We start from the raw sequence: 230,686 nt of genomic DNA on the forward strand, positions 1-230,686 counted from the left end.
AGCTCCTGTTGCTCAGCCGCTTCCACTTGCAATTCGTTTTCCACCTTGTTGACGAAATCAATCATAATCTCCGCCTGCTCAGGTGGGAGCTGGCCTCCATCTTCATTGTAAGCCTTAAACCCGTTATATTCAGGCGGGTTGTGACTTGCTGTAACCACAACGCCCCCTGCTGCGTTCAAATGACGGACAGCAAAAGACAATTCAGGAGTCGGCCTTAACGATGTGAAGACATACGAAGGAATGCCATGATGGCCGAGGACCCGTGCCGTTTCCACCGCGAACTCCCTGGACATATAGCGGGAATCATAAGCGATGGCTACCCCACGATTGGAGAGGCCCTGATCATTCACATAAGTAGCAAGTCCTTCTGCTGCTTTTCTCACCATGTAGATGTTCATGCGGTTCGTTCCTGGTCCGAGTTTCCCACGCATTCCGCCGGTTCCGAACTCCAGGTTTTTATAGAAAGCATCTTCCAAAGATTGTTCATCTGATGTTAGTTCGTCCAGCTTGGATGCAAGGTCTGCATCCAGTTCGGTAAATTCTTTCCAACGATTGTAATCATTTTTCCACATGCACAACACTCCTTGGTGATTATTTTTACTTTGTTCATTAGAGGGAAGTCATTTTGAGCGGAATTTTGGCTGGCGACATAAGAAACTGGTGCTATTTCCAACTCGTTCTTCTCTAGTTCTTTTCATTCGCCATCTTTTGTAAAAAATCCTGTTTTTTTGCATATTTATGGCCGATTCTTTTTCATTTCCCCTTCATGTCGTAGAATTTCCAACTCTATGTATCTACTAATTATATTGTATCATTTTTTTACATCGGTTATAGTGTGGAAATATTTGTATGACCTGGTACGCCATTTATTTCCACCCCATATTTCGTTGCGGAAATGAGCGAAAGGAGTGATATTATTGTGTGGGAAATTCTGTATGACCTGGTCCTCTTGGTTGTCATCCTGTTTTTGCACGCATACAAAAGACCGCTGCAGAAGATGCCAGCGGTCTTTGTTGGTGATTTGGTGAACTATTGATCGGTGGGGAAGGTTTTACGAAGGTCCGTTTTTATGGCTTCAAGTATGTTTATTACCGTCGTCTCACAATTTTCAGACTCACTCTGTTCTCGATGAATGCGGTACACAGTGGCTCTACCCTCTCTAATGAATTCTTCCTCACTTCCGTACAGTCTCCACTCTTTCATAAGCGATCTGACAAACTCATCACAACTTTCCATGCACTTCATTAAATGTAACGACTCCTCTACTCCTGCCTGTGCATACATCAACACTGTTTCAGCTCACCTCCTTCAATAGGTTCCATTTAGTTATAAAGTACCTTCCATTATTAGTCAATATATACTATATTTCACCAATTGAGCAGATCTTCAATTTTTTACAATAATTTATTTTTAAAACCCGTTTTCTCATGTGAATCTCATAATAAAAAGCCCTTTTAATAAGTGAACATACCTTAAAATCAAATTTTTAGAAATATTATTAAATTAATGTAAAAGTTAATAAACATCACCATTTTTCTCCTTTATAGATATTTCTTTAAACGACTGATCTATTGGTAAAACCGAGCAAGGATCCCCTTCCAAAAACTGGGGTGCCAGGTCATACATAATATGGAAGTTGAATCGTCGGATAATTCGGTCTTGTGCTTCAATTTCCTTTCCGTTACAATGTCCTTTATACAAAGAATAATGTTTATTTCAAGTAGACAAGGAGTGTGAACGATGAATAATACCATTACCGTAGGACTACTGGGACTAGGGACGGTCGGAAGTGGAGTCATAGAGATTCTCCGCGATCATAAGGAACGCATTGAACATAAGACAGGGTGTGATGTCACGATTAAGTCTGTGCTTGTCAGTGACATGTCCAAGCCCAGGGAGATACCGGCTGATACCCAGTTGACGGATCAGTATGAAGAGATTACGAGGGATCCGGAGATTGATGTCATCGTAGAGGTGATGGGAGGAATCGATCACACGCTTCCTATATTATTAGAAGCGATTGAACACGGAAAACATATCGTCACGGCGAACAAAGACCTCGTTGCCCAGCATGGGGAGCAGCTTTTTGAAGCGTGTCAAAAGCATAACTGCGACCTTTATTATGAGGCGAGTGTTGCGGGCGGAATTCCAATCATCCGCTCGATCATGGACGGACTATCCTCCGACCGCATTACGAAAATGATGGGAATCGTCAATGGAACAACGAACTATATTATGACGAAAATGGCTCAGGATGGTGTGGACTTTGATAGCGTCTTGAAAGAAGCCCAGGATCTTGGTTTTGCGGAAGCAGATCCAACCGCTGATGTAGACGGTCTGGATGCTGCAAGAAAAATGACAATTCTTTCCATTCTAGGCTTCTCCATGCCCTACAGCCTGGAGGATGTAGATATCAAAGGGATCCGCGGAATTTCTTCCGACGATATTACGTACGCAGAGGAGCTTGGGTACCGCATCAAGTTGATCGGTATTGCTGAGAACGATCACACAGGGGTTTCTGTCAGTGTGGAGCCGACCCTGCTGCCCATCCAGCACCCGCTTTCCTCTGTTAATGATGAATTCAATGCAGTGTATGTATACGGGGATGCCGTAGGTGAGACGATGTTCTACGGACCAGGAGCTGGGAAATTGCCGACAGCTACAGCTGTTGTCTCCGATTTGATTGCGGTTCTCAAAAACATCCGTCTCGGGACGACAGGTACGGCCTATGTACAGCCACAGTTCCCTAAACAGGTGAAAACGAAGAAAGAACAGCTGACGAAGAAATATATCCGCCTTCATGTCGATGATAAACCGGGCATGCTGAACGAATTGACGAACATTTTTGCACAATATGACCTTTCCTTCGATCAGTTCACCCAGCGTTCCACAGACAAAGATGGCGAGCGTGAATTGATGATGGTGACCCATCAGGTCAGTGAAGAAGATTTTGAAAAAGCCGTACAGGACATCGAATCGCTCGCATCGGTTCGAAGCATCGACAGCATATTCCGTGTAGAAGGAGGAAACTGACATGTGGCGTGGATTGATTCAAGAGTATGGGGAGTTTTTACCTGTTACGGAAAAAACACCGAAGTTGACGCTGCATGAGGGGAATACCCCTCTCCTTCCCATCCCTTCCATTTCCCAGGACCTTGGGATTGAAGGCTATGTAAAAATTGAGGGAGCGAATCCGACCGGTTCATTCAAAGACCGCGGCATGGTGATGGCAATGGCCAAAGCCATCGAGGAAGGATCTGAGGCTGTCATCTGCGCGTCGACCGGGAATACATCCGCTTCTGCTGCTGCCTTCGCTGCACGAGCGGGTCTCCGGTGTATCGTCGTCATTCCGGATGGGAAAATTGCGGAAGGGAAACTGGCACAGGCCGTCATGTATGGAGCAGAGATTTTTGCCATTAAAGGAAATTTCGATGATGCCCTTCGAATGGTCCGTAAACTCGCTGAACATGAGCCTGTGACACTCGTGAACTCTGTGAATCCTTACCGGATCGAAGGGCAGAAAACGGCGGCTTTTGAAGTATGTGACGCCCTCGGGTCCGCTCCGGATATCCTAAGCATCCCGGTCGGTAATGCCGGCAACATTACAGCGTACTGGAAAGGATTCAAAGAATACCATGAACGACACCAGTCAGGCCTGCCGAAAATGATGGGCTTTGAAGCCAGTGGGTCTGCGGCTATCGTGAGAAATCAGGTCATCGAAGATCCAGAAACGCTCGCGACAGCGATTCGGATCGGTAACCCGGCAAGCTGGAATCAGGCTTTGAGTGCACGTGATGAGTCGAACGGTTTGATCGATGAAGTAACCGATGAAGAAATCGTACAAGCCTATCAATATTTAGCTGAAAAAGAGGGTGTGTTCGCTGAACCAGCCTCCTGTGCTTCCATAGCAGGGATGATCAAGAAAGTGAAGGACGGAACGATTCCTCAAGGGGCAAAAGTCGTTCATGTCCTGACAGGAAACGGTCTCAAGGACCCGAACACAGCGATTGATCAAAGTCCGGTCAAACCGACACGCATCGCAAATGATTACCAGTTGTTCGCATCCCATGTCACGGGTGTCCAGTCATGAGCCGCTTCCAAATCCGAGTGCCTGCAACGTCTGCGAATCTCGGGCCTGGGTTTGATTCCGTAGGCATTGCACTCTCAAAATTCGTGACATTGGACTGCCAGCCGGCAGATGCCTGGTTTTTTTCCGTACCGGAAGAAGACCAGCCCTATATTCCTTCAGATCAAAGCAATCTGATCTATAAAACAGCCCTGTTCACTGCAGAAGCAATGGGGTATCAGGAACTTCCCCCGACCCACGTGACATTGACGAATGATGTCCCCATCGCACGCGGGTTGGGCAGTTCTTCAACAGCCGTCGTCGGAGGTATTGAACTGGCTGATCACCTCCTCCACCTAGGCTTAAGCCGTTATGAAAAGTTTAAAATCGCCTGTGAAATCGAAGGACACCCAGACAATGTTGGCCCGGCGATTTTTGGAGGGATTATGGTTTCCAATTATGACGGGGAACATTTGGATTATGTCCATTTTACAGAAGGGATGGAACGGCTCACATGGCTTGCGATCATCCCTGCGTACCATTTAGAAACGGAAAAAGCCCGCGGGCTTCTTCCCTTGGAAATCGACTATAAGGCTGCGGTCAATAACAGTGGCAGCGCAAATGTCCTTATTGCAGCGATTGCAACGAAAAATTGGCAGCTCGCCGGCAAAATGATGCAGCGCGACCGCTGGCACGAGCCATACAGGCAAGTCCTCATCCCTGGATTCCCTTCCTTCCAGGAAATTTTGGAAAAAGAAGAATCCCTCGGCCATTATATCAGCGGGGCAGGTCCAACGACCGTGGCGCTTTTTGAAAAATGGGATGAAGACAGGCAGGAGCGCCTGACTCAGGATTTGAAAGATTACCAAATCGAGCCGCTTCATGTGAATATCAAAGGGGCAGAAACATTCGTTCTAGCTTCCGAACAATAACGAAGCGAACCAGCACTTTACCGGCTGGTTCGCTTTTTCTTTTTCCAATAATAAATGAGGATCGTCAACAATGCGATCATCCCTCCGATGCTGTCGATGACAACATCGCCGGCATATGGTGTACGATTCGGGGTGAGCGACTGATGATATTCGTCGAAGCATGCATAACAGACGGTGGTGATATAGGAAACGATAAGTTTTCCTTTCAGCCCCCATGCCGTGTTATGGTGAAAGGCGAGAAATGTCGTGACCATCAATAGAAAAAACACGAAGAGATGGGCTCCTTTTCGGATGAAAAATTCGAGCATTCCGTCGGCTCCGTAGCTCTCGATATTCACCGTCTCGCCGTGGTACGTGAATTCAATCGGCGACAAGAACGACGTTAACCATTCCACATTCATATAAAGGTTCATCGTAGGTCGCAGGTCTTGCTGCTCATAAGGCTGGGAAGAAAATAAAAATATTAACCCCATCACACTTACGGGTAACAAAACATATGCTAATTTTTTTAACATTAATCTCACACTTTCCTAATATCTTTCTTTTGACATACCAAATAGTTTACATGAACTGCAAGTAAATTTAAAAGATTTAAAGAATTTATAACTCATACTATTATTATGGGTGAAACTTGTATACAATGTTACTAGAAAATAAAAAGGGGGATTCGAAATGGCGAAGAAGAGCAAACAATACGACTATGATCTCAGCGAAGTGAAACGCCTGATCGGCGAGACAGATAAAAACTACCGAGAAATCGCTGCTGAGACGGGATGCCCGTACGCGAGCGTCGTTTACCACGGTCGTAAAATCCGCGGACGCGTCAATCGTATGCGTCAGGAGGATATGATTGAGGAACAGCCGCAATCTTTCATTTCCATTAGAGAAGATCAAGTAACATCAGAGGATGCGACAATGCTGTCTGGCGGGACGACACTGAGCATTTCAAGAAACGATGTACAGATCCAGGATGCGGAGCAGGAAGCTGCTCGAATGATCAAGGCCGCGCGTGCCCTTGGATTGAATAAAATCAACATCACGATTAATAAATAAAGAGAAAGTCTCGGGGAGCTCTCCGGGGCTTTTTTATATGAGGGGACCTATTTCCATTAACTTTTTTCTCGCATGGCGGCCCCAGTTTTTCACCGCATCCTGAGTGACGTTCTCCAGACGGGCGATCTGTGTGATTGACCGGTCCATGACGATGAAATGGTAGACCCACTTCCATTGATTGACTGTTAGTTCCTTTTTTACCTGATTCCATAACCGTTCATCGGTAATGTGATCCTCCCATCGGTCTTTACCCTCCTTTACCATCTGCTCGATGATTCGTTCCTCACGCTCGAAGGTTTTCGAGTCTTTACGGATTTTATCAATTAAGGCGTTACGAACCTTCCAATGAATGTATGATTTCAACGTCCCTGCATCGGGGTCATAGGTGCGGTAAGCATTCCATAAGGCGAATAGACCTTCTGCATAAAAATCTCCATTTCCATCTCTGATGTTCAATTTATGAATGTGATAATGGATCAAATCTTCACTTTCAGCTACGAGTTTTTCGAACTTTTCATCGGTGACCATGACACACCTCCCAAAAAATGCCTTCATACTATAATCGATAGAAAACAAGATTTTGGTGTCATGATTCTGCCAATTTTTCAATTTTTGTCAGGAGAAAGTCGAATTTTCACTTCTCTTTTCTTGGAAATTAAAGGATAATAGTTTTCATAGAAAGGAGTGTGTTATGAAAGATTCGATTCTCGAGTTTCACGAATATGAACGACTCATCCATTGCTGTCTTCATCAGTGGGACCTGCCGGAACCTTACGAAGACTGCCTCCAGGAAAGTTACCTCCTCTACATCCGCTGCCTCGGGAAATATGACCCGTCCCTCAGCAAATTCACCACTTTTTTCACCGCATCATTACACCATCATTTTCAAACGATGAACCGAAACCATCGTCGTGCCAAGGAAGCTGAACACATATATTACCTGCAGAAAAATCCTCCCCAACATGAAGCTCTCCAGGAAGCCATCCTTCTACTTGATATTTCCTCCTATTCTTGCTTCACTGCCCGGGAACAAATGGTCTTTGAGCATAGTTACAGTGGGTACACTCTCAAAGAAATCTCCCACCACACTGGAAAGAGCCTTTCGACGGTGAAACGTGCACGTAAACAGATGAAAAAGAAAGTAAGTCGTGTTTACCAAATGGAAATAGAGGGAATGTAAAATTATCCTAATTAAACGGAGGAATCCTCTTTGGAACAAACATCCCGATCCTTGTTCCCCCTTGTGAACATCTGGCTAGATGAAGTTCCGACAACCTTCATGCATGCATTTCTGGAACGCCTCGCCTATGAGTGGATGGTCGAAATCGTGAATCCTTTCCCCCTTCCCCTCTTGGAAGACAAAGAAATGGTGATCAATATTTCCATGGAGCAGAACGATGGCACAATGTTTGCCAACCTCCCGATCCAATCCTACAGTATTGAAGCCGGTGAAGAATTCACTGTTTACCGCTTTCACATGTATCCACCAGCGTGATTTCCCTCCTTGATCCATAGAATGTTATAATAATGGCGACGTTCTATGGAAAGGAAGAGCATATGATCTATCTCGGTTTCGCCGGTTTTTTTCTCATTTATTTAATATTGGGATGGTTTACGGACACCATTGAAATGTCGACGTTCAGCGCCGTCTTCAGTGTCGCTTTTCTGTTCCTGAACCTCTATATGTTCTGGAAAGAAAAGAAAAAACAAAAATCCACATAAAAAAGCCCGCCTTCCAAAGGCGGACTTTTTTTGTGCTTGGAGCGAGATTGATTGAGGTTGTCTGGAATTATTTGTATGACCTGGTGCTCCAGAATCTGTAAGACCAAGTACAACAATATTTGGAAATTGAACAGGAATTTGCTTAGGTTTGTCGAATAAAGGAGAGGTGTGATTATACTTGAACAGAGAAAGGATTGATGTGATGCGGAAGCGTCCATGGTTTCCTAAGGCCTGGTATCATATTACGGCTAGAGGAAATCGAAAAACCGAAATCTTTTATGATGATAAAGACAGGTATAAGTATTTAGCCCTTCTTCGAGAAGCCAAACTCTCCCACCCTTTCTATCTCCACTCGTTCTGCCTCATGTCCAACCACGTACACCTTCTGATTGAAACGATTGATCTTCCTCCTGGTACCTTCATGAAAGACCTTCACTCGCAGTATGCAATGTATTTCAATAAAAAGTATGGCTACGTTGGTCATCTTTTCGAAGGTCCTTACAAAGCGAGACTTGAGAATGATGCGAATGATGTTCTTCAAGTGAGCCGCTATATTCACCTCAATCCCTGCCGTGCCCTCCTCACCTTCCAGCCGGAACACTACAAATGGAGCAGCTACGCCCACTATTTAACCCCCTCTTCTTTCTATTCCGACTTGATTACCACTTCTACAATCCTTTCCTATTTCAAAGATGAGAGACAGTATGAGTTTTTTGTTCAATTGGCAAATAAAGTAAGACCTGGTCACCCAAGTAATGGGTGACCAGGTCTTACATAAAATCCCAATCAAGGCTGGAGGAAGTTTTCTACTTCTTCCAGGGCTTGGGGGGCGTCTGGGCCGATGCAGGTAACTTCGATTTCGTCACCTTCCTGAAGTCTGAGATTAATCAGACCGAGGAAGCTTTTCAGGTTGGCTTCATGAACGCTGCCCTGAACCACTTTCTTCAAGATAATTTCTGAATCGTAACTTTGGATGATTTGTGACAGCTCCATAATCGTCTGGGTTTCTTTCATGTAAACCTTCACGTGTTTTGATACTTTTTCACTCATTTGCGTTTCCTCCTTTAAATGTACAGGTTCAACAATATAGGTATGGTGACAACACTGAATAGCGTTGTCACTAACGTGATGCTTGAAACAAGGTCCGGTTTCGAATTGAACTGGACGGCATAAATCGTCGTCGTAGCTGCTGATGGCATAGCTGCACAGACAATGAGGACGGCTGCCATCATATCACTCATCGGGAGCACCAGGGTAAGCACGAATGCAATCAAAGGGGAAGCAATTAAGCGCACCCCTGCCGCATAAGAGACTTTCGGCCATTCCAGGTTCTGTAGAGGAATACCCGCCAGCTGCATGCCGAGGACAACCATGATCATCGGGACCGTTGCTGCGGCGAGCAGATCGACACTGTTCATGAGATTCTCAGGAATTCCGATGTCTCCGAGATTCATCGGCAAGGCCACAAGCACCGCATAGGTCGGTGGCATCTTCAGTACAGATACGATCGCCTGCTTCAGTCCTGATGTCCCTTTAGCCGCATAATAAACACCGAAGAAGTTCATGATGATCGCCTGGAGGACCATGAAAGATACCGCGTAGACAAAGCCTTCTTCCCCGAAAGCGAATAGGATGATGGGGACCCCGTAGTTCCCGGAGTTCATAAAAGCGGTCGATAGAATCAGCCCGCTTTCCATGTTTTGATCATACTTTCTTACCTTACAGACCACCTTGTTGATGGCAAGGATGCTGAAAAGAAGCAGAGCGGAGAAGACGAGCATCATCAAATACTCTCCATTCAAGTCCGCTTCATAAAAGGTTTGGAAAACTAAACATGGCAGCATGACATACAAAGCAATCGTCGATACGGATTTCACGTCTAATTTAGCGATTTTCTGAATGATAAAGCCAGCCCCGAAAATCAATATGACCGGCAGTACGACCTGGATGAATACACTCATAACAATAGTACCGTTCGGATGCGTCCCACCATCATACAGGCAGCGCCCGCACCGCCTTTCTTTTAACAAATTAAATCTCGAAATCTTTTTACAATCCCGCTATAAAACCGAAAAACCCTTGCCTAAAAGCAAGGGATCTCGGATGACGTACAGGAGGGTCAGTCCTTGTGTCCATCAGTCAGCAAAGCTGATCAACCATAGAGATAGTTCTGGTATAAACGTAATCATCAGTAACGAGAAGATCATCGCGAAAAAGTACGGGATGATCGCCCGTGACAACTGTTCAATCGATAGACCGGAAATTCCGGAGCCGACGAACAAGTTAACACCGAGTGGTGGTGTAATGAAACCGATCGCCAAGTTTACGACCATGATGATCCCGAAGTGGATGGGATCGTATCCAAGGTTTACGGCAATTGGTAGCAAAATCGGCGTCAATATGATAATTGCTGCAAGCGTATCCATGAAACATCCGACAATCAATAAAAGGACGGTGATCAATAGAATGAGGATAATCTCATTTTCCGAAATGGACAGCATGAAGTTGGCTACCTGTGTCGGAATCTGTTCAATCGTCAAGAGACGGCCGAAAGCTGTGGCCGATCCTACGATGATCAGGACCGTTGCTGTCGTCAATGCAGAATCTGCGAAGATCTTCGGCATGTCCTTGATGCTGAGTTCACGATATAGAAGCAATCCTGCAATGATACCGTAAACAACCGCGATGACGGCCGCTTCTGTCGGTGTGAAAATTCCGCCGTAAATTCCGCCAAGGATAATGACTGGAATGACGAGGGCCCATTTGGCTTCCCAAAATGTTTTTCCGATGTTTGCAAGGGACGTTTTTTCTGCCATGCCTTTATACCCTTGTTTTCTTGAATAAATGTACGCCCATGCAAGCAGTGCACCACCGACAATGAATCCAGGAATGATTCCGGCGATGAACATGTCACCAATGGAAGCCCCGCCAACTACTCCATAAATAACCATTGGAATACTCGGAGGAATGATAACCCCGATCGAACCTGCTGCAGCTACGGTAGCTGTTGCGAACTTTTTGTCATACCCTTGTCTTACCATAGCAGGAATCATGATTCCGCCGATGGCAGCAACGGTTGCCGGCCCTGAACCGGAAATCGCAGCAAAGAACATACATGTGACGATGGTCGCCATCGCAAATCCACCGGTCTTGTTACCGACAAGCGCGTTTGCGAAGTTGAATAGTCGTTCGGATATGCCGCCTTTCCCCATAATTTCACCAGCTAAGATGAAAAACGGGACGGCCATCAATGGGAATGAATCAACCGACGTGACGAGTTCTTTCATTAAGAACTGAACCGGAATGGCACCAGTGTAAAAAATCGTCGCAAGCGTTGATAATCCGAGAGCAATTCCGATCGGTACACTTAGCAGAAGGAAGAGGGCGAACGTACCAAATAATACGATTGTTGTCATGATTCATCCTCTCCTTCCTGCTTCTGCATACGATCACGTTCATCATCGACATCGAGTTCTTTTTTGCCGATCAACATTTTAATTTGTACAAACAAGTTCTGTACGAGACGGATCGCTGTCAATGCGAATCCGACGGGTGTCGCCATATATACAAGCCCCATCGGTATATGTAAGGCCGGAGACTGCTGGCCAAACGATAAAAGCTGGGAAGCGATGCTGTAACCATTGACGACCACGTACAAACTGAATACTAAGAATAGTAGATTTGCAATGATGGCAAGCAACAATTTCGCTTTTCCTTTTAATAGAAGCAGCATGACGTCCACTTTGATGTGACGCTGCTTCTTCACTCCGTAACTGATTCCGATATACACTAACCAAATGAAGCAGTACCGTCCGAGTTCCTCTGACCACGACAATGAATTTCCCGACACACGCATTGCGACCTGCAGGAAAATGACACTGACCATGATGGTCGAGAAAATGACGAGCAATACTTCTTCCAGCCTGCGGTCGATCGCTCGAATGATGTTCATTTTCTTCACCTCAACTGACCCTGAATGGAGAAGAATACGCTGCAGTTTCGCTACAGCGTACTCTAGTCATTCTATTATTTTTGCGCTTCTTCGATGGCTTTGTAAACTTTTTCTACTGTTTCTTCACCAATTTTACCTTTGTAATCTTCAATCACTGGCTCGACAGCTTCTACCATTTCCTGGCGAGCTTCATCCGTGATTTCAGTATACTCCATGCCTTCTTCCTGAAGCTGCTTCAAGTACTTCTCGTTCGCTTCACGGTTCAACTCACGCTCGTGCTGGCCTGCTTCAACGGCTGCCTCTTTAACAATCTTCTGCTGATCTTCACTCAAACCATCATAGAAAGATTTGCTCATCAAGAATACGAACGGGCTGTAGATGTGGTGCGTGTTGGAAACGTGCTCTTGTACTTCATAGAACTTCTGAAGATAGATTGTTGCATAAGGGTTTTCCTGACCGTCAACTGTCCCTTGCTGCATCGCTGTGAACAATTCTGTGAATGCCATTGGTGTAGGGTTAGCGCCTAGTGCTTTGAAGGCATCCAAGTGCAGATCGTTTTCCATTGTACGGATTTTCAGACCATCGAAATCGTCGACTGTCGCAACCGCACGCTCACTGTTTGTAAGGTCACGGAAACCATTTTCCCAATAAGCAAGACCGACAAGGTTCTGTTCTTCCAATTTACCAAGTAGTTCTTGTCCAACTTCCCCATCCAATACTTTGTCTGCTACTTGTTCGTTAGGGAAAAGGAATGGAATATCGAATACGCTGAATTCTGGTACAAAGTTTGCAAGTGGTGCTGTGGAAGGAATAACAACTTCCTGAGTACCCAGCTGAAGAGCTTCCGTCATGGAACGGTCGTCGCCTAGCTGACCACTGTGGTACGTTTCAACTTTGATCGCGCCATCTGTTTCTTCTTCAACAATTTCCTTGAACTTCAAAAGACCTTTATACTGTGGGTGATCACTGTTCAGTCCGATACCAGCTTTGATTGTTTTCGTTTCGCCGCTGTCACCTGAAGCGCTTTCACCTTCGCTGCTGCTGGACTCTGAATCGCCATTACCACATGCAGCCAATACCGTAATCAATAGGACGATTGACAAAAAACCTAATACTTTTTTCATGTTTGACCTCTCCCCTTGTATGTAAAATTTTTTCACAAAACGATTGTACTTCCCTCCCCCGGTAACCGCTTTCAACAAGCCGCTAACGAAACAGGAATCGATTCCATAGAAAGTAGTTTTCGATGGGTTATCCTCTTCCACTCTCTTATTTAGAAGCGCTTTCAAATGAACTCTAAAAAAAAGAAGGTTACGGAGGAATATTTCGAAAATTATTTTCTGTAATTCCGATTATACAATAAATCTTTTTTAGTTCAATAGTTTTTTAGAAAAAAAATTCACCGAAACCGAACTTTCTTTTGAAATAAATTTCATATACAATGAAAGAAAGTTGTAAAGCTGAAGGAGGAATCCCTATGATTGAAACTCCCACGAAGCATGTCATCAGTAGAATCCGTTCTTCTTACACTCAATTCAGTGAAAAAGAAAAGCTGATCGCTGATTACATTCTGGAAAATACAGAAGATATCGTTCACTCTACCATTAACCAGGTGGCGGATGATCTTATGGTCGCTGATGCAACCGTTTTCAGATTTTGTAAGCGCTTAGGTTTTAAAGGCTATCAAGCACTGAAGATTGCCCTGGCATCAGAAATCGTAAATCCCATTCAGGATATCCACGAGAAAATTTCCGAAGAAGATACCGATTTCGAAATTACTGAAAAAGTTTTTCAGGCGAACATCCGGGCTTTGGAAACGTCCAGAGATGTACAAAACCCTGTTTCCCTGCAGAAGGCGATGGAATACCTCGTAGAAGCGGATCGGGTTTTCTTTTTCGGAAGCGGTGGATCAAACATCCTAGCGATGGATGCCCAACACAAATTTATTCGAACCGGGATGGAAGCACATGCCTACCCTGACACGCACCTGCAACTCATGTCTGCGTCGCAGATGAGGGAAACGGATGTTGCCGTCGTTATCTCCCACACAGGATCGAATCAGGATATATTGGATATTGTCGAGGTCGCGAAAGAAAACAACGTCAAGACGATTGCAATCACGAACTTTGCCAAGTCTCCCCTAACGAAAGTTGTCGATCTTTCATTATATACCGTAGCTGAAGAAACAGAATTCCGTTCGGAAGCGCTCGCTTCAAGAATCGCAGGACTCTCCCTGATTGATTCTCTGTTTGTAAACTACAGTGTAAAAATGAAAGACCAGGCACAGGCGGCGACCCAGCGCATGCGGGATGCGATATCAAGGAAACGTGTGTAGAAAGGAAGTTGTTATATGAGCTATGTAATTGGATTAGACCTTGGGACGACGAGCGCCAAATCCGTCGTCTTTCATCATAATGGAGAAGTGGCGGCTGAATATGAAGTCGCTTACCCCCTCTCCCATCCGGTCGTCGGGCACGCAGAACAGGACCCGCTGCAAATGGAGGAGGCAGCTCTTGAAGCCTTAAACTTGAGTACCCGGTCCATCGACCATGAGCAAATTACCGGGGTCGGCATTTCCGCTGCGATGCACTCTCTCATCTGCATGGACGAGCAGGGAGCACCTTTGTCCCCTTCCATCATTTGGGCAGATGCGCGCAGCGCCGAGGAAGCCACTGCTTTGAAGAAAGAGCACCCGGATGTGTACATGCGCACAGGAACGCCGCTTCACCCGATGTCTCCTTTATCTAAACTCCTTTGGATGCGAAACCATGACTATGAACCTTTGAAAAAAACGGACTACTTCGTATCCGTGAAAGAATTTTTGCTATACCGATGGTTCGATGAAAAAGTCGTCGATTATTCCATTGCGGCTGCTACCGGCCTGTTCAACATTCACGAAAATAAGTGGGACGAAGATGTTCTGGCAATCGCCGGCATTGATCAAGGACAGCTTTTCCAGCCGGTCAAGCCCACTTACTCTATGAAAGGAATGAACAGGGAAGCAGCTGTTAAATCAGGTCTTCCTGCGGACACACCTTTCGTCATTGGAGGCAGTGATGGTCCGCTCGCAAACTTAGGGATTGGGGCCATCCAGCCAGGGGAAACAGCGATAACCATCGGAACGAGTGGAGCGATTCGCCAATTTTCCAACGAACCCCTTCTCGATGATCGTCAAGAAGTCTTCTCCTACAGCTTCACTGATGAGCTCTGGATCACTGGAGGGCCGTCTAACAATGGTGGATTAGTTCTGAAGTGGATTCAACAGCTTTTCTCAGAAGAGGAGGAGATTCCGGTCGAACAACTGACAGAGCTTGCCAGTGAAGTAGAAGCCGGATCTCGAAATCTATTGTTCCTTCCCTATTTAAACGGTGAACGCGCCCCGTTCTGGAATGCTGAAGCGAAAGGGTCCTTCATTGGTTTGACCCCCTCTCATGGAAAAGGACATATGACAAGAGCCGCCATGGAAGGTGTGCTGTTTTCAATCCTGCATATAGGAAGCGCCCTTGAGCGCCTTGGGAACACGCATGACAAAATTTATGCAAGCGGCGGGTTTGCACGATCAGAGATGTGGGTGCAAATGCTCGCTGATATATTTAACAAGCGGGTCGAAATTCCAGTCAGCCATCAAAGCTCTGCCTGGGGAGCCGCCTGGGTCGCCCTTTACAGTCTTGGACATGTAGATAGCCTGTCTTCGATCAAATCTTCCATTCCAATGAAAGGCCACTATGAACCAAATCCTGAAACTCACGAAAAATATAAAGCACTCTTTGAGATTTACGCATCGGTCTCTACCAAACTGCAACCCGATTTCGAACAACTTCATCGGATGTAAGATGTAAATAAATGGTGTACCAGGTCATCCAATATATGGATGACCTGGTACACCTCTTTTTTTCATTTTTATTTGGCGTCTTCTTTCAGCCAGTATTCTCCATCTTTATATTCAATCTGTTCAGGGTAGCGGAGGTCGGTCACTTCATCCTGTGTCTGTTTAGACGGCGGGGCTGTGATGAGGGAAACAACGACGTTCGCTAAGATGGCGGCTGCCGACCCGAAAACTCCCGCTCCTGTATCGATGATTCCGAGAATCGTGAAACCTCCATATTTTGCTGCAAAAATATAGCCGAGGGTCACCGACAACCCGACGAGCATCCCAGCAATAACCCCTGGACCGTTCGCACGTTTCCACCACACTCCGAGAAGCAGGGCCGGGAAGAACGAGCCTGAGGCGAGTGCAAACGCCCAAGCGACAATCTGTGTAATCGCGCCAGGCGGGTTCAATGCAATCAAACCGGCGGCAACCGTTGCCAGTACGATGGACCAACGACCGACAGCCAACCGTTTTTTCTCACTCGCGTTCGGATTGATGGAACGGTAGTAAATGTCGTGGGATAGTGCAGCTGAAATTGCGATCATCAAACCACCAGCTGTAGATAGGGCAGCGGCCATCGCGCCTGCCGCCATCAAACCGATGACGAAAATACCGAGGTCCGCGATTTCAGGTGTTGCCATGACGACAATATCATTACTAATGACGAGCTCTGTCCATTGCAGGACTCCGTCGCTGTTGTTGTCAGCCAGAGAAAGACGTCCGGTATCGACCCAAGCTTGTGTCCATGCCGGAAGATTGTTCAATTGAGAACCTGCAACCTCCGTCATCAAGATGAACCTTGAAAAAGCCGCATAGGCAGGAGCAGATAAATAAAGCAGGCCGATGAACAACAACGCCCATGCACCACTCCAGCGGGCGGCCTTCATCGTTGCGACCGTATAGAAACGGACGATGACGTGCGGCAGACCAGCTGTTCCGGCCATCAACGTAAACATTAAAGCCATGAACTGCCATTTCGATCCTTCGGTAAATGGAATAATGTATTCAGAAATCCCGAGGTCCTGGTCGAGGGCGCGCATTTCTGATACGACATCACCGTAGGAAAGCCAAGGGACCGGATTTTGTGTCAGCTGCAGGGACATGAAAATGACCGGAATCAAGTAAGCAATGATCAATACGAGATACTGAGCTACCTGTGTCCATGTGATCCCCTTCATACCACCCATGGCTGAGTAGAAGGCAATAAGCACCACACCAATTAATGTACCGATCACTGTATCCACCTCGAACAACCGCCCGATCACGACACCGGATCCGGAAAGCTGGCCGACGGAATAAGTAAAGCTGATGATGATTGTGGCAACAGCCGCAATCAACCTTGCCGCATTACTCCGGTACCGGTCACCGATAAACTCCGGCACCGTATACCGTCCATATTTTCTTAACTGTGGAGCAAGAAGGAAAGTGAGCAGAAGATATCCGCCTGTCCACCCCATAATATAGGCGAGTCCGTCGTACCCGAGAATCATGACTGTTCCGGCGAGTCCGATGAATGAAGCTGCACTCATCCAGTCCGCTCCGATGGCCATACCATTAAAGACCGGCGGCACCCCGCGGCCGGCAACGTAGAAATCTGATGTAGCCCTTGCTTTATTGTAGACAGCAATCCCTATGTACAGTGCAAATGTGGCAACAATTAAAGCAAGGGAGACCATAAACTGTGCGTCCATTATTCTCCCCCTATCTTATTGATTGACTGCTTGATTTTGTTCAGATTTATCTTTTGGAATCAGTCCGAATTTCTTATCGACGATATCACTGATGACGGCATTGAAGAAAAGCAGGACGATAAACGTGATGATCGCTCCTTGTGCCCCCATGTAATAGGGAAGAGGAATGCCCATCACTGTAAAGGACTGAAGACTTTCGGCAAAAAGAACAACGACGAATGATACAAGTACCCCGACAGCAAGATAGATGGAAATCAACATCGTTCGCAGCCGGAAATAAGCTTTCGCTTGTTGTGGGTCCATCTTTTTCACAATCGTTCAACTCCTTTCCATTTAACCTCGCAAGTTAAAAATGAACTGCACCGTTTCCCAGAACGGCATCGGAACCATGATGATCTTGATAAGAGCGACTCCAAAAAGAGCAAGAAACGGTACGGCCAATAAGAATGGCCGCTTTTTCTTCAAAGCGAAAACGACAGACAATATGGTGATGATGGAAAGAATAATCGGAATCAGCAACGACACTATCCTCCTCCCTTAATTGTAAGCGTTCACATAAACACTTAAAAATTTTTAAGAATATTTAGATTTAACTGAATATTACAACTAGTATTATTCTAAATATTTCAAAAATTGTCAACAGGTACGATATAACTAGGAAACGGTTCATAAGAATGGGTGCTTTTTCCCAAATAACCGCCGCCACGTTCGAGGTCCGACAATACCATCAACTTCCAGCACCTGCTGCTGTTGGAACGCGCAGACAGCCTCCTCTGTTGCAGGACCGAACCTGCCATCATCGTCCGCTCCGACCGCGCGCTGGATTCTTTTCACAACATCACCGACAGCCCCGTAGTCAATCGGTTCGTTCGGATACGTCCTTTCCTGAAGTCTCGTTAAGGTCAGAGGACCCGCACTCCCATCCACCTCCAAACCTTCCTGGTGCTGAAAGTCGATCACGGCTTGTTTCGTTCTCGGGCCATAAAATCCGTCCACGGGACCCGGGTCATAGCCGAGTTGGAGCAGCTTCATCTGGGTATCCTTCACCATGTTTGTTTTTTCGGGCCACTCCAGGTGGGCATAATCTTTGAACGTCGACCAATCCCCACCCCATTGAAACCCCAGACGCTTAGCGAGATCTGCTGCATGGCGCCACTTTTTATCCACAGTCCAGAGGGCGTTCGTGCCATCACGGCTTACTAGAAAGAAGTCGACCGCCCGTCCACTGTGATGATTGCTCTTTCCAGGTTTAGCATAGGTGACAATATTCCCACTATGTCCATAGCGCTTCCCTTTCCAGTAATAATCGGGACGTCCTTGTCCATAAAGCCACGCCTGTTCCTCGTACGTGCGGTGGCCTGAAGATATTTGAACGAAGATTTCTTCTGCATAAGCTTGCTCAATCAACCTCATGACGTTTTCCTTTACGACCGGCAGCACTCGTCCCATCTTTGACACGCTTCTGTTTTTCAACGTTTCCACTGTCAACATAAAAATCCCTCCCTGTTTCTATAATCGAAGCAGAGAAGGATTTGGTGTCAGGAAGACCTTGAATTGTTTTAACTTAGGGAAATCACGCTCGACACCAACGACAAAGTAAACAAAGGATCGTTTGAAGAACCGTATCCTACATTGTACGACCTCCTATTTCCTCACCTTTACACGAGAGGGCGTTCAAACAGATTCATGGAAATCAGGCGATGGCCATCGTAAAATGGAAGGGAATCTAAAAAAGAGGTGAACTCTATGAAAATTGAAATTTGGTCAGATTTTGTCTGTCCTTTTTGTTATATTGGTAAACGCAGACTGGAAGAAGCGCTTGAGCATTTTCCAGGGAAAGCGGTGGACGTGGAGTATAAAAGCTTTGAATTAGACCCGAATGCCGAACGAAATACAGGGAGAAACATGCACGAAAAACTTGCTGCCAAGTATGGCCGCTCGCTTGAAGAAGCACGCGGAATGACCCAAAACATGACGGAGCAGGCGAAAATGGTCGGGCTCGATTTTCATTTCGATCAAGTTGTGCCGACGAATACGTTCGATGCTCACCGTGTGTTTCAATTGGCGAATGAAAAAGGCATCGGAAAAGCGTTTGCCGAACGATTCTTCAAGGCTGTGCTGACAGACGGTCATGATATTGGGGATCCTGAAACCATCCAAACACTGGCGGTTGAGGCTGGTCTGGATCGTGAAGAGGTAACCACCGTGCTTGAGGGTGATGCTTATACAGAAGCAGTCCGCAAAGAAGAAGCGGAAGCTCAGCAGATTGGCGTCCAGGGCGTTCCATTTTTCGTCATCAACCGGAAATATGCTGTTTCCGGCGCACAGCCCACAGAAGTGTTCGTCCAAGGTCTGGAAAAGGCGTTTGCCGAAGAAGATCAGAAGCCGGCCTTTGAGGATCTATCCAGTGAAAACGGGGCTTCATGCTCAGAAGACGGTTGCGAAGTTCCAGAAAAATAATTCATAAGAAAAGCCGCGGGAGCTCCCGCGGCTTTTTTATATGATTCCTTGAAATTTCAATATCGCTTCTGCAATCAGCGCTGATCCTAAAAACGTTCCCAACATCACACAAACGGCAACAACAATGCTGCGCCAGCCGAGTTTTACAAAGTCTGTCCATGAGCGGCCGATCGCAATGCCTGCATAGGCAAGAATGGGTGTCGTCAGTGCAAGCAGGTTCACTTCATTGGTCGCCGATACAATTACGTCTGACCCAGGCATCCATGGCATCGAAAGAACAACACCAACAAGTGCGACATAAGCGATGCTCGGCAGAGAGCCTGGAAGCACGTCACCTAAAATCAATCCGGTTAAGCAGATCGCTAGGAGAATCAGCATCCCCGGTATGGCATCCACCGGAAGAATGTCATATCCTATCCAATTTCCCACAAGGGCGACCGCCCCGAAAATTCCAAGCAGCAATATCCATTCCTGTATGTTTTTCAGCATCTGTTACGCCCCTTTCCTTACGCTTGATTTCGTTTTTTTCTTATTCGTCATGAGTTGATACAAGCGTTCAGTCAGTGGTAATCCGATAAAGATGCTCATATATAGCCCTGTCGACAAGGATAGAAGGTTACTCGCTCCGGCGAAAGCGAGGATATCATTTTCCAGGTTCGGGAAAGCCGTGACTAAGGAACCGCTCGCCGCAGCCATCATGCTTCCGCTGCCGATCCCGGATGCCATTGCGAACGAAAGTGGATGAAGCGGCGTCCACGTGGCAAGAAACCCGGAAATCAATCCCATGAACACGGCTCCGAAGACGGTACCGAATATGTAAATCGCCATGACTCCCCGGCCTTCCGGAGAATTGAACCCATACTTGTCCATAATCAAACCAACATTCGGTTCACGGGCTACCGAGTGCGCCATCCCGATACTTTCCCTCTTGAGACCTAACCAGACGGCCACCGGAAGCGCGATCAGAATCGTTCCCAGATTTCCGAATTCCTGCAGGAGCAAAGCGGGACCTGCCTCAATGATTTGCGGCAGTGATGGACCAATGATGACCCCTATTTTAGCAATGAGGACCGTAACACCAAGAACGATAAGTGGCTCCGCGTTACTCGACTGCTTTTCTTTGATCACTGGTGTAAAAAACAATGAAAGACCAATAATGATGGCATAAAGCATCGGTAATAAAAGAACAACACCAGGACCGACAGTGAACGAGTGCGTTCCGATCCATTCGGTCAATAAGACGATGGCGAGCACCACCGCATGCAGCCTCCAATCCTTCCATATATTCGAGAGTTGCTGCTTCATATAGATCCCCCCTGAAAATAAATAATACTAATCATTATAATCTTCAGAATTTTTATTGCAAGGTCAAATTTTGACAATAACGTCCCAGCCGTACTTCACCTCTTGAGAAGTGGTTGAATAGCCTATGTAAAAAAGGAGGCATTTTTATGGATTTGACGATGTCTCATTGGATCTATGGTCTCTTCACTCTTCTCATCATCCTGACGATGATTTTTCGAAAAGGGGTGGTGCTTCCGACATTACTTGGGACTTTTATTGTCGCCTGGATGTTCAACGGCAGCCTGATCAGCGGGTTTGTAGGTGTTTTCAACGCCAACTTAGTGGCTGCCAAAGAATTGTTCAATATCTTTTTAATCATCACTTTCATGGTCGCCCTGCTGCGGTCTTTGAAAGACCTTGGCGCTGATACCCGAATGATCCAGCCCATTCAAAAAGTGATGATTAACAGCCATGTCTCATTTTTCATCCTTGCCGGTATCACTTACGTCGTATCGCTTTTCTTCTGGCCAACGCCTGCGGTTCCGCTCATTTGTGCACTTCTCGTCCCAGCTGCCATCCGAACAGGGCTTCCCGCGATGGTCGCTGCTATGGTCGTTGCACTTGCTGGTCAAGGGATGGCCTTATCTTCGGATTACATCATCCAGGTCGCCCCCGAGCTCTCTGCAAAATCCGCCGGAATCGATACTGGAGCCGTCATGGATCAAGCCCTTGTCTTATCGTTAATTACAGGTGGCATTGCCATCGGACTTGCGTACTTGTTCAATAGAAAAAAATTCAGAACCAAAGACGATCCTATAAATCACCAGGAAATCATCCAGATGCAAGGATTGAAAGAACAGAAAGAAGGATCCGAAGCCCCTTTCTGGAGCCGGCTGTTTGCGATTCTGGTCCCTCTTTCCATGCTTTCGGTCATGATCTATATGATATCGACCAAACTGTCTTCCGGGCGGATGGGAGGTTTTGAAGGTGGGAATGGAGCCGCCTTCATCGGCGGCGTCGCCGTCATCCTGCTGTTGTGTTCCACCATAGCCTTCGGAAAACAAAAAGCGCTCGATCATGTGAGTGAGCACATTACAGAAGGGTTCGTTTTCGCATTCAAAGCAATGGGACCAGTCATTCCGATCGCCGGATTCTTCTTTCTTGGAAGTGGCGAGTTTGCTAAGGACATTCTCGTCCTCCCCGCTGAAGCCACACCTTCCTTTTTATTCGACCTCGTTCAATCCAGTCAGGATTACCTGCCCCAGAGTGCGTTTTTGACCGCATTCAGTATTCTGATCATCGGTATCATCACAGGCCTTGATGGATCGGGCTTCTCCGGACTTCCGCTCACGGGGGCACTTTCCGCTTCCCTCGCGAATGGATCTATAGATGCTTCAACGCTTGCCGCTATTGGGCAGATGGGATCGATCTGGACTGGTGGAGGAACGATCATTGCCTGGTCTTCCATCATCGCGATCGCCGGCTTCTGCGGGGTCCCCGTCATGGAACTCGTCCGAAAAAACTTCTTCCCCGTCATCACCGGATTAACCATCGCCACCATCCTAGCCCTGTTCCTCTTTTAATTACCATTTTATGGTGTACCAGGTCATCCATATATTGGATGACCTAGTCTTAATCTTTACGAAGAGCTCCTCACGAGGAAGTAGTACATATATCACCTTCTTATATTACAATTTATCCGTTAGTCATTTATAATGAGTAAAGCATCATCCATTTGCTAAAATTTACTAGGTAACTTCACTATGAATATAAAATTTACAGGGTGTTACAAGCGTAGAGTGGATTTTTTCACTTTCTTATTTATGAAATATGATGAAGCTTTTCTACTTGGGAAAGTCTAATCATCATTCCTTCCCTCACCCTAAAACATTTCTATTCATTCCTAAAAAGACGGGGGAGAGTGTATGAGTGAAATCTATAAAGATTTCTCTAATCTAATCGAACAATTACCCAAAGAACATAATCGGAATTATGAAACGGCTATTGTTGATTTCGTTGTTGGACAAGCAGAGGCTGACGTGGAAATGGTTGAAGAAGAATTAATGAAAATAATGGACGAAGACCCGGCACATGATATTCATCATATAGCATTTATCGCTTTCCTAGCTCTGGCAACTTACTATAGACGTAATGACTATGCAAAAAAGCATCAAAGATTATTCTTAATGGAAGAGGATAGCTTCAAGGAGTATCCTATTTACTACCACTTCAGATCCCTTATGTATAAATCTATTGGGGAAACAGAAAAAAGTATTTACGATTCTTTATACTCATTGGAGGAAGTAACACTGAAAAACCATCCTGGTATCCTACATAATTACGCCGAATCAGTGATTGAGTTGGTTGAAAGAAACTCCCTACATCGGATTCCTTCACAACAACCACATTTATTAATCCAGGATGCTTATGAATATCTAAATAAAGCTGTAGACTTAACAAAGGACGGTTATGCTAAATTCTTTCATACAAGAGCTCGTTTTAAGAGACATTTCCAAAAATATGAGGGGGCATTAAAGGATGTTCAAGAAGCGATCCAAATCGAAAAGAAGGGACACGACTATCAGTTAAGGTTATCCAGGTATTACCAAACACTGTCTTTAATCGAGGTTGAACAAAGGTTGAATGAAGATAAAATCATTCAACAGCAGACAATTGAAGAATTAAATAGAAATATCCAAAAAGCCAAAGGAGAAATTGACTTATCTGTACAGGACCAAGAAAAAAAACACAAGGAATTGTATAATGAAACTGTGCAAAACCTTGAAGGTATGAAACAGCAAAACTTACAAATTCTTGGTTTTTTTACGGCGATTATTTCATTTACGATCGGTTCTCTTCAAATTATTCAAACTCAAAATTTCCCATCAGCTACTATGCTACTTCTTGTGCTATGCGGAATATTACTAATTGCTTACTCTGGCTTCAGTTTTATGCTTTTTCATATAGTAGAAAATAAAATACAAGAAAAGAAAATCTTAAGAAAAAATTTAATTGGTGCCGGACTGGGCATAATTTTAATCCTGCTATCGATCGCAGTTTATTACTTTGAATGGCTAGGAGGAATATCCAATGTATAATACGTCCATCGTTTATGAGAGCGGAAACGGAAAATACAATGAAGACGCATATGTCATTAATGAAAAGTCGAATATATTCGCTGTTCTAGACGGAGCCACTGGGCTCCAAGAGGGAATGCCAGGTAAATTAGCCTCTGAAACAATGCGCGAATCCTTACTACAAGAAAACCAATCCCTCCTCGACCTTATCAAACAAGGTAACGAAAAAATCGCCGATAAGATGATGAAGGAGCATCGTCCATATTCTGAAGAAAGTGGTAAATGCATGCACTTTGTTCCTAAAGAAAAAAGAAGTACCACAGGTATGGCAGTTATACAACTGAATGCGGAACAACATTCGTTTGAGTATTATCATGCCGGGGACTGTATGCTTTTTGTCCAATATGAGAGTGGTGAAATTCGTGCGATTACTTATGATTTATTAAATGATTTAGATAAAAAAGTTGTTTTTGAAATAAAAGAATTACAAGAAAAATATCAATATCCGGACATACCTCATATCAGCGAACTAAGAAATAAAGTCATGCCCCTTCTGATTGAAAACCGCAAGAAAATGAATACAGATAAAGGATATGTAATTATTGATGGAAGTTCAGAAGCCATCCCTTTATTAGAATCAGGAAAAATTTCCCTAATAAAAGTAAAGAACATACTGTTATTAAGTGATGGAATGGTTTTACCTACTGAAAACACTGAAATTGATAGCTGGTTACAATCAGCGAAAATAGCATTTGAGGATGGGGTAGCAACTTTAAAAGATAAAGTGTTTGAGAAAGAAAAAAACGATAAGCATTGTGTTCGTTTCCCACGTTTAAAAACAAGCGACGACAAAACAGGCCTACTTATTCGTTTAGATAGAGAGGACTGAAATAAAAAAGATCACTCCATTTCAGAGTGATCTTTTTATGTTTGATTGCAATCCATTATATTAATAAATCTTCCAAACACTTTTTGTTACCGTTTTCATTTTAATGCGTACTATTATTGGTGTTCCTCTGTGTTTTCAACTTCCATATCCAAAAACCATGTATAAGTTCCTCCTGCTGGAATATAGAAATGATTTGGTTTGTCCTCAATATCATATAGGTTATTACTTGCACTCATACACGGCTCTAAAGCGATACTATGTTGAACAGCGTGCCGGCGCACCCCGATGTATTGCACTTTATTCACCGGAAAATGATATGTCAGCTTTCTATTCCGATTCGGTTGAATGAGCGAGCAATGACCTTGAGGAACTGATCCTGGAATAGAGAATTTTATTACGCTGCCTTCCTCTGGGAGCACAGGCGGTTGTGTACGACTACCTACTGAACTTTCCGTTCGTTTATCAATCGGTTCCAAACGTTCAGGCATCTCCACACGTGTCTGATCATCAAGGTTAAGCCATGCCAGTGGCCTCCAGACAAATGGGCATTCTTTGTCGCTCTTATTAACCACTTCATACTTGATTTTAAGACCGTCGCCGTGAAGACATATTTTCTTTTTCAACGTGTATGGAGACTCCGGACTGTGGACTTGAAGGGAAACTCCATCATAAGTTGCTTTATATTCCCAAGGAAGTCCCCAAATTTCTCCGTACTCGACATTGTTTTTGTGATCAGAAGTGTTTGTCCCTTTTTCCCAAGCGAAAAAGACTTCATGAAATCCACTGGAATCATACTCTGATAAATCTGCTTTCCGGGGTGGGAGTTCAAGGTTGGGACGGTCGGTCTGATACAGCCATTCATAATCGGCTTTCTTATCAAAGAAGCTAACCATTTTCCCTCCGTAATCCGGTAGAATTACCGCTCTAACCTTTTCGTTCTCCAAAACGACAGCATCCAGACTTTTGAACTTTGTCTTCTGGTATGTACATACGTTGACCATCGGTAACCGCCTCCTTAACCTTTTTCATAGAATTTCAGCATCCCTAATCCTTACGTTTAAGCAGGGAAAAATGTTTCAAAATTTAAGAATTCCTTTGTCTCATTCCACAATTTCCAAAGATTAACCCTACCCTACACCCCTTCTAGGCGGTCCCTGGCATTTCCTTGTCTTCCTATTCTTTTCATTAAAAATCCAATAAAAAAATCCATCCACCATTCCATGGATGGCGGATGGAGCTTCCTTATGGGTTGTTCTGAATCTGCAGGACCATCCCTTCCAGCACATGGATGTTTCGAGCCGAGTAGCGAATGCCCTTATAGTCAAAAACGAGGATTTGATTATCCTCAACGTTGAGGAGTTCCTCATAGTCTTTATCTGCCTTGATTTTTTGATAACTGATGGTGGCAATTACGCTCTTCTGAGCCAGGTATACTTTCATTCCATTCAATTGTGAACGAGTTTGTTGATCAGGAAGTTCCTTATCATAAAAATAAACAAAATGGAGTTCGTTCTCCATAGAAGAGGTAAACTGTTGGACCGCCCTATCTGCCGCATTCTGTGCACACCCTGCTAAAAGAATCAATACGAACAACAGCCCCATCCACTTTCTCACGTAACATTCCTCCAAAAAATAACTTACCCCACTATATGCCGGCACCCTCCCTCGTACCACACCTTCCAGAAAATAACGTACCAGGTCATCCATATTCTGGATGACCTGGTACGTTAAAATCTTCCAAATGACTCATCATCCTACTATTTTCCCGTAGTGTTTTTACATGTATCTACAAAAATCGTATAATAGGATAGGAGTTTATAGAAAGAGGTGGGTGAATGGAGCGCAGAGAGCTTAAGAGAAAGAAAAGACGTAAACGTAGACGTTGGAAAGTCCTCCTTTTTGTTGTAGCATTCATATTTTTAATCGGAGGCATTTATTTATATACCATCTATAATGAAGTACGTACGACTGTGAACCAGGATTTACATGAAGACGTTACTTCTATCGATACAGACCAGACTAAGAAAAAAGTAGATAATAAGGAACCGCTGAATATCCTTCTTCTCGGTGTGGATGAAAGGGAAAATGATATCGGCCGTTCGGATACAATGATTGTCATGACGCTTGATCCTAACAATGACCAAATGCAAATGGTCAGTATTCCGCGGGATACGTATGCAGAAATCGCCGGAGACGGTAGAAAAACAAGAATTAACCATGCCTATGCCTATGGAGGCAGTGACATGGCCGTCAATACAGTGGAAAACTTCCTGGATATTGAACTGGATTATTACATCCGGGTCAATATGGAAGGATTATCTCAAGTCGTAGACGCTGTTAACGGCATCACGGTTGATAACAACCGCGCCTTCAGCTCAGGTCCATTCGACTTCAAAGAAGGTGAGATTCAACTGGATGGCCGTGAAGCCCTTGCGTTTGTGCGCATGCGTAAAAATGATCCAAATGGGGACTTAGGTCGTAACGAACGACAGCGCCAAGTCATTCAAGGGGTTATTAACAAAGGCGCACGCCTGGATGTAGTAAATAAAGTCGGGGACGTCATGAATGTGCTTGGTGACAACGTCAGCACAAATATGCAGTTCGCCGATATGCGCAGACTTGCTACTAATTACAGAAGTGCTCGTAAAAACTCCAGCACTTATCAGATGGAAGGAGAAAACTTCCGGGCCAACGGCATGTACTTGATCAACATGTCAGAAGAAGAAATTCAAAAAACACATGATATGATCGTCAATTTCGGTTCTGAATAACAAAAAGCCCTCTTCTTCTAAAGAAGAGGGCTTTTTTATACGGTCAGGCTGCATCCCGATCCGAATTTTTGCGTGCACGATATCTTTTTAAAGCTCGTATGATTCCGATAAAAACAAAATAAATGCCACAAAATAAAAAGAATCCGAGCACACTGGCTAACGCATCGGCAAACTCCATGTTCCCACTACCCGTGATTTTCTGCTGGATTTCCACAGCAAAAACAAACACGAGGACCATAGCAAATGTAAACAAAAAGGAGATGGCCGTAATGCTCCATTTGGCAATCGCATGAAAAATGACATCTACAAAAACCAGGCCAATGATGCCGAGAATTCCAATCACCCAAAAATGTAGATCTTTATCTGTCAGCTCCCACCCCATCATCTGTGAAAACCTCAAGATCACATCGTGCCAAACATTCACCACATCTGCCAACAATAAAATAATTTCTCTCATTAGTACTCTTTTATTCTCCTCACACTTAAGCTAAAACCAACCACAAGAATAAACTAAAAATACCATAAGGAGAACAGGATTGTATATGTTTAATTACAAATAATGTTAGACCTGGTCATCCAAACTTTGGATGACCAGGTCTAACATATATTTCCATACTAAACAAACATAAACCGCATCATCACATGAGCGGCTAGGCGGCTCGTCATGTCCCGGAAATCTTTCGAAGGATCGACTTCTACAATATCCATCCCTTTGACTAACGGGTGCTTAGATGCGAGGGCAACGCTGCTTAGAAGCTCCCTTGACGTCAAACCTCCTGGACCAATCGCAGGGCAACCGGGCGCAAAGGCCTGGTCGACCACATCCATGTCGACAGATAAATAAATGCCATCACATTTCGTTTCCAATTTCTGTATGACCTGGTCTGTCAGTTTTTGGATACCTACCTCTTCCACTTCGTTCATGGTGTGGGTCTGGATGTTGTGCTGGCGGGCGTACTCGGCGTAGGCTTTGGCATTGGAGAAATCGCGGATGCCGATTTGAATGAGGTCTTCCCCCCGTATGACTCCTTCTTCCAGTAAACTGCGAAAAGGTGTCCCGTTTGTTCGTCCACCATCTTCCACATTACGCAGGTCATGGTGGGCATCCCACTGGATGACCCCTATCCTTCCATATTTCTCTTGAAAGGCCGAGAGGCTCGGAAAACTAATGCCGTGATCGCCACCGAGCATGACATACTTCGTACAGGATTCGGTTGAAAGCATTTCTTTTACGCCTGTCTTCAGACGATGCAGGTTTTCTACGTGATCTGTCGGGTGGACAGCTACATCACCGAAATCGAGCACTTCTACATCATCAAACGTTCGATCCATTTCCCCCGAGTACGTACTGTACGACCCAAGCGCGCTTCTGATCGCGCCCGGAGCCTCCGAGGCTCCGGATAAAGAAATGGAAGTCTTGGACAGCGGGAGGCCAAGGAGTCCGACATCACCCGTTTTTCCAGATTTATAGCTTTCGATGGTTTCATCCACTTTCATCGTGTGGCGATCTTTGAATCTAGCGCTGCCGCCCGGGTTGAGGTACTGGAAAGACATCGGCGCCCCTCCTCTCCCACACTTTTCTCCCCTTCTTCCATACAGCTTTCGCATGATTCGCCGCATAATGATAAGGAATGTACTGATAATTCGGAACGTCCCACAGCACAACATCCGCTTCCTGTCCGACCTGGATTCGACCGGCAGATGCTCCTTTTCCAATCGCATGAGCCGCATTGACGGTTACCCCGTTCCAAATTTCCTCCGGCGTCATTTTCATTTTCAAAGCAGCAAGTGACATGATCATCTGCAGGTTGTAAGTCACACAGCTGCCAGGGTTGAAGTCTGTAGCTAAGGCCACGGCCGCACCGCTGTCAATCATCTTCCTGGCATTCGCGTATTGGTCTTTTCCTAAGTAAAAGGTCGTACCTGGAAGGAGTACAGCTACCGTGCTGCCGCTGACAAGGCTGTCGATTCCTTCATCAGAAGCCGCAACAAGATGATCCGCCGACGCTGCATTCATGGAAACGGCAAGTTCCGTTCCTCCGAGCGGGTCGATTTCATCCGCATGGATTTTCGTTTGGAAGCCAAGGTCGAGAGAAGCTTCCATGAACCGTCGCGATTGCTCAATGGTGAAAACACCCGTCTCACAAAAAATGTCAGTAAACGCAGCTAACCCTTCCTCGCTAATTTCAGGAAGCAGTCGAATCATTTCATCAAGAAACTCATCTTCTTGCCCCTTGTACTCTGTCGGGATCGCATGTGGTCCAAGAAAAGTCGACACAACATCAAGCACGCTTTCCTCATTCAAACGCTTCACAACGCGAAGCTGCTTCAACTCCGCTTCCCGCTCAAGACCATAGCCACTTTTCGCCTCAAGCGTCGTCACGCCATGGGCCGCTATATGACTTACTGTTTGTTTAGCCTTTTCATAAAGTTCCGTTTCACTTTCAGCCCTTGTCGCCTGAACGGTTGATAAGATGCCGCCGCCCTGCTGTAAGATCTCCAAATAAGGGACGCCCGCCTGCTTCAAGGCCATTTCATTCTCCCGAGAACCACCAAAAACGAGATGGGTATGAGGATCGACGAGACCTGGGGATACCGTTTTTCCCATGGCATCCACACGTTCGCGGGCTTTTCGTTTCTGTCCTTCTTCATTTGTTCCGATCCAGGAAACTTTGCCCTCCTGAAAAGCGACCGCCATGTTCTCTTTTACATCCAGCTTCTTCATCGCTTCAGCTTTTAATGGTCCTTCGGCAGGTAAGATCAACTGTCCAATATTTTCAATAATCGTTTCGTCCATTACTGGCCCCTCCTTTTCATTGGGATATCCAAATCGTTCTTCTCTGCTTCTTCAATGGCCTTATCATACCCCGCATCCGCGTGCCGGAGAATGCCCATGCCGGGGTCCGTCGTCAGGACACGTTCCAGTCTTTCGTCGGCAAGATCGGTGCCATCAGCGACTACCACCATTCCTGCATGGAGCGAATACCCCATTCCTACGCCACCGCCATGGTGGAAAGAAATCCAAGACCCGCCAGCCGCAGTATTAACGAGTGCGTTCAGCACAGCCCAATCACCGACCGCATCACTGCCGTCCTTCATCGCTTCTGTTTCCCTGTTAGGTGACGCGACCGAACCACAGTCCAGGTGATCCCTTCCAATCACAATCGGCGCACTCAATTCTCCTTTTCGTACAAGGTCATTGATCGCAAGCCCCATCTTTTTCCGCTCCCCATAGCCAAGCCAGCAGATCCTTGACGGAAGTCCTTGAAACTGGACTTTTTCCTGAGCCATATCGATCCACCTCAACAGTTTTTCATTTTCAGGGAAGAGTTCTCTGATCAGTTGATCGGTCCGTTGGATATCTTTCGGGTCCCCTGACAAGGCTGCCCAGCGGAACGGTCCTTTTCCTTCACAAAAAAGCGGCCGGATGTAGGCAGGGACAAATCCCGGAAAATCAAAGGCATTCTGAACGCCTTCTTCCAAGGCGACTTGGCGGATGTTGTTGCCATAGTCGAAAACGATGCTTCCCTCTCTTTGAAATTGCAGCATAAGCTCGACATGGGCAGCCATCGACTGGGAGGCGAGCTGTACATACTTTTCAGGATCTTTTTTTCTCAAAACTTCTGCTTCCTTAACCGAATAGCCGACAGGGACATAGCCGTTGAGCGGGTCATGGGCAGATGTCTGATCGGTGACGATATCGATATCCAATCTGCTCTGCAGTAACTTCTCGTGCATCTCTGCAGCATTCCCTAACAGCGCGATGGAGAGCGCTTCCCCGTTTGCCTTCGCTTCCTTCGCCCATAAAACAGCTTCCTCCATGGATGATGTACGCACATCACAATAACCGGACTGGATCCGCTTTTCGATCCGACCTTCATCCACTTCCACCGCAATGACGATTCCTTCGTTCATCGTAACAGCAAGCGGCTGGGCTCCTCCCATCCCCCCAAGTCCTGCCGTCAGTGTGACCGTCCCTTTCAACGAGCCACCGAAATGTTGATCGGCAATGGCTGCAAATGTTTCATACGTGCCCTGCAAAATCCCTTGGGAACCAATGTAGATCCAGCTGCCAGCCGTCATCTGACCGTACATCATCAACCCTTTCTGGTCGAGCTCATGGAAATTCTTCCAATCCGCCCATTTCGGTACGAGCACGGAATTGGACAACAGCACGCGCGGCGCCTGTTCATGTGTCTTGAATACACCTACTGGTTTCCCGGACTGGACGAGCATCGTTTCATCTTTCTCCAGACGCTTCAGCGTCGATACAATGGCGTCAAACGCCTCCCAGCTGCGGGCTGCTTTTCCAATCCCGCCATAGACGACGAGTTCTTCCGGAATTTCTGCCACATCCGGATCAAGGTTATTGCACAGCATCCGAAGGACGGCTTCCTGCTCCCAACCTTTGCATTCCAACTGTTTTCCTGTTTTTGCTTTCACTTTACGTGTGGTCGACATAGGTTTCTCCTCCTTCAAGTACGGACTTCCATTTGCTCCAGTCAAAAGAACTGCCTTTCAACCATTTCTCCATAATCTCGATATCCTTTGAAAACACACGGTCCTGCGTCACTTTCGGCACGATTTGTCTGGCCGACTTCCAGAGATCCTTCGCAAGCGGCGACGCCCGGTCGATTCCTTTCCATTCCAGCGCCTGCAGACTGCAGATCAATTCGATGGCAAGCACCTTCGTCGCGTTATCGATGATCATGCCCGCGTGCCTCGCAGCAGTCGTTCCCATGCTCACGTGATCTTCCTGATTCGCCGATGATGGAATAGAATCCACGCTCGCCGGATGAGCGAGTGTTTTATTTTCAGAAACTAAAGAGGCGGCTACATACTGCACAATCATCAAGCCGGATTCCAAACCAGGATTAGCACTTAAAAAGGGTGGGAAATCATTCAACTGCGGATTGACGAGCCGCTCAATTCTCCGCTCCGATATGTTGGCAAGCTCGCTGATGGAAATCTTCAGGAAGTCCATGGCAAAAGCAATAGGCTGCCCGTGAAAATTTCCTCCCGATACAACGATCTTACCTCCTTCTAATAGAAGGGGATTATCAGTCGCGGCATTCATTTCAATCGTCAATTTCTCCCGAACATAATGAAGCGTCTGCCAGGTTGCTCCGTGAACCTGGGGAATACACCTTAACGAATAAGCATCCTGCACCCTTTTTTCTCCTTGAAACGTGACGAGATGGCTGCCATTGATCAGGTGTCGCATTCGTTCGGCCACCGCCATTTGTTCCGGATAGCCACGTGCTTCATGAATGCTCGGATGAAAAGCATCACGGATGCCTTCCAGCGCCTGAAGAGAAAGACTGGCAATCCAGTCACATTGCAGGGCGAGCAGCTCCGCTTCTATAAGACGGATCACACCGACCGCAGTCATCGCCTGCGTTCCGTTAATGAGCGCTAAGCCTTCTTTCGCTTTCAAGGTCAATGGCTTCAAAGAAAGCTCTTGCAGCACCCCGGATGTCTCTCTCCGTTTTCCTTCATAAAAGACTTCTCCCTCACCCATCAAAACGAGCGCCAAATGCGCAAGCGGAGCCAAATCTCCTGAAGCTCCGAGTGATCCTTGAGATGGAATGACTGGATGGACATTCGCATTGACCAGATCACAAAGCCGTTGAACGACCACTTCCCGCACGCCTGAATAACCTTTCATCAGTGCATTCAGACGAAGAACCATCATCGCTCTGCTCACTCGTTCAGAAAAAGGTTCTCCTACTCCGCACGCATGGGAGCGGATCAAGTGATGCTGCAGACTGTCGACGTCCTCAGCCGCGATCCGGACATCACTCAGCTTTCCGAAACCAGTATTTATGCCATACACGGTGTGACCGCGCTTGACGATCTCTTCCACAGTCTCCCGGCTTGCCCTTACATCAATCAAACTCGTTGGAGACAACCTGATTTTTTTATTTTCAAAACAAATGGCTTTCATATGTTCAATCGTTAAGTCTCTTCCATTCAATTCGACCATCCACAATCCCCCTTTCCTATGAAAAGATTCTGGTGGATTTTCTACAAAAAGGGGCGACAATGGCATGGGAAATACCATTGTCGCCCCCTCATCGCTCATGACTATAGGCCACCTATTACCTTATATATGATTGATACCGAGTCCAAATGTCTCATGTTCCAAACCTTTTACCGGAGCACCGATGGTTCCGTAAAAGGCAACTGCGATCCATTCGCCTTCTTCCTCTCTGTCATATGGCCGGCCACGGACGACCGAAAAGCGCAGTCCAACCGTCCGCATCATATTTCCGACACCGATCTGTCCGCGTGTGACTCCCTGCAGAGATTCCAAAATGGCGTGATAGAGCGCATGGGTTTCTCTGTACGTATGTTCAGAAATGATGCCATTCCGTTTGGCTGCTGTTTCGACAGCCGCAATCACTTTCTGGACTTCCATCGAACCTGCTTTTCCCTGGCAATATGCTACATCGTTGAATGTCTTAGAGAATATTTCTTTTTCACTCTCATCCAAGGAAGCCAGCAGCATGGCAAGCTTCCCTATTTTAATCGTTTGGGTCATCTCATCTCCACCCTGCTTTTCACTAATAACTACTTAAATTGTAACCGCTTTCTTAAATGTCTGCAATACAAAAAAGATGACCTCATCCAAATGGACCAGGTCATACATTATTTTCCATATTGTTCAGTTTTAAGTACAGACGATAGTAGGCGGAAAAGGCGAGGAAGCTGATGATCGCCCCTGTAAAGATCGGGATGATCAACGGAAAGATGTACAAACTGACGGCAAGCATAAATCCCGCAGTGACCGCCACGGTCAGAAACAGCACCGGACTCACGAAAGTGAGGGTCAGCGCTTTTTTCAAAGCAGCCCCTGGTTTCAGATCATAATGGACAAGGGTGCTGAATGTATTGATTGTAAATACGAACAGCAAAATCCCTAAAATGAGAAACACGTTCATGAGCAGAGCACTCGTTTTGGAAAAGTAGTAAAGGTCTGCTGCGAGAACGGTCCACAGTACGGTAAGAACGATCCCCGTTTTCATACTGCTTTTGTAATTTTCTTTGTAATAGCTGAGGTAGGATCTGTCCGCCGTTTCTTTATGATCCTTTCTCACCCAGTCGCGGGCCTTCGCAAACATGGCCGTAGTGGCTGGGAAAAAGGTGAAAGGCAGCATAAGGGCAAGCGGTGGCAGCAAGTACCACAAATGCTCCAAACTCCCTATATTCAGTAAACTCAACAACAATAGGGCCACAGGCAGGTTGAAGAGCGCCCACTGAAGATTCGTCAATGCAAATTTGCTGATCCATTCACTGACGGCGTATAAACCGCCTCTGATTCCTGATGTTTGTTTCATAATCTTCCCCTTCCTGGCTGCCTCGAAAAAACCCCTCTTTCAATGAGAGGGGTCTTCCGTTTTCCTGTTACGCCCACCACATTTCTGCTGCCGGCTCTTCAATCAATACCGATTTCAAGTTTTTCACAGCTTGATTGAAGCCCTCATTGATGGACATGATTGGATCTTCATGCTCAATGCTTACGACATGATCATACCCGTACGTACGCAGGGCACTGATGATGTTCGACCATTCTTCAATGCCGTGACCGTAGCCGACAGAGCGGAAACTCCACGCACGCGTCTGCACATTTCCGTAGTTCTGCATATCGGTCAGACCGTACATGTTCACATTGTCCTGGTCGATGTACGTATCTTTCGCATGAAAATGATGTATCGCATTGGCTTTTCCTAGTATTTTGATAGCGGCTACAGGTTCAATCCCCTGCCACCATAAGTGACTCGGATCAAGGTTCGCCCCAATGGCATCACTTGTCGCTTCCCGAAGCTTCAACATCGTGTAAGGCGTATGGACGAGAAAACCTGCATGCAGTTCAAGTCCCACTTTAACGTTGTGTTCTTCAGCAAATTTCCCTTGTTCTTTCCAATAAGGAATCAACTTTTCATTCCACTGCCATTCTAACACATCGGAATATTCCGGAGGCCAAGGTGTGACCGGCCAGTTAGGAGCCGTATCATTTTCATGACCACCAGGGGTTCCTGAAAAAGTGTTCACCACTGGGACATCCATCAGATTCGCCAGTTTCACCGTTTTCACAAACGCTTCATGGGACTCTTCTGCGAAAGCTTTGTCCGGTGAAATCGGGTTTCCGTGACAGCTGAATGCACTGATGGTCAGGCCGCGGTCGTGGACCTTCTGCAAATATTCTTTGCGCTTCTCTTCACTTTCCAACAGCTCATCGATCGGGCAGTGAGCATTTCCCGGGTAGCCTCCTGTTCCGATTTCAACGGCTTTCAACCCTGATTCTTTCGCATGGTCCAACATTTCTTCAAAGGATTTATCAGAAAACAATACCGTGAATACGCCTAATTTCATGAAGAATCTCCTCCTGCCAAGTTTATAGTTTCACACTCGTTCCTGTTTCGCTGCTTTGGTAGATCGCTTCCATTAACTTTGTCACTTTCAACGCCTGTGCCGGTTTCACGACAAGCTCGTCGTTGCCAAGGCAGCTATCGATGAAGTTCTCTGCCTGGGCGAGACCTGGCGTCGGTTCCCCTACCCGGATTTTAGCCGTACTATCCAGTAAGGCCCCGTATTTCGCCTGATATAGTTCGAATGGATAAACACTAAGGCCGCCATCAACACCGGAGATCGTCAGCGACGTGTGATCTTCCTTGATGTTAGCCGCCCATGAACATTCAAACTGCAAGGACTCTCCGTTTTTGAATGTAATGTAACTCGTCACATGGTCATCGACATTGAATGTTTCATGATTGAACGCTCCCCAGTCATTGACCTGACCCGGGGTCTTACTCAACCGATCATAGGTGCGTCCCATAACTTCAACCGGTTCAGGATCATCCAAGAGCCAAAGAGCAAGGTCCAGCAGGTGGCAGCCGAAATCGATCAAGCTGCCTCCTCCTTGTAAATCTTTGTTCGTAAATACTCCCCAACCTGGAACTTTCCGGCGCCTCATCGCCTGAACGCGTGTAACGAGAGGGTCTCCAATCTCGTGGTTTAGGATCGCTTTTTTTGCGAGCTGCGCTTCCGGTGTGTACCGGTAGTGATAAGCGATTGATAAAAGGCGGTCATTTTTCTCAGCCGCTTTCATCATCGCTTCACATTCTTCTGTCGTAATTGCCATCGGCTTTTCACATAACACATGCACGCCAGCTTCAAGAGCGGCAATGGAAATCTCCGCATGAAACTTGTTCGGCGTACAGATTGTGACCGCATCGACTTTTGCAAATAGATCCTTATAGTCTTTGAAAACGTAGGGAATCTGATGGGCTTCAGCTACTTCTTCCGCTCGCTGTTCATTAACATCCTGTAAAGCTGTAAGTTCCACTTTGTCTTTTAAATCAAGGAAAGAGGGAATATGCCGTCCTTGGGCAATTCCCCCTGCTCCGATAATTCCCATTTTCAAGCGAGTCATTTCGTGACTTTCTCCAGGCTGCTGATTTGTCTCGTTTCGCCTGAGCGGAGGGCACCGAGAATGACTTCCAGTGATTTCATACCTTCTTCTCCAGTGATTAGCGGTTCGGTATCCTTTACAATACTGTCAACGAAGTGATCAATGACGTGCGAATTGTTCTGTCCACCTTCTTCGTTGGATTGAATTTTTCCAAGCTGGTAGTTGACGATATCGCCGTTCGTGTATTGAGCGATCAAGGAGTATTCTGGATCGTCTTCTAAACGAAGCGTTCCTTTTTCCCCGTAGATTACGGTTGAGTTATCCTCGCTCGGATTATACGCCCAGCTGGCAGCCATCGTTCCGACAACACCGGACTGGGAACGTAAAATACAAACCGCGTTATCATCGACAGTGATATCCTGCTTAGCGTTATTCTCAATAAAGCCGGCAACATCGACGAATTCTTCGCCAAGGATGTAGCGGAGCAAGTCAGCTTTATGTACTCCTAAATCACCCATGGCACCGATGAACGCCTGATCCTTCTTGAAAAACCAGCTGTCTTCCCCTTCCGCACTCCAGCCTTCCGGGCCGCCGTGACCGAATGCCGTACGGAAGCTGTACACTTTGCCAATAGCGCCTGATTCAATCAATTCTTTCGCCTTCACGTGAGACGGAACAAAGCGTTGGTTGTGAGCGATCATCAATTTTTTCCCGCTCTTTTCAGCGGCTTGAATCATTTCTTCGGCTTCTTCTTTGGATGTAGCCATCGGCTTTTCACAAAGGACATGAGCGCCTGCATTCAGTGCAGCGATCGAAACGGGCGCATGCAGGTAATTCGGAAGGCAGACGCTTACAGCATCCACTTCTTCCTTTTTCAAGAGCTCGTTGTAATCGGTGTAAAGAGTAGCGCCATGCAATTGAGCGATTTCCCGCGCACGCTCTTCTACGATGTCACAAACTGCTTTGATTTCTACGTTTTGATTCGCTTCGTATTCCGGCAAATGACGATTTTGAGCAATACTTCCACATCCAATGACGGCAATTTTCAATGTAGTCATAATAAAAGCTCCTTTATGAATGAGTTGAAATTTTTTCTAAAGGCTGAGCGTTTCCATATACAGGTGTAGGTGTTTCTGTATTCTTCACCCATTTCACACCATTACGAATGACTTTTTGAACTTCTTTGTTATAGTAAGTCGGATACGTTTCATGACCAGGGCGGAAATAAAAAATCTTCCCTTTTCCACGGCGGAACGTGGCTCCGCTCCGGAACACTTCTCCCCCTTCAAACCAACTGACAAAGATCAATTCTTCCGGCGTCGGAATATCAAAATGTTCGCCGTACATTTCTTCTTTTTCAATTTCAATGAACTCACCGATGCCTTCTGTAATCGGATGACTCGGGTCGACTACCCAAAGACGCTCTTTTTCATCAGCTTCACGCCATTTCAAATCACAGGAAGTGCCCATCAACTTTTTGAACGGTTTGGAGAAGTGGGCGGAGTGCAGGACAACAAGCCCCATGCCTTCAAGAACGCGCTGCTTTACTTTTTCAGCAATCTCATCTTTGACTTCATCATGTGCCTTATGCCCCCACCATACGAGCACATCCGTATGTGCCAGCACCTCATCCGTGAGCCCATGTTCTTCTTCATCAAGCGTTGCTGTTTTGACGTTCTCATGGTCCTCACCGAGGAAATCAGCCACCGCATGATGAATGCCTTCAGGATAAATGTCCGCAACCGCCTGGTTTTCTTTTTCATGACGATTCTCATTCCATACTAGTACGTTCATGTTCATTCCCCTTTTCTAATAAAATAAGCGCTTTCTTCCATTCGAATAAATTATTCCGTCTGCTCAATCGCCTTCCGCGGATGACAGGAATCTCTCTCTACAATAACCGTCGGGATGATGACGCTTTTCTTGATCATGTCCGGACGGTTCAATAATTCGATTAAGTTCCTGGCTGATTCATGCCCCAGTTGGAATGATTGTGTATCCACTGTTGTTAAGGCGGGATTGGATAAACGGGCGATCATCGTGTTGTTGAAGCCGACAATACTCATTTCTTCCGGCAGTTTGACGCCTTTGGATGTCAGAGCACGCATGACTGTCAACGCATTATAATCATCGGTAATGACAAGCCCTGTCGGCGGTTCCTTCATCGCAAGCAATTCATCCACTACTTGATCGGCATCCGCAATATCAGCCTGAATATTTTTCTGTAATTCCTTAAATTCCACTAAATTTGCATTCGACAAGGCTTGTCGAAATCCTTCTAAACGGTCCCTTGCCACTTCGAAATGATAATCCCCACCAATGAAGCCGATCCGCTCATGACCGAGCTTGATCAAGTGTTCCGTCACTTCTTTACTTGCGAGAATATTATCATTGTCTACGTACATGGTTTCCCCTGTGCGGCTTACCGGCTTCCCGATCATGACGAATGGAAAGTCACATTCCCTCAAATAAGGAACAACATTGTCATCTTCCCGGGAGTACAGGACGATGACACCATCCACCCGCTTGCCCTGCACCATTTTGACGACTTCTTTGAAAATCGCTTCTTCTGTATTTCCTGTCGTTAAATAAATGCTGTAATCCTGCTCATGACAGGCATCGCTGATCCCCCTCAATAGTTCGGAAAAAAAGGGGTTATCGAAGGAGTGAACGGTGGAAACTTTGGTGACAATGCCGATCGTCTGCGTCGATTGGCTGACGAGGACACGTCCGTTGTAGTTGACATGATAGCCAAGTTCCTCCATCACTTTTCGCACTTTCCGTTTGGTCCGTTCGCTGATGCGCGGACTGTCGGAAATGACTCTGGATACCGTAGAAGGAGCGACATTCGCTTCTTTCGCCACATCTTTGATCGTGACAGACACGTCCATCGACTCCTTTCCTCTCTTCATTTTCTGTTTCTATATTCATGTCCCATCTTCCTTCTGTCGGAAGACTGGTTTCTTACCTATTTGGAGTGAATGGGGTTTGGAAACCACCCGCTTTCCGTGGGCGTCCGCTGAGCTCCTCGGGCTTACCGGTAACTCTGTTCTCACAGAAGTCTCGCAGTTTTCCAGCCCCCATTATGCTCGAAAGAGAATCGAAATCTTCTATTTTTGTTTACCCTAAATAGCACTTTTAGAAAGATAAGTTAATCCTAACACCTGCCAGGACAGGCGTTCCTTCAAATAGATTCTTCAAGACTCCATAGGAATGACCTGCGTCAGATTGTTGTTATTTGACTGCTCCTTCGGATACGCCGTTGATGATTTGCTTTTGGGCGAAGAAGTAGCCGATGATGACTGGCAGGATGGCGATTGTCAGGCCAGCGAGTGCCAGGTGCCACTGTTTCGTGTATTGACCGAAGAAGTAGAACATCTTCAATGGAATCGTGGCATTAGATTCATTTAACACGAGAGATGGAAGGAGATAGTCGTTCCAAATCCAGATGACGTTCAAAATCGCAACCGTCACAGAAATTGGCTTCAGTAATGGGAAAATGATGTACCAGAACGTCTGGAAGCGGTTAGCCCCATCAATGATCGCTGCTTCATCCATAGACTTCGAAATTCCCGTCATCGCTCCGTGATAGAGGAAGATTGACAAGCTGCATCCAAATCCAAGGTACATGAAAATCAAACCGCCGGCATTCAACATATCCACCTGTCCGAAAATGGAGATGAGTGGAATCATCACAGACTGGAACGGAATCAACATCGCTGCAACGAAAATGAAGAAAATGATTCCGCTGAGCTTACTTTTGTTTCGTGCCAGTGCATACCCGGCCATGGATGAGAACAAGATGATGATGGCGATACTTAAACCTGTAATCAAGACCGAGTTGAACAAAGACTTCAAGAATGCAAGATCTATGAAGGCTTCTCTGAAGTTTTCAAATACAGGGGTTTCAGGAAAACCGAGCACCCCCGAAAAAATGTCGCGCTTTGTTTTAAAAGCGTTGACGATCATCAAATAAAACGGGGAGATCCAGATCAGTCCAAGCAGAAGGCCGAGAATTTCTATGGAGATTAAATTCCGCTTTTCTTTGTTCTTCTTCATTACATCTCAACCTCCCGTTTCTTGTTGTAGTACACTTGCGTCAACGCGATGACGGCAACGATTAAGAAGAAGATAACCGCTTTCGCCTGCGCATAGGCCATATCATTGTCAGAGAAGGCCGTACGAACAATTTCCATTGCTACCATTTGGGTAGAGTTGAAAGGTCCACCGTTCGTCAATGACAAGTTCTGGTCATAGATTTTGAAGGCCATGGAAAGCGTTAAGAACATGCTGACCGTAAATGCGGGAGCAACGAGTGGGAACGTGATATTTTTGAAACGCTGGAAGCTGCTCGCCCCATCAATTTTTGCTGCTTCAATTAATTCTTTCGGGATGTTTTCCAGGTAAGCGATGTAGATGATCATGATGTAACCAGCCATCTGCCACGCTGTCAAAATGACAAGTCCCCAGAAACCTGTGTTTGTCGTGGATAACCATCCGTTCAATCCTTCGATGCCCGTTAGCCCGGCAATGTCTCCGAACACGCTGATGAAAATGAACTGCCAGATGAAACCAAGGATTAGTCCACCGATCAAGTTCGGCATGAAAAATACTGTACGCAGCAGACTGCTTGATTTAATATTCCGCGTTACAAGCAGCGCCAGCCCCAGTCCCATGATGTTCAGGAGGATGACGGTTACAACTGCGAATTTGACCGTGAACCAGATCGAGTCCATGAATTCATTTTCCTGGAACAGTTTTACGTAATTTTCAAACCCTATGAAGGCGTTCGCTGTAATCCCGTTCCAGTCGGTAAATGAATAGAAGAGTCCATATAGGAAAGGAATGACGACGACGAGCCCAAGACCCATGATCACCGGCGTCAGGAACAACCAGAAAGATAAACTTCGATTCTGCATGTAATACTCCTCCAATACTATTAACGGTGCGTTCCGCACATTATGATATCGATTTCATATGATTGGATAAAACATCCCATCTATTAACATACTTACCTATTTAAATATCCTAATAGAGGGGATCTTTTATAGTACCAGTAAGGGCGTAAGGCCCTTACTGGTTCCCAATCCTTACTGACGAGCGTCTTCCCATGCGGTTGTAGCTCTTTGTTCTACTTCTTCCCAGCTGATGTCACCAGCCAGGTATTCTTGTACAGCAACTCCGAAAGCATCTTCCGTCCAGCCTGTTGGGGCGCCAAGGAAGACCCAGCCAAGCGTGTTGCCGGCATTAGCATACTCATAAATTTCCTGTGAAATCGGATCGGCGATTTCCTGATCTTCATACCCTTCGTACGCCGGGATGAACTTGAATTCTTCTGTTACGAACTTCTTACCTTCTTCAGATGTGTACATCCAATCCAAGAAGTCTTTACTCGCTTGTACCACTTCATCACCAGACTCTTTGTTCACAACCCAGTAGTTCGGTACGCCTACAGGAATGCTGCCTTCATATCCTTCTACAGGAATCGGAAGCAAGCCAATATTGTTCTCAGCAAATTCCGCATCCATGGATTCGACCGTGTTGTACACCCAGTTTCCTTGCTGAATCAAAGCAACTTTTCCAAGGGAGAAGTTTTCTTCAACTTGTTGGGAATAGTCAAGACTCAACGTCGGTTGAACAGAGTACTCATTCTGAAGGTCCACGAAACGCTTCATCTGTTCTCCCATCTGGAACTCAATGGTGTCCGCTTCATATGCTTCCATGATGTCATGGTTGAATTCATCGGCAATATAGGCATTTGCCAGGTGGTTACCGATTACCCATTTCTCTTTGGCAGGGAAGGCAAACGGTGCTTCAATCCCTAACTCGTCTTTTTGATCTTCGAGCGTTTGGACAGCTTCTTCCAACGCTTCAAATGTTGTAATTTCTTCTGGGTTGATTCCTGCTTCTTCAAAAACTTTTTTGTTATAAAGAAGTCCGTAACCTTCCTGGTTAAACGGCAATCCTAACACCTGATCATTACGCGAGACACCGGATAGCGTTCCTTCGAGGGCAGCGTTCGCTGCATCGGTTTCTGATAAATCCGCTAAGTATTTCTCATATTCATCAACGTCTGTAGGTCCACCTACGTTGAAAATATCCGGCTCTTCACCAGAAGAGAAAGATGTTTTCAAAGAAGCCCCGTAATCATTTCCGCCCCCAACAGTTTTAACATTGATGTTCACGTCAGGGTTTTCTTCTTCATACATTGATACAAGCTCTTCGAACTGGTCTTTGAACTCTACTTTAAACTGGAAAATGTCGACTGTTACGCCGTCCCCTGACGAATCGTCCCCAGAACTGCTGCTGTCGTCTGAACCAAATGAACATCCCGTAAGTGCAACTGTAGACGCTAACAGTGCTGTGGCAATTCCAGAATAAAACTTGTTCTTTTTCATCTCATCCACCCCTATTGATTTAGTAATTATTGAATCCGCTTACATACCACATCTAAAAAAAGAGTTTTTCAATTCGTGCAAGATACGCGCATACGTTTGCGCAAATGACAATTAAAAAACTCATCAGCTTGTCCGTAAATGAGTTATAAAAGTGCTATTGTGGTCGATGTGAATACGTTTGCATAAAATCCAATAATCGAAGAAGTTGAGTAAATCATAACACGCGGTTCTGGCAAATACAACATCATTTTTCAAAAAATTCCCCAAATAGGGAGCGCTTTCATAGAGTGGGAAATACGCATATGCTTGTCGCAGCATGAAAACGAAAGCAGACACATACTTTGTATGAGTGAGGTGAAAATGATGAAAAAAAAGAGCGGTCCGATTGATTGGGGGGCTTTTTCTGACAATGTGGAAAAAGTGCTCGGGGAAGATTTCTGGAACGATATGCATCATGTCATTCCGAAACGCGGACCTTCCTATGACTTTTTTGAGACAGAAGATCAGGGCGTCATTGTGATCGAACTGCCTGGTTTAACAGATAAAGATCCCGTCTACCTGACCCAGGAAGGGACATCCTTGATCCTCAAAGGGGAAATCACTACTCAATATCCCGTAACTGACGACGATTTGCTCCACAACGAAAGGATGAAAGGAAATTTCAAACGGATCATCCCTGTACCCTTCCATTACACAGCCGAGGATATCGTAACCGCTTATAAAGAGGGGCTATTGATCGTTACGATCTTCAAACGTCAGAAAAACAGAAACATCCCGATCGAACGAGAAAATCAGTAGTGGAGAAAGATTTCTTTTTCATCCGTGCTTTTTTTCTGGAGCCGGACCTCAACTGCTCCATCCTGGTATTGAGCATACGCATTTCTTCTGCTCGTCTGTGCGGGCAATGCAATCTCTATCCTCTCAGGACCAATCCCACCTACAAATAACTTCCCGCTCCCAACGCTCAAGCGGATCTCCTCAAGCTCGACACCATATGGAACAGGGATGATGATCACGACCTCCCTCATCAACTCCATGACTTTATAGTTGTTTTCTGAAGCTTTTGGTTTTAACGGATGATCTTTTGGTGCCAAAGCATCCTGCACGGACTGCTGCACGAATTCGTTCATCTTTCCCATATCCATCAGGTCATCAGGAAGGAAAGAGCTGTTTTGTCCAAGGGGATTGAACCAATTCATAAAGTCTTTCATGCTTATCTTTTCCTTTCATACATTAGTCATAGGAGGTGATGATATGAGTCATATACATTTTAAAAATTTGTCCGTTGACCAAATTTCCGACGCATCGGGGATTTTTTCTGGAACGAACCTCCAATCTGGATTCAAGGCCGTCAATCAGAGCTGGGAAGGAAACGGGAAAATCGTCGGTCATCGAAACACTCTCCAACATAATAAACATCTAATCATCAAACGGCCTTCTAAAAGAGTGTAGACGAAATGTTTTTTAAAAGACGCCGTGGAAAGCAGGAAGATCTTGATCAACTTTCAAAAGAAATCCATGAGCTGAAACAAGTGATTCAACAGATGCAGGGCAAGCATATTGAATACCATATCCACTTTGATCAAGTCGATATCCATGACCCTAAACTTGAACAATTGACGTTCCAGCTGGATCATTTAGATATTGATGAATTGAGTGGTGCTCTAAACATGGGGAACAACTTCGGGGTGAATGTTAAGCCGAAGTCACCCACGCAGCCTGAATGCCGACAAACGGACAACGGCTTGAAATTCAGTTTCAAATCAAAGGAGGACTCCTGATATGGCCGGTCTTTCTCCTTACTTTTTCATAGGGAACATCAGAATTGGAACGATTGAAAATGCTTCCTGCCTCAACATGGGAAATAACATCCCTACAGGCTTTGAAAGCCATCAAAAATTGAACCAGGGATTCGGAAACGTCCATGGCGATGGAAATACTTTGGAAGGTTTACGCTCCATCCTAAGCGATTCAGCGATCCTTGATCTCATGTCCCAGAACGGAGAACAGGAAATCCCGGAGTGGGTGCAAAAGCTCATTGAAAAGAAAATGGAGGATCATCCCGCAGACTGATCGGCTCCATTCTCTTTTTTAGGACTTACCACTTTTGATATGGGCATGTCGATTTCATCATTATCATAAACCACATTTACGTTGTAAGAGATGATATTTCCATCTCCTACGACCGTTCCTAATGCCGCATTATGCTTTTCCTGAGTATCCCAGTGGGTCTGAGTGTTCGGCCCGACAAAGATTCCCGAGTTATTCGTCATATGATTGACGTAAATGGAATCAAAACGAATATCGATCAGGATCCCCCCTAGAATTGGACGTTTGGTTGAGGGTTGTTGATGGTAGGGTTCACGATCGGTGTATCGGTGACATCATTATCAATGATTGTATTCACATTATTGGTCGCAATGAAAAAGCCGACCGGGATTCCGGCTGCGTTATTGTTTTTCCCCTGCCATGACCAATCCGGCTGATTGTTCTGCCCTGTAGATATGATTCCATTTTCAGTGATCGAGTTAACAGCAATTTGATTGAAGACGACGGATACGGGCATTCCTATTCACCTCACCTTTTCTTCTGTTATCCTATTCTAGAACATTTGGAATGTGCCTTTTTCGGACAAACCTGCCTCACCTCCGTACTTTCCAAAACACTCGAAACATAATTCGATATCGAGGGATGAACCATTTGTGACCGTACACACTTCATCTTCACGCAATTCTGTTTTACACATCCAGCAAACGGTATGAACCTCATTCATCTGCTGCATCCATTCTTTCCAATCCACCTTTTTCCCACCTCTTCAGATCTGTCATAGCGTTATTCTACTCTGAATGTAAACATAGTCCTAATTTGCAAATTGATCTTTCAGGTGGCGACGTAGGCCCTGTATCTCTTCTTTTCCAAGGAAGAATTTTCTTTTTCAGGAGGATTTTCGACCTCATACATCTAATTTCTACTAATAACAACATGTCGAAATAGAAGAATGAGAAAAGGAAGGGATTGTCAGATGAACACACCTATACCATTCGCGGTACAGTTGTATACTTTACGAAACGAAACTGCTTCAGACTTTGCAGGAACATTAAAAAAAGTAGCCGATTTAGGATTTGATGCCGTAGAGTTTGCCGGGTTCGGTGATCATACCGCTCATGAAGTGAAAGAACTGCTGGATGAGCTGGGCTTAAAAGCCGCTTCCAGTCATATTCCTTTGGATGAACTGAAGACCAATCTGTCTCAGGTGATTGCAGACCAGAAGACCATTGAGAGTGACTATATTGTGTGTCCTTATATAGAAAACCGAACAGAAGCGGATTATAAGGAATTGATCGAGGATTTGAAAAGTATCGGGGATGAATGCAAAAAGCATGGGATCACTTTGTGCTATCATAATCATGACTTTGAGCTGGAGCCACTGCCGGACGGTCGAAAGCCCCTGGATGTGATTCTCGAAGAAACTACCGAACATCAAGTTCAAGCAGAATTCGATGTTTATTGGCTGCAAAAAGCCGGAGAACAGCCTTCTACGTGGATCGATCGTTATCAAGGACGGACTCCTTTGGTTCACCTGAAAGATATGACGTTAGATGAAGAGCAGTATTTTGCAGAACTCGGAACAGGTGGGATCGATTTGGATACCGTGTTCGTTCTCGGGGAAAAGTCAGGTGTGAACTATTGGATCGTCGAACAAGATGAGAGCCGGAGCACGCCACTTGAAAGCCTGGAGATTAGTATGAATTACTTGAAAGAGAAATTTCCTCAACAATAATAGGTACTTCCCTATATGCTATACAGTCTTAGAAACCTTTTGAAAAAGAGAAAAGCCTGATCTCTTAAAGAGAGCCAGGCTTTTATTTATTCTGATGGATTTTCCATCTATTGAACTCTAAATACTCACGGAACTGTTCTTTAGAGATCCCTGAATTCATCGCTTCCTGAACTAAATTCATCCATTCTTTATCCAACGTTTCATCTTGAGGTTCACTTTCCCCGTGAAGCAAAAAGTTGATGGATACATCCAGCTCCTGAGAGATTTTCGTCAAAAACTGAACGGAAGGGTTCTTTTGGATATTACGCTCAATCGAACTCAAATAAGACTTAGCCACTCCCGCCCTTTCAGCCAATTCGGACAGCGACATATGTCGGTCTTTGCGAATTTTTTGTATGCGTTTACCGATCATAATCTCACCTTCTTTCCTGTTGATAAGAGTATAGCATAGATACAACAACCGTTCTATTTAAAGCACGTAAAATCATTACGGAGTCCTATGTATGCACCTTCTTCTTTATTGAGTACACTTCGTATTCCCTATCTTTTATTATCGTACATTCATACGAATTATTTAGTGAAAGTTATACTTTAACGAACGTTTTTCAGCTTTTGTTCATGGTTATGTTTAACACGGAGAACATATAGAAATATATGGAATAAATTTCAAGTGCTCCTGTAAAGGGAGAAGCTTCCCATCCCACATGCTTACATTAAAAAATCACACAGTGAATAAGAGGTAAAATGAATGACTTTGGTGCAGGTTTCACACACTACCTATAAAAACGAGTGAGAACCCTTAGAAAAGGTGAACAAGATGAATGAGATTGTGGAGCAGTTTGAGGTTACATTCAACCAAATCCATCAACATTTGAAAGAACTGAACGGCTACCCGAAAAATGATAATTTCGTGGAGCTTCTTCAGCGTTCCAAGTTGAAGCACAGCGTCATCCGCGTCCACTTCGATCAGTTAAAGCAATATGCTAAACTCAGAAATGCCATCGTTCATGAACGAATCAGCGGGGATTACTTCATCGCTACGCCTCATGAGGATGTCGTTCAAGCCTTAAAACGAATTAAACGAACGCTTGACCAACCTCCTGAGGCCTTGGATTTCGCTACTCGTCCCGTTCTTTTTTTCAAAGAGAATACCGCTCTCAGTCATGTGATGGAAGCCTTCAGCCAGCATGGAATTTCTCAATTTCCTATCTATGCAGAGGATCATTCTTTCTCCGGATTGCTCACTAATGATGGGATCGTTCGCTGGTTTTCGCAAAATAACAAGAATGGGAAAATCGTTCTTGAAGACGTTTGCTCATCGGATGTCCTGTCTCACGAACAAGAACGAAGTGTAGAATTTCTGCAAGCGAGTGCGACTGTTTTTGATTTAGAGGAACGATTTGAACGAAGCCTGAATGAGAACCGAAAGTTGAAAGCAGTCATCTTGACTGAAACAGGCAGTCCTCATGACCTGCCGATGGGAATCGTGACAACATGGGACCTTATAAAAGTGGACCGACGCGATGATGATGAATCGTCTGAGGGTAAATGATTGAACGTTCGTTCGGAAGAGGATATGATAAAACCATCCACAATAAATAAGAGGGGTGATTATCATGAACGAACGCAGACATGAACCCTTCCGGTATCCGTTCCAGACGCCTCTTCCTGGTTTTTACAACAAGAAGTTCAGCAGTCACGTCTCAGGTCCTATGGAAGTGCATGATATCAGTATGAACGGATTGCGTTTTTCTTGTAATCTGCAGCCCGGGTTGTCCATGAAAGATGAATTGTTCCTTTCGTTCATCTATGAGAATAAGACGTTCACAGCCGAAGGCCGGCTGATTGGGATGAAATCAGAAGGTGAACAAATGACATGTGGGGTCCACGTGTTTGAATTTCCGGATCAATTGAAAGAAATTATTCAAAAGCTTGGAGATTCACTCGAAGAATCTCAAAAGAATCACCATGACACGAAGTCTCCATGATGGAGGCTTTTTTATTTTTGGCTTTGTTACCAGCATCCATCTCCGAATGTACAAACAAAGCTTGTATTAAAAAAAGGCTCTGTTAAAGTTCAGTGTTGATATTTCCATCAACGGATGGAAGTGACAATGAATGATAGGATGATAAAAAAGGAATTTATCCTCAAGTTTCGAAACCTTTAGATGATCTACTTTCACGATGTAACCAATGAATCTTGTTGGATTATTATTTCGAAACGGAGCCTTTCGCTAAACGGCAGGATTGTTGAAGACTTAATTTTGAGAGGGTTCGGAGTTCGTTATCGTTTTGAGTGCCAGGGGTGGCTGGGAAGCTACTCGCTTTCCTGCGGGGGCTCACCGCGCTCCCGCGGAAAGCGAGTCATCCCCCGCAGACCCTAACTACCTCACAAACATCTCGAAACTGAATCTTCAAGAAAAGGGAGTTTTAGTTGAATAAGTCTAAGATAAAAATGAGAAACTTCCATGAAATTGGAAGTTTCTCATTTGCAGTAATATCAACACTAAACTTTAACAGATCCAAAAAATGTAAGTTAATCTTTTTGGGCTCTTTTGCGGAAGAAGCCTGTGATTTTGTTGGAAAGGTCGTCAAAGTAAGTATAGACGACCGGGATGAGTACGAGGGTAAAGAAGCTGGATACCGTCAGACCAAAGATAATGGTGACGGCCAGAGGCTGTTGTGCTTCTGCCCCTCTCCCGATCCCGATAGCTAACGGTACCATTCCAAGCACTGTCGTAAGCGTCGTCATCAAGATCGGTCGTAGACGGTTCGGACCTGCTTCTAAAATGGCTTCATAACGATCGTACGATTTTCTTCTCAGAATGTTGATATAATCCACGAGAACAATAGCGTTATTCACTACGATTCCTGCGAGCATTATGATTCCGACAAAGGCTGGGAGACTGAACGGAAGTCCAGTTACGAACAACCCGCCGGAGATTCCAATGATGGTTGCCGGTAGTGAAAACATGATGATAAACGGAAACAGGAAATTCTCAAACTGTACAGCCATAACAGCATAGACAAGAAAGATAGAAAAGATCAAGGCAAGGGATAAGTCACCAAATGCTTCCTGCATATCCTGCGCCTGGCCACCTATGGTATAGGAATATCCGTCAGGGAAATTCAACCGTTCCAGTTCGGCGCGCACTTCTTCTGTTGCTGTACCTAAATCAATATCTGCAATTTCCGCTTCCACATTCACCTGTGGCTGCTGATTTTGCCGGAGCAGGGAAACCGGGCCCTGCACTTGATTCAATTCGGCAATCGTCGCGAGCGGAATCAATGAGCCATTCGGGGTCTGAACCGACATCCCCTCTAAATCAGCAATCGTTTGCCGCTCCTCCTCCGGAAGAATAAACCGGACATCAATTTCGTCCGTTCCATCCCGGTATCTTGTAGCCACTTGACCATTGAAACCGAGCTGGACCTGACTGATTACCTGCTGGTCTGTCAAACCGTACTGGGCCGCTTTATCCTCGTCCACCTCGATCTGCATTTCCGGACGCCCTTCATCTGTAGAAGAAGCAGCGTTCTGGACCCCATCAATCTCATTCATCAAATAAGCGACCTGGCCGCCAAGCTCGTCCAGGACTTCATATTCTCCCCCGTTGAGCTGCACCTGGAGAGGAGCTCCTGTACCTAAGCCTGCATCCAGTTCACTGACTTCGATTTCAGCTCCTGCGATGTTTGAGAGAGATTCATTCATTTCTCCCATTACAGTCTGGGTTGTTTTTTCCCTTTCGGAAGGTTCCACGAGCTGAATCGTGTAGGAGGCGAAATCGGATGATCCATTCCCCACGCTCCCCATCGAGCCCCCACCGATGGATAGGTAGCTCACTTCGATGATTTCCTTGTAATTTTCAATTTTGGCATCTATTTCTTCTGTCAGGGCTTCCGTTTCTTCAAGAGACGTTCCTTCAGGCATATTGACCCGAATTTCCACTTGTCCTTGGTCGGAAGGGGGGATGAATTCTGTCCCAATCAATGGAATAAGAGCTACACTCCCCGCAATAAGTGCGAAAGTAATGGCGATGGTCGTTTTCCTGAATTTCAACACCCACCTCAAAATGGAACGATACCCGTTGTTCACTTTTTCAAGGAATCGGTTGAACCAATAACGACGCCCCTCTTCTTTCAATGATTTGGTCAACAACTTCGAAGATAACATCGGAATTAACGTCACAGAAACCGCTAACGATGCGATCAGGGCGAACATGATCGTTAATGCGAGCGGAGTGAAAAGTTCGGATGCAATACCTTCAACGAAAATAATCGGTAAAAAAACTACGAGCGTCGTTGTTGCTGATGCGACCACAGCAGGAGCCAGTTCTGATGCTCCCTCTTTAGCCGCTTCGACCATTGAATACCCTCGCTGGCGATAGCTGACGATGTTCTCCAGGATGACGATGGAACTGTCGACCATCATTCCAATCCCGAGGGCCAGTCCCCCCATCGTAAGCACGTTTAATGTTTCACCGGTAAAGTACATCAGCGTAAAGGTCGATATAATCGCAATCGGAATCGACAATCCGATAACGAGCGTGGCTCGAATACTTTTAAGGAACAGCAATAAAATCAGGACAGAGAAAATACCTCCGAGTATGATATTCAAGACAACACTGTTTATGGATATTTTAATAAATTCGGATGTATCAAGCACAATGTTCGTACCGACACCTTCCGGAAGATCAGATTCAAGTTCATCCATCGCCTCCCGCACGTTATCTGCGGTTTCTACAGTATTCGCATCTGTCTTTTTCAAAATGGACAGAACGACCGAAGAGGATCCGTCCACTTTGCTGATGGTATTCGAGTTCGTGAAGGTTTCGTTCACATCCGCAATTTGATCCAGTGTCACCTGCGCACCTGTAGGAGATTGGATTCTCGTGTTCCTTACCTCTTCGACAGAATTGTATTCTCCATCAATTCGGATCTGCAGATCTTTCTGTCCTTTTTGAATGGTTCCTGCTGACGCGGATTGATTGGCTGCGTTCAGAGCCTGGATCAACGTTTGGGAGTCCAGGCCATATGTAGCCATTTGGGCACGGTCGACGAGCACTTGAACTTCTTTTTTCTGTCCGCCTTCAATACTGACCGAAGCAACACCTTCCTGCCGTTCAAGAAAAGGGACGAGTCGATTTTCTGCTACTTGCTGGAGCTCATCCGGAGTATCCCCTGAAAGTCCGACCGTCATGATCGGAAGCTGCTGAGGGTCAAAGCGGAGGACACTCGGGTCTGAGGCTCCTTCAGGTAAAAGTCCTGTCACTTGATCGACGTTTTCCCTTACCTGTAAGAGTGTACTATCAAGGTCCACTCCCGTATTGAATTGCATAAGAACGAGAGAAGCCCCTGCCTGTGATTGCGACTGGAGCACCTCAAGCCCTTCGATGCTGCTGACTGAAGATTCGACAGGCCGGCTGACGAGCTTCTCCACTTCCTGTGGAGCCGCCCCTTCATAGGAGGTGGATACGACTGCAATCGGCAGGTCAATTTCCGGATAAAGATCAATGGTCAAACTTCGCAGCGATACAAAGCCAAGACCGAGGATCGCTGCAACGATCATGATGACACCGACCGGTCTTTTGACAGAAAGGTTCACCAGCTTCATGAGGATCCCTCCTCCATGATGGTCACTTTGTCCCCATCAGATAAAGTCAATTGGCCTGTCGTAATGACCGACGCCGCTTCAGTCAAGTCCCCGGAAACCGCAGAGAATTCCGTTTGGGATTCTAAAACAGATACGGGCACTTTCACCGCTTTTTTATCTTCAACCTTATAAACGAATGTTTCATCATTCTGTTCTACCAGGCTGTCTGTTGGAACGATGAGGGTATCTTCTACAATGTTTTCGGGAAGAAGAAAATTTGCCATCATTCCCGGTTTGATTTTCTCATCCCCATTCCCTACAGTCGCTTCCACAGGGTAAAGCCCCGTATCATCAGGAACGGAAGAAACATAACGGACGGTAGAAGAGACCTGTTCTTCAAGAGAAGTGAGATCGACCGTTAATTCTTCCCCTTTTTCAAAAAGGGGAAGCTGATCAGCCGTGACAGAGGCTGTTATCGTCATTGGATCAAGGCTGACAATCGTAGCAAATGGCTGCTGATTGGTGACCATATCCCCTTCCTTGGCATTCAAAGTAGACACTTCTCCGGACGTTGGCGCTGTGATCGCTTCATTTTCTGCTTGCTCCTCAGCCTGATTCAACTGCACATTCGCTTGCTCTACCTGTAGTTCTGCCTGTTCGACAGCTACCTGCGCTTGTTCGAATTGTTGCCGGGCCTGATCGACCTGTGCCTCCGCTTGGGCGACGGCTGAAGAAGATTGCGACTTCTGGCCCTGCAGCTGCTGATATTGAGCATATGCTTGATCTGCACGGCTCTTCGCTTGTTGGTATAGGGCATCAGGAATCGTGCCTTCATCCGCTAACTTCTTCGTTTCCTCTGCCAGCTGCTTCGCTTGTTCATACTGCTGCTTGGCTGCTTCTCTTGCCTGAGCGGTTTGGCTCGCTTCAGATTCAGAAGCTTGTTCAGCTAAATCCACCTGCTCCTTTGCACTTTCAACCCCTTGAGCTGCCTGTTCTTTGGAAACTTGGGCATTTTCCAACTGGGTCTGTGCCTGACGGACGGCAATCTCCTGTAATTCCACTTGATTGTCCACGTTACCTCCAGGTCGGACGACAGCTACCGTTTCTCCTTTTTCCACTCGATCCCCTTTAGAAATGTTCAATGTTGCTAATTCCCCTGGGGTTTCAGGAAGAACAGGGGATGTATCTTGAGCGGTCGCCCTGGCGACCAGTTTACGTTCTACGACAAAATCTTCTTTTTTCACGGCTTCCACCTTAACAGGGGTAATCCGTTCTTTTTCGTCCTCATTCGATTCTCCCTGTGTACAAGCGGTTACAATAAAAAGGATCATAACCATCCAAAACAACCGTTTCATCTAAGACTTCCTCTCCATATTCAGACTCTCAAAATCTAACCGAACACTAGTCATAACCTTCTATATTACCCTTCGCCTATTAAGCAGGGACTCCTTACACACGTACTGACCATGTAGTCATAATTACGATTAATGTTACTAAATCGAGATATGTAATGCAACTTGTTGACTGCCGACGAAATTGACAAAATTGTGACTTTTTTTGGAAAAAGATCCATCCCAAACCTGGCACCTTCCCTGCCTCTTTTGGTACCAGGTACGGCAGAGAATAAATCTGTACCTGGTACCCTTTTCTAATCATTGGGTACCAGGTACGAAAAATCTCCTTTCCTGTACCGGATACCAGAGATCAAAAAAACGAACCAGGATTCCCGGCCACAAAAAAACTGAACCTCTGGAAAGAGGTTCAGTTTCATCTGTTGATTATTGCATGTTGTTGCCAAGCTGGGCTACAATTAAGTCCAGTTTTTTGACTTTCGGGAACTCGTATTCCGGGAAGCGTTCGTCAAAATGAGCGAATACAGGCTCCAACGATTCCTCCGCCAGAAGTTCTTCATAAGTACGGAAAGTGTGCTGATACTGACCGATGTACCGTTTCATCTTCTTATCAAACCCGGATAAATGATAGGTGGAAGAATAATCGAACGCTTTCACGATATCACTATCGTACGTAGGAAAACTAGGATTGATCGTATGCAGCATGGATGCCGCTAAAGGAAATTGCATCGTAGGATTTCCTTTGTGGTTCTTCACATCATAAAGGCTTTTCGTAATGTGGACAATATTCGGGCGTTCGTATCCACGTTGTTCTTCCATCAGTTTGAAATAATACGTCTCAAACTCCTTCGTCAAACTTGGATTGTCGAGGCGGAAGAAGTGCCGAAAGATGAATTGATAGAGCGTATCGTCAGGTACATAAGTATCTTGAAAGACACTATGAAGATAGAGGTACACATCCAATTTTTCCAATGGAATTCGGTTGACCACTTTTTCATAATCTTCCAAGATCAAATCTTTTAGATCGTTTGCCGTTCTGTATTTCATCAAAAATCACCTCTATTCGCTTATTCCACACATTAGAAACCGAGAAACTCCTGTTTGTTAAGTTTTTATGAATATTCTATTTCCATTCTACATAAGATTCCGTCGTTTTCCAAAGGTTTTCAAAGATCCACTCGAAGAGTCATCAAGTCCGATCCCCTACTTGAGATCCCGCCGAACCATCCGATGGTATAAGAAAAGGAGGGATACGATGGACATCGCTGCAATATCCATGGCTATGAGTACAGCAAATTTGAAGCAGCAAACCAGTCTTGCCTTAATGGATAAGGCAAAGGGGGACGCTGAAGAAAAGGGAAACCAAATGGTAGAAATGCTTAAACAATCTGTTCCTCACCCTGATCTTGGGAACAAAATCGATTTAAAAGGGTAATGAAAAGAAAGGAGACAGCAGTAAAGCTGCTGTCTCTCCTTTAAGGGGTGAGGAAATGACGACCCGCCTTGCATTTATTGGATTCACGTTTTTTATGATTGGCATCGGCATCTACCTGCTCCAGCCGGGGCGCTTTCTTGGTTCCTTCACCCCCGTCTTTACCATCGGCGGGGTATGTATGATTGCCATCGCCACCATTTTGTCCATGAAAAAAAGCCGCTGAAAAGGCGGCTTTCCTCTATTCATTATTCATATCTTCGTCTTCAGTGGCCCCATCGTCTGTAGAGCCGTCTTCACCATTTTCACCGTCCGTCATATCATCCTGCTCTTTCTCTTCTTCCTCCATGTTTTCCTCTTCTTCCATGCTGTCATCTTCATTATTATTTTCTTCTTCCATATTTTCTTCTTCCATATTTTCTTCTTCTTCCATGTTGTTTTCTTCCTGCGGCTCCTCTTCAGAAGCACAAGCTCCCAGCAGGGCTACGGCAAAAAAAGCAACGAATAGTTTCATGAGCAATGCTTTCATCGGTATTTCCTCCTTTTATTGTTTTCCCAAACTAGTATGTCCAAATCCTGTAAGTTCATCCATTTTTCATTCATTTTTATTGATCAGAAAGGACCGTTATTCAATGCCTTCTTCCATGACCGAGCGAAACGCCTTGAAATTCGTAAACTGTATACTCGGTACTTTATCTTCCTCCTTCCATTGAACATTTCCTTTCAGCCTCGTTGTATTCCTTTTTTTACACTGATCATCAGAATTGTTTCAGTTTCAAAATATTGGTAATTAGTAGGATGAAAAAAAGAACACAGCTCTGCTGCGTTCTTTTCTCCATTATTTTAATGCGAACATGATTTCCGCTTCGCAGGCGATTTCCCCATCTACGGAAGCCGTGGCTTTCCCTTTTCCTACAGGGCCTTTTAAACGAACGATTTCCACTTCCAGCTTCAATCGATCTCCCGGCTTTACCTGGCGTTTAAAACGGCATTTATCGATTCCTGTGAAAAAGGCGAGTTTGCCTTGATTTTCTTCTTTTTTTAGCATGGCAACCGCCCCCATCTGAGCAAGTGCCTCTGTGATCAGAACCCCAGGCATGACTGGATAATCGGGGAAGTGACCTTGGAAGAATGGTTCATTCATCGTCACATTTTTATATCCGACCGCTCGTTCTCCTTCTACAAGCTCTTCCACTTGGTCAATGAGGAGGAACGGATAACGGTGAGGAATGATTTCTTTGATTTGTTGGATGTCTAACATATTCAGGCTCCTTTCCTATTCCATGCTTTCATTATAAAAGAACCACAAGCCATGGACAAAGTTTTTATGAAGATTCGTTTTAAAAACGCCATTTAGGGAAAATATACAAGTAAGTTCACATATTACAAAGAGGAGGCGACTGCGATGCTTTGGACGATATTAATCATCATCCTTGTATTGTGGTTATTAGGTTTACTCGGCGGAATCGCGGGTAACTTGATTCACATATTACTGGTCGTAGCCCTGGTCGTTCTCATTATCCGACTGGTGCAAGGCCGCGGACGATTATAACTGGACACACAGAAACCGCTATGGATATCCATAGCGGTTTTCTTATTTAGGAACTGCGTGTGAGCTCATTGGCATTGGTCACGCTTGTTGCCAGCGTCTGCTCGCTGCTACCGGCCATCTTCGTATGTTTCATTTCCTGAACCGGGCTGGTCGGACTTAACCAAAACGTATACCATGATCCTTCTTTTATAATTGGATCAAGATCAAACATTTCGTATTTGCAGTTTCGGGAAATCTCCTGCAGCTCCTGCTTATTCGGAAGAGCAAATAAGTTCGAATGGGCGACAAAAAAGCTGTTGAAGGCGGAAGAAAAAGCTTCCCCATGTTCGGTTTCATTGATCGGGGTGATGACGGATACCAGTCCCTGTTTTGTCACATAGGAATGTAAGTGATTCAACAGACTTTTGCGGTCCGTCGGATGAATGTAGTGAAAGATGTTATGAAGTAGAACGACGTCCACTTTTTCATCTTGACGCGGCTTCCATTCATGAATGTCCCCAACTTCAAAGCTGATATTCGGATACCCTTCAGATAAGCTGCGGGCTTTATCAATCACCTTTTGGTTGATATCGACACCGATCATTTCAAGATGCGGATATTCCATGGCCAGTTTTCTTAAGTACCCGCCATGACCACAACCAAGATCGACGACGGAGGTCACTTGTTTATCTTTAATCATCCGCTTAATTTTTTTCATCGCAAAATGTTCGAGTAAAGCAGATGTTTCAGCGACCACTTCGCCGTGGCGCTCATGATTGAATTCGGCACGTTCCTGTGATTTCATAATGTCTGGATACTTCAGCATCGTCGGTAGATGCAGTTCCATCATTTCCTTAAGAAGTGCTTTGACTCCAGGAGATTGGTTCTCTCCCATTAAGCTTGCACACTTTCTTTTTGAGGTCCGGTATCTGTTGTTCGGGCGTTTCTTCATGTGTTTAACCGCTACACCTACTTTCACCCATGAAGCGAGCAGATCATAAGGGTACCCCGTTTTCTCACTGATCGCTTCCACCGTGCGTGCCGTCTTGAATTCATCAAAAAGTCCAAGTTCTGACCCGACATAAGCATGCCAGCTCGGCAGGAATGACTCATTCTTTTTCATCCACTTCCTCGCCTGCATCGCAATCACCCATTCGTTCATGATATCCTTCCTTTCTCGTTTCTTTTCCAAGGATAATCTTCAGTCTCTGAAAAAAGGAAACGACGCTGCGTTTGATCGGATACCTTCTTTCGTCGAGGCGGAATCATACTGCCCTGGACAGCTCTATCGAACAAACTGAAATCCCATTTCCCTAAGCCTGATATGTTCAGCATTTGTTTGACATGGAGCTGGTCATCATCATAAATTCTTTGTACAGCCTTCATCCTGAACTTCCGCCACCACTCATATTGAAAGGAATAGACGAGAGCGGATAAGTGACTCAACGTAAGCAGAAACTCCACACGCGGCTTTCTTACCTCTTCATAGTAATGAAGATAATCGGTGTAACGTTTCCCTTGTTCCTTACACCAGGCAAGAAGCTCTCCTAAGACGTCTGCATCCTGTATGGCAAGATTCATACCCTCACCCGCCATCGGATGGACAGTATGGGCAGCGTCCCCCATGATGGCTAAATTCCCGGAATAATAGCGGTCAACATGATACGTAAAAGGAATCATCAACTGAACGGTCTTCCAATCCTTGATTGTCCTGACACCTTCAGCCAGCTCAGGTTCTAATTCGCTGTAGGCTTGATAAAGGGACTCCAATCCTTTTTCCTGAATTCTCTTGTATTCTCCTGCTTTGATTAAAAATACCGTTCGTACTTCCTCGTCAGGCAGAGGGAATAATCCTAGAAAACAGCTGGAAGTTGTTATGATTTTCCCTTTTGTGAACGTTTCCGGTCGGGGAATCGTCACCGTCAGGAAATGATGATTATAATCTTTCCTTTTGACACGGACATTCATAGCATCACGTGTCGGAGAGCTTCGCCCCTCTGCCCCTATGTAAACTTGAGCCTGGACGTAGAACGTCTCCTTTTTACGTTTCAATTTGGCCATCCCTTTTTCAAAACCTAAAAATCTTGTGCCGGGTAAATAATGAAAGAATTCTTCATACTCTTTTCCTTTATTCCTGAGAACCTCTTTCGTTTTTTCGTGGGGTACCATCAGGGCGTGGTCATACTGGCTCGCTACCCGGCTGTAACTGAGCTCTGTAAGGTTGATTTCATTCGGGGTGCTCCCCCGGTTGCGGTGAACCTCCTGGAACCGGAGCTGGTCGATAACATGGCCATTATCTTCCACCTCGTCTAACACATTCAGCCTTTCCAGGATCGCCAGAGTCTTCGGCTGTAACAGTTCCCCTTTATATACAGGAGACTCCCGCTTCAGCTGCTCTGCAATGACCACGTGCACTCCCCGGCTTGCAAGCTTGGCAGCAAGAGCCAGCCCTCCTACACCACCTCCGGCAATAAATACATCTGTTTTCATGATTTTGATCCCTCCCGGCTGCTTTCTCCTCTGTACGAATGTAATTCCCTAATCCCCATCTTGAAAACATCCCACCTCGCTCACGAACAGTCCGAAGGTGTGATGACTTTGTCGGTTCCTTCCTTCTATTTTGGTACCGGGTACTCCTCCATTAAATCCTGTACCAGGTACCGACGAAGAACAAGTCGTACCCGGTACAGAAAGCGTATTTGCTGTACCCGGTACCCAATCAGTATGGAATCATGCCAGTTTTGGTGCTCATCTGTTCACAATGGATAGAAAAAAGAACACGAGCCTCTTAGGCTCGTGTTCTGCATATTGAAAGGCGTTGTACCATAGAATGAAGTACAAGCTTTTATTCTGTTTTCATAACAATATCCCAAATGTGGCGCCATGTGTCCATATCAAGCGCGTCTGTAGGATTACCATCCCCTAGGACACCATACCCGACCATCAATCCAATCAGTAAGGCCGCCGCACTGAAAAGAACGACAAGGATGATACGCAGCCAAATAGGCAGGACCCGTCGACGTCCTTTTTTCGAAGCTTTTTCTGTGGCTTCTGCTTTCTGTTTTTTGGACGATGCTTTTTGAGGCTTTTTCTTTGTGGCTTCATCTAAAGCTTGACGCTTTTTTTCTCTTTCCTGCTCTTGATTCAGCTTTTTGCCTTTTGATTTAGGATCTGTTGCCATGGTCCGTCAAACTCCTTACGTTTATGATCTCAGTTGACTCACGAGTCCCATCATTTGATCACCTGTGGATATGGATTGAGCATTAAATTGATAGGCGCGCTGAGCCATCATCATTTCCGTCATCTGTTTCCCAACATCCACATTCGATGCCTCAAGTGTACGGGACTGCATCTTAACATCTTCCGGGAGAACCTCACCTATGATTCCCGCTTCTTCCACATTGTCAGGAATACGGAAGCGGTTCGCCCCTACTGATTCTAACATACGTGGACGGACGGCATCATTAACAGCTAATGTACCTTCGACATTTTGGTTGTCCCCACGGGTTACTAAAAGACTCCCATCTGCATCGATCTTAATGGCCTGAAATCCTTCTTCCAGAACAATGTTGTCACCGTCCGCTCCGATAACCGGATGACCATCTGCATTTGTTAACATCAGTTGTCCGTCATTCACAGGGTTCAAAAAAAAGTTGCCTGCACGTGTGAATTGGACCTCTTCCCCTTGTTCTGATGCCACCCGAAGCCCGAACATATGGTGATCTTCCAAAAGAGCTACATCCAATTCTCTGCCTGTGTTTTTCAAACTGCCCTGTGTCATATCCAAATTGGTATGGCCAAGCTTCGCTCCTGAACCAACCCGGACACCTTCAGGGGTCAATCGCCCAACTTCCGCCCCAGAATGTGACTGGTTATTGAGCTGTTGATACAACAATGAGGAAAAGTCGGCACTCCGGTTTTTATATCCTTCTGTTTCACTGTTGGACAAGTTATGGCCTACGAGGTCCAGCTTCTTCTGCAGCTGTCCCATCGTCACAGCTGCTTGGATCATCGAACGATTCATGAGTGATGCCACGCTCCTTAACTGATTCTGCCGATTTCTGTCACGGCTTTCTGCATGCTTTGGTCGTAAGCTTTTAAGACACGTTGATTCATTTCAAATGAACGGTATGTATTCATCATTTCCGTCATCGTCCGGTTGGGATCTACATTTGAACGTTCCAAATGGTTTTGATGAATCGAATAAGCCACGCCGTCTTCCGCTCCTGGGTTCTCAATGAGTTCCCCTTCTTCTGAGAGACGGAAAAGATCATTTCCTTCCTTGACCATCTGCGACGAATCAGGAGTATAGGAAATCCCCATTGTGGCAGCTTGTCCCCCCACGGTTACCTCCCCATTTTGTGAAACGTTAAAATCCATTCCATCTGTATTGATCGGATTCCCTTCATCATCCAATACGTAATACCCATGGTTCGTGGTCAAAAAACCTTCGCCATCTACAGTGAAATTCCCGTTCCGCGTATACCTGTCCTCTCCGTCCTCATTTTGGACATGAAAGAAAAGAGTCCCCGAAGCTTCCGGAACCGCTGATTGTACAAGAGCGAGATCTGTTCCAACTCCTGTTTCCTTAATGTCCCCCTGAACGAAAGAAGGAATAGCTTCCTGCATGTAAACACCTGTGTTAAGGGATCCTACCCGGTCACCATCAGATATATTGAATCCACTTTTTGTAGGGATCGTCTTACTCCCCATCCGCTCAATCAATAACTCTGGAAAAGCGCGCATCGTCCCCTGGTCTGCTTTGTACCCTGGTGTATACGCGTTCGCCATGTTATTCGACAACGTTTCCTGCATTCTCTGATTGGCCATCATACCTGCAGCAGCTGTGTAAAATCCTCTCAACAAGGTGCTTCACTCCTTCCTATTCATCTGGACTATAGTTTAGCTGAAATACGCTTATCAATATTTTCAAGCATAATGCCCGTACCTGTAGCGACACAATCCATCGGGGATTCCGCTACAAGTACAGGGACCTTCAACTCTTCAGCGAGCAATTGATCGATGCCATGCAACAGAGCACCGCCACCTGTCATAATGACTCCACGGTCGATGATGTCCGCAGATAATTCAGGCGGTGTACGTTCCAATACCTGTTTCGCAGCTTGGATGATCACCTGTACGGACTCCCGAAGCGATTTCTCGATTTCCTCAGAATTAACAGAAATTGTCCGTGGCAGACCTGATACCATATCGCGGCCTCGGATTTCGATTTCTTCATTTCGGGAACCAGGGAAAACCGTAGCTACACTGATCTTAATATCCTCAGCTGTACGCTCTCCGATCAACAATTTGTATTCCTTCTTAATGTATTGAAGAATTTCGTGATCAAACTTATCTCCGGCCATCTTGATTGATGAAGCCGTAACAATATCACCCATGGATAAAACAGCGACATCTGTCGTGCCTCCACCGATATCGACAACCATATTCCCGCTTGGTTGGAAGATATCCATACCGGCACCAATCGCTGCTACCTTAGGCTCTTCTTCTAAATATACTTTTTTACCACCAGATTTCTCAGCCGCTTCCTTGATCGCTTTCTGTTCTACTTTCGTAATGTTCGTCGGGCAGCAGATCAACATGCGCGGTTTGGACAAGAAACCTCTCACGTTCGTTTTTTGGATAAAGTGCTTAAGCATCGCTTCTGTAACGTCGAAGTCAGCGATAACCCCGTCTTTCAACGGACGGATCGCTTCGATATTTCCAGGCGTACGTCCGACCATACGTCGGGCTTCTTCCCCTACTTCCAGCACTTTTCCTGTGTTCCGGTCCATAGCCACCACAGATGGTTCATTTAATACAATGCCTTTCCCTTTCACGTGAATGAGTACATTTGCTGTACCTAAGTCAATTCCTATATCTCTCGCAAACATGTTCTGTAGATCCTCCCTATTGTAAAAAACATAATTCAAGTAACGTCCTGGACCCTCGAAATCCGTTACGTTACAACGGCAATGGAGAACAATCTCCGTCTACTTATATTTCCCTATTGTTTCAAGTTCTATTTTTGTTTAAATCATACACATCTAATTCTATATTCTATCACAAAATTACGACATCCGTCTCTTGAGAACTGAAAAAAGTTACCAAATATCGAGGGAATGTGACAAAGGGAGGAAAACACTGTCAGGCAAGAGGTTGAACAGGTTGATCATCTACGAACTGGGATTTATACTTTCTTCTCGTCGCTTCTCCACCCCTTAAATGGCGGATCTCCTTATGATGATCGAGAATTTTCTTCACTTCCTTAGCAAGTTCAGGGTTCACTTCCGGAAGCCTTTCTGTTAAGTCTTTGTGGACCGTACTTTTCGAAACACCAAACTCTTTGGCAATCACTCGTACCGTTTTTTTCGTCTCAATAATGTGCTCTCCGATCTTGATGGTCCTCTCTTTGATGTAATCATGCACTCCACTCGCCTCCTGTGATTGACTATCCAAGGGGGTGGGCTTCTTAGGAAAGCGGCTCGATTGACTTGTGTGGGTGTTTTTTCTCTGGGAGTTAAATCATGCTGGATCACCCTGGATGTTACCGAGTGCTCGGTTATCCTCATTGTATTAATAAAAGTTCTAAGATATGCCAGATCCAATCTGGTGCGATGTGATTTCTTGTAATTTTATGCTTAGAAAATGTTCGAATGTTCTATGTATGGTTCAGAAGCGCTTATATAAAAAACAAAAAAAATGAGGGAAAACCCTCATTTTTTTAAGTTTGTGTGGTAGAGATGGAAGAAGCACTATCCTCTACAGGAGCTTGCTCTTCATCTTCTGACCCAGCTGGATCTTCATCCGTATTCATTTCTTCTTCCGTTGATGGTTGTTCAGCATCATCAGAGGACTGTTCTGTATCTTCAGAAGGCTCTTCTCCATCTTCTTGTGGTTCTTCAGATGGAGCGTCTTCTTCTTCCTGAGCTTCTTGATCAGCATTATCAATGATATTACTCATTGGCTGGCCGAAGAATTCTTCAGGATTCACAGGTTGGCCGTCGCTGCGTACTTCAAAGTGCACGTGGACGCCACTTGCTTGTCCGAAAGAGTTGCGACCGGCAGATCCAAGGGTTTCACCTTGAGCTACATCCGATCCTGCTAATACATCGACATCTTCTAAACTAGCATACACAGTTGTGATATTTTCATCATGTGTGATTTCAATGACATTGCCGTATAGCGGATCTTCCTTAACTTCCGTGACTGTTCCTGACAGGGCAGCTGTAACTTCGAAAGCTTCTCCGTCTTCTCTAGTGATGTCTACGCCTTCGCTTTGGTAATACTTATTGTTGTATAGGACCAGTGCACTTTCTTGATCTTGCTCGGAAGCGTCGTAATCATAGAATTTAGTGACAATAGAAGCAGCTTTCTCATCAGCGACCGGCATTTCCAAGTTTTCCTGATGTTCCATGACAGGTACTGTATCTTTTTCGTTATCTGCCGTCAAGAACTCATCCTGAACTTGGGAATTCGGCTGGTCTGCCATTTTGTCTTCCAAATCACTAGCCCCTTGTTGATACCAGAACACTCCGACAAGTACTAATGCAGCGACTGACAAATACAATGCTGGATACAACCACTTCTTGCGCATCAAGCGTTTGAACTTTAATTTAGTCACGCTTTTCTTACCTTCCTCTTTCATGTTCATCACCTCAAAAACCATTCTGAACACTTCTTTAGGATTATATACATTAGCAGGAAAAAATTTATAAATCATAGAGTGCTTATACAAGAATCGCTCCCGCTTGTTGATTACTCATTTTCGAGACTTTTGTTGAGTGGATGGAGGCAGCGAGACTCCCGTGGAAGAAAGGAGATAGACGAGATCCCGCAGGGCGAAGTCCGCGGAAGCTCGCCACTCCCCCACAGGAAAGCGAGTAGCTTCCCAGAAATCCCTGGCGCTCAACCCGGACACCCCGGAAAGGCTCGAAATCTTGTCTTGAACAAAGAAAAAAGAGCTGCTTTGGGCAGCTCTTTAGTTTACGGTGTCTTCTTTTTCAATGGTTAGTGAAGCGGTTTGGGTGCTTAATGGAGCAATTTCTGTGTCCTGGTAATAGTGATGAATGATTTCCTTATAATCTTTTCCTGATTTCGCCATGCCGTTTGCTCCGTATTGACTCATTCCTACACCGTGACCATAGCCTTTAGTCGTAAAAATGACGTGGTCACCTTTTTGCTTGATGGTAAAATCGCTAGATGGCAATTCAAATTTCTCTCGGATTTCTCTTCCTGAAAAACTTTGGTTACCAAAATGGACTTCATCTACTCGGTTTCCTTCTGTCTTGGTCATTGTCGTCTGTTGAATGCCAGAACCGATGTCCACCCCCAGGGTTTGTTCAAGTTCTGCCACGCTGATAATCTTTTGATCAGCGAATTTCGGTGAATCTTGATCCCAAGGGCTTTCGACGCTCTGTAGATAAGGAATGTCATGCTCCCAATAATCACCAGCGTTTTCTGTGTACCCGTTACTGGTTGAAAAGAATGCTGCGGTAATCGGCTGTTGATCGTACGTAATGATTTCACCTTTGGTAGCGTTGACTGCTTCCATGATTTTTTCCATGTTCTGATCATATTGGTCTTTCCATTGATTGCGGAGCTGAGCTTCGTCTTTATATACTTGGTGACTCACAGTATCTGTAACATCTGCCTCAGAAGAAACTTTCTCTCCCTGTACCATGTGACGGGTAATGTAAGTCCTGGCAGCAAGTGCCTGGGCTTTCAATGCTTCCGTTTCAAAATTTACAGGCATTTCGGAAGCGACCACGCGGGCTACATAGCTTTCCAAAGGCACTTCCTCAACTTCTTCCGTTGTACTGCGTAACACTTTAACAGCAAACGGTGATTCCTCCACGCTTGCTATCTCTTCTGACTGCGGAGTTTCCTTCACTTCTTCCGTACCTCCGGAATTCGTAAATGGAACAACGATCATAGTCGGTAGTATAAGGATTGTTGTAAATAAACCGCATACAGCAAGTATTCCCATTCCATTGTTTTTCTTCATCCGCACCCTCCTGGATACAAAGTTATTCCTCTACTAAAAATGTATCCAAAAATGAAAGATGATAGAACTAAAAAAGCTTACCTATTTCAATAATATTGAAACAGGCAAGCTATGAGGATATATATTATAATGTCGATACTGATTCGCTTGGTTCGTGATCTTCTGAATACATTTCCTCTTCTCTGACACGCTCAATATCAGCGCCGAGAGCAGCTAATTTTTCAGTGAAGTTCACATATCCGCGATCCAAGTGCTTAAGCTCTGTCACTCTTGTATATCCATCAGCGACTAAGCCAGCAAGGATCAAAGCAGCACCAGCCCTCAGATCGGTTGCAGCAACTTCTGCTCCTTGTAGGGAAGATGGTCCTTCTACGATGACGCTTCTACCCTCAATCTTAAGATTCGCGTTCATACGACGGAATTCTTCCACATGCATAAAACGATTTTCAAATACCGTTTCCGTAATGACACTCGTTCCTGCTGCATTCAGCATAAGAGCCATCATTTGGGATTGCATGTCTGTCGGGAAGCCCGGGTGCGGCATCGTTTTAATATCTGTAGCTTGAAGAATGTCTGGACCAATGACACGCAGTCCTGATTCTTCTTCTTGAATGATTACGCCCATCTCTTCCATTTTTGAAACGAGAGAACGTAAATGCTCATGGATGGCACCTTGTACGAGAACGTTCCCGCCGGTAATAGCAGCGGCAACCATTAGTGTGCCTGCTTCAATACGGTCAGGAATAATTGTATGTGTCGTACCTGTAAGCTTTTCCACACCTTCGATTCGGATCGTCTCTGTACCTGCACCGACGATGTGTGCGCCCATTTTATTCAAATAGTTCGCCAGGTCGACAATTTCCGGTTCTTTCGCACAGTTTTCAAGAACGGTTTTACCTTCTGCAAGAGCAGCCGCCATCATGACGTTTTCTGTCGCTCCCACACTTGGTACATCAAAGTAAATTTTCGCACCTTTTAAGCGGCCATTCACTTCAGCTTCAACATAACCGTTTCCGACAGTTACCTCAGCCCCCATTGCCTCAAAGCCTTTCAAGTGCTGGTCAATGGGACGTGATCCGATCGCACAACCTCCTGGCATAGCTACCTTAGCATGGCCATACCGGGCCAAAAGTGGTCCCAATACAAGTACAGAGGCGCGCATTTTTCGTACATATTCTATTGGTGCTTCTGTTTCCAAATCATGAGAAGCATCTACCGTGACTGTATTCCCCACCATATTTACATCTGCATTCATATGTCTGATCACTTCGTTGATCGTATATACATCAGCTAAAGCGGGTACTTCGTGCAGTACGCTTTTTCCTTCACTTGCGATAATACTTGCTGCGATGACAGGCAGTACGGCATTCTTGGCACCTTCAGCTTTAACGGTACCATTCAGCTGCCTCCCACCACGGACGATGATTTTTTCCAAGGTTCATTCTCCTCCGCGTCCATATTCATTATTATTAATATTCAGCAGTTATTATGGGTGTGCCAATCGTGATGTTTGTCTCCCCGCCCAAAGTTCGGGTTGCGAATTGTACATTCATTAATTGATCCCCTGCATCTATGGCCTGGTCCCATTCGTTGGTGTATCCGGTCCTGCTTGTCCAACCGTTTTCGTCGAGTTCATCTATTGTTGTTATGTCGAAGTCTTGTTTGAATTTTTCATACACTAAAACATCATCAATAATACCACTAAATTTGGTCTTAATACAAGAGAATTTAGTGACATTTTTTGAGAAAAATCGACGAGATATCATTTCCATGGTTGTTTCCTTAAGAATTACTAATGAAGGTGTTCCCTGTCCTTCTGTGGTGTAAACCACTTCCACATCGCTCCACTCATTTTCGGGGACGATCATACTAAATGTTTCGTTGAATTCACCGTTTTTATGACTGTTTTCGACGGTGTACTTAACAGCATTGATTGTATCCTCCTGTTTTCTGGAGGCGTGAGGCCAATGAGCTGAGATCTCCTTGAACATACGACTTGCTTGATCGCGAGAGACCTTTTCTTTCATATTGATCGTCCAGCTACTCACTTCAAGCTGCTTATCCGCAGCAAATGACGAAAACTCCAGAATAGGTTCTTGAGCCTCAGTCATTTCCTGTGGATAAGCACCTGTTCCTATAATAAATAGAGCTATCATTCCAGCCAAAACACTTTTCATTTTTGAATGCCTCCCCAAGCATTTTCTTACTATAAGTTTGACCTGAGAAGCAGACATTCATACGGGACATTTCTTTACAACTTTAGACATTCATATAGAGGTCAGAATAAATAAATCAGGCTGTTGGACCATTTAATAAAATCAAGAAAGAAGTTACTTACCGTCGTCCCGAGCGCAATGGTAATCATGATGAGCAACGCCCTGGCTTCAAACACTTTATTTTTCCTGAAGAAGGCATCAAAATTGATCGATTGTAACACTCTCCATGTAATGATGATGAAAATCAAATGGGAGGTCATGCTAAGGATAGCTTCCTCTGCTAAATATTGTTCCATCATGTCTCCTCCTTTCCTTAGATTGTCGAGACCTTTCGCTTTCCCTTCGTTCAACGAAGACGAATTGACAAAAGAAGAAATATTCCACTCCATTTCCCGGGCAATAACTGATAGACTCCGTTATTTTGACGGGACCACCTAAAAATCGCTGACGAAAAAACGAATATCTTCCCATCATTATTTTTCACAAAAAAACTGCTCTCTAGAAGAAAGCAGTTTAGAAGTTGTTCTCATAAACATTCAAGCGATTCAAGGCACGCTTGAGAGCCATTTCAGCCCGTTGGAAATCAATGTCGGATTGTTTGTCCTGAAGGCGACGCTCGGCGCGTTCTTTAGCCATGCGGGCACGGTCGATATCGATATCCGTAGGTTTCTCTGCAGATTGAGCAAGAATCGTCACTTTATCAGGACGAACTTCCAAAAATCCACCGCTTACAGCGATGCGATCAGATTTACCTTCCCCTTTAAGACGAACAGCGCTGATCGTCAATGGAGCAACCATCGGAATGTGACCGGGCAGTATTCCGAGTTCACCGCTTTCCGCCTTACAGCTGACCATTTCAAATGCATCTTCCAACACCGGGCCATCAGGAGTGACTACACTCACCGTCAGTGTGCTCATTCGTATTCCTCCTTGGCTGATCATGAAGAGGAAGAGGAACTTTCTTCAAGCCCCTCTATCCACCAGACCTGTTTATTGCATTTGTTTTGATTTTTCAACGACTTCTTCAATACGTCCGACAAGGCGGAATGCATCTTCTGGAAGATCGTCGTACTTACCGTCAAGGATTTCTTTAAAGCCTTTGACCGTTTCGGAAACAGGCACATAAGAACCCTGCTGACCAGTGAACTGTTCAGCTACGTGGAAGTTCTGAGAAAGGAAGAATTGTACACGGCGGGCACGGGATACCGTCAATTTATCCTCATCAGATAGTTCATCCATACCAAGGATCGCAATGATATCTTGCAACTCTTTATAACGCTGAAGTGTACGTTGAACTTCACGTGCAACATCATAGTGCTCATCCCCGACGATTTCAGGGTCCAACGCACGGGAAGTGGATGCAAGTGGATCCACGGCAGGATAGATTCCCTGCTCGGAAAGCTTACGCTCAAGGTTTGTTGTTGCATCCAAGTGTGCGAATGTCGTCGCAGGTGCAGGGTCCGTGTAGTCATCGGCAGGGACATAAATCGCCTGGATGGAAGTAACGGAACCTTTATCTGTCGATGTTATTCGCTCCTGAAGCTGACCCATCTCCGTAGCAAGTGTCGGCTGGTAACCAACCGCAGATGGCATACGGCCAAGAAGGGCAGATACTTCCAGACCACCCTGAGTGAAACGGAAGATGTTATCGATGAAGAATAGAACGTCCTGTCCTTCTTCATCACGGAAGTATTCGGCCATTGTTAGTCCAGAAAGGGCTACACGCATACGGGCACCAGGCGGCTCGTTCATCTGCCCGAATACCATGGCTGTCTTCTTGATAACTCCGGAATCCGTCATTTCATAGTAAAGGTCATTACCTTCACGTGTACGCTCACCAACACCAGCGAATACAGAGATCCCTCCGTGTTCCTGGGCGATGTTGTTGATCAATTCCTGGATCAGTACGGTTTTACCTACACCGGCACCACCGAACAAACCGATCTTACCACCTTTTACATAAGGGGCTAGAAGGTCTACGACTTTAATTCCTGTTTCAAGAATTTCTGTCTCTGTCGCCAGGTTTTCAAATTTAGGAGCCTCACGGTGGATTGGGTCACGACGTACCTCATTTCCAAGTGGCTCATCAAGGTCGATGGTATTTCCTTCTACGTTAAATACGCGTCCTAGAGTTACTTCACCTACAGGGACTGAAATCGGCTTACCTGTATCGGTAACTCCTGTACCACGCATGACACCATCGGTTGATGACATGGCAACGGTACGAACGGTATTGTCACCCAGGTGAAGGGCAACTTCTAGTGTAAGATCGACGCTCTTTTCGTTTTCATTCTTCGCTTCGTAACTTACGTGCAATGCGTTATTAAGATCAGGGAGATGTCCATCATCGAATGTTACATCAACAACGGGTCCCATGATTTGGGTCACGCGTCCATTACTCATCGATTTCCCTCCTAACTTACTGTTCAAAAATCCGGAAGACCCTATTCGAGGGCAGCTGCACCGCCGACGATTTCGGTAATCTCCTGGGTAATAGCAGCTTGACGGGCACGGTTATAAGAAAGAGTCAGATCTCCGATCAATTCATCAGCATTATCTGTCGCACTCTTCATCGCCGTCATACGTGCTGCGTGCTCACTGGCTTTACTATCGAGTAAAGCGCCGTATATCAAGCTCTCAGCGTATTGAGGAAGCAAGACTTCTAAGATCTCTTCTTGGTTCGGCTCATACTCATATGAACTTTGACTCGCTTTGCCTTCTTTATTGAAATCGGTCAGTGGAAGAATTTTCTTCTCTGTCACTTCTTGAGTGATAGCACTGACGTAGTGATTATAATAGATATAAAGTTGATCTATTCTCTCATCTGTATACAATTGAACGGTATCTGAAGCGATATCTTTGATATCAGCGAAATCGGGCTGATCCGATACCCCTGTAATATCCATATCCACAGGCATGTTCCGTTTGCGGAAGAAATCACGCCCGATCCGACCAATCGTAATCAGGGTATATTCCTCAGCTGACGTATGCTTGCTCGTGATCTGTTGATAAACCTTACGGAGAATGCTGCTGTTGAATGCTCCTGCGAGTCCACGGTCGGAAGTGATGACAAGATACCCTGTCTTTTTAACATCACGGGCTTCAAGCATCGGGTGACTAGCATCACCGCTACCCTGGGCAATGCTTGACACGACTTCCTGGATTTTCTCACTATAAGGAACGAACCTTTTAGCATTCTGCTCGGCACGGTTCATCTTGGAGGCGGATACCATCTCCATCGCTTTTGTAATCTGCTTCGTCTTCTTGGTTGAAGTGATCCGACCTTTAATATCTCTAAGGGATGCCACGCTGTTTCACCACCCTTTCTAGCTATGATTCAATTATTCAGAAACGACAAATGTTTTCTTGAATTCCTTCACAGCACCACTCATATCTTCATCTTCTGCAAGCTTTCCTGTTTCACGGATTTGTGCAAGCAGTTCTTTACGGTTGTTGTCCAACCAGTTATGGAACTCAGATTCGAAGCGAGTGATATCTTCAACTGGAATTTCATCCAGGAATCCTTTTGTCAACGCATAAATGATCATGACTTGTTTTTCTACGGCTAGTGGTTGGTGAAGACCCTGTTTCAAGACTTCAACCGTACGCGCACCACGGTTCAATTTGGCCTGAGTGGATTTATCCAGATCGGAGCCGAATTGAGCGAATGCTTCCAATTCACGGTAGGAAGCCAAATCCAGTCTAAGCGTACCGGCTACCTTCTTCATCGCTTTGATTTGTGCGGAACCACCGACACGGGATACTGATAAACCTGCGTTAATCGCCGGGCGCACCCCTGAGAAGAATAGATCAGACTGTAAGAAAATCTGACCATCTGTGATGGAAATAACGTTAGTTGGAATATATGCAGAGATATCTCCTGCCTGCGTTTCTACGAAAGGAAGGGCAGTTAAGGAACCTCCGCCTTTCGCATCACTAAGCTTCGCTGCACGTTCTAGTAAACGGGAGTGCAGGTAGAATACGTCACCAGGGAAGGCTTCACGACCTGGAGGACGACGAAGTAGTAGTGAAAGTTCACGGTAGGCAGCTGCCTGTTTGGATAGGTCATCATATACAACAAGGACATGTTTGCCGTTGTACATGAAATCTTCACCTAGAGATACACCCGCATATGGAGCAAGATATAGTAGTGGAGCAGGCTGGGAAGCACTTGCCGTAACTACGATTGTATAGTCAAGAGCACCGTGACGACGCAGTGTTTCAACAGTTCCACGAACCGTTGATTCTTTTTGACCAATTGCTACATAAATACAGATCATATCCTGATCGTGCTGGTTAAGAATAGCATCGATTGCGACAGATGTCTTACCTGTCTGACGGTCACCGATGATCAATTCACGCTGTCCACGACCGATCGGTACTAGGGCGTCAATCGCCTTGATTCCTGTTTGAAGCGGCTCATCGACAGATTTACGATCCATAACCCCTGGAGCTGGAGATTCGATTGGACGAGTTTTTGTCGTTTCAATCGGACCGCGGCCATCAACTGGCTGCCCAAGTGGGTTTACAACACGACCCAGCATTTCCTCTCCAACAGGTACTTGCATGATTCGTCCTGTACGACGAACTTCGTCGCCTTCTTTAATATCTGTATATGGTCCTAGAATGACAAGACCAACGTTACTTTCTTCCAAGTTTTGTGCCAGTCCCATGACACCATTGGAGAATTCAACGAGCTCACCAGCCATGACATTGTCAAGACCATGAGCACGGGCAATACCGTCACCAACTTCGATTACGGTGCCCACATCATTGACTTCTATATCTGATTCATAGTTTTCAATTTGCTGTTTAATCAGCGCACTGATTTCTTCAGCTTTGATGCTCATGCCATTTCACCCCTATCATCTATTGTTCGCAGAAACTAACTTACGCTGTATGCGGTTAAGTTTTCCACTGACAGAACCATCAAATATGCGATTTCCGATTCTCAGGCGAATGCCGCCAAGGATGGAAGGGTCTACGATATTCGTGAGGTTCAAGGATTGTTTACCTACTTTTGGTGCAAACGTCTCTGAAATGCGCTGTTTTTCAGCCTCAGAAAGTTCTTTTACAGAATAAACATCCGCATCAGCAATACCTTTCGCATCATTCATCATTTCGATATATGACCCAATCATATCAACGATGATTTCTTCCCTGTGTCTTTCCACCAACAGTTTCAAAGTATTGACGATTTCCTCAGAAAAGGACTGGAAAGAATCGACGACGAACTTCTTCTTCTGTTCCATAGAAAACTTCGGGTGGTTCAGAAATGAGATAATTTCCTTGTTCCCGCGAAAAACATCACGCAGTGTCACCAGTTCGGTTTCAAATTGTTCCAATTTCGACTTTTCTTTTCCAAGTTGGAAAAGTGCGTCTGCATAGCGTTTAGCAATGATAGATTGACTCATCGCTCTTCGCCTGCCTCATTAATATATTGATTGATCAGCGCCTCTTGATCTTTCTCTGAAAGCTCTTTTTCAATAACTTTCGAAGCAATCATGACAGACATGGTTGCCACTTGATCCTTAAGGGCTTGAACAGCTTTTTCTTTCTCCTGCTCAATTTCCTGACGAGCAGATTCCTTGATGCGTTCAGCCTCCGCACGTGCTGATTCAAGAATATCCCGTTCTTGCTGGCCTGCTGTTTTACGAGCATCCTCAATGATATTCTGTGCATCCTGACGAGTCTCTTTCAACTCTTCAGAAGCTTCACGCTGCATCCGCTGTGCTTCTTCGCGACTTTTTTCAGCCGTGTTTATTTCATTTGCTACATAATCTTCACGTTCTTTCATCATGTTCATCAATGGTCCCCATGCGAACTTACCTAAAAGAGCAAGTAGACCAAGGAAGAAAACAAGCTGAATAATCATGTCACCTATGTTAAGTCCTCCAGCTCCGAGGACCAGACTCTCTGTGAATCCTTGCACAGTTTTCACTCCTCTCCACACCATCTCGTAACAGGTTTACACGTTATTGATTCCGCAGAACTTCTGCGGCTAGACAAGCGAAAAACCCGGCTTCCACTGTAATGACAGCTTCCGTCGAAGTTTTCTTACCGTGACTTTAGGGTATAAAGTTTTCGTAAGGTATAAAGGAAAGGCGAAGATCGATGGAGTTGAACTTCGCCATAAGCGTATATGCCCGTCCTTATTATTGTCCCATTACGATGAATGCAATAACAACGCCGATGATAGGAATCGCCTCTACTAGGGCAACACCGATGAACATTGTTGTTTGAAGCGCACTGCGCAATTCTGGTTGACGCGCAATCCCTTCTACTGTACGACTAACAATCAAACCGTTACCAATACCAGCACCTAGTGCCGCTAAACCTACTGCAATTGCAGCTGCTAAAAGACCCATAATGAAAATCCTCCTCAATATTTTTAAAAAAATTAATAGAATGCTTTATATTAATGGTCTTCGCTCACCTTGTGAGACAAGTAAACCATCGTTAACATAACGAAAATAAACGCCTGGATGAAACCAATGAAAGTACTAAAGCCCATCCATGCAATCATCGGAACGGTCGCTCCGATAAATCCTCCTACGCCAGTCGCTGCAAGTCCAACGAGCAAGCTCAACAGGATTTCACCTGCATAAATGTTCCCGTAAAGACGCAGACCAAGAGTCAACGTATTTGAGAACTCTTCAATAATCTTGAACGGCAGCAGGAACGGCAATGGACGTACAAATCCTTTTGCATATTCTCTGCCTCCCCGTAGTTTCACTCCATAATAATGGGATAACACAACGACTAGTGTCGCGAGTGTCAACGTGATTCCGGGATCAGCTGTCGGTGATTTCCACCACAGTGTGTGTCCAACTACACCATTAGTGACTACCCCGAGCATGTTCGCTACGAAAATGTAGGCGAATAAAGTCAGTCCCAGCGGTAAAAAGAGCCTACCTGTTCTCCAATCCATGTTGGAACCGATGATTCCTTTAATAAAATCGATCAGCCATTCCATGAAATTCTGGAAACCTGTCGGATATCGCTGCATGTTTCTTGTCGCCGCTACGCCGAGGATGAATACGATCAATGACGCGACAAACATCATCAATACGTTCGATAAGTTGAAATCCAACCAAGAAATTCCAAACGCATCCTCCCACATCGGTGCTTCGTGATTCAAACTGTTCACCTACCTTCCATCATGCTAAACTGTTGATTTATTGAACAGATAATCTATTAAAATGACAATATAGGCTGCCATTAAGCCCAATACTACTGATATTAAATGGAAATGTTCTTCAAACTGAAGGGCGATGACTACGGCTAAAGCGCCAGAAGCCAATCGAGTAAACGTACCAATTCCTCTTGCGGAGCGGTTATCTGCGGAAGCTTCGCCAAGCTTGCGGTATTTCGTTGCATGAGCCAGAGGTTGTAGAAGCTCAATGCACTTCCGAGAAGTAGTCCGAGGAAAATCGGCTGCCAAGGGGTAATGCCCCAACCAAGTACAAATAATGCCAGAAGGTAGAACATCCATTTTCGCTGACGGGTCATCATCTGTTGATATCCTTGCATGTCAATCGTCTCCCGTATACTTGCGTACTAAATGAATGGTTCCATATGTACCTGCACCTAACCCGAGGAGTAATCCTATGATTAAGAATATGGGTTCAGTGGAAAAGTGACGATCCATCCATTTCCCAAGAAAAACGCCCGCTAACGGACCACCTGCGAGTTGGGATGTAATCATGCTGGTTAAAGCCATCGCTTTGAAGGGTTGACCGGTCTGTTTCATCCGCTTTCCCCCCATAATTTTCTAGTGGCAGAAACCTTACGTGTCACTAATGAAAACCTTATCATTCCACACTATGTAAGAATACAATAGGGGTCCTTTGATGTCAATGAGTATGTGAGTAAAAGTACAAATGAATGACATAATTCGATCACATTTTCGTCACATTTAGCACACGATTATATGGCTTCAAATATGTGGAACACAACCCAAAAATTATCATTGTTTCACGTTATACGCAATACCCCATTGGAGAAATAGGAAAAAGAACACCGGACGACACCCGGCGTTCTTTTTTTATTCCTTTCCTTCTATATAAATAGGGAAAGAATAGATGGATTCTCGGCCATCATTTTGAACGGTAATCACTGCGAGATAACTCCCTTTTAAATGTAACGAATCCAGTCTCACTTCCCCTTCCACTAGCCCCGGGCGCAAGTCCTTCATATTCATTAACGTACCTGCTGTCAACATTGTGCCTGCCCGGTAAATATCCACCCTCAACTCCCTGACATCTTCTGCCAGGTGGAACCTGTACCTTGCCATTTGTTCGTTCTGCCATGTCGTTTCAAGTTCAAATCCTGACACGACTTCATAATTGGAAGTCTCTTTCACAAATACATAGGGAACGGAATAGGTGGTTTGTCCTTGATTCACCTGAATAAATCCTTCATGCACACCATCCTCTAAAAATGAAGAAGCTCCACGAAGTTCGACGGTCAATTCCTTTGTTTCTCCTTCAGCTAGTTCCACTGTTTTAGGCACCGTCCATGATACTCCTTTTTTCATAGAAGGAGTTTCAATCACAAGGTTCACCGTTTCCTCCTTTAAATTTTGAATGGTTAAAGGGAGTTGCTTCCGGAATATCTTCTCCTCTATTTTCCCAAAAGACAGCGAACTTTCCTGTATAATAAGTTCAGGGTCCAATGCTTCATTAATATCTACATAACCCGCACCTTGTTCGGTTGGAGGAAAAGGTCCATCTCCATTCGCCAGGACATTTGCGGTACTTGTTAACGACTGCTTTACTTCTTCAGGTGTCCAATCCGGGTGTGCTTCCAGGATTAAAGCCGCCATGCCCGCTACATGCGGAGAGGCCATACTCGTCCCTTGTAAAGATTGATAACCTCCGGGTACGGTACTTGATATATTCACTCCCGGTGCAAGAATATCAGGCTTTATTTCCCAATTGGTCGTGACAGGTCCCCTTGAACTGAAAGGAGCGACCTGATCCCCTAAAGAGACATCCAGTGTTTCGACCCACTGGTTTTCACGAATTACTTTCTCCTTCAGCCACTCCCCCGATTTCTTCGATAAAGAACCGACAGGAATCGGCAAGTCCCCTTCCAGCCCCCCCTGAAAACTTCCTTCTTCGTTATTATAAATAAGTACAGCCACTGCCCCTTGCTGGTAAGCTTTTAACGCTTTATGGCTAAATGGAATCCCACCTCTTTCAAACAATACAACCTTCCCTCGAACATCCTCGAACTCCTCTTCCCCCGTCCCGGCAAAAACAACGGGATACTTTTTAGTCAAATTCCATGCAGGGGATCCAGCCATCGTTTGAACGATTATCCTTTCCTTTTCACCAGGAACCTTCAGGACCTTAGCCTTCATCGATAAAGCAGAAGCTCCTACTGTAATCGCATCTGTTGAAGTAGCCGGCGACCCGATCGTCCATTCCCCTGGACCGGAGTTCCCAGCAGCAACTACCACGACTGTTCCTAATTCAATCGCCTTATTCACCGCATGACTGGTTGGCCAGTCCGGACCGTTCACTTCATTTCCTAACGAAAGATTAATCACATCCATGTCATCTTTAACCGCTTCTTCAATCGCAGCAATCACCTGAACCGAGGAACCCACACCCCCAGGACCTAACGCACGGTATGCGTACAGCTCCGCATCAGGGGCAATTCCCTTCATCTCCCCGTTCGCACCTACAACACCTGCCACATGCGTTCCATGGATGGTTGCCCCTTCTTCCTCTGTTTCCATTGGATCGTCATCAAAATCCACGGTGTCATAACCGCCCCGGTAATTCTCTTTAAGGTCCGGGTGAGTATAGTCGAGCCCAGTATCAATAATGCCGACCTTCACCCCTTTTCCAGTCTGCGGGTGACGGAGGTCGTTTCTTATGTCTTCTGTTGAAAAAGTAGGAAGTTCTTCTTGGAGAGCTTGATACGTTTGGACGGGGTGCTGACTTTTCACGACATCCATCCTTGCCACTTTTTCCAGTTCTTCTGCTGTTCCTCTAATGGCAGCTCCATTAAAAATCGTATCGTAAGTCGTCACTACTTCAAGCCTCGGCAAGCGTCTTTCTATCTCCTGCACAAATCTTTCCGGTGACTCTGACAATTCCACGATCATCGTCACTTCTTCATCCGGTTCAGGAGCACTGAATCCGCTCAATAAAAGCAAGACTAACCATAAGATCATTCGATATCGCATATCCTTGTGCTCCTTTTTTCATAGCATTCGCCAGAAAAGCACGATTATGCGAAAGCAGGATAAGGATTTCTCTCATAAAAAATCAGCAGACAAAGAAAAGGACGAGGGCCTGCTACCCTCGTCCTTTCGCTCTCTTGTTATTCAATTTCAAATGGTGCCGGCTTGTCCTCCCGATGGTTAAAGAAATAACGAATCGCTTCTGCAATACGGGCAGAAGCATTGCCATCTCCATACGGGTTGGAAGCTTGGGCCATCGCTTCATGCTTCTCTTCATCGGATAACAGCTCATGAGCAAGATGGAAGATATGATCCTCTTCTGTTCCTGCCAGTTTCAAAGTACCCGCTTCAATTCCTTCCGGACGCTCGGTCGTGTCACGCAGGACGAGAACAGGGACGCCAAGAGAAGGAGCTTCTTCCTGAACGCCCCCTGAATCGGTCAAAATAAGATGGGCTCTTGAAGCGAAATTATGGAAGTCGATCACATCCAGCGGATCAATCAGTTTGATCCTGTCATCATCTCCTAAAATTTCATCAGCCGTCTCTTTCACTACTGGATTTAGGTGCACGGGATAAACGACTTGGATATCTTCGTGCTCCTGAACGAGCCGTTTGATCGCCCTGAACATCTGTTTCATATTGTCCCCGAGGTTTTCACGACGGTGAGCCGTCATAAGGACTAGACGCTTACTCCCTACTTCCTCAAGAACTTCAGAAGCGTAATCTTCTGAAACAGTCGTCTGCAGAGCATCAATTGCTGTATTCCCAGTAACGAAAATATGATCTTCAGATTTATTTTCAGCAAGAAGGTTGTCTCTGGATTTATTCGTCGGTGCAAAATGAAGGTCTGCCATAACACCTGTCAACTGGCGGTTCATCTCTTCAGGGAATGGAGAGTACTTGTTCCATGTACGAAGCCCTGCTTCAACATGCCCAACCGGAATCTGGTTGTAGTAAGCCGCCAATGACGCGGCAAACGTCGTCGTCGTGTCCCCGTGGACCAAAACAACATCCGGCTTTGTTTCCTTCATCACTTCATCCAGCCCTTCCAGCGCCCGGGTCGTAACCTGGGCGAGAGACTGGCGCGCTTTCATAATATCCAGATCAAAATCAGGTTCAATATCGAATATATTCAATACTTGATCCAACATCTCTCTGTGCTGAGCGGTTACAGCAACGATCGGCTCAAATTGTTCCGTTCGTTTTTTCAATTCCAGCACGAGCGGAGCCATCTTGATCGCTTCTGGTCTCGTTCCGAATATCGTCATTACTTTAATGCGTTCTGTCATGAATGCTCCTCCTTTAGTGAGGAAGTGATTTTATTTGGTTCCGTATAAACGGTCTCCTGCATCTCCTAAACCTGGAACGATGTATCCTTTTTCATTCAACTTCTCATCCAGGGCAGCAAGATAGATATCCACATCCGGATGTTCTTTCTGCACAGCTTCAACACCTTCAGGGGCAGCTACAAGACACATCAAACGGATTTGGCGTGCTCCACGTTTCTTCAGGGAGTGGATTGCTTCATTGGCAGATCCGCCGGTTGCAAGCATCGGATCGATGACAATCAGTTCACGTTCTTCGATATCACTTGGAAGTTTCACATAATATTCGACAGGTTGTAATGTTTCCGGATCACGGTAAAGGCCAACGTGTCCGATTTTCGCAGCTGGGATCAATTGGATGATTCCATCTACCATACCGAGACCGGCACGGAGGATAGGAACAAGTCCGATCTTTTTCCCTGTCAGTACTTTCGCTTTTGCATCCTGTACGACTGGTGTATCGATAGACACTTCTTCAAGCGGTAGATCGCGGGTGATTTCAAAGGCCATCAATGCAGCTACCTCATCGACTAGCTCACGGAAGTCTTTCGTCCCTGTCTCTTTTTTACGTATGTACGTCAACTTATGTTGAATCAATGGGTGATCCAGTACATAAACGTTTGCCATTGCCATTCACTCCTTCTGAAAATTTACATCCTTTAAATTGTACAGAAAAAGAAACCTCTCCGCAACCTATCAGCGTATTACGAATTATTACAGAATTGCGCCCATCAGTTTCAAGATGTTTTCGGGATTCGTTGCCTTGTTGGGCGTCAGGGGTGGCTGGGAAGTTACTCGCTTTGCTGTGGGGATGACGGCAAGCCTCCTCATCACTCGCCCACGGAAAGCGAACCTTGTCCCGAAGCTCCTTAACTTCCGCAAAAGTCTCAAAACCAAGTCTTGCACAACCCTGACTGATTCTTTAAGAAGAGCCACTAGATCAGTCTAGTGGCTCTCGGTGGCTACATTCATTAAATAGAAGAAAAGTTGAGTGTCTGATATAACGGGAAGCGGGACGTGAGTTCACGAACGCGTTTTTCCGCTTCTTTCATTTTCGATTCATCTTCATGATGGTCGAGCGTGAAAGCGATCAGATCTGCAATTTCTTCCATTTCCGCTTCCTTAAAGCCCCGGCTGGTGACAGCGGCGGTGCCGATTCGGATTCCGCTGGTAACAAACGGGCTTTCAGGGTCGAATGGAATGGTATTTTTATTTGTCGTAATTCCAATTTCATCTAAAGCTTTTTCAACTACTTTTCCGGTCAAACCTTTGCTGCGTAAGTCAAGTAAAAGTAAATGGTTGTCCGTCCCGCCGGAAACGAGATCGACTCCTTTTCCGATGAGAGACTCTCCCAGTTGTTTGGCATTGGCGATAATTTGACGGGAATAGATTTTAAAATCCGGTTGCAAAGCTTCCTTGAAGGACACAGCTTTAGCTGCAATGACATGCATCAATGGTCCACCCTGCATTCCCGGGAATACGTTCTTATCAATTTTCTTCGCGAATTGTTCTTCGCAAAGAATCATGCCTCCGCGTGGTCCACGCAGTGTTTTATGAGTCGTCGTCGTGACGAAATGAGCATGGGGAACGGGGTTCGGATGAAGACCCGTTGCAACCAGACCTGCAATATGAGCCATGTCGACCATGAGGTAGGCTCCGACTTCATCAGCGATTTCACGGAATTTAGCAAAATCAATTTCTCTTGGGTATGCACTGGCACCAGCTACGAGCAATTTAGGCTGGACTTCTTTCGCTTTCTCCAATACAGCATCGTAATCGATCGTTTCATCCTTATCATTGACTCCATACTCTTGGAAATTGTACAGTTTCCCGCTGAAATTGACAGGACTTCCATGGGTAAGGTGACCGCCGTGATTCAAATTCATTCCGAGTACGGTATCTCCATGTTCCAGAACAGTGAAATAAACCGCCATATTGGCCTGGGCACCAGAGTGTGGCTGGACGTTTGCATGATCGGCACCAAACAGTTCTTTTGCACGATCACGTGCCAGGTTTTCCACAACGTCTACGTGTTCACAGCCTCCATAATAACGACGGCCCGGATAACCTTCCGCATATTTATTCGTAAGGACAGAACCCATCGCTTCCATAACTGCTTGGGAAACGAAGTTTTCTGAAGCAATCAACTCAATATTATCCTGTTGGCGCTGTCTCTCGTCCTGGATGGCTGCAAAAATTTCTGCATCTGATGATTTTACATGATTCATGGTCTAGCTTCCCCTTTCCATTCCTAATGATCACAAGAACCTTCTTCTTCTTGACTTACATAAACCGCCCGTGCTCCACCAATGAGAGGAGGTCTCGTTTTCGCTGCTGTAATGTGAGCATGACCGATCGCCTTTTTAGCGATACGCAGCGGAACAGCTACGCGCTTCAAATGCATACCGATAAGTGTATCACCGATATCAAGCCCGCCTTTTGCTTCAATACTTTCGACGAGAACGGGGTCTTTCAGATGCTTAAAAGCGAAGGACGCCATCGATCCACCGGCTGTCGGAACAGGGATTGCGGAGACTTCCGTCAAATGTTGTCCCTCCAACACATGGCGTTCGACGACTAAAGAGCGATTCAAGTGTTCACAACACTGAAAAGCGAGGTGAACGCCGGCACGTTCCGCAAAATTCTTCAGCTCACTGAAAATGACTTCAGCAATTGCCTCACTCCCTGAAGTTCCGATCCTCTCCCCGGCAACCTCACTGGTAGAGCACCCGACAACAAAAACACCCGGCTGAATGCCTCCTGTTTCCATAAGCTGATCGGCCACAGAACGGACATCCCTTTGAATCTCATTCACATCCATCACTCTTCCACCTCCTCTATGTGTCAGCACATGCGGGGAGACCCCCGCAAGCGATTATTTACAAAAAAAGGAGAAGCATCCAGCTCCCCCTTCAATTGTCAGCATCCGCTTAAGCTTCAGCTTTTCTATATCCCATTGTATTACTTATTTTCATATTCGGCAATCTTACTCACACGTCTTTCATGACGACCCGCTTCAAAATTCGTCGAGACCCAGGTACGCGCGATTTCCCGCGCCAATCCAGGTCCAATTACACGCTCTCCCATGCACAGTACATTGGAATCATTATGTTCGCGGGTGACTTTCGCTGTGAATAAGTCGTGCACTAATGCGGCACGAATCCCTTTGACTTTATTAGCGGAAATAGACATTCCGATTCCTGTTCCACAGATGAGGATCGCTTTATCAAATTCTCCGTTTGCTACACGTTCAGCTGCAGGGAATGCGTAATCGGGATAGTCGACGGAATCGTCACACTCACACCCTATATCTTCAAACTCAATGTCTAATTCACTTAAAACGTCTGCTACTTCATTACGTAAGTTCACTCCGCCATGGTCGGAGGCAAGGATCACTTTCATCTATAGACACTCCCATCTTCTAATATCAACCTTATCGTGACAGTTTCCCTCTCCCCTGTCAATGTGAGGAAGGTAGGACTTGATTGGCTTAGTCACTACGTTCTTTAAATGAAAATCATTATTACCCGCGATCATTCATTTCCCTTCATGTCACAGGTGGATAATGGTTTCCCCGATCATCACAGTATAGTCCTGAAAAATAGGCTCTGTTAAAGTTCGGTTTTGATATTTCCAATATAAAACTCATTTAGAGATGTTTTGGCTCAAGGAAAAGGTTCTTCTTGCTCCATCATCCAGACACTCGCGCCATACTACCCGTAAAGAAATGAAAAGCATTCCCCGGTGCCGGTTGACGTATGCCAGTACCCCCCATTGGTGTGGTGTCCCGCGGAAAGGGAGTGATTCCCCGTAGATCTATCCCTAACAACCATTAACAGCGCAAAAAAACCCGGAATCTCCGGGTTTAGAATATGTATAAACATTAAATAAAGGCTGTGAGCGACGAGGATGTGTTCAGAGTCAATCATTCCTCGTCGCGAAGTTTTTCTACGAGGCGATCAATGTAGTGGTTCAACTCATCACGAGTTTTTCGGTAGATGGTAAGGTCTCCACCAAAAGGATCGATCACGTTCAAATCAGGCAGATCTTTTTCGAGCTGCTCAATTTCTTTTATTTCTTCAGCAAGTTCGTCAAACAGTTTTTGTTCCAGTTGCTGTTCGTCGAGCTTGTCTTTGTATTCACTTATTATGGATAACCGCTTTTCTTCAAAAGAAGCGTAAAGATTTTTCAGATGCTGCCACTGGTTTTCATCGACAAGGACATATTCTTTCAAGGTGTAGTATTTTTCTTGATGGTCCGGATACTGGAGGGCGAGCGTCTGTTTGTGCCGGTCCGTCATTGTAAGCACAAGGTCTGCCCAGTGTAACAATTCGTGATCGACAGGCTTTGTCTGATGGTTCAAATTCAAATGAATCTCCCGAAGGACGTTGGCCGAATTTTCAGCCAGAGGTTCCCCTTTTCCAGCGAAGATTCCTGCAGATTGGACACTGCCTTTCTCAAGTTTCGATTTCAACAATGCCTCAGCCATCGGACTGCGGCAAGTATTCCCAGTACATACAAATAATATGTTCATAACCAATCTTCTCCTCATCCATAGTCCGTTTTCTCTATAGTACCACAGCTATAATTCAGACGGAAAACATGTCAGAAAATGGCATTTAATCCTAGCGCACATAATATGCTGCCTCCAAGAAGTTCACTATACGTGCCAAGTAACCCCCCTGCCCGTCGTCCAATGATAAAGCCCGTCCATGTCAAAACGGCACTGAACAGCCCGAAAGAAAGAACGGAAATGAACATCTCCGCCTCCCGCAAACCCAAACTGAACCCGACAGGAAAGCTGTCAATGCTCACACTCAAAGCAAACAGCCACATCCCGATGCCGGTGACACGATAAGAAACGGAATGTTTCTCAGTGAACGAGGCAAACACGGCATAGGCTCCTAACCCGAACAGCATAACTCCCCCAGACAACTCTGCCCATTCAGCCGCGCTATCCGACAACCACTTTCCGAGCAGCATGCCAAGTCCAGGCATGACCATATGAAAAACACCGATGACGATCCCAGTGAAAAATGCGTGTCTCAACCTTACAGCCTGCAACCCCATTCCTAAAGAAACGGGAGAATGCGTCCAGACCTAAAGCGATCGATAATAATAGTAGTGAAGTGATATGCTCCAACTGAAACTTCCCCTCCCCGGACATGCTATATCATCGTATGCATGCAGGAAGAGGGGTATGTCAGTACGTCTGGATTCTCTGGACAGCCGCTTTTTTCAATCGGTTCATAACAGCCGCTCCGACACCTTTTTCTGTGAAGGACTCGCACAGAATCAAGTCGACATCAGACTTTTTAAACTCTCGTAAAGCTCCGTAAAGATTGACGGCTATCTCGTCCAATTTTTCTCTTGAGCCACATCGTATAAGCGGCGCATGGTCCAGTTTTTCAGCCAGTTCATCACTGGCGATTACGCCGATCTTGTATCCCTCACCCCTTAAATGATGGAGTTGTTTCGAGAAAAAGTCATCATTGCCATCCACCAGCCAAAGTGGCGATTCAGGGGCATAGTGAGTATATTTCATTCCAGGAGATTTAGGCTTTTGTTTTTCATCCGCAAGCGCTGGATCGATTATGACTTCAGGAAGGATCTTTTCCAAGTCTTCTTTCGTCACACCACCAGGCCTCAGTATAATTGGAATTTCTGTTGTACAATCCACAACTGTGGACTCTACTCCCACACCCGTCGGGCCACCATCCAAGATTCCTGCGATTCTTCCATTCAAATCCTGATAGACGTGGTCAGCTGTCGTCGGACTTGGACGTCCTGATCGATTGGCGCTTGGCGCAGCAAGTGGCCTGCCCGTTTGACGAAGCAGGGTTAATGCAAGAGAGTGATCAGGCATACGAATGCCGACTGTGGATAACCCAGCGGTCACATTTTCAGCAGCTGTACCATTACTATGGAGAACAAGCGTCAATGGCCCGGGCCAGAAAGCTTCCATCAGTTTACTGGCTACAGGGGGAATGTCAGAAACTAACTCACTGACTTGTTCCTCATCTGCTACGTGTACAATCAAAGGATTATCTGAAGGTCGACCTTTGGCTTCAAAAATCCGTTGGACCGCTTCTTCATCTGTTGCATCCGCACCCAGTCCATAAACCGTTTCTGTCGGAAAAGCGACCACCTGTTTATTTCTCAAAAGCGCAGACGCCTCTTTGATTTCAGTGGCTGCTGCTTCCGGATTCTTCGATTCTTTCCACCATTTCGTTTCCATACTCAACGTACCCCTTTATTCCGTATCTTTTGTCGATTTCTATTATGATGAATTCTACAAAATATCGCAAATTTAGACATTATTCACAAGATGTCCTCAAGTTATCCACAATATTACCCACATATCCAAAGAATCCGTTAGTAAAATAGAGGTGATGAAAATTTTAATTCACAACTTATTAACAAGTAATACCCGAATTGTTAATAAGTAAGCTACTTATGCACATTTAATCGTGTATAACTTCATATATCCACAATCTTTTTTCGACATCCTTTTTCTTGAACTGTTGATGTTGAAGGAGAAAGTCCAACGTATCTGAATGACTTTCTACGTGGAGCTCTTTCCAGCCATCTTCTTTCACATACTCCTGGATCACTTCGAACACCTCTAATATTCGGGCCGGTGAAACGTGGTCCTTCACTTGAAGCTGTTCGAGCTTTCCTGCCCCTTTGGATAACTGAATCAAACGGAACGACCCGATCGACTTGTCGTCTTTTTTCAATTGGTAAAGTTCTTCCTCTACGTGCTCTATTCGCATAATAGAATCCACACCCCTTTGTCCTACTCTATGAAAAGGGATGTGGATTCTATGCTAGGAAAAGATGCTTTCCCATATTTTCAAGACAAAGAACTGGACTTCCGCGTCTTCATCTTCTACTATTTCATCCGTTTCTGCTTGCTCTACTTCTTCCGCTTCAGCTACACTCGTCCCATTTGAGAAATCGAGGAAACATAGAGGTGGAAATAGAACACACCACCAATTGTCGCCTTTCCCCTCTCCCAAAGTAATAAGAATCGCTTCATATTCCCCTGCAGGGTAGACAAAAGATCCATACAATTTCGTCGGGAACTGGACGTTTGAGTCATAATCCACCGTATACGTTTGATCGATACCTTGGCTTTCCAGAGTCTGTCCTACGATCGCCTGAAGCTCAGGCAGCCGGCTTTGAATGAGGCCCCTTGCCGCTTCAATGGAAGTCAGTTCTGCTACCCATTCCGTAATTTCGGCATTCACTTCATCCCTGACCAAGCGTTTAACATTCTGATCTGCCTTGTCGTTGCTATCTGCTAATATTCGAAGACGGATGGCTTCATCCGGAATTACTTGATAGTCATGCTGGGCCTGTGATTGCTGCCCCCAAGGGAGGACCGCAATAATAATAGATAATGATAAGAATAAAAGCCAACTGTTTTTCATGTTTATTCCTCCCTGTCCCTCTACTAGTCGCTAGTATGGACAGAGAACACAGCCTTTAAACCACCAATCTATTAATCTTTTATTTTATGCTATCAAAAAGGCAAAAACCATACGATCTTTCCCATTGATATCTTTCCTGACCTCCGCCTGATATTCCGGCAGCAGTTTTTCCAAAAGTCCTGAAACAGCTGCGCCCTGATCTTGTCCGATCTCAAAGGCCAGGCATTTCGGCATTTGCTTCAACCTGGACACCTGGGTGAGGATCGTTTGATAGGCAGCAAGCCCCTCTTCATCCGCAAATAAGGCCATTTCCGGATCAAAGTTTAATACCGTATCATTCATTTCACCTTTTTCGGAGTAAGCAATGTACGGAGGATTGGAAACAATGATGTCGAAGGACTCCTCTAGGAGCGGCTCCAGAAAATTCCCTTGGCAGAAGGCAACATCAGCACCGTGACGTTCGGCATTTTCTGCCGCCGTCTTAAGAGCTTCACCCGAGAGGTCGACTCCTTTGACAACACTTCCCTCGATTTCTTTAGAGAGTGTAACGGCAATGACCCCGCTACCGGTTCCGAGGTCGACGATTTTTGGAGTTTCCAAGTTATTTTGCAGGACAAACTCCACGACCCCAAGGACCAGTTCTTCTGTTTCAGGACGTGGCACCAAGACATGTTCATTCACTAGAAATTCTCGTCCGTAAAAATGGCCTACTCCTGTCAAATGCTGAAGCGGGACTCCTGTATCCGCATGCCTGCGGACAGCTTCCATGAACGTTCGGGCCACTTCCTGCGGGAGAGCTTCATCATCAAATGCAAGAAGTTGCGCCGGACTCCAACCGAGATAATGTTCGAGAAGTAAATCAGCTACCCTCGCTTCTCGTCCCTGTTCTTGTAAAAAAAGAGAAGCCCAGCGGCGGGCTTCCCGAATCGACGTAAAAGTAGGCTGCATACTATTCACCAATCTGCTCTAGTTTTTTCGTCTGCTCTTCGATCAACAAGGCATCAATGATTTCATCCATGTTTCCTTGAAGGATCTGATCGAGTTTTTGAAGCGTTAAACCAATACGGTGATCCGTCACCCGTGTCTGAGGGAAGTTGTACGTACGGATCCGTTCAGAACGATCGCCGGTCCCGACGGCAGACTTACGGTTTTCATCGTATTCCGCCTGTGCTTCCTGTTGAAATTTATCATACACACGGGCACGAAGAACTTTCATCGCTTTTTCTTTGTTCTTGATTTGTGATTTTTCGTCCTGACACGATACAACGGTCCCTGTCGGTACGTGAGTCAGACGTACAGCGGACATTGTCGTGTTGACACTTTGTCCCCCCGGGCCACTGGAAGCGAATGTATCCACACGAATATCCTTATCATGCAGCTCCACTTCCACTTCTTCCGCTTCAGGCATGACAACGACTGTCGCAGTAGAGGTATGAATCCGGCCGCCTGATTCTGTCTCTGGTACACGTTGAACACGGTGTGCGCCGTTTTCAAACTTCAGCTTGGAAAAAGCCATGTTTCCAGAAACCATAAAGATGATTTCCTTATAACCACCAACATCGCTAGCATTTGCCTCAATGACTTCCGTTTTCCAGCCTTGCGCCTCCGCATAGCGCGCATACATCCGGTAGAGGTCACCTGCAAACAAAGCAGCTTCATCTCCTCCGGCTGCCCCACGAACTTCCATGATTACGTTCTTATCATCATTCGGGTCTTTCGGAAGCATAAGCACCTTCAAACGCTCTTCAAGGTCTTGCTTGCTTGTGGAAAGTTCATGAATCTCTTCCTTTACCATTTCCACCATATCCGCATCCATCTTGTCATCGAGCATTGCTTTTGCATCGTCAAGCTGCTCGACAACCTCTTTATACTCGCGATAGGCAGTCACAGTTTCCTGCAGTCCGGATTGCTCCTTGGAGTACTCACGCAGTTTGTTCGTATCAGATATAACTTCAGGGTCACTAAGTAGTTCATTCAACTTTTCGTAACGATCTTCTAATGTTTGTAAACGTTCGATCAATGGTATGCACCTCTTTCTCCATAACATTCTAATTATATTATAGAGAGGTCATGGTTACAACCACTCAACACGACTCATGATAAGCCCGTCAAACCCTCGACATTATTTGATTTTCACATGAATGTCATAACGAGGAACGGCTTGATATACTGCTTCTTGAATCTGGTCTTCCCATTCCGCCCGTTCTTCTTTTGAAAGTTCTGCATCACCTTTAATATGAACGGTGACCCACACTTGATCCGCTTCTAGCGTTACTCTTTTCACTTCTACACCTTCAAGTTGCTGGGCGGCTTCTTTAATATTCTCCCGATCCTGTTTCAAGCCCCATGTGTACCCGACTTTATTCATGGACCTCGGGCTCTCTTCTCCTCGTGTCACTTCATTGTTGTACCCCATGTTTTCCACATCGTCGCGACTTGTCATTCCCTGATATTTATCTCCTTGCAACCCACAGGCACTCAGCAGAAGGACCGCCACACCAGCAGATAGAATGAATCGTTTCATCTTCAGCACCTCTTCACTTTTTACCGTTATTGTCTCCGTAACCTCAACACTTATGCCAAGCTTCTCACAGAAACAACATTCCCTTGATCCAGTTTCCAAAATGGTAAAAGCGTTCCTTGTTTCCTTTAACGACAAGAAATTTTCCGTCACTTGATCCATGGGAGATGACCCAGGGGACAGCGAGACTCCTGCGGGAACCAGGTACAACGAGAGACCTCGGAAGGTATAGCCTGCGGAAGTTCACGGTACCCTACGGAAAGCGACCACCTCCCGCATTCATCAGAGGGAAGGTCCTCTTCTCCTTATAAAAGTCCAATAAAAAACCAAGCGGAAGGGAATCCGCTTGGTTTAACCGTTTATTTTTGAATAAGCAGTTGATATTTTTTCGGTATGACATTCTCCTGCTTAATTCTTTCCAGATAGGCTTCCGCCTCTTTATAATCTTCAAAAACGAGGTCTTTATTATCTTTCCTAAATTCAATGATGACATCTTTATTGTCTACTCCAACAATACGATACAGATGACATACTCCTTTCTTTGAGCATCCTAAGCTCGAAGAACACAAAAAAGCCGAAAAGTATCTACGTGTCGCGTGTTCGATACTTTTCGGCTTTTGCCTAGCTCTATTGTCCAGATCAATATTACCGAATGATTTATTTAATGTTATATCAGTCTTCAATGGATGAAATAAAAGTAAGGACCAAACCTTTCCGCTCCGTCCCAAATACTATTATAGTATAGATTTACGCAGATTAAAACCGTGCCTTTATACCGATTCTTTCATTTCCTTATGTCGCTGAACCACGTGATTCCCTTGAAGGGCTTCACAGAGACTCACATACTCTATACACATTTGGTGAATGGCATCATTTCCACCATCTACAAGGACCAGACATTCTTCTGCCGCTCTTCTACATGTTTCCGCGCATGAAGCAGAAATGTCATCCATTATGGGACTATTCTTTTCGACCGTTTCAACAGCGTACTTATACGCCTGCATACAGTCTTCCAGCAGTAATGCCTTCTCCATCATTATGGAACTTCCATTCGTACGCATCCCATCATCCCCTTTTTATGGCTTCAATATGAATACCATATAACTGCTGTCTTTATCGAAATCCCAGTCGACAAAAACACCTTCAATACTTTTGTCTAGTATTGCTTCGAGTGAAGCAAGGTTCAATAGTCGTTTCTCAAGCCTCCGCTTGGAAATCTTCAAAGGCTGCTCATATCCTGCATGAATCATTTCCTTCTCAATGGCCACTAGGATTCCTTGTCGCTCAACAAGTAATGTCCTCTCATTTAGTAAGTAAGACCGGATGGAAGCAGGCGTTTTTTCAGCTTTACGACTCATCCTTTCCACTTCTTCATGGACAGCGTCTTTATGTTCATAGGATTTCAAATCCTCATCACCTGGTTGTTCCGTATCAATGACTCCGATCAACATGCCTGTATGATTAGCCAGGGACCAATCATAGTACAACGTATTGACATATATTCCTGCGCCGGCACGGAAGGTCGCTTTAATATCTGGAATCAGTTCCCGCATCATAAGATCACGGGTTTCTTCCACTTTTTTATCGTTTCTCTGACCGACCAGCACCCTTTCCATAGGGGCAAGGAAATCCTTCAGGTAAATCGTCAGGAACTTCCCCTCGATGGAAACAAAGACACCAGAAGGTCCTTTTCCGAAATTATCCCGCAGCAATTTCCCGATATATGTCGACATTTCCGACTGAACAGAACGCTTATCCATCACTATCACTCCAGACCAATCGTGTATCTACTATTAAAGTATCACAAAAGGGGCAGATTTAAACGGACGCGAGCACATTTGTTAAAACAGGAAATAATGGAGAGAGTAGTCCTGTTGCCTCTTTTAGACCCTGTTCTACAAACCTCCCCCATGTAAATGAAATAGTTTCGTGTTAACACCCATCACAACAAGGCGTTCCTTCCATAAAAAAAGCTCTGATAAAGTTCAGTGTTGATATTTGCATCATGGGAGGACTTTTGAAGACTTGATTTCGAGATGTTTTTTAAGTGGATGGGGCTACGGGGAATAGCTCGCTTTCCGCGGGAGCGCGGTGAGCCTCCTCAGGCTAAAGCCTTGCGGGGTCTCACCCTGCACTTTCTTCCTCGTAGATATCCGGTTTCTGCGCCTAGCGGCTAGTGAGACTTCCCTCGCTTCTGTACGATAAGTCAACATCGAATCCCTTCGTTCTTCGTGTTTCCTTTATCTCCTCCAGCTCAGTCCAGTCCATACGCCGCTGAACGAGGCGCCTGCACACTTAAGATTGGAGTCTCGCCATTCCCCTCCGCCCCTTTGCCATATAAGTGTCTCGAAACCACTACTTAAAAAATCAGCTTGTATGGTTAAGAAAAGGGAATGATATCATCTCTACCCCATGAACGTTTAGCATACGCAAATGCTTGATACTACGTATGATCTGCCCGTCTAAGGGAGAAGAATTGTACTAATCCATACAGATGTTCGAACCTCAACCATTCATGCTCACCCTTTTTAAAGTGGCTTCGAGACACTTATAAGGGAAAGGGGGCGGAGGGAAACGGTGAGACTCCTATGGGACGTGTGGGACAGGTGAGACCCCGGAAGGCGTAGCCTGAGGAGGCTCACCGCCCGCCCCATGGAAAGCGAACCTTTTCCCGGAGCCCCCTAGAATCACACAAACATCTCGAAGCTGAGTCTTCCACAAACGGGAGCTTTCGTTGAATAAGCCAAATATAAAAAAAGACAGCTGGGTAATCAGCTGTCTGGATCAATGTTTATGTTGTTTTTTCGGCGTAAACCTTCTTCACTTCCTGTTGCCTGGGTTTATTCGGCACCTCGTGGTGGTGACGACACCTCGGTTCATATGATTCGGATGCTCCGACTAAGATGATGGGATCATCATAGGAAGCGGGTTTACCGTCAATCAAACGCTGGGTCCGGCTCGCCGGGGAACCACAGACAGGACAGATGGCATTCAATTTGGTGACACTCTCACTCAACGCCATCATCGCTGGCATTTTACCGAATGGTTCACCCCTGAAGTCAGTATCCAGCCCAGCGACAATGACGCGTATGCCTTTGTCCGCCAAACACTCTACGACCTCTACGATATGCTCGTCAAAAAACTGCAGCTCATCAATTCCAACAACGTCCACTTCATCCGTCACGTGCTGAAGGATGTCCAGCGAACTCTTCACAGGGCGGGCCATCACTGAAGTGCCATTATGAGAAACTACTGCATCTTCTTTGTAACGGTCATCAATCGCCGGCTTATAGACGCGGACCGTCAAATTACCGAACGTTGCACGTCTAACGCGACGGATCAACTCTTCGGATTTCCCACTGAACATACTCCCGCAGATGAGCTCAACCCATCCACTTTGTTTCATTACATACACGTCCACTGTCGCTCCCTTCTCACTCGATCAAGCATCAAACATACGGAGAGCCATGCGGATCTCTCCTTTATTTCAACAAAAAAGAGCGCCCCTGATGAGGCCGTTGTTATACGGCGGCTAATCATCACCAAGGACAGCTCCCCTTATTCATAAAGTCCTTTAAAGAGTGTCGTTCCGAACGATATATGAACGCCGTACACCCCTATTTTTTGACAAAAAAACAGGCAAACCTCTGAGACAATTTGCCTGTTTTTGTTCAAAATGATGAAGCCCCCCTCAAGAGAGGGGGTATCATAATTATGAAAGGTTATATTTCTTCTTGAAGCGATCCACACGGCCGCCAGCTTTATCAGCTTTCTGCTTACCTGTGTAGAACGGGTGAGACGCAGAACTAATCTCTACGCGGATCAATGGATACGTGTTTCCATCTTCCCACTCGATTGTTTCTTCAGAGTACTTAGTAGACCCTGTTAGAAACTTGAAATTAGAACTTGTGTCTAGGAATACAACTTTACGGTATTCTGGATGAATTCCTGCTTTCATGTTCTTCCACTCCTTTTTGCCCTGAATCCTTTGGAAACAGAGTTATTGTAAGAGCCGTCGAAGGTTCGTAAAAACACCTTGTACTGAAACTCACATAGAATGATTATAACAGGGGGTACCCTTCGATGCAACATCCAGTTTCAAGAAACCGGAACGTATCATTGAAAGGATCAGCGGCGAGCAGGCGTCGCTTTCCCTTTCATTTCTTTATCCATCAGATCAAAAAATTCTTCATTATCTTTAGATGCTCTCAAGCGGCGAAGGAACCGATCTGTGAAATCCTGAGAATCGGACATAGATTTGCGAATCGCCCAAATTTTATCCAGTTGGGTCTGCGGAAGAAGCAGTTCTTCCTTACGCGTTCCTGACCGGAGAATGTCAATGGCAGGGAAAATGCGCCGTTCAGCCAGACTGCGGTCAAGGTGCAGCTCCATATTCCCTGTCCCTTTGAATTCTTCATAAATGACGTCATCCATGCGTGAACCTGTATCCACGAGTGCTGTTGCAAGAATGGTCAAGCTGCCACCTTCTTCAATGTTCCGCGCAGCTCCGAAGAACCGTTTCGGGCGGTGGAAAGCAGCAGGATCGATTCCTCCAGACAATGTCCGTCCACTTGGAGGAATGACGAGATTGTAGGCCCGGGCAAGTCTGGTGATGCTATCCATGAGTACAATTACATCTCGTTTATGCTCAACAAGGCGCATCGCTCTTTCCAATACCAGTTCAGATACCTTGATGTGGTTTTCAGGAACTTCATCGAAGGTGGAGCTGACTACATCAACATCAGGAGCAACGGAACGCTCGATATCCGTCACTTCTTCTGGACGCTCATCAACCAACAGGATGATCAGTTTCGCATCTGGATGATTGGCTGAGATGCTGTTCGCCATTTGTTTCAAAAGCATCGTTTTTCCTGCTTTAGGCGGAGCGACAATCAAACCACGCTGTCCATAACCAACCGGCGCCATCAAGTCCATGATTCTTGTAGACAGCTTTTTCGTCTCTGTTTCCAGTTTGATATGACGATCCGGATACAACGGTGTCAACGCCGGGAAGTGTACTCTTTCTTTCGCAGAGTCCGGGTCCTCTCCGTTTACGGCATCCACATGTAGAAGTCCATAATAACGCTCGTTTTCTTTCGGCGGACGGACTTTGCCAGAGACCTTGTCCCCGTTCCGCAAATCAAAACGGCGGATTTGTGAGGCTGAAATATAAATATCCTCTGCACTAGGCGAGTAATTGATCGGCCTTAGGAAACCGAAACCTTCTGAAGGGATGATCTCAAGAATTCCATCCATAAACAGAAAACCATCTTTTTCTGCCTGTGCTTTCAAAATTGCAAAAATCAACTCTCGTTTTGTCAATTTTGCATAATAAGAGACTTTATACTGTCTTGCTTTGGCGTAAAGCCCTTTCAATGTCATTGTTTCTAAATTGGAGATTGTTAAATCTGCCACATAATCACCACTTTTTTTAGTTTTCTATATTTTCAGGTCATACCGACAAACAGGATCCAACCATCTATACGTTCTCTAACTGTAAAAAACGCAAACACAGCCACACGGAGGTGATATCCTGAACCTATTAAATGATACTTCTCTTAAGGGTTTGTGAATAGCACTGCAAAAATGAAGATCTGCTACCTAGCAGGAGAAGACATTCCTTCAGCAGAACTTATGGTTAGAAGAATGAGAAGAAATTATATGAAGTCATTGACTGGAAAGGTAGGGAGACGTACGTCATTACCTTCTATCATAATCAAACAACCTTTATTGTACTCCTGTCTTTGCGGAGTTTCAATGCTATTTTATGAAATGTTGAAGTGGAGGGGCAATTATAGATGAAGAGGAAGCTGGTTTATGACAGCTTCCTCTCTAATGGGTGGACGTTTTCTTTATGGTTTCATAACTAGATTCGGCTTTTTCTTCAAACTGTGATCTCCATCGATGAAGCGGACTGTGCCTGACTTCGCCCTCATAACGAGCGTTTGAGTCGTGGCCTTCTGTCCTTTGAACTGAACGCCTTTCAGCAACTCTCCATCCGTGACACCGGTAGCAGCGAAGATCGCATCATCCCCTCCACAGAAATCTTCCATGTAAAGGACTTTATCGATATCTTCAATTCCCATCTGCTCACAGCGAAGGCGCTCTTCCTCATTGGAAGGGACAAGTTTCCCCTGGATTTCACCACCCAGGCACTTCAAACCGACGGCAGCCAGAACTCCTTCCGGGGCTCCACCAATGCCGAACAAAATGTCCACACCGGTATGATCGAAAGCCGTATTGATGGCTGCGGCGACATCTCCGTCAGGAATCAGCTTGATTCTCGCACCTGCCCCGCGGATCTCCTCAATTATCCCCTGGTGGCGGTCACGATTCAAGACGACAGCGACGACGTCTTCTACCTCTTTATTCTTGGCTTCTGCTACAGCTTGCAAGTTCTCTGATACGGAAGCGGTGATGTCTATTTTCCCTACCGCTTCCGGTCCTACAGCTATTTTCTGCATATACATATCCGGGGCATGAAGCAGCTGCTTATGATCAGCGATGGCTAAGACTGCAAGAGCATTCCATGTCCCTAAAGCAACGATATTTGTTCCTTCCAGCGGGTCCACAGCGACATCCACTCGTGCGCCATAACCGTTTCCGAGTTTCTCACCAATATAAAGCATAGGCGCTTCATCCATTTCACCCTCTCCGATGACAACTGTCCCTTTCATCGGGATGGTATCAAATACATCGCGCATAGCAGAAGTAGCCGCATCATCGGCTTCTTCCTTCTTCCCTCTCCCCATCCAGCGTGCGGATGACAAGGCAGCTGCTTCTGTTACTCTTACTAATTCCATCGATAGACTTCTTTCCATGGTAAATCTCCCCATTCAATCAAAGATTTTCCTCATCTCCCCATGGAAATCACAAACCTACGAATTTTGGAATTGCTCGATCTCTTCGGCTGACATTTCCTCATACCAGACCTTTGCACCCAGTTCAATCAGCTTATTCGTAATATTTTCATATCCGCGCTCAATGTGATCGACTCCTGTGATTTCGGTCACACCTTCAGCCATCAGGCCGGCAATGACAAGTGCTGCTCCAGCCCTAAGGTCCGTCGCTTTCACTTTAGCTCCTTGAAGCTTGGAAGGCCCTGTCACAATGGCAGAACCACCTTCGACTTTTATCGAAGCATTCATACGCCTCAATTCATCTACATGCTTGAAGCGGGCTTGATAAATCGTATCTGTTACAACACCTGTTCCCTGCGTCTGGGTAAGGAGCGAAGTGAACGGCTGTTGTAAATCTGTCGGGAACCCTGGATAAACAAGAGTTTTAATGTCAACACTTTTCAGCTCATGGCCAGGCTTAATATAAAGCTGTTCATCATTTTCCTCGATGGTGACACCCATCTCTCTCAGTTTTGCCAGGAGCGATTCCAAGTGCTGCGGGATTACGTTATCGATAATCATTTCCTCACCTTGAGCAGCAGCCATGATTGTATAGGTTCCTGCTTCGATCCGATCAGGGATAATGGTGTGGAGGCAGCCTTTTAATGTATCGACACCTTCAATGCGGATGACATCTGTACCTGCTCCTTTGATTTTCGCCCCCATGCTTGTAAGCAAAGTAGCTACATCAATGATTTCAGGTTCTTTCGCTGCATTTTCAATGACCGTCTTCCCTTTTGCACGTACGGCCGCAAGCATAATGTTGATTGTAGCACCCACACTGACAACATCCAAATAAATACGTGCACCTTTCAATTCACGGGCCCGCAAATAAATTGCACCCTGCTCATTGGTTACTTTAGCACCGAGAGCTTCAAACCCTTTAATATGCTGGTCAATCGGACGAGGCCCTAAATGGCAGCCTCCCGGAAGACCGATGACCGCTTTATTGAATCGTCCAAGCATCGCTCCCATAAAATAATAGGAAGCTCTCAACTTTTTCACTTTTCCATTCGGCAAGGGCATGTCGACCATTTCAGAAGGGTCGATATGTACGGTTCTCCCGTCTTTACGTACCGTCCCACCGATTTCTTCAAGCAAATCAGACAAGATTCCCACATCAGAAATATCCGGAAGTCCTTCGATTGTCACTGGACTTTCAGCCAGAATCGCCGCTGGCAGCAAAGCTACTGCGCTGTTCTTAGCGCCGCTGACCCTGACTTGTCCACGTAAGGGCCTTCCGCCTTCCACTAATAGTTTATGCATGTAAAACTCCTCGCTTTAAGGTGAAAATTATGACTTTAGTATGTGCAGTTTCTTCCAAATCACACCACTATTTTTGATTATTCCAGTCATTGAGGAATTTTTCAATCCCTTGATCTGTCAGAGGGTGCTGAACAATCTGATTCAGAACTTTAAATGGAATGGTGGCAATGTGAGCCCCGTGTATTGCGGCATCTGTTACATGGACAGGATGACGGACAGAAGCTGCGATGATTTCCGTTTCAATGGCATGACGATCAAAAATCTCAGAAATCTGAGCAACAAGCTCCATCCCGTTCTGACCGATATCATCAAGTCTGCCAAGGAAAGGAGATACATAGGAAGCACCCGCACGTGCAGCCATCAGTGCCTGGTTAGCGGAAAAGACCAGGGTCACATTTGTTTTTATGTTCAAATCACTGAAGGTTTTAACAGCTTTCAATCCTTCCATCGTCATCGGTACTTTCACCGTAATATTCGGAGCAATAGCTGCAAGTTCCTTCCCTTCCTTAATCATGCCTTCTGCATCTTCAGAAATGACTTCAGCACTTACAGAACCTTCGACTTCTTCAGTAATCTCCTTCAAACGATCATGGAAGGAAACCCCTTCTTTAGCGACAAGACTCGGGTTTGTCGTAACTCCCGCCAGAAGCCCAAGAGCGTTCGCTTCCCGAATATCCTCAATGTTTGCAGTATCAATGAAAAATTTCATATCCCCACTCCTCTTCTTTCCTTTTTTGTCCAAAACTTAAGAAAATTGTCGAATGATGGCGTTTTCATACACGATGAAAAGGAAACCGCTACAATGTAGCGGCTTCCTCTAAACTATTTTACGCTTGTTGAGAAGATCCGAATTCACGCATCTTGCCAATAACCGTTTCCTTGATTGCGTCACGGCCAGGTCCAAGATATTTACGTGGATCGTACTGCTCAGGCTGTTCAGCAAGTACTTGACGTACTGCTTTTCCTTGAGCCATTTGGTTCTCTGTGTTTACATTGATTTTAGCTGTTCCGAAAGAAATAGCTTTCTTAATGTCAGCAGTTGGGATTCCAGTACCACCGTGAAGAACAAGCGGCTTGTCAACAAGGCCCATGATTTCTTCCATGCGGTCAAAGCCAAGGTTCGGCTCACCTTTGTAAGGTCCGTGTACAGAACCAAGTGCTGGTGCGAATACATCAACGTTCGTTTCGTCAACTAACTGCTTACACTCAGAAGGGATCGCATAAGCGGCTTCCGCATCATCAACGATGATATCGTCTTCTTGTCCACCTACACGGCCAAGTTCTGCTTCAACAGATACACCATGGATGTGTGCAAGTTCAACAACTTTACGAGTAACAGCAATGTTTTCTTCCAATGGATCATGGGAAGCATCGATCATAACAGAAGTGAATCCAGCGTGGATCGCTTCTGCACATTTTTCAAAGCTTGAACCGTGGTCCAGGTGAATCGCAACAGGTACTGTTGTACCGTAAGCCTTCATAAGTGCTTTTACCATGTCGACAACTACGTTGAAGCCGCCCATGTAACGTCCTGCACCTTCAGATACACCCAGGATTACTGGAGACTGCTCTTCTTCAGCAGCCTGAAGAATCGCTTGAGCGTATTCTAAGTTATTAAGGTTGAACTGACCTACGCCGTAGCGTTCTTCCTTAGCTTTTTCTAGCATTTCTTTCATTGATACTAGTGGCATGAAAGAATCCTCCTTTAGTTAGCGTACTGCATTGTATTTACAAGTCTGTTTCCATACGAAAACACACCATGTAAGTTTGGTTACAGTAATAGAATACCAATACCCTTTCTATGGTGCAACAGCAGGAGGATTATATAGCGCTTACATCAAGAAAAAAGTCATGAACGGCTGTGAACAAGGGTTCCATTAACCATTTCTTTCAATTTATGGATGTCAAATGGCTTAGCTATGATATCTGTTACAAAAGGAAAAGCCACTTCCTTTTCTATGGATTCTTTCGAAGCCCCTGTAATGATGATGACAGGCGACCCGAAGTTCATTTCTTCTAAGTAGTGCAGCACTTCTTTTCCGTGCATGACGGGAAGGTTGTAATCCATAATGATGAGATCCATGTCCTGTACTTCTACGAGGTCACAGGCTTCCCGGCCTGTTTTTGCACTAACCGTTTCGTAACCCTCAGTTTTCAGAATTTCCTCTAATAAGAGTCTTATCCCTGGCTGGTCGTCCACGATCAGAATTCGATTTGCCATGCTTTTACCCGCCCTTCTATTTTTTATATCTCTTCATTCCACTCACTATCTATCTCTATCATGTATTTTCTATACACTTATTCAGTATTCCTGCGCACGTACGTTCTGTTTGTCAAAATTTCTGTAATTCTTTTTCCACTCAGGCTACCAATTGTGGAAGAGGCCGTTTCGAGACTTCTGTTGAGTGGATGGGGCTGCGGGGAATGACTCGCTTTACGCGGGAGCGCGGTCACCCTCCTCGGACTTCGTCCTGCGGGGTCTTACCAAGCACTTTGTTCCCGCAGGAGTCTCGCCATTCCCCTCCGCCCTTTTGCCCAATAAGTATCTTAAAACCCCTTTCAGAATAAGCTGCTTTTATGTATGAGGGCAGGGAAAGGAGATCACCTCCTTATGGATACTATCCTGTGTGTTGGAAGCTTGTTAAGGACCGCTTTCCGCCTATAATATGAGGATAGTCGAAGACACTCTTCCACAAGAAAGGGAGTAGCTAACCGCCCCCGCTTCTTTGGTAGTAAAAAGAGCCCTATAACCAGAGAGTGTATCTTCAATTTCCTCAAAAAAACGGTGCACTACCCTTAAGCAACCTAATAGACCTCTTTGGCGACCGCCATATAACTGGTAAGTTGTGTTTAAAACCTCAAAAATCAGTACTTATCATATGTTTTCAGTTACAGGCAGGAGGTTTCATTAAAAGGAGATTTTGAGAGCCTCATAGGATAAAGGGGCGGAGGGAAACGGCGTGACTCCTATCTTAAGTGTGCAGGCGCCTCGTTCAGCGGCGTATGGACTGGACTGAGCTGGAGGAGGTGAAGGAAACACGAAGGACGAAGAGATTCGATGTTGACTTATCGTACAGAAGCGAGGGAAGTCTCACTAGCCGCTAGGCGCAGAAACCGGATATCTACGAGGAAAAGAATGCCAGGTGAGACCCCGGAAGGCGTAAGCCTGAGGAGGCTCAGCGCCCGCCCACGGAAAGCGAGCCGTTTCCCGGAGCCCCGAAACCCACACCCTAAAGCCTCGAAATCGAGTTTTCAAAAATCCTTCCATATACTTGAAGGACTCTAAAAAAAGAGAGCCAATCTCCCAGCTAGGGAAATCGGCTCTTTTTTTATTGATTAATGATTTGTTTTCATTGCCGCGCCGATGAATCCGTGGAAAAGTTCCTGTGGACGTGTCGGGCGTGATTTGAATTCTGGGTGGAACTGGCTGGCTACGAACCATGGGTGATCTCCACCTCGACGATTTCAACAAGGCGGCCGTCCGGGCTTGTACCGGAGAATTTGAATCCAGCTGCTTCCATTTGTTCACGGTAGTGATTGTTGAATTCGAAGCGGTGGCGGTGACGCTCATACACAACTTCTTCACCGTAAGCTTCCATCGCTTTGGTTCCTGGCTGCAAACGGGATGGATAGATCCCAAGACGAAGCGTACCTCCGAGGTCAGACACTTCTTTCTGTTCTGGAAGAAGGTCGATAATCGGGTGCTCCGTGGAAGGGTCGATTTCTGCGGAATGCGCTCCTTTTAGACCAAGAACGTTACGGGCAAATTCTACGGTGGCCAGCTGCATACCGAGACAGATTCCCAGGAATGGCACATGGTTTTCACGCGCGTAACGGATCGCATCGATTTTCCCTTCGATTCCGCGGTCACCGAATCCTCCTGGAACAAGAATTCCATCGACGCCCTGCAGTTCATCCTGCACGTTTTGTGCATTCAATTTTTCAGAATTGACCCATTTCACATCTACATCAGAATCGTAGCTGTAGCCTGCGTGCTTCAATGCTTCTACGACAGAAATGTAGGCATCAGGAAGCTCTACATACTTTCCGACCAGGGCAATAGTTGTTTTGTGTTCAAGGTTTTTCACCTGTTCAATCAACTTGTTCCATTCCGTCATGTCTGCCGGTGGTAGATCAAGTCCGAAATGCTCGCAAGTGAGCTCGTCCAACTTCTGCTCCTGCAGTGTAATCGGCACGTTATAAAGAGTATCCGCATCGCGTGCTTCGATTACGGCATCTTTATTGATATCACAGAAGAGAGCGATTTTTTCTTTCATATCTTCGGAAATTTCCATTTCCGTACGAAGGACGATCACGTCAGGCTGAATTCCCAACGAACGTAGCTCTTTCACACTGTGCTGGGTCGGTTTTGTCTTCATTTCACCTGCCGCATTCAAATATGGAACAAGCGTACAGTGAAGATACATAACATGCTCGCGCCCAATATCACTCTTGATTTGACGGATCGCTTCAAGGAATGGGAGAGATTCAATATCCCCTACCGTTCCTCCGATTTCAGTAATGACAACATCAGCATTCGTTTCGTGGCCGGCACGGAAGACACGTTCTTTGATTTCATTGGTAATGTGCGGAATGACCTGGACAGTTCCTCCTAAGTAATCCCCGCGACGCTCTTTCTTGATGACATTGGAATAGACCTTCCCTGTCGTTACGTTGCTGAATTTATTCAGGTTGATATCAATGAAACGCTCATAGTGACCAAGGTCAAGATCTGTTTCTGCTCCATCATCCGTTACGAAAACTTCTCCGTGCTGATACGGGCTCATCGTCCCCGGGTCGACGTTAATGTAAGGATCGAACTTTTGAATTGTCACCTTCATGCCTCTGTTTTTCAACAAACGTCCTAATGAAGCGGCCGTAATTCCTTTTCCTAAAGATGATACGACACCGCCTGTTACGAAAATGTATTTTGTTGCCACGTTGAATCCCTCTTTCTCTATTTGTCATATTTAGTTATTCACTAATCCAAGCTTTTTGATAAGGGGCAAATAAATGAAAGCGTAAGCGTTCCGTAAATTCCAATGGTGCCGTGGACGGATGCCTACGCTGGATGGTTCAAAAGCACAGGCGCCTGTTTGTGATAACCAAGGCGCCGTGCATGATCATATAAAAAAACAAAAAACGCTCCCCTCGCTAGGGGAGCGTTTGGAAATTTCGTTTCAGGAAATTAAAGAGCCCAAATAAGATTCTACTGATTTGACTTTTAAAAGTCAACCACCTTATTTATCTTCTTCGTCGTCATCTCCGATAAAGCTGATGTCATCTTCAACGATTTCTTCCTCTTCTTCATCCAGGTCATCGTCTTCATAATCACCTTCGAAGTCATCGTCGTCATCATCAAGGTCAAGGTCTTCATCGGTCAACTCAAGATCATCCTCAAGGTCGTCCTCATCAGCATCATCATATTCTGATACACCCAACTCATCTTCAAGCAGCTTGGATGGTTTCTTCTTCTTCTTCTTCTTCTTTTTCTTTTTACGCTTTTGTGGAAGGTTGGCAATTTCTTCTTCCAACTGTTCAACCGGGTACCACTTTCTTAGACCCCAACGGTTCGTTCCGATTGTCATGAATTGACCGTCAATATTCATGTCCGTATAGAACTGGGCGATGTACTCTTCTTTTTGCGCATCTGTAAAATCCTTCATAGCTGCGATGCGGTTGAAGATTTCATTGAAGTCAATCGCTTCACGCTCATCTTCTAGAATTTTGGTAGCCAGTACAATCATGGAAGTTTCTTGAATTTGCTCTCGGCTCATTTCTTTTAAGCTCACGGTCCAGCACTCCTTTATATAAACAAGATAAAATAAATGACCTCATGGGCATACGAATCACATTTAATCATACCATCCATTATATGAGTTGGCTTTACAAAAATCAAATGGAGTCTTCTCTCCTTTTCTAGACAAATCTACATGAATTTAAACTTTCCATGTAAAATAAGGCTTGGGCATAAATGGTTGGTGTTCCTGCCGATTTATTTTAAAATAAGAGTAGACTTCATCGAAAGAAGGAGAGACGTACTGTGGAGAATCATCCTTTTAATTGGATCGCCACCATCATCGCTGCAGCAGCGATCGGCATCTGGCTGTTCACAAGCTTTGGCATCATCCATGAAAAACATCAGGAAGAAGCCGAAATCACATCCAAAACCCATAATGATGACGGGTACTTCGTCAATATCGATGACAAAAAGCTGCATGTCAAAGATACAAGTACATGGATGTTGCTTCAAGAAGGCGAAACGTACAACATTACTTATGAATGGTATGGCATGAAAAAGCCTTATGTAACCGAAGTGAACCAGGCCCATGACGACGACCAGGTCGGCGGCCACTAAAAGAAGCGCCCTCGCCAATCAGCGAGGGCATTTTTCTTCTATTAGGATCTTTTCTTCATATATTAGCAGATTCCCCTGTTTTATTCGCGATTTCCCGCCCTATATTAGCGATTTTTCAGGTCGCTACATATTCCTTCTGTATTGACCGCCAACCTCATACAGCGCATTGGTAATTTGACCAAGACTTGCAACTTTGACGGTTTCCATGAGCTCTTCAAAAATATTTCCTCCGCCAGATGCTGCTTGTTTCAAGCGCTCTAATGCAGCCCCAGCTTCGCTATCATGGGAGGATTGGAATTTGCGTAATTCTGTGATCTGGTGTTCCTTTTCTTCCTTAGACGCACGCGCCAGCTCCATAGAGTCGATTTCTTCTTCAGAAGGAGGATTCGGGTTCAGATACGTGTTCACACCGATAATCGGTAGTTCCCCTGAATGCTTCTTACCTTCATAGTAAAGGGACTCTTCCTGAATTTTCCCTCGTTGATATTGACGTTCCATCGCTCCAAGTACGCCTCCGCGGTCATTGATGCGTTCAAATTCCTGCAGGACAGCTTCCTCTACAAGGTCCGTGAGTTCTCTTATGATGTAAGATCCCTGGAGGGAATTTTCGTTTTTCGTCAAACCGAACTCTTTGCTGATGATCATCTGGATCGCCATGGCTCTACGAACCGATTCTTCTGTCGGTGTCGTGATCGCTTCGTCATACGAGTTTGTATGCAGGGAATTACAGTTGTCCTGAATAGCGATCAGCGCCTGTAGCGTTGTCCGGATATCATTAAAGTCAATTTCCTGGGCATGCAGAGAACGGCCGGAAGTTTGAATGTGATACTTCAGTTTCTGACTGCGTTCGTTGGCGCCATATTTATCGCGCATGACGATTGCCCAGATTCTGCGGGCTACACGACCGAGAACCGTATATTCAGGATCAAGACCATTGGAGAAGAAGAAGGATAAGTTCGGTGCAAACTTATTGATATCCATTCCTCTGCTCAAGTAATATTCCACGTACGTAAATCCGTTGGCTAATGTAAAAGCGAGCTGGGTGATCGGATTCGCTCCTGCTTCTGCAATATGGTAACCGGAAATGGATACCGAATAATAATTCCGTACTTCGTTATCAATGAAATACTGCTGGATATCCCCCATCATTCGAAGAGCAAATTCCGTAGAGAAAATACAGGTGTTCTGCCCCTGGTCCTCTTTTAAAATATCGGCCTGGACAGTCCCACGGACGACATTAATCGTCTGGGCTTTAATTGTTGCTGCTTCTTCTGCTTTCGGCTCTCGTCCGTTTTCTTCTTTAAATTTCTCCAACTGTTTATCAATAGCCGTATTGAAGAACATAGCCAGGATGATCGGTGCCGGGCCGTTGATGGTCATAGAAACGGATGTAGATGGAGCGACGAGATCGAATCCGTCAAACAATTTCTTCATATCTTCCAAGGTACAAATATTGACGCCACTTTCTCCGACTTTCCCGTAAATGTCCGGACGCTCATCGGGATCTTCCCCATATAAAGTGACCGAGTCGAAGGCTGTACTGAGACGTTTCGCTTCATCTCCTTCGGATAAATAGTGGAACCTGCGGTTGGTCCTCTCCGGGGTCCCTTCGCCTGCGAACTGACGTTTAGGATCTTCCCCTTTACGTTTGAATGGAAAAACACCTGCGGTAAATGGAAAAGCTCCTGGAACATTTTCACTTCTCAGCCACGTTAGACGGTCTCCCCAATCCATATACTTCGGCAGAGCAACTTTAGGGACTTTCGTTCCGCTCAAGCTTTCTGTTGTAATATCCATCGTTATTTCTTTATCTCGCACCTTGAACGTGTACGTATCTCCACTGTATCGCTCGTGGAGAGCCTCCCACCCTTCTAAATTCTCTTTAGCTTCTTGAGAAAGGTGACGTTCATAATCCTGGATGAGCCGCTGAAGACTTTCTTTCACCGATTCATCCTCAACGACATCAATGGTTCCTTTCAATTGATAAAGTTTGCGTGCTTTCTCCGCCTGCCCTCCTGTCTCTTCATGGTAATCACGGACAGCGAGTGCAATATCACGCAAATACTGCTTTCGTTCGTTCGGAATGATGACATTTTGCTTTTCTACTTTTTCCAGGCCGGAGAAAGACGTCTCATCCTCCCAGGAGAACCTTTCGTTCAACTGATCAACGATGGCCGCGAATAGAGTATTTGTGCCAGGGTCATTGAACTGGCTGGCAATCGTTCCATATACCGGGAACTTACTGTCATCTTCATGGAAGAGCATATGACTCCGCTGATATTGCTTTTTCACTTGATTAAAAGCATCTTCGGATCCTTTCTGCTCGAATTTATTGATCACGATGAAATCGGCAAAATCAATCATATCAATTTTCTCAAGCTGGGACGGCGCGCCGAATTCTGCGGTCATCACATACATGGACAGGTCGGTGATATCTGTAATCGCCGCATCTCCCTGACCAATTCCACTCGTTTCAACGATAATGAAATCAACCCCGGCCGCTTTAACGACCTGAATGGCTTCTTCCACCGCTGTTGACAGTTCCGAACGCGCCTCCCTCGTTGCGAGAGATCTCATGTAAACGCGCGGATTGAATATAGCATTCATACGAATGCGGTCTCCAAGAAGAGCGCCACCTGTTTTTTTCTTCGTTGGATCGACAGACAAAATCGCGATTTTCTTATCCGGTATCTCATTGACGAAACGACGGATCAATTCATCGGTAAGAGAACTCTTACCCGCTCCTCCTGTACCCGTTATTCCGAGAACAGGAATTGTTTTTTCCTGCACCTTTTCGACAGCGCTTTCAAAAGCGGCCACAGCTTCTCTTTCTTCTTTCGGAGTATTCTCCACATAGGTGATGAAGCGGGCGATCGATTGATGTTCACCGGCGGAAAGACCTTCGACCCCTTTTTCCACATCAAGGGGCGGGAGGAAATCACACTCTTCAATCATAAGATTGATCATGCCTTGAAGGCCTAGGTTACGGCCATCTTCCGGAGAAAACACACGGGCGACCCCATATTCGTGAAGTTCTTTAATTTCCCTCGGGATGATTACCCCTCCGCCACCGCCATAAACACGGATGTGGCCGGCGCCCTTTTGGGCGAGCAGGTCGACCATATATTTAAAATACTCTACATGACCACCTTGATAAGACGAAATCGCAATCCCCTGCGCATCCTCCTGGATAGCGGCATTTACCACATCTTCAACCGAACGGTTATGACCAAGGTGGATGACCTCCGCTCCTGTCGCCTGTAAGATCCGGCGCATAATATTGATCGACGCATCGTGACCGTCAAAAAGACTAGAGGATGTCACGAAACGGACGGGATTCTTTGGTTTGTAGACAGTCGGCTGTTCCATATCCAATCTTCCTTTCTATTGGAGTGTCTCTTCTTTATCGAGACCTTTTAACAAGAGCTGTATCTGGGTATCCGTATAACTTTCGAGGGTAAAGGTCCGCTGCAGGATCCAGCGGCGGAACCCCCACATCTGCCCCTGGACGAAAATGTTGTTCGCAATCAGTTTGATTTGCTCTTCCGGATGCTCTCCCGGCAGACTATTCACGATGACCTGCTCAAGCATGGCCACCATGTCACGCTCCTTCTGCAGGACATAATCCTGTGCATCCCTGGAAAGTGACTTGACCTCCTGATACATGACAACGACTTCATCCTGCATCTCATCCATCAGCTGAAAATACGAATGGATGGCATGAACAAGACTTTGAAGACTCGTCTGGTGAGGATCGATCGCCTCCTCCATCCGCTCTTTCACTTTTTGATAGATGGAATCACAAACGAGAAACAGAACATCTTCTTTTTTCCGGATGTATTCGTAGAGCGTTCCTATACTGAACCCGGAAGCCTTGGCAATTTCACGAGTGGTCGTTTTATGGAACCCTTTCTCTATGAAAAGGGTAACGGCACCCTTAATCATCTGGTTTCTCCGTTTAGAGACGAGAGCTTCATCTTTAATGGTTGAAGGTACTTGTTTTTCAGCCAATTTACTACCCCTTCCTTCCCCATTCACGAAACCAGGACCGGGCCAGTTCATAAGGATCCGCATCCGGGTTTTGAAATACTTCGACCTTCTGTTCATCGCTTTCGATCGTGCCTTTGACTTCCCGCCAAATCTCCTCGCGGATCAAATCGTACACTTCCAGCTGAAGCTGTTGCTTCCTCCGATCCGCTCCTTTGTTCGTCTGGTAAAGGAAGTCCCGGTGGTTTTTCATAGTCTCATAGAGTTCTCTCATCCCCTCAGCTTGTGTCGAGATCGTTTGAACGATCGGAGGCTCCCAGCCTTCAGGTTGCACGATCATCATATACTCTTCGAGGGTAGATTTAAGCTTCCTCACTCCAGGTAAGTCCGCTTTATTGATGATAAACACGTCAGCAATCTCCATTATTCCCGCTTTGAAAATCTGAAGGACGTCTCCACTGTTAGGAGTCAAAACAAGCCCCGTAGTATCCACAACTTTCATAATATCCAGTTCTGATTGCCCGACACCGACCGTTTCCACAAGAACGACATCAAATCCATAGGCGTCGCACACCCGGATACTATCTTTCGTAGCCCGTGCTAAACCTCCGAGGCTTCCTCGTGTCGCCATGCTTCTTATAAATATTCCCGGGTCAAGGAAGTGCTGGTTCATTCTCGTACGGTCCCCGAGCAGAGCTCCCCCACTGAAAGGGCTTGTAGGGTCGACAGCAATGACTGCTACCGTCAGGTCCTGTTGTCGCAAGTAAGTGAGCAGCTGATTGATCAATGAGCTTTTCCCTGCACCCGGTGAACCCGTAATGCCGATATAGTGTGCTTGTTTCTGAATAGAGAAGATATCACTCATCAAGTGGAGCTTTTCATCATCTTCGTTCTCAATCAACGTAATCGCCCGTGCTAAAGCCCTCATGTCCTGCTTTTGGATTCGTTCAGCCAGTGGATGCATGACGCTGCCCTTTTATTTCGTGACCATTCGGCCGACAACGAGTCTTTGGATTTCTTGTGTTCCTTCATAAATTTGCGTAATTTTCGCATCGCGCATGTATCGTTCAACTGGATAATCCTTTGTATATCCATAACCTCCATGGACCTGTACGGCTTCTGTTGTCACCTTCATAGCCGTATCCCCGGCAAACAGTTTGGCCATGGCTGATGCTTTGGAATAAGGAAGGCCTTCGGATTCCAAATATGCGGCTTGATACGTCAGCAGACGCGAAGCTTCTATTTCTGTCGCCATGTCCGCGAGCTTGAAGGAAATCCCCTGAAGGGCTGCAATAGGTTTTCCGAATTGTTCGCGTTCCTTCGAATAATGGACCGACTCATCCAAGGCTCCTTGTGCGATTCCAACTGCTTGAGCTGCAATTCCGTTACGACCACCGTCCAGGGTCATCATGGCTACTTTAAACCCTTCCCCTTCTTCTCCAAGCAGGTTCTCTTTCGGGATCTTACAATCTTCAAAAACCAATTCCGTCGTTGGAGACGAACGAATGCCAAGCTTCTTCTCTTTCTTGCCTGTCGTGAATCCAGGGGTATCTTTTTCTACGATGAATGCACTGATGCCACGGCTGCCCTGGTCCGCATCCGTTTTTGCAAAGACAACGTAAATATCCGCCACTCCACCATTCGTGATCCAGACTTTATTTCCATTTAAAACATAATGGTCGCCATCAAGTTTCGCCTGCGTCTTCATGGAAGAAACGTCACTTCCTGCGCCGGGCTCAGATAAAGCATAAGCACCGAGAGCTTCTCCAGAAGCCAGTCGAGTCAAATACTTTTTCTTCTGATCTTCATTTCCGAATTTGAAAATCGGCCAGCTTGCCAAAGAAATGTGCGCAGACAAGGTGACTCCTGTAGAAGCGCAAACACGGGAAAGCTCTTCAACTGCGATTACATAACTTACGAAATCCGATCCGATGCCGCCATATTCCTCCGGCCATGGGATACCCGTCAGGCCAAGCTCAGCCATTTTATCGAAGATATCACGATCGAAGCGTTCCTCTTCATCCCGTTCCGCTGCGGTCGGTTCAACTTCATTTTTGGCAAAATCCCTGACCATTTTTCTGAGCATTTCCTGTTCTTCTGTCAACGTAAAATTCATCCTGTCGTCCTCCTACTCTCTAATCAAATGATTGCCTATAACAACCTTTTGGATTTCACTGGTTCCTTCATATATTTCACAGACCTTGGCGTCCCGGAAAAATCGCTCCACGGCGTAATCTTCTGTATATCCATAACCTCCATGGACCTGTACGGCTTCAATGGATGCTTTCACAGCTGTCTTAGATGCCATCAGTTTTGCCATGGACACTTCTTTCCCGCACTTCTTCCCTGCCGCCTGCAAAGCAGCTGCGTTATAGACGAGCAGCCTGGATGCTTCTACTTCTGTCGCCATATCGGCAAGTTTAAAAGAAACACCTTGATGATGAGCAATCGGACGGCCGAATTGCTCACGTTCTTTTGCATAAGCGACGGCGTGCTCCAAGGCCGCTTCGGCAATTCCGAGGGACTGGGCAGCGATGCCGATTCGACCGATATTCAAGTTGGAGAGGGCGATTCTGTAACCGTCTCCTTCTTCACCGAGTCGTTGTGATACAGGAACTTCACATTGGTCAAAATTCAAAGAAACCGTACTTGAACCGTGCAGCCCCATCTTCTTCTCCGCCTTCCCAATAGAGAAGCCAGGGGTGTCACGTTCAACGATGAAAGCACTTAAGCCTTTTTTCGTTTCCACGTCCGGATTTGTACGGGCAAAAACGATGAACGTATCTGCATTTCCTCCATTTGTGATGAAGACTTTGGACCCGTTAAGGATGTAGTGATCCCCTTGCCTTTGTGCCCGCGTTTTCAGACTGCTGGCATCAGAACCTGCACTTGGTTCTGTCAGTGCAAAAGCTCCTAGATATTCACCTGAGGCAAGTTTGGGAATGTATTTGTTCTTTTGTTCCTCTGTACCGAAATATAAAATCGGGTTCGTTCCAACTGATGTATGGACAGACAAAATGACCCCAAGCGTTGCACTCACTTTTGAAATCTCATGAATAGCGATGATATAGGAAAGGTAATCCATTTCTGCACCGCCGTATTTTTCCGGGATCGGTACGCCCATCAGCCCGAGCTCACCCATTTTCGGGATCAATTCAGAAGGGAATCGATCTTCCTGCTCCATCCGTTCTACAGCAGGAGCCACTTCTTTTTCCGCAAAGTCGCGGACCATCTTCTTCATCATTTCCTGTTCATCCGTGAACTGCAAATTCATTCTCGTTCTCCCCTTTACACGTTAATCGTAGGTGTAAAAACCGCGTCCAGACTTCTTCCCAAGCCAGCCTGCCTTTACATATTTCCTAAGAAGCGGACATGGACGATACTTGCTGTCTCCAAACCCTTCATGAAGCACTTCCATGATGTATAAGCACGTATCCAATCCGATAAAATCTGCAAGCGTAAGTGGGCCCATCGGGTGATTCATGCCGAGCTTCATGACAGCGTCCACATCTTCAGGAGAGGCGACTCCTTCGTGCACCGTATAAATCGCTTCGTTGATCATCGGCATTAAAATCCGGTTGGACACAAACCCTGGGAAGTCCTCAACTTCTACAGGTGTTTTTTCCAGTTTCTTCGTCATATCTTCAATAGCCTGATAGGTTTCATCACTCGTCTGGATAGCACGGATGATTTCCACCAGCTTCATCACAGGCACAGGATTCATGAAGTGCATGCCGATTACCTGCTCTGGACGTTTCGTAGCTGCAGCAATTTCTGTAATTGGTAAAGATGATGTATTCGTTGCCAGGATGGCATGTGGAGGAGTGATCTCATCGAGCTGTTGAAAGACGCTCACCTTCACATCCATGTTTTCGACGACAGCTTCTACCACAAGGTCACAGTCGGAGGCATCCTTCAATTGCGTCGTTGTCTCCAAGCGTCCATACGCTGCCTTTTGATCCTTTTCCGTCATTTTCCCCTTATCCACTGCGCGGAGCAGACGCTTTTCAATTCCTGCAAGACCCTGGTCGAGGGCATCCTGACTCATGTCATTCAGTTTTACGTTCAATCCGGCCTGAGCAAAAACCTGGGCAATGCCAGCACCCATCTGTCCTGCTCCTATGACCATGACTTGTTTAATTGTCATTCAGCTTACCTCCTATTGTTTCGGTACTTCGATCAATACAGCATCTCCCTGGCCGCCGCCTGAACAAATGGCTGCGATTCCAAGTCCGCCGCCCTGTCTCTTCAACTCGTGTGCAAGTGTAAGCAAAATCCGGGCCCCACTTGCTCCAATCGGGTGGCCAAGAGCTACAGCACCACCATTTACGTTCACTTTTTCATGGTCGAGCCCTGCAATTTTACCACTGGCTAAGGAAACGGCAGCAAAGGCTTCGTTCACTTCAAACAGATCGATATCTTCTATGGATTTCCCGGCTTTTTTCAAAAGTTTATTAATGACCAGCCCAGGCGTCTGTGGAAAATCCTGTGCTTCTACAGCGATTTCGTCATGTGCAAGAATGGTGGCCAGCGTTTCAGCTCCCAGTTCTTCCGCTTTCTCATCGGACATGAGCAGCATGGCACAAGCTCCATCGTTCACACCAGGCGCATTCCCAGCTGTGATCGTTCCTGTCTTATCAAACACAGGACGGAGTTTAGCCAGGCCTTCAACGGTCGTATCCTTCCTAGGAGCTTCATCACGATCGACGACTATCGGGTCCCCTTTTCTTTGCGGGACTTCAACAGCGGTAATTTCTTCCGCGAGTTTTCCTTCTTCTGTGGCACTCACAGCCCGTTGATGACTACGATAAGCCCATTCATCCTGAGCTTCTCGCGTCAGTTCGAATTCTTCGGCCGTACGGTTGCCGTAGTTACCCATATGGACATTTTCGAAAGAACAAGTCAATCCATCATGGACCATCATATCTTTAACCGCAGCATCTCCCATGCGCAATCCCCACCGGGCTTTCGGCATGAAATAGGGGGCATTACTCATGCTTTCCATTCCACCTGCGACAATGATCTCTTCTTCCCCGAGTCGAATGAACTGATCCCCCATCGTGACACTGCGCATGCCGGAAGCACATACTTTATTCACTGTTTCTGTTTTTACATCCCAAGGAATGCCAGCTTCTCTTGAAGCCTGACGGGAAGGCAGTTGTCCCTGCCCCCCTTGAAGCACCGTACCCATGATGACTTCATCTACTTCCTCTGCTTTAACACTCGCGCGCTCCAGAGCAGCTTTGATCGCTATGCCACCAAGCTTTGCAGCTGTCAGCGGGGCAAGGGCTCCTCCAAATTTCCCAAAAGGTGTACGAGCTCCAGCAACAATAACAGTTTTACGCATGTCTGTTCCTCCTCATTTGATAACGCTTTCATAAATGACGATTGAACGCTCGCTCAAAATCGTCTCATAAGGAAAGTGTACATAAAATGCTGTACACTTTCCACAATATTCATACTATTTTTTTATTTTACGCGGTTTATTCGACGGAAAACTCGATTGGTCAAACGTTTGATTAAGCCGTCTTTTCTTCTGTTTTATCAAACATGGATTTTGCGAGGATCTCTGCAATATCCATGGTGCTCACTTCTTCTTCCACTTCTTTCGCTTTCGTTCCATCAGAAAGCATCGTCAGACAGAAAGGACAACCGCTTGAGATCATCGTCGGCTCGACTTCAAGTGCTTGTTCGGTACGTGCGACGTTGACGCGGTTTCCGGATTTCTCTTCCATCCACATCATTCCACCGCCGGCTCCACAGCACATGCCGTTCGAACGGTTACGCTTCATTTCCACGACTTCCACACCTGGAATCATTTCAAGTACTTCACGCGGCGGCTGATACACTTCGTTGTAACGTCCAAGATAGCAGCTGTCGTGATACGTGATCTTCTCGTTCACGACCCCTTCCGGTTTTAAACGCCCATCCTTCAGCCATTCAGCAAGCATCTCGGTATGGTGATAAACTTCAGCTTCCAGCCCAAAATCCGGATACTCATTTTTGAAGATATTATACGCGTGAGGGTCAATCGTGATGATTTTCTTCACATTGTGTTTTTCAAATTCTTTCATGTTCTTCTCAGCAAGCTCCTGGAATAGGAATTCGTTCCCCATACGGCGCGCCGTATCTCCAGAGTTCTGCTCTTTGTTTCCAAGTATAGCGAACTTAATATCCGCTGCATTCATGAGTTTCGCAAACGCCATTGCAATTTTCTGACTGCGGTTATCATAAGAACCCATCGAGCTGACCCAGAATAAGTACTCAAATTCTTCTCCTGATTTCTTCAACTCTTTCACGGTAGGAATATGAACATCTTCATCCGACTGTCTCCAGTCTTCTCGTTCTTTCTTGGAAAGTCCCCAAGGATTTCCCTGACGTTCGATGTTCATCATGGCACGTTGTCCATCAGCATCCATCTTTCCTTCTGTCAATACTAAATAACGACGAAGGTCGATGATTTTATCGACGTGTTCATTCATGACCGGGCAGGCATCTTCACAGTTACGGCAGGTGGTACACGCCCAAAGCTCTTCTTCTGTAATGACATCTCCGATCAAACTCTTGTTGTTCACGGCATCAAGCGTAGCAGCCGCTTCATCAGAACCTTGAGAGCGGGACATTTGTGCGAGCGTATTCCCTTCGGTACCGGAAAACGCATAAGCAGGGACCCACGGGGATTGACCGGTCACGGCTGCCCCTTTTTCCGTTAAATGATCTCTGAGTTTAACTATCAGGTCCATTGGTGAGAGCATTTTCCCTGATCCTGAAGCAGGACAGACATTTGTACAGCGCCCGCACTCGACACAAGCATAGAAGTCGATCATTTGCAGCTGATTGAAATCTTCAATTTTTCCAACGCCAAAGGAAACGTCTTCTTCATCAGCATCTTCGTCGATTTCAAAATCGATCGTCTTCAATTTTCCTGGTGGTTCTTCACGACTTAAAAAGACATTGACCGGTGCCGCAATTAAGTGTGCGTGCTTTGATTGTGGGACGTAAACCATAAACGTCAGTAAAATAAGCAGGTGAATCCACCACATAACGAAAAATACTGTCGCAGCTGCGACCGGCGGCAGCCATCCGAAAGCGCTTGCAATTCCGGACGCAACAGGTTCTGTCCACGCTCCATCATGCCCGTGCCAAATGAGACCCATGCCGTTCCCTACAAGAACGGTGACCATCAACGTTCCAATAAAAATAAGGACAAGCCCTGCTTTGAAGCCTCGCTTCAAACGGACCAGTTTTTCTATATAACGGCGGTAGAAAGCCCAGATCACAGCGACAAGAATCGTCAGAGTCACAATTTCCTGGAAGAATGTAAACCCTGGATAGAACGGACCTAAAGGCAGATGGGAATCCGGTGCCAGTCCTTTCCAAATAAAATCAATCGCCCCGAACTGGACGAGGATAAATCCGTAAAACATCATAACGTGGATAATACCTGATTTTTTATCTTTCAATAATTTCTTTTGTCCGAAGACATAAATCCAAATCTTCTGTAAACGCCTTTTCAGCTGTCTGTCATACTCGAATTTCTTCCCCAGTTTGATGTAAGCGACGCGGGTCTGAACGACACGGACGAACAAGTACAGGCCGTAGACAAGGACGCCAAGAAATAAAATCCAGTTTGCCATCAACAACGGATTCATCGGTTCTCCCCCTCTTTGTTGTTGTCGCGCGATGGCGACTCCCCTTTTCTCCGATCAGAAAATCGACATGGATTCTTATAATTTTCTGAATCTTATAGCTTTACTATAAATTATGAATGAGCATTCAGTCAACATGTTTTCCTGTTTTTCCTTTTGAAACCTTTAAAATCGGGGAAACTAGGGGGAAGATACTTTTAAGGAGGATTGAGAGATGCTCGTCACAATTATACTAGGCGTCATTCTGCTAATACTTTTATTCATCGATTTCAAACTGGGACGGGCGGCTCATGAGAAAAAGCCTCGGACCCTTCCCCTGCCTGAAACGCGGGGCGACTACAAACTCTACAAAAATGGATCGGTCCTCTATGAACAGATGTTTCAGGAAATTGCAGAAGCAAAGGAACAAGTCGATATTTATTTTTACTTGGTGGATGATGATTATATCAGTGAAAACTTTCTTGATGTTTTAAAAAATAAAGCTCGAAACGGGGTACCTGTCCGTTTCCTCGTGGATGGCTCGGGGGTTATAAAATCAATAAACATGCCAGGAAAAAATTGAGAGATGCAGGTGTTGCTTTTTATTTCGCCGAGACACCTGGATTCCCCTTCTTTTTTTATAAACTTAATCGGAGAAATCATAGAAAAATAGCGGTTATTGACGGAAAGATCGGTTATTTAGGAGGATTCAACATCGGAAAGAATTACATTGGAGAATCCGCAAAATTTGGGGATTGGAGAGATTATCACTTGCGGTTAACAGGCCCGGTCGTGTCCCAGATCCATAAAGTGATGCTGGATGACTGGTACTTGGCCTCAGGAGAAACGATTTCGCCTTGTGATCCTTCAGAAGATGGAGAGTATGTCATGAACATCGTGGCTACTGATGGGGTCGAGCTGGAGAATGAATTTGCGAAGATGATGGATTCGGCCGAAAAAGAAATTCTGATAGGAACTCCTTATTTCATCCCGACTGATCGCTTGCAAACAAGATTGAAACAAGCGATCGATCGCGGAGTAGAGGTTCATATCATGATTCCAATGAAAGCCGATCATCCATTCGTAAAACCAGCCGCCGTCCCTTACCTGAAAGAGCTTCATCAAAAGGGAGCGACTATAAAATTGTTTGATGCCGGGTTCTATCATTCCAAAGTCATTATGATTGACGGAACATTCGCTGATATTGGAACCGCGAACTTTGACCGCCGGAGTTTCTTCCTGAACAAGGAAGTCAACACTTACGTGTACGATGAAACATTTATCAATGACTTGAGGACCGCGTATTTCGAGGATGCCTCTGACGCAATCCCCTTTGATGAACACTGGCTCAAACAGAGGTCATTGACTACCCGCCTGAACCAGAGAATTGCCGTTCTGCTTCGTCCCTTCCTGTAAACCATTACTTGAGCAGTTCCGAAACCATCGGGCCAGCCCATGCCATGACTTTAAATCCTAAATATATGCCGATGATCCCAGCGACTCCTGCAAATGCAGGTGGGGCTGGAATCGGCAGTTTAAACCCTGCAAACACGAGCCCGACAATAAATCCAGTAAATAATGCAATAATAACTTCTTTCATTTTTCCACAACCTTTCAATATGTAAGACGTAAAGATAGCTTTTGCTTGCAGCGACCTTGTCATGCAAGCTTCTTTTTTTATGGTACGAATGCATACTTTCATTCATGTCCATGGCATTTTACCTGCCCATACCAAACGATATTTCCAACCCTTCCCATGAAAAAAGAACGCCCCTGCCCGGTTCGCAAAGACGCCCTTTTCCTAGTTTATGGGATTACATCTGATTTGGTGCAGAAACCCCGATTAATCGCAGCGCATTTCTCAATGTTGTGCGGACAGCTTTCATCAGGGCGATTCTGGCTGCTGTAATTTCTGGGTTTTCTTCATCCAGTACTTTCACTGCATTGTAAAAACTATGCAGATTGGATGCCAGATCAAAAGCATACTGAGTGACCCGGTGAGGGGTGCGTTTCTCTGCAGCATCCGCTAAGACCTGCGGGAATTCACCAAGGCGCTTGAGGAGATCTTCTTCCTTCTCAGATGTCAAATGACTTCCGTCAAAAGAGTCTTTCACAAGCCCTTTTTCTTCCGCCTGTTTCAACATGGTGCAAATCCGTGCATGGGCGTATTGAACATAATATACAGGGTTTTCATTCGACTCTGAACGGGCGAGGTCCATATCAAAATCCAAGTGGGAGTCACTAGATCGCATGGAGAAGAAATAACGCATCGCATCGATTCCTACTTCCTCCATCAATTCACGTAGAGTGACCGCCTTCCCTGTACGTTTACTCATTTTCACTCTTTCTCCGTCCTGGAACAAGTTCACCATTTGGATGATTTCGACTTCAAGTGTATCTTTTTCGTATCCAAGGGCTTGGATGGCTGCTTTCATCCGAGGGATATAGCCGTGGTGATCAGCGCCCCAAATATTGATAAGCGTATCGAATCCACGGTCCAGTTTATTTTTATGGTAAGCGATATCAGGTGTGAGATAGGTGTATGTCCCGTCATTCTTGATAAGCACGCGGTCTTTGTCATCCTCGAACTTCGTCGTTTCAAACCAGGTCGCATCATCTTTTTCAAAGACATAGCCCTGATCCTTCAATACGGCAAGGGCATTTGTAATTTGATCGTCACTATATAGGGAAGTCTCAGAGAACCATTCATCAAATGGTACACGGAACTCTTCCAAATCTGTTTTAATTTTATCTAATAGGAATTTCAATCCATACTCACGGAAAAACTGCAGGCGTTCTTCTTCCGCAGTATCCACCCATTTCCCACCATCTTCAGCGACGAGCTTTTCAGCCAGACCAATGATATCCCGGCCATGATAGCCATCTTCAGGCATGCTCCACTCTTTCCCCAGCGCCTGCATATAGCGGGCTTCGAGAGATGTGGCGAGATTAGCCATTTGATTTCCGGCATCATTGATATAGTATTCACGGGACACATCGTAACCTGCGGCGTCCAGCACGTTACATAGGGAGTCACCAACAGCTGCGCCACGGGCGTGTCCAAGGTGAAGGGTACCCGTCGGATTGGCAGACACGAACTCCACCTGGATTTTGTGCCCTTCTCCACTGTTGCTACGTCCATATTCATCTCCTGCCCGTAAAATAGCAGGGACCAATTCCGTCAAATACTGATTGTTCATATAAAAGTTGATGAATCCAGGTCCGGCAATCTCGATTTTCTCAATCGATGCTTTGGACTTGTCGAACTGTTCCACGAGCTCTGTGGCGATGGCACGCGGATTCTTCTTTGCCACACGCGCCAGCTGCATCGCCATGTTGGTCGCATAATCTCCGTGTGCCTTGTCTTTCGGCTGCTCAAGTATCACTTCAGGCATTTCGTCTTCTGAAGCAAGTTCAGCGGCAAGGACTGAGCGTACAATTTCATCCTTCAGTTTCTGTTCCATTTGTTCAACGATATTCATGAATCGCTCTCCTCCTCAAACGTCAACGTCAAGCGGTGGGCTTGAGTCACTTCATGGTTTAAAGTCATGGTATAACTTAAATACAGCCGGCCCTCAGTGGATTCTTCCATCGGACGGTATTCCACTTTATCTGTAAATGTCTTCATATGAAAATCACCATACGTATGATGATATAAATTTTCAGTCACCGTGGATGTCTGGAAAACCTGGCGCATTTCCACGCCACCGCTCCGTTTGATGCTGACATGTTCAGGTTTGATCGTCACCATCGTACTGACAGGCTCCCCTTCGTCCGGGTGCTCGTTAAAGGTGAGCACCTGTGTATCGCCTCGTTTGAAAAACTGTCCGGGCTCCTGGATCTTCATCGTCTCTTTACGATCCTCGTCCTGTATTTCCGTAACAAGCTTTACCTGGACATCTTTTGCATTCCTTGGCATCTTCCCTCCACCTTTTCTGTCTCCGTTTTTACGTACAAGATATAACTAATATATTATAAGAATTCGAACAAAAAAACGCAAGCATCATTCCAGCAGTAGATGGACGTACTCCTGGACTTCTTTTACCTGAGCGACGTGATTCGGTATCGAATAGGCCGCATATAGAACTAGGATAGCCAAAACAATCGTCAAGTACCACTTGAAGGGCAGAATTTTTTTGAAAGGACGACGGTCCGGTACGATGGCGAACAATAAAAATGGCAGCAGCAGTCCAATCGTCCAGACATCGATGCTCCATTGTCTATTTTCCAGCGAAACAGCAAGTGTGAACTGCAGAAGATCATTCATACGGTCTTCCACATCCACTTCCTCCACTACCTCTCGCCCCATTCCTTCCTGGATGATGAGGGTGTCTCCCTCCAACTCATAGGATATATTGGATGGATTCCAATCGGCCACATACGTTACTAAAAGCAGGGGAAGCATGATTAAAACATAAATCCCTGCTACTCCTATCGTTTTTTTATCCAAAACAAAAGCTCCTTTTTGCATGTCTTCTCTCATTTTATTTCCGACACCTTCCTTACCCTTTTCCCTGCTTCTTCTCAAATTTCAGGGGAAGCATGCCGGTACAGGGGCTGTCCCTGTATAATCGAAAAATAGAAAAACCACTATGAAGACCTTCACAGTGGCTGGTTACATTCTATCATTTATTTAACGAACCCTAAAAGCATTTCGCGGACGAACTTGCTCGCAGCAATCTGTGTTCTCTCCGTGGGATCATAGGCAGGCGCTACCTCAACAAGATCGGCTCCCACAATATTGCTTTCACTTGCTGCTAGCGCATGAATGCTTTGCAGAAGTTCTTTAGAGGTGATCCCCCCAGCTTCAGCCGTCCCCGTTCCAGGGGCAAAAGCAGGATCAAGCACATCAATATCGATCGTGACATATACCGGACGGACGGCGAGTTCAGGAAGGGCTTTTTTCAAAGGCTCCAGGACTTCAAATCTGGCCATATGCATCCCGGCTTCTTCTGCATAGTGAAACTCTTCCCTCATGCCTGAACGGATGCCGAATGAATACACGTTCTCTGCCCCTATTAATTCACAAGCTTTCCGGATAGGTGTCGAATGGGACAACACTTCCCCTTCATACTCTTCCCGGAGATCTGCATGGGCGTCGATATGAACAATCGCAAGGTCTGGATATTTCTTGTACATCGACCGGATGACCGGCCATGTCACGAGGTGCTCCCCTCCAAGCCCCAGAGGGAGTTTACCCTTTTCAAGCAATTCATCCATATACTCTTCAATCATATCAAGGCTGCGCGCTGCATTTCCGAAAGGCAGCATCAAATCACCTGCATCATGATAGTCGATATCTTCCAGGTGGCGGTCAAGATATGGGCTGTATTCTTCCAAACCTATGGAAGCTTCACGAATGCGGTTCGGACCAAAGCGCGATCCTGGACGGAAACTGACGGTCCAGTCCATCGGCATGCCGTAAATGACAGCGGCCGCTTCTTCCTCCGTCGCCCGGCTCATGATAAACACTTTTCCAGAGTAAGATTCATCGAAGCGCATAGCGGTCACTCCTTTGTGAGGTCTTTGACGAATTTCGGAAGGGCAAAACACGCCCGGTGGATATCGTCCGTATAATACTTTGTATCAATCTCCTTAAAACGTTCCTCACTTACTTGAAGAGGATCATGAACTTTACTGCCCATCGTAAATGTCCAAAGTCCACTTGGATAGGTCGGAATATTGGCAGTGTAGACTTTGGTGATCGGGAAGGTTTCTTTTACGTCACTGTATACCTGGCGGATAAGATCCGCTTTGAACCATGGATTATCCGTCTGAGCAACAAAAATCCCGTCATCTTTCAAGGCTTTGGCAATTCCTTCATAAAAACCTTTCGAGAACAGGTTTACGGCCGGGCCAACAGGCTCAGTGGAATCGACCATAATGACATCGTACTCGTTTTCACTCTTCGCGATGTGCATGAATCCATCATCCACTTTCACTTCCACCCGATCATCCTCCAAGGTGCCTGCAATGGTAGGCAGGTACTTTTTCGAATACTCGATGACTTTGCCGTCAATCTCGACAAGGGTCGCTTTCTCTACACTTTCGTGCTTTAAGACCTCACGAATGACACCACCGTCGCCACCTCCGACGACGAGGACATTTTTCGGCTCGGGATGAGTGAATAAGGGAACATGGGCAACCATTTCGTGATAAACGAATTCATCTTTCTCCGTCGTCATGACCATGTCATCAAGGACGAGCATATTTCCCCACTCTGCTGTTTCCAGCATCTCCAATTCTTGAAAGTCTGTCTTTTCACTATGAAGGGAACGATTGACCTTCGCTGTAATCCCGAAATGATCGGTCTGTTTTTCAGTAAACCATGTACCCATGTTGCATTTCTCCTTTTTCATCTATGAAATAACTTGCCTTATATACGTGTTTGTTTCACTCAAGAAGTTTATTTTACTACGTATTCTCACATAATAATAGCAGTCTTTATACATTCGTAACAGATAGGAGTCTAAAAGAATGCGATCATCTTTCAAAACGGCCTATCGATGGACGGTTCGTGGGGTAAAACTTACACTTTTCAGCGCAATCGCCGGGGTTGTCGGCGTGATCGGTGTACTGATTTATGCCATTACACAAGGACCTCCCTCTTTAATGACCGAACAAACGACTGTTTTCTATGGAACCGATGGTGAAATCATAGGAGAAGAACGAGGCGTCGAAGAACGATATTGGATTACGATAGAAGAGATGCCTGAGGCTATTAAGGATGCAACTCTCGCGATCGAAGACCGGCGGTTTTATAACCATTTCGGTTTCGATTTGAAACGGATAGCCAGTGCTGCCCTCACGGATTTGAAGCAGATGAGAATGGCCGAAGGAGCCAGTACCATTACCCAGCAGTATGCGAGGAACCTTTACCTTTCCCATGATAAAACGTGGAAGAGAAAACTCAACGAGGCTCTCTATGCTGTTAGGCTTGAGATTTTTTACAGCAAAGACGAGATATTGGAAGGGTATTTGAACACGATTTATTACGGACACGGGGCTTACGGGGTTGAAGCCGCCAGCCGTCAATATTTTAATAAACATGCTTCAGATCTTACCTTGACGGAGTCATCTATGCTGGCGGGCATTCCTAAAGGACCCACCTACTATTCTCCACTAGCAAATGCAGAGCGGGCAAAAGCGAGACAACAGCAGATCTTAGTCGAGATGGAGGAAAACGGCTATATCACCTCCTCCGAAAAAAGAGAAGCGGTGGAAGCGAGCCTCACGTATGCAGATGACGAAGAAGAAAAAATCCAGGAAGTCGCCCCTTATTTTCAAGATCAAGTGGTCACTGAAGCGGCCCAAATCCTTGACGTTGACAGAGAAAGTGTCCAAACAGGCGGCTATCACATCCACACCACGTTAATAGAAAAACACCAACAAATTCTGGAAGAACAGGTGAAGAGAAACATTCCGGTGAACGAGGACATTCAGGTCGCTTCCACTGTCATGGACAGCCACACAGGAGCCATCACAGCGCTTGTGGGAGGCAAAGATTATGGAGAGAGTCCCTTTAATCGAGCGACTCAGGCCAAACGATCGGTCGGTTCAACCATCAAGCCATTTCTGTACTATGCCGCTCTCGGTTCCGGGTACTCACCGGTCACTATGAAAGATACAGGTCCCGTTGAAATTGAAGTCGACGGCAAAACTGAACCCTACATTCCGTCCAACTTTAACAACGAATATGCAGAAGACCCGATCTCTATGGCTCAAGCCCTTGCCGTATCCGATAATATTTATGCAGTAAAGACCCACATGGATATCGGCCCGGAAAAATTAGGGGAAACGATGAAGACGTTCGGCATTGATGGGACATTCAAGCCCCACCCTTCCCTCGCCCTCGGTTATTCTTCCATTTCCCTGCTCGACATGGTCAGCGGTTATGGAAAATTGGTGAAAGGAACCGAATCCATCGAAGGGCATACGATCGCCAAAATAACGGACAGGCATGGCAACGTCCTTTATGAGTACAAACCGGTCTACAATAAAGATGATGCGGTCGACAAGATCAGGGCGTTCACCGTTACCCATATGATGACAGGCATGTTCGATCCTTTGTTGGATGCGGACTACGCATCTGTTACCGGGACGCCGATCAAAGGAAAGCTGACACGTATGTATGGCGGAAAATCAGGAACCACCGATAACGACAGTTGGATGATCGGATTCAGTCCTCAATATGTATCCGGTGTCTGGATAGGATATGACGAAGGCGGAAAGCCCCTTCAAGATTTCAACGACCACCGTTATGCCAAAGCCATCTGGGCAGACATGATGGAGAAAATCCATGAAGACGAACCCACCGCTGCTTTCATACCGCCCCCGGGGGTAAAAGGCGTTTACATCGATCCCGAGACCGGCTATGTCGCCGGTCCAAACTGTCCACAGGAACGGTTGGTGTACATGCAGGAAGCCGACATCCCTGAAGAAACATGCGGCGGTGACGATAGCAAGAACCCTGACGATGAGTTTAAAGATGACCCGTGGTTCAAGGATGTCGTCGACTGGTTCTTTTAACGGGGGCCGGGTGTTTTGGCGCGGCTCAAGCTCTCTTTGGCGCGAAAGGCCATTCTCAATAGGAATGGCCTTTCGCTTTTTATAAGTTGGCTCTGTTAAAGTTTAGGGTTGATGTTACTGCAAAAAGGAACTTCCAATTTTATGGAGATTCCTCATTTTTATATTTGGCTTATTCAACGAAAGCTCCCTTTCCTTGAATACTTCATTTCGAGATGTTCCAGGGATTCATTGTCACTTCCATCCGTTGATGCATTTACTTTAACAGAGCTTATAAATTAAAAAAAGACAGAGAAAACGACCGGCGGAACCGGTCGCATTCTCTGTCCTAGTAAACATGTATAACCCATGTGTTACTAAATATATTACCCATATTGCTTATTCGTCAAGATTCGCCGTCTGAATTCCGACATTTTTTTCTTGAACATTTTGTGAACAAAAAGTGAACAGCTTACAAAATGGTAAGATCAGCAATATCACTGAGTGAAACGGTCACTTTTTCTTTCATCTGTTCATCCACGCCGGATACGGTCTGGCGGCTTCGGTTTACGTGGGTCACCTTCATTTTTATGTCTACATACTCAAAACCGTTATGCACTCTCAACTCTACGGTAAGATTGTCGGTCAAGGCACGCTGAAGGAGAAAATCAATTTCTACCGCTTTTTGCTCATCCATGATTCCTTTTTCGACGCGTTGATCTTCTTTCCACAATTTTTTTACCATTTCTACATGCTCAGGCAACATAAGTGATGTCCATTTGATCGTCCCGCGATCCCGATTCCTGTTATCCATCATTGGCTCCCTCCACCACGAACGTTTGTTCTTATTCTACCATAAATGCAGACTTCGTAAACTGGAATTTTCATACTTGGCAAGGAACACCATCAGAAAAAAACGAAGCTGCGGGCCGATTCTCAAATAGGACTTATGGTTTCACAACGCTTCCTTTGTTTCCTTTCTTCTGATATCCGAACACGAATATACAACTTACATAGATCACGAATGCTCCTCCGATAAACCATAAACCTGAGGATAAGTAGCCGTGTTCCTCATAAAAGGACCACTTGAACAGGAAATGGAGGATTCCTGAAACTAGTCCTACAAGGGCAATAACAAAATGAAACACTACATCATTTTCCAATATTCTTTTCATCTCCATCCCTCCTTTCTATTGAAGCTGATCGAATCGCTCATACAGAAAGAGAGAAACCTCTCAGTTCCCCTCTTCCCTATACCATTCTGTATGAACGTGAACCTTTATTAGACTTCCAGAGAATCTTTAAGTTCTTGATCGGTATTTTCCCAAAGCTCTGGTTTGAAATCTCGCAGGTAATCCCCGAGCAGCTTTTTGGATTTTTCATCGATGTGATCAACAGCAAAGCGGCCTTTCAATGATTTATCCATATGATTCACGTGCTCCGGCATTGATTTGTATCCTCGTTTAATGGAACGATCCACCACGATTTCACTGGCAGCTACGCCGTGATAGCACGGTTTACCTTCCCGATAGTCCACCGTTACCCAGGCGATCCAGTAGCGCAGTCCATTTTTTACGACTTCCCGATCCGTAATGAACTTGATCCGCTTCTCTACTTTACTGCGGGCATGGAGCGCCCCCATATCGACATAGGCTTCTTCTTCGTTCGGGTCCACAATGACAGGCGTCATATTTTCAAGACTGATGGAACCGACCCCGTATCCCCCATGACCGTCGGTGGAGTCATCTTTGATAATCGTAAATTGATTCTTCTTTTTATCTGTACTTTCACCATTATTTTTGAACTGATCGAACTCTTTCATAAAGCCATCCTCCTCATCAATCGTCCTATTATTTTGTCCCATTTTAACATACATAACGATTCTTGTTAGGAGAGATGCTTCATGAATAATTAATCAAACGTTTGTTTAATCTGTTCATATTCCTTCTGCAGCAAGGAAAAGACAACTGTATCATGGAACCTCTTTCCGTCATAGTCCGTTGCCCGTAGGACCCCTTCTTCCCGGAAACCGAATTTCACTAAGAGTTTTCGGGATGCTTCGTTTTCGAAAAAGATATCTCCCGTCACCCGGTTCAAATTCAATGTCTCAAACCCATATGGTAGTACACAGCGGAAAACTTCTGTCATGACGCCCGAATTTTGATAAGCCGGGGCAATGACCGCTCCAAGTTCTGCTTTTCTATGCCACACATTCCATTTATGAAAACGAAAGAAACCGATCGTTTCGCCCCGATTATTTTCAATAACCCATGGGATTTCTTGTTGATGAAGGAAGTTCGCGAGTCGTTCTTCTATGTAAACTTCCATTTCCTTCAATGACAAAACGGGATGCGGGGTGATGTATTTCATTGTTTGTGCCTTACTCATGAAGGCAAATAAGTCGGGAGCATCCTGGAGCTTGAGTGGCCTCAGTTTTCCATTCTCCATATCCAAAACCGGAATTTGAGACACTTCACCTTCCCCCTTTCGATCCTGTCCGGCGGACGAATTGGAAGTCATCGTTTTCCGTTTCAGTTGATGGCCGGACCGTCTTTTTTTGTTTCCGGAGTCTTGCTCTCCATTTTCTCTTCGTAACAGGTGTTACCCCTACTCTCTGCTGCTGCACATCTTTTATTCCTTCAACGATGAACTGCACCGCAATGATCAACACTACGAAACTTAGCAGCACAGGGACAATCATCCACAGGTTTCCAGACATCAAAGCGGTCTTCGATGAGCTGATCAAGCCTGACCATTCATAACTATAGCTTCTCGGAGGATCCGGGTTCAATGGATCGTTGGAAGTAATCGTCCCCCCTACAAACAGACCGAAAACGCCTAAATGGATGAAAACGATGAGCGTCTGGATAAACTGCTGACCGAACAGAATCCCAAGTCTTGATCCTAAATGAGGCAGGATGTGTCTCCAGAAAAGGTGGCCGGGATCACCGCCAAGGACTCTCGCCCCTAACACGAACTCACGCTGAAGTAATAACCGGGATTCATTACCGATCAGCGCGGTCAAAAGCGGCAATGACAACACGGTCAGCACAACGACTTCAAACGCCACCCGATCAGCGAGTGAGGTTTCGAACCCTCCAACGGACTGAACCATTGTCGGTTGCAGAATGACAAGGGCAATGAGAGTTATAGGGAGATAATGAAATCCGTCTACGAACTTATCCACCCTTTCCTGCCACTTTTCTTTCATTAGAAAAGCGTAAGGGATGGACAGCAGCAGCCCTCCTACCACCCGAAGGAAAGAAATGAGAATTGCTAACAAAATCGTATACTTTGCACCTGTTAAGATTTGATCATAAATGCTGAAACCCAGCCGGTCAGTCCCCATAAAAATAAATTCAGGCGCATGAGGAGGCGTACTGACCAGTTTATTATCCTCATCATAAATAAACCCATAATCGCGGACGACGACATCCGCTGTCACGGAGTGATAAATGCTTACTCCAAGCATCCCGAATACCACCAGAAAACCAAGCGTAAATTTAACATTTTTAAAATGCTTCAACGTTTCCACAAACCCGCGCCACAGTAAATTCCAAAGCGGCCACCGTTTAATCCTTGTCCAAATTCCCGTTCGTTTGAACTTGACAGTAACGGTTTTAACTTCATTTCTCTTCAAGACCATTTCTATGGAATGATAAAAAAAGAAAAATGGAGTGAAAATCATCCATAAAACAATTGCCGTTACAATAGGTCTGAAATCTTGGAGGATGTAATAGGTCAGACCATTCGTGTTAAACACATATTCAATCACCAACAGGCTCGACAATGCTCCCCATACAATTGTTTTCGAATGATAAAACACGCTGTAGACAATATTCCGGAACACATGGTAAACAATGATTCCTCTGAATTTAACGCCTTTACTTTGCGCGAATTGAACGTAATGTTTCTTCAACTCCTCTTCTAGTAAAAGAAGTACGATCTTATACAAAGAAACCATCGGCAGGATCGCTAGCGTGAGGATCGGTCCAATGTATACCTTCTCATCTCCGAGTGTTGCAAATTTGAAAAGAAGAATATCTGTCTTTTTATAGACTGCCACCACGACCATTTGCAGAAGGAAAGCTACAAGCAGATCGGGGATGGTTTCAAATAGATGAAGGACTTTTTTTGTCAAAACCCGGAGAGGAGCTGGCAGGAAAACCGTAAACGCACTCAGAAACATAGCTAGAAGAAACCCCAGCAAAAGGGAAGACAATAAAATTGTCATGGAATACAAGTAGGGTTCCCACAGAAAAGGCAGAATCGGCTCTTCCATCTGTTTAAATAGATACACCCATTCGGAAGGCTGGAACAGCTCCCCAATTAATGTAATAAACTCTTTGATCATGATAAAGAAACCCATCAAGCCATTCGTACTGAAAAAGGAAGGCGAAACACTGATGACCAATATCCCTATGAGCCCAAGCAGATAATATTGAAAAACACGCCCGACTCTCCACATCAACTCGACCACCTCCTACGGTTACCTTCTTCGTCCGATTTCGATGGTGCATGATTCCTTTGAATGAATACGAAATCGTTTTTCTTGATAGGTGTTTCATCCACCTTTTCTGCCTCTTTTCTTTGAAACAGCCGTTTCAACCCATTGTTTTGTTCAACAGATACTCCGACACGGCGCTGCTGGACTTCTTTCATCCCTTGAATCATGAACTGCATGGCGACGATGATGGCCATGAAACAGAAGAGCGTAGGAATGATCAACCACCACTGGCCGGTCATTAAGGAGTCTTTAGCCGCCCCGATCATCCCGGACCATTCATAGGTCGTCGTTACAGGGGGATCGGCCATCATTGGATCATAACTCACTTTCGTGCCCCCGAAATAAATATCAAACACTCCGAGATGGATGAAAATCAGCATCGTCTGTATAAATTGCTGACCGAATATAATTCCCATCTTCGTACTTAAATGAGGCAGAAGATGTTTCCAAAGCAGGTGGATCGGGCCGCCACCTAATACACGCGCACTGGTAATGAACTCCTTTCTCATCATGCTTTTCATTTCATTTCCGAACAAGGTCATGACAAGTGGTACAGCTAAAACCGTCAGAACGACCCCTTGATAAACAATCCGTTCCGTTTCCGTTGTCGTAAACCCTTCATAAGGCATCCATAACACGGGCCTCAACAAAAGGAAGGCAAGAATAGTCATCGGCAGAAAATGCATGCTGTCTATGACTTTCGTCGAAAAAACCTGAAGCCTGGCCGGTAGAAGAAAGGCATAGGGAATAGCAAGAACAAAACCGAGGAACATCCTCAAAAAGGCGATAATCACTCCGAACAAAATAGTATATTTAGCACCGACCAGAATTTGATCGAAAATACTAAACCCGAGCGGGTCCGTACCGAGAAACACGAATTCTGGAGAGTGCGGGACAGAACTTACCAGGTTGCCGGCATCGTCATAAATCAATCGATACTGATCAATAAGAGGATCGGCTGTATTTGTATAAACAATGCTTACGAGGACTGCTCCTGCGATGACAACAAATCCAAGCAGAAACTTCACGTTTTTGAAGTGAACAACGATTTCATTTAAGGCCTGGATAAACCAACGTCCACCACTTCTCCATGAGATGGAGGCAAAAAACATCTCCGTTCCCTGATAAAGAATGTAGAAGGGCGTAAAAAGCATGAGCAGGATAAAAAAGGTAACGATCGGCCGGAAATCATTCAGGAAGACAGAAGTGATGCCATTCATATTGAAAATGTATTCGATCATCAATAAACTGGATAACGCTCCCCAAACGATGATTTTGGAGTGGTGAAACATGCTTCTGCCAATATTCCGTGAAATATGTATAAAGATGATAGCGGCTTTTTCCAACCCTTTCCCTTTCGCCATTTGAACATAAGGTTTGGTCCACTCTTCTTCGAGGAGAGCCAGGACGATTCTATACATGGTCACCATCGGCAGGACGGCAAGTGCCATGATCGGGAGTAAATATACTTTGTCCTGCCCGAGAGAAGCGAATTTGAACACTAAAATGTCAGTCTGGTTGTATACCCAAACCACAAGCAACTGTAAGGAGAACGCAAGCAGCAGATCGGGGACGCTTTCTAACAAGCCGACCATTCGATCGACCAATCCCTTCAACCACTTCGGCAGAAACATGGTCAAGACAGCTCCCGCGCATGCAAGGAAGAACCCGAGCAGAATCCCCCCGAAAAACACCGTCATGGAATATTGATAAGGCTCCCACAAGTATTCAAAAATGGGCACTTCATTCCCTTTAAACAGGTACACCCATTCGTCAGGATGAAGAATTGTTTTTAAAAGGATACCTAAGCTATCCCAATAGTTGCTGAGGTCAAAAAACGCTTCATTCCTGAACAAAGCAGAGGATGAACTAATGAACAATATCCCTACAAGACCTAACGCATAGTACAAAACAAATTTAATAAATTTCACATATCCGGCCTCACTCTACATTTATTTTTTCATCCATCATGCTGTGAAAATATGAATCATAACCACTTTCTATTGGATTCTTTTCTATCATTCAGCGCATCACGCGACTCGCCTGCCCATACAAAATCCGCTTCTCGAACCATGACCTCCTTCTTACTGTGACTGTTTTTTCTACGGAAAATTCTTTTAAGCCACGTGTTGTGTTCTGCAGGGATGCCGACCCGGCGCTGCTGCACTTCTTTAATGCCCTGTATGACGAGCTGCATCGATATGATAATCCCCATGAACGAGAGCAGTGCCGGAACGATGAGCCACCACCGGCCGGTCATGATAGAATCTTTCGCAGCTCCGATCATCCCCGACCATTCATAGGTCGTACTTGTCGGAGGATCTGCCATAAAATCATAGCTCACTTTTGTCCCACCGAAATAAATATCAAAAATTCCAAGGTGAATGAAAATCAAGAGCGTCTGTATGAATTGCTGGCCGAAAATAATGCCCATACGTGCACTCAAGTGGGGCACGAGGTGCTTCCACAACAAATGTACAGAACTTCCTCCGAGCACTTTTGTACTGGCGACGAATTCTTCTTTCATCAGAAGCTTCATTTCATTTCCGAACAATGTCATTACGAGTGGAACAGCCAGCAAGGTCAAGATGATGCCTTGATAAAGGATCCGCTCCATTTCTGTCGTTGTAAATCCACCAGGAGGCATCCACAATACCGGTCTCAGAAGTAATAGAGCAATGATGGTCATCGGTAGAAAATGCATACTGTCCACAAGTTTTTCAAACCCAAGCTGTAGTCTTTTAGGCAGAAAGAATATGTAAGGGATGGCCAAAATGAATCCTAATCCCATTCGGAGAAAAGCAATGACCAGACCGAAAACAATCGTATACTTCGCCCCCACCAACAATTGATCAAAGATGCTGTACCCAAGTGGTCCCGTACCTAAAAAAACATACTCCGGGGAGTGGGGCATCGAGCTGACCAATTTCCCCTCCTCGTTATAAATCACTTGGTAATGGTCCACCAATGGATCCGCGGTCCATGTGTAGATGACACTGATGACAACCGCTCCCAGGATGACCGAGAACCCAATAAGGAATTTGACATTCTTAAAGTGAGCTCCGATTTCTTTCAGAGCATAAGACGCCCAGCTCCCCTTCCCTTGCATCGAAACAGCCCCCATAAAATGATTCATCTGAGGGACTGTATCCTCCTCTTCCGGATTTTCTTTAAAGATGAACAACCCAGCTCCCTGATAAATAAGATAGAACGGCGTAAAGAGCATCAGAAGGATGACACTTGATACAAACGGACGGAAATCATCCAAAAAGGCAACGGTAATCCCATTCATATTAAAGATGTACTCGATCACCAGTAAGCTTGATAATGCTCCCCATACGATGATCTTCGAATGGTAGAAAGCGCTTTTTCCAATGTTCCTAAAGATATGAACCGACAGGATGGCTGCCTTTTTCAACCCTTTCCCCTTCGCCATTTGGACATATGATTTTGCCCACTCGTCTTCGACCATGGACAGGATAACCTTATACATCATCACCATTGGAAGAACAGCTATGGCGATCATTGGAAGGAGGTAAACGTTGTCCTCCTTGAGAGAAGCGAAAGAAAATAATAAAATTTCCGTTTGTTTATAGAACCAGACGACCATCAGCTGTAAAGAAAAAGCTAATAACAAGTCCGGAACACTCTCAATTATCCCAAGCACTCGATCAAGGAGGGAACGCAGCCACTTCGGAAAAAATACGGTGGTGAAGGCGCCAATGAAAGCAAGCACGAATCCAAGAAGAACCCCTCCAAAGAAAACGGTCATGGAATATCGGTAGGCCCCCCATAAGTGTTCAACAATCGGGACGGATTGCTCCTTGTACCTATACGTCCATTGTTCTGGATTCACAACAGCAGACAGGAGCTGATTCAATTCCTTTATGTAATTCCCAATGTCCAAAAATGCGCCATCCCTGAATAAGGCAGGTGACGTACTGATGAGCAAAATACCTACCATCCCGCATAGGTAATAAAGCACAAACTTTATAACCTTCATCGATTCGCAACCCCCCACTCTACTTCCGATTTATATTTTTTTCAATTATCTGACATCAAATGCTAATAAAAAAGGTGTACTTCAATGTACACCTATACTTATCTTAATGAATGGAACGTAAATATTCAATAAATTTCCATCCTTCTTCGATATCTTCTTCATTATAATTTTGAGCACTTTTCACGGTGAATATCTTCTCTGCTATCTCTTCTTTCGGCAGATGCTCAAAAAACAGCATCGTTGAAACCAGCTCAAGAAAACGGGAGCTGCGTCCATTCATTTCTTCAATATGTGCTCCCAACGGAGGCAGGTCCATTTCATAGTGCGTGAGGAAATTTCTGCCGCTGTCCGTCAGATGGTAACGATATTGATAATAATTTTTCTTTTCTTCTTTTGTTTCACTGATAAAACCGAGGTTGCACATTTCCTCGACCCTCAACGTCAGCTCCTCTGAATAGGGTCCATAAAAATGAAATTGATAACGCTCTTCAAAAGGGATTTCACACTTTTTCAGTATGTAAATCATCTTCTGCAACTTCTTACGACCAACAATTTCATCCGTGCTTGAGAAAAACTGCATCAATTTCGCATGATTCTCCAACATGGAGGTTCACTCCTTATCCAAACAATATTTCCATAATCCGCTTCTTCGTTTTGCTTCGGTTCGACATTTCCTCAAGACGGTCGAGAGGAATATACAGTTTGTGATCCGTCCGTTTCTTTCCAGAGATGGATTCGACAATGTCTGAGAGTCTCGATAATTCCTTCAATTCACCGTTCGGCTGCAACAGATGAATCGGCAATCGTTCCCCTTCTTCGCCAGGGCGATAGAAATCATAGGGAAGGTCCGAGCTGGAATCGACCACTAAATAGTAATCAGGATTCAACCCTGCTTTTGTAAACAGTTTGTACAATTCCATCCATTCGTTCATCTGCGCGTTCGGGTTAAATTCGATGTATTTGAATAATTTACGGTTCACGAAACGGTGGCACAAATCACTTAAGACATCGTCTTCTTCGTTCATCCAGGTTTGGAAGTAATAGAGAACGACTGCTTCATCAAGGGCTAAATATTCATCAAGGGTAGGCTCCCCGGAGAAGAAGGACAAGAAATGCTTCGGTTCCAATTTGAACGTGTACCCTTCTTCATAAAGCTCTTTGGCACGGTGAAGGATTTTCGTCAGAATCACTTCTGCACTACGGGTAACCGGGTGGAAATAGACCTGCCAATACATTTGATAACGACTCATAATGTAATCTTCAACCGCATGCATTCCGCTTTCCTTCACAACGACCTGATCTTCCATCGGACGCATGACCCTGAGGATGCGCTCCATATCAAAGTGCCCGTAGCTTACTCCTGTGAAGTAGGCATCCCGCTGCAAGTAATCCATGCGATCGGCATCAATCTGGCTGGAAATCAAGCTGACGACCAACTTATTTTCATACGTCTTATTAATGACATCGGCCACTTTCTTAGGAAAGCCTTTTTCCACTTTACTGAGAACCTTGTTGACTTCCGTGTCCCCAAGCAGAATGGCCTGTGTGAAATCTTCATGATCGAGTTTGAACACTTTTTCAAACGAGTGGGAAAAAGGTCCATGACCAAGATCATGCAACAGAGCCGCACAAAGACAGAGCAGCCTCTCTTCCTGGTTCCAGTTTGGACGGTCCTTGAAATTCTCGATAATTCTTCTCACAATTTCATAGACACCCAGGGAGTGGTTAAAACGGCTGTGTTCTGCTCCATGAAACGTCAAATAAGAGGTTCCAAGCTGTTTCACTCTCCGAAGCCTTTGAAATTCAGAGGTACCGATCAAATCCCAAATCACCCGTTCACGAACGTGAACATAGCGGTGAACAGGATCTTTAAAAACCTTCTCTTCACTTAATTTTTCATCACGATAGGCCATCAGTTTGTCCTTTCTACACGACATTTTTATCTATTATATACCTTAAATTCCGACAAAAAAACACCTTGACAGACAGAAAATGACAGGAGTTCGTCTGAACACCTGTCTATCAGCGTTCTTGCTTTCATTATGAACTTGTGATCCATCAGAGAATTTTACAATCGTTCTTCCATTCATGCAAGACCTGACTTTTGGTATAATGGACGTTGCTATATAAAAAGGAGAACGATTGCTATGAGTGAACTTCATCCACTATTAAAAACAGAAACATACCGCTTCATCGATCAAAGCAATTTAGGACCCGGATTTTCGGCCCTGCAATCTTTTGCTATGGACGATGCTTTGTCGATGAGTGTTGGAGAACGAATGAGTCCGACGACAGCCAGACTGTGGGTCCATCACGATACCATTGTCCTTGGGATTCCTGATGCCCGACTTCCATATATTAAAGAAGCCATCCAGTATGTAAAATCGAATGGATACGATGTCATCGTCCGAAATTCCGGGGGACTTGCCGTCGTATTGGATGACGGTGTTCTGAACCTTTCCCTCATCTTCCCTGATTCTAAACAGGTAAATATCCATGACGGATACGAAGCGATGGTGTCGTTCATCCGCCACCTTTTTTCTGATGTAACCGAGGGAATCGAAGCCTATGAGATTACGCAATCCTATTGCCCCGGGACGTATGATTTGAGTATTGATGGAAAGAAATTCGCCGGCATTTCACAGCGCCGGGTCAAAAATGGATCCGCTGTCCAAATCTATTTAGATGTGAGCGGTAGTGGCGCAGAACGAGCTGCACTTTTAAAACGTTTCTATGAACTAGGAAAGCGCGACGAAAACACGCGTTTCACTTATCCCGATATTGCCCCTGAAGTCATGGCGTCTTTGAACGAGTTATTGAACACTTCCTTGAGCGTCGCTGACGTTCGAGACCGTATCTTAATGAAATTACACGAACTTTCCGGCCACCTTGTCACCCACCCCTTGGAAGGTGAGGAAATCGACTGGTTTCACAAGCGGTTTGAGCAAATGATTAAGCGAAACGAAAAAGCGCTCGACAACCTGGAATAATGGTGTCGAGCGCTTTTGAATGGCTCTGGTTAAGTTTTTTATCTTTCACTTCGTAAGATAACCTACGGAGGTAACGGCGCATAGCAAGCGACTCTGTTCTCAATTTCCTTAAAGCTGTACAACCCCATCGAAATGGACTTTTTGTGATTGGATAAAAATTCACCTCATGAATGAGCAAAAAAGCTCGCTGGACGTTGTCCGCGAGCTTTTAGTACCTTATAGAGATTGAGCAGCCGTAATGATGGCTAGTTTGTACACATCATCAGCGTTACAACCGCGTGACAGATCGTTTACTGGCTGGTTCAAGCCTTGCAGGACTGGTCCAACCGCATCGAAATTCCCTAGACGCTGAGCAATTTTATAGCCGATATTCCCTGCTTCGAGACTCGGAAATACAAACGTATTTGCTTCACCCTTCAATGGAGAATCCGGCGCCTTTTTCTGAGCGACAGATGGAACAAACGCAGCATCAAATTGGAATTCACCATCAATAACCAAGTCTGAATTCTGTTCTTTAGCGATTTCAAGAGCACCTGATACTTTCTCTGTTTCCGGAGATTGCGCAGAGCCCTTTGTTGAAAAACTCAGCATAGCAACCTTTGGATCGATGTCGAACAGTTTCGCTGTCTCTGCACTTGCCAAAGCGATTTCTGCTAAATCCTGGCTGTCAGGGTTGATGTTGATAGCACAGTCAGCAAATAAATATTTCTCTTCATCACGGACCATGCAGAAAACACCTGAAGTTTTCTTGATGCCTGGTTTTGTTTTAATAATTTGAAGAGCAGGGCGAACCGTGTCTGCTGTAGAGTGTACCGCTCCACTCACAAGGCCATCTGCTTTACCCATATAAACGAGCATTGTACCGAAATAGTTGCCGCTTTGAAGGATTTCACGAGCTTTTTCCTCCGTCGCTTTCCCTTTACGACGCTCAACAAAGCTTGCGACCATTTCATCAAACTCATCATAATTCGATGGATCGAGAATTTCAGCAGCAGATATATCAAGATTTAATTCAGAAGCTTTCTGTTCTACTTTTTCTTTATTTCCGACTAATACAGGTGTCAACATCGCGTCTGCACCCAATTGACTCACAGCCGTTAGAATTCTTTCATCTAATGCTTCTGGAAATACGACCTTCTTGCCTTTTCCATCAATCTTAGACTTCAATGTATCAAATAGGTTACTCATGATTAACCCTCCATTTATTCATTCTGTTATACATGATAAGACCTTTCGTGTTTAAATGAAAGTGGTTCGAACGAAGTTTTCTGTTTGAAGCGATTACATTTAATAACTTTACCCTATTTTACAGAAGATGATACTTCTGATTCTCGCCTTCCCTTCCCTTATTCACAATGTTATCTATCAACATTCAAATGTGTTATATTAATGGAGGATGTTTTATAAGTACAATACTTCAATGTAAAAGGAGCGATCGATCCCATGCCAGAAGCAGTAGTTACCATGGACGGCTGGTATTGTCTGCATGATTTTCGTTCTGTCGACTGGACAGCATGGAAGTATGCATCAGCTGAAGACCGTGAAGAAGCGATCAGTGAATTCAAAGAACTGATCGGTCAATGGGAAGAAACCGAAAGCAGCAAAGAAGGCAGTCATGCTTTATATACAATTGTAGGGCAAAAAGCAGATCTTTTAATGATGATCCTGCGTCCGACAATGGAAGAGCTGAACGAAATTGAGACAGCATTCAACAAATCCAAGCTGGCAGAATTCACGAAGCCAGAGTATTCGTATGTTTCCGTTGTAGAGCTTTCCAATTACATGGGGAATGCGAACGAGGAAGATCCTGAAATCCAGGCTCGCCTTCGCCCTACCCTTCCGAAATGGAATCATATTTGCTTTTATCCGATGGACAAGCGCCGTCAAGGCAATGATAACTGGTATGTTCTCGAGAAAGATGAGCGCGCGAAACTTATGTATGCTCACGGAATGACCGGCCGCCAATACGCTGGGAAAATCCGCCAAATCATTACTGGTTCCATCGGTTTAGATGACTGGGAATGGGGCGTTACTTTATTTGCTCATGATATCCTGAACTTCAAAAAACTCGTCTATGAAATGCGCTTTGATGAAGTGACTTCCCGTTACGGCGATTTTGGATCTTTCTATATCGGAAATATCCTCCAACCAGACGCAGTTGAACAATTTTTACAAGTATAAGAAAAAAGCTGCCAGCTCATCTGGCAGCTTTTTTACATCCCCTAATATCTAGATTCGAGCTGTTCTTTAGGGGCTGCAGGAAAAGGTTTGCTTGCCACGGGGCGGGCGATGAGCCTCCTCAGGCTCCGCCTTCCGGGGTCACACCTGTCCCGCAAGTCCCCTAGGAGTCTCACCGTTTCCCTCCACCCCTTTACCATGTAAGTGTCTCGAAACCCCTTCATGAATCATCAGCTATTCTATTTAATGAGATGATAAGGATCCTATTCCAAGACGAGGTACTTGAACACGGAAAGCTTGATACATAGCGTTTCTTGCCTACAACAATTGCTATAGAGGAAGGCCATCCAACGTTGGTAAAGGGGTTCGTTTACCCCCTCTTGGAATGGGGGGATTGGAAAGCTGGGAGACTCCCGGGGAAGAAAGGAGGTCTGCGAGATCCCGCAGGGCGTAGCCCGAGGAAGCTCGGCACTCCCCCACAGGAAAGCGAGTAGCTTCCCAGCCACCCCTGGCACTCAACACGATAACGACCCCAATCCTTCCCTATTGTTTAAGACTAACAAAAGGACCATCCCTGCGCGGGAGGTCTTTTTTTGTTGTCCATCGGAAATTATTTTTAATCATATCTCCATAGGCGTCCAACATATAGTGATAAAGAACATGCAATCATGCCTTTTTTAAAGTGAGGTGACCGCATGGCTGTTATTGCCTTCAATGAAGCCGATGTCAAGTTGTTAGCGAGACTCATGAGAGCAGAGGCTGAAGGAGAAGGAAAACTAGGCATGCTTATGGTCGGTAATACCGGAGTCAATCGTGTGCGAGGGAATTGCATCGATTTCACGGATATCGATTCGATTCGCAAAATGGTGTACCAAAGCCCCGGTGGCTTTGAAGCCACCCAAAAGGGATACTTTTACCAGCGTGCACGTGAAAAAGACAAACGGCTTGCAAGAAGGACAATCAACGGTGAGCGGTTCCACCCTGCCAGTAATTCACTTTGGTTTTTCAAACCTTCTGGAGACTGTCCAGCTCAGTGGTTCGGCCAATGGAATACGGGCAGGTACAAATCTCACTGCTTCTATTCTCCGACTCGGTCTGACTGTCCTAGTGTTTATTAATTCCAATAAGGAGTGATTGAATTGGCACAAAAGAAACCGCAAATGGGCGGGCAGGGTCAGGGGCAAGGACAGGGACAGCCGATGTATGGCGGTCAATCCTCTCCCTATTACGGTCAAAACCCTTATATGCAATACTACCCGATGCCCAATCAGGGAATGCAAGGGCAGCAAGGGGGAATGCAGGTTCCTCAAATGCCCCAGGGGCAATATAAAGGAGGAGTCAATCCGCCAAATATGCTCCCGTCGGAAGAATCCTATATTGAGAATATCCTGCGCCTGAATGCAGGCAAACCCGCCACGGTGTATATGACTTTTGAAAATAACGACCAGTGGAATGCGAAAGTGTTTAAAGGAATCATTGAGGCTGCGGGAAGAGATCACATCATCCTCAGTGACCCTCAAACAGGCAAACGTTATTTGCTCCTGATGGTCTACCTTGATTACATTACATTCGATGAAGAAATCAACTACAACTACCCCTATGGCTCCGGCCAGGGGATGGCCAACTATCAACCTCGGTAAGGATGCAAAAAACTCGCTATTTCGGTAGCGAGTTTTTCATTTCCATATTCACGATTACTGGCGATAAGCCAAAAGAAAAGGGTGGAAAGATGCGACCTCCATATGAGAGTTACCACAGAGCCCAGTTAGGGACCCTACTGTTAGCCGTTATTCTTGCTGTCGTCGGCCTGTTCCAACTCGAGCATCAATGGATTATCCTGCTCATGTTTTACGTACTTGCCGCAAGCTTTGCCTTGGAAGCGATGATCGAAATGAAACGTCAGCAGAAAGTTAATGCCATCATCCAGCTGATGAGGGCCGTTATCGTTCTGTTTTTCACAACGATCCTTTATTTCTAAGTTTAAATATATTTAATGACTGCATAACCAAGCAAAATCCAGCCGATCAAAAATGACAGTCCACCGAGCGGCGTGATCATAGCAAATGTTTTAATCCCCGTAGGCGCATATATATAAAGGCTTCCGGAAAAAAGCAGGATACCGATCAAGAAAAACCATCCCGCCCCTGTCATCATGCCGGTCTGGGTTTTGCTCATTAATAATGCAGTGACAAACAAAGCCATGGTGTGGAACATTTGATAATCGACCGCTTTGCCCCATTGCTCAAGGCCTTTTTCGGAAACTTTCCCTTCGAGACCATGAGCGCCGAATGCACCTAAAGCAACAGATAGGAATCCATTGATGACAGCTAATATTAGAAACAATTTCATTATTTATCCCCCTTAAAAATCAAAGATTGAAGGTCCGTTGGCCTCATCATGGTCAACTTTCGTTTCTTTATCTTTTGATGGGACAGGCTGTGATTGTTCAGCACCCATCATTTTTCGGATTTCTTCAACAGTAGGTTCCTGTACCCCAGAAGGTTGATCTTGTGTAGTTGATTCTTCTTCCAAAAGCAGGTCCGCGAGCAGCTTCACTGAACGTACATGTTCACGTACCTTTTGTTCATCTCCATGTTGAAGCATCGCTTCCTGGATTTCACTGGACATCTTTTTCAAGACCGTTCGATTGGTGATCGCCATAGATGGTTTACTCCTTTTCCATAAAAAGATGGTACTCTGTCGTAGTTTAACACGTTCCCCTCATCCGTGTCCTTTCCTTCCCGTCAGTTTCATAAAATGTTTAAGATTGTTAGTCTTAAGCATCTTGAGGGGAGTCTTTAAAACAAGGGATTGATTTTAAGAGCCTTCCACTTCGCGAGTGTTCAAATGCAAAATAATAAGGACCCTGCATGCTGCAGGGTCCTCCTCTTGTTCTTATAGCGAAATAACGCCGATTTGATTGAGGAAAATTAAGACGATCATAACAGGTGCCACGAATTTAACGATCATAAACCAGATGTTTCCGATTGCATCGTTCTTCATATCCGTAGATTCCAGCGCTTCGGATTTTTTGAAGTACCAGCCGACGAGGAGTGCCATTGAGAGACCTCCAAGTGGAAGCAGAATATTAGATGCGATGTAGTCCATCGAATCGAGGATATTCAAATCTCCAATCGGCGTGATTCCTGACCATAACCCAAAGACGAGGGAAACACCGATTCCCAATACGAACATGATGGACCCAACAAGCACACTTGTTGCAAACCGAGTCCAGCCGAAGGCTCTCATGAAATAGGCCGTCGGCACTTCCAAGATCGATACCGAAGATGACAAGGAAGCCAAAATCAACGCAAAGAAGAAGACAAGACCAATCATTCCTCCAAACGGCATTTGTTCAAAAATGCTTGGAAGTGTAATGAAAACAAGCGGCGGTCCTGAACTTGGATCAATGCCAAAGGCAAAGACGGCAGGGAATATGACCACGCCTGAAATAACGGCGAAGAAAGTATCCATAATACCAATACCAAGTGTGGCACTCGGCAGCTTGTTTTCTTTTCTCAAATAACTGCCATAGGTAAGCATAGCTCCCATTCCAAGACTCAGGGAGAAAAAGGCTTGACCTAAAGCTGCTATATAGATCGATGGTTGACTGAAAGCTGTCCAGTCCGGACGGAATAAGAATTTCAACCCTTCAGAAGCACCATCTAATGAGAGACTGAAGAAAGCAAGTCCAATTAAAATGATCGCCAATAAAGGCATGAATATTTTATTCGCAGCTTCAATCCCTCTCTTCACTCCGCTCAATACGATGACAATCGTCAAAACCATAAATAATGCCGTCCAGGCAATCGGATGCCAGGAATGGCTGATAAATTGGCCAAATGCTCCTTCATAACCGACATCAGGCGATGTAAAAAATGATCCATTCAAATAATTCCAGAAATAAAAGATCGCCCAGCCAGCTACAACAGCATAAAATCCTAAAATTAGAAAAGCACTCGCGATACCAAAGAATCCTGTCAAAAACCACGGAGTCTTAGGAGCCAGTTTCTGAAAAGAACCGACAACATCGCTTGCGGCCTTCCGTCCAATGCTTACTTCCGATAATAACAGCGGGACCCCGATCAATAGGACGAATAATAAATACAAGATCAAAAAGGCGCCTCCGCCATTATTACCCGCAACAAAGGAGAACCTCCATATATTCCCGAGTCCGACAGCTGATCCCATCGCAGCCAGCATGAAGCCCAGCTTCGTCCCCCATTGTTCTCTTGCCATACCTACTCCACTCCTCTCACTCATTCAACTTCTCAGCCGTTCTTTTTGTTTTCGGCTTACTGAAATATTCATCAGCATACCACAGAATGAGCGAGTGTAAATACATATTCTGAAATTTCATTTAATTTACAGTCGATAATCGATCATGGATGAGGTTTCAGCTGGATTTTTCTTCTTTTTCTGATTTTTTTCAGCAAATTGCAAGCATTCTGTACCGGTTGATTTCAAAACATAGGCCGATGGGATTTCTTTCGATTTAAATCCATAGGCCGCACAAGCTCGAGGAAATGCAGGGTTCCACGTGGTACGGAAATGCTTGCAGCGGAAGCAGTTGACCTTCTTCATGTCGACCCTCTTTTCTTCCGAATGATATGGTAGAATCATAGCACAGGACACGACCGATCTCTAGGAGGTTTGAATGGTATGGAAGCATGGTTCAGTGAACAAATCGACCAGACGTTCATTACATTCGGGACGAGCCATCAATGGATGCTCCTCATCTACACGACTATTTCTCTAACGATTTTGTTCTTTCATCACCCTTTGAAGCATTCTACGTTCTTTCATAAAATGGTCCGTATCGGACTTTTCACACTTTTGATCCTCTCTGAAGTCAGCTATCAAATATGGACCTATATGCACGGTCTGTGGATGGAGGGGTCCCATCTCCCGCTCCATTTATGTGGCATTGCTTCTCTCACAGCTGCATCAGCCCTCCTCACAAATCATCCGAAACTCATAAAGATCACTTTTTTCATAGGTATTCTCCCTGCAGCTATCGCCTTGGTTACTCCTGACCTCCCTCATGGATACGAGCACTTCCGCTTTTGGAAATTCTTTCTCCACCATATGGCTATCTCATGGGCGGGACTTTTCTTAATCGTAACGTCCAACCTGCACATTAAGTGGTTCGATTTAGTAGAAACCTTCCTTTACTTAATGGGCTACAGTGTGTTGATCTACTTGTTCAATACCTACTTCCAGACCAATTATTTGTACTTGAATGGTCCTCCTGTGGCTGGTACTCCACTGGATTGGATGGGAGAAGGCGTTACCTACTACATCAGCCTTATCCTGGCAGCGTTTTTCGTTTTTTCCCTCATGTACCTCCTATACAAGGTCATTAAAAAACGCAGCAGTTAGAACTATGGGCCAGGTACTTGAGTGTCAAAAAAAAGCGTAAACGATAAGTCTGAGCATCACACGGATAACATCGACGAAGGAACAGTATGGATTGAAGTTTCATGCTTTTCTATGAATAGTGCTCTTACCAGGATTTGCTCCGTCAGAAACATGACCGGATGGCTCCAATGACAAAGTACAAAAAAAGCTCCTGACAGCATCAGGAGCGGAAACATTTATGAACGACCATGAAAGTTTTCAAGTCGCTCGATTCTGGCTTCTAATTGTTCGTACTCTGCTTTTGAAACAAATCCTAACTCAGACATTTGATCCTGAAATTTTGCTTTCGCCTGCTCATTCCATTCTTTATCTTTGTTCTGCCCTTTCGAAATCCAATGAGTCATCCAATTGTTCACCATGTTTTTAGCTTGAGAGGGGCTGATTTCTCCTCGCTTCACCATATCATTGACCATTTTTTCAAATCGTTCTTTTCCACTAATGGCGGCACCTAACCCAAGGTGAAACCCTTTTTTCAATAAATCACTCATCCTTCATTCCTCCTCGTATGATGAATTCGTTTAATCATCCTCAGGTGATTCACAGAAGTTACAAGAAAACCAAGGACACCGATTCCTAACAGAGTCCCCCCCATCCATAAGCTCGGAAGCACGGGGATAATAATTGTATAATAAAGGGCTGCAGCGCCTGCCCCTAAAGTGATCAGGGATAGGATTGTATAGAACAGATAATATTGATGAAACAGATGATTTTTTTGATGATAGCTCTTCCATTCCCTCTCTTTATCTCCATCCTCCAGGTATTCAATCAATGCTCTCGGAAGAGATAACAATGGACGCGCTGTTTCTTTCGCTATTTCTTTATACAGCGAGTAACTGGAATCTTCTCCTGACATCCACTCTTTGATTACCGGCCTTCCCCATTGAATCAAATCGATTTGAGGATAAACGCTTGTAAGCACTCCGACAATAATGGAGGTCGCACGTCCTAAAAAGGCGTAATCAGCAGGGAGTTGAATGGGTTGTTCTTTGACAAACTCCTGTAAATCGCCCAGCATATCATTCATCATATGCGCATCCAACTTGTCAAAGTTCCCATCCAAATACATGTCGGTCGTTTGTTTCAACAGTTTTTTCACCTTTTCCGTATCTGCATTGGGGAGAAGAAAGTCCATTTCCTGCAAGGACTCGATGACACGATCATAATCGTCCAAAATGAAGCCCTGAATCATTTTGCGGATGGAATTTGCATCCTCATTCCGTATTTCTCCGACCATTCCGAAATCGATTACAACAACTGTTCCATCTTCTTTCAGCATCAAGTTTCCCGGGTGAGGATCAGAATGAAACATCCCGGCATATAAAAATTGCTCCACGCACAAATCGAACAATGTACGTGCAATCGCTTCTCTGTCGATGCCATTGTGCTTAATGTATGAGAGATCGGTTATTTTCGCTCCTTCAATCCATTCCATGACGAGTACGCGCTTCGTGGATAAATCGGAATAATATTCAGGAATGTAGACATTCTCAAACTCTGAAACCCTCTACTTAAAGTGGTTGCCGTTTTCCAGCTCCATCGTAAAGTCCAGTTCATTGCTAATCACACGTACAACTTCGCGATATAAAGCAGGAAGGTCCGCTTTCTTTCCATATACCGTAAGTTTATCAAGCATCCAGAATACAATCTTCAATGCTTTGAAATCCATACGAAACGTATCTCTTACCCGGTATCTCTGGACTTTGACCGCAACTGGTGTCCCATCTTTCAAGTAAGCTTTATAAACTTCCCCAATTGAAGCTGAAGCAATAGAGTCTTCATCTATATGTGATAGATATTGATCGAGCGGAGCATTCCAGTCTTTTTCGATTGTCTCTCTGGAATAATGGAAAGGGATGGGTTCCACCCGATCCACAAGCCCTTCCAACTCTTTAATGAAGGATTGGGGAAGCAAGTCTCCCCTTGAGCTTAGGAACTGCCCGAATTTTATCAGGAGTCCTCCTAATAAAACGGCTTTGCTCCGATATTCCTCCGCCTGTCTGGCCAACATCTCCTCCCACTTACGTTTGGTATCCTCATCCCAAATCCGGTGTCTTTTTTCAAACCAGAAGATTTGGATGAGGAATTTCAAAGCCATCCAAACGATGATGGATATTCTGTATATGGATAAGTATTTCAACCGATGTCCCATTGTCTTCCCCCTTCACACGTCTGTCCTTCATTCTTCCCTTCCCCGATTCTCATCAATCATAACTTTTGATGTTAGAAGGAGTGAATAATGAAAGAAGAGGATGTCCCCTCATTCACAAACGGATAAAAGTTGCGCTTGCATTCAATCTTGTGTGAAAATTTAGGATAGAAAGGAGTGATCCGATGCATATTCGTGAATTAGAAGTGAGAGAGTTACATACCGTAGCGGAATGGCTTTGCAAAGTTAATGAAAAAGACCATCATTTCGTTGCCTGGATGGCCTCCGAACAAAATGAGATTTTCGAACAAATTTGGACATTAACGCAATTTAAAGAACCTCTCGCCTATGTAGCATGGGAAGGAGATGAAATGATTGGCTTCCTCGGCCTTCTACCCTTTTTCGAACAAAAGCTCTGCCGGTTGCTGGGGCCCTTTGCCATCAAGGATCATGAAGAAGTCATCGAGCGTTTATGGGATAAGGCCTCATTAACCGCGCAGCTGCATTTCGATGCTGTGAAAGTCGCCTGTTTTGCTGCCAATCAAGCGCTTGTTTCATTTTCAGAAAGACATGGGTTTGAATTGTATAATATTGAAAGAACCTTAGCCGTCCAAAAATCGACTTACCAAGCGGCTGATGTGAAAAATCATTCGATTGTGCGGCTCAGTGAGGAAGATTATAAAGCACTTGATGACATTCACCCTGCCGCTGCTTACTATACAACGCGGGAAATGCTGCATCTGGCCACAAATGGAAACCATTTTTTATGGGGATATCATCAGAATGGAGCGTTAAGGGGATACATTTATTTTGAAACCATCATCCCGGATCATGAAGGGGAAATCTGCTTTGTAAACGTAGCAGCGGACTACCGTAACAGCGGAATTGGTACAGAATTGATCCACCATGCTCTGCAATATGCCTTCTTTGCTCTTGAATTAGAAGTAGTCACCATCTCTGTACGTATAGAAAATCAACAAGCGGAAGACTTGTACAAACATTTCGGCTTTCAGGAGATCCATACCATCCATGCCTATCAAAAAGAAATGAAGCCAATGGAGCCTATCTCCACAACGATCCATTAAATGAAGGAGAGATTGAATGGAATCATTTATCCGTGAAACTTTACAGAAGATCGGGGAAACATCACCGCTCCGCATCATTCAACCTGTAAGCGGTGGTGATATCAATGAATCGTTTTATGCAGACACAGACAATCGACCTTACTTCATTAAAATCAATCAACACGTAGCGCCACACTTTTTCCAGGCGGAAGCTGAGGGGTTACAGCGCATCAAAGAAACCGGCACGGTCCGGGTTCCGGAAGTGTATCATTATGACAGCCCTGAAAAAGGGGAAAAAGCTACCCTCGTTATGGAATGGATCGAGCAAGGGAATCTGAAGCAGTCTCTTGGCAAACGCCTCGCTCTTATGCATCAAACGACAGAAAGTAAATTTGGGTTCGGGACTCCTACGTTTGTTGGTGAATTGGATCAGCCTAATAATTGGTGCGAAACGTGGACGGATTATTACAGCCAGTATCGCCTGGGAAGTCAGCTTTCCATAGGAATGACTAGGGGCACGATGAAAGGCAAACGAAAAGAGCGGCTGGAAAAACTCATCGAACGGCTTCATGACTTCCTTCCAGCCCATCCAAAAGCCTCTCTTCTGCATGGAGATTTATGGGGTGGGAATTGGATCGCAGATAAAGCAGGCGAACCTGTTCTGATCGATCCATCTGTTCTATATGGAGATCATGCCTTTGAACTCGCCTTCACTGAACTTTTCGGAGGATTCCCTGCGGATTTCATGAAAGAATATCAGTCTCAATTCGAACTTCCTGTCGACTATCAGGATACAAAACCTCTCTATCAGCTTTTTTATCTGCTCGTCCACCTTAACCTGTTCGGTGAAATGTATGGATCACAGGTCGACCGAATTTTAAAAACGTACGTTGGTTAAGGTCAAGAGTAAGCCCTCCCTTTTCCTGAATCTGATATTTCTACAAGTTCAAGAGGATAAGGTTGAAAGTACGTCTGTCCTTCGAGATACCCACTTTGGAAACGGGCGACCCAGCAATTCAACACACTGATTACCGCACTCAAAGGTACTTTCTCTTCCTTGTATTGTTCCACCAAACGTTGAAAGCTTGCTTTCTCTTCCTGGGACAATTCCTTCTTGAAATATCCTGCAATATGCTGACATACGTTCACATGGGCCTTGGGCTTTGCCGGGCTTTCCAGAAGTTTATGGAGGAGAGGTTCATAAGCAGCCACCACCTCTTTGTACTCTAAATGATCGTGGTTGGCTAATACCCTCCCCATTTGCTTCAATGTACCGGGGTGATAGGACATGAAAAGGTACTTGTTACGGGCGTGGAATTTCTGTAAACGTTTGACCTCCCGTGTTTGCTTCACATCGCGAAAGTCTGCTAATGTAAATAACTTCGTCAGGAAATGGTGTCTTAAGGTGAAATTCTTCATTCTTCCCTCTTCTTCAATAGCCAGTCCTCCATGACGATGAAGAATTTCTTTTGCAAAGAACCCGGTGGTCTTGCCTACCACCTGGGAATTGCCTTCCCTGTGATAAACTTTCACATCTTGCATGCCGCATGTGGGCGAACGGTTTTTCAAAAGAAAGCCATCGACATCATCCTTCAACCAGTCGAGGAAACCTTCGGAGAATTGCTTCATTGTCCGGGTAAGGTTCTCCCCTGTTTTTGGCTGTACAAGCTGTTCTTCTTCCCCTTCAATAATACGAATAACATCTCGCGGTACGCCAAGCCCGATTTCCACTTCCGGGCAGACGGGTATGAATTCTACATGATTCACCATACGTTGAACCGCTTTGTCAGGAATAACAGCTCCATTGAACCGCACTTCTGCAAACTCTAAACAACGACTGACGACGACCTTTGGTACAGGGAATTCCCGCATGTCCTTCACCCCTTTCCTACAAATACAAGTATTAGCCAAGGTTCCTCATTTTTAACAGGCGTAAACACGAGCTGCACATTATCTACAAATTTCCTATTGGTTTTTGACGGAAAAAGTAATAGAATAAATAGTGTTGCATAATTATTCTTCCGTATTTATAAATAAAACAGACGACGTCAGGAGAGATTTTGGATGAGAGCGAAAGACTTCAATACATCTTCCCATTTAAAGTTCATCATTCCATCCTTGATCGGAATATTCCTATTCATGTTTCCGATCTTCGGTGAGGACGGGGCCGTTACGATCCCCATCGCTATTTTAGCCGGCTGGGTGGAAACATGGCTTGCCGACTATTTATCCATGATCATGATGATTATCATCACGATCACAGCTATTGGGACACTCATAGCTAAAGCTGCTGGAAAAGAAGCTTTGAAAGGTTCACCTTTTTTCCAGTCTCTATTTAATGTCCCACCCGTATGGGTAGTTACCCGCCTTTTAGGTATGATTTTTGCCATCATGGTCTATTTCCAAATCGGACCGGAAGCAATCATCAGCGCAAACACAGGAGGTCTCCTCCTGGATTCACTCCTTCATGTTCTTTTTGCCGTATTTCTCTTTGCCGGGCTGTTTCTGCCCTTGCTTTTGAATTACGGGCTTCTTGAACTTTTTGGAGTCATCCTAACAAAAATCATGCGTCCCCTTTTCCGACTGCCGGGACGTTCGTCCATCGATTCCTTAGCCTCATGGCTGGGAGATGGAACCATCGGTGTCCTGCTTACAAGTAAACAGTATGAAGAAGGATATTATACGAAACGGGAAGCTGCTGTCATTGGGACAACCTTTTCCGTTGTTTCGATCACATTCAGCCTGGTCGTGATTCAGGAAGTTGGTCTCGGCGATATGTTCGGCCAGTTTTACTTGACCGTAGCTATCGCAGGCTTCATCGCTGCGTTGATTATGCCGAGAATCCCGCCTCTTTCCCGCAAAGCGGACACGTATGTGACAGAGGAGCCAAGCGACCAAAAAGAAGATGTTCCGGATCACCACAATATCTTCACTTATGGATATACGAAGGCTGTGGAACAAGGCAGCAAAGCTAGTGGCGTTTCAAGCTTCCTCCAGCAGGGTGCGAAGAATATTCTTGATATGTGGATGGGAGTGGCTCCCATTGTTATGGCACTCGGTACAATTGCTCTTGTGATTGCCGAATTCACACCATTTTTCACATGGATCGGTATGCCTTTCATACCACTGCTTGAACTGATGCAGGTTCCATATGCACAGGAAGCATCGGAAACGATTCTTGTTGGTTTCGCCGACATGTTCCTGCCTGCGATTATCGGTTCGTCGATTGAAAGTGAAATGACGCGTTTTATTATCGCGTCTTTATCGGTCACTCAGTTGATTTATATGTCCGAAGTTGGTGGATTGCTGCTCGGATCGAAAGTTCCTGTCAACATGAAAGACTTGTTCATTATTTTCCTTCTGAGAACGATCATTACACTGCCGATCATCACTTTGATCGCGCATCTATTGTTTTAATGAAGAGCACTTCCTCCGTAGAGGGAGTGCTTTTTGTTTTTGCCAGATGTAAGCCTTTCTTGCCCATTATCAAACCCTGAAAGGAGGAGGTCATCATTCATAGATCCGATATAGTTCATCATACAAAAAACCGCTAAGCTTTGGATGGCTTAGCGGTTTTTTAGAAGTTGGAGCATTTTTTGGGCAGTTGTTAGGCTGGATTGGGGATTTTGTCCGGTTACAAATGGTTCGTCAGTGATAACGTGATCGGAATAGGCTTCCCCAGCTATGAATTCAGCTCCGGCTTCTTTTAATTTATCCTCAAGCATGAAGGGGACCACAGAGTCAAGGTTTGTCTCGATTTCTTCTTCATTGGTGAATCCAGTTATTTTCTTCCCTTCTACAAGGGGCTGGCCATTGTGATCTTCCATTCCTAATAACCCGGCAGGTCCATGGCAAACCGCTCCAATCACTTTCCCTTCGGTTAAGAAGTGACGCAGCAGCTCTTCGAGGTCTTCATTTTCAGGAAAGTCGACCATCGTGCCGTGGCCTCCACACAAAAAAATACCGGAAAATTCTGTAGGGTCGACTTCTTTTAAAGGAATCGTTTGATCTATCGGCAGCATAACCCCGTCCCATACCTTCGGAAGTTCGTTACTGTAACTATTCGGATCGATCGGAGGACGCCCCCCTCCAGGACTAGCAGCTACTATTTCATAACCCGCTTCTTTAAATTCAGTGGCGGGCTCAACGAATTCCTGCAGCCAAAGTCCTGTTTCATGGGTGCGATCCAATCGATCAGCGTTCGTTACAATCATCAATATTTTTTGATCCATGAATAGTAACCTCCTTGTCTATTTCCCCCCTATTGTTTACTAGCGGTGCCGATTCAATCCCACCCTTTTTTCATCCACACCTGCTTTAACACCGTCTTGAAACCCTCTTGGTGTAATGCCTGGTACGCCGCGCTCTTTTGTGGAATGTTAAAAGCGGTGATCACAGAGAAAGAGAACTCGTTGCAGAGAGCGGTTAAACATTCTTTTCCTTTGTTTTCTGTTTGCATTTGAAACAGGAGAATGTCTCCTTTTTGATTACGGGAGACCAGCAATCCACCGATTATCGTCTGTCCCTCTAACACGCTATAATACGTTCCTTGATCAACAGCGAAGGGCTGGTTCTGCCATGGATACTTTTCTCTCCGGGCGCCCTCGTTCCACACTTGCTCGTCCACCGGTTCTAACCGAAACCGGCTCAGACCGGCCGACTTACCTCCGGCAGCTTTCATAATATGCAAATGATCGATCACTACATATCCATACGATTCATACAAAGCAATCGCGGATCGATTGTCAGCAATGGCTTCCAACCGAGCTTCCTCCACCTCTTCTTTTTCGTACATAGCTAAAGAGGAGTGGACCAATAATCGTCCTACTCCTCTTTTTCGATAGGAAGGATGCACAGCCGTGCCTCCGTTGTATGCGGTTTTCACACCATCAATTTCCTGAATGCCATTCAAAATAATTCCGACAGGGCGATGGTCTTCGAAAGCCATAAATGAAAGAGACGGGGGCAAACGTTTAGAAACCATCATCTTCATAAAGCTATCCCATTCCATTTGGATGTTTACGGGATAATCTTGAAAGCTTGCATTCCAACAGGAAAGAGCATCTTCATACGAGCAATCCTTCAGCGATACGATTCTCATTGGATGATTCCTCCTTCTCCCCATCCTATTCGGTTTGAAGGAGGAAATCCCTGCTTAGGATTGTAAAGAAGAGTCTTTCTGATTATTTTGGGACCACCATCTCTTCAGAAGCTGGATGCGCCCTTCAATGAATGGCTGCGTAAGCGTTCGTATGATACGGCTCGACAGCACGTATACGATGGCACCAGCCACGATGGCAAGACCGAGCAGATCGAACACGTGATCCACTTTAAACCAGTCCGCCTGGCGGAAAAATTGGATGAAGAATCCGTGAAGCAGATAAACATAAAGGGTTCTTCCACCAAGATAGGTCAAACGGTACTCGGTATTTGGAATCCATGCAAATACACTAATCGTCATGAGAGCAGCCAGTACATAAACCCCTAGTCGGAAGACACCTCCCATTTCAGGGCTTCCCAGAACCTCATAGGATTTAGAACCAAGCAGCCACCCGGAACTGAATTCCGGGAACAAAGCAATCAGTGAAGCTACAACCGCCATGACTACAAGACTCGCTTCTTTCACGCGGCGTGATCTCCATTTGTGGACATGTTCTTTCGTCAACCAATAACCGGCCAGGAAGAATGGGAAGAAAACAAATGTCCGTGACAAACTGAAGTGGTGACCGATATCACTGAAATAACCGACCAGCACTCCGATTTGTACGGCGATGGCCACTCCAAGGAACGGTGGTATCTTTTTGAACCAATAGAGCAGAATATGCCAGCAGAACAGACTGAATAGGAACCAAAGAGACCAGTGAGGATAGAAGATCCCACTCAAGGTCGCCCCTTTTCCTATGAAAAAGTAATAGCCTGTATACACGAGTTGGAAAATAAGATAGGGCAGAATTAGCTTCTTAGCCAGTTGTAAAATATAATCTTTCTCTCCCGAACCTTTTGCAAAAAAGCCGGCAAGAAAGATAAAGGCAGGCATGTGGAATGTATAAATCCAAGTATATAATGTGTACATCGGCCTTGATCCATCCGTGAACGGCTGGATGATATGACCAAAGACGACAAGAAAGATTAGTACGAGTTTGGCATTATCAAAAAAGGCATCACGTTTCATGTTGTCTCACCCTTCATTATCGATTAGTCCTCTATCTCTTATTTACCACATTTGTTAGCTTTTTAAGACGTTTTTATTCATTTTTAAACCATCTGTAAACCGATTGTTATCTTTTGTTATGTATATTTCTAAAGGCTCTGTTAAAGTTTAGTGTTGATAGTACTGCAAAAAAGGAACTTCCATTTTTATATTTGGCTTATTCAACGAAAGCTCCCTTTTCTTGAAGACTCAGCTTCGAGATGTTTGTGTGATTCTAGGGGCTCCGGGAAAAGGTTCGCTTTCCATGGGGCGGGCGGTGAGCCTCCTCAGGCTACGCCTTCCGGGGTCTCACCTGTCCCACACGTCCCATAGGAGTCTCACCGTTTCCCTCCGCCCCCTTTCCCTTATAAGTGTCTCGAAGCCACTTTAAAAAGGGTGAGCTTGAATGGTTGAGGTTCGAACATCTTTATGGATTCGTAAGTTTCCCATTCTTCTCCCCTAGACGGGCAGATCATACGTAGTATCAAGCATTTGCGTATGCTAAACGTTCATGGGGTAGAGATGATATCATTCCCTTCTCTTACCCATACAAGCTGATTTTTCAAGTAGTGGTTTCGAGACACTTATATGGCAAAGGGCGAAGGGGAATGGCGAGACTCCTGCGGGAAGAGAGTGCTTGGTGAGACCCCGCAGGACGTAGTCCGAGGAGGCTCACCGCGCTCCCGCGGAAAGCGAGTCATTCCCCACAGCCCCTATCCACAACACAGAAGTCTCGAAATCAAGTCTTCAACAATCCTGCCCTATAGCGAAAAACTCCGTTTTGAAATAATAATCCAACAAGAATCAATGGTTGGATCGTGAAAGGAGATCATCTAAAGGTTTTGACACTTGGAAATAAATTCGCTTTTACCATCCTATCATTCATTGTCCCTGCGATCCGTTGATGCAAATATCAACACTGAACTTTAACAGTGCCTTTCTAAAAAAGAGGCACCCCGTATGGATGCCTCTACATGAATTATTCAAATCGGATAGCCCATGACCCTTTTCGGAAAATCGGCTCAAAATTTCCTTCTTTGGTTTCCCCGTCAATATCCAATTCTGACGACCCCATCATAAAGTCTTCATGGATAAGACTGTCGTTCACCCCGTGAGAATCCATTTGTTCCTTATTGAAAGATGATCCCCCGCGAATATTGGTAGGATAGGCTTTACCGAGAGCAAGGTGACAGGAAGCATTTTCATCATACAGGGTGTTGTAGAAAATGTGCCCTGACTTTGAAATCGGTGATTCGTTCGGAACGAGGGCTACTTCTCCCAGGCGTTTAGCTCCGTCATCACTCTCAAGCAGGTGCTTCAACGTTTCTTCGCCCGATTCTGCTTGATAGTCGACCACTTTCCCATTTTCAAAAGTGAGGGTGAAATTCTCGATAAGATTGCCTCCATAATTGAGTGGTTTCGTACTCGTCACCTGGCCCTGAACGCCGGTTTTATGAGGCATAGTGAATACTTCTTCTGTCGGGATGTTCGGATTAAACTCCACACCTTTTTCAGAAGTCGTCGACCCGCCGTGCCATACATGGTTGTGGACAAGTTCGATGGATAGCTCTGTACCAGGTGCTTTATAATGAAGTTTCTTATATTGCTTCTGATTCAGAAATTCACGAGCTTTGCGAAGTTTTTCGTTGTGTTCTTCCCAGGCTTGAATCGGATCATCCTGATCAATCCGGGTGATATGGAAAATCTGCTCCCACATTTTGGCTTGCGCACGTTCTTTGGAATCATCCGGAAATACTTTTTGTGCCCAGGCTTCCTGAGGGTAGGCAATGATTGACCAGGTGACTTTATCATTCATGATAAAGTCTCTATACTTCGTCAAGGCTTCCCCACTTGCTTTGTTCGCTTTGGCAATACGCTCTGAGTCAACACCCTTGAATAAATCAGGATTCGGCCCGTAAATGGACAAAAGGGCATAGTCATCTTTCACCATTTCCTCCAAACCCTCTGCTTTCCACTTCGGAAAATTCTCGAGCACTTCCATAGGAGCATTTTTCATTTTCATAAAACTGAGAACCTCATCGCTCCATTCAAGATGGACATTCTTCGCCCCTCTCCCATACGCTTTCGCAGATATTGTCCGCACAAGTTCCGCTGCTTCAATAGGGGCATTGATGATCAATCCTTGTCCCCTCTGTAAGTTCACCCCTTTTTTCAGTGCTAGATCGGCATACTTCTCTAATTGCTTTTGATGTTTATTCAATGTATATCCCTCCACCTAATCTGTAAGTTTGTGATTGCATCTATTATGCACGATCATTCCTTGTTATCTTTAAACATTTCAATGGCTCGTTCCCTCATCGTTTTATGATCGACCATCGGTTCTGGGTAATCCTCTCCAATGATACAGCTCGCCTTTTTCTGCTCTGCTTCTGTCATATTGGAAGGGGCGTGAATGTGCTTTTTCTCTACATTCTCCAACTCAGGAAGCCATTCTTTTATAAATCGTCCATGAGGGTCGAACCGTTCCGACTGCCGTGTTGGATTGAAGACACGAAAATATGGGACCGGGTCAGTGCCTGTAGAAGCCGCCCACTGCCATCCGCCAATATTGGAAGCTGGATCATAATCGACCAGACGTTCGGAAAAATACCGTTCTCCTCTCCGCCAGTCCATTAATAAATCCTTCGTTAAAAAAGAAGCTACAGCCATCCGAAGGCGGTTATGCATCCATCCTGTTTCATTCAGCTGACGCATGGCAGCATCGATGAGCGGAAATCCTGTTTGACCTTCTTTCCATTTCTGAAAAACATCTTCATCGTCATTCCACGGAAGTCCCCTGTATTTCTCGACCATTTCTTTATCATCGGATTCCGGGTAATTGTGGTAAATCATATTATAAAAATCCCGCCATGCTAGTTCGGAAATGTAAGTATCCACCCCGGACGTATTTTTTCTAAAATCCACGTCCTCCTCAATCTTATGATAAACCGTTCGGATCGAAATCGCTCCCGTACGGAGGAACCGGGACATAAGGCTCGTCCCATCGACCGCTGGAAAATCCCTGCGCTCATCATAATCATAAATGTCCTCATCAAGGAAATGCTCCAGCCGAGTAAGAGCATCTTCTTCTCCGATACCATCATAATTCCCTGCCGTTTTCCCTATCAAAGCATCATAGGCTTCCTGCCCATCCAGGAAAGACTTGCGCTCATCCAGCGAGACACGTGATAATTTATCAAGATCCACCCGTTGAACCGCAGGCTTTTGAAGCTTCTTCCACATCTTAAGGTATGGAGAAAATACTTTATAAAAGCCACTGTCCTTCTTTTCCACTTCACCAGCCCCGTGAAGATGATGATCGATATAAGAAAAGACTTCTATGTCCTGACCTTTTAAATAATCAGTGACGGACTCATCCCGCACCTTCCCAAACCCGACCTCATCTCTATTGAAATACACAGACTCGACCCCAACTTCATCAATCAAATGTTGAAAGGCTTCCTCCGTGTCTCCATGTATAAAATGCAAAGGAGCCTCCGTTTCCTCCGCCCGCTTCACGAGACTTTCCAAGGTTTGAAAAAAGTAATCATGCCTGGGTGTAAAGGATTCATTCAATGATGGGTGTATATGAAAAAACAGCACGATGCCGTCATCCTCTTTTGTATGTTCCAGCGCCTTTGCCAAGGCGGTGTGATCATTGAACCTTAAATCTCTCCTGAACCATACTGCTCTCCTTGTCATCGTTCCCCCTCCTTCACTCCTTATCCTTCCTTTTTCCTTGTGGACATAAACTAAAGAACCGGCATTTATCCACAAGTGGACAGCTAACATCTGCTCTTTCTCGGATCGCTTTCGCGCAACTCGAGGCCCCTTTTGCGCGAGCCAAGCAGAGACCCCTCTCATGTCAGATGGTTTTCCGCTAAAAAGAGCTGACCATGGCTATGGTCAGCTCGATATCATTTATTCGAAGTTTTTCAGGAGAGTAGCCATTTCGATCGCTGCTGTTGCGGCTTCCCAGCCTTTGTTTCCTGCTTTCGTTCCTGCACGTTCGATGGCCTGCTCAATGGTGTCGGTGGTGATGACTCCAAAGATGACTGGAATTCCACTTTGTTGAGCGGCTTGAGAAACTCCTTTTGCTGCTTCGCTGCATACATAGTCAAAATGCGGGGTGGATCCTCGTATGACTGCTCCGAGGGTAACGACTGCATCGTACTTCCCGGAGTTTGCCATTTTACTTGCAACTAATGGAATTTCAAAAGCTCCTGGTACGTGCGCGACTTCAACGTCATTCAATTCTACTCCGTGACGCTTGAATGCATCCACAGCTCCCTCATACAATTTGCCTGTAATAAAATCATTGAAACGTCCGACGACGATGCCTACTTTCAATCCAGTACCTACGAGATTTCCTTCGATTGTTTTAACCATATGTTCCTCATCCCTTCTAATAGTGAAATAGGTGTCCCATTTTTGATTGTTTTGTTCTTAAATATTTTTCATTTTCTACTCTGGATTCCATTTGGATCGGTACACGCTCGACAACTTCGAGACCGAAGCCCCCTAACCCGGATATTTTCTTAGGGTTGTTCGTAAGCAGACGCAGTTTCGTGATTCCGAGATCTTTCAAGATTTGTGCACCTACGCCGTAATCTCTAAGATCAGGACCGAACCCTAATTTTTCGTTAGCTTCGACTGTATCCAGACCTTCTTCCTGGAGCTTATAAGCCTGCAGTTTATTCATTAAACCAATGCCCCGGCCTTCCTGACGCATGTATAACAGGACGCCGCTGCCATTTTCGGAAATCTGTCTGAGAGCGTTGTGAAGCTGCGGTCCGCAGTCACAGCGATAGGAGCCGAATACATCTCCTGTCAGACACTCAGAATGAACTCGGACCAGCGTAGGCTCATCCGGATTGATTTCTCCTTTAACAAGGGCGACATGATCTTTAAAGTCTATATCATTGGAAAAACCGACGGCGTGGAAGTCGCCGTATTCTGTCGGCATTTGCACTTCAACTTCACGAGTGACGTGGTTTTCTTTTTTATGACGATACTGAATGAGGTCTGCGATCGTGATCATTGGTAGATCGAATTCATCCGCCATCTTTCTTAAATCCGGTACGCGTGCCATTGTTCCATCGTCTTTGATGATTTCACAAATGACTCCAGCAGGGCGCGCTCCGGAAAGTACGGCGAGATCTACAGCGGCTTCCGTATGACCGGTCCGTCTTAGAACACCGCCTTCCTTCGCAATGAGAGGGAAGATATGTCCAGGCTTCTGGAAATCTGCAGCTGTCGTTTCAGGATTCAACATTTCCTTTATGGTCAATGCCCGTTCATCAGCAGATATGCCTGTAGTTGTATCTTTATGATCGATACTTACAGTAAAAGCCGTCTGGTTGGGATCTGAATTATTATCCACCATCGGCACGAGCTCTAAATCCTCGGCAAGCTCATTAGTGACCGGGGCACAGACAAGCCCGCGGCCGTGCTTGATCATGAAATTGATCATTTCGGCTGAGGCATATTCAGCAATCCCGATCAGATCCCCTTCATTCTCCCGATCTTCATCGTCACAAACGATGACGAGTTTTCCTTGTTTTAATTCTTCTATCGCTTTTTCCACTGAATCAAACATTGTTCCACCCTCTTATGCAAAGCCGTTATCTGACAGGAACTGCCTGCTCAGGCCTGACTCCGGCTTCTCTTTATTTTGTCCGCTCAGAAAATGAGCCACATACTTTCCGATCATGTCGCACTCAATATTGACGCTCTCCCCAGGTCCTTTCGCTCCGAGCACCGTGTGCTCCATCGTATGAGGAATCAGGGAAATCGTCACACCGGTATCGCTTACCCCGAACACGGTCAATGAGGTACCATCCACAGCAATAGACCCTTTGTATACGAAGTATTCGATTAAATCTCCTGGTAATTCTATTTCATAGTATACGGCATTGGATTCCGGCTTTTTGGATACGATTTTACCTGTCCCATCGATGTGGCCGGAAACTAAATGCCCGCCAAAACGGCCGCCTGCAGCCATAGCACGCTCTAAATTCACAGGGTCGCCCTGCTTCAACTCATGAATGTTAGTAGCCCTGTAGGTTTCCGGCATTACATCAAACGAGACGGTGCGGTCGGTATAATTCGTTACAGTCAGACAGACACCATTGACGGAAATGCTGTCACCGAGTTGAACATCTGTTAAGACTTTTTCCGCTGTAATGTTCACTTCGAGTGCTTCTGTCTTATTTTTCACTGACTTTAACATTCCTATTTCTTCAACAATCCCGGTAAACATTAAAATTCTCCTTTTTTAACGGATACGATTTTCATATCGTCCCCCAATTTTTCAGAAGAAACGATATCAAAGGATCTTACATTTTTTAAATGCTCAATCCCTTTCCCTCCCACAGGTGTTAAGGCTTCTTTGCCGCCAATTAGTTTCGGAGCAATATAGGTAATGATTTCATCCACTTTTCCAGCCCGGACAAAAGCATCCGCAACGGTAGAGCCTCCTTCAACAAGGAGAGAAGTTACTTTTTTTGCTCCTAAATATTGAAGGACTTCTTCGATTGTAATTTCCTCTCCGCTCAGCGGAATAATGTGGACATGCTCTTTTTGTTTGAGAAGCTCCATATGCTCAGCCTTCACATGCTTTCCTGCAAAAATCCATGTAGGCGCAGAATCATCCTGAAGCAGCTGGGAAGACGGCGGAATTCTGAGATCGGTATCGAGGATGACCCGGATCGGGTGGCTTCCTTCCCCCTCAATACGCGTCGTAAGTTTCGGATTGTCTACCAATACCGTGTTGATTCCTACTAATATCGCGTCTGATAAATGACGATATTGATGTCCGTCCTTCCTTGCCTCAGGACCCGTGATCCATTGGCTTTCACCCGTAGACGTTGCAATTTTCCCATCCAGGCTCATGGCAGTTTTCAAACGGATATAGGGTTCTTTTTGTTGAATGTAGTGAAAAAAGCTTCGGTTGATTTCATCGGCTTCGTCTTTCAGTACATCTGTCTTCACTTCCAGGCCCTGTTCCCTCATCATCCGTATTCCTCGACCGGAAACTTTTGGGTTGGGGTCATTGGATGCGATTACGACTCGTTTAATACCAGCAGCGATGACCGCTTCTGCACATGGGGGGGTCTGCCCATGGTGGCTGCATGGCTCAAGAGTCACAAAGATTTCTGCCCCCTCTGCCTTTTCACCAGCCATACGGAGCGCATGAACTTCGGCATGTGCCTCACCTGCTTTAACGTGGACACCGACACCTACAACTTGATTATGTTTCACTACAATAGCAGCAACGGAAGGGTTCGGACTCGTTTGTCCAGCTGTCGCACCTGCCATATCCACGGCCATCCGCATGAATTTTTCATCCCTATTCATTCTTCACACCGCCCTTTTCAACATTAAGGAAAACAAAAAAGACCCTGAAGAAGACATACTTCTCCAGGGTCTTATGGACGTAAATCGCATACTCCAAAAAAGGGTACACGTGTATTGAACTTTTGTACCTTTACGTTCCTTCAACCTTCTCCCATCCAGACTTTAACTGTCGGCTTTGGAATTCCACCAAATCAGGGAGAACCGTGCCTAACACTGATTCTCCGTCGCGGGCTCAGAGCATATGCTCATTACCGCCGGCTGGGATTTTCACCCGACCCCGAAGGTTTTCGCTATTCAATTTTCTATTACAATATAAATCATATCGGATATAGAGTGGAAGTGCAATTCAAAGCTCTCCTCCCACCTACAGAATCTCTATTGTAAAAAAACACGAAATCCGCTAATATAGACCTCATCAGGAAAACGTTTGCACAACCTACTGGTCATTGAATAAAAGCGATTTATTATCCGAGACTTGAAAGCCATCAAGTTTTTCTTTTTTCATCCCAACCATGTAATCTTGTTGAATTATTACGAAACGGAGTCTTTCACTAAATGGCAGGATTCTTGAAGACTTGATTTCGAGATGTTTTTTGAGTGGATGGGGCTACGGGGAATAGCTCGCTTTCCGCGGGAGCGCGGTGAGCCTCCTCGGACTACGTCCTGCGGGGTCTCACCAAGCACTCTCTTCCCGCAGGAGTCTCGCCATTCCCCTCCGCCCCTTTGCCATATAAGTGTCTCGAAACCACTACTTAAAAAATCAGCTGTATGGGTAAGAGAAGGGAATGATATAATCTCTACCGCATGAACGTTTAGCATACGCAAATGCTTGATACTACGTATGATCTGCCCGTCTAGGGGAGAAGAATGGGAAACTTACGAATCCATAAAGATGTTCGAACCTCAACCATTCAAGCTCACCCTTTTTAAAGTGGCTTCGAGACACTTATAAGGGAAAGGGGGCGGAGGAAAACGGTGAGACTCCTATGGGACGTGTGGGACAGGTGAGACCCCGGAAGGCGTAGCCTGAGGAGTCTCACCGCCCGCCCCATGGAAAGCGCACCTTTTCCCGGAGCCCCTAGAATCACACAAACATCTCGAAGCTGAGTCTTCAAGAAAAGGGAGCTTTCGTTGAATAAGCCAACTATAAAAATGAGAAACTTCCATGAAATTGGAAGTTCCTTTTTTGCAGTACTATCAACACTAAACTTTAACAGAGCCTTTTCATAAAGGCGCAATCGATTGCATCTATTCAGGGTATAGTTCTACAAACGAAGCGAAATGAGGGGATACTATGGAACGTGTATGGTGGAAAGAGGCTGTAGGATACCAGGTCTATCCGCGCAGTTTTCAGGATTCAAACGGGGACGGAATCGGTGATCTTCAAGGTATGATCAACCGGTTGGATTACTTGAAAGAAATGGGCATTGATTTCATTTGGATCTGCCCGATGTATAAGTCTCCTAAAGACGATAATGGATATGACATCTCGGATTATCAGGATATTCTCGAAGAGTTCGGGACGATGGAAGATTTCGACCAGCTGCTCAAAGAAGTGCACAAACGGGACATGAAATTGATCATCGATCTTGTTCTCAACCATACGAGTGACGAGCATCCATGGTTCATTGAATCGAGAAGTTCAAAAGATCATCCGAAACGGGACTGGTACATTTGGCGGGATGGTAAAAATGGAGCAGAGCCGAACAACTGGGAAAGCATTTTCGAAGGTTCTGCCTGGGAATACGATGAAAAGACCGATCAATATTATTTACACGTCTTCTCTAAAAAGCAGCCGGATTTAAACTGGGAAAATCCCGAAGTCCGGCAAACACTTTATGAGACGGTCAATTGGTGGCTCGAAAAAGGGATTGACGGTTTCCGCATTGATGCCATCAGTCATATTAAGAAGCGGCCGAATTTTCCGGATATGCCGAATCCAAAAAAAGAAGCGTATGTTTCTTCTTTCGATATGCACATGAACCAGGAAGGCATTCATGAATTTTTACAGGAGTTCAAAGATGAAACCTACAGTAATTATGATGTGTTAACGGTAGGTGAGGCGAACGGCGTCCGTGCCGAAGAGGCCGATCGCTGGGTCGGGGATCATGGCAAGATGGACATGATTTTTCAATTCGAGCACTTGGACCTTTGGGATCAGGATGCAGAACAGCAATTAGATATCCCAGGATTGAAAAAAGTGCTCACCCGCTGGCAGAAGGCATTAGAAGATGATGGATGGAACGCCTTGTTCGTAGAAAATCATGATAAAGCTCGTGTTGTGTCTACATGGGGAGATGACGAAGTCTATTGGCGTGAAAGTGCGACTTCCATTGGCACAATGTATTTCTTTATGCAGGGCACGCCCTACATCTATCAAGGTCAGGAAATTGGCATGACCAACATGGCCTTCCCTTCTATTGAAGACTATGATGATGTGGCAGCTAAAAACTTGTACAAAACGAAAAAGGAACAGGGAATGGACCATGAAGAAATCATGCAAATCCTGTGGAATACATCCAGAGACAACAGCCGGACGCCTATGCATTGGAATCACGGCGAAAATGCCGGATTCACGACAGGGACGCCTTGGATGAAAATCAATCCAAATTACACAGAGATCAATGTGGCAGACCAGGAAAACGACCCTCATTCGATCTTGTCTCACTACAAGAAAATGATTGAGCTGAAGAAAAAGTACGACTTGTTCACCTATGGAACGTATGAACTCATCATTTCGGAGCACCCACAGATTTATGCCTATACAAGAACGCTGAATCAGAAGACAGCTCTCGTCATTACGAACTTAACGAAACAGCCAGCTGCCTTTGAATCCCCCTACTCGTTAAATAAAGAGGACATGATTTTATCCAATTTTATCGTGGACCATCATGTGGATCATAAGCAGTTCACGCTCAAACCTTTTGAAGCGCGTGTTTATTTGATGGAAGAAGAGCTGTAGGCACGAAAGGACGGCCCCAAGTGAAGGGACCGTCCTTTTATTATTCAGAATCGATACTGGTATTGGCATCCATTTCCAGTTCAACATTGCCCTGAATGGCTTTTGAAATCATACAACTCTTCTCTGCTTTTTCAACCAGCCGGTTAAGCTTCAAAAGAGCTCTCTCATCCGCTTCCTGCAGCAGCACAACCCTCGGTCTATGAATGATCTTTTGATAAGTGAAGACCCCATCTGTCACATCCACAATTCCTTCCGACTCCATATCCATTTCCTTCAGCGGCAAACCTGCCCGTTCGATCATAGCTGCAAGGCTGATAATATAACAGGTAGCAGCTGCTCCAAGCAGCATTTCATCTGGATTTGTTCCTACGTCCGGTCCATCCATCTCTTTTGGAATGGATATTTTTGTTTTCAATTTTTCTGATTCGATATAGCCGACTTCATCTCTTCCGCCCGGCCAGTCTGCCTTCAAATGAAAATGGTGCAATGCCATGCTTTCACTCTCCTTTACTCTTTCTTCATAGACACAAATTCGAAATGTCCTCCATTGGTTGCCTGGATAAATGTTTCCTTTTTCGTAAACCCTACACGGTCATAAACGGTGACTGCCCTCTGGTTGAACACAGCGACAGACAGGGTGAAGGACTTCGCTTGGTACTTCCTTCTCATAAAAGCAAGACAAGACTCTACAAAGTCTTTCCCCTCCCCTTTGCCCGCTTCCTCCGGATGCATTCCAAGACCGATATCGACGGTGGGATAGTGACTCAAGTCCGCCGATAAGAAACCGATCAGCCGGCCGTCGCTTCTAGCACTATACGTATGGGGGCTGCGCTTTTTCGGATGTATAAACATCTCGTAGTCTTCCTCATCAGCTGTCATATCGTAAAAATCATAAGGCTCTGGATATTTCCATGTAGCGATTTCTTCTGCTTCCGATTGAGTCATGGGACTCCAATCGATGGTCATGACTTCTCTTCCCAATCTTTTTTAAAACGGGACATTTTCACCTGCAGCTGCTCGATCATATCGAGTACACGGTTAAAATCTTCAATATCCACATTCTCTTCATCCATGCTGGATACGACTTGATCAAGCATGTGAATTCTATTCTTTATATATTGAAACTGCTGAGATGGGTGTTGCACAGCTTTTCCCATACCAAGGCCCTCCTTATTGATTTCCTCTTCTTTCATCTTAACTTGGATGCGTAGAAAGTAAAAGATTCTGCCCATGAAAAAAGCCGCGGCACCTGCCGCAGCTTTTTTTACTCTTCTTCTACTTCCTTTTTATCGGACAAGAACCATCCCAGCAAGGCAATTATGACTAGAACCACATAGAAGGTGATTTTCCATAATGCCGAATGGGCAAAGTGCTCATCAAGGATTTGAACATTCGGGTGGGCGAGTGTGGATACGACAAGTTTAATACCAACCCAGCCGACGATGACGAAAGCAGCAATTTCTAAGCCCGGGCGGGATTTCAACAGCTTCACGAACACATTCGCTGCAAAACGCATGATAATGATCCCGATCATCCCACCGGCCAGGATAACAGCGAACTGAGCCCCATCAAGGCTTCCGACTTCCGGTAGGTCTGTTTCAGGCAGTGCCACAGCGAGTGCCACAGCCGCCAGTATCGAATCGACGGCAAAAGCCAAGTCTGCAAGCTCCACTTTCAATACCGTAGCCCAGAACCCTTTTCCTCGCTGATTCTCCGGATTCTCATCGACTTCTTCTTCCTCATCGTCCCCTTTGGATTTCCACTTATCAAAGAGGTGTTTAGCCGATATAAACAATAAGTATGCGGCACCTAAAGCCTGCACCTGCCATACGTCCACAAGGAAGGAAATGATGAACAACGATCCGAATCTAAGTATAAATGCTCCCGCTAAACCATAGAATAGCGCCTTTTTTCTCTTCTCTTCCGGCAGGTGTTTGACCATGATTGCAAGGACAAGGGCGTTATCAGCTGCAAGAATTCCTTCTAACCCTACAAGGACAATCAGCACCCAGCCGTATTCAATCAATAATTGAGCGTCCATTTCTTTCTCTCCTTTTTTAAATAAAAATGGTCCCCACCATCATGGTAAGGACCAAAAAGAATAGACCTTTACCACAGTGGGTAAAGGTCTCGCTAACAACTTCCGTTGCCAATAAAGCCGGGGAATGTTTCCCGAAATGACGACTTTATTGTCCCAGCTACTCCCCTTTAGGAATGCTACATCTACTCTCAATCATAGCATGCCACCATGTTTTGTCAACGACTTTCCTGCCCACTTTATTGAATAAAGTTAGTATGAGAACAGGAAGGTTTCCTTATGCAGGATTGGTCGGACGTTTGATACATTCCCGCCTTTTGACTTTTTTAAGCCTTTTCTTCAAACAACCGGGCGATTTCGACGATGACTTCTGTGGATTTCACCATACTCTCGAGTGAAATGTACTCATACTTCCCGTGAAAATTCTCTCCTCCGGTGAATAGATTCGGTGTTGGTAATCCCATATAAGAGAGCTGGGAACCGTCTGTTCCACCGCGAATTGGTTTCACAAGGGGCTTTATATCTTTATTCACCATAGCTTCATGAGCGATATCAACAATGTGTTTCACAGGTTTGATTTTATCACCCATGTTGTAATATTGATCTTCTATCTTCAATTCCACACGATTGGTTCCGTGAATTTCCTGAAGTTCTTCTGCTATGTGCTTAAGTTTATCTTTTTTCTTTTGAAATTCGTCGTTATCATGATCACGAATCAAGTACGACAACTCAGCTTTCTCCACATCCCCAGTAAAACTGTGCAGATGGAAGAATCCTTCATACTCCTCGGTGTGCTCGGGAGCTTCTTCCGGAGGAAGCTTTTCCTGAAAAGCGATAGCCAGCTTTGCTGCATTCACCATTTTATTTTTAGCTGTACCCGGATGGACACTGTGCCCATGAAAAGTTACTGTAGCTGCTGCTGCATTGAAACTTTCATATTGCAGCTCTCCCAATGGACCGCCATCGACCGTATACGCGTAGGAAGCACCGAAACGGGAGACATCGAACTTATGAGGTCCCCTGCCGATTTCCTCATCTGGAGTGAAAGCGACGCGGATGGTGCCATGTTTTATTTCCGGGTGTTCCATCATATGGTGAAGAGCTGTCATAATTTCTGTAATTCCAGCTTTGTTATCTGCTCCAAGAAGTGTTGTCCCATCTGTGGTGACCAATGTCTGACCTTTATATGAAGAAAGCTCCGGAAACGATTCTGGTGAGAGCCATACATCTTCATTCAATCGAATCGGACCGCCATCGTACTTTTCTACAACTTGTGGTTTCACCCCAGCCCCAGTAAAGTCTGTCGCTGTATCGATATGTGCAAGGAATCCAATGACCGGGACTTCTTTATCTGTATTAGCAGGAAGCGTCGCCATCACATACGCATGATCATCGACAGTCACTTCCTCCAATCCCATCGCTCTTAGTTCCTCCACTAATTTATGAGCCAGATCCCACTGCTTTTGCGTAGATGGTGTTTCAGGACTACTCTCATCCGATTGGGTATCCATTTGTACATAAGAAGTAAAGCGTTCCAACAATTCTTTTTTCAATTCTATCCCCTCCAAATTCTTATTCTGTATTCAGTTTATTCCCAGGGTCTTTATATGTAAATGTATTGCTTCACCGCCAAACTTTGGTATTCTTAACATAGTGATTAAACTCTTACATAAAGGTGTGTCCGCCATTGATTCATAAACGTTGGTTCCAAGTCATAGTTACGGCTATTTTACTCTCGTTGTTAGTATTGTTATTGAATAAGATTCAGTTTTTCTTTGAACCGATCCTGACCTATATTGCTGCTATCGCTGTGCCTCTTATTGGAGGAGGTATTCTCTTTTATATCTCACGGCCGATCCTGCAGCTGCTGGAGAGATATCGGGTGCCTCGTATTCTTGGGATTTTGATGATCTTTCTTCTCTACATATTCATTGGCTTTCTGATCGCCCGCTTCATTGCACCGATTGCTCAGGAACAATTCACGAAGCTCGTAGACAATATTCCTGAAATGGCGGACATGATCAGTGAGACAATCACCTACTGGCAGCAGAACCAGGATATCATTCCAAGTGAATTTGATAACACCATCAATAATGTAGTCGATAATTTAGAGGGTTATCTTCAAGAGGCACCGACTGTCATCATCAACTTCGTCAGCGGTCTGATTGGCTTTGTTTTCGCCCTTGTCCTCATTCCTTTCTTCCTCTTCTTCATGTTGAAGGATGGGGATAAGCTCGTACCGTTCATCAAGAAATTTCTGAATGATCGTGCAGCGAAAAGCTTTGAAAAGCTCGCTCGTTCAGTAGACTACACGCTGAATGCCTTCATTCTTGGACAAATGACGGTAAGCATCGTCGTCGGCCTTCTCCTATTGATCGGTTATATGATTATCGACTTGAGGTATGCCCTGACCCTGTCTCTGTTCGCCATGGTCATGAATGTCATTCCATTTGTAGGTCCATTCTTAGCGGTCATTCCTGCGTTATTAGTGGCCTTTTTCCAAGACCCTATCCTTGCGGTCTGGGTGGCTGTCATCACGATCATCGCCCAGCAATTAGAGGGCAACTTTGTTTCGCCGAATGTTATGGGGAAAGCACTCAGCATCCATCCACTGACCATCATCACCTTGATTCTGGCAGCTGGAAGTCTCGCCGGATTTCTCGGTCTGCTGTTCGCAATTCCGACATACGCGGTAATAAAAGCGATCATCAGTCACTTTTACGAGGAATGGATCGAAAGAAAAAACACAACGGATCCGCATTAACTGACGAAAACCCGCTATTTATAGTGGGTTTCCTTTTTTGGATCGGTACCACCAAAATCAGTAGAAAAGGGAAAATACCATTCCCCTCTCAAGCAACACTACCATGATCTATAGACCAAAAACGGAAGAGAGGACGAAGAAATGACTCAACCTAAACTTTGGACATGGCCGTTTATATTTCTTATATTAGCCAATCTCTTTACATTCATGAGCTTCCAAATGCTGCTCCCTAACCTGCCTCCCTACATTGAATCAATCGGAGGTACAAGCCTACAAGTAGGATTGATAACGACAACGTTCGCCTTTGCCGCTATTATCATCCGTCCATTTATCGGTCATCTGCTCATGACGAGGCCCCGTAAAATTCTCGTATTAGCTGGGGCCATTTCACTGCTCATCATGACCGCCCTGTACCCGATTACACAGGTCGTCGTCATCTTGCTGGTGATCCGTTTCGTTCACGGGCTGGCCTGGGGATGGTCGACGACAGTTAATGGCACCGCTGCCGTCGACCTCGTACCAAGAAAACGTGTAGGAGAAGGCATGGGATACTTCGGCCTTTCTGTAACAGTCGGGATGATTATGGCTCCGAGCCTCGGCATCTATCTGTACCAAAACTTTTCCTTTCATTTACTCGTCATCATTGCTGCTGTTCTAGGCATCATCGCCATCGTATTGTTTTCCGTCACCACTTTTGTGACTCCTGAACAAGTGTATAACAATCAGAAAGAACCCCCGAAATTTTCTTTTACAGGTTCACTCATTGAAAAAAGGAGCTGGTATCCTGCTTTGGTGACGATCCTGAACACGTTCGGATATGGTTCTGTCGTTACGTATATTGTAATTTTCGGAAATGAACAGGGACTGTCGGGGACGTTTCTCTTTTACTTCTTCAATGCGGTTTTTGCAACGATTACCCGACCGGTTACAGGACGTTATTTTGATAAGCATGGACCTTGGAAGCTGATAATGATCTGCTCGGTTGTTTCTTTTGCCGCCATGTGGGTCCTTGCTCTCGCCAGCTCAAACATGCATCTGATTATTGCCGGCTCTTTATTCGGCATAGGATTCGGTTCAATGATGCCCGCCCTTCAGGCATGGGTAATTTCTAAAACGACAACGGAACGGAGCGGAATCGCCAACGGGATGTATTATTCGTCCATCGACCTTGGAATCGGGTCGAGCGCTTTTATTCTCGGCTTCATTTATCAATTCGTCGAAACAGCTACCCTGTTCAAATTGTCGAGTTTTCTTTTCATCGCAGTCCTTCTCTTGACAGTGATGGATTATAGAAAGCAAACCGAACCATGGACAGCACCAGAGTAATGGATGTCCCCTTATTAAATAAGACATAAAAAAAGTCCAAAGCTGTCTGCTTTGGACTTTTTCTTTTATTCACCGGAAGCTTCGATCTCTTCTTGTAGTTTATCAAGAATTTCTCCATCGACGGTAGATACTTCCTCCCGGTAGAAATCGCGAACAGGCATTGCTTTTTCTTTGAACGCTTCTCTCTGCTCTTCTGTCAATTCAACGATTTCTGTTGGTGTTTCCGTATCATCCTTGATGACCTGAAGGTATTCTTCATTTTGTTTCTTCTGTTCTTCAAATACCCAATCCTGCATTTCTTCAACAGTCTCATCGATCGTGGACTGCATGTCCTCGTCAAGATCGCTGTACCAATCCGTATTCACCGTAGTCATAGCTACATAGTTGTTATGATTGGAAATTGTCATATAATCCTGTACTTCGTGGAAAGAGGCGTCACCAATAAAGAAAATCGGGTTTTCCTGTCCTTCCACCGTTCCTTGATCAAGACCTGTGTAAAGTTCTCCCCAGCTCATCGACTGTGGATCTGCCCCATAAGCCTTGTAAGATTCGAGAATCAAAGGAGAAGTCTGGGTACGCATCTTCAGCCCATCAAAATCTGCAGGTTCTGAAATCTTTTTGCTTGAAGTCCACTGCATAGCTCCTTCTGACCAATAAGATAATGGAGAGATGCTGTGTTCTTCATACAGTTCACGAAGATCTGTATTCAATGCTTCACTTTCATTCAATATTTGCTGTGTAGTTTCTACACTGTCAGGGAAAAGGAAATGAAGCGCAAACAGCTGACCTTCTTTTACCATGTTCCCTGTAAAACCAGGAGACATAATTGCCATTTGAACAGTACCGCTTTGCAGCTGCTCCACCTGGTCTGTTTCACTGCCAAGCCCACCGAATTCATAAACTTCGATATTTACAGCACCATCGGTTTTTTCATTCATCCGCTTAGCAAATTCTTCTGCATATTCATACTGGACTTGTCCATCAATTTCTTCCGTTACAAATTTCCAATTGTAGGTAGTTTCTCCACCATCACCGCCGGCACTTCCATCACCATCATCACTGCCGCCACAGGCAGCAAGTACCAAGCTGAGTACAACGAACGTCATCAACGCTAAAAGACTCTTTTTCTTAAAGATAAAAATGACCTCCCCTTGTTTTTGTGTATAATAGCTTTCCCTTTCCCCTATAACAGGATGAGAGAAAGTTCTTCAAAGAATATAAGTAAGGCAGATATTACAAACATCATCAGGATATATGGCGGTGTTCCTTTGATCACTTCCAAGTACGGTTTATTGAACACCGCGCTTGCGGTGAATATATCCACACCGAATGGCGGTGTCGCAGATCCTAACGCTGCCTGGAAGGTAATGACGACCCCTAAATGAATCGGGTCGACCCCTGCACTTATCGCAGCCGGATAGAAAATCGGCGTTAAAATCAGGATGACGACAATCGGATCGACGAACATACAGCCGATGAAGAAGAAAATCGTCACCATTAACAATACATAAATGGCACTCGGATCAGACCCAAGCACTGTATCTGTGATCATTTGCGGAATTCTCGCAAATGAAATCACCCATGTAAAGGCCTGACCGCCAGCCACTAGTACAAATACCGCGGATGTAACAAGACCCGTCGATTTTGCGATTTTCGGGATCTCCTTAATATGAACAGAGCGATAGATTAAGACCTCTAAGATGAAGGCGTAGAGTACAGATACACCGGCAGCCTCTGTAGGACTGAACAATCCCGTGTAAATCCCACCGATGATCAATACTGGGAAACCTAAAGGCAGGAGTGCCTTTTTCGTCATATGTAAGCGATCGCTCCAATTGGCTTTATCAGCAAGCGGGATATTCGCTGCTTTTGCATAAATGACACTATAGACGGCAAAGCAGAGGAAAACCAGAACGCCTGGGATGATCCCAGCGATGAACAGCTTCCCTACCGATGTTCCTGAGACAAGACCATAAATGATCATCCCGATACTAGGCGGTACAAGTAAAGCTACATCACTTGAATTGATGATTAATGCAATAGCTGATGAATCTTTATAACCGACTTTCCGCAGCCTCTCGCGCATTGGCTTACCGATCGCTACCACTGTTGCCTGTGTCGATCCAGATATAGCCCCGAATAATGTACAGGCAGCGGCCGTCGTTACGGCATAACCACCCCGAATATGTCCGATAAAGGACCCGATAAAATCCAATAATCGGTTGGATGTCTTTCCTGTTGTCATGATATCTGCTGCAAATATGAAAAGAGGGACAGCGAGTAGTACATACGCTTCGATCCCTGTGGAAAATTGCTGCATGAGGATCATGGGGTCCAGCGTCGGAAAGTAGATGAACATAATGATCAATGGTGCCACCATAAGAGGGATCATCATCGGGAAGTTCAAAAAGAGCAGCACCACCATGATTATAAGCATTGTCGCTATCATATCGTTACCCTTTCTAGACCGTGGATTTTTATTACAAGTGTGTTCCTTCTAATTCTTCTGTTGTGTCTTGATCATTGTAGTCTTTCGCATCGGTTCCCAGATACACGTCCTCACGGTTACGGATATTGATCCACATATTTCTGAGAAACTGGATTCCGCCAAGGAAGAAGCCGATCGGGATGAAGATATAAAGGTAATACGCCGGCATTTGGAGAGCTGATGTTACCCTTCCGGACTCCCGCACATCCATGACATACAACCAGGAATAATAACCAAGAACGAATAAAACGATCGCCGTGACTAACGGAATGAAAATAGCCAAACCCTTCCTCACTTTGAAAGGTGCCAGATCATAAAAGGCGGACATACTGATATGACGGCCTTTTCTGGCGGCATAGCTGATTCCCATGAACGTAGCAACGACTACAGCTATTTGGCTGACTTCATCGGCGAATGGCAGGGAATACCCGAATGTCTCACGAATGATCGCCTTCCCTACCACCATCAATGCAATGATGATGACAGCATAACTTAATATGAATTCTTCGAGTTTCAGAATAGTTTTGTCTACTACCTTTAACACATTCAACTATGTAATCCTCCTAAATGATTGTTGTAGTAGTTTTTAGGTCAATTACTAAACATAATACCGAAATAGTGCCCATGCACTCAAATCAGTTTAAACAGAATTTTTCGTTTATTTCGATTATATTTTACACTATAAGGAATTTGGAGTAGGCGGAGGCTTTTATCTTCCACATCCCTCTCCATACGTACCAAATGCTCCAATTTCACTATTACTTTTAACTTATATTGGAAATTAAGGATGGAAATGATAGACCACAGAATCTCCAATCCTTTCGTAACCAATTTTTTCATAGATGGAATTGGACGTTGGATTGGAAAGATCCGTGTAGAGCGAACAGAAAGAGAATCCGCTGTTGAGCAGCTTTTCCGTCAGGTGCCATACAGCCTGTGAGGCATACCCTTTCCTTTTGTAAGGATCCGGTGTATAAACTGCGTTGATTGTTGCCCCGTTCTTTGTCGTGCGGGCACGACTTACCATAGAGACTGGTGTGCCATCGACTACCCAGAGATGGAGGCGTCGATCCGCAAGCAGACTTTCTATGATCTCCCTGGCTCCATCAGCCATATGTTGTTCGCCAGTTTCTCTCCCATACTGTTTCAGCCAGTCTTCCAAAAAGCTCTTATGAGAGGGTTCCCCTTCTATCAAATGTCCTCTATGCTTCTGTATAGGCTTCAAGCGATCCAACTTATAGAGGCCCTGATCCATCTGTACCTCTGCTTTCTGCCCTGTTATGTTCTTCCATTCTCTAACAAAATATTCGCAAGCTTTTTTCTCCCCAACTACGCCCGGCACTTCCTGCCCTTCATTGTGTAGATATTGTGTGAAGGCACGAAGGTGTGCAGGATTCCAATGAGCTAGTGATGGAATGATCCATAGATGAGGTGGTGTTCTCATGGACATGAACAAAGGTTTACCGTTGTCCTGGTAGCTGATTAGATGACAAGCTTCTTGCCTTTGAGAGGTCTTCAATCGTTCCAAAATACCCAAAGGGAGGTTGTTTTCAGCTTCCTTAGACAATAGCAGCGGTTCCACTTGTTCATGAAACTTGATTGGATCGTGTTCATAAACAATAGTCAAATGTACATACCCCTTTTCCTTTAGTTCGAAACCGTTTTTTGTTAAAATTCTGAATAAGATGTTTTTTCTCATTATACTTGTCTCAATCAAGAAGAACAACATAAAGAAAGGGTGGATGAACATGAACAAAAAAGAAATTCAGGACCAAATCACTTTCCTGAAGGCGGATTATATACGAATCCAAGGGGATTTAGATAAGTTAGAAGCGGCGGGAGCAAATGTTCAGAACGCAGAAAAGCAGCTGGCCCGGATGGAAGAGGAATTAAAAGATTTGAATAAACAGCTAGCTATGGCTGAGCAATAAAAAAGACGGAGGAATTTTATTTCCTCCGTCTTTCTTTTATTCCTTCTTTTTATTTTCTTTTTCTTTCCTCTGACCTTCAAGTTTCTCTTGAATTTTTTCAAACTCTTTACTTGGCGGCATCAAGGAGACAATGACATCTCCATTTTCAGCTTTATACTCAATATCCGGAGTGAAAAAGTCGACCTTTCCGGACGCGCGCTTGGCGAATAGGAGCATGGCATGCTGATCCATATTCTTCATGTAATCGTTAAACGTGTATTGTTCGGTTATTGTCGTTTTCCGGAATACATAACCATTTTCGACCCGGGCATTCATCTCTTCCCAAGATGCCCCTTCTTCGAATAAGACTCTCCCCCCGATGGTATGGACGAGATCCTCCAAGTCATCACCTTCCCTATTGTTTAAACTCAATTGGAAAGAATTGTTCCGACCGAACTCAGGGACGAATGTCGTACAAACAAGGGCATTGTAGGAGTCTAATTCAGTGGCCGCGACTAAATATTCATAGGGGGTCAGATCCAAATAGTATTCGGTCTGTTCAGATAAGATTTCCCCATGGTAAGATTCAATCCCCCGTGATCGTGCTCTTGAAAGTCTTTCCCATGATGAGTCTGTGAGGAGAACAGGAATCTTAAGCTCTTCAAGCGTTTTAGCGAGACCAGTAGAAAAGGCACTCCCTCCTGCTATGAGAACACCCGGTGGTCCTTCCATTGACAAGCCTAACTTCTTAGCCAGCCACCCAATGGAGAACCCATGAGCGACAACGGTCGTAAAAACAAGGGCAAATGTTAACGAGATAAGAATCGAGGCATCTTCAAAACCTTCATCCAACAACACGCTCGCAAAATAACTCGCAACCGTCAGGGCTACAATCCCTCTCGGGGCGATCCAACCGACGAGAAGTTTTTCTGATTTCGACAAGTCTGTTCCGACTGTTGATAAGAAGATGGACAATGGTCGGACGATGAATAACATCAAAGCAACAAACCCGATAATCTGCAGGTTGAAGATCTCCACCAACGTTTCGACAGTCAACGAAGCGGTCAGCATGACAAAAATCGTAGAGATAAGCAATAACGATATGTTTTCTTTGAAATGTCTCATATCCGCAATCGATGAGATGTGCATATTGGCAAGTGTCATCCCCATTGCCGTGACTGATAACAACCCTGTTTCATGCATGATTTCATCTGCTATAGTAAAACACGCAATAACAACAGCAAAGACAGCCGGGGATTTTAGAAATTCAGGGATATACCCCGTTTCAAACATCCACCCGACTCCTTTTCCGCACACCCAGCCCAGAAATACAGCAAAGGCAGACGCAGCAAAGAACATCAATAAGGCGGAAGGATCGTTGTTCGTTAAGAAGACAATGATTTCAAAGGCAAAAACGGCCAGCAGGGCACCGATCGGGTCTACGATAATCCCTTCCCATTTCAAAATTTTAGCCGGCCTTGGCTTCAACTTTGCCTGACGCAACAAAGGAAGGATGACGGTTGGCCCCGTAACAATGAATAAACCTCCGATCGTAAAAGCAACTGCCCAGGAAAGTCCTGCCACATAGTGGGCCGCCAATGAACCTAAGATCCAGCTCAGGAATGCCCCGAAAGTAACGATTCTAAATACAGGACGGCCTAATCCCTTCACTTCCTTCATATCCAGGTTCAAGCTTCCTTCAAAAAGGATGACGGCGACTGCCAAAGATATTATAGGTTTATATAGTTCTCCGAAGTCCTGCTCAGGGTTCATCAATCCGAATACAGGTCCTGCTAAAAGACCGGCAATGGACATGACGACAATGGCAGGCAGCCGGAAACGCCAGGCCACCCATTGGGAGCCAACGCCAAGAAACCCGACCAGCATCAGTTGTAATAGTAACGAATCAATCATTGAACAGTCTCCTTCTGTAAGGTGTATGTACGGCCTCAAGTGATATAGACATATTCTATCTGCCACTCCATCATCTGTAAACTAAATTGTCTGTAAAAAAAGCCCCTGATTTTCAATCCTTTATAAGTCTTAGCCACCCTCGCTTCATCTACGATCGAACGAAAGCGTTCTCTAACTTATACTTCTTCTCTCTCAAACATGCCTCGATGGGAAAAACAAAAAGAAACTATCGTGGCTGACCCTTATATTGACAAGGCTTCTCCTTCCATAATTAATATGGTAATCATAACCTTTTTAAATTTTCTAAAAAAACAATTGACAGAAAGGTATGACATTGATAGTATTACGGCGGTGCATTCATCTCATTCGTTTTTTCCATAATGAATATTATGCAGAACCTTAATTCTTGACGCTCGCCTTTTGGATAAGAGCGCTTTTTTTACGCAAAATATACAGACATCTGTGAGGAGGATTCCAGTATGAAAGCAAGAGATACCATTTTTATTGGATTTACACTGTTTGCTTTGTTTTTTGGCGCTGGGAACTTAATCTACCCTGTTTCCCTCGGTATTGAATCAGGCACTTCCTATTTGCCAGCCATTTTAGGCTTTGTGCTTACCGGCGTCGGTTTACCCATCATTACAGTGGCAGCCATTTCCCTCGTACGGAACGGGGCCGTTCAACTGGCCGGACGCGTGCATCCTATGTTCGGGCTATTATTCACAGCGATGGTCTATCTAGTCATTGGACCATTCTTTGCAATACCAAGAGCTGCGAATGTGGCCTTCGAAACAGGAATCGTCCCTTTTACGAACGGAAAATCAATGACCCTATTCATTTTTACGGTCTTATTCTTTCTACTCGTTTACTGGCTCAGCCGAAACCCATCCAAGCTGGTGGACCGGGTCGGTCAAATTCTAACTCCTGCTTTATTCCTGGCGATCCTCGGACTTGTGGTTGGAAGCTTCTTCATGCTTGATGGACCGATTCAACCTGCAGGGGAAAAATATCAAGCCCAGCCGTTTTTCACCGGTTTCATTGAAGGTTACCTTACCATGGACGCCATCGCTTCACTCGCTTTCGGAATCATTGTCGTCTCTTCCTTCCGGGACCGCGGGGTCACTGACCCTAAAGTTTTGACTACCCGCACGTTAAAAGCAGGCCTTGTGACAGCCGTTGGTCTCACCACGGTGTATGCTGCGATTGGCTGGATCGGTGCGAAAATGGCGACAGAAGGATCCTTTGATAACGGCAGTGCCATTCTGGCAGGGGCAGCCAGCCTCATGTACGGGGAAATTGGTACAATCCTTCTCGGTCTGATCGTAGGACTTGCTTGCCTGACGACATGTATCGGTCTCACCGTAGCCTGCGGACAATTCTTTTCTAAACGCGTACCAGGACTCACCTATAAACATGTGATTATCATTGTAAGTTTGATCAGCTTCGCTATTTCAAACATCGGATTAAATCAGATCATCGCTTATTCTGTTCCCGTTCTTGTATTCGTGTACCCGATTACGATTGTTTTGGTTGCTTTGACATTCATGAGTCCGCTATTCAGGCACTCTCCTTATGTATATCGGGGAGCTATCCTTTTGACAGCTGTCATAGGAGTATATGATGGACTTGTTGCATTTGGAGCAGACGTCTCTGCCATTGAACCATTGATCAGCCGACTGCCATTGTTCGAATTGAACCTTAGCTGGATTTTCCCTGCTATCATCGGTGGGCTCATCGGTCTCGTCATTGATTTCAGCAAAGGGCAGCCTAGACATAAGGAAAGCTTTCAAAACAGCTGACGTATGAAAATCCCTCTCCATGATGGAGAGGGATTTTTTTCATTGATCCAGAAGAGCTACACTGACTTTCACATCAAGGTTTTGACCACCGCCGCGATAAACACCCTGAAGGGGGCTGACGTCCGCGTAATCCCTTCCTGTACCGATTCTAATGTGCTGTTCCAAAGCCTCTACATTATTCGTCGGGTCCAATCCGATCCAGCCGATGCCGGGGACCATCACTTCCACCCACGCATGAGTCGCCGCATCGCCCACGAGAGCTGAATCTTCCCCTACATACAGGTAACCGCTCACATACCGTGCAGGAATGCCCTGGGATCTTAGGACCCCAATCATAATATGGGCAAAATCCTGACAGACTCCCCCCCTTAAAGGCCATGATTCATACGCCTTCGTATTGACGTGAGTGGACATCGTATTATAAAAGAATGAACGATGGATATAGTCCATCAACCTTAAAGAAAAGCGGATCGGGTCTTTAGCGTCGCCAACTTCTCTAATAATTTCTTCGTGCTGTTCTTTGTAAAGAAAAGTATAAGGAGTCTCATTCAAGTACGCTAAATAGTGGTGTCGGAAAAGTTCCGAATGAAAGATGGTCCTCATTTCATCTGAACATTCGATGTTACGAATGAATGGACTCTTCTGAATGCTGACCGTGGAAATAGTTTTCAACGTCAAATGTTCATGCTTCTCCGGAATGAAAAAGGTTTCCACGTGGTTGCCCCATAAATCGATGTGTTCTTTCGTCATCGATCCCGGGGTAATCTCCGTCCGATAAGCGAGCAGACGCTGACATTCATCCGTCCTCGGCTTTAGACGGATATGATTCATGCTCTGATCGACAAAATTATCATAATAAAAGGTGTTGGTATGCTCGATTTGAAATTTCACTACGTACTCCTCCTGAGTAGCCTCTACTTGGCATGTACGGGTTCTATCAAATAATAAGTTTGAGAGAACATACGGCTCAATGTCATACAGCGATCCTGAAAATGATCGAGGAACGACATGAGCTGATTCATATCCATTTCTTCTATATTCGTATTTGTAATTTCATTCTGGATGAGATCCAGCATTTGAAAGAGATCCTCAGAGTAATGAGAGACCTTTCCATCCTCCAGCTTCTCTACCGCTTCAAAAACATGATCCATACAATAACGGATGGAACGGGGGAAGGTTCCTTCTTTAATTAAAAAACTAAGAACGTGCTTGGATTCCATGGTAGGAGGGTGCTCCTTAATATAAGCATCATATCCATTCAGGAACTGCAGAGCCGTCAGCCAATAATAATAATGGTCCGTCGGAACATCCGCTTCTTTCCGGTTCTTCTCACAAGTCACGTTCAATATTCTTGCCGTTTTCTCTGCACGCTCCAGCCATTTCCCTACTTTAATGAAGGTGTAAGGGGTACCTCTGCTCATGCTCGATTCAATCACGCCTTGAGCGGTCATCGATGTATGGATGACTTTTTTCAAGTAATCCTGAGTATGCTGTCTTGTATTAGGGAGTTCCTGCCAGTCCTTTTGATCCAGGTGGAACTCATTTAACACTTCCCACAACTCCTCCGGGATAATGTCGCGGGTAGCCCTTGCATTTTCCCGGGCATAGTTCATCCCATTCATCAAAGAGTTCATGTTAAATGGACTGATCGTCAAGTATTGGATAATCGTCTCTCTATCCAAACGGTCATAAAGGCCATAATAATCCTTTGCGGAAGCACACACTTCCACAATCTCTTCCCAGTCACGATCGGCGGCCTCCTGATTTTGCGCTTCAAGCATATGAATCAACTGAACACTAAGCACTCTGGCATTGTTCTCCGCACGTTCAATGTTGCGCGCCATCCAGTAAAGAGAATCTGCGACACGACTAAGCATGCTGATCACCACTTTCTGTCAAAATCCACGTATCTTTTCCGCCTCCGCCCTGCGAAGAGTTCACCACGAGAGATCCCTCTTTAAGAGCTACTCTCGACAATCCTCCTGGCAGTACGTTCGTTTTTTCTCCATTCATGACAAACACACGCAAATCCACATGACATGGATAAAATCTTCCTTCCTGATAAGCAGGAGCACGCGATAATTTTATTGTCGGCTGAGCGATATATTGATGAGGACTTTCGATGATTTTCTTCTTGAATTCCTCACGTTCGCTCTCATCTGCCTGAGGACCTATCAGCATATCGTATCCTCCAGATGCCCCTACATTTTTAATGACAAGCTCATGAATGTTCTCCAATACATAATCCAAACGTTCCGGATCGCTTAAAAAATAGGTCTCTACATTTGGAATGATTGGTTCTTCCCCGAGGTAGAAGCGAATCATTTCCGGAACATATACGTACATCGCTTTATCGTCTGCCACACCATTTCCGATGCCATTAAGTATCGATACATTCCCTTTACGATAAGCCCTCAACAAACCGGTCACCCCCAGGGCTGAATCCGGACGGAAAGCCTCAGGGTCAAGGAAATCATCATCAATTCTTCTATAAATGATGTCTACGCGTTTCAAACCTTTAATCGTTTTCATATAGACGACATCATCTTTTACAATCATATCTCTTCCTTCAACGAGTTCAATTCCCATCTGCTGTGCCAGAAAAACATGGTCATAATAGGCTGAATTATAAATGCCCGGGGTCAACAATACGGCTGTAGGGGCCTTATCCAAATCTGCATTAGCAGGCAGATGACTTGTCACAGCCTGGTGCAGTTCGGAAAGCTGGTGCTCCAATGTTGCAATAGAATGTTGGAAGAACAGTTCAGGATATACCTGCCTCATTACATAGCGGTTCTGAAAAACGTACGACATTCCGGAAGGGTTCCGGAGGTTATCTTCCAATACCCGGTATTGCCCCTTTTCATCTCTGATCAGATCCACTCCTGCAAGGAAGATATGATTTCTTAACGGGACATTGATCCCTCCGACCTGTTTGTTGTAGTAATAGGGGTTGTTTTCAATCAACTCTCTAGGAACGACACCCGCTTCCACAATTTCCTGATCATGATAAATATCTTCAAGGAAGTGGTTGAGGGCAGTCATCCGCTGCTTCATTCCTTTATCGATCTCTTCCCAATCTTTCCTTGGAATAATAATTGGAACAAAGTCGAACGGCATCGTTCTTTCGGTTCCACCTGTATGATTATACACGGTGAATGTAATGCCCTGCCTTAGAAAGTTTAATTGTGCGGTTTCATGCTTATTCATCAAATCGCGTTCTGTAAATTGATTGACCAGTTGATAAAACCATTGATAATGCTGTTTCGGCTGACCATCCTGTTTCATCATTTCATCAAAATAGATACCCGTTTGATAATCTGTTAGCAAGACCTCTCCTCCATTCTGTTTCTCCTATGTCTTTACCCTAAGTCTAACGCAATCACTCATAAATTGTAAGAAAATTAAAACAAATATTGACAGACAACGCCTTCCAATTTCAGGGGAGTACTGGGAAATGAACGCTGGCACATGAGTAGAACTTGGTTTTGTGGCACTGCGATAGGCAAGAAAGGTGGCGGAGAATGCCAGACACATCATGAAACAAAAATCCCCGGTTGAACATCAATCAGAGTGGTTCAACCGGGGGATGCATCATTTTATGTTGATGACGATTTTTCCTTTAGCATGATGAGTTTCACTTAGATTATGCGCTTCCCTCAGACCTTCTTCCGTCAGATCAAATCTATGGCCGATAACGGATACTAAATCTCCTGATTCCATCATGGCAGCTAATTTTGACAACTTTTCACCACTTGGTTCCAGCCATACAAAACCGGCTTTGACACCATGTTCTTCCGCCAGCTTCTCATCGGGCGGCTGAACGATGGACGGGAGTCGTCCTCCTTTCTTAAGGACAGAAAAGCTTTTCTCCTGTATCTCTCCCCCAAGCGTATCAAGGACGAGATCATAATCGCTTAATAGCTCAAAGAATTCTTCTTCTCTATAATTGATAAATCGATCCACGCCCAAGTTCTCTACCCATTCCTTATTTTTTCCGCTGGCGGTTGCAGCCACATAGGCACCTTTTTGTTTAGCTATTTGAATAGCATAATGACCGACACCGCCTGATCCTGCATGAATAAGGACGTGGTCTCCCTCCTGAATGTCACCAAAATCCACAAGACACTGCCAGGCGGTCAACCCGGCCAAAGGGACAGCAGCTGCTTCTTCAAATGATACATTCTCAGGGAGATGAGCGAGCAAGTCTTCTTCAACGGCTGTATACTCGGCATAGGTTCCGAAACGCGTCGTGTCTGGTCGGGCGAAAACACGATCCCCGACTTTGAATTTATCTACAGAAGACCCAACTTCCGCAACGATTCCGGCGGCATCCCAACCTAAGGTGATAGGGAAATCAAAATCCAGCATTTCTTTTAAATACCCTTCCCTAAGCTTCCAGTCGATGGGATTAATAGACGTTGCCCGAAGTTCCACGATGACTTGATTTTCTTCCGGGACAGGCTGATCGACGTTTTTTTCTACCAATTGATTTTTATCTCCATATTGTTCAATCACAATAGCTTTCATCAAAGAATCGCTCCTTTAGAGAGGTCTGGATTCTATAGTTTTCCCCACTGTTTTCACGTGAAACATGATAAGATGTGGGAGTAAGAAGATTATATTTAAAAGGATGATCATGATGATTCAACAGGCCGAAAAAATTCTCCAGCAGTACTACGGTTATTCCTCCTTCCGCCCTGGTCAACAAGAGGCGATCTCCCACGTTCTTGAAGGGAGAAACACCTTAGCAGTCATGCCTACAGGTGGCGGAAAATCCCTCTGCTATCAAATCCCCGGACTTACACTGCAAGGAACCGCGATCATCATTTCTCCATTGATTTCGTTAATGAAAGACCAAGTGGATGCCCTCCTTTCCTATGGTGTCGCTGCTACATACATAAACAGCTCTCTTTCCCATAACGAGCAGCAGCAACGACTGCGGGATATGGAAAACGGCCGCTACTCGTTCGTGTATGTCGCTCCGGAAAGATTCGATTCCCCGAATTTCCTGGCCGCCATCAACAGCATTCCGCTTTCCTTGATCGCCTTTGATGAAGCTCACTGTATATCCCAATGGGGACACGACTTCCGCCCAAGTTACCGTTCCATTGTTCCCACTTTAAAACAAGTGGCAAATCTGCCTGTCCTCATGGCTCTTACAGCTACAGCCACACAGGAAGTCATCAAGGACATAAAATCTCTGATCAATGTTGAAGATACTGATGTGATCAATACCGGATTCACAAGAGAAAATTTATCCTTCCGCATTATCAAAGGACGAGATAAACGCGAGTTCATCAGCGAATATCTGACTCAGATTCCGAATGAATCAGGGATTATCTATACCGCCACAAGAAAAGATGCCGACCAACTTCACTACCTGTTGACGAAAAAAGGGTTCGCAGCGGGAAAATACCATGCAGGCATGACCGAACACCAAAGAAAACAAGCGCAGATGGATTTCGTTCAAGATGAAGTGACGACAATGATTGCAACCAACGCTTTCGGTATGGGGATCGATAAATCTAATGTTCGGTATGTCATTCATTATTCGATGCCGATGAACATCGAATCGTATTACCAGGAAGCCGGACGTGCCGGACGTGATGGCGAACCCGGGGACTGTGTGCTGCTCTTCTCGAGTCAGGATATCAATCTCCAGCGCTTTTTGATTGACCAGTCTCCGAATGAAGAGAAGAAGAAAGAGGAGTATACAAAACTGCAAGCGATGGTGAACTACTGTCACACTCACTCCTGCCTGCAGCAATACATCCTGGACTACTTCGATGATCCAACAGATAAGGAACCGTGCGGTAAATGTACAAATTGCACGCATGAAGGAGAAGAACAGGACATGACAAAAGAAGCTCAAATGGTCTTGTCCTGTGTGAAACGGATGGGGGAAAAATTCGGAACCGGTCTAACCGCGAAAGTTCTGAAAGGATCTTCAGATCAGAAAGTAAAGCAGTTCCGTTTTCAAAACCTGTCGACCTACGGCATCATGCCGAATTATACTGAAAAAGAATTGACCCGGTTCATTCAATTTTTGACAGCAGAAGGGTATCTATCCACAGGAGAAGGCCGCTACCCTGCTTTAAAGCTCACGACTGAAGCCGTTTCTGTCATCAAAGGAAGTCAGCCTGTCATGATGCTCGTTGAATCCACAACAAAAAAACAAAAAACGGAATACAACGAGGAATATTTCGAAGTCCTGCGCCAGCTGCGTAAAGCGATTGCAGATGAAAGTAACCTGCCTCCTTATGTCATTTTCTCTGATGCCACATTGAAAGACTTATCCATATATCTTCCGGAGAATAAGGAAGAAATGATAAACATCAAAGGAATCGGTGAACAAAAGTTCGAAAAATATGGAGAACGGTTCCTAGCTGAAATACATCCATGGGCTCAGGAGGCCGAAACGAAAAAGAAACCTGCGGCTAATCGTTTTCCTGAAAAGAAAGATCCCTTTGACGAACGTCCAAGCCATATCATCTCTTACGATTTATGGACGGAAGGGCACGAAATCAAGAGCATAGCCGAAGAGAGAGACATGGGACAACAGACGATCGAAAATCATATTTTTCGCGCTGGAAAAGAAGGCTATGCTATGGATTGGAAACGATGGTTCAATGAAGAACAAGAACGGACCATCATCGATGCTTATGACCAAATGGAAGAAAAAAAACTAAAACCTTTAAAAGAATCACTACCTGAAGGTTTTTCCTACCCTATGATCAAAGCCGTGCTTGTGAAACATCAGTTGCTTGAAGACTAATGGATGAGGAGGAACAACGATGACCAAATCTGTCATTTCAAGAGAAGATGCAAAAGTGCTCGACCTCGAAGACCCGCTTCGGGTATTCAAGGATGAATTTTATCAGGAAGATATGATTTATATGGATGGGAATTCCCTGGGGCTATTATCCAAACGATCAGAAGAAACTCTTGCCACTTCTTTAAAGGACTGGAAGACCCACGGCATAGGGGGATGGACCGAAGGACAAGAGCCATGGTTTTACATGTCTGAAAAAATCGGGGCCATGACCGCCCCTCTCATTGGGGCTAATGCTCATGAAGTGATTAACACAGGTTCCATCACATCGAACATTCACCAGCTGCTCGCCACATTCTACAAACCAGAGGGAAAAAGAACAAAAATTCTTGCTGATGAATTAAACTTCCCGTCAGACATCCATGCCATTAAAAGTCAGCTCGAATGGCACGGCCTTGATCCACGTGACCATTTAATCCGTGTCCCCAGTGAGGATGGCTACACCCTTTCCGAAGAGACCCTCATAAAGGAAATGGATGAGGATGTCGCTCTCCTCCTCCTCCCTTCTGTTCTGTATCGCAGCGGTCAGCTGCTTGACATTGAAAAAATAACACGAGCCGCGCACGAATATGGGATTGTGGCCGGATTTGACCTGGCCCACTCGATAGGCGCTCTTCCCCACCAGTTGAATGAGTGGAACGTCGATTTTGCTGTATGGTGCACTTATAAATACTTAAACAGCGGACCCGGGGGAGTAGGTGGACTTTTTGTCCATGAAAATCATCTCGGCAACGGTCCGGGTCTTGCCGGGTGGTTCAGTTCTGATAAAGATAAACAGTTTGATATGAGCCACACGTTGACACCAGCAACCTCCGCAGGAGCTTTCCAGATGGGAACGCCCCATATACTGAGCTCTGCCCCTCTGCTTGGGTCGTTGAAACTTTTTGAAGAAGCAGGGATCGAAAAGATCAGAGAGAAGTCATTAAAGCTTACCCGAATGCTAATGGACCTCATCCATCAGGAATTACCCGGACAGGGGTTCCAAATCGGAAATCCCCTGAATGATGAAAACCGAGGAGGTCACGTATGCCTCATTCATAACGAGGCTGCTAGTATTTGTAAAGCTCTGAAACAGGAGTCGATCATTCCTGACTTCCGTTCACCGAATGTCATTCGTCTCGCCCCGATCGCTTTTTATACATCTTACGAAGATGTTTATGATGTCGTTGTATGTTTGAAAGATATTTTGGAGAATGGAAAACAAAAATTGTTCAAAAATGAACGAGATACGATTGCGTAAGGAGGTCTATGGAATGACATTCATTGATATAAGCATGACCCTGAACAACGAAACGCCTCCGTGGCCGGGAGACGAACCTTTCGAATATAAACGTACATGGACGATGAAAGATACGGGTTCTGTCAATGTCGGGCAGTTTAAGGGAAGCAATCATATAGGAACACATGTAGATGCTCCCTATCATTATGATGACCATGGATTAAAAATTGCAGATCTACCTGTCGAGCGCTTTTCCGGACGTGCCCTTGTCCTACCTATCCATGATGCGCCCATCATTACCAAAAAGCTGGTAGAGGATGTAGACTTGAGCGAGGTGAGCAAAGTGCTGTTCTTTACGGACAGTTGGAAAGACCGCCAAGTCTTCCCTAACCGTTACACCGTCATTGGAGAAGATCTTGGCCCCTTTTTAAAAGAAAACGGCATCGATCTCATTGGCATCGACACACCTTCTGTTGATCCTGAAACGAGTAAGGAGTTGAAAGGACATCACACCTTATATCAACAAGATATACTTATTCTGGAAGGGATAACTCTCTCTCATGTTACACCAGGATTGTATGAATTGTTTGCTTTCCCATTAAAAATGGAACAGGCCGATGGAAGCCCCGTACGGGCGGTCCTCCGCAAAAACGAATCGTAATAGATCAAAACATAAATAACCGCCCAGGGGATTCCCTGGGCGGTTATTTCAGCTCCTTTATTGCTGGGATGTGGGAAGGAAAGAAAAGATGTCCTTCTCTTCTGGCGTGAGTTTTCTCATCACCATCTACTTCTTTGTAATCCGTTGATCGATGGCCATTTTTTTCGCTACTTTTGGAGCGAGCCAAACCATTGGCAGCAATAGAATGGACACTGGGACGGCCGTGACGACGATAAAGTTCTGCAGCTGAGTGATCCCACTGTCTCCTGTAATTAACAGAATGACAGCGATCGCGCCCATCAAAACTGCCCAGAACACACGAAGCCAGCTTTGCGGGTTCCCTTCTCCGGTTACAGCCATAGCGATCGTGTACGACATGGAGTCACTCGTTGTTACAACGAAAAGAATCGTCAAAAGCAAGAATAACGGAGATATAACACTTGCGAGTGGGAATTGCTCCGTAATTGCAAACATCGCCGCAGGGTTGCCGGCTGCATTTAGTGCATCGGAAACGGACCCGGGATTGCTCAATTCGAAGAAAATTCCGGAACCACCAAGTACTGTAAACCAGAACGTCGATATAACCGGTGCAAACACGGATACGGCAATGATGATTTCACGGATGGTCCGGCCTCTGGATATACGGCTGACGAGAATCGCCATCATTGGTCCATACCCGATAAACCAGCCCCAGAAGAATACTGTCCAAAGAGACAGCCAGCCTTCGTCTCCGCGATACGTACTCATCGGGATAAACTGATCCACGTAATATCCAAAGCCGGAAAGGAAGTGATCAATAATGAAACCACCCGGTCCGAATATGACGATAAACGCCATCAGTACAATAGCCATACGGACATTGAAACTGCTCAAGAATTGAATCCCTTTGTAAAGACCTGTAACAGCTGAAATTGTAGATATGATCACAACAGCCAGGATAATTGAAAATTGTGTGCTGAACTGATTAGGAATTCCGAAGATTTCCTGAAGTCCATAACTGGCCTGCAATCCTAGAAAACCAATCGGTCCGATTGTACCTGCAGCAACAGCGATAACAGAAAAGGCATCAATAAGCGTGCCAAGCCAGCTGCTGCGTAGTTTCTCACCGAAAATAGGATACAGCAATGTACGAGGCTTCATCGGCATCCCTTTATGATAATGCCCATACATCATGACGATGGCACTGATGGTTCCTAAAATGGCCCATGCAAGGAAACCCCAATGCATAAAGCTTTGAGCTAATGCCGGGTCGATAGCTGCTTCTGTTCCAGCTTCGACACCAGATTGAGAAGGCGGGACGGTCAGGAAGTGCCACATTGGTTCTGCTGCTGCCCAGAATACACCGCCTCCTGCTAATAAAGTAGCCATGATAATCGAAAGCCATTTGTACAACCCTAGCTCAGGCTTTTCCATATCCCCCATTTTGATTTTTCCGTAACGGGAGAAAGCAAGCCATATGCCTACGAAAAAGGTCGCAAGCATAAGCACCTGCCAAAAAGCTCCGAAGTACTTGGCCGACCAAGCGAAGCTGTCGCTGACGACCATTTCAATCAAATCAATATCAATAAGTGCAAGAATGACGAAAAGGACTAATAATCCGCCACTTATGACAAATACCGGCCAATCAATCCGGCCTGAGTTTTTATTTTCCATTAGTTGTCTCCTTTAGTTCAATAATGTGTTTGAATGCACAATGTACAACTCTAACACTACTATTATTATGGTGTAAAGATATTTCATTTATCCTTCAGGGATGGAAATGGATCGAATAAAAAAGGCCTCCCGCAACCGGGAGCGCCCTCCGTTTCTCATTCATCTCTCGACTCCACCTGATGATCTTCCTGAATATCCTGACATTCCTTACAAAGGTTTATTTCCCTCTCTTCTTTAAGTCGCAGAGGTTTTCCGCAGCGTTGACATTCATCATAATTGTTCGGGTTCGTCTGGAAACCCGGCATTTCATTGCTACCAGCATTGTACATTTACATTCATCTCCTTTATTAAATCTCTGTTCCCTTTCGGACCATCATCTTGATAGTTCGCTTGCTGCAATAATCCCTGAGAGTGTGACCCCTAGCGTTCCTGCTCCTGGAAACACAGTGTCTCCACACTGATAGAGATCAGGTATACCTGTACGGATCGAGTAACTATTCATCCAGCTATATTTCCCTGTCGGTGCGTACCCTCCTACTTTGCCCTGTTTTCTTCTTAACCATTTCTGAAAAGTGACGGGTGTACCTGGGAGCACGATTTCTAAATCATCTTTAAAGCCAGGAAAGTAATGATCCACTGTATGAATCAGCCGATCTTTCATTTCTTCTTTATTGTTTTCGTATTGGTCTGAATCCCACCAGAAAGAGATGGGGGTGTGGGTGGAAATCGTCAGCGACCTTTTCCCAGGCGGAGCCATAACTGCATCATCCGGATGTGATAAGGACATTAAAAACTGTCCGCCATCGTGAAGGTCATCAGGATTTTCAGGGTCGATGAACTGATGATAGAATACATCCTCATTATCAAAAGCATCCCCCTTGATTCCTGCGTGGATGATAAAAGCCCCCCATGCTTTTCTCTCAGCCTCCTCCAGGACATTAACATATGATTGGTCACCCAGTTCTTCTGATACCGTATCATGGAAGTTGTGGACGGAATTATTCAATAGAACCTTCTGTGCATGAAAAACGCGGTCACGCTTTGTATGAAGTTCGAAGTGATGGCCGTTCTTCGTTACGTTATAAATCGGGTGCCTCCTATAAATATCGCTCCCCGCCCTTTTAATGAAAGACGCCAGACGTTCCGCCACTGAGGCAAGCCCGCCATGAACCGCATACGCCCCTTTGTGAAAGGTCTGAAGAGCTGTATAACCCAAAAACGCCGGGCAATTTTCCACACTCGACTGGACACTATCCATCAATTCGCCATTCAAAAATACTCGGAAGAGCCGATGATGGTGAAGGCCGTATTTTTTCATACGATCTTCTATGGTCTGAGTCATAAATGGGAGAAGTTGAAAAGAATGAGTGTTCACTAAAGGAAGGAGCCTCAAATAATCTTTCATCGTGCGCGGTGGAAAGACAGGAAGCCTATCTATTAATTGATCGACCATCGCCCCTACTTTGAACACCTCATCATAAAAGGCTTGGATCGCAGAAGCATTTTCCGGAAAATGCTTTTGAATTTCCTCATACCAACGGTGACGATCACGATAGTAATGTATTGTACGATCGGGCATATGAATATTCATAATCGTATCCAGCATCGTCATCGGTGGAGGTTTGATTTTCAGCTGTGAAAAAAGCTCATTCAAAACCCCGCCCTCTTCAAAGCCCATCCCTACAGTAGCCCCTGATTGAAAACGGTAGCCGCTCCTTTCGAACTTCCCCGCACTTCCTCCCAGTTCATTGGAAGCTTCAAAGACAGCTACTTTCCTTCCTTTACCGGCTAAAGAAGCTGCAGCCGAGAGTCCCCCAAAACCGGCGCCGACAATAGCGACATCATACATCACCGCTCTCACCTCCTCCTCCTCTTTTCCCCATTTCCTCCTTTTTTAGCCGTCCTCAATGTTCTAATGGAGAAAGCCGTCGTTGAGTCCCCTTGAACTTTTCCCTGTAGTATTTCAATAAGGATGCTCTTCCTGCAGGATTATCGCCATCCCCTCTATCCTTGCCATAAATCTTTCTCAAAACCACTAATTTATAGGATTGACCAATGGTATGAGGTGTATTTCGAACATAAGAGCCATGAACAACTGGAAGAAATGAAACTTTCGTATACGTAAGAAAACCGGCAGCTCATGAGCTGCCGGTTTTTTATCATTTTCTATTCGAATGTAATGGCCCAACTACCTTTACGCATGACAGGTTCTGTCGTTCCATCTGAAAGGACACCATCGATATCAATCTCACCAGATCCCATCATAAAATCAACGTGGGACAGGCTGTCATTCACACCGTTTTGATCAAGCTCATCTGCATTCATATCCGAACCACCCGTCATGTTGTTCGGGTAGGCTTTCCCTAAAGCTAGGTGACAGGAAGCATTCTCATCATATAGCGTATTATAGAAGATCAGCCCGGATTGAGAAATCGGGGACTCATGCGGAACGAGAGCCAGTTCACCAAGGCGGCGGGAACCTTCATCTGTATCCAGAAGATGCTTGAGGGTTTCCTCCCCTTCTTCCGCTGTGAAATCCACAACTTTTCCTTCTTTAAATGTCAACGTGAAATTGTCGATCACATTCCCACCGTAATTCAGTGGTTTTGTGCTGGAAACTTTCCCATCCACTCCGTACTTATGCGGTGCAGTAAATACTTCCTCTGTCGGCATGTTCGGATTGAATTGAACCCCCTCTCCGACTGTCTTCGAAGGGCCGCCTTTCCAAATATGGCCTTCAGGAAGCGCTACTTCCAAATCAGTGCCCGGGGCTTTGTAGATGAGCTTTTGATACTGTTTATGATTCAAGTATTCACGGGCTTTAATCAAAGTTTGATTATGTTCTTCCCAGGCTGCCACCGGGTCTTCACGATCGACACGGACGATACTGAAGATTTGATCCCATAGTTTCTCAACTGCTGCATCTTCCTCTTCACCAGGGTATATTTTTTGGGCCCACTTCGGAATCGGAATACTGACAATTGACCATTGAATACGATCATTCATCGTGTAATCACGGAATTTGGACATTGCTTCTGATCTTGCTTTTGTAGCTGCTGCAACTTTGCCTGCATCAATGCCCTTCAGAAGGTCAGGGTCTGTGGAACGAATGGACAGGATAGCCGCTCCCTGCTCGGCAAAATACGTATACTGCTGTTTCTGCCATTCAGGAACATCCGACAACGTTTCCTGATCGGCATACTCATATTTCATACGAGTCAGTTCATCGTCACCCCAGTTAATATGTACATCTTTAGCACCCATCTCAAAAGCTTTGCGTGCAACGACACGGGTGAAATCTGCTCCAGCGATGGTTGAATTGATCATTAACAATTGGTCTTTTTGCAGGTTAACGCCTGTACGGAGGGCCAACTCTGCATACTTTTCCAAGTTTTCTATGCTTGGCATTTTCATTTTGATTCCTCCTGTCTTTTTTTGTATCCGTATTCATTATTCCATAAAACGCACGGAACTACAAAAGGAAAAGAACGGCTCCGTATCGCCTCTACCATGAAAAAGAGAGCGGCACGAAAGTACCGCTCTCCTCTGCTTACTTCTCCTCTTCCCCTTCAACGATCAGAGAAAGTTCTTCCCACCGTTCCATTTTTGCTTCCAATGCTGCCTCAACATCCTCTTTTTCCTTTGAAATCTCCTGGACGCGATCGTAATTCGTAGCTTCAGCCGCCAGCTGCTCATCAAGAAGCTCCATCTTTTCTTCAAGACCAGCGATCTCATCTTCGATCGTCTCCCATTCCTGCTTTTCGCGATAGGATAGTTTGCGTTTTCTATTTCCTCTACGGGTTTCCTCCTGAGCCGATACCTTCTTGGTTACCTGTTCGGCTTTCTGCTCGGCCTTTCTTTGCTCAAGGTATTCTGTGTAATTGCCGTAGAATCGTTGGATTTCCCCATTTCCTTCAAATGCGAGCAGGCGGTTGACTACACGGTCAAGGAAATAACGATCGTGGGAAACTGTGATGACGACGCCCGGGAACTGTTCCAAGTAATCTTCTAAAACACTCAGAGTTTCTGTATCAAGGTCGTTGGTTGGCTCGTCTAAGAATAAGACATTTGGTTCACTCATCAATACTTTCAATAAATAGAGACGGCGGCGCTCTCCGCCAGAAAGCCGCTTGATATATGTCCATTGCTGCGGACGCGGAAACAAAAAGCGTTCCAGCATCTGCTCGGCAGTGATTTCGTCTCCTCCAGCCGTCGTGATCACTTCAGCTGTCTCTTTAATATATTCAATAACTTTAAGAGAGCCATCAAGCTCTCCATGATCCTGCGTATAATAGCCAATTTTGACCGTGGAACCGATGCTTACAGTCCCTGAATCCGGTTGGATTCGTTCGGCCATAATGTTCAACAAGGTGGTTTTTCCTGACCCGTTCGGCCCTATAATTCCCAATCTCTCTCCAGGCACCACAAGATAGTGGAGGTCTTGAACCAATCGCTGTTCCCCGAAACCGTGGGTGATACCTTCCAATTCAATGACCTCATTCCCCAGTCTGGTGGACCCGATGGCCATCTCCACATTTTCTTTTTTCGTATCGAAGGTTTCTTCTTTCATCGACTCCACCCGTTGTTTGCGGGCTTTTTGCTTTGTCGTTCTAGCTTTTACTCCGGCTTTCAACCAGGCTAATTCTCTCCGAAGGGTGTTTTGATGTTTCTGCTCAGCCTGACGCTCCTGTTCTTCTCGTTCCGCTTTTTTCTCCAAGAACGTTTCATAGTTTCCTTCATAAATATAGAGGCGGCTTTTATCTAGTTCATAAATCAAGTTTGTCACCCGGTTCAGGAAATACCTGTCGTGAGTAACGATGATGAGGGAGCCTCTATAAGAAGACAAATATTCTTCCAGCCACTCAATCGTTTCATTATCAAGGTGGTTCGTCGGCTCATCCAGCAGGAGAAGGTCCGCCGGTTGAATGAGCGCTTTTGCAATTGCCACTCTTTTTTTCTGACCACCGGAAAGCTCGCTTACTGCCTTATCAAAGTATGAAATTCCAAGCTTTGATAACACCGTCTTCGCCACTGTATTGGCTTCCCAGGCTCCTTTTTCATCCATCTTCTGCTGAAGTTCAAGCATTTGCTCTTGGACACGTTTATTTTCGGGCTGATTAGAAAGATCTAAAAGAGCCTTTTCATAGGCTCTCATGACCACCATTATTTCAGCATCCCCGTGATAAATCTGCTCAAGGACGGTTTTACTCTCATCAAGTTCTGGTTCCTGAGGTAGATATTCCACGGTGAAATCCTTGGCGTGATCCTTCTCACCTGTATCTCCGCTCTCTATTCCCGCGAGGATTTTCATCAGGGTAGATTTCCCAGTCCCGTTTACTCCAATCAGACCGATTCGCTGGTGATTGGAAATCGTAAATGAAAGATCGTCGAATAGATCCTTATCTCCATAACTTTTACTCAAATGATTGACTGCTAATAAACTCATTCCGCTCATCCCTTTTACTGAATATCTTCATCCATCATATCACATCTGCATGCCCACTTACGGTGAACAGAATTTGCTCACATCTCCTGTTCTTCCTCAGATGATAAAAAACCAGCCTTCGGATGATATCCGAAGGCTGGTTTTTATATGTTATCCTTCTTCTTTCTGAGAAGTTTGATCTCTTCGCCAATATTCCATGCCATCGACACCTGGAAGATGATCCTGATAGAAGACAGGATCTTTCCCTGCTTTTTTCTGCTTTCTGTAGTCTTGCAGTGCAGCGTAAGCAACTGATGATAATCGGAAGATCGCATACAAGTTGATCAACGCCATAATTCCCATCGTCAAGTCAGCAAGTGACCAGACAAGACCAAATTCAGCTACTGCCCCGAACATCACCATAAGCAGCACAGCTACACGATAAATAAAGATCGCCGGCTTGCTCGTCTTAATAAATTCGATGTTCGTTTCTCCATAATAATAGTTTCCGATAATCGAACTAAAAGCGAACAGGAAGATCGCGATTGCAATGAAAATGGCTGCCCATGTACCGAGTTCAGATTCAAAAGCCGCCTGGGTTAATTGAATACCGTCAAGATCTGTTCCTACATAATCACCAGCAAATAAAATGATGACGGCTGTGGCACTACAAATGAGCAGTGTATCTGTAAATACCCCTAGCGTCTGAATTAATCCTTGTTTAACCGGGTGGGTTACTTCAGAAGTAGCCGCTGCGTTTGGTGCACTACCCATTCCAGCTTCGTTGGAAAACAGGCCGCGTTTGATACCAATAAGAATCATACCACCAAACGATCCACCAGCAATTTCACGGAAGCCGAAGGCCCCGGCGAATATATCTCCAAACATAGCAGGAACCTGTCCAATATTCACAATCAGGACATAGCCGGCTAAAATAATATAAAAAATCGCCATGATCGGGATGATAAACTGAGTCACTTGAGCAATTCGTTTCAAACCACCGAAAATAATAAGTGCGACAATAACCGTTAGAATTGCGCCAAGCAGCCATTTATCCATATCGAAAGAATTTTCAAAGGCCAGGCGGATCGTATTCGATTGAACAGAACTGAAAACCAGGCCATACGTGAACGTGATCGTAATGGCAAATACAATCCCCAAACCTCTATTTTTCAGCCCTTTTTCAATATAGTAGGCCGGTCCCCCTCTATACTGATTCTTCTCTGGAACTTTGTAGATTTGAGCCAGCGTACTTTCGATGAAGCTTGAAGCTCCGCCGAGAATAGCGACGATCCACATCCAAAAAACAGCTCCCGGGCCACCGACGGTGATCGCCGCAGCAACACCTGCCAAGTTCCCCGTACCTACACGGGAGGCCGTACTGATCGCAAAAGCTTGAAATGGAGATGTCCCTTTTTTTCCTTCTGCAGAAATCGACCGTTTGTCAAATAAAACGCGGAGCATTTCCGGTATGTATCTGAACTGGGCAAAATTCAACCGGATCGAAAACCATAAACCTAAACCAAGTAAGGCTGCGACAAGAATGGTTCCCCACATCCAGTCGTTCAGAAAAGTAAGTATCTCTTCCACCATATTTTTCACCTCTCTAGTTTTTCCATTTTTAGTCATTTCCCGTAATCGTTTACAAGCAAACTCCCACAACTACAAGAACTTATACATTTTATCATAGAAGAGCTCTCCCCCTCTACTTCATTCCTATTGAAATACCTCCCACGCCTCGCAGACAAACTTATTTTTGGGCAGCAGAAACCTCTTCCCTATAAGCATCTCTAAATATTCGCTTGACTTCTTAACTGATTAAAGTAAAATGATATCTGGAATGAAAATCATTATCATTTGACAGAGAAATTATTACATAATGAGGTGGAAAGAACATGAGAAACAAATGGTTTTTAATGAGCTTGATCCTTACCCTTTCAATGATCGTGCTTGCTGCATGTGGCGGCGGTTCTGATGAGGAAGAGTCTGCCGATTCAAATGATGCTGAAAACAGTCAGACAGAAGAAAATAGTGAAGAAAATGCAAGTGAAGAAACAGGCGGGGAAGTGAACTTATATACCGGCCGCCATTATGATACAGACCAGGAACTGTATGATACATTTACAGAAGAGACTGGAATCAAAGTAAATGTCATCGAAGGAAAAGATGATGAATTGATTGCGCGCCTGGATCGTGAAGGAGAAGCTTCTGAAGCAGACCTTTTAATTACTGCAGACGCTGGACGTCTCCATCGTGCAAAATCCCAGGACCTGCTGCAGTCCGTTGAAAGTGATGTATTGAGTGAAAATATCCCGGAAAAATTCCGTGACGAAGATAACAGTTGGTTCGGTTTGACTAAACGTGCTCGTGTCATTGCTTACCATAAAGAACGAGTAGATGAAGAAGAAATCCAAACCTATATGGACCTGACAAATGATGAACTTCAGGACAAAGTATTGATCCGCTCTTCATCAAATATCTACAACCAGTCTCTCGTTGCATCTATGATTGCAACGGAAGGTGAAGAAGCCGCGAAAGAATGGGCTCAAGGAATCGTAGACAACATGGCCCGCGACCCTCAAGGGGGAGACCGTGACCAGGCAAAAGCTGTAGCAGCCGGCGAAGGTGATGTAGCTGTCATGAATACCTATTACATGGGTAAAATGTTAAATTCAGAAGATGAAGAAGAAGTGAAAGTCGCGGAACAGCTGGGAATTATGTTCCCGAACCAGGACACGACAGGTACACACGTGAACATCAGTGGTGTTGGTGTCACTGCCAGCAGCAAAAATACTGAAAATGCAAAGAAATTCATCGAGTTCCTTTCAAAAGAAGAAGCTCAAAAACAATTTGCTGAAGCGAACTATGAATATCCTGTGAATCCCGAAGTAGAACCTTCTGAGCTGCTTCAAAGCTGGGGCGAATTCAAAGAACAGGACATTCGCCTAAATGAGCTTGGAGAAAACAATGATCGCGCCATTCAAATTATGAACGAAGTAGGCTGGAAATAACACCTTTTAAACCGCACCGTACCCTGTCATGGTGCGGTTTTTCTATACAAAACCATTGAGAACTGTTATCATTATAGCGGACTCAACCTTGAATAAAGGGAGCTTTACGGCTCGTTTCATTCAAGGCTGAGAACGATTGAAAGGATAAAGGGCGTGTCATGCTTGAACTTGTTACGAAAGCTTCCCGGTTATATGAACATATGGTCAACCCTCAGTCTGGTGATTGTCATTCTGATTTTGATTCCGAATGTGACCATCCTTTTTAATTTCTTCACACAAAAAGCAGAAAATTGGAATCACATCCAGGAATACATCCTTCCTGACCTATTGAAAAATACCGGGTTCCTTATTTTTTTCACCGGAATCCTGACGATCATAATCGGAACCAGTTTAGCATGGATCTTGTCCGCTTATGATTTTCCGATGAAGAAATTCTTTAAATGGGCACTCATTCTTCCATTGGCACTGCCGCCCTATATTGCGGGGTATACCTATAATGGCATACTGAATTACACCGGAGTCATTCAAACTACTCTAAGGAATAAATGGGGACTGGAGGTTGATCAAGTCTATTTTGACATCCTCAACCTTCCAGGAGCCGTTTTCATCTTCACACTGTTTCTCTACCCTTATGTGTATACAATCACGAGAGCTTTTCTGGCCAACCAATCTGCATCATTGATCGAAAATGCCAGACTGCTCGGTCGATCGCCTATGAATATCTTCTTTAAAGTAGTCCTCCCTATTTCACGGGGAGCCATCATCGGAGGCGTCAGTCTGGTCCTACTGGAAGTATTGAACGATTACGGACTCGTCCAATACTTTGGTGTCCCTACATTCAGTACAGCCATCTTTCAGACATGGTTCGGAATGAATGACCTTGCTTCAGCCATTAAGTTATCGGCGACTCTCATGTTTCTTGTTTTCGGGGTGCTTATTTTAGAAAGAATCCTTCGAGGTCGAAAAAAATATGCTGCGACCACAGCCAAGGCGCGCCCCCTCCGCCCTTCACATTTGAAAGGGTGGAGAGCATGGGGAGCTTTCAGTTACTGCGCTTTTATTTTCTTACTTGGATTTCTCATCCCGTTCATTCAATTGGTGGATTGGATGATATTAACCTTTGAAAAGATTGCATCACCGGAATTTACGACCCTCATATGGAATTCACTTTTTGTGTCTTTCGTCGGTGCTCTGTTCATCGTCCTTTTTGCGGTCATCATTGCCAATTTTTCCAGGATGCATCAAAGTGCACTGTCAAAATCAGCAGCCAAAGTAACCATATTAGGCTACTCCATACCGGGAGCTGTCATCGCGGTAGGGATCAGTACCGTATTCATTGGTTTAGACAACGGTATTTCCCGTTTTTATGAAACGACAGGCTTAGAAACCCGTTTATTTTTGAGTACCAGCTTGATCATCCTGATATCTGCCTATATCATCCGCTTCCTTGCGATCGGTTACAACTCCATTGAAGCAGGATTTGATAAAATCGGTAACAAATACACCGAAGCTTCCCGGATGCTCGGGATGAACATGACACGCACATTCTTCAAAGTTGATATAAAAATGATCAAAGCTCCGCTTGTCAGCGGTTTCCTGCTTGCTTTCATAGAAATCATCAAGGAATTGCCCTTAACCTTAATCTTAAGACCGTTTAACTTTGGAACCCTATCGACCAATGCCTTTAAATACGCAAGCGATGAACAAATCCACGAGGCTGCCCTCGCCTCCATCATTATTGTCGTCATCAGCGCCCTCGCCGTTTTTGTCTTTCACCAAGTCTTAGAAAAGGAGTCGAATTGATATGTATGTCCAAATTAAAGACCTCTGTTTCGGATATAGAAGTACCAGCAACATGACGATCCAGCATTTCAATCTGGAAATCGAGCAGGGAGAGATCATCTCCATCCTCGGCGAAAGTGGCAGTGGAAAAAGTACCGTGCTCCGTCTTTTATGCGGGCTCGAAACTCCTTCTCAAGGCATGATAAAAATAGGCAGCCGCATTATGACGGATGAACGCACGTTTGTACTTCCCGAAAAAAGAGGAATCGGCATGGTGTTTCAAGATTATGCCCTCTTTCCACATATGACGGTTCGGGAAAATGTTCAATTCGGATTAAAAAATTGGAAGAGGAAGAAAAGAAACGAGCGTACGGAAGAAGTTCTGGGGCTGGTAAATATGAGTGCCCTTGCCAAAAGGTACCCTCACGAATTGAGCGGAGGACAGCAGCAGCGAATTGCTCTCGCCCGTTCCCTTGCACCTGAACCCTCCCTCCTCCTTTTGGATGAGCCGTTCAGTAATCTGGATGCAGACCTTCAAATTAAAATAAGGACAGAGTTGAAAGATATCATCAAAAAAACAGGGACAACCTCCATCTTTGTTACCCATGACAGAGAAGACTCACGGGCAATTGCTGATCGGATCATTACAATGAGGGACGGCGGCGCACACGACTGGGATTCTTTATGTACGACAACACCTCGGCAGGATCAAAACCATCGTCAGCCTGAGCTCGTTCGACTTAAATAAATGCCTGACCAGAAAAAGCTTGGCTCCCTTTGACGGGAGCCAAGCTTTTTTTAACAATCACGTTTCCAGGGAAGACTGGTACCGAACTTCTCTGCCAGTTCCTTGGATTCTTTTCTTCGATTTTTTCGATGTTCATGGCGCTTCTGAGCATTTTCATGCAGCCACTTTTCTTCTTCAGATTCTGGATAGACGCCTGGGACAGGAGAAGGTTCATTCTTTTCGTCCACAGCTACCATGGACAGGAAAGCTGTCGTACAAACTTTCCGCTCCCCCGTCAAAAGGTTTTCTGTAGTCGCTTTGACGAACACTTCCATAGAAGTATTATGTGTCCACGTAACAAAAGCCTCCAGACAAATCGTGTCACCTTCGAAAACAGGCTGCAGAAAATCTACGGAGTCTGTAGAAGCCGTCACGACCGGCTTTCTGCAGTGTCTGACAGCGGCGATCGCTGCGACATCATCAATATGAGCCATCAATTTCCCACCGAATAACGTACCATGACTATTCGTATCCGGGGGTAATACGTGGGAGCTTTTCACTGTTAATGAATCGATACAAGGTTTGTTTTCCATGCTGTATTTCCTCACTTCCATTATGGAATCGTTCTCTGCTTCCTATTATACCATGATTGCCATCTCTCACTCTTTATCTCTAAATTCTATTTCGAAAATGGCTCCTGATCGATCGCTGCGGTTGTTAGCATGAATCTTTCCACCGCTTCGTTCAATGATCGCCCTGGATATAGCAAGCCCAAGCCCTGTCTCCCCTTCTTTCCCTTTGATAAAACGTTCAAAGAGTTGCGGAAGAAGCTCCTCTGGGATCCCTGCCCCATCGTCCATCACTTTGACTTTATAGGTGCCTTTTCCATATTCTGTCGTTATGGCCACTTTTCCTTCCGCGTGTCTGACAGCGTTGCTTACGATATTGATCATTGCCTGCAGCACCCGTTCTCTATCCACGTATGTGTGAAACGCATGAATATTTTCTGTAATGAGTTCGATCCCTTTTTCCTTCGCCAAGGGAAACAGACGATCCCGTGCCTGGATGATAATTTCCGATATCTCGGCACTTTCTGGATGATAAACATCTTCGCTGCTATCAAGCTTCGCTAACAAAATCATCTCATTGACGATTTTCTTCAAGCGCTCGGTCTCACTCACCATCACATTGAATCCCTTCTCTGCTGCTTCCCCTTCAAACACCCCGTCCCGGATGCCTTCAGCATAGCCCTGAATGGACATGAGGGGCGTTTTCAATTCATGGGAAGCGTTCTGGAAAAATTGCTTTTGTGAATGGATATACCGGGAAAGCTCAGCAGCCATATGTCTGAGGCTTTGTTCGACTTCGCGGACCTCACCTGAAGCCTGGACTTTTTTCACATCCGAGAACTGACGCTTCTCTATTTTTTTCACTTCCTCCTTGAGCTTTGTAAGTGGAGTGACAAGACGCCAGGTCAACACGTAACTCAAGACGATCGCAAGACATAAACCGATGAGGAACACCACAATCATACGGGATGCAAAGACGGACTGGACCGCTTGCAGGTCGTTAAGAGGTGTGGCCATGACGAGGACCTGATTCTCATCCTGACTCACTGGAAAATCGTAGGCAACATACTTCTCTCCCATCGTTTCCCATACTTCCTGATCAACAAGTTCCTCATCATACCTATCCACCCATGAGTAAGCCACCACCGCAGGCATTGTGCGGAATAAGATTTCATTTCTTTCCCGGTCAAATAACAGTATGGGGTAATTCCGATCCTGCAAGAGCTGGGAGAGTTCCGTACTTCGATCCGGATCCTGTTCATTGATAAGATCAACGAGCAGATCCGCCCTCCCTTCCAGTTGCCGTTGTTCATCCTGGATGAGCATATCCATAAGCAAAGAATAAATGAAAAACGCGGTGATCGACATGATGACGATGATTAATGTAGCAAAAGCGGCATTCAGTTGATACAGCAGTTTCATGAACGCTTCTCCCTTAATCGATACCCGTGCCCCCAAACGGTTTCAATCGGAAGATCCTTCATTTTCTTCCTTAACCGTTTCACGAGATCGTCCACGGCACGATCACTTCCGAAATAATCTTCCCCCCATACTTTGACCAACAATTCTTCCCGGGAAAAAGCGCGATTCTCTTGAGAGGCAAGGATTTTAAGCATCTCAAATTCCTTTGTCGTCACTTCCATTTCTTCGCCTCGATAGTAGGCCTGCCTTTCTGCATCGTTCAGCTCCAAGTCCCCGGAAACAATGGTATCCTCCTCTTCTGACGTCTGCTTCATCACCTGCCAGCGCTTCAAGTGACGTTTAGCTCTAGCCACCAATTCCCTCGGACTGAACGGTTTCGTCAAGTAATCATCTCCACCAAGCTCCAGTCCTAATATTTTGTCCACTTCCTCATCCTTAGCCGATATAATAATAATCGGTACTTCTGAGGTCTGTCGGATTTTCTTACAAAATTCATAACCATCCATACCTGGAAGCATAATGTCCAGAATCCAAAATCCGGACTCTGCTCTCTGAAAATCTCCCATGCTTTTTCCGCTGTATCGACAGCTATCACTTGATATCCCTCTTTCTTCAAATACCCTTCCACGATATCTCGAATATTCGGATCATCTTCTACCAGACCAATCAACTGATTCATAGATGAACCCCTCCTCTATCCAAAGCTGCTTTGCCTTCATTCTCTCACATTTTCTTGGATTACTCTTACATTACACACTTTTTCCACAATTACACCAAAGTCATTCCATAACTCTGTCGTAGAATAAAAATTGTCAGAGGGAAACACCAAAGATGAACAGCGAATCTCATGGAAAGGGGCGTCGTTACTCTAATGTTTGATGAACAGAGGCGTAATGATAAGAAACAATACAAACGTTCCGGGTTAGCTTACACTGTTCTGGGTGCCATAGCCGCTGTCTTTCTAGTAACGACTGTGTTTCAGTGGCAGGGTATATCAATAGATATCAACACAGAAAAGCCCACAGCACAGGCCAATGAACTAAATCTTGGAAAAAGCCAGGAAGAAGTGACACAGGCCGTCAATGAAGTATCTGACGCTGTCGTTGGAATCAGCAATATCCAGAATACAGGGCAAGGAGCTGAAAAAGCCGGTACTGGGTCCGGGGTCATCTATAAAAATGAAGGCGGGAAAGCTTTCGTTGCCACCAACCATCATGTCATAGAGAATGCTTCTGAACTTGAAGTGGTCCTGAGTGATGGAACGAAAGTCCAAGCCAAATTAAAAGGCAGTGACCCTTTAACAGACCTGGCCGTTTTACAAATAGATAGCGAACACGTGCAGAAGGTTGCTGAGTTAGGTAACGCCAGTGACGTAGAGGTCGGGCAGACAGCCATTGCCATCGGTAACCCGCTGGGCATGGAGTTCGCAGGGTCCGTAACGAAAGGTATTGTCAGTGGGTTGAACCGTAATATTCCAGTCGATATTAACGGAGACAAGCAGCCGGACTGGCAGACAGAAGTCCTTCAAACCGATGCAGCCATCAACCCTGGAAACAGTGGTGGCGCACTCGTGAACCTGCAAGGTGAAGTCATCGGAATCAACTCGATGAAGATCGCCACAGCGGAAGTGGAAGGCATTGGATTCTCTATCCCTATGGACGTCGCTAAACCTGTCATCGAAGATTTAGAGACAAACGGCGAAGTCCAACGTCCTTACATGGGAGTTTCCCTGCAAGACTTAACCCAAATCCCTAATCCCGTATTGCAGCGCGAATTGGGATTACCAGAAGATGTAACTGAAGGCGTCCTCGTCCAAGGCGTCGAAAAAGGCTCCCCGGCTGATGAAGCAGGTCTCGAAAAATACGATGTCATCACCGCCATCGACGACAAGGAGATCGAATCGCTGATCAGCTTAAGACAGTATCTCTACAACCAAGCACAAGAAGGAGATCAAGCGGAGCTTGAAGTTTACCGTGACGGGAAACCAACCACCGTCCAAATCACGCTAACCTCTCAATAATTGAACAGATATGAAGAATACGTGGTGAAGAAATATTATATAGTGGAAACGCTGATGGAAATTCGACATCCAATAGATATGATCGATCCCCCCTCCAAATAGCTATTCGGTGGAAGAATTCCCTCAGCCTTTCTCGTGTTACAAAGGAAAACCAATACCAAAACAACCTCTCTCAAAAGCCCTGCGCAAAATGCGCAGGGCTTTTTAATATATTCCATGATAGGAGAAGCTTCTTTCAGACTCTGATTACTATAGAATTGGTGATAATAGCCTTGAGATTGCTTCTTTGAAGCGGATCCATTTAGTTCTGGATTGGTAGAGTTTAAACGTGAGTTCTGTTGACTCCACAATGTCTTCATGAAAGCGGTCGGCCAGATCTTTTGCGACTTCAGGATGATACAGAAAGGCGTTTACTTCAAAATTCAAACGGAAACTCCGCACATCGATATTCGCTGTCCCCACAGATGCGATCTTATCATCAACGACGATGGTTTTGGCATGGAGGAAGCCTTTTTGGTAGACATAGATTTTCGCCCCCGCTTTTAACATGTCTCCGATATTTGAGAAAGTGGCCCAATAAACAAAGGGATGATCCGGTTTATTCGGAATCATGATTTTCACATCCACTCCTGAAAGAACGGCTACCCGGAGTGCATCAAGAAGGCTGTCATCCGGAATGAAATAAGGCGTCTGAATGTACACATAATCTTTAGCAGCCAAAATCATTTTCAAATACCCATGTTTGATCTGTTCCCACTCTGAATCTGGACCACTGGAGACAATCTGCATGGCGACGTCGCCTTTCGGTTTGGCTTGATAATATCGCTCTTCATAAACGATATCTCTTCGCGAAGCATGGTTCCAATCCAGGATAAAGCGTGTCTGCATATTGTTGACCGCTTCCCCCTCTACACGCAAATGGGTGTCCCGCCAATATCCGAATCGTTTATTAAAGCCCAAATATTCATCACCGATATTGAACCCGCCTATATAGCCGATTTCACCATCAATGATCGCCAGTTTTCTATGGTTGCGGTAGTTGATTTTCATGTTCACTTTCGGTATCAAAGAAGGGAAAAAGGACTCCACCTGGACCCCGGCTGCTTCCAGGCTGCGTTTATACGAGCGCTTCAAGAGCCTCGAACCCATGTCATCATACAGAAGTTTAACCTCTACCCCCTCTTTCGCTTTCCGTTTCAAGACATCCGCAAGACGATGACCCAGGTTGTCATCTCTTAAAATATAATAAAGCAGGTGGATATGATCTTCTGCTTTTTCAAGATCTTCAATAAGAGCATGAAACTTCTTTTGTCCATCGGTGAAAATTTCAACTTCATTATTTTGAGATAATAGGGCGTCGTTATTCTTAAGATGCATGTAAATTAAATCTTCATAAGGAATGACATCCTTATGCTGGACTTTCAATTCATTCATCTTGATGGCAGTCAATTGTTCTTGGACAGCCGCAAGCAGACCGAGACGGCTTTTTTTATCCCAGGTGAATATTTCTTTATTACTGAGGCGTCGCCCGAAAATTAAATAAAGGAAAAAACCCGCCACGGGGATGAAAAGCAGTACCATCAACCAGGCCCATGTGGCACTGGCATCCCTTCTTTCAAGGAAAATGATGGCTAACGCCAGCAATACGTTCAAGGTCAAGATGATACTTACAAAAATCGGCAGGATGTTCACGTGGCCACCTTCCTTTTTTCAGCAAGAAATTACTGATACAAATATATCATATTCCTTCCTTGTGTTGATTACGACTTGTCTAACAGTCCATAAATTTACAAAAATAGAACGGCTTCGTTAACGTTCCGTTTTACAATTTCAGCCATAAAAAAAAGACAAGCTTTCCTTATAGAATGCTCATCTCTTTTTAGGCTTCCTTATTATCTGGACATCAATATTCCCGCTTCTTCAAGAGCTGTTTCGGCTTCATCAAGAGCCTCCCTGCTGTCAGCAGCTATTGTATGTGTATGAATGCCTCCCGTTAATTCAAGCAGGAAAGAAGCTTTTGTGCTGTTCACCTTTTCAATGAATTTCTTCACATCACGGCGGTTAGAGATCCTCAATCTGGCGGTCAGGTCGCCATAGATCGGATGTTCTACGACTACATCCTGTACGTGGACACCGTGGTCTACCAGAATGTTTAGTTCCTGTTCAGTATCTTCCCCTTGATGCTGACATACGATGGTCCGCTGGAAAGGAAGATCTTCTTTTCCATCCATCATATACATGTATCCCTGGCTTGTCGCGACAATCGGCTCGTTCTTTGCTTTCAGAAGGGAGACGTCCCCGACAATCACCTGCCTGGTCACATTCATTTCCTCAGCAAGAGAACTCCCGGTTACAGGAGCACCTCTTTGTTTCAATAAAGCGAGTATATACTCTCTTCGTTCGTTCGCTTTCATTTTCTTTGAAGATTGACTCATAAACATGACCCCTCCGTGCGATTTACATAAAATTATCTTACCACAATAAACGGGCTTTCAGAAAGTCAGTTTCCAAGTTCAGGAATAGTGATAACCGCTCAAATCCCATTTTTCAATGGAAAAGGTGGTCGCCCCAAGTGACGTGAAGAGGATATGTTCTTCTTCCGCTTGAGGGAATATTCTGGAGGTGAGGACTGTTTCCCCTCCATTGATGAAGACCTCCAGAGATGACTGGTCGATGAATATCCGAAGGCTAGTCAACCCTTCATCTACTTTCACCCTGCGGAATTCTGTCTTGGACCTATCTCCCAGTTGGGGCCTTGATAAAGTGATGACCCCGCCCTTATAACTTAAAGAAGCATATTGGAAAAGCTCGATTGCGAACATATCATCCAGGTTATCGATTTCGATATTCAGCTCAATCGACCGTCCCTGGACACCTCTTATCGCTTTTTGATCATTTTCAATGGTGACCGATGAATGAAGAAGGACAGGTCCCCGCATCGATGCGAGTTCATCTACTGGTTTTTGTAGAAGTTTATCCCCTTCCCATTTCAATTCACGAGGTATTGTGAGGCAGTGGACCCAATTATGTTCCAAGGTCGGATGTGCCTGTTCATATTGATCCGGGACTCCCATCCAACCGAACAGCAGCCTTCTCCCCTGTTCATCCTGCGTAGTTTGAGGTGCATAAAATTCAAACCCATGATCCAGTTCATGAAAAGCCCCATGCCGGAATTCTCCGTCTGTCTCATCCAACTTTCCGATAAAGTAGCCGCTCTGATATGTATTGGCATAATCCATCCCTTCAGCTTCAAGCCCTTGAGGACATACAAGAAGCACTTCTTTTCCATCCAGTTCAAAATAGTCCGGGCATTCCCACATATACCCGAAATCGCCGAGGCCGCCTTCTGCACTTCCTGCAATCGGTCCAACATGCTCCCATGTCCGGAGGTCACGGGAACGAAACAACACAGCCTTGCCCTGCCTTTCCTTCGTTTGGGCGCCGACTACCATATACCATTCGTCACCCTTCCGCCATACCTTAGGGTCTCTGAAATGGCTCGTATAACCTTCCAAGGGTTCTATGACAACTCCCTGTTTTTCAAAATGGACACCGTCGTATGAGGTAGCCAGGCATTGGTACTCCCGTTCAGGTCCCTCTTCTCCTTCCACATTCCCTGTATAGAATAAGTACAGTTGACCCTCATGGACAATGGCACTCCCAGAATAAACGCCATCTTTATCAAACCAGTCAGAAGGCGTGAGCGCAACCTCCTCATGCTTCCAATTCACAAGATCCTGAGAGGTGTAATGACCCCAGAACTTTGCACCGTGGGTCGTATCAAAAGGCATCCATTGATAAAAAAGATGATACATCCCCTGCCATTGGACAAATCCATTGGGGTCATTCAACAACCCTGCCGGAGGCATATGGTGATAGTTTTGTCGGTAAGGACATGCTTCTACGTTCTCCTTATGGTCCTGCATTTGTTTTTCTGCATCTTTTCTTAGTTGTGCATCGTTTTGAGACATTCTGTAGATCCTCCTTTAATCCGTTCCGTATTCCTTCCTGCCCCATTATAAAACATCATGATCGCAGCTGCCATGAAACCCTTCTTTTCCTATAAACTTTCTACATATGTAACGCCTTTTTTGAAGAGGCTCTGTTAAAGTTGAGTGTTGATACAAATATAAAAAAGGAACTTCCATTTTTATATTTGGCTTATTCAACGAAAGCGCCCTTTTCTTGAAGACTCAGCTTCGAGATGTTTGTGTGATTCTAGGGGCTCGAAACTACTTTGAAAAGGATGAGCTTGAATGGTTGAGGTTTAAACATCTGTATGGATTCGTAAGTTTCCAATTCTTCTCCCCTAGGCGGGCAGATCGTGCGTAGTATCAAGCATTTGCGTATGCTAAACGTTCATGGGGTAGAGATGATATCATTCACTTCTCTTACCCATACAAGCTGATTTTTTAAGTAGTGGTTTCGAGAGACTTATATGGCAAAGGGGCGGAGGGGAATGGCGAGACTCCTGCGGGAAGAGAGCGCTTGGTGAGACCCCGCAGGACGTAGTCCGAGGAGGCTCACCGCGCTCCCGCGGAAAGCGAGTCATTCCCCGCAGCCCTATCCACCACACAGAAATCTCGAAATTTGGAAATAAATTCTCTTTTACCATCCCATCATTCATTGTCACTTCCATCCGTTGATGCAAAGATCAACACTGAACTTTAACAGAGCCTGTGAAGAAGAAGCCTGAAGTATCAGGACACTTCAGGCTTCGTTTGTCATGATTTCGTTTTAAGTGTCACAATCGTTGACTCTCCTGCGGAAGCACCGTCGCTATAGGACGGATCGAATTGTTCAACAACATCGTCATAGTTGGTAATGACGACGGGAGTGATCGTGCTCTTCGCTTTCTCTTTGACCAGATCCATATCAAAAGTGATCAAATGGTCGCCGGCATTCACTTTGTCTCCTGTTTTAATATGCCCTTCAAATCCTTCCCCTTCCATCGATACCGTTTCGAGACCGATATGGACAAGGACTTCCACCCCTGATTTCGTTTTAATTCCTACGGCGTGATTGGTTGGAAAGAGCTGTACAATTTCTCCCGCCACAGGACTGACCACTTTTCCATCTGTCGGTTCGACAGCCACCCCGTCTCCCATCATTCGTTGGCTAAATACAGGGTCATCCACGTCGTCCAATGGAACGACTTTACCGCTCACAGGAGCAACCAGCTGTTCCTCGACACTTTTATTGCCACCAAATAATTTCTTTAACATCACTTCATCGTCCCTTCTATGTTTATTAAAGCTGTTAGCCATGTTCATCGTTACTCTAGTTACTACTTTTCCCCATGTGAGGACGGCTAAACACAGGAAACCCTCTGGAGCGTATGTTTACATTCCCTGAAATTTCACCATGCACCTAGGGATAGGAGAAGATTGAGGTATTCGGAAAATAAAAAAGAGCTCTATACTTTGAACTATACCCCGAATAATGGACACTGATAAAAAAGTGCCCTTATTCGGGGTTTTTTGTGTTTCATGACCTCGATTGTCCATTTATAATCGAATTAACTAATGCGAGCGAGGGATAAACATGCCTAAGATTATTTTTACTGAATCACAAAGAAGAGAACTTGAGTCCAACCCAAACATCTTAAGAGTTTCAGATCGATCCATCACCTATTCTCCTGATTTCAAAGTGAAAGCTGTGAAGGAAAACGAGAAAGGGAAAGGACCTCACCAAATCTTTGTCGAACATGGATTCGATCTCTCTATTATTGGTGTTAAAAAGCCAAAACAATGTATAAAGCGCTGGCGTGAAACGTTTCAGAAGTACGGAGAAGATGGGTTTTACACCGAACGCCGAGGGAAAAGTGCGACAGGGCGCCCCTCATCAAAAGAGCTTTCCTCTGAAGATAAGCTGAAGAAAGCAGAAGCGCGCATTGCGTATCTAGAGGCGGAGCTGGACTTCGTAAAAAAGCTCGACGAACTCGAAAGGCAGGCGAAGAAGAACAAGTAACGACATCAGAAAAATTTCAGCTTATTGAACAAATGGTAAGAGATCATAATTTCCCAGAGTTGGTCCAATATTTTTGTGAGTTAGCGGGCGTCAGTCGCTCTGGTTATTATAATTGGTTAAAATCAGAAGGTACCCGCGCAAAAAGAGAGCAGAAAGATGAGGCGGATTACAAGCTGATTAAGAACGTGTATATCCGGAAAAATGGAAAAGTGGGAGCCCTCCAAATCAAAATGATTTTAGAGAACGAAGAGAACGTTGTGATGAACCATAAGCGTATCCGCCGTATTATGAAGAAGTACAGTCTGGTGTGCCGTATTCGGAGATCAAACCCTTATAAGCAAATCGCTCAAGCAACACAAGAGCATAAGACGTGCGAGAATAAATTGGAGCGTCAATTCGATCAACAAGAACCACACAAAGTCCTTCTAACAGATATTACCTATATCTACTATGCGAAAGGGAAGAAAGCTTATTTATCCGTAATTAAAGATGGCGCAACAAGAGAAATACTAGCTTATCATCTTTCAACATCCTTAAAGATGGACATTGTGTACACGACGCTTGATAACTTAATGGAACGCGAAGACTTTATTCCCCACCCAGACTGTCTTATCCATTCCGACCAGGGCGTGCACTATACGCATCCGGAATTCCAAAAGAAAGTCAGTAATCTAGGTTTGGATCAGTCGATGTCCCGTCGCGGTAACTGTTGGGATAATGCCCCGGTGGAGTCCTTCTTCGGGCACATGAAAGATGGGATAGATTTTAAAACATGCACTTCTGTTTTTGAAGTCAAGCAAGCGATTGAAGAATACATGGAGTATTACAATGAAGGTCGATATCAGTGGTCCTTACAAAAAATGACCCCGGTACAATACCGAGGTCACCTACTAGCAGCCTAGCACTTTTTATTAAACTGTCCATTTTTGAGGTTACAGTTCACTTTGCACTAGAGCTCCTCTCCTTCCATATAAACTTTACGATTCATCAAGGGCAAGCTTGAGATCTTCCCATAAATCATCGACAGCTTCAAGTCCTGCAGACAGGCGGATCAACGAGTCACCGATTCCCATTTCCTGTCTCTTATCTTCCGGGACAATGGCATGGGTCATAGTGGCAGGGTGTTGAATTAATGTCTCAGCATCCCCAAGGCTGACAGCAATTTGAATTAAGCTCAGTCGATCCATGTACTGCTGCGCTTCCTCTTTACCTCCAGCAATCTCAAAAGCCAGTACACCGCCTCCTGTCTTCATCTGCTTTTGGACAATCAGAGACTGATGGTTTCCTTCAAGTCCAGGATAATACACACGCTTCACTTTGGGGTGGGTCTCCAGCCTTCGGGCGAGCTCATCTGCATTTTGACTATGGCGGTCCATACGGACATGCAGGGTCTTCAAACCCCGCAGCAGAAGCCAGGCATCGAAAGGGGAAAGGACTCCTCCAATATCTTTTTGCTGTGACATGGCCAGTTCATCCATGAACGACTTTTTCCCAACAACAAGCCCGGCAATTACATCTCCATGCCCACCGATGTATTTGGTCGCACTGTGCAGGACGATGTCACAACCAAGGTCGAGGGGACGCTGCAAGTACGGGGTGCAGAAGGTATTGTCGACCACAACAGGAATCCCATACTCTTCTGCCACTTGTGCCACCATCTCTAAATCTATGATTTTCATTGTAGGGTTGATCGGTGTCTCAATAAATATACAGCGGGTCTCTGAGGTTATTCTCTCCCTCACATCCTGGTCTGTTTCCATATAACTGAAATCATGAGTAATGCCATATTTTTCTTCAAACATCTTCAATAATCCATACGTACATCCGTAGAGTCCGTTCGAACATAGGACATGATCCCCCGCTTTCGTCAAGGCCATTAACACAGCGGAGACAGCTGCCATTCCTGAAGCGAAAGCAAGCCCGCGCTCCCCGCCTTCAAGGACCGCAATTCGATCTTCCAATATCTTTACCGTCGGATTGCCGAGCCGGGTATAAATATAACCTTCTTCTTCCCCTGCAAATCTTCTTTCTCCTTCAGCTGCAGATGAGAAAGAAAAGGTGGAAGTTTGGAAGATTGGTGTCGTCAAACTTCCATCATACTTCTGTACTTGTTCATGGCTATGGATCATTGTTGTTTCTATCCGCTTTTCTTTGTTTTTCAAAACGGTCTTCCCCCTTCACATTGTAAGCGTTTTCAATTTATTTTAACAAAAGAAGGAGAAAAAGACCTCCTTCTTAACTACTATATTCAACCGTTTGACCTGTGTTCGAACGAACCTTCCTGCCATGAAGAAGGAAGTAGATTCCGACGGCTCCGAAAACGAGAAATGAACTGTTAAAATAAAGCGATGAAAAACCGATGCCGGTTGCCACAGCACCTACGAGGTAGGATCCGGCTCCGATCCCGATATCAAAAATGGTGAAAAAAGTAGCCGTGGCCGAACCTGCTCGATCAGGCACTTTTTTCAAAGCGATCGTCTGAAGACTGGGGACAATTGTTCCCCATCCGAGACCGATCAATCCCCCGGCCAGCAGGAGCACAAAAGACGTCTCAGCAAAACTCAAGATCATCATCCCCGATCCAAATATTACGATAGCAGGAATAACTATGATATTTTCTCCATATTGATCGAACCACCTTCCCGTAAATGGACGGGAGAGCAGCAGCACCACAGCATAAACGACAAAGAAATAAGAAGCCGCTTCGGCAAGGCCGAGCTGGTTGGCATAGACAGAAACAAAGGAGAGCACCCCGGCATAAGCAAGAGCCATGACGGCTCCAGTTAAAGCTATTGGCAGAACTGGTTTTTCCAAAATTCCCCGCAGGTTCGGAACAATACTCTTCTTCATGCTCGCCTGAGCTTTTTCCAAACGTACGAAGAGGATGGTCAATAGAGCCGAAGCAGAAAGTCCGGCACATACTATAAACATGAGGGTGAAATTGGTTTTTTGAATCAACGTAAGGCCTAAGTACGGGCCAATCACCATGGCAGCATTCATAGACATGGCGAAATAACCAAGCCCTTCTCCTTTTCTACGGTCTGGGACAACGTCAGCAGCAATCGCCCCGAGTGCGGTTGTCCCCATTCCGAAACCAATCCCCTGAATGAACCGGATGGCAAGAAGTAGAGATAAAGAGTCGAACCATAGGTATAAGAAAGCACTACCTAAAAAAATACTTAAAGCCGTCACAGCAACAGGTTTACGACCAAACGATTCCACCCATTGTCCAGAGAGAGGACGAATCATGATGGCCGCGAGCAGGAATACGGTAATGACTAATCCTGCCTCCCCTTCTGCTACTCCAAGCGCTTCCATCGTATAAATCGGCATCGTAACAAACATCAAGTAAAAGACTAAGAATACCAGAAAATTCCCTGTACATATGTTAAGGAAACTAGCTGTCCATAAACGAGGCTTTTTCTCCATTAATTTCTCCCTCTTTCTTGTTCTATGATCTGCGACAGTGTTCGAACATGACGGTCCAATTCTTGTTCCTTACGCTTCCCATATTGTTGGAGTACTCGGACCTCCGCTTTTTGAATCGCTTGTTTCCATACCGGGAAACGCTCGTTCCCCGCCTTCGTCAATGTAATATCATTCGTTCGCTGATCGAAACTTTTCCTTTTTTTTATATATCCAAGGGCTTCAAGCTTCGTAATGACTCTGGACAAAGGTGGAGCCTCGATGTTCAAACGGTCTTTCAATTCGGCCTGGGTCATCCCTCCTCCATTGGTATGCAGTTGAAAAAGTACCGCCCAATGGGACATATAAATATCTTCTTCCTTTAAGCTCTCATTCAAATATTGGTTCACATTCCGAGACAATTGTTGAATATGGTGAAAGATTAAACTCATCTGAACCACCCTTTCATTACCTAGGTAACGATTTAACTAAAAAAAGAGCTCTCCTCTTGAGAGCGCCTTCCGTCATGCTATCATACTCATTCAATCTCAGCTATTCCGAGGGATGGTTGTTGAAGTGTTCCTGATAGAGCTGTTCCGACCAGGTGATAGCTTGACCATACACTTCAAACACTTCTGAATACGACAACTTCCATTCCTCCAGGTGTCTTTCCAGCCATTCAAAATCAGCAGTCTCCATTCCAATTGCCAAATCGAGAACCTGCCGATACATATTCCTTTCTCCTTGAAGCGCTTGTTTTATTTCTTCATCCAGAGGGAGAGTAGGAATGACTTCATGAACCGGCCGTTGAGTGATCACATCGATCAATGACATGAATCCGGTCAGAAAACATCCATCCGCTTTCTTATTCTCCCTTATCCTGATCGCGATCTGCTCACATAACTTGGCCCGGACCAGGCTGGACTTGATAACCAGCTGGGATTGTGTAGAGGTGATGGTCGTCGTTTGTTCGATGGATAATACATACAGCCACTTTTTCAACCCTTCTGTTCCGAGCAGCATGACCGCTTGTCTGATCGATTGAATCGGCACCCTCGTCCTTTGCTGGGAAGAATTAATCAAACGTAGTAATTTGTAGGTAAGAGCCAGATCCTGCTCCATGATTTCGGTCACTTTTTCAATATTGATGTTCTCTTCAGAACTTGTAAGCTCTTTGATCATTTGTAAATATGTCGAGGTGAGAAACGGGATATCCATCCCTTTGACGATGACGGGCTTGCTGAAATAGAAGCCTTGGAACAGAGTGAACCCCTCTTTAATGCAGCGTTGATGCTCTTCGTGAGTTTCCACCTTTTCTGCTAACAGCGTAAGTCCATACTCCTCGCCCAGTTTTATAATCCGTTCTCTGTTCTCATCCGTCACAGCACGAAGATCCACTTTAATGATGTCCACATAATGAAGCAGCTCATATAAAGAAGGACGATCGATATCAATAATATCATCGAGGGCAATCAAGTACCCTTTTTCCTTCAAGGTTCTGCACACTCTAATAAGGTCCAGGCTGAAGGAAACGTGCTCCAGAATTTCCACGACGAGCTGTTCAGAATTGAAGTATTCAGGCACTTTTTCGAGCAGGAGGTCTTCCGTGAAATTGATAAAGCAGGGTTTATTGTTGGAAAGACGATCCAGGCCAATGGTTACAAAACTATTCATCAATACTTCTGAAGTGGCCTGGCTTCCATCCATCGGTACGAACCGATTTTCCTCACTGTTTCGATACAGCAGTTCATAAGCATATACTTCATTCTTATCTGTCAAAATCGGCTGCCGCGCGACGAATACTTCCATCTGTTTACCACCTTCGTACGATTCTTCCCATCTTGTTCAATTATACTACAAAGCCTATGTGTTGTTAATTTTTCCATGGAAAAATACATGAAACCGTATGGGAAGGAAAGACTGAAAGAAACGAGTCATTCAGGAGGGAAATTATGGAGCACCACGAGAAATGGACGCACCCTGAACCTTTATGGCGGGAAAACATGTCACTACCGACATTTGAAGCTCTGCGTGAAGACACATCAACAGAGGTGGCTGTTGTCGGAGGTGGAATTACCGGTATTACAACCGCTTATCTTTTGGCTAAAGAAGGAAAGAAAGTCACCCTCATCGAAGCGGACGAATTGTTGAATGGTACTACAGGCCACACAAGCGCCAAAGTGACCGCCCAACATGGGTTGATTTACCATGAACTGCTGAAGCATTTTGGTGAAGAAGAAGCTTCCTTGTACTATCAGGCCCAAATGAGTGCATTGAAATCCATGGAAGAATGGGTCGACAAGTATAAGATTGACTGCGATTGGGTGAAAGAGGATGCCTATCTTTTCGCTACGACGAAAAAAGGTGCCCATAAGCTCGACAAAGAATATGAAGCTTACCATAAACTTTCCATTCCAGGATCTGTAACAGAAGCGCTCCCTTTTGATATGGAAGCAAAGAAAGCCCTTCGTATGAAAGACCAGGCACGGTTCCACCCTTTAAAATACATGGACTCTCTCCTTGAGGAATTCACGAAATTGGGCGGCGAAGTTTATGAACACACAAAAGCGACGGATGTCACCGAGAAAGACAGGATTGAAATTCAAACAGGATCCGGACATACGTTGTCCTGCGAGACGTTGATTTCGTGCAGTCACTTTCCTTTTTACGACGGAAAAGGATTTTATTTCAGTCGTATGTATGCCGAACGTTCTTATATCATCGCCATTGAACCAGAAAAAGAGATTCCTGAAGGGATGTACTTGTCGGTAGATGAACCGAAACGATCCATCAGGTCGGCGGACTATAAAGGCACCCCTGTTCTTTTGATAGGCGGTGAAAGTCATAAAACCGGACAGGGTGTGGATACCTCCTTCCATTACCATGCACTGGAAGAGTTTGCAGCCGAGACGTTCGGCATCAAACAGAAACTGTTCCAATGGTCCGCCCAGGATCTCACAACACTCGATAAAGTTCCATACATCGGACCGATCACCCGGAACAATGACCGGATTATAATCGCTACCGGCTTCCGAAAGTGGGGGATGACCAACGGTACACTCGCGGCGCAATTGATTTGTGATTATGTTCGTGGGGAAGAATCACTGTTCCATCCTCTCTTTAAACCAACACGCTTCAAGACTGATCCTAGTATGAAGCAATTCTTATCCCAGAACTTTGATGTTGCCACTCATTTGGTAGAAGGGAAACTTGAACTTGTAGCCGAACGCCCCCATGCTCTTAATAAAGGAGAAGGCATGGTTGTCCAATGGCGGGGGGAACGTGCGGGTGCCTACAGGGATGAGGAAGGAAAGCTTCATGTCCTTGATACGACGTGCACTCATATGGGCTGTGAAGTCGAGTGGAATAGTGGGGAACATACGTGGGATTGTCCTTGTCATGGATCCCGTTTTTCTTATGACGGAACCGTCGTCGAAGGTCCTGCCGATCAACCGTTAATGAGAATTGCTTTGGAAGAATCAGAAGACATTCCGTCTCCTATCGACAAAGACGTTCAAAATGAACAAGGAAAACAAATATAATATCACGGCCCATTTCGGGGCCGTGATTTTTTACCTTCTGTAAGGAATCAGTGATATAATGAAGCGGATCTATAAAATTTTCCATCTGCGAAAGGGTTCTCATCATGAATGAAGAAAGACTGGGGATTATTTATACAGCGGGAGCCTACATATTATGGGGCATCCTCCCGATCTATTGGAAACTCATCCAGGAAATACCTGCATTCGAAATCCTCGCCCACCGTATTGTCTGGTCCTTCTTCTTTATGGGGCTGATCATTGCAGCAGCGAGAAAACATAAAGACTTTCTTAAAGAATGCCGGAAGATCCTCAAACATAAAAAACAGCTGGTCGGCATCACACTCGCTTCTGTGACAATCAGCATCAACTGGGTCACTTACATACTTGCTGTCAATACCAACCATGTGGTTGAAGCCAGCCTCGGATATTACATCAATCCACTCGTGAGTATTTTGCTTGGAATGATCTTTTTAAAAGAAACCTTCTCAAAAGCTCAGTGGCTCGCTTTTTTACTTGCGGGACTCGGTGTGTTTTACATGACCATCAACTTCGGGTCCGTTCCATGGCTTGCCCTGCTGCTTGCTTTCAGCTTCGGGACATACGGCCTTTTGAAAAAGTTAGTACCGTTGAATGCCATGTTCGGTCTGACAATCGAAACGCTGATCGTCATGCCGATCGCTATGACTTACCTCCTCCAGCAGCAGTCGGGGCAATGGGCAGAGATTCAACTGATGTCATGGACTTCGATGCTCGTCTTCGGAGCCGGCATCGTTACAGCTATCCCTCTTCTGCTGTTTTCCGCAGGAGCCAAAAGAATCCCTCTCTCGATGGTCGGATTTCTCCAATATTTCGCACCGACCATTATGCTCGTCATCGGGATCTTTATGTATGGAGAGCCTTTTACCAGCGTCCACGCTGTATCCTTCACGCTCATCTGGTCAGGGCTTGCCGTCTATACCGTCACACGGATGAAACGACTGAAAAAATACGAAGCGAAAGCCAGTTAAAAAGGTTGGGCGTTTACGCCCAACCTTTTTCTGCCCCTTCGCATCCATGTACAATCTCGTTACCAACTGAGATAAGCGGCCGCATCCTTGCCTGAGAGGTACGCACTTTCAAATCTAGTGCGTCCAGCCTCGTCCGTTAACCTTAAAAAAGCATCGCCTGCGACGACCAACCTTCCATCTCCTGAAAGATCAACATAGGACTGCCTCATGACTTTTTTCGCCTGCGCATACCGCCACCTTTTCAACTGTTCCGACTCAAGATGATCCCAATTCAGATAGTCCGCAGCTTTTTCTTTAATCAAGGACATGACATAGTCCTCCCCGTAATGTTTGCGGGACCATTCAGCTTCCATATACACGCTGACGACCGTGTCATCGGAAATTCCTTTTTTTCGATGGTCTACGACACGTTCCATACCTTCAGGAAGGCCGACATCAACATGACCATCCTCCGGGAGATCCGTTTCCTGATTGAATTGAAAAATCCCTACGTATGTCGGTTCGAAGTATATGTTTCTAATTTGTTTCAACTCTTCTTCATCGACTTCCACTTCACTCTTTTTCAATAATTCAATGATCTGCGGGGCCGGTATCGTCAACAGAACTTTGTCCGACTGCCATTCCTTTCCGTCTTCACTGTACAAGCGGTACCCTCCATCCATCTCAAGCAGTTTGACTACTTTCGTATGTAAGGATACCGGAACGCCTTCCGCCAATTGCTTTGCCAAGCCGTTCATCCCTTCAACCGCTGTATAGCGCGGGTACTTATCCCCAAACCACCGCTTGATCCATTGTTGATCCAGCCAGTTCTGAACTTCTTCCTCTAACTCTTCAGTTCTTACTGTGAAAAACTGAGCCCCATGATCGGCCCTTCCTTCTGCAACCCTTCTAGTGGCCAAACGACCACCCACGCTCTTGCTTTTATCCGTCAACAACAAGTTTTCTCTTCCTTGCTTCATTAATCGGCGTGCTGCGGTAATTCCTGCCAGCCCCGCCCCGATAATCGTAATTTCATAATGTTCCATCAGAACCCCTCCATCCTACGATTTCTCAACCATTCCCATTTCTATAACCTGAAAAACAAAACCTTTAATGTGCAGAAAAAAAGAACATCCTCACGATGAGAGGATGCTCTTATTCTATCAAACTCTATTTCGTACTTTCTGTCTTTTTCTGTCTACGGAACTTCATTAATGTTTCATAAGCCAACGGTACAATGAGCAAGGTCAATAGTGTCGAACTTGTTAACCCTCCGATAACCGTGACTCCTAGTCCTTTACTGATGATCGATCCACCTTCAAAACCGAGAGCCAGAGGTAGAAGTGCACCAATTGTAGCAAGGGCTGTCATCAAGATCGGACGTAGTCTTGTCATTCCAGCATCCAATAAGGCCTCACGTGTAGAGAAGCCTTCTTTTTCTCTGTAAATGACACGGTCGATGAGTACAATTGCATTAGTTACAACAATACCAATCAACATCAATGCACCAATCATGGCTGAGATGCTGAGCGTCTCTCCACTGATCAACAATCCAAGGACTGCTCCGATAATGGTAAACGGCAGGGAGAAAAGAATGGCAAGCGGAGCCAAGCCTCCACCAAAGAATACGACGAGAATCAAGTAGACGATTGCAATGGCAGCAAGCATCGCCAATCCTAATTGAGAGAAGGATTCATTGATATCTTCTGCAACACCGCCCTGAGTGATCTCTACGCCAGAAGGTGTTTCAATCTCCTGTACTTTTTCATTGACTTCCTGGGAAACGGCACCTACGTCGTCCACCGTAATCTCTGCACTGACACTAGCATAGACACGCCCATCGCGACGGGTGATCGTATCAGCGGTTGTTCCTTCTTCCACTTCAACGAGCTCGCTGATAGCCAACGTCTGACCGGTTGGAGTTGTCATTTCTTTACTTGTTAAATCTTCGATACCAGAAACGTCTTCTTTCTCAACTTCTAAATAAACATTGAGCTCTTCACCGTCCTGTTCAATGGTTGTGAGAACAGGTTGTTGACGATTCTGGCCAAGTTCCATTCCTATCTGAGCGGCTGTAAGACCTAACTCGCTCAATCGTTCATGGTCAGCGACAAGTGTGTATTCTTCATAGGATTCTGAAAGACTGGAATCGATATTTCTTAGATCTTCCTCATCAGCAAGCAGTGCTTCCACTTCAGCGACAATCGGCTTGATTTCTTCAGTGTTATCGCCATATACACGAAGCTCAAGACCACTGCTGGACCCTGCACCTGAGAAGTCCTGACTCATCCACTCGCCATTTTCCGTCTGTTCATTCAAACCATCAATGACACGTTGCGTTTCTTCAGAAAACTCTTCGGTATCATCCGAATACTCCACATAGAACATGGCCTGATTAGAAGCCCCCGGGTTCATAGGGTTTTCTCCACCCACAGAATATTGAACAGTTTCTGCACCATCTCTGTCCATGAAGAACTGTTGAGCTTCTTCAGCGATGTTCTCTACATCTTCGCTTGTCTGTCCAGGTTCAGGACTGAACGTTGCGACAACCATCTTCTGTTCCTGATCTGGAAGGAAACTCGTTCCCACAAATGGTAAAAGCGCAATGCTTCCGACAAGGACGAGAACAGCAACAATCATCGAAATGATTTTATGGTTCAATGTACTGTTCAGCACTTTTTTATAGAATAGAGCAAGCTTTCCTGCTCCTTCTTCATGTGTGTGCCCTTTGATTTTCGACTGTTTCAACAAGGAGTGCGAAAGCATCGGCACTATGGTAACAGCTACCAGCAAGGATGCCAGAAGCGCAAAAACAACAGTTAGAGCAAACGGCATGAATATTTGACCAACCGTACCTTCTACAAGTCCAAGTGGAAGGAAAACAGCGATCGTTACGAGCGTTGAGGAAAGAATCGGCATGAACATTTCCTTCGTCGATTCACGAATCAACGCTTTTCCTTTCAACGGCTCATCGGACAACGACATCCTCCGGTAGATATTCTCTACAACGACAATTGAATCATCGACTACACGTCCGATAGCAACCGTCATGGCTCCGAGCGTCATGATGTTCAGTGTGATATCCATCCAATTCAAGAATAAGATCGCAATCAATAAAGACAACGGTATAGAAATAACAGAAATCAGAGTCGTTTTAATGTTACGAAGGAACAACAGGATGACAAGCACCGCGAAGATTCCACCGAACAAAGCTTTGTTCAGCATCGTACTGACAGATTCTTCAATCGGCTCTCCCTGGTCAAAGGAATAGACGAATTCAACTCCGTCTAACTCATCTTTGAAAGATTCGGTTTCTTCTTTCACAAGGTTTACGACATCTACGGTGTTCGCTTCTTGTGATTTCACGATTTGAAGGGAAATGGAATCTTCTCCATTGGTACGGGAAATCGATTCAGCTTCACCTACAACTTCTACGTCTGCAATGTCCCCTAAAGCGACCGTCGGAATTCCATCGACAGCCTGGGCCTGCATGTCAGGAGCAGCCGCTTCCTGTCCCTGGCTTCCCTGTGGAGCTTCGGAAGGCATTTGACCGGCTCCCTGAGAAGGCATTTGTTGACCGGATGGTGCTCCTCCGGCGGATGGAACAGCCGGAATCTGCAATTCTTTCAATTCTTCGACACTTGTCAGGTCCCCATCAATGACGACAGATTTTTGAGTATCGTCAAAGGTATATAGACCAAGCGGGAAAGAAATGTCAGACCCTTGAATGAAACTGGTGATTGTGTCCTGATTCAGCCCACGCTCACTCAATGCTTCTTCATCCAAATCGATCCGCACTTCTTCAAGCTGCTGGCCGGACACTTGCACATCCGCCACACCTTCAAGACCTTCCAATGCCGGTACGACTTCTTCTTCGACCGTCTGTGTTAATTGTTCAAGTGACCCTTCTCCGTTAATGGCACTTAAACTAACAACAGGAAAGGCATTGAAGTTTAGACGTGAAACAGAAGGCTCTTCGGCCTCTTCAGGCAATGTCACCTGATCGACAGCTTCTTGCAATTCATCCTCTGCTTCATCTAAACTTTTATCAAAGCTGTATTCCAACTGAAGCGATGAAGCATTTTGGAAGGAGGAGGAACTAACCGTCTTCACTCCACTCAAATTACTCACTTGTTGTTCAAGTGGTTCAGATATTTGGTCAGCTACCTCTTCCGGTGTAGCCCCCGGATAGGTCGTCGTCACCGTAATGATTGGCGGTTCGATATCCGGAATCGTTTCAAGCTTCATATTCAATCCTGCATAAAGTCCTGCAGCGGTAATGAGGATTGTCATAAGCCAAATAGCAAATTTGTTATTCATCGAAAAATCGATGATTCTTTTCATCATTAACTCTCCCCTTCATTGACCAGTTAGTCACAACACTTTATAATATAAATGACCAACCAGTCAAAGGTCAAGAGAAAACATCAACTTCTCCAAATTTTAAGGAGCGACAATTATGGAACAAAAATCTGTTTTTATAATAGAACAATCGATCAAGCTGTTTGCTAAAAAAGGATTCAGCTCTACATCTGTTCAAGAAATTGCGACCGCATGCGGCATCTCTAAAGGAGCCTTTTACCTTCATTTCAAATCGAAGGATGCCCTGCTGTTAAACATCTTCAATTATTATTACGAACGTATCCAAACCCGCATCGACGAGATTCAGAAGCTTGATGCAGATGAACGGACAAAATTCATTAAACAGTTAAAAGTCACATTTGATGAGCTCGCAGACCACAGGGAATTCATCATTATGCAAATACGGGAGCAGGCCATTCCTTTTAATGAAAATATCGAACAGTTCCTCACCCAAATGCGGGCGAACGCGTACCTTTTCTACAAAAGTCATTTGATTCAAATTTATGGGGACCGTGCCAAAGATACTGTCTGGGAACTCAGTTTAATTCTGCAGGGAATGTTCAAAGGCTATATGGACCTGATCATCATAGAAGGTGCGGATTTGGATTTTAATCAGTTGGCAGAAGCTATGCTGCGGAGGGCTGACTATATCGTTGAGGGTTTCGAACGAAACAATGACCAACCAGTCATCACAGAAGAAATCATGAGTCAGTTCTTACCTGCAAACGTGCATAAGGAAAAAAGGGTCCAGTTGATCACAAAATTGAAGGAACTGGCTAGTGCCGGTCATCAGGATATCCAGGACACCGTCCATGTTCTGGCAGAGGAAATGGAAAGAGATCAGCCAAGACCGGCCATTCTGAAGGGGATGATGGCTAACCTTGAGGGCTACTCATCGTTCGATGAAATCATCGAGAAAATCAAACAGTTTTATCAAGTGTATTCATAAAAGAAAAGCTCAGGAGATCACCCTGAGCTTTTCGGCTATACACGTTCTGCTTCGAGCACCTCATTTAAAATGGGGTAAACCGCTTCTACTCCTTCTTCCGCCACCAGGCAGGCTACACCTAAAGGCGTATCCCAAAAAGAGTCAGGGATATAAGGGTTTTTCAACCCCGCCGGCTGATAAAGAGAACGATAGATTCGGTTCAAGTGCTCCCGCGTCTCCTCGGCCTCTCTTTCTTTTTCACCTCGTGCCAACAGAAAAACGTACCTCATCGACTGAAACAAGTTGTCACCAGGCATGAACGTATATTCCTTGAAAAATTGGAGTTGCTCCCGGGATTTTTCTTTCAATCCTGAAGGTACAGCAAGGTCGTCTAAATGCTGCAGCAAATGGTTATGCACCTGTTGAAACACTCTTCGTTTTTCATCCTGCATTACTTTATCGTCATAAATCTCCTGAAGCTTGGCAAAGGCGGTTTCTTTTGTCCATTCCACATTGATCACCTCACTCCTTACATTCGACTTTTCCAACTAGGAATCCTTGTTGAATCCGAAGTGTTCCGCCTCCCCTTCTACGGCATTATGAAGAAGAGGGAAGTCAGCTGTATCCTCTTTTAAATGACGGGACAAATGGGGAACGAGTTTGTTCCAAACCATGGGATTAGCGGCGATGGATTGGAACAAAGCCACTTCATCTGACGTCCATTTTCTTAAAGTTCGTATGTAATCCAGCGTCATTTGAAAACCAGGGAAAAGCTGTTCATCTCTTTTTTCTGCAAACTCCTTCAAGGCTTCTTCTTCAGGAACGCCCTCATCCATCCGGCCACAGGCTTCCGCCAGTAAAAAGGCCTGTAAAAAGGCATCATTAATCCCTAACCCCGTGCTCGGATCTTTGCAATGACCCGCATCTCCAATCAGAGTCCAGCCCTTTCCAAAAGCTTCCCTAAAGAAGTTCGGCACTCCAGGCGTCCCGATGATTCTCCCTTGAAGACTGGCTGCCTCCATCCTGTTTTTCATTCCATACAATTGATCAAACATTCGTTTAAACGAAGCTTCTGGATCCTGCATCACAGTTTTGAATTCTTCTGGATGAAGTTCGATGCCTAAGCAGTCCCGTTCAGGTTCCATTGGAAAAACAAATCCGATCCTTCCTTCATGGAGAAAGATTTCTGTAACAGGCTCAGGCAACGCATCGACTCCATGGAAATATCCGTACACAACCGGGCGCAGCGGTTTCGTTTCTTTCTGCTTACGTGCCCCTGTCCAATGTGCAATATTGGAATTCTTTCCATCTGCTCCGACAATTATATGTGCATAGGCAGAAGCTCTCTTGCCATTTTCAATATACTGAACACCAACGACCCGCTCTCCTTCCCAAATCAATTCCCGAACGGGCGTCTCTGGTTTAAAGTCGATGGAAGAGAATTTCAGGGCTTGTTCAATAAGGATCGCATCCAGCCTGTCCCGCTTCGGAATAATGGTATAGGCTGTCCTCGGACCCTCGACAAAACTGCTTCCTATGTAGGTACGCATACGATTCACTTTCCTTAATCCGGAACTCTCCAATTGATCGAGGACCCCCAACCTCTTCAGGAACTCAGTGTGGGACATAAAGTGAGTGGATAGTGTATCACTGGGAAAACGGGATTTATCCAAAAGGAGCACCTTTTTCCCCATTTTCCCTAAAAGGATGGCCAGACTTGCGCCGGCTGCACGTGCACCGACGATGATGAAATCGTATTTATTGTTCATAATTGCACACACCTTCGTAGATGATCTACCTCCATCATACCTGCCTTACTTGTAAAACACTAGAAGCTCTCATCTTTCTTTATTGCTCCACTCAGTCCGTTACAGCATTAATGGAGGGATTCTGAGGAATGCAGCCTACAGACAGTTTGGATAGAACCCACCATAGGCTTAAGCAGGGCAAAAACAAAAAAACTCCCGTTACCGGGAGTTTTTCTTAATAGGTGCGTTCTTCTTCCACTTCGTGGTTCTGATCCAGGATTTGAAGCTTACTCGGTTTGTTATCCTTTGCGATTTCCTCAGCCTTAGCAACTGCCGTATCGCGCTCATCGTAAAGGTCTGTCGGAGCGACATCCTCGATTTTAACGAACCATCCAGTCACATCTTTATTAGGTACAACACTATATTGTTTCATGAACTTCACTCCTATCTCATAGACTTAATAATCCATTCCCACAGCTCAGGCTATTCAAACGTAACTTATATTTTTGAAATTGTTTGACAACAGTGGAGGTCGGCTTTATAATTTCAAACAAGTCAGATAAATTTAATAAAAACAACTCTTATCGAGAGCGGCAGAGGGACTAGGCCCTACGACGCCCGGCAACCTTCAAGGTGAAAACTTGAAAAGGTGCTACATCCTACAGATCAAAAGATCTGAAAGATAAGGGGAGGTAATGATACATAAAGCCCTCTTCTTATTTTAGAAGAGGGCTTTTACATTTTCCCTTTTCCCCACGATGGATGCCCTAGGAAAAAATCAGAGGAGGAATTTTTCCATGAGTACACCATTCCATACGTTCGGTCCAGAAACGAATCTGCTTCACGGAGGACAGGAGCCCGATCCTTCTACAGGATCCCGTGCCGTACCGATTTACCAGACCACCTCTTACGTTTTCAATGATACAGAACATGCTCAAAACCTATTTTCCCTGGCAGAACCCGGTAACATCTATACACGCATCGGGAATCCCACCGTCGATGTATTCGAGCAACGAATTGCTCTTCTTGAAGACGGGGTGGCAGCTGTAGCTACATCATCAGGGATGTCTGCGATCACGATGGCCATTTTGAATGTCGCTGGAGCTGGTGACGAAATTGTGACCTCCACAAACCTTTACGGCGGCACATACAATTTGTTCGTCCACACTCTTCCGCGCTATGGAATCACCGTAAATTTTGTTGATGACGATGATTCCGAGTCTTTTGCCAAAGCCATCACTCCAAAAACAAAAGCGATTTTTGCAGAGACCATCGGAAATCCCAGTTTAAATGTGTTGGATATTGAAGCGGTAGCAGATATAGCTCATGAACACCACATCCCGTTCATCATCGACAACACTTTTGCTACTCCATATGTGTGCCGTCCCATTGACTGGGGAGCCGATATTGTCGTCCATTCCGCAACGAAATGGATCGGCGGACATGGCACAGCCATCGGAGGTGTTGTCGTAGACAGCGGACGATTCAATTGGAACCATGAAAAATTCCCTGGATTCACGGAACCTGATGAAAGCTATAACGGGATCCGCTTTGGAATCGATGCCGGACCGGCAGCATTCGCCATCAAGCTGCGTGTCCAGCTGCTCCGTGATATTGGAGCATGCCTCAGCCCCCAGAACGCTTTTCTCCTTTTACAAGGGTTAGAGACTTTACACTTAAGAATCAAAACTCATGCCGACCAAGCCCTTGAGATCGCCAATTTTCTGAATGAACACGATGGTGTCGAATGGGTGAACTACCCTGGGTTAAAAGATCATTCTACTCACCAGCTTGCAGAAAAGTACTTCCATTATGGTCACGGCTCTATCGTAGTTTTCGGAATCAAAGGGGGTCGGGATGCAGGAAGACGATTGATCGATGAAAGTACAATCTGGTCGCATGTGGCTAACGTAGGGGATGCCAAATCGCTCATTATCCACCCCGCCTCCACTACCCACCAGCAGTTAAGTGATGAAAACCTGAAAAAATCCGGAGTAAAAGAAGAACTTGTCCGATTGTCTGTCGGTTTAGAGTCTGTGGAGGATCTAATTCAGGACTTAGACTATGCGATATACAAGGCGACAGGGATTACAAATGCGTATAAGGAAAAGAAACATCCGGCTCAGGAACTGCTATCATCCTCCCTGGACCGAACAAACGGGGAAATTAGAAAAAGAGTGATTGCTGGTGTCGGATTAGATCCGGTAGAACAAAGCAGGTTGGAAAAGCTGGGGTACGTAGTGGCTGCCTTCGACAACCTTGAAGACGTCCAGAAAGCCGAAGACACCCAATGGGATATCTTTTATGTGGAAGAAGCTTCAAGTGAAGTACTAACGGCGGCTAAGCAATGGAAACCATTGGTGATATGGTCGAAAAGTTCCGTGCATATAGAAGATGAAACCGTTATTTCCGGGTCCAGCCTTTACGAATCCATCATCCGTCTACGATCAGGAAAAGAATTGTCCAATGCTCTCGCATCGGTTCAGTAAAAGAAAGGAGAAATAAAAGCATGTCATTAAAAAATCCCGCCAGTCATCCGCGCACGAATCAAGTGATATCGATCGGAGCTTTCACCTTTGAATCTGGAGAAAAGCTCTCAAACGTTGAACTGGCCTATGAGAGACACGGTCCCGAGACCGCTCCCGTCATCCTTGTCTGTCATGCGCTAACCGGGAACCAGATCGCCTTGGGATCAGAGGACGAACGGGGCTGGTGGGCAGGTTTAATCGGGAACAACTGTCCGATCGACACCAATCACTACCAGGTCCTCACCTTCAATGTACTCGGGGGATGTCACGGGTCGAGCGGGCCTGCAAGTACCAATCCTGAGACAGGAGAGCCCTTTCGTCAATCTTTCCCAAGAACGACGATTCGGGATATGGTCCACGCTCAATATAAAGCCCTCCACCAATTAGGCATCACACGCGTACACGCCATTGCCGGAGGTTCACTCGGCGGCATGCAGACATACGAATGGGGGTTGCTTTATCCAAAATTCATGGATAAATTATTCATTCTCGCCGCTACTCCCTACCTGAGTGATTATGGAATAGCATTTAATCATATCGGTGCACGTGCCATTAAAGACGACCCCTGCTTCCACAATGGAAATTATCGTTCAAACGAAGAACTACAAGGGTTTGAAATCGCCCGGATGACAGGGATGGTCACCTACCGAAGCAGCACCCTGTTCGAAAAAAGGTTCGACCGCTCTTATCAGGAAGATACGTCCTATGAAATTCAATCGTATTTAGATTATCAAGGGGATAAAATCAAAGAACGGTTTGATGCCAACAGCTACCTTTATCTCCTGGATGCTATGAACAATCACGATATCGGCAGAGGTAGAAATGGATGGGAGAATGCAGCCAAACAGTACGAGGCGGAAGTTCATACGTTCAGTTTCGAGCACGACCTCCTCTATCCGGAAAGCTTGATTGAACCATTCTCCAAATACGCTGGTAAAGGAAACCATCATCATATAAACACCGATTATGGACACGATGGATTTCTCGTAGAGTTCGAACATTGGGGAAAATGGCTGGAAGAAGCATTGAAAGAATGACCTTCCCTTCCTCATAAAACAGTCCTGACAAAAACAAAAACCGTTCCGTTTCATTCAGAAACGGAACGGTTTTCTTGTTGATCTAAAATATGGCCTACAGGAACTACTTTATACCCTTCCGTGTACAGCTTTTCCAATAGTAATTCCACAGTTTCCACCGTAGACTTTTGGAGGTCATGAAGCAGAACAATAGAACCACCTTCAATTTCGGAGAATATATCCTCTGCGACCAAATTTGGTTTTTGGTCATCCCATTCTTCAGAATAAATGGTCCAGGGAACGATGGTCGATTGTCCCTGGTCGAGACCTGATGGCGAACTTCCGAAAGGCAATCGGAGTAAATCGACACTTTGTCCGGTCAGTTGTTCAAGCATCGTTTTCGTAGATGATACCTGATGAGTGACCTGTTCTTGAGACAAGCGCCCCAAACGGGAATGATCCCAGGAATGGTTTCCGATTTCATGCCCGCGATCATTCACCTCCCGAACAACTTCAGGGTAATACCCCGCCCGCTTCCCAATCATAAAGAAAGAGGCTTTCGCTTCGTACTTATCCAGTAAATCCATAATCTTTCGTGTCACTTCAGGGTGTGGACCGTCATCAAAAGTAAGAGCCACTTCTTTCTCTTCCTCATGTAAATGATTCTCTAAAGAAAAATCCGGATATTTTTGAACCCTTTCTGACTCCTCAGCCATCGTTCCTAAATCCTCCTGCAGGCTCTCTTCCCCAAGATCGCCTGCATAATCAGAACGGATAAACTTAGACATCGTATCTTTCTCGATCATCACCTGAAGAGATTCTCTAGTAGATGGGTCTTCTAGAAAAACGAGCATGCCGTCCCCAGTAAGAGCAATGTTTTGATAGGCATCAGGTTCAGCTTCAAGTTCTTCCACAAGGGCAGCCTTTTCTCCGCCTTCGTCTGACAGCTTTTCTTTCGTCCACTCATGGATCCGATCGACATAATAAACATCATCTTTGAATATCTCTTCGAGCGTGAGTGCTTTTCCATTCTTTTTGTCAAAATTCATGATGGTTTGATCGGTTTGGACCCCCTCTTTCCCGAGATCCAATGTCTCCACGAATCTTACGACGAAAAAACGTTGGTTTTGATGAATCACTTCAAAGTCAAGGTGTAACTCATGCGACTCGTTTCCATCGTTTTTCTGTTTACTTTTATAACTTTCCTGTTTAAAGAAAGATTTCTGCTGATTCACAAAATCTATAATGGTCTGGTCAATTTGGTTGTTTGGTGTTTGTGGATAATGAGCGGTCATATGATACTCTTCGAATTCATCGATATCTGTCTCTATACTGATCTCATACATCGCCTCTTGAGCTTTCGTCTCTCCTGATTCGTTATTGGCATTGGCAATAAAGGAGCAGCCGGAAGCCGTTAACATAACAAACAATACGGTATATACAATTGGTTGTCTCATTTATTTCCCTCTTTATCTCGTAATCACATTATCTATTGTAACACAAATGTAACAATGACTTAATCCCAACGATATATTCAGTAAATTAAGTTAACTTAAGAGAGACCCCTTTTGTAGAACAGGATTGGAAAAAAGACTTTGACGTTATGACTTCCTCCCCCTCCCCTTCAATGAAAATCCGTTATAGAAAGTGGGGAGCGCGTGTTGCACACCAGTGATGTGGAACAGAGATAACAATAATAGCGTTCAATTAAATAGATATAAAAAAAGAACCTTCCGGTGGGAAAGTTCTTTTCATATAGTGGTTCTAATATCCCACAGTTCCGGGAAGAACCGGTGATCGAGGACCTTTTTTAAATAGCCGACTCCGGAAGAGCCACCCGTTCCCTTTTTATGACCAATGATCCGCTCCACTGTTTTCATGTGACGGAACCTCCATTGCTGGAGACTGTCTTCGATATCCACAAGCTTTTCTGCCAGTTGATATAAATCCCAATATTTATCCACCTGTTGATAAACAGTCGTCCAGGCAGCTTCTACCGAAGGATCCTTCTCATGCGTTACCGTGTACTCACGCTCCAGCACCGCTTTTGAAATCGGAAACCCGGAAGACGCAAGCTTCTGGATGGCAACATCATACAGACTGGGAGATTGATAAGCCTGTTTCAGTCGTTGGTGCAGGGAAGGGTCTTTCTCGTAGATCCTCAATACGTGTGAGGTTTTATAACCAAGTGCAAATTCAATCATTCGATACTGGTAGGACTGGAATCCGGAGGCCTGTCCTAGTGCATCTCTAAATTCCATGTATTCCGCCGGAGTCAATGTTGACAAAACGTCCCAGGCTTGGATGATTTGTTTTTGGATACTCGAAACCCTCGCAAGCATCTTAAATGCTGACTGCATTTGATCGTTCTGAATGGCTTCAATTGCTGCATGAAGTTCATGTAGCGTCAGTTTCATCCACAGTTCACTAACTTGATGAATGACGATAAAGAGCATTTCATCATGATGGGAGGAAAGACGATTCTGTGCAGACAGCAATTCTTCCAAGTTCAAATACTCCCCATACGTCATACGGGCGGAAAAATCTGTGTGGATATTCTTTTCATGGCTGTCGTTCGTTTGGTTGCTCACTGGTTTCCCCCTTTCAGTCCAGAACCCCGCGTTCCGGTATGTTATTGAAAGTCATGGGCAGATACTCTGTATGAACCATACCTTCATACATTAAAAGTGTCCCGAACACCGGATGTTCCGCATGGACATGGACCCGAAAGGCGCCTTCTTCTTCATCATAGTGTTCATAAACGCTTGTCGTCGGATTTGTTAGCGATAAGAGACGATCCACATTCATCGCTTTTGATTCCATATATAGCCCACCTTGGGCGGTTACATGGAGGTCCAGTTCAGTCTGGATCAGACCGCTCTTTCCCAACTCATCGACAATACACCCTTTTTCCTCGTCAAAACGCATCGCCGCATCAAAGCCACGGATAGCATACGGAAAGAAAAATCTACGGATCCAACTTACGGTCTCACGTCCGCGTTCGTCTTCGTAGATATAGTTTTCAAGCGTGAACGGAACATCTTTCCCTCTTTCTGCAAAAATCAGATGGTCTTTAGCTCCGCTCAGAAGGAATGGACGTAAAACGGGATGCGTCCCTCTAATTTCCGTCATTCTTCCCTGCCCCAGAACCATAAGGTTTTGATTACTTGTCAGGCCGTACTTCTTTTGAAGTTCAGGATGT

Annotated in this window: 223 protein-coding genes, 2 pseudogenes and 2 riboswitches (2 of these 227 only partly in view); of the genes and pseudogenes, 56 read left to right on the forward strand and 169 right to left on the reverse strand. The window is 45.2% G+C overall.

The window, feature by feature from the left end; all coding sequences use genetic code 11:
- Nucleotides 1-572, reverse strand: the beginning of a protein-coding gene (locus ACXADE_RS17150) for a phospho-sugar mutase (protein WP_474981637.1). Its footprint begins 1,135 nt before the window's first position; the window shows 572 of its 1,707 coding nt (coding positions 1-572); it begins with the start codon at nt 570-572; its stop codon lies off the left edge, out of view.
- A gap of 1,168 nt (nt 573-1,740) precedes the next feature.
- Between ACXADE_RS17150 and ACXADE_RS17155 the strand changes: the two genes are divergently transcribed.
- Genes ACXADE_RS17155 through thrB form a run of 3 tightly spaced genes read left to right on the forward strand, consistent with a single transcriptional unit; the run spans nt 1,741 to nt 4,998 of the window.
- A complete protein-coding gene (locus tag ACXADE_RS17155) occupies nt 1,741-3,033 on the forward strand; it encodes a homoserine dehydrogenase (protein WP_474981638.1) in 1,293 nt (430 codons plus the stop codon).
- Between the two features lies 1 nt (nt 3,034).
- A complete protein-coding gene (thrC, locus tag ACXADE_RS17160; protein ID WP_474981639.1) occupies nt 3,035-4,090 on the forward strand; it encodes a threonine synthase in 1,056 nt (351 codons plus the stop codon).
- Nucleotides 4,087-4,998, forward strand: coding sequence for a homoserine kinase (gene thrB, locus ACXADE_RS17165; RefSeq protein WP_474981640.1), 912 nt, complete (start codon nt 4,087-4,089; stop codon nt 4,996-4,998). Before thrC ends, thrB begins: the two co-directional genes overlap by 4 nt.
- A 17-nt stretch (nt 4,999-5,015) precedes the next feature.
- Here thrB and ACXADE_RS17170 read toward each other — a convergent pair whose 3' ends face one another.
- Nucleotides 5,016-5,513, reverse strand: a complete 498-nt coding sequence (locus ACXADE_RS17170; RefSeq protein ID WP_474981641.1) for a VanZ family protein — start codon at nt 5,511-5,513, stop codon at nt 5,016-5,018.
- A gap of 157 nt (nt 5,514-5,670) precedes the next feature.
- Here ACXADE_RS17170 and ACXADE_RS17175 point away from each other — a divergent pair, with 157 nt between their 5' ends.
- Complete coding sequence (locus ACXADE_RS17175) at nt 5,671-6,051, forward strand: hypothetical protein (protein ID WP_474981642.1); 381 nt, start codon at nt 5,671-5,673, stop codon at nt 6,049-6,051.
- Nucleotides 6,052-6,084: 33 nt separating this feature from the next.
- Here the strand turns inward: ACXADE_RS17175 and ACXADE_RS17180 are convergent, their stop codons facing one another.
- Nucleotides 6,085-6,579 (reverse strand): sigma-70 family RNA polymerase sigma factor, encoded by a 495-nt coding sequence (locus ACXADE_RS17180; RefSeq protein WP_474981643.1) that lies wholly within the window; start codon nt 6,577-6,579, stop codon nt 6,085-6,087.
- Nucleotides 6,580-6,742: 163 nt separating this feature from the next.
- Here ACXADE_RS17180 and ACXADE_RS17185 point away from each other — a divergent pair, with 163 nt between their 5' ends.
- The 4 genes from ACXADE_RS17185 (at nt 6,743) to ACXADE_RS17200 (ending at nt 8,536) form a co-directional block, all read left to right on the forward strand.
- Nucleotides 6,743-7,231, forward strand: a complete 489-nt coding sequence (locus ACXADE_RS17185) for a sigma-70 family RNA polymerase sigma factor (RefSeq protein WP_474981644.1) — start codon at nt 6,743-6,745, stop codon at nt 7,229-7,231.
- Between the two features lie 30 nt (nt 7,232-7,261).
- Nucleotides 7,262-7,546, forward strand: a complete 285-nt coding sequence (locus tag ACXADE_RS17190) for a hypothetical protein (protein WP_474981645.1) — start codon at nt 7,262-7,264, stop codon at nt 7,544-7,546.
- Between the two features lie 32 nt (nt 7,547-7,578).
- Nucleotides 7,579-7,773 carry a hypothetical protein gene (locus ACXADE_RS17195; RefSeq protein ID WP_474981646.1) on the forward strand — a complete coding sequence of 65 codons (195 nt, stop codon included), beginning with the start codon at nt 7,579-7,581 and terminating at the stop codon, nt 7,771-7,773.
- A 178-nt stretch (nt 7,774-7,951) separates the two neighbouring features.
- Entirely contained in the window at nt 7,952-8,536 is a 585-nt protein-coding gene (locus ACXADE_RS17200; protein ID WP_474981647.1) for a transposase, read from the forward strand.
- A 23-nt stretch (nt 8,537-8,559) separates the two neighbouring features.
- Here ACXADE_RS17200 and ACXADE_RS17205 read toward each other — a convergent pair whose 3' ends face one another.
- From ACXADE_RS17205 to ACXADE_RS17225, 5 genes are all read right to left on the reverse strand, one after another.
- The gene (locus tag ACXADE_RS17205) at nt 8,560-8,823 is read right to left on the reverse strand and encodes an HPr family phosphocarrier protein (protein ID WP_474981648.1); all 264 of its coding nucleotides are present in this window, start codon (nt 8,821-8,823) and stop codon (nt 8,560-8,562) included.
- A gap of 14 nt (nt 8,824-8,837) precedes the next feature.
- Nucleotides 8,838-9,803, reverse strand: coding sequence for an AEC family transporter (locus tag ACXADE_RS17210; RefSeq protein ID WP_474981649.1), 966 nt, complete (start codon nt 9,801-9,803; stop codon nt 8,838-8,840).
- A gap of 105 nt (nt 9,804-9,908) precedes the next feature.
- Nucleotides 9,909-11,189 (reverse strand): TRAP transporter large permease, encoded by a 1,281-nt coding sequence (locus ACXADE_RS17215; RefSeq protein ID WP_474981650.1) that lies wholly within the window; start codon nt 11,187-11,189, stop codon nt 9,909-9,911.
- Nucleotides 11,186-11,725 (reverse strand): TRAP transporter small permease, encoded by a 540-nt coding sequence (locus ACXADE_RS17220; RefSeq protein WP_474981651.1) that lies wholly within the window; start codon nt 11,723-11,725, stop codon nt 11,186-11,188. Before ACXADE_RS17220 ends, ACXADE_RS17215 begins: the two co-directional genes overlap by 4 nt.
- A 74-nt stretch (nt 11,726-11,799) precedes the next feature.
- Entirely contained in the window at nt 11,800-12,849 is a 1,050-nt protein-coding gene (locus ACXADE_RS17225) for a TRAP transporter substrate-binding protein (protein ID WP_474981652.1), read from the reverse strand.
- 353 nt (nt 12,850-13,202) lie between these two features.
- On the opposite strand from ACXADE_RS17225, the gene ACXADE_RS17230 reads away from it, so the two are divergent.
- The gene (locus tag ACXADE_RS17230; RefSeq protein WP_474981653.1) at nt 13,203-14,060 is read left to right on the forward strand and encodes a MurR/RpiR family transcriptional regulator; all 858 of its coding nucleotides are present in this window, start codon (nt 13,203-13,205) and stop codon (nt 14,058-14,060) included.
- Between the two features lie 15 nt (nt 14,061-14,075).
- A complete protein-coding gene (locus ACXADE_RS17235; protein ID WP_474981654.1) occupies nt 14,076-15,557 on the forward strand; it encodes a gluconokinase in 1,482 nt (493 codons plus the stop codon).
- Nucleotides 15,558-15,625: 68 nt separating this feature from the next.
- Here the strand turns inward: ACXADE_RS17235 and ACXADE_RS17240 are convergent, their stop codons facing one another.
- The 4 genes from ACXADE_RS17240 to ACXADE_RS17255 all read right to left on the reverse strand — a co-directional run bounded on the left by ACXADE_RS17240 (nt 15,626) and on the right by ACXADE_RS17255 (nt 18,778).
- Entirely contained in the window at nt 15,626-17,287 is a 1,662-nt protein-coding gene (locus tag ACXADE_RS17240) for a sodium:solute symporter family protein (RefSeq protein WP_474981655.1), read from the reverse strand.
- A 15-nt stretch (nt 17,288-17,302) separates the two neighbouring features.
- Complete coding sequence (locus ACXADE_RS17245; RefSeq protein ID WP_474981656.1) at nt 17,303-17,599, reverse strand: DUF4212 domain-containing protein; 297 nt, start codon at nt 17,597-17,599, stop codon at nt 17,303-17,305.
- Between the two features lie 21 nt (nt 17,600-17,620).
- Nucleotides 17,621-17,812 carry a hypothetical protein gene (locus ACXADE_RS17250; protein WP_474981657.1) on the reverse strand — a complete coding sequence of 64 codons (192 nt, stop codon included), beginning with the start codon at nt 17,810-17,812 and terminating at the stop codon, nt 17,621-17,623.
- 141 nt (nt 17,813-17,953) lie between these two features.
- Nucleotides 17,954-18,778, reverse strand: a complete 825-nt coding sequence (locus ACXADE_RS17255) for a peptidoglycan-binding protein (RefSeq protein ID WP_474981658.1) — start codon at nt 18,776-18,778, stop codon at nt 17,954-17,956.
- Between the two features lie 255 nt (nt 18,779-19,033).
- Here ACXADE_RS17255 and ACXADE_RS17260 point away from each other — a divergent pair, with 255 nt between their 5' ends.
- A complete protein-coding gene (locus tag ACXADE_RS17260) occupies nt 19,034-19,747 on the forward strand; it encodes a DsbA family oxidoreductase (RefSeq protein ID WP_474981659.1) in 714 nt (237 codons plus the stop codon).
- Between the two features lie 36 nt (nt 19,748-19,783).
- On the opposite strand, the gene ACXADE_RS17265 is transcribed toward ACXADE_RS17260, so the two are convergent.
- Nucleotides 19,784-20,236 (reverse strand): hypothetical protein, encoded by a 453-nt coding sequence (locus tag ACXADE_RS17265; RefSeq protein ID WP_474981660.1) that lies wholly within the window; start codon nt 20,234-20,236, stop codon nt 19,784-19,786.
- A 3-nt stretch (nt 20,237-20,239) separates the two neighbouring features.
- Entirely contained in the window at nt 20,240-21,052 is an 813-nt protein-coding gene (locus ACXADE_RS17270) for a DUF3100 domain-containing protein (protein WP_474981661.1), read from the reverse strand.
- Nucleotides 21,053-21,198: 146 nt separating this feature from the next.
- Here ACXADE_RS17270 and ACXADE_RS17275 point away from each other — a divergent pair, with 146 nt between their 5' ends.
- The 3 genes from ACXADE_RS17275 (at nt 21,199) to ACXADE_RS17285 (ending at nt 24,997) form a co-directional block, all read left to right on the forward strand.
- A complete protein-coding gene (locus ACXADE_RS17275) occupies nt 21,199-22,614 on the forward strand; it encodes a hypothetical protein (RefSeq protein WP_474981662.1) in 1,416 nt (471 codons plus the stop codon).
- A 342-nt stretch (nt 22,615-22,956) separates the two neighbouring features.
- Nucleotides 22,957-24,129 (forward strand): hypothetical protein, encoded by a 1,173-nt coding sequence (locus tag ACXADE_RS17280; protein ID WP_474981663.1) that lies wholly within the window; start codon nt 22,957-22,959, stop codon nt 24,127-24,129.
- Entirely contained in the window at nt 24,122-24,997 is an 876-nt protein-coding gene (locus tag ACXADE_RS17285; protein WP_474981664.1) for a hypothetical protein, read from the forward strand. The genes ACXADE_RS17280 and ACXADE_RS17285 overlap by 8 nt, the downstream gene beginning before the upstream one ends.
- 113 nt (nt 24,998-25,110) lie before the next feature.
- Here ACXADE_RS17285 and ACXADE_RS17290 read toward each other — a convergent pair whose 3' ends face one another.
- Both ACXADE_RS17290 and ACXADE_RS17295 read right to left on the reverse strand, forming a co-directional pair.
- Nucleotides 25,111-25,998 (reverse strand): hypothetical protein, encoded by an 888-nt coding sequence (locus ACXADE_RS17290; protein WP_474981665.1) that lies wholly within the window; start codon nt 25,996-25,998, stop codon nt 25,111-25,113.
- Between the two features lie 241 nt (nt 25,999-26,239).
- On the reverse strand, nt 26,240-26,611 hold the full coding sequence (locus tag ACXADE_RS17295; protein WP_474981666.1) for a hypothetical protein: 372 nt from the start codon (nt 26,609-26,611) through the stop codon (nt 26,240-26,242).
- Between the two features lie 221 nt (nt 26,612-26,832).
- Between ACXADE_RS17295 and ACXADE_RS17300 the strand changes: the two genes are divergently transcribed.
- On the forward strand, nt 26,833-27,768 hold the full coding sequence (locus ACXADE_RS17300; protein WP_474981667.1) for an LCP family glycopolymer transferase: 936 nt from the start codon (nt 26,833-26,835) through the stop codon (nt 27,766-27,768).
- 43 nt (nt 27,769-27,811) lie between these two features.
- On the opposite strand, the gene ACXADE_RS17305 is transcribed toward ACXADE_RS17300, so the two are convergent.
- The 15 genes from ACXADE_RS17305 to ACXADE_RS17375 form a co-directional block, all read right to left on the reverse strand.
- Nucleotides 27,812-28,225, reverse strand: coding sequence for a hypothetical protein (locus ACXADE_RS17305; protein WP_474981668.1), 414 nt, complete (start codon nt 28,223-28,225; stop codon nt 27,812-27,814).
- A gap of 158 nt (nt 28,226-28,383) precedes the next feature.
- Nucleotides 28,384-29,322, reverse strand: coding sequence for a formimidoylglutamase (gene hutG / locus ACXADE_RS17310; protein WP_474981669.1), 939 nt, complete (start codon nt 29,320-29,322; stop codon nt 28,384-28,386).
- Entirely contained in the window at nt 29,285-30,565 is a 1,281-nt protein-coding gene (gene hutI / locus ACXADE_RS17315) for an imidazolonepropionase (protein ID WP_474981670.1), read from the reverse strand. Before hutI ends, hutG begins: the two co-directional genes overlap by 38 nt.
- Nucleotides 30,565-32,229 (reverse strand): urocanate hydratase, encoded by a 1,665-nt coding sequence (gene hutU / locus ACXADE_RS17320; protein WP_474981671.1) that lies wholly within the window; start codon nt 32,227-32,229, stop codon nt 30,565-30,567. Before hutU ends, hutI begins: the two co-directional genes overlap by 1 nt.
- A complete protein-coding gene (hutH, locus tag ACXADE_RS17325) occupies nt 32,213-33,754 on the reverse strand; it encodes a histidine ammonia-lyase (RefSeq protein ID WP_474981672.1) in 1,542 nt (513 codons plus the stop codon). The genes hutU and hutH overlap by 17 nt, the downstream gene beginning before the upstream one ends.
- A 120-nt stretch (nt 33,755-33,874) precedes the next feature.
- Entirely contained in the window at nt 33,875-34,312 is a 438-nt protein-coding gene (hutP, locus tag ACXADE_RS17330; RefSeq protein WP_474981673.1) for a hut operon transcriptional regulator HutP, read from the reverse strand.
- A 100-nt stretch (nt 34,313-34,412) separates the two neighbouring features.
- Nucleotides 34,413-35,108: a YesL family protein gene (locus ACXADE_RS17335; RefSeq protein ID WP_474981674.1), complete on the reverse strand. Its 696-nt coding sequence runs from the start codon at nt 35,106-35,108 to the stop codon at nt 34,413-34,415.
- Nucleotides 35,109-35,175: 67 nt separating this feature from the next.
- Entirely contained in the window at nt 35,176-36,144 is a 969-nt protein-coding gene (locus ACXADE_RS17340; protein ID WP_474981675.1) for a sugar phosphate isomerase/epimerase family protein, read from the reverse strand.
- A gap of 22 nt (nt 36,145-36,166) precedes the next feature.
- Entirely contained in the window at nt 36,167-37,204 is a 1,038-nt protein-coding gene (locus ACXADE_RS17345; protein WP_474981676.1) for a Gfo/Idh/MocA family protein, read from the reverse strand.
- Nucleotides 37,201-38,241 (reverse strand): Gfo/Idh/MocA family protein, encoded by a 1,041-nt coding sequence (locus tag ACXADE_RS17350; RefSeq protein ID WP_474981677.1) that lies wholly within the window; start codon nt 38,239-38,241, stop codon nt 37,201-37,203. Before ACXADE_RS17350 ends, ACXADE_RS17345 begins: the two co-directional genes overlap by 4 nt.
- 13 nt (nt 38,242-38,254) lie before the next feature.
- On the reverse strand, nt 38,255-38,977 hold the full coding sequence (locus tag ACXADE_RS17355; RefSeq protein ID WP_474981678.1) for a ThuA domain-containing protein: 723 nt from the start codon (nt 38,975-38,977) through the stop codon (nt 38,255-38,257).
- Nucleotides 38,978-39,027: 50 nt separating this feature from the next.
- Complete coding sequence (locus ACXADE_RS17360; RefSeq protein ID WP_474981679.1) at nt 39,028-40,068, reverse strand: LacI family DNA-binding transcriptional regulator; 1,041 nt, start codon at nt 40,066-40,068, stop codon at nt 39,028-39,030.
- Between the two features lie 349 nt (nt 40,069-40,417).
- The gene (locus ACXADE_RS17365; RefSeq protein ID WP_474981680.1) at nt 40,418-41,242 is read right to left on the reverse strand and encodes a carbohydrate ABC transporter permease; all 825 of its coding nucleotides are present in this window, start codon (nt 41,240-41,242) and stop codon (nt 40,418-40,420) included.
- On the reverse strand, nt 41,242-42,102 hold the full coding sequence (locus tag ACXADE_RS17370) for a carbohydrate ABC transporter permease (RefSeq protein ID WP_474981681.1): 861 nt from the start codon (nt 42,100-42,102) through the stop codon (nt 41,242-41,244). The genes ACXADE_RS17365 and ACXADE_RS17370 overlap by 1 nt, the downstream gene beginning before the upstream one ends.
- 171 nt (nt 42,103-42,273) lie before the next feature.
- Entirely contained in the window at nt 42,274-43,581 is a 1,308-nt protein-coding gene (locus ACXADE_RS17375) for an ABC transporter substrate-binding protein (RefSeq protein ID WP_474981682.1), read from the reverse strand.
- A gap of 363 nt (nt 43,582-43,944) precedes the next feature.
- Here ACXADE_RS17375 and ACXADE_RS17380 point away from each other — a divergent pair, with 363 nt between their 5' ends.
- On the forward strand, nt 43,945-44,379 hold the full coding sequence (locus ACXADE_RS17380; protein ID WP_474981683.1) for an Hsp20/alpha crystallin family protein: 435 nt from the start codon (nt 43,945-43,947) through the stop codon (nt 44,377-44,379).
- On the opposite strand, the gene ACXADE_RS17385 is transcribed toward ACXADE_RS17380, so the two are convergent.
- Nucleotides 44,373-44,792: an Hsp20/alpha crystallin family protein gene (locus ACXADE_RS17385; RefSeq protein ID WP_474981684.1), complete on the reverse strand. Its 420-nt coding sequence runs from the start codon at nt 44,790-44,792 to the stop codon at nt 44,373-44,375. The two genes, ACXADE_RS17380 and ACXADE_RS17385, sit on opposite strands and share 7 nt — an antisense overlap.
- Nucleotides 44,793-44,835: 43 nt before the next feature.
- Here ACXADE_RS17385 and ACXADE_RS17390 point away from each other — a divergent pair, with 43 nt between their 5' ends.
- From ACXADE_RS17390 to ACXADE_RS17400, 3 genes are read left to right on the forward strand one after another with little or no spacing between them, the layout of a single operon-like run.
- Nucleotides 44,836-45,033 carry a hypothetical protein gene (locus ACXADE_RS17390; protein ID WP_474981685.1) on the forward strand — a complete coding sequence of 66 codons (198 nt, stop codon included), beginning with the start codon at nt 44,836-44,838 and terminating at the stop codon, nt 45,031-45,033.
- 5 nt (nt 45,034-45,038) lie between these two features.
- Entirely contained in the window at nt 45,039-45,362 is a 324-nt protein-coding gene (locus ACXADE_RS17395; RefSeq protein ID WP_474981686.1) for a hypothetical protein, read from the forward strand.
- Between the two features lies 1 nt (nt 45,363).
- The gene (locus ACXADE_RS17400) at nt 45,364-45,654 is read left to right on the forward strand and encodes a hypothetical protein (protein WP_474981687.1); all 291 of its coding nucleotides are present in this window, start codon (nt 45,364-45,366) and stop codon (nt 45,652-45,654) included.
- Here ACXADE_RS17400 and ACXADE_RS17405 read toward each other — a convergent pair.
- Genes ACXADE_RS17405 through ACXADE_RS17415 form a run of 3 tightly spaced genes read right to left on the reverse strand, consistent with a single transcriptional unit; the run spans nt 45,639 to nt 46,381 of the window.
- Nucleotides 45,639-45,854 (reverse strand): hypothetical protein, encoded by a 216-nt coding sequence (locus ACXADE_RS17405; protein WP_474981688.1) that lies wholly within the window; start codon nt 45,852-45,854, stop codon nt 45,639-45,641. The two genes, ACXADE_RS17400 and ACXADE_RS17405, sit on opposite strands and share 16 nt — an antisense overlap.
- Before the next feature lie 47 nt (nt 45,855-45,901).
- Entirely contained in the window at nt 45,902-46,147 is a 246-nt protein-coding gene (locus ACXADE_RS17410; protein WP_474981689.1) for a hypothetical protein, read from the reverse strand.
- A 36-nt stretch (nt 46,148-46,183) separates the two neighbouring features.
- A complete protein-coding gene (locus ACXADE_RS17415) occupies nt 46,184-46,381 on the reverse strand; it encodes a hypothetical protein (protein ID WP_474981690.1) in 198 nt (65 codons plus the stop codon).
- Nucleotides 46,382-46,603: 222 nt separating this feature from the next.
- On the opposite strand from ACXADE_RS17415, the gene ACXADE_RS17420 reads away from it, so the two are divergent.
- On the forward strand, nt 46,604-47,362 hold the full coding sequence (locus ACXADE_RS17420; protein WP_474981691.1) for a sugar phosphate isomerase/epimerase family protein: 759 nt from the start codon (nt 46,604-46,606) through the stop codon (nt 47,360-47,362).
- A gap of 82 nt (nt 47,363-47,444) precedes the next feature.
- On the opposite strand, the gene ACXADE_RS17425 is transcribed toward ACXADE_RS17420, so the two are convergent.
- A complete protein-coding gene (locus ACXADE_RS17425) occupies nt 47,445-47,774 on the reverse strand; it encodes a helix-turn-helix domain-containing protein (RefSeq protein WP_474981692.1) in 330 nt (109 codons plus the stop codon).
- Nucleotides 47,775-48,179: 405 nt separating this feature from the next.
- Here ACXADE_RS17425 and ACXADE_RS17430 point away from each other — a divergent pair, with 405 nt between their 5' ends.
- Nucleotides 48,180-48,914, forward strand: coding sequence for a CBS domain-containing protein (locus ACXADE_RS17430; RefSeq protein WP_474981693.1), 735 nt, complete (start codon nt 48,180-48,182; stop codon nt 48,912-48,914).
- A gap of 64 nt (nt 48,915-48,978) precedes the next feature.
- Nucleotides 48,979-49,350, forward strand: a complete 372-nt coding sequence (locus ACXADE_RS17435) for a PilZ domain-containing protein (RefSeq protein WP_474981694.1) — start codon at nt 48,979-48,981, stop codon at nt 49,348-49,350.
- Nucleotides 49,351-49,898: 548 nt separating this feature from the next.
- Here ACXADE_RS17435 and ACXADE_RS17440 read toward each other — a convergent pair.
- The 3 genes from ACXADE_RS17440 to ACXADE_RS17450 all read right to left on the reverse strand — a co-directional run bounded on the left by ACXADE_RS17440 (nt 49,899) and on the right by ACXADE_RS17450 (nt 55,354).
- Nucleotides 49,899-52,976: an efflux RND transporter permease subunit gene (locus tag ACXADE_RS17440; protein ID WP_474981695.1), complete on the reverse strand. Its 3,078-nt coding sequence runs from the start codon at nt 52,974-52,976 to the stop codon at nt 49,899-49,901.
- Nucleotides 52,973-54,310, reverse strand: a complete 1,338-nt coding sequence (locus ACXADE_RS17445; protein WP_474981696.1) for an efflux RND transporter periplasmic adaptor subunit — start codon at nt 54,308-54,310, stop codon at nt 52,973-52,975. Before ACXADE_RS17445 ends, ACXADE_RS17440 begins: the two co-directional genes overlap by 4 nt.
- A 423-nt stretch (nt 54,311-54,733) precedes the next feature.
- Complete coding sequence (locus ACXADE_RS17450) at nt 54,734-55,354, reverse strand: hypothetical protein (protein ID WP_474981697.1); 621 nt, start codon at nt 55,352-55,354, stop codon at nt 54,734-54,736.
- 208 nt (nt 55,355-55,562) lie between these two features.
- On the opposite strand from ACXADE_RS17450, the gene ACXADE_RS17455 reads away from it, so the two are divergent.
- Together ACXADE_RS17455 and ACXADE_RS17460 are read left to right on the forward strand one after the other, a co-directional pair.
- Nucleotides 55,563-55,742: a YjfB family protein gene (locus ACXADE_RS17455; RefSeq protein WP_474981698.1), complete on the forward strand. Its 180-nt coding sequence runs from the start codon at nt 55,563-55,565 to the stop codon at nt 55,740-55,742.
- Nucleotides 55,743-55,797: 55 nt separating this feature from the next.
- Nucleotides 55,798-55,965 carry a hypothetical protein gene (locus ACXADE_RS17460; RefSeq protein ID WP_474981699.1) on the forward strand — a complete coding sequence of 56 codons (168 nt, stop codon included), beginning with the start codon at nt 55,798-55,800 and terminating at the stop codon, nt 55,963-55,965.
- A 15-nt stretch (nt 55,966-55,980) separates the two neighbouring features.
- On the opposite strand, the gene ACXADE_RS17465 is transcribed toward ACXADE_RS17460, so the two are convergent.
- A complete protein-coding gene (locus tag ACXADE_RS17465; protein ID WP_474981700.1) occupies nt 55,981-56,268 on the reverse strand; it encodes a hypothetical protein in 288 nt (95 codons plus the stop codon).
- 309 nt (nt 56,269-56,577) lie between these two features.
- Complete coding sequence (gene fabZ / locus ACXADE_RS17470) at nt 56,578-57,000, reverse strand: 3-hydroxyacyl-ACP dehydratase FabZ (protein ID WP_474981701.1); 423 nt, start codon at nt 56,998-57,000, stop codon at nt 56,578-56,580.
- A gap of 144 nt (nt 57,001-57,144) precedes the next feature.
- Between fabZ and ACXADE_RS17475 the strand changes: the two genes are divergently transcribed.
- The gene (locus ACXADE_RS17475; RefSeq protein WP_474981702.1) at nt 57,145-57,291 is read left to right on the forward strand and encodes a lmo0937 family membrane protein; all 147 of its coding nucleotides are present in this window, start codon (nt 57,145-57,147) and stop codon (nt 57,289-57,291) included.
- Nucleotides 57,292-57,337: 46 nt separating this feature from the next.
- Here ACXADE_RS17475 and ACXADE_RS17480 read toward each other — a convergent pair whose 3' ends face one another.
- From ACXADE_RS17480 to rpoE, 49 genes and pseudogenes are all read right to left on the reverse strand, one after another.
- Complete coding sequence (locus ACXADE_RS17480) at nt 57,338-58,432, reverse strand: class I SAM-dependent methyltransferase (protein ID WP_474981703.1); 1,095 nt, start codon at nt 58,430-58,432, stop codon at nt 57,338-57,340.
- Nucleotides 58,429-59,760, reverse strand: coding sequence for an FAD-dependent oxidoreductase (locus ACXADE_RS17485; RefSeq protein WP_474981704.1), 1,332 nt, complete (start codon nt 59,758-59,760; stop codon nt 58,429-58,431). The genes ACXADE_RS17480 and ACXADE_RS17485 overlap by 4 nt, the downstream gene beginning before the upstream one ends.
- A gap of 355 nt (nt 59,761-60,115) precedes the next feature.
- Nucleotides 60,116-60,451, reverse strand: a complete 336-nt coding sequence (locus ACXADE_RS17490; RefSeq protein ID WP_474981705.1) for a DNA-directed RNA polymerase subunit beta — start codon at nt 60,449-60,451, stop codon at nt 60,116-60,118.
- Nucleotides 60,452-60,472: 21 nt separating this feature from the next.
- Nucleotides 60,473-61,294 (reverse strand): flagellar hook-basal body protein, encoded by an 822-nt coding sequence (locus ACXADE_RS17495; protein WP_474981706.1) that lies wholly within the window; start codon nt 61,292-61,294, stop codon nt 60,473-60,475.
- A gap of 17 nt (nt 61,295-61,311) precedes the next feature.
- Complete coding sequence (locus tag ACXADE_RS17500; RefSeq protein WP_474981707.1) at nt 61,312-62,136, reverse strand: flagellar hook-basal body protein; 825 nt, start codon at nt 62,134-62,136, stop codon at nt 61,312-61,314.
- Nucleotides 62,137-62,165: 29 nt separating this feature from the next.
- Nucleotides 62,166-63,164 carry a rod shape-determining protein MreB gene (gene mreB / locus ACXADE_RS17505; protein ID WP_474981708.1) on the reverse strand — a complete coding sequence of 333 codons (999 nt, stop codon included), beginning with the start codon at nt 63,162-63,164 and terminating at the stop codon, nt 62,166-62,168.
- 253 nt (nt 63,165-63,417) lie between these two features.
- Nucleotides 63,418-63,699, reverse strand: coding sequence for a sporulation transcriptional regulator SpoIIID (spoIIID, locus tag ACXADE_RS17510; RefSeq protein WP_160910936.1), 282 nt, complete (start codon nt 63,697-63,699; stop codon nt 63,418-63,420).
- Nucleotides 63,700-63,994: 295 nt separating this feature from the next.
- On the reverse strand, nt 63,995-64,918 hold the full coding sequence (locus ACXADE_RS17515) for a peptidoglycan DD-metalloendopeptidase family protein (protein ID WP_474981709.1): 924 nt from the start codon (nt 64,916-64,918) through the stop codon (nt 63,995-63,997).
- A gap of 333 nt (nt 64,919-65,251) precedes the next feature.
- The gene (gene spoIID, locus ACXADE_RS17520; protein WP_474981710.1) at nt 65,252-66,277 is read right to left on the reverse strand and encodes a stage II sporulation protein D; all 1,026 of its coding nucleotides are present in this window, start codon (nt 66,275-66,277) and stop codon (nt 65,252-65,254) included.
- Nucleotides 66,278-66,401: 124 nt separating this feature from the next.
- Nucleotides 66,402-67,712: a UDP-N-acetylglucosamine 1-carboxyvinyltransferase gene (murA, locus tag ACXADE_RS17525; RefSeq protein WP_474981711.1), complete on the reverse strand. Its 1,311-nt coding sequence runs from the start codon at nt 67,710-67,712 to the stop codon at nt 66,402-66,404.
- A 34-nt stretch (nt 67,713-67,746) separates the two neighbouring features.
- Entirely contained in the window at nt 67,747-68,454 is a 708-nt protein-coding gene (locus tag ACXADE_RS17530; RefSeq protein WP_474981712.1) for a YwmB family TATA-box binding protein, read from the reverse strand.
- 101 nt (nt 68,455-68,555) lie between these two features.
- Nucleotides 68,556-68,789, reverse strand: coding sequence for a DUF1146 family protein (locus ACXADE_RS17535; protein WP_474981713.1), 234 nt, complete (start codon nt 68,787-68,789; stop codon nt 68,556-68,558).
- Nucleotides 68,790-69,006: 217 nt separating this feature from the next.
- The gene (locus ACXADE_RS17540; protein ID WP_474981714.1) at nt 69,007-69,411 is read right to left on the reverse strand and encodes a F0F1 ATP synthase subunit epsilon; all 405 of its coding nucleotides are present in this window, start codon (nt 69,409-69,411) and stop codon (nt 69,007-69,009) included.
- A 72-nt stretch (nt 69,412-69,483) separates the two neighbouring features.
- On the reverse strand, nt 69,484-70,896 hold the full coding sequence (gene atpD / locus ACXADE_RS17545; protein WP_474981715.1) for a F0F1 ATP synthase subunit beta: 1,413 nt from the start codon (nt 70,894-70,896) through the stop codon (nt 69,484-69,486).
- Nucleotides 70,897-70,937: 41 nt separating this feature from the next.
- On the reverse strand, nt 70,938-71,801 hold the full coding sequence (locus ACXADE_RS17550) for a F0F1 ATP synthase subunit gamma (RefSeq protein WP_474981716.1): 864 nt from the start codon (nt 71,799-71,801) through the stop codon (nt 70,938-70,940).
- Nucleotides 71,802-71,834: 33 nt separating this feature from the next.
- On the reverse strand, nt 71,835-73,343 hold the full coding sequence (gene atpA / locus ACXADE_RS17555; protein ID WP_474981717.1) for a F0F1 ATP synthase subunit alpha: 1,509 nt from the start codon (nt 73,341-73,343) through the stop codon (nt 71,835-71,837).
- A 15-nt stretch (nt 73,344-73,358) separates the two neighbouring features.
- The gene (locus tag ACXADE_RS17560) at nt 73,359-73,907 is read right to left on the reverse strand and encodes a F0F1 ATP synthase subunit delta (protein WP_474981718.1); all 549 of its coding nucleotides are present in this window, start codon (nt 73,905-73,907) and stop codon (nt 73,359-73,361) included.
- The gene (atpF, locus tag ACXADE_RS17565; protein ID WP_474981719.1) at nt 73,904-74,425 is read right to left on the reverse strand and encodes a F0F1 ATP synthase subunit B; all 522 of its coding nucleotides are present in this window, start codon (nt 74,423-74,425) and stop codon (nt 73,904-73,906) included. Before atpF ends, ACXADE_RS17560 begins: the two co-directional genes overlap by 4 nt.
- Before the next feature lie 223 nt (nt 74,426-74,648).
- Nucleotides 74,649-74,861, reverse strand: a complete 213-nt coding sequence (atpE, locus tag ACXADE_RS17570) for a F0F1 ATP synthase subunit C (protein WP_014644824.1) — start codon at nt 74,859-74,861, stop codon at nt 74,649-74,651.
- A gap of 50 nt (nt 74,862-74,911) precedes the next feature.
- On the reverse strand, nt 74,912-75,634 hold the full coding sequence (gene atpB, locus ACXADE_RS17575; protein ID WP_089652063.1) for a F0F1 ATP synthase subunit A: 723 nt from the start codon (nt 75,632-75,634) through the stop codon (nt 74,912-74,914).
- A 24-nt stretch (nt 75,635-75,658) separates the two neighbouring features.
- Nucleotides 75,659-75,796 carry a hypothetical protein gene (locus ACXADE_RS17580; RefSeq protein ID WP_474981720.1) on the reverse strand — a complete coding sequence of 46 codons (138 nt, stop codon included), beginning with the start codon at nt 75,794-75,796 and terminating at the stop codon, nt 75,659-75,661.
- A complete protein-coding gene (locus tag ACXADE_RS17585; RefSeq protein ID WP_474981721.1) occupies nt 75,778-76,026 on the reverse strand; it encodes an ATP synthase subunit I in 249 nt (82 codons plus the stop codon). Before ACXADE_RS17585 ends, ACXADE_RS17580 begins: the two co-directional genes overlap by 19 nt.
- A 1-nt stretch (nt 76,027) precedes the next feature.
- A complete protein-coding gene (locus ACXADE_RS17590) occupies nt 76,028-76,246 on the reverse strand; it encodes an AtpZ/AtpI family protein (protein ID WP_474981722.1) in 219 nt (72 codons plus the stop codon).
- Nucleotides 76,247-76,540: 294 nt separating this feature from the next.
- Entirely contained in the window at nt 76,541-78,694 is a 2,154-nt protein-coding gene (locus ACXADE_RS17595) for a S8 family serine peptidase (protein ID WP_474981723.1), read from the reverse strand.
- 137 nt (nt 78,695-78,831) lie between these two features.
- Complete coding sequence (gene wecB, locus ACXADE_RS17600; protein ID WP_474981724.1) at nt 78,832-79,980, reverse strand: non-hydrolyzing UDP-N-acetylglucosamine 2-epimerase; 1,149 nt, start codon at nt 79,978-79,980, stop codon at nt 78,832-78,834.
- A 30-nt stretch (nt 79,981-80,010) separates the two neighbouring features.
- Nucleotides 80,011-80,643 (reverse strand): uracil phosphoribosyltransferase, encoded by a 633-nt coding sequence (upp, locus tag ACXADE_RS17605; protein WP_146817609.1) that lies wholly within the window; start codon nt 80,641-80,643, stop codon nt 80,011-80,013.
- Between the two features lie 344 nt (nt 80,644-80,987).
- Nucleotides 80,988-82,244 carry a serine hydroxymethyltransferase gene (locus ACXADE_RS17610; RefSeq protein WP_474981725.1) on the reverse strand — a complete coding sequence of 419 codons (1,257 nt, stop codon included), beginning with the start codon at nt 82,242-82,244 and terminating at the stop codon, nt 80,988-80,990.
- Nucleotides 82,245-82,267: 23 nt separating this feature from the next.
- Entirely contained in the window at nt 82,268-82,831 is a 564-nt protein-coding gene (locus ACXADE_RS17615) for a TIGR01440 family protein (RefSeq protein WP_474982263.1), read from the reverse strand.
- Nucleotides 82,832-82,977: 146 nt separating this feature from the next.
- A complete protein-coding gene (gene rpiB / locus ACXADE_RS17620) occupies nt 82,978-83,418 on the reverse strand; it encodes a ribose 5-phosphate isomerase B (RefSeq protein ID WP_474981726.1) in 441 nt (146 codons plus the stop codon).
- A 523-nt stretch (nt 83,419-83,941) separates the two neighbouring features.
- Nucleotides 83,942-84,550: a low molecular weight protein arginine phosphatase gene (locus ACXADE_RS17625; protein ID WP_474981727.1), complete on the reverse strand. Its 609-nt coding sequence runs from the start codon at nt 84,548-84,550 to the stop codon at nt 83,942-83,944.
- A gap of 71 nt (nt 84,551-84,621) precedes the next feature.
- Nucleotides 84,622-85,065: a manganese efflux pump MntP gene (locus tag ACXADE_RS17630; protein ID WP_474981728.1), complete on the reverse strand. Its 444-nt coding sequence runs from the start codon at nt 85,063-85,065 to the stop codon at nt 84,622-84,624.
- 154 nt (nt 85,066-85,219) lie between these two features.
- Nucleotides 85,220-86,254 carry an L-threonylcarbamoyladenylate synthase gene (locus tag ACXADE_RS17635; protein WP_474981729.1) on the reverse strand — a complete coding sequence of 345 codons (1,035 nt, stop codon included), beginning with the start codon at nt 86,252-86,254 and terminating at the stop codon, nt 85,220-85,222.
- Nucleotides 86,255-86,480: 226 nt separating this feature from the next.
- The gene (locus tag ACXADE_RS17640; RefSeq protein WP_474981730.1) at nt 86,481-86,804 is read right to left on the reverse strand and encodes a hypothetical protein; all 324 of its coding nucleotides are present in this window, start codon (nt 86,802-86,804) and stop codon (nt 86,481-86,483) included.
- A gap of 42 nt (nt 86,805-86,846) precedes the next feature.
- Nucleotides 86,847-87,452 carry a stage II sporulation protein R gene (gene spoIIR / locus ACXADE_RS17645; RefSeq protein ID WP_474981731.1) on the reverse strand — a complete coding sequence of 202 codons (606 nt, stop codon included), beginning with the start codon at nt 87,450-87,452 and terminating at the stop codon, nt 86,847-86,849.
- Between the two features lie 84 nt (nt 87,453-87,536).
- A complete protein-coding gene (gene prmC / locus ACXADE_RS17650; RefSeq protein ID WP_474981732.1) occupies nt 87,537-88,400 on the reverse strand; it encodes a peptide chain release factor N(5)-glutamine methyltransferase in 864 nt (287 codons plus the stop codon).
- 1 nt (nt 88,401) lies between these two features.
- Nucleotides 88,402-89,472 carry a peptide chain release factor 1 gene (gene prfA / locus ACXADE_RS17655; protein WP_474981733.1) on the reverse strand — a complete coding sequence of 357 codons (1,071 nt, stop codon included), beginning with the start codon at nt 89,470-89,472 and terminating at the stop codon, nt 88,402-88,404.
- A 102-nt stretch (nt 89,473-89,574) separates the two neighbouring features.
- Nucleotides 89,575-89,976, reverse strand: a complete 402-nt coding sequence (locus ACXADE_RS17660; protein ID WP_474981734.1) for a lipoprotein — start codon at nt 89,974-89,976, stop codon at nt 89,575-89,577.
- A 767-nt stretch (nt 89,977-90,743) separates the two neighbouring features.
- Nucleotides 90,744-91,034, reverse strand: coding sequence for a four-helix bundle copper-binding protein (locus ACXADE_RS17665; RefSeq protein ID WP_474981735.1), 291 nt, complete (start codon nt 91,032-91,034; stop codon nt 90,744-90,746).
- A gap of 15 nt (nt 91,035-91,049) precedes the next feature.
- Nucleotides 91,050-91,733, reverse strand: a complete 684-nt coding sequence (locus ACXADE_RS17670; RefSeq protein ID WP_474981736.1) for a Na-translocating system protein MpsC family protein — start codon at nt 91,731-91,733, stop codon at nt 91,050-91,052.
- A gap of 1,031 nt (nt 91,734-92,764) precedes the next feature.
- On the reverse strand, nt 92,765-93,388 hold the full coding sequence (locus ACXADE_RS17675) for a thymidine kinase (RefSeq protein ID WP_474982264.1): 624 nt from the start codon (nt 93,386-93,388) through the stop codon (nt 92,765-92,767).
- 297 nt (nt 93,389-93,685) lie between these two features.
- On the reverse strand, nt 93,686-93,931 hold the full coding sequence (locus ACXADE_RS17680; protein ID WP_220584487.1) for a type B 50S ribosomal protein L31: 246 nt from the start codon (nt 93,929-93,931) through the stop codon (nt 93,686-93,688).
- A gap of 170 nt (nt 93,932-94,101) precedes the next feature.
- Entirely contained in the window at nt 94,102-95,388 is a 1,287-nt protein-coding gene (gene rho / locus ACXADE_RS17685; protein ID WP_474981737.1) for a transcription termination factor Rho, read from the reverse strand.
- 437 nt (nt 95,389-95,825) lie between these two features.
- Nucleotides 95,826-96,794, reverse strand: coding sequence for a class II fructose-bisphosphatase (gene glpX, locus ACXADE_RS17690; protein WP_474981738.1), 969 nt, complete (start codon nt 96,792-96,794; stop codon nt 95,826-95,828).
- A 57-nt stretch (nt 96,795-96,851) separates the two neighbouring features.
- Nucleotides 96,852-98,138, reverse strand: coding sequence for a UDP-N-acetylglucosamine 1-carboxyvinyltransferase (locus tag ACXADE_RS17695; RefSeq protein WP_474981739.1), 1,287 nt, complete (start codon nt 98,136-98,138; stop codon nt 96,852-96,854).
- Nucleotides 98,139-98,205: 67 nt separating this feature from the next.
- Nucleotides 98,206-98,847, reverse strand: a complete 642-nt coding sequence (fsa, locus tag ACXADE_RS17700) for a fructose-6-phosphate aldolase (RefSeq protein WP_474981740.1) — start codon at nt 98,845-98,847, stop codon at nt 98,206-98,208.
- Between the two features lie 118 nt (nt 98,848-98,965).
- Nucleotides 98,966-99,829, reverse strand: coding sequence for a class II fructose-1,6-bisphosphate aldolase (gene fba / locus ACXADE_RS17705; RefSeq protein WP_474981741.1), 864 nt, complete (start codon nt 99,827-99,829; stop codon nt 98,966-98,968).
- Nucleotides 99,830-99,987: 158 nt separating this feature from the next.
- Nucleotides 99,988-100,359, reverse strand: coding sequence for a response regulator (locus ACXADE_RS17710; protein WP_474981742.1), 372 nt, complete (start codon nt 100,357-100,359; stop codon nt 99,988-99,990).
- Between the two features lie 1,115 nt (nt 100,360-101,474).
- Nucleotides 101,475-103,078, reverse strand: a pseudogene (locus ACXADE_RS17715) (CTP synthase).
- Between the two features lie 300 nt (nt 103,079-103,378).
- Nucleotides 103,379-103,930, reverse strand: a complete 552-nt coding sequence (rpoE, locus tag ACXADE_RS17720; RefSeq protein WP_474981743.1) for a DNA-directed RNA polymerase subunit delta — start codon at nt 103,928-103,930, stop codon at nt 103,379-103,381.
- 251 nt (nt 103,931-104,181) lie between these two features.
- Here rpoE and ACXADE_RS17725 point away from each other — a divergent pair, with 251 nt between their 5' ends.
- Nucleotides 104,182-104,496 carry a hypothetical protein gene (locus tag ACXADE_RS17725; RefSeq protein WP_474981744.1) on the forward strand — a complete coding sequence of 105 codons (315 nt, stop codon included), beginning with the start codon at nt 104,182-104,184 and terminating at the stop codon, nt 104,494-104,496.
- Nucleotides 104,497-104,619: 123 nt separating this feature from the next.
- Here ACXADE_RS17725 and icmF read toward each other — a convergent pair whose 3' ends face one another.
- The 8 genes from icmF to ACXADE_RS17765 all read right to left on the reverse strand — a co-directional run bounded on the left by icmF (nt 104,620) and on the right by ACXADE_RS17765 (nt 116,135).
- Nucleotides 104,620-107,865, reverse strand: coding sequence for a fused isobutyryl-CoA mutase/GTPase IcmF (gene icmF / locus ACXADE_RS17730; protein ID WP_474981745.1), 3,246 nt, complete (start codon nt 107,863-107,865; stop codon nt 104,620-104,622).
- A 15-nt stretch (nt 107,866-107,880) separates the two neighbouring features.
- Complete coding sequence (locus ACXADE_RS17735; RefSeq protein WP_474981746.1) at nt 107,881-108,507, reverse strand: TetR/AcrR family transcriptional regulator; 627 nt, start codon at nt 108,505-108,507, stop codon at nt 107,881-107,883.
- A 4-nt stretch (nt 108,508-108,511) separates the two neighbouring features.
- On the reverse strand, nt 108,512-109,447 hold the full coding sequence (gene meaB, locus ACXADE_RS17740; RefSeq protein ID WP_474981747.1) for a methylmalonyl Co-A mutase-associated GTPase MeaB: 936 nt from the start codon (nt 109,445-109,447) through the stop codon (nt 108,512-108,514).
- A gap of 12 nt (nt 109,448-109,459) precedes the next feature.
- Entirely contained in the window at nt 109,460-110,599 is a 1,140-nt protein-coding gene (locus tag ACXADE_RS17745) for an acyl-CoA dehydrogenase (RefSeq protein ID WP_474981748.1), read from the reverse strand.
- A gap of 12 nt (nt 110,600-110,611) precedes the next feature.
- Nucleotides 110,612-111,757: an acyl-CoA dehydrogenase gene (locus ACXADE_RS17750; protein WP_474981749.1), complete on the reverse strand. Its 1,146-nt coding sequence runs from the start codon at nt 111,755-111,757 to the stop codon at nt 110,612-110,614.
- 21 nt (nt 111,758-111,778) lie between these two features.
- On the reverse strand, nt 111,779-112,630 hold the full coding sequence (locus ACXADE_RS17755; protein ID WP_474981750.1) for a 3-hydroxybutyryl-CoA dehydrogenase: 852 nt from the start codon (nt 112,628-112,630) through the stop codon (nt 111,779-111,781).
- Between the two features lie 12 nt (nt 112,631-112,642).
- The gene (locus ACXADE_RS17760; RefSeq protein WP_474981751.1) at nt 112,643-113,830 is read right to left on the reverse strand and encodes an acetyl-CoA C-acetyltransferase; all 1,188 of its coding nucleotides are present in this window, start codon (nt 113,828-113,830) and stop codon (nt 112,643-112,645) included.
- Nucleotides 113,831-114,002: 172 nt separating this feature from the next.
- Nucleotides 114,003-116,135, reverse strand: coding sequence for a heterodisulfide reductase-related iron-sulfur binding cluster (locus ACXADE_RS17765; RefSeq protein WP_474981752.1), 2,133 nt, complete (start codon nt 116,133-116,135; stop codon nt 114,003-114,005).
- A 211-nt stretch (nt 116,136-116,346) separates the two neighbouring features.
- On the opposite strand from ACXADE_RS17765, the gene ACXADE_RS17770 reads away from it, so the two are divergent.
- Nucleotides 116,347-116,694: a phospholipase D-like domain-containing protein gene (locus tag ACXADE_RS17770; RefSeq protein ID WP_474981753.1), complete on the forward strand. Its 348-nt coding sequence runs from the start codon at nt 116,347-116,349 to the stop codon at nt 116,692-116,694.
- Nucleotides 116,691-117,527, forward strand: a complete 837-nt coding sequence (locus ACXADE_RS17775; RefSeq protein WP_474981754.1) for a phospholipase D-like domain-containing protein — start codon at nt 116,691-116,693, stop codon at nt 117,525-117,527. The genes ACXADE_RS17770 and ACXADE_RS17775 overlap by 4 nt, the downstream gene beginning before the upstream one ends.
- 4 nt (nt 117,528-117,531) lie before the next feature.
- On the opposite strand, the gene ACXADE_RS17780 is transcribed toward ACXADE_RS17775, so the two are convergent.
- The 6 genes from ACXADE_RS17780 to speE form a co-directional block, all read right to left on the reverse strand.
- Nucleotides 117,532-117,711 (reverse strand): XapX domain-containing protein, encoded by a 180-nt coding sequence (locus tag ACXADE_RS17780; protein ID WP_474981755.1) that lies wholly within the window; start codon nt 117,709-117,711, stop codon nt 117,532-117,534.
- Between the two features lie 214 nt (nt 117,712-117,925).
- The gene (argS, locus tag ACXADE_RS17785) at nt 117,926-119,593 is read right to left on the reverse strand and encodes an arginine--tRNA ligase (RefSeq protein WP_474981756.1); all 1,668 of its coding nucleotides are present in this window, start codon (nt 119,591-119,593) and stop codon (nt 117,926-117,928) included.
- Nucleotides 119,590-120,030: a YwiB family protein gene (locus ACXADE_RS17790; protein WP_474981757.1), complete on the reverse strand. Its 441-nt coding sequence runs from the start codon at nt 120,028-120,030 to the stop codon at nt 119,590-119,592. Before ACXADE_RS17790 ends, argS begins: the two co-directional genes overlap by 4 nt.
- Before the next feature lie 84 nt (nt 120,031-120,114).
- On the reverse strand, nt 120,115-120,561 hold the full coding sequence (locus tag ACXADE_RS17795; RefSeq protein ID WP_474981758.1) for a hypothetical protein: 447 nt from the start codon (nt 120,559-120,561) through the stop codon (nt 120,115-120,117).
- Between the two features lie 179 nt (nt 120,562-120,740).
- A complete protein-coding gene (speB, locus tag ACXADE_RS17800) occupies nt 120,741-121,613 on the reverse strand; it encodes an agmatinase (RefSeq protein WP_474981759.1) in 873 nt (290 codons plus the stop codon).
- A gap of 5 nt (nt 121,614-121,618) precedes the next feature.
- Entirely contained in the window at nt 121,619-122,449 is an 831-nt protein-coding gene (gene speE, locus ACXADE_RS17805) for a polyamine aminopropyltransferase (protein ID WP_474981760.1), read from the reverse strand.
- A gap of 139 nt (nt 122,450-122,588) precedes the next feature.
- On the opposite strand from speE, the gene ACXADE_RS17810 reads away from it, so the two are divergent.
- Nucleotides 122,589-124,640, forward strand: a complete 2,052-nt coding sequence (locus tag ACXADE_RS17810; RefSeq protein ID WP_474981761.1) for a transglycosylase domain-containing protein — start codon at nt 122,589-122,591, stop codon at nt 124,638-124,640.
- A gap of 448 nt (nt 124,641-125,088) precedes the next feature.
- On the opposite strand, the gene ACXADE_RS17815 is transcribed toward ACXADE_RS17810, so the two are convergent.
- The 9 genes from ACXADE_RS17815 to ACXADE_RS17855 all read right to left on the reverse strand — a co-directional run bounded on the left by ACXADE_RS17815 (nt 125,089) and on the right by ACXADE_RS17855 (nt 135,039).
- Nucleotides 125,089-125,433, reverse strand: coding sequence for a YolD-like family protein (locus ACXADE_RS17815; RefSeq protein ID WP_474981762.1), 345 nt, complete (start codon nt 125,431-125,433; stop codon nt 125,089-125,091).
- Nucleotides 125,434-125,563: 130 nt separating this feature from the next.
- Nucleotides 125,564-125,791: a hypothetical protein gene (locus ACXADE_RS17820; RefSeq protein ID WP_474981763.1), complete on the reverse strand. Its 228-nt coding sequence runs from the start codon at nt 125,789-125,791 to the stop codon at nt 125,564-125,566.
- Nucleotides 125,792-125,898: 107 nt separating this feature from the next.
- On the reverse strand, nt 125,899-126,438 hold the full coding sequence (locus ACXADE_RS17825) for a YwhD family protein (protein WP_474981764.1): 540 nt from the start codon (nt 126,436-126,438) through the stop codon (nt 125,899-125,901).
- An 89-nt stretch (nt 126,439-126,527) separates the two neighbouring features.
- Nucleotides 126,528-127,088 (reverse strand): GNAT family N-acetyltransferase, encoded by a 561-nt coding sequence (locus ACXADE_RS17830; protein WP_474981765.1) that lies wholly within the window; start codon nt 127,086-127,088, stop codon nt 126,528-126,530.
- Nucleotide 127,089: 1 nt separating this feature from the next.
- Nucleotides 127,090-129,084: an ABC transporter permease subunit gene (locus ACXADE_RS17835; RefSeq protein WP_474982265.1), complete on the reverse strand. Its 1,995-nt coding sequence runs from the start codon at nt 129,082-129,084 to the stop codon at nt 127,090-127,092.
- Entirely contained in the window at nt 129,084-131,054 is a 1,971-nt protein-coding gene (locus ACXADE_RS17840) for an ABC transporter permease subunit (RefSeq protein WP_474981766.1), read from the reverse strand. The genes ACXADE_RS17835 and ACXADE_RS17840 overlap by 1 nt, the downstream gene beginning before the upstream one ends.
- A gap of 56 nt (nt 131,055-131,110) precedes the next feature.
- On the reverse strand, nt 131,111-133,126 hold the full coding sequence (locus ACXADE_RS17845; protein WP_474981767.1) for an ABC transporter permease subunit: 2,016 nt from the start codon (nt 133,124-133,126) through the stop codon (nt 131,111-131,113).
- A gap of 103 nt (nt 133,127-133,229) precedes the next feature.
- Nucleotides 133,230-133,730, reverse strand: a complete 501-nt coding sequence (locus tag ACXADE_RS17850; protein ID WP_474981768.1) for a YwgA family protein — start codon at nt 133,728-133,730, stop codon at nt 133,230-133,232.
- A gap of 13 nt (nt 133,731-133,743) precedes the next feature.
- On the reverse strand, nt 133,744-135,039 hold the full coding sequence (locus tag ACXADE_RS17855) for an HD domain-containing protein (protein ID WP_474981769.1): 1,296 nt from the start codon (nt 135,037-135,039) through the stop codon (nt 133,744-133,746).
- 234 nt (nt 135,040-135,273) lie between these two features.
- Here ACXADE_RS17855 and lipL point away from each other — a divergent pair, with 234 nt between their 5' ends.
- Nucleotides 135,274-136,116 (forward strand): octanoyl-[GcvH]:protein N-octanoyltransferase, encoded by an 843-nt coding sequence (gene lipL / locus ACXADE_RS17860; RefSeq protein ID WP_474981770.1) that lies wholly within the window; start codon nt 135,274-135,276, stop codon nt 136,114-136,116.
- A 216-nt stretch (nt 136,117-136,332) separates the two neighbouring features.
- Here the strand turns inward: lipL and pta are convergent, their stop codons facing one another.
- A complete protein-coding gene (gene pta / locus ACXADE_RS17865; RefSeq protein ID WP_474981771.1) occupies nt 136,333-137,304 on the reverse strand; it encodes a phosphate acetyltransferase in 972 nt (323 codons plus the stop codon).
- A gap of 255 nt (nt 137,305-137,559) precedes the next feature.
- On the opposite strand from pta, the gene hemQ reads away from it, so the two are divergent.
- The 4 genes from hemQ to ACXADE_RS17885 all read left to right on the forward strand — a co-directional run bounded on the left by hemQ (nt 137,560) and on the right by ACXADE_RS17885 (nt 140,272).
- Complete coding sequence (gene hemQ / locus ACXADE_RS17870) at nt 137,560-138,297, forward strand: hydrogen peroxide-dependent heme synthase (protein WP_474981772.1); 738 nt, start codon at nt 137,560-137,562, stop codon at nt 138,295-138,297.
- A gap of 692 nt (nt 138,298-138,989) precedes the next feature.
- Complete coding sequence (locus tag ACXADE_RS17875; RefSeq protein ID WP_474981773.1) at nt 138,990-139,412, forward strand: cell wall hydrolase; 423 nt, start codon at nt 138,990-138,992, stop codon at nt 139,410-139,412.
- A gap of 42 nt (nt 139,413-139,454) precedes the next feature.
- Complete coding sequence (gene gerQ, locus ACXADE_RS17880; protein ID WP_474982266.1) at nt 139,455-139,934, forward strand: spore coat protein GerQ; 480 nt, start codon at nt 139,455-139,457, stop codon at nt 139,932-139,934.
- An 89-nt stretch (nt 139,935-140,023) separates the two neighbouring features.
- A complete protein-coding gene (locus ACXADE_RS17885; RefSeq protein ID WP_474981774.1) occupies nt 140,024-140,272 on the forward strand; it encodes a hypothetical protein in 249 nt (82 codons plus the stop codon).
- 2 nt (nt 140,273-140,274) lie between these two features.
- Here ACXADE_RS17885 and ACXADE_RS17890 read toward each other — a convergent pair whose 3' ends face one another.
- The 4 genes from ACXADE_RS17890 to ACXADE_RS17905 form a co-directional block, all read right to left on the reverse strand.
- Nucleotides 140,275-140,643 carry a DUF423 domain-containing protein gene (locus ACXADE_RS17890; RefSeq protein WP_474981775.1) on the reverse strand — a complete coding sequence of 123 codons (369 nt, stop codon included), beginning with the start codon at nt 140,641-140,643 and terminating at the stop codon, nt 140,275-140,277.
- A 12-nt stretch (nt 140,644-140,655) separates the two neighbouring features.
- A complete protein-coding gene (locus tag ACXADE_RS17895; protein ID WP_474981776.1) occupies nt 140,656-140,955 on the reverse strand; it encodes a YwdI family protein in 300 nt (99 codons plus the stop codon).
- Between the two features lie 234 nt (nt 140,956-141,189).
- Nucleotides 141,190-142,533 (reverse strand): sodium-dependent transporter, encoded by a 1,344-nt coding sequence (locus tag ACXADE_RS17900; protein ID WP_474981777.1) that lies wholly within the window; start codon nt 142,531-142,533, stop codon nt 141,190-141,192.
- Between the two features lie 126 nt (nt 142,534-142,659).
- A complete protein-coding gene (locus ACXADE_RS17905; RefSeq protein ID WP_474981778.1) occupies nt 142,660-142,878 on the reverse strand; it encodes a uracil-DNA glycosylase in 219 nt (72 codons plus the stop codon).
- 78 nt (nt 142,879-142,956) lie between these two features.
- Here ACXADE_RS17905 and ACXADE_RS17910 point away from each other — a divergent pair, with 78 nt between their 5' ends.
- Entirely contained in the window at nt 142,957-143,676 is a 720-nt protein-coding gene (locus ACXADE_RS17910) for a YwaF family protein (protein ID WP_474981779.1), read from the forward strand.
- Nucleotides 143,677-143,891: 215 nt separating this feature from the next.
- Here ACXADE_RS17910 and ACXADE_RS17915 read toward each other — a convergent pair whose 3' ends face one another.
- Nucleotides 143,892-144,203, reverse strand: coding sequence for a phasin family protein (locus ACXADE_RS17915; protein ID WP_474981780.1), 312 nt, complete (start codon nt 144,201-144,203; stop codon nt 143,892-143,894).
- A pseudogene (locus tag ACXADE_RS17920) lies at nt 144,200-145,864 on the reverse strand (ABC1 kinase family protein). The gene ACXADE_RS17915 and the pseudogene ACXADE_RS17920 overlap by 4 nt, the downstream one beginning before the upstream one ends.
- 182 nt (nt 145,865-146,046) lie before the next feature.
- Here ACXADE_RS17920 and ACXADE_RS17925 point away from each other — a divergent pair.
- Both ACXADE_RS17925 and ACXADE_RS17930 read left to right on the forward strand, forming a co-directional pair.
- Nucleotides 146,047-146,946 carry a GNAT family N-acetyltransferase gene (locus tag ACXADE_RS17925; RefSeq protein ID WP_474981781.1) on the forward strand — a complete coding sequence of 300 codons (900 nt, stop codon included), beginning with the start codon at nt 146,047-146,049 and terminating at the stop codon, nt 146,944-146,946.
- A 16-nt stretch (nt 146,947-146,962) separates the two neighbouring features.
- Nucleotides 146,963-147,823: a fructosamine kinase family protein gene (locus ACXADE_RS17930; protein ID WP_474981782.1), complete on the forward strand. Its 861-nt coding sequence runs from the start codon at nt 146,963-146,965 to the stop codon at nt 147,821-147,823.
- Between the two features lie 2 nt (nt 147,824-147,825).
- Here the strand turns inward: ACXADE_RS17930 and ACXADE_RS17935 are convergent, their stop codons facing one another.
- Nucleotides 147,826-148,797: a YbgA family protein gene (locus tag ACXADE_RS17935; RefSeq protein WP_474981783.1), complete on the reverse strand. Its 972-nt coding sequence runs from the start codon at nt 148,795-148,797 to the stop codon at nt 147,826-147,828.
- Between the two features lie 192 nt (nt 148,798-148,989).
- On the opposite strand from ACXADE_RS17935, the gene ACXADE_RS17940 reads away from it, so the two are divergent.
- Complete coding sequence (locus ACXADE_RS17940) at nt 148,990-150,342, forward strand: YjiH family protein (RefSeq protein WP_474981784.1); 1,353 nt, start codon at nt 148,990-148,992, stop codon at nt 150,340-150,342.
- A gap of 149 nt (nt 150,343-150,491) precedes the next feature.
- Here the strand turns inward: ACXADE_RS17940 and ACXADE_RS17945 are convergent, their stop codons facing one another.
- The 9 genes from ACXADE_RS17945 to ribD form a co-directional block, all read right to left on the reverse strand.
- Nucleotides 150,492-151,157, reverse strand: a complete 666-nt coding sequence (locus tag ACXADE_RS17945) for a type 1 glutamine amidotransferase domain-containing protein (RefSeq protein WP_474981785.1) — start codon at nt 151,155-151,157, stop codon at nt 150,492-150,494.
- 53 nt (nt 151,158-151,210) lie between these two features.
- Entirely contained in the window at nt 151,211-152,026 is an 816-nt protein-coding gene (locus tag ACXADE_RS17950) for a GNAT family N-acetyltransferase (RefSeq protein ID WP_474981786.1), read from the reverse strand.
- A 54-nt stretch (nt 152,027-152,080) separates the two neighbouring features.
- A complete protein-coding gene (locus ACXADE_RS17955; protein WP_474981787.1) occupies nt 152,081-153,097 on the reverse strand; it encodes an acyltransferase family protein in 1,017 nt (338 codons plus the stop codon).
- 997 nt (nt 153,098-154,094) lie between these two features.
- A complete protein-coding gene (locus ACXADE_RS17960) occupies nt 154,095-155,336 on the reverse strand; it encodes an aminopeptidase (RefSeq protein WP_474981788.1) in 1,242 nt (413 codons plus the stop codon).
- Between the two features lie 53 nt (nt 155,337-155,389).
- Nucleotides 155,390-156,817 carry a cryptochrome/photolyase family protein gene (locus ACXADE_RS17965; RefSeq protein WP_474981789.1) on the reverse strand — a complete coding sequence of 476 codons (1,428 nt, stop codon included), beginning with the start codon at nt 156,815-156,817 and terminating at the stop codon, nt 155,390-155,392.
- 219 nt (nt 156,818-157,036) lie between these two features.
- Entirely contained in the window at nt 157,037-157,504 is a 468-nt protein-coding gene (gene ribH, locus ACXADE_RS17970) for a 6,7-dimethyl-8-ribityllumazine synthase (RefSeq protein WP_474981790.1), read from the reverse strand.
- A gap of 16 nt (nt 157,505-157,520) precedes the next feature.
- Nucleotides 157,521-158,714: a bifunctional 3,4-dihydroxy-2-butanone-4-phosphate synthase/GTP cyclohydrolase II gene (locus ACXADE_RS17975; RefSeq protein WP_474981791.1), complete on the reverse strand. Its 1,194-nt coding sequence runs from the start codon at nt 158,712-158,714 to the stop codon at nt 157,521-157,523.
- Between the two features lie 12 nt (nt 158,715-158,726).
- A complete protein-coding gene (gene ribE / locus ACXADE_RS17980) occupies nt 158,727-159,377 on the reverse strand; it encodes a riboflavin synthase (RefSeq protein ID WP_474981792.1) in 651 nt (216 codons plus the stop codon).
- Nucleotides 159,377-160,474 (reverse strand): bifunctional diaminohydroxyphosphoribosylaminopyrimidine deaminase/5-amino-6-(5-phosphoribosylamino)uracil reductase RibD, encoded by a 1,098-nt coding sequence (gene ribD / locus ACXADE_RS17985; RefSeq protein WP_474981793.1) that lies wholly within the window; start codon nt 160,472-160,474, stop codon nt 159,377-159,379. The genes ribE and ribD overlap by 1 nt, the downstream gene beginning before the upstream one ends.
- A gap of 139 nt (nt 160,475-160,613) precedes the next feature.
- A riboswitch (FMN riboswitch) is annotated at nt 160,614-160,763 on the reverse strand.
- 1,005 nt (nt 160,764-161,768) lie between these two features.
- On the opposite strand from ribD, the gene ACXADE_RS17990 reads away from it, so the two are divergent.
- A complete protein-coding gene (locus ACXADE_RS17990; protein ID WP_474981794.1) occupies nt 161,769-163,436 on the forward strand; it encodes a glycoside hydrolase family 13 protein in 1,668 nt (555 codons plus the stop codon).
- 40 nt (nt 163,437-163,476) lie between these two features.
- Here the strand turns inward: ACXADE_RS17990 and ACXADE_RS17995 are convergent, their stop codons facing one another.
- The 5 genes from ACXADE_RS17995 to pepT all read right to left on the reverse strand — a co-directional run bounded on the left by ACXADE_RS17995 (nt 163,477) and on the right by pepT (nt 167,027).
- Nucleotides 163,477-163,929 carry an OsmC family protein gene (locus ACXADE_RS17995; RefSeq protein ID WP_474981795.1) on the reverse strand — a complete coding sequence of 151 codons (453 nt, stop codon included), beginning with the start codon at nt 163,927-163,929 and terminating at the stop codon, nt 163,477-163,479.
- 14 nt (nt 163,930-163,943) lie between these two features.
- Nucleotides 163,944-164,402 carry a GNAT family N-acetyltransferase gene (locus ACXADE_RS18000; RefSeq protein ID WP_474981796.1) on the reverse strand — a complete coding sequence of 153 codons (459 nt, stop codon included), beginning with the start codon at nt 164,400-164,402 and terminating at the stop codon, nt 163,944-163,946.
- Nucleotides 164,399-164,593, reverse strand: a complete 195-nt coding sequence (locus ACXADE_RS18005; protein WP_474981797.1) for an SE1561 family protein — start codon at nt 164,591-164,593, stop codon at nt 164,399-164,401. Before ACXADE_RS18005 ends, ACXADE_RS18000 begins: the two co-directional genes overlap by 4 nt.
- A 107-nt stretch (nt 164,594-164,700) precedes the next feature.
- A complete protein-coding gene (locus tag ACXADE_RS18010) occupies nt 164,701-165,477 on the reverse strand; it encodes a TerC family protein (protein WP_474981798.1) in 777 nt (258 codons plus the stop codon).
- Nucleotides 165,478-165,800: 323 nt separating this feature from the next.
- Complete coding sequence (pepT, locus tag ACXADE_RS18015) at nt 165,801-167,027, reverse strand: peptidase T (RefSeq protein ID WP_474981799.1); 1,227 nt, start codon at nt 167,025-167,027, stop codon at nt 165,801-165,803.
- A gap of 134 nt (nt 167,028-167,161) precedes the next feature.
- On the opposite strand from pepT, the gene ACXADE_RS18020 reads away from it, so the two are divergent.
- Nucleotides 167,162-168,238: an AI-2E family transporter gene (locus tag ACXADE_RS18020; protein WP_474981800.1), complete on the forward strand. Its 1,077-nt coding sequence runs from the start codon at nt 167,162-167,164 to the stop codon at nt 168,236-168,238.
- A gap of 141 nt (nt 168,239-168,379) precedes the next feature.
- Nucleotides 168,380-169,564, forward strand: a complete 1,185-nt coding sequence (locus ACXADE_RS18025; protein WP_474981801.1) for an MFS transporter — start codon at nt 168,380-168,382, stop codon at nt 169,562-169,564.
- 65 nt (nt 169,565-169,629) lie between these two features.
- On the opposite strand, the gene ACXADE_RS18030 is transcribed toward ACXADE_RS18025, so the two are convergent.
- The 4 genes from ACXADE_RS18030 to ACXADE_RS18045 all read right to left on the reverse strand — a co-directional run bounded on the left by ACXADE_RS18030 (nt 169,630) and on the right by ACXADE_RS18045 (nt 173,679).
- On the reverse strand, nt 169,630-170,670 hold the full coding sequence (locus tag ACXADE_RS18030; protein WP_474982267.1) for a DctP family TRAP transporter solute-binding subunit: 1,041 nt from the start codon (nt 170,668-170,670) through the stop codon (nt 169,630-169,632).
- A 77-nt stretch (nt 170,671-170,747) separates the two neighbouring features.
- A complete protein-coding gene (locus ACXADE_RS18035; protein ID WP_474981802.1) occupies nt 170,748-172,013 on the reverse strand; it encodes a TRAP transporter large permease in 1,266 nt (421 codons plus the stop codon).
- Between the two features lie 31 nt (nt 172,014-172,044).
- Complete coding sequence (locus ACXADE_RS18040; protein ID WP_474981803.1) at nt 172,045-172,602, reverse strand: TRAP transporter small permease; 558 nt, start codon at nt 172,600-172,602, stop codon at nt 172,045-172,047.
- Between the two features lie 231 nt (nt 172,603-172,833).
- Nucleotides 172,834-173,679, reverse strand: a complete 846-nt coding sequence (locus tag ACXADE_RS18045) for a GNAT family N-acetyltransferase (protein ID WP_474981804.1) — start codon at nt 173,677-173,679, stop codon at nt 172,834-172,836.
- A gap of 121 nt (nt 173,680-173,800) precedes the next feature.
- On the opposite strand from ACXADE_RS18045, the gene ACXADE_RS18050 reads away from it, so the two are divergent.
- On the forward strand, nt 173,801-173,983 hold the full coding sequence (locus tag ACXADE_RS18050; protein ID WP_474981805.1) for an SE1832 family protein: 183 nt from the start codon (nt 173,801-173,803) through the stop codon (nt 173,981-173,983).
- A gap of 36 nt (nt 173,984-174,019) precedes the next feature.
- On the opposite strand, the gene ACXADE_RS18055 is transcribed toward ACXADE_RS18050, so the two are convergent.
- Nucleotides 174,020-175,876, reverse strand: coding sequence for a cation:proton antiporter (locus tag ACXADE_RS18055; RefSeq protein ID WP_474981806.1), 1,857 nt, complete (start codon nt 175,874-175,876; stop codon nt 174,020-174,022).
- A gap of 479 nt (nt 175,877-176,355) precedes the next feature.
- On the opposite strand from ACXADE_RS18055, the gene brnQ reads away from it, so the two are divergent.
- A complete protein-coding gene (brnQ, locus tag ACXADE_RS18060; RefSeq protein WP_474981807.1) occupies nt 176,356-177,675 on the forward strand; it encodes a branched-chain amino acid transport system II carrier protein in 1,320 nt (439 codons plus the stop codon).
- A gap of 39 nt (nt 177,676-177,714) precedes the next feature.
- On the opposite strand, the gene ACXADE_RS18065 is transcribed toward brnQ, so the two are convergent.
- The 4 genes from ACXADE_RS18065 to ACXADE_RS18080 form a co-directional block, all read right to left on the reverse strand.
- Nucleotides 177,715-178,566 (reverse strand): transglutaminase family protein, encoded by an 852-nt coding sequence (locus ACXADE_RS18065; protein ID WP_474981808.1) that lies wholly within the window; start codon nt 178,564-178,566, stop codon nt 177,715-177,717.
- Between the two features lie 23 nt (nt 178,567-178,589).
- Entirely contained in the window at nt 178,590-179,552 is a 963-nt protein-coding gene (locus ACXADE_RS18070) for an alpha-E domain-containing protein (RefSeq protein WP_474981809.1), read from the reverse strand.
- Nucleotides 179,545-181,005: a circularly permuted type 2 ATP-grasp protein gene (locus tag ACXADE_RS18075; RefSeq protein ID WP_474981810.1), complete on the reverse strand. Its 1,461-nt coding sequence runs from the start codon at nt 181,003-181,005 to the stop codon at nt 179,545-179,547. Before ACXADE_RS18075 ends, ACXADE_RS18070 begins: the two co-directional genes overlap by 8 nt.
- Before the next feature lie 264 nt (nt 181,006-181,269).
- Nucleotides 181,270-182,205 carry an NADP-dependent oxidoreductase gene (locus ACXADE_RS18080; protein ID WP_474981811.1) on the reverse strand — a complete coding sequence of 312 codons (936 nt, stop codon included), beginning with the start codon at nt 182,203-182,205 and terminating at the stop codon, nt 181,270-181,272.
- A gap of 112 nt (nt 182,206-182,317) precedes the next feature.
- On the opposite strand from ACXADE_RS18080, the gene recQ reads away from it, so the two are divergent.
- From recQ to kynB, 3 genes are read left to right on the forward strand one after another with little or no spacing between them, the layout of a single operon-like run.
- Nucleotides 182,318-184,453 carry a DNA helicase RecQ gene (recQ, locus tag ACXADE_RS18085; RefSeq protein ID WP_474981812.1) on the forward strand — a complete coding sequence of 712 codons (2,136 nt, stop codon included), beginning with the start codon at nt 182,318-182,320 and terminating at the stop codon, nt 184,451-184,453.
- A 19-nt stretch (nt 184,454-184,472) separates the two neighbouring features.
- A complete protein-coding gene (kynU, locus tag ACXADE_RS18090) occupies nt 184,473-185,750 on the forward strand; it encodes a kynureninase (protein WP_474981813.1) in 1,278 nt (425 codons plus the stop codon).
- A 13-nt stretch (nt 185,751-185,763) separates the two neighbouring features.
- The gene (kynB, locus tag ACXADE_RS18095; RefSeq protein ID WP_474981814.1) at nt 185,764-186,390 is read left to right on the forward strand and encodes an arylformamidase; all 627 of its coding nucleotides are present in this window, start codon (nt 185,764-185,766) and stop codon (nt 186,388-186,390) included.
- Between the two features lie 126 nt (nt 186,391-186,516).
- Here kynB and ACXADE_RS18100 read toward each other — a convergent pair whose 3' ends face one another.
- The 6 genes from ACXADE_RS18100 to ACXADE_RS18125 form a co-directional block, all read right to left on the reverse strand.
- Complete coding sequence (locus ACXADE_RS18100; protein ID WP_474981815.1) at nt 186,517-188,043, reverse strand: BCCT family transporter; 1,527 nt, start codon at nt 188,041-188,043, stop codon at nt 186,517-186,519.
- A 155-nt stretch (nt 188,044-188,198) separates the two neighbouring features.
- Entirely contained in the window at nt 188,199-188,372 is a 174-nt protein-coding gene (locus ACXADE_RS18105) for a hypothetical protein (protein WP_474981816.1), read from the reverse strand.
- Nucleotides 188,373-188,416: 44 nt separating this feature from the next.
- Nucleotides 188,417-189,892 (reverse strand): phytoene desaturase family protein, encoded by a 1,476-nt coding sequence (locus ACXADE_RS18110; protein ID WP_474982268.1) that lies wholly within the window; start codon nt 189,890-189,892, stop codon nt 188,417-188,419.
- Between the two features lie 317 nt (nt 189,893-190,209).
- The gene (locus ACXADE_RS18115) at nt 190,210-191,457 is read right to left on the reverse strand and encodes an aminopeptidase (protein WP_474981817.1); all 1,248 of its coding nucleotides are present in this window, start codon (nt 191,455-191,457) and stop codon (nt 190,210-190,212) included.
- A gap of 136 nt (nt 191,458-191,593) precedes the next feature.
- A complete protein-coding gene (locus ACXADE_RS18120) occupies nt 191,594-193,489 on the reverse strand; it encodes an ABC-F family ATP-binding cassette domain-containing protein (protein WP_474981818.1) in 1,896 nt (631 codons plus the stop codon).
- Between the two features lie 150 nt (nt 193,490-193,639).
- Nucleotides 193,640-195,061 (reverse strand): alanine/glycine:cation symporter family protein, encoded by a 1,422-nt coding sequence (locus ACXADE_RS18125; RefSeq protein WP_474981819.1) that lies wholly within the window; start codon nt 195,059-195,061, stop codon nt 193,640-193,642.
- Nucleotides 195,062-195,363: 302 nt separating this feature from the next.
- On the opposite strand from ACXADE_RS18125, the gene ACXADE_RS18130 reads away from it, so the two are divergent.
- The 3 genes from ACXADE_RS18130 to ACXADE_RS18140 all read left to right on the forward strand — a co-directional run bounded on the left by ACXADE_RS18130 (nt 195,364) and on the right by ACXADE_RS18140 (nt 199,009).
- Nucleotides 195,364-196,479, forward strand: a complete 1,116-nt coding sequence (locus ACXADE_RS18130) for a Fe(3+) ABC transporter substrate-binding protein (RefSeq protein ID WP_474981820.1) — start codon at nt 195,364-195,366, stop codon at nt 196,477-196,479.
- Between the two features lie 192 nt (nt 196,480-196,671).
- On the forward strand, nt 196,672-198,282 hold the full coding sequence (locus ACXADE_RS18135) for an ABC transporter permease (RefSeq protein WP_474982269.1): 1,611 nt from the start codon (nt 196,672-196,674) through the stop codon (nt 198,280-198,282).
- 1 nt (nt 198,283) lies between these two features.
- A complete protein-coding gene (locus ACXADE_RS18140) occupies nt 198,284-199,009 on the forward strand; it encodes an ABC transporter ATP-binding protein (protein WP_474981821.1) in 726 nt (241 codons plus the stop codon).
- Nucleotides 199,010-199,059: 50 nt separating this feature from the next.
- Here ACXADE_RS18140 and ACXADE_RS18145 read toward each other — a convergent pair whose 3' ends face one another.
- From ACXADE_RS18145 to ACXADE_RS18155, 3 genes are all read right to left on the reverse strand, one after another.
- Nucleotides 199,060-199,581 carry an acyl-CoA thioesterase gene (locus ACXADE_RS18145; protein ID WP_474981822.1) on the reverse strand — a complete coding sequence of 174 codons (522 nt, stop codon included), beginning with the start codon at nt 199,579-199,581 and terminating at the stop codon, nt 199,060-199,062.
- 66 nt (nt 199,582-199,647) lie between these two features.
- Nucleotides 199,648-200,979: a sensor histidine kinase gene (locus tag ACXADE_RS18150; RefSeq protein WP_474981823.1), complete on the reverse strand. Its 1,332-nt coding sequence runs from the start codon at nt 200,977-200,979 to the stop codon at nt 199,648-199,650.
- The gene (locus ACXADE_RS18155; RefSeq protein ID WP_474981824.1) at nt 200,976-201,545 is read right to left on the reverse strand and encodes a response regulator transcription factor; all 570 of its coding nucleotides are present in this window, start codon (nt 201,543-201,545) and stop codon (nt 200,976-200,978) included. The genes ACXADE_RS18150 and ACXADE_RS18155 overlap by 4 nt, the downstream gene beginning before the upstream one ends.
- 305 nt (nt 201,546-201,850) lie before the next feature.
- Between ACXADE_RS18155 and ACXADE_RS18160 the strand changes: the two genes are divergently transcribed.
- Entirely contained in the window at nt 201,851-202,999 is a 1,149-nt protein-coding gene (locus ACXADE_RS18160) for a S1C family serine protease (RefSeq protein WP_474981825.1), read from the forward strand.
- Nucleotides 203,000-203,248: 249 nt separating this feature from the next.
- Here ACXADE_RS18160 and cls read toward each other — a convergent pair whose 3' ends face one another.
- From cls to ACXADE_RS18180, 4 genes are all read right to left on the reverse strand, one after another.
- Nucleotides 203,249-204,691, reverse strand: a complete 1,443-nt coding sequence (gene cls / locus ACXADE_RS18165) for a cardiolipin synthase (RefSeq protein WP_474981826.1) — start codon at nt 204,689-204,691, stop codon at nt 203,249-203,251.
- Between the two features lie 200 nt (nt 204,692-204,891).
- The gene (locus ACXADE_RS18170) at nt 204,892-205,434 is read right to left on the reverse strand and encodes a 3H domain-containing protein (protein ID WP_474981827.1); all 543 of its coding nucleotides are present in this window, start codon (nt 205,432-205,434) and stop codon (nt 204,892-204,894) included.
- A 78-nt stretch (nt 205,435-205,512) separates the two neighbouring features.
- On the reverse strand, nt 205,513-206,970 hold the full coding sequence (locus ACXADE_RS18175; protein ID WP_474981828.1) for a glycoside hydrolase family 32 protein: 1,458 nt from the start codon (nt 206,968-206,970) through the stop codon (nt 205,513-205,515).
- Between the two features lie 753 nt (nt 206,971-207,723).
- Nucleotides 207,724-208,224: a PTS sugar transporter subunit IIA gene (locus ACXADE_RS18180; RefSeq protein ID WP_474981829.1), complete on the reverse strand. Its 501-nt coding sequence runs from the start codon at nt 208,222-208,224 to the stop codon at nt 207,724-207,726.
- A 319-nt stretch (nt 208,225-208,543) separates the two neighbouring features.
- Between ACXADE_RS18180 and ACXADE_RS18185 the strand changes: the two genes are divergently transcribed.
- Nucleotides 208,544-209,871 (forward strand): IS3 family transposase gene (locus ACXADE_RS18185; RefSeq protein ID WP_474979588.1). Its coding sequence is split into 2 segments (ribosomal slippage): nt 208,544-208,916 and nt 208,916-209,871, totalling 1,329 coding nucleotides; the frame shifts between segments, so codons are not numbered across the junction.
- A gap of 75 nt (nt 209,872-209,946) precedes the next feature.
- Here ACXADE_RS18185 and megL read toward each other — a convergent pair.
- The 4 genes from megL to ACXADE_RS18205 form a co-directional block, all read right to left on the reverse strand.
- On the reverse strand, nt 209,947-211,131 hold the full coding sequence (gene megL, locus ACXADE_RS18190; RefSeq protein WP_474981830.1) for a methionine gamma-lyase: 1,185 nt from the start codon (nt 211,129-211,131) through the stop codon (nt 209,947-209,949).
- Nucleotides 211,132-211,204: 73 nt separating this feature from the next.
- Complete coding sequence (locus ACXADE_RS18195) at nt 211,205-212,398, reverse strand: MFS transporter (RefSeq protein ID WP_474981831.1); 1,194 nt, start codon at nt 212,396-212,398, stop codon at nt 211,205-211,207.
- Nucleotides 212,398-212,826: a MarR family winged helix-turn-helix transcriptional regulator gene (locus tag ACXADE_RS18200; RefSeq protein ID WP_474981832.1), complete on the reverse strand. Its 429-nt coding sequence runs from the start codon at nt 212,824-212,826 to the stop codon at nt 212,398-212,400. The genes ACXADE_RS18195 and ACXADE_RS18200 overlap by 1 nt, the downstream gene beginning before the upstream one ends.
- Before the next feature lie 100 nt (nt 212,827-212,926).
- Nucleotides 212,927-214,183 (reverse strand): EAL and HDOD domain-containing protein, encoded by a 1,257-nt coding sequence (locus tag ACXADE_RS18205; RefSeq protein WP_474981833.1) that lies wholly within the window; start codon nt 214,181-214,183, stop codon nt 212,927-212,929.
- A 143-nt stretch (nt 214,184-214,326) separates the two neighbouring features.
- On the opposite strand from ACXADE_RS18205, the gene ACXADE_RS18210 reads away from it, so the two are divergent.
- Nucleotides 214,327-215,916 carry an FAD-dependent oxidoreductase gene (locus ACXADE_RS18210; RefSeq protein WP_474981834.1) on the forward strand — a complete coding sequence of 530 codons (1,590 nt, stop codon included), beginning with the start codon at nt 214,327-214,329 and terminating at the stop codon, nt 215,914-215,916.
- Between the two features lie 104 nt (nt 215,917-216,020).
- Entirely contained in the window at nt 216,021-216,923 is a 903-nt protein-coding gene (rarD, locus tag ACXADE_RS18215) for an EamA family transporter RarD (RefSeq protein ID WP_474981835.1), read from the forward strand.
- A 59-nt stretch (nt 216,924-216,982) separates the two neighbouring features.
- On the opposite strand, the gene ACXADE_RS18220 is transcribed toward rarD, so the two are convergent.
- Both ACXADE_RS18220 and ACXADE_RS18225 read right to left on the reverse strand, forming a co-directional pair.
- Nucleotides 216,983-217,948 (reverse strand): NAD(P)/FAD-dependent oxidoreductase, encoded by a 966-nt coding sequence (locus ACXADE_RS18220; RefSeq protein ID WP_474981836.1) that lies wholly within the window; start codon nt 217,946-217,948, stop codon nt 216,983-216,985.
- A gap of 124 nt (nt 217,949-218,072) precedes the next feature.
- A complete protein-coding gene (locus tag ACXADE_RS18225; RefSeq protein ID WP_474981837.1) occupies nt 218,073-221,246 on the reverse strand; it encodes an efflux RND transporter permease subunit in 3,174 nt (1,057 codons plus the stop codon).
- A 115-nt stretch (nt 221,247-221,361) separates the two neighbouring features.
- Here ACXADE_RS18225 and ACXADE_RS18230 point away from each other — a divergent pair, with 115 nt between their 5' ends.
- Complete coding sequence (locus ACXADE_RS18230) at nt 221,362-222,213, forward strand: TetR/AcrR family transcriptional regulator (RefSeq protein ID WP_474981838.1); 852 nt, start codon at nt 221,362-221,364, stop codon at nt 222,211-222,213.
- A 35-nt stretch (nt 222,214-222,248) separates the two neighbouring features.
- On the opposite strand, the gene ACXADE_RS18235 is transcribed toward ACXADE_RS18230, so the two are convergent.
- The 3 genes from ACXADE_RS18235 to ACXADE_RS18245 all read right to left on the reverse strand — a co-directional run bounded on the left by ACXADE_RS18235 (nt 222,249) and on the right by ACXADE_RS18245 (nt 224,373).
- The gene (locus ACXADE_RS18235; protein ID WP_474981839.1) at nt 222,249-222,740 is read right to left on the reverse strand and encodes a hypothetical protein; all 492 of its coding nucleotides are present in this window, start codon (nt 222,738-222,740) and stop codon (nt 222,249-222,251) included.
- A complete protein-coding gene (locus ACXADE_RS18240) occupies nt 222,741-223,961 on the reverse strand; it encodes an NAD(P)/FAD-dependent oxidoreductase (protein WP_474981840.1) in 1,221 nt (406 codons plus the stop codon). It lies immediately after the preceding gene.
- A gap of 214 nt (nt 223,962-224,175) precedes the next feature.
- Nucleotides 224,176-224,373, reverse strand: a complete 198-nt coding sequence (locus ACXADE_RS18245) for a DUF2188 domain-containing protein (protein WP_474981841.1) — start codon at nt 224,371-224,373, stop codon at nt 224,176-224,178.
- Between the two features lie 145 nt (nt 224,374-224,518).
- Nucleotides 224,519-224,629, forward strand: a riboswitch (SAM riboswitch).
- A gap of 108 nt (nt 224,630-224,737) precedes the next feature.
- Between ACXADE_RS18245 and ACXADE_RS18250 the strand changes: the two genes are divergently transcribed.
- On the forward strand, nt 224,738-226,429 hold the full coding sequence (locus ACXADE_RS18250) for an O-acetylhomoserine aminocarboxypropyltransferase/cysteine synthase family protein (RefSeq protein WP_474981842.1): 1,692 nt from the start codon (nt 224,738-224,740) through the stop codon (nt 226,427-226,429).
- 20 nt (nt 226,430-226,449) lie between these two features.
- Entirely contained in the window at nt 226,450-227,505 is a 1,056-nt protein-coding gene (gene metX, locus ACXADE_RS18255) for a homoserine O-acetyltransferase MetX (RefSeq protein WP_474981843.1), read from the forward strand.
- A 50-nt stretch (nt 227,506-227,555) separates the two neighbouring features.
- On the opposite strand, the gene ACXADE_RS18260 is transcribed toward metX, so the two are convergent.
- From ACXADE_RS18260 to ACXADE_RS18270, 3 genes are all read right to left on the reverse strand, one after another.
- Nucleotides 227,556-228,941, reverse strand: a complete 1,386-nt coding sequence (locus ACXADE_RS18260) for a polysaccharide deacetylase family protein (protein ID WP_474981844.1) — start codon at nt 228,939-228,941, stop codon at nt 227,556-227,558.
- Nucleotides 228,942-229,235: 294 nt separating this feature from the next.
- Nucleotides 229,236-230,075, reverse strand: a complete 840-nt coding sequence (kynA, locus tag ACXADE_RS18265; RefSeq protein WP_474981845.1) for a tryptophan 2,3-dioxygenase — start codon at nt 230,073-230,075, stop codon at nt 229,236-229,238.
- A gap of 13 nt (nt 230,076-230,088) precedes the next feature.
- Nucleotides 230,089-230,686, reverse strand: partial view of a DUF4166 domain-containing protein gene (locus tag ACXADE_RS18270; RefSeq protein WP_474981846.1) — the 3' portion only. The gene runs 47 nt beyond the window's last position; the window shows 598 of its 645 coding nt (coding positions 48-645); its start codon lies beyond the right edge, outside the window; its stop codon occupies nt 230,089-230,091.

This window comes from Halobacillus sp. ABR2_026 (genome assembly GCF_056158545.1).

What these genes read in the sequence shown, in the direction of transcription:
- ACXADE_RS18000 (WP_474981796.1), bottom strand. Translation starts at nt 164,402, where the DNA reads ATGACCATCGATTGGAGTCCCATGACTCAATCGGAAGCAGAAGAAATC.
- ACXADE_RS17810 (WP_474981761.1), top strand. Translation starts at nt 122,589, where the DNA reads ATGCGATCATCTTTCAAAACGGCCTATCGATGGACGGTTCGTGGGGTA.
- ACXADE_RS17280 (WP_474981663.1), top strand. Translation starts at nt 22,957, where the DNA reads ATGAGTGAAATCTATAAAGATTTCTCTAATCTAATCGAACAATTACCC.
- ACXADE_RS17270 (WP_474981661.1), bottom strand. Translation starts at nt 21,052, where the DNA reads ATGAAGCAGCAACTCTCGAATATATGGAAGGATTGGAGGCTGCATGCG.
- ACXADE_RS17420 (WP_474981691.1), top strand. Translation starts at nt 46,604, where the DNA reads ATGAACACACCTATACCATTCGCGGTACAGTTGTATACTTTACGAAAC.
- ACXADE_RS17255 (WP_474981658.1), bottom strand. Translation starts at nt 18,778, where the DNA reads ATGTTGACAGTGGAAACGTTGAAAAACAGAAGCGTGTCAAAGATGGGA.
- ACXADE_RS17185 (WP_474981644.1), top strand. Translation starts at nt 6,743, where the DNA reads ATGAAAGATTCGATTCTCGAGTTTCACGAATATGAACGACTCATCCAT.
- ACXADE_RS17380 (WP_474981683.1), top strand. Translation starts at nt 43,945, where the DNA reads ATGAAAAAAAAGAGCGGTCCGATTGATTGGGGGGCTTTTTCTGACAAT.
- ACXADE_RS17925 (WP_474981781.1), top strand. Translation starts at nt 146,047, where the DNA reads ATGCATATTCGTGAATTAGAAGTGAGAGAGTTACATACCGTAGCGGAA.
- ACXADE_RS17995 (WP_474981795.1), bottom strand. Translation starts at nt 163,929, where the DNA reads ATGGCATTGCACCATTTTCATTTGAAGGCAGACTGGCCGGGCGGAAGA.
- ACXADE_RS18120 (WP_474981818.1), bottom strand. Translation starts at nt 193,489, where the DNA reads ATGAGTTTATTAGCAGTCAATCATTTGAGTAAAAGTTATGGAGATAAG.
- kynU (WP_474981813.1), top strand. Translation starts at nt 184,473, where the DNA reads ATGACCAAATCTGTCATTTCAAGAGAAGATGCAAAAGTGCTCGACCTC.
- ACXADE_RS17340 (WP_474981675.1), bottom strand. Translation starts at nt 36,144, where the DNA reads ATGAAATTAGGCGTATTCACGGTATTGTTTTCTGATAAATCCTTTGAA.
- ACXADE_RS18160 (WP_474981825.1), top strand. Translation starts at nt 201,851, where the DNA reads ATGTTTGATGAACAGAGGCGTAATGATAAGAAACAATACAAACGTTCC.
- ACXADE_RS17375 (WP_474981682.1), bottom strand. Translation starts at nt 43,581, where the DNA reads ATGAAAAAGAACAAGTTTTATTCTGGAATTGCCACAGCACTGTTAGCG.
- ACXADE_RS17915 (WP_474981780.1), bottom strand. Translation starts at nt 144,203, where the DNA reads ATGAGTGATTTATTGAAAAAAGGGTTTCACCTTGGGTTAGGTGCCGCC.
- ACXADE_RS17515 (WP_474981709.1), bottom strand. Translation starts at nt 64,918, where the DNA reads ATGAAAGAGGAAGGTAAGAAAAGCGTGACTAAATTAAAGTTCAAACGC.
- ACXADE_RS17660 (WP_474981734.1), bottom strand. Translation starts at nt 89,976, where the DNA reads ATGAAACGATTCATTCTATCTGCTGGTGTGGCGGTCCTTCTGCTGAGT.
- ACXADE_RS17595 (WP_474981723.1), bottom strand. Translation starts at nt 78,694, where the DNA reads ATGCGATATCGAATGATCTTATGGTTAGTCTTGCTTTTATTGAGCGGA.
- fabZ (WP_474981701.1), bottom strand. Translation starts at nt 57,000, where the DNA reads ATGTTAGACATCCAACAAATCAAAGAAATCATTCCTCACCGTTATCCG.
- ACXADE_RS17635 (WP_474981729.1), bottom strand. Translation starts at nt 86,254, where the DNA reads ATGGAAACGAAATGGTGGAAAGAATCGAAGAATCCGGAAGCAGCAGCC.
- ACXADE_RS17625 (WP_474981727.1), bottom strand. Translation starts at nt 84,550, where the DNA reads ATGAACATATTATTTGTATGTACTGGGAATACTTGCCGCAGTCCGATG.
- ACXADE_RS17855 (WP_474981769.1), bottom strand. Translation starts at nt 135,039, where the DNA reads ATGGCCTATCGTGATGAAAAATTAAGTGAAGAGAAGGTTTTTAAAGAT.
- ACXADE_RS17765 (WP_474981752.1), bottom strand. Translation starts at nt 116,135, where the DNA reads ATGAATCCGTTGTTGATGGCAAACTGGATTTTATTTCTTGGCGTCCTT.
- ACXADE_RS17770 (WP_474981753.1), top strand. Translation starts at nt 116,347, where the DNA reads ATGCTCGTCACAATTATACTAGGCGTCATTCTGCTAATACTTTTATTC.
- ACXADE_RS17540 (WP_474981714.1), bottom strand. Translation starts at nt 69,411, where the DNA reads ATGAGCACACTGACGGTGAGTGTAGTCACTCCTGATGGCCCGGTGTTG.
- ACXADE_RS17350 (WP_474981677.1), bottom strand. Translation starts at nt 38,241, where the DNA reads ATGACTACATTGAAAATTGCCGTCATTGGATGTGGAAGTATTGCTCAA.
- ACXADE_RS18080 (WP_474981811.1), bottom strand. Translation starts at nt 182,205, where the DNA reads ATGAAAGCTATTGTGATTGAACAATATGGAGATAAAAATCAATTGGTA.
- brnQ (WP_474981807.1), top strand. Translation starts at nt 176,356, where the DNA reads ATGAAAGCAAGAGATACCATTTTTATTGGATTTACACTGTTTGCTTTG.
- ACXADE_RS17710 (WP_474981742.1), bottom strand. Translation starts at nt 100,359, where the DNA reads ATGGCAAATCGAATTCTGATCGTGGACGACCAGCCAGGGATAAGACTC.
- ACXADE_RS17385 (WP_474981684.1), bottom strand. Translation starts at nt 44,792, where the DNA reads ATGAAAGACTTTATGAATTGGTTCAATCCCCTTGGACAAAACAGCTCT.
- ACXADE_RS17405 (WP_474981688.1), bottom strand. Translation starts at nt 45,854, where the DNA reads ATGACGAATAACTCGGGAATCTTTGTCGGGCCGAACACTCAGACCCAC.
- ACXADE_RS18230 (WP_474981838.1), top strand. Translation starts at nt 221,362, where the DNA reads ATGGAACAAAAATCTGTTTTTATAATAGAACAATCGATCAAGCTGTTT.
- ACXADE_RS18240 (WP_474981840.1), bottom strand. Translation starts at nt 223,961, where the DNA reads ATGAACAATAAATACGATTTCATCATCGTCGGTGCACGTGCAGCCGGC.
- icmF (WP_474981745.1), bottom strand. Translation starts at nt 107,865, where the DNA reads ATGGAACAGCCGACTGTCTACAAACCAAAGAATCCCGTCCGTTTCGTG.
- ACXADE_RS17610 (WP_474981725.1), bottom strand. Translation starts at nt 82,244, where the DNA reads ATGAATCATGTAAAATCATCAGATGCAGAAATTTTTGCAGCCATCCAG.
- ACXADE_RS17850 (WP_474981768.1), bottom strand. Translation starts at nt 133,730, where the DNA reads ATGTTGGAGAATCATGCGAAATTGATGCAGTTTTTCTCAAGCACGGAT.
- ACXADE_RS17945 (WP_474981785.1), bottom strand. Translation starts at nt 151,157, where the DNA reads ATGGATCAAAAAATATTGATGATTGTAACGAACGCTGATCGATTGGAT.
- ACXADE_RS17285 (WP_474981664.1), top strand. Translation starts at nt 24,122, where the DNA reads ATGTATAATACGTCCATCGTTTATGAGAGCGGAAACGGAAAATACAAT.
- ACXADE_RS17760 (WP_474981751.1), bottom strand. Translation starts at nt 113,830, where the DNA reads ATGCGTAAAACTGTTATTGTTGCTGGAGCTCGTACACCTTTTGGGAAA.
- ACXADE_RS17485 (WP_474981704.1), bottom strand. Translation starts at nt 59,760, where the DNA reads ATGAAAACAGATGTATTTATTGCCGGAGGTGGTGTAGGAGGGCTGGCT.
- ACXADE_RS17290 (WP_474981665.1), bottom strand. Translation starts at nt 25,998, where the DNA reads ATGGTCAACGTATGTACATACCAGAAGACAAAGTTCAAAAGTCTGGAT.
- meaB (WP_474981747.1), bottom strand. Translation starts at nt 109,447, where the DNA reads ATGCATCCACTGGCTGAACGAATCCAAAAGCAGGACATGAGGGCTTTA.
- ACXADE_RS17750 (WP_474981749.1), bottom strand. Translation starts at nt 111,757, where the DNA reads ATGAATTTGCAGTTCACGGATGAACAGGAAATGATGAAGAAGATGGTC.
- ACXADE_RS18100 (WP_474981815.1), bottom strand. Translation starts at nt 188,043, where the DNA reads ATGGAAAATAAAAACTCAGGCCGGATTGATTGGCCGGTATTTGTCATA.
- ACXADE_RS17825 (WP_474981764.1), bottom strand. Translation starts at nt 126,438, where the DNA reads ATGAAAGAGTTCGATCAGTTCAAAAATAATGGTGAAAGTACAGATAAA.
- speB (WP_474981759.1), bottom strand. Translation starts at nt 121,613, where the DNA reads ATGCGCTTCGATGAATCTTACTCTGGAAAAGTGTTTATCATGAGCCGG.
- ACXADE_RS17455 (WP_474981698.1), top strand. Translation starts at nt 55,563, where the DNA reads ATGGACATCGCTGCAATATCCATGGCTATGAGTACAGCAAATTTGAAG.
- ACXADE_RS17815 (WP_474981762.1), bottom strand. Translation starts at nt 125,433, where the DNA reads ATGATGGATAACAGGAATCGGGATCGCGGGACGATCAAATGGACATCA.
- ACXADE_RS17940 (WP_474981784.1), top strand. Translation starts at nt 148,990, where the DNA reads ATGAGAGCGAAAGACTTCAATACATCTTCCCATTTAAAGTTCATCATT.
- kynB (WP_474981814.1), top strand. Translation starts at nt 185,764, where the DNA reads ATGACATTCATTGATATAAGCATGACCCTGAACAACGAAACGCCTCCG.
- ACXADE_RS17400 (WP_474981687.1), top strand. Translation starts at nt 45,364, where the DNA reads ATGGCCGGTCTTTCTCCTTACTTTTTCATAGGGAACATCAGAATTGGA.
- ACXADE_RS18070 (WP_474981809.1), bottom strand. Translation starts at nt 179,552, where the DNA reads ATGCTTAGTCGTGTCGCAGATTCTCTTTACTGGATGGCGCGCAACATT.
- ACXADE_RS17395 (WP_474981686.1), top strand. Translation starts at nt 45,039, where the DNA reads ATGTTTTTTAAAAGACGCCGTGGAAAGCAGGAAGATCTTGATCAACTT.
- ACXADE_RS18005 (WP_474981797.1), bottom strand. Translation starts at nt 164,593, where the DNA reads ATGGGAAAAGCTGTGCAACACCCATCTCAGCAGTTTCAATATATAAAG.
- rpiB (WP_474981726.1), bottom strand. Translation starts at nt 83,418, where the DNA reads ATGAAAGTGATCCTTGCCTCCGACCATGGCGGAGTGAACTTACGTAAT.
- rarD (WP_474981835.1), top strand. Translation starts at nt 216,021, where the DNA reads ATGAATGAAGAAAGACTGGGGATTATTTATACAGCGGGAGCCTACATA.
- fba (WP_474981741.1), bottom strand. Translation starts at nt 99,829, where the DNA reads ATGCCACTAGTATCAATGAAAGAAATGCTAGAAAAAGCTAAGGAAGAA.
- ACXADE_RS18150 (WP_474981823.1), bottom strand. Translation starts at nt 200,979, where the DNA reads ATGAAACTGCTGTATCAACTGAATGCCGCTTTTGCTACATTAATCATC.
- ACXADE_RS18175 (WP_474981828.1), bottom strand. Translation starts at nt 206,970, where the DNA reads ATGTCTCAAAACGATGCACAACTAAGAAAAGATGCAGAAAAACAAATG.
- prmC (WP_474981732.1), bottom strand. Translation starts at nt 88,400, where the DNA reads ATGCAGCCTACTTTTACGTCGATTCGGGAAGCCCGCCGCTGGGCTTCT.
- ACXADE_RS17890 (WP_474981775.1), bottom strand. Translation starts at nt 140,643, where the DNA reads ATGAAATTGTTTCTAATATTAGCTGTCATCAATGGATTCCTATCTGTT.
- ACXADE_RS18030 (WP_474982267.1), bottom strand. Translation starts at nt 170,670, where the DNA reads ATGACGTTCGTTGTACTCAGCTTGGTACTTGCTGCCTGTGGCGGCAGT.
- ACXADE_RS17845 (WP_474981767.1), bottom strand. Translation starts at nt 133,126, where the DNA reads ATGAAGGTTATAAAGTTTGTGCTTTATTACCTATGCGGGATGGTAGGT.
- atpD (WP_474981715.1), bottom strand. Translation starts at nt 70,896, where the DNA reads ATGAGTAATGGACGCGTGACCCAAATCATGGGACCCGTTGTTGATGTA.
- ACXADE_RS17175 (WP_474981642.1), top strand. Translation starts at nt 5,671, where the DNA reads ATGGCGAAGAAGAGCAAACAATACGACTATGATCTCAGCGAAGTGAAA.
- ACXADE_RS17430 (WP_474981693.1), top strand. Translation starts at nt 48,180, where the DNA reads ATGAATGAGATTGTGGAGCAGTTTGAGGTTACATTCAACCAAATCCAT.
- ribE (WP_474981792.1), bottom strand. Translation starts at nt 159,377, where the DNA reads ATGTTTACCGGGATTGTTGAAGAAATAGGAATGTTAAAGTCAGTGAAA.
- ACXADE_RS17180 (WP_474981643.1), bottom strand. Translation starts at nt 6,579, where the DNA reads ATGGTCACCGATGAAAAGTTCGAAAAACTCGTAGCTGAAAGTGAAGAT.
- pta (WP_474981771.1), bottom strand. Translation starts at nt 137,304, where the DNA reads ATGAGTAACCTATTTGATACATTGAAGTCTAAGATTGATGGAAAAGGC.
- ACXADE_RS17215 (WP_474981650.1), bottom strand. Translation starts at nt 11,189, where the DNA reads ATGACAACAATCGTATTATTTGGTACGTTCGCCCTCTTCCTTCTGCTA.
- ACXADE_RS17230 (WP_474981653.1), top strand. Translation starts at nt 13,203, where the DNA reads ATGATTGAAACTCCCACGAAGCATGTCATCAGTAGAATCCGTTCTTCT.
- ACXADE_RS17425 (WP_474981692.1), bottom strand. Translation starts at nt 47,774, where the DNA reads ATGATCGGTAAACGCATACAAAAAATTCGCAAAGACCGACATATGTCG.
- ACXADE_RS17305 (WP_474981668.1), bottom strand. Translation starts at nt 28,225, where the DNA reads ATGAGAGAAATTATTTTATTGTTGGCAGATGTGGTGAATGTTTGGCAC.
- thrC (WP_474981639.1), top strand. Translation starts at nt 3,035, where the DNA reads ATGTGGCGTGGATTGATTCAAGAGTATGGGGAGTTTTTACCTGTTACG.
- ACXADE_RS17265 (WP_474981660.1), bottom strand. Translation starts at nt 20,236, where the DNA reads ATGCTGAAAAACATACAGGAATGGATATTGCTGCTTGGAATTTTCGGG.
- ACXADE_RS17665 (WP_474981735.1), bottom strand. Translation starts at nt 91,034, where the DNA reads ATGCGTACGAATGGAAGTTCCATAATGATGGAGAAGGCATTACTGCTG.
- ACXADE_RS17235 (WP_474981654.1), top strand. Translation starts at nt 14,076, where the DNA reads ATGAGCTATGTAATTGGATTAGACCTTGGGACGACGAGCGCCAAATCC.
- ACXADE_RS17300 (WP_474981667.1), top strand. Translation starts at nt 26,833, where the DNA reads ATGGAGCGCAGAGAGCTTAAGAGAAAGAAAAGACGTAAACGTAGACGT.
- ACXADE_RS18205 (WP_474981833.1), bottom strand. Translation starts at nt 214,183, where the DNA reads ATGGAAGTATTCGTCGCGCGGCAGCCGATTTTGACAGATAAGAATGAA.
- hutH (WP_474981672.1), bottom strand. Translation starts at nt 33,754, where the DNA reads ATGGTCGAATTGAATGGAAGAGACTTAACGATTGAACATATGAAAGCC.
- ACXADE_RS17670 (WP_474981736.1), bottom strand. Translation starts at nt 91,733, where the DNA reads ATGGATAAGCGTTCTGTTCAGTCGGAAATGTCGACATATATCGGGAAA.
- ACXADE_RS18260 (WP_474981844.1), bottom strand. Translation starts at nt 228,941, where the DNA reads ATGAGACAACCAATTGTATATACCGTATTGTTTGTTATGTTAACGGCT.
- ACXADE_RS17355 (WP_474981678.1), bottom strand. Translation starts at nt 38,977, where the DNA reads ATGAACGTACTAGTATGGAATGAGAATCGTCATGAAAAAGAAAACCAG.
- ACXADE_RS17155 (WP_474981638.1), top strand. Translation starts at nt 1,741, where the DNA reads ATGAATAATACCATTACCGTAGGACTACTGGGACTAGGGACGGTCGGA.
- ribD (WP_474981793.1), bottom strand. Translation starts at nt 160,474, where the DNA reads ATGAATAGGGATGAAAAATTCATGCGGATGGCCGTGGATATGGCAGGT.
- ACXADE_RS18225 (WP_474981837.1), bottom strand. Translation starts at nt 221,246, where the DNA reads ATGAAAAGAATCATCGATTTTTCGATGAATAACAAATTTGCTATTTGG.
- argS (WP_474981756.1), bottom strand. Translation starts at nt 119,593, where the DNA reads ATGAATATCGTTGAACAAATGGAACAGAAACTGAAGGATGAAATTGTA.
- fsa (WP_474981740.1), bottom strand. Translation starts at nt 98,847, where the DNA reads ATGAAATTTTTCATTGATACTGCAAACATTGAGGATATTCGGGAAGCG.
- ACXADE_RS17220 (WP_474981651.1), bottom strand. Translation starts at nt 11,725, where the DNA reads ATGAACATCATTCGAGCGATCGACCGCAGGCTGGAAGAAGTATTGCTC.
- ACXADE_RS17835 (WP_474982265.1), bottom strand. Translation starts at nt 129,084, where the DNA reads ATGTGGAGAGTCGGGCGTGTTTTTCAATATTATCTGCTTGGGCTCATA.
- ACXADE_RS17530 (WP_474981712.1), bottom strand. Translation starts at nt 68,454, where the DNA reads ATGAAAAGTGTTTTGGCTGGAATGATAGCTCTATTTATTATAGGAACA.
- ACXADE_RS18130 (WP_474981820.1), top strand. Translation starts at nt 195,364, where the DNA reads ATGAGAAACAAATGGTTTTTAATGAGCTTGATCCTTACCCTTTCAATG.
- mreB (WP_474981708.1), bottom strand. Translation starts at nt 63,164, where the DNA reads ATGTTTGCGAGAGATATAGGAATTGACTTAGGTACAGCAAATGTACTC.
- ACXADE_RS18105 (WP_474981816.1), bottom strand. Translation starts at nt 188,372, where the DNA reads ATGTACAATGCTGGTAGCAATGAAATGCCGGGTTTCCAGACGAACCCG.
- ACXADE_RS17875 (WP_474981773.1), top strand. Translation starts at nt 138,990, where the DNA reads ATGGCTGTTATTGCCTTCAATGAAGCCGATGTCAAGTTGTTAGCGAGA.
- ACXADE_RS17695 (WP_474981739.1), bottom strand. Translation starts at nt 98,138, where the DNA reads ATGCATAAACTATTAGTGGAAGGCGGAAGGCCCTTACGTGGACAAGTC.
- ACXADE_RS18170 (WP_474981827.1), bottom strand. Translation starts at nt 205,434, where the DNA reads ATGAGTCAATCTTCAAAGAAAATGAAAGCGAACGAACGAAGAGAGTAT.
- ACXADE_RS17260 (WP_474981659.1), top strand. Translation starts at nt 19,034, where the DNA reads ATGAAAATTGAAATTTGGTCAGATTTTGTCTGTCCTTTTTGTTATATT.
- ACXADE_RS18050 (WP_474981805.1), top strand. Translation starts at nt 173,801, where the DNA reads ATGAACAAAAAAGAAATTCAGGACCAAATCACTTTCCTGAAGGCGGAT.
- hutG (WP_474981669.1), bottom strand. Translation starts at nt 29,322, where the DNA reads ATGTCTTTCCAGTACCTCAACCCGGGCGGCAGCGCTAGATTCAAAGAT.
- ACXADE_RS18055 (WP_474981806.1), bottom strand. Translation starts at nt 175,876, where the DNA reads ATGATTGATTCGTTACTATTACAACTGATGCTGGTCGGGTTTCTTGGC.
- gerQ (WP_474982266.1), top strand. Translation starts at nt 139,455, where the DNA reads ATGGGCGGGCAGGGTCAGGGGCAAGGACAGGGACAGCCGATGTATGGC.
- lipL (WP_474981770.1), top strand. Translation starts at nt 135,274, where the DNA reads ATGAGTGAACTTCATCCACTATTAAAAACAGAAACATACCGCTTCATC.
- upp (WP_146817609.1), bottom strand. Translation starts at nt 80,643, where the DNA reads ATGGCAAACGTTTATGTACTGGATCACCCATTGATTCAACATAAGTTG.
- ACXADE_RS17900 (WP_474981777.1), bottom strand. Translation starts at nt 142,533, where the DNA reads ATGGCAAGAGAACAATGGGGGACGAAGCTGGGCTTCATGCTGGCTGCG.
- hutU (WP_474981671.1), bottom strand. Translation starts at nt 32,229, where the DNA reads ATGTCGACCACACGTAAAGTGAAAGCAAAAACAGGAAAACAGTTGGAA.
- ACXADE_RS18200 (WP_474981832.1), bottom strand. Translation starts at nt 212,826, where the DNA reads ATGAGTTTAATCTTTCACCATATTCAACAATTGTCTCGGAATGTGAAC.
- ACXADE_RS17935 (WP_474981783.1), bottom strand. Translation starts at nt 148,797, where the DNA reads ATGCGGGAATTCCCTGTACCAAAGGTCGTCGTCAGTCGTTGTTTAGAG.
- ACXADE_RS18250 (WP_474981842.1), top strand. Translation starts at nt 224,738, where the DNA reads ATGAGTACACCATTCCATACGTTCGGTCCAGAAACGAATCTGCTTCAC.
- wecB (WP_474981724.1), bottom strand. Translation starts at nt 79,980, where the DNA reads ATGACAGAACGCATTAAAGTAATGACGATATTCGGAACGAGACCAGAA.
- ACXADE_RS17895 (WP_474981776.1), bottom strand. Translation starts at nt 140,955, where the DNA reads ATGGCGATCACCAATCGAACGGTCTTGAAAAAGATGTCCAGTGAAATC.
- ACXADE_RS17440 (WP_474981695.1), bottom strand. Translation starts at nt 52,976, where the DNA reads ATGAAGCTGGTGAACCTTTCTGTCAAAAGACCGGTCGGTGTCATCATG.
- ACXADE_RS18140 (WP_474981821.1), top strand. Translation starts at nt 198,284, where the DNA reads ATGTATGTCCAAATTAAAGACCTCTGTTTCGGATATAGAAGTACCAGC.
- thrB (WP_474981640.1), top strand. Translation starts at nt 4,087, where the DNA reads ATGAGCCGCTTCCAAATCCGAGTGCCTGCAACGTCTGCGAATCTCGGG.
- atpA (WP_474981717.1), bottom strand. Translation starts at nt 73,343, where the DNA reads ATGAGCATCAAAGCTGAAGAAATCAGTGCGCTGATTAAACAGCAAATT.
- ACXADE_RS18035 (WP_474981802.1), bottom strand. Translation starts at nt 172,013, where the DNA reads ATGATAGCGACAATGCTTATAATCATGGTGGTGCTGCTCTTTTTGAAC.
- ACXADE_RS17205 (WP_474981648.1), bottom strand. Translation starts at nt 8,823, where the DNA reads ATGAGTGAAAAAGTATCAAAACACGTGAAGGTTTACATGAAAGAAACC.
- ACXADE_RS17465 (WP_474981700.1), bottom strand. Translation starts at nt 56,268, where the DNA reads ATGAAAGCATTGCTCATGAAACTATTCGTTGCTTTTTTTGCCGTAGCC.
- spoIID (WP_474981710.1), bottom strand. Translation starts at nt 66,277, where the DNA reads ATGAAGAAAAACAATGGAATGGGAATACTTGCTGTATGCGGTTTATTT.
- ACXADE_RS17195 (WP_474981646.1), top strand. Translation starts at nt 7,579, where the DNA reads ATGGCGACGTTCTATGGAAAGGAAGAGCATATGATCTATCTCGGTTTC.
- ACXADE_RS17820 (WP_474981763.1), bottom strand. Translation starts at nt 125,791, where the DNA reads ATGAAAAGAATATTGGAAAATGATGTAGTGTTTCATTTTGTTATTGCC.
- ACXADE_RS17225 (WP_474981652.1), bottom strand. Translation starts at nt 12,849, where the DNA reads ATGAAAAAAGTATTAGGTTTTTTGTCAATCGTCCTATTGATTACGGTA.
- ACXADE_RS18155 (WP_474981824.1), bottom strand. Translation starts at nt 201,545, where the DNA reads ATGGGAGATTTTCAGAGAGCAGAGTCCGGATTTTGGATTCTGGACATT.
- ACXADE_RS17975 (WP_474981791.1), bottom strand. Translation starts at nt 158,714, where the DNA reads ATGTTTGATTCAGTGGAAAAAGCGATAGAAGAATTAAAACAAGGAAAA.
- ACXADE_RS17335 (WP_474981674.1), bottom strand. Translation starts at nt 35,108, where the DNA reads ATGAAACAAACATCAGGAATCAGAGGCGGTTTATACGCCGTCAGTGAA.
- hemQ (WP_474981772.1), top strand. Translation starts at nt 137,560, where the DNA reads ATGCCAGAAGCAGTAGTTACCATGGACGGCTGGTATTGTCTGCATGAT.
- ACXADE_RS18210 (WP_474981834.1), top strand. Translation starts at nt 214,327, where the DNA reads ATGGAGCACCACGAGAAATGGACGCACCCTGAACCTTTATGGCGGGAA.
- ACXADE_RS17435 (WP_474981694.1), top strand. Translation starts at nt 48,979, where the DNA reads ATGAACGAACGCAGACATGAACCCTTCCGGTATCCGTTCCAGACGCCT.
- ACXADE_RS17745 (WP_474981748.1), bottom strand. Translation starts at nt 110,599, where the DNA reads ATGAATTTTACGTTGACAGAAGAACAGGAAATGCTCAGAAAAATGGTC.
- ACXADE_RS18110 (WP_474982268.1), bottom strand. Translation starts at nt 189,892, where the DNA reads ATGTATGATGTCGCTATTGTCGGCGCCGGTTTTGGGGGACTCTCGGCT.
- ACXADE_RS18135 (WP_474982269.1), top strand. Translation starts at nt 196,672, where the DNA reads ATGAACATATGGTCAACCCTCAGTCTGGTGATTGTCATTCTGATTTTG.
- metX (WP_474981843.1), top strand. Translation starts at nt 226,450, where the DNA reads ATGTCATTAAAAAATCCCGCCAGTCATCCGCGCACGAATCAAGTGATA.
- hutP (WP_474981673.1), bottom strand. Translation starts at nt 34,312, where the DNA reads ATGACCCAAACGATTAAAATAGGGAAGCTTGCCATGCTGCTGGCTTCC.
- ACXADE_RS17955 (WP_474981787.1), bottom strand. Translation starts at nt 153,097, where the DNA reads ATGAAACGTGATGCCTTTTTTGATAATGCCAAACTCGTACTAATCTTT.
- ACXADE_RS18010 (WP_474981798.1), bottom strand. Translation starts at nt 165,477, where the DNA reads ATGGACGCTCAATTATTGATTGAATACGGCTGGGTGCTGATTGTCCTT.
- ACXADE_RS17910 (WP_474981779.1), top strand. Translation starts at nt 142,957, where the DNA reads ATGGAAGCATGGTTCAGTGAACAAATCGACCAGACGTTCATTACATTC.
- ACXADE_RS18125 (WP_474981819.1), bottom strand. Translation starts at nt 195,061, where the DNA reads ATGGTGGAAGAGATACTTACTTTTCTGAACGACTGGATGTGGGGAACC.
- ACXADE_RS18145 (WP_474981822.1), bottom strand. Translation starts at nt 199,581, where the DNA reads ATGGAAAACAAACCTTGTATCGATTCATTAACAGTGAAAAGCTCCCAC.
- ACXADE_RS17790 (WP_474981757.1), bottom strand. Translation starts at nt 120,030, where the DNA reads ATGCCAAGGAATGCAAAAGATGTCCAGGTAAAGCTTGTTACGGAAATA.
- ACXADE_RS18220 (WP_474981836.1), bottom strand. Translation starts at nt 217,948, where the DNA reads ATGGAACATTATGAAATTACGATTATCGGGGCGGGGCTGGCAGGAATT.
- ACXADE_RS17475 (WP_474981702.1), top strand. Translation starts at nt 57,145, where the DNA reads ATGCTTTGGACGATATTAATCATCATCCTTGTATTGTGGTTATTAGGT.
- ACXADE_RS17535 (WP_474981713.1), bottom strand. Translation starts at nt 68,789, where the DNA reads ATGGAACAATATTTAGCAGAGGAAGCTATCCTTAGCATGACCTCCCAT.
- ACXADE_RS17365 (WP_474981680.1), bottom strand. Translation starts at nt 41,242, where the DNA reads ATGAAGAAGAACAAAGAAAAGCGGAATTTAATCTCCATAGAAATTCTC.
- ACXADE_RS17390 (WP_474981685.1), top strand. Translation starts at nt 44,836, where the DNA reads ATGAGTCATATACATTTTAAAAATTTGTCCGTTGACCAAATTTCCGAC.
- ACXADE_RS17450 (WP_474981697.1), bottom strand. Translation starts at nt 55,354, where the DNA reads ATGAAATACAGAACGGCAAACGATCTAAAAGATTTGATCTTGGAAGAT.
- ACXADE_RS18115 (WP_474981817.1), bottom strand. Translation starts at nt 191,457, where the DNA reads ATGAAAATGCCAAGCATAGAAAACTTGGAAAAGTATGCAGAGTTGGCC.
- ACXADE_RS18195 (WP_474981831.1), bottom strand. Translation starts at nt 212,398, where the DNA reads ATGGAGAAAAAGCCTCGTTTATGGACAGCTAGTTTCCTTAACATATGT.
- ACXADE_RS17680 (WP_220584487.1), bottom strand. Translation starts at nt 93,931, where the DNA reads ATGAAAGCAGGAATTCATCCAGAATACCGTAAAGTTGTATTCCTAGAC.
- ACXADE_RS17275 (WP_474981662.1), top strand. Translation starts at nt 21,199, where the DNA reads ATGGATTTGACGATGTCTCATTGGATCTATGGTCTCTTCACTCTTCTC.
- ribH (WP_474981790.1), bottom strand. Translation starts at nt 157,504, where the DNA reads ATGGTTAAAACAATCGAAGGAAATCTCGTAGGTACTGGATTGAAAGTA.
- ACXADE_RS17445 (WP_474981696.1), bottom strand. Translation starts at nt 54,310, where the DNA reads ATGAAACGGTTGTTTTGGATGGTTATGATCCTTTTTATTGTAACCGCT.
- ACXADE_RS17460 (WP_474981699.1), top strand. Translation starts at nt 55,798, where the DNA reads ATGACGACCCGCCTTGCATTTATTGGATTCACGTTTTTTATGATTGGC.
- ACXADE_RS17905 (WP_474981778.1), bottom strand. Translation starts at nt 142,878, where the DNA reads ATGAAGAAGGTCAACTGCTTCCGCTGCAAGCATTTCCGTACCACGTGG.
- ACXADE_RS17590 (WP_474981722.1), bottom strand. Translation starts at nt 76,246, where the DNA reads ATGAAACAGACCGGTCAACCCTTCAAAGCGATGGCTTTAACCAGCATG.
- ACXADE_RS17885 (WP_474981774.1), top strand. Translation starts at nt 140,024, where the DNA reads ATGCGACCTCCATATGAGAGTTACCACAGAGCCCAGTTAGGGACCCTA.
- speE (WP_474981760.1), bottom strand. Translation starts at nt 122,449, where the DNA reads ATGGGTACATGGTTTACTGAAAAACAGACCGATCATTTCGGGATTACA.
- recQ (WP_474981812.1), top strand. Translation starts at nt 182,318, where the DNA reads ATGATTCAACAGGCCGAAAAAATTCTCCAGCAGTACTACGGTTATTCC.
- atpE (WP_014644824.1), bottom strand. Translation starts at nt 74,861, where the DNA reads ATGGGTCTTTTAGCAGCTGCAATTGCAGTAGGTTTAGCGGCACTAGGT.
- ACXADE_RS17560 (WP_474981718.1), bottom strand. Translation starts at nt 73,907, where the DNA reads ATGAGTCAATCTATCATTGCTAAACGCTATGCAGACGCACTTTTCCAA.
- ACXADE_RS17950 (WP_474981786.1), bottom strand. Translation starts at nt 152,026, where the DNA reads ATGAGAATCGTATCGCTGAAGGATTGCTCGTATGAAGATGCTCTTTCC.
- ACXADE_RS17585 (WP_474981721.1), bottom strand. Translation starts at nt 76,026, where the DNA reads ATGCAAGGATATCAACAGATGATGACCCGTCAGCGAAAATGGATGTTC.
- ACXADE_RS17370 (WP_474981681.1), bottom strand. Translation starts at nt 42,102, where the DNA reads ATGCAGAATCGAAGTTTATCTTTCTGGTTGTTCCTGACGCCGGTGATC.
- ACXADE_RS17930 (WP_474981782.1), top strand. Translation starts at nt 146,963, where the DNA reads ATGGAATCATTTATCCGTGAAACTTTACAGAAGATCGGGGAAACATCA.
- ACXADE_RS18025 (WP_474981801.1), top strand. Translation starts at nt 168,380, where the DNA reads ATGACTCAACCTAAACTTTGGACATGGCCGTTTATATTTCTTATATTA.
- ACXADE_RS17965 (WP_474981789.1), bottom strand. Translation starts at nt 156,817, where the DNA reads ATGACAAGGAGAGCAGTATGGTTCAGGAGAGATTTAAGGTTCAATGAT.
- ACXADE_RS18180 (WP_474981829.1), bottom strand. Translation starts at nt 208,224, where the DNA reads ATGTTAAAGAAATTATTTGGTGGCAATAAAAGTGTCGAGGAACAGCTG.
- glpX (WP_474981738.1), bottom strand. Translation starts at nt 96,794, where the DNA reads ATGGAAAGAAGTCTATCGATGGAATTAGTAAGAGTAACAGAAGCAGCT.
- ACXADE_RS17345 (WP_474981676.1), bottom strand. Translation starts at nt 37,204, where the DNA reads ATGACTCGCTTGAAAATGGGAATTATCGGAGCAGGGGGAATTGCCCAA.
- ACXADE_RS17410 (WP_474981689.1), bottom strand. Translation starts at nt 46,147, where the DNA reads ATGCCCGTATCCGTCGTCTTCAATCAAATTGCTGTTAACTCGATCACT.
- ACXADE_RS17755 (WP_474981750.1), bottom strand. Translation starts at nt 112,630, where the DNA reads ATGACAATTAAACAAGTCATGGTCATAGGAGCAGGACAGATGGGTGCT.
- ACXADE_RS17495 (WP_474981706.1), bottom strand. Translation starts at nt 61,294, where the DNA reads ATGAATCGTTCGATGATCCAAGCAGCTGTGACGATGGGACAGCTGCAG.
- ACXADE_RS17240 (WP_474981655.1), bottom strand. Translation starts at nt 17,287, where the DNA reads ATGGACGCACAGTTTATGGTCTCCCTTGCTTTAATTGTTGCCACATTT.
- ACXADE_RS17480 (WP_474981703.1), bottom strand. Translation starts at nt 58,432, where the DNA reads ATGAACGAATGGGTGATTGCGATGCAGGCGAGGAAGTGGATGAAAAAG.
- spoIIR (WP_474981731.1), bottom strand. Translation starts at nt 87,452, where the DNA reads ATGAAAAACAGTTGGCTTTTATTCTTATCATTATCTATTATTATTGCG.
- ACXADE_RS17490 (WP_474981705.1), bottom strand. Translation starts at nt 60,451, where the DNA reads ATGGCAACAGATCCTAAATCAAAAGGCAAAAAGCTGAATCAAGAGCAG.
- hutI (WP_474981670.1), bottom strand. Translation starts at nt 30,565, where the DNA reads ATGGACGAAACGATTATTGAAAATATTGGACAGTTGATCTTACCTGCC.
- ACXADE_RS18245 (WP_474981841.1), bottom strand. Translation starts at nt 224,373, where the DNA reads ATGAAACAATATAGTGTTGTACCTAATAAAGATGTGACTGGATGGTTC.
- ACXADE_RS17170 (WP_474981641.1), bottom strand. Translation starts at nt 5,513, where the DNA reads ATGTTAAAAAAATTAGCATATGTTTTGTTACCCGTAAGTGTGATGGGG.
- ACXADE_RS17780 (WP_474981755.1), bottom strand. Translation starts at nt 117,711, where the DNA reads ATGAAAGAAGTTATTATTGCATTATTTACTGGATTTATTGTCGGGCTC.
- ACXADE_RS17990 (WP_474981794.1), top strand. Translation starts at nt 161,769, where the DNA reads ATGGAACGTGTATGGTGGAAAGAGGCTGTAGGATACCAGGTCTATCCG.